The following is a 230,686-nucleotide window of genomic DNA, read 5'->3' on the forward strand; positions in this document are numbered from 1 at the left end:
TAAGTGTTAAAAAAATTATGCGTTTGCGCATAACGGTATGCGCAAACGCATAAATTAACGTTCGTATTTCTTTAATTTTCGGCTGATCGTCGACTGATTTACTTTTAACACCTCTGCAATCTTTGTTGTTGTTCTATATTTCTTTTTTGCCTTCAAAATTAATTGTTCTTCTAGCATATCCATCGCATCCTTCAAAGGCATTAATCCAATCACATTTACCTCATTAGTTGCTTCTTCGCCTATAACTAAAAAATTAGGGAGATGGTGTATTTCAATCGTATCTTCTCCTACAGTTACAACAAGCCTTTCAACAATATTTTGTAACTCCCTTACATTACCAGGCCAATGATAATCATGAAAGCAATGTAATACTTCCTTTGTAAATGATTTATTTGATTTATAACGGCGATTGATTTTTTTCAAAAAATAAGTTATAAGGTGAGAAATATCTTCTTTTCTCTCTCTTATTGGTGGGACATAGATTGGAACTACATTTAATCGATAATATAAATCCTCTCTAAAATTACCTTTTTTTACTTCTTGTTGGATATCACGATTTGTTGCGGCAATCACTCTTACATCAACTTCAATTGGTTTTGTGCCACCTACTCGCATAAACTTACTTTCTTGAATGACACGTAGCAATTTCACTTGTAGCTGCGGAGAAATTTCCCCAATTTCATCTAAAAATAAAGTCCCTTCATGTGCCATCTCGAAAAGTCCAACTTTCCCACTCTTTGACGCTCCTGTAAACGAGCCTTTCTCATAACCAAATAGTTCAGATTCAATTAAATTTTCAGGAATGGCACCACAGTTTACTGTTATAAACGGCTTTCCTTTTCTTGAGCTATTTTCATGTATATAGGATGCAATGACTTCCTTACCTACTCCTGACTCTCCAGTAATTAAAACCGTAGAATCTACTTGGCCTAATTTATGCAATAATTGCAGAATAACTCTCATCTTATCACTCTTAAAAATATACTTTTCATCTTCCATATATAACTTTCGTAAATCTTGAATTTCCTTCTTATAACCTTCCAAAAGTACTTTCGTATCTTCTAACTCCATCTCCAGCTTTTCTTCTTCCGTAATGTCTCTTGAGATGTTTACAACTCGAATAATGTTGCCTTGTTTATCTTTAATCGGTGTTCCTAAAACCATTAGTTTTCTGCCGGTTTTCGTTGTTTGAATAATTTGCATTTTTTCCTTTTTTTCTAGTACTAATCGTATTAGTGACGGTCTAAAAACCCCTTCCTCCTCAAGTTCTCGAACATTTCGCCCTAGATACATTTCTTCTTTTTGCCCCCAAAGTTTTTCACAGGAAGAGCTCACCCTCAATATATTCCCCTTCTCATCAGAAACAGCAATTATATCAAAACTCGAATTAAACACAGCTTTTAAATCGATATCAAGATTTGTAAAACTATCAAGTTGCTTCGCTATTTTTTCAATATCATTTGCATATAATTCGATTTGCATTGCCCCAACTGACTTTCCTCCTTGGTGAACCTTTGTTTCGATCATAACCCGTTCTTTCTTGTCGACTACATTACTTTTCGTCTTCTTGACCGCAGAGGTAACGTCTTCCTCTTGTTCATGTGTGACTAGCTTTACAATTTTTTCTTCATTTTTAGAAGACTGGAATTCCTCAGTATCAATCATCATTTTTTCATCCTCGTCAATCACTCTTAATTTAAAAGGAATTGAATGAATGACAGACTGATACTGTCTATATAAATAGCGGTAGAGTGCTTCTCTTGTAATCCAACCTAAATTAGTATTTTCCTCGCGGACAAACCAAATAGAATAGTCATCGAAAGTTGAATTTGAACTATATATGCTTTTAATATCAATTGTTCCACAATCAATATATTGTTTTTGTCCCTTTTTTGTAATCGCCCCAACGATTGTTCCTGTATCATCTTGCAAAAAAATAATACCAACTTTATCGAATAAGTGATCATACTCATATATATATGAGCTTTTCTCCCAATCTTTCATATGAATAATGGTATACTTTTGTTCTAATTCATTTACTAATTTCATAATCTCTCAGCCCTTATATAAGTTGTGGAAATATTTGAATTATTTTATTATACCATAAAAATTATTGTTCAAAGTTAGTATGTCAATGTTAGTAGTGATTTCAAGACACCAAGCATTAATCAAGATTTCTTTGCAAAATCAAGGAGTTGAAAAAATTCGCCACTTTTTACTCGCACCTAGTTAATTTTTGATACATAAAGTATTCAAAAAGGGGCGTTTGAGTATGAACTGGCAATATAAAATTCCATATTTAATGGGGCAACCAGTAGGTGTATCTTTTACCGATGGAACTGGTACATCGGGTATATTGTGCGACGCAGATGGAGGACAGATTTATGTCTTGGAATATTTATACCATACACAATTTGCACTTAAACATTATGATTATAAAACAATCCAAGATCTTCTCCCATTTCCACCTTGTCAACCAACACTATATTAATAAATTAAAATCTCACAAAATTTTATGACACACAAAAAGCGAAGTCATCACTGAAGATTTCGCTTTTTGTTTATAAACATAGATCTACTTATTAAAAGATTGCCAAAAAGGACCATCAATATCAATAAGATCAATGATTTTATCATAAGGAATAATAAATGTTGGAAATCCTGCTGCATATGCTGCGATTTCATAAGGTTGAAAATAAATTGCTAATCCATCTTCCGTGATATAAAAAGGTTGATCATGTTGAATTCCTTTATATTGATCAGGAAAATAGTAAGTAAAGCCTTTTTCTGCCTCATCATTGATTTGCTTTTCAATGATATCACTTAATACATTTACGTAATCACTATTTGCTTTAAATAAATCCTCCAGTTCATAAATTTTACCAGTTTTCAAATCAATGTGTACATATGTTTGATACGGCATACCATGTGCTGCACCAAATGGATAGTTATACCCCTCCAGCTTTAAAACAAGTAAATTGTTTTTATAGAACTCAACCGAGAAATTACCATCATAGCTGTAATCCAACTGAACATTCTGAGGTATATATTTTACTTGAGACTTATTTAAAAGCACTGTATTCACACGCTTTTGGGCTGCTTGGTCATTCATACCTTCAACCTGAGGATAATAAACTAAGTAATCCTTATTTGGTCTATATTTGCCAATACGAATTCGATATTGCTCATCCAAAGGAAAGCTAGTGTTAGGTTGGTAGACAGTCCTTCCCGATAAATCATAATAGGATAAACTTTGGTCGACATGCGCTTGAATAATCTCTCCTTCTAGCTCTAATGTTCCAATACCCTGAATCGTTGGTAATTGGTTGGCCTTTCTTCCGGTTAGATCAATAAATAAAGAGACCATATCTTGTGAGACTGAGCTTACTCCTTTTTTATATTCCCCAACATGATCATACAAAAAATCGGTAAGAATACGACCGTCCGTGTCTGCGATTCCAAGCTTCGAACCGATATAGGGTTCTTTTGGGTTTAGGGCAGTTCCAATTGCTACTCTTTTTTCACCCAACTGGATGATATCGTTATATTCCGCTGGAATTATAAATTCTGCCTTTATATTTATCAAACCATACTTGTTGTACATATCATCAGCAATGTTCACGACTGCTCTCCCATCTTGAAAAGCCATCGCATTTGAATACTGTGGTGAAATTACAATATGTCCTCCTTCATCCACATAACCCCACTTATCATTAAATGTTTTTTGAAATGGAATTAAACCTTCACTGTAGCCCATCATGAATGCATATGGATACGTCTGAAGGATTTCTCCGGTTCGAGTAATGAGAGCGTATTGATTTTCTTTTGTTTGCACGAGTGCTTTTCCACCTATAAAATCATATGCATTTTCAAATTGCAGTGGGATTACTTCGTTTCCTTGCTCACACAAATACCCATAAAGATATTGACCTTCCGAATTTAATCCCCCAAATATGGCACGGCTTTCGACATACGGTCTGATCAAGTCGTATGTTTTCTTTGTAATTTCTTCTCCTCTTTCATTTATCACCTTGTAGCCAACATCATCCATAACAATGGAACGACCTTCTGTAAAAGGCATCATATAATTGTATTTTGGAGCAATGACATATCGACCTGAGTGATTAATCATCCCTGCTTTTCCCTTTGCACTTACGATCGCAAGTCCATTTTCTTGAAAATCACCCGCTTCATCATACTGTGGCTTAAGTATGAATTTGCCTATGTTGTTAATATATCCCCACTTTTTTCCATCCTTCGTTATCAAGTAAGCGGGAAATAGTTGAATTTTCTTTGCTCTTCTTATGTCCACATTGTTTCTCATCACCTTACACCCACCCCGTATGATCATGATCTAAATATCATACGAAGAGAATCGTAAACTGGTGCTCAACACTTTTAAATAGATTTAAGTCTAAGTTTCATTTTATACATTGATAAGTGATTTAATAATCTTATTTCTTAGACCTCTAAGTCTTATTTTTTATGTATATTCTCTCTTACAAGTAAAACACTATTACTTGTATTTACAATTGTACTTACAAGTGAGGATGAGGAAAGTGAAAAATGTATTACTTAGACAACCTTATAGGAAAGAGTTTTGTGAATGTAACGACAAATGAAAAACAATCAAGATGTAAATCCGTAATTATTACGGCGGAAGGAAAACAAATTCTAGGTAAAATAACGAATGCCGCTATAGATATGGAGGAATTTCCCTTTGATTTGAGTCATCTATCTGAGGAAGATGTAACAAAGTTTTTAGAACTGGGCCAGAGTATTTTAGATGTTCATAAAGGAGTTTACTTCAAAAACAAAGTGATCGATGCATTAGTTGAGGCTTAAATTTATTGAAGCTACTTTTTTTAGTAATCAAACTGATTTTTGAAAATGGGACAAGTAGTGGAAGTTTAAAGGAATGTTACTCGTGAATTTTTATCCTTTAATAAAATAATAAGGAAAAGAGTGGTTATCATGCTAACAAAAATACATCGGGCATTTAATATTGCAATGATTGTTTTTCCTTGGTTGTCGTTACTTTTTTTGGGAAAGCGTAATATAATACGCTTTTTTCCAGCGGCATTAATAACGATTGCTTTTGAAATCATAAACGCCAAAATTGGACAAATGCGTAAATGGTGGGTCTTCTATAATAAACGGAATTCGTTTTTATTAAATGAACTACCCTTTAGCTTAGGTCCATTTATACCAGGTTCCATGTGGATACTCAAATTTACTTATGGAAACTTGAAAAATTTCCTTTTGCTCAATGCTGCTGTAGATGGACTCTTTGCTTTTATCTTAACAAGAATACTTGAAAAATTAAAAATAGCCAGACTAGGAAGACTTAATGAGTGTCAGTTTTTTTTATATCTATTTTATAAAGTCGTTTTATTATACAGTGCCCAATATTTTTTTGAAAACAGTCGAAGATATTCAGATGGGACAAATTTAGATGGAAGGGACCTGAATACTGAATGAAAAGTACCGAATACTGATTGCCTTGGTGCTTACGCCTATGTTTAACTCTTCACGGAGTTTTGACTGGTCATTATGTTAAGGGGCTGTGAATAGTAGTCATAATATAATTCTAGAATAAAGAAAAGAAAGTATAACCGGTGATTCCAGTCATACTTTCCTCAAATAAAAATGCTACACCAGATAGATAATCATACTCTTTCTATTTTAAAGGCTACTATCTACGATTACTTAAAATCAACCGGAAAAACAGAAATGTCGATCCCCATCATCATCGGTAACATAAAGTAAACAGCAAGAACAATTAACATCGTTGCGATAATATTTAGCCAAAAGCCTGTTCTTACCATTTCAGAAATCGTAATTTTCTGCGTTGCATAAATGATCGCATTTGGCGGTGTACCAACCGGTAACATAAACGCACAGTTTGCAGCCATTGCAGCAGGTACCATTAAAACAAATGGATGAACATTAATAGCAAGAGCAAGTCCAGCTAAAATCGGTAAAATCATTGTAGCTGTTGCTGTATTTGACGTAATTTCAGTTAAGAATAGAACAAATGCAGTAATAATTACAATCATTAATATTAAACTCAGTCCATCAATAAACGTTAATTGTTGACCAATCCATTGATCTAACTCTGTTTGTTTAAATCCTGTTGCAATCGCTAGTCCACCACCGAACAGTAATAAAACACCCCACGGAAGTTTCGACGATACATCCCAATCTAGTAATTTACCATCCGTACTTTTAGACGGAATTAAGAATAAAAGAATACCAGCACATACTGCGATCATTGCATCACTAATCCCAGGAATAATACCGTCCCAAAGGAATGATCTTGAAATCCACATAAAAGCAGCGAAAACAAACACAGCGAGAACTGCTTTTTCCTCAAAGCTCATTTTTCCTAATTTTACTCTCTCCTGAGTAATAACCTCTTTACCGCCTGGCAGCTCCTTCATTTTCACTGGGAAAGCAACATTTACAAGATAATACCACGTAAGGAATAGCAGGATTACTACAATTGGTGCCGCAAAAAACAACCATGTTGCAAAGGAAATTTCTGTATTATATAACGACTGAATTGTACCTGCCAAAATAATGTTTGGAGGTGTCCCAATTAATGTCCCAAAGCCGCCAATTGTTCCAGCAAAACCGATTCCAAAAATGGTTGCCTTTTCAAACGTTTTCATCGAGGCGTCGCCATGTGCTTTCCTTGAATTTGCAACTGCTTGATACGTAATCGCTGTTCCAATTGGAACCATCATCATCACGGCAGCTGTATTGGATACCCACATCGATAAAAAGCCGGTTGCCAGCATAAATCCTAAGATAATTCGCTTCGGACTTGTCCCGATGACAGAAACAATGAAAACCGCAATTCGCTTGTGTAAGTTCCACTTTTCCATAGCCAACGCAATTAAGAATCCACCTAAGAAAAGAAAAATAATTGGATCTCCATATGAAGAGGCCACATCTCCCCCGCCTACTGCTTCTGTAATCGGTAACAAAATCAGTGGTAACAATGACGTTGCTGGAATCGGAATTGCTTCTGTAATCCACCATACAGCTACCCATAAAGTTGTAGCGAGTACCGCTCTTGCTCCATCATTCAACCCTTCAGGTGTAAAAAATAACATCGTTAGAGCAAACAACAATGGACCTAATATGAGTCCAATCAGCTGTGGCGTATTGTAACTTGGCTGGTTTCCACCATCGTTTCTTGGTTCATTTTCAACACTTGTTGGTTCGTTATTTGACTTTGATTTTGCAGATAGCTTTCTAACAGTTGAAAATGTTAAAAGCTGTTTCATTTTATAGTGAGCATCCCAGCTCATATTCCATGCTTGTTTTAAAATTGACTTTTCCATTTCTACTCACCCTTTCATTACATACCTTTTTCATTATTGAATTGGGAACGCTTCCATTTCCCCTTGTATTAACAAAATACATGTTATTTTTAGAAAGTCTAGTTGTTTTAATTTTGATAACTTATTTCACATTCTAAATTATTTGAAAATAAAGTATAAGCTTTTGTAATTTAATAAAACATTTTGTAAATAAAAAAAGTAAGCGCGACGATTCACGCTTACAAATAATGTTGAATAAAATTACTTTTTGATACGTTATATTTGTATTGATTGAGTGGTCTGCCTACAGAACCATAAACAATCTCTTCATCAATTACTCCCACTTCATTTAAAAAAGCCAAGTATTTTCGGACCGATACTCTAGATATTCCAACCTTATTTCCTAACTCTTCGGTTGTAAACGGTTGATCTTTTATTTCCAAGATTGTCTCCCAAATCGTAATTAACGTAGTTTTCGTGAGACCTTTTGGTAATGGCTTCTGCCCAGTAGGATGGATCGCTTTCTTTTGTCTAATTAATTGATCTAGGTCAATTTGAGTAAACGTTTCTTGCAACTCCATTTTTGTTTTATTCTCACGATAGGCAGTTAAAGCTTGTTGAAATCGTTCAAAATCAAAAGGCTTAATTAAATAATCGACTGCCCCATTCCTTAATGCTTTTTCAATACTACTCTTATCATTCGCTGCTGAAATGAAAATGACATCGATCTCTTTTTCGAGTTTCCTCAGTTCCGATAGAAATTCTAATCCATTCATACCAGGCATATAAATATCAAGCAGTATGAGATCTATCTTATTTTGCTCTATTTGTACAAGTGCATCACTAGCTTTTGAAACAACCGACGCTAGGGCAAACCCATTGATTTGTTCTAAGTACAGCTTATTAAATTCCGCTACCATAGGATCATCTTCTACAATTAAAACATTAATCATTCGTTATTCATCCTTACTCTTATAAGGTAATGTAATTTGAAAGCTAGTTCCGGCATTCTCTTTTGATGTAATATTCATCTGACCATGCAGGCTTTTGAGACTTTGGTAAAGTAAAAATAAACCGTAGCCTCTTTCTTCTCGTTTCGTCGAAAAGCCTTTTTCAAAAATCTTCTTTTTTATTTCTTCACTCATTCCAATCCCTGTATCACGAACCATAATTATTAGCTCTTCTTTTTCTTCATTGTAAGACAATAGAAGTTCTACAGAGTTACTAACGCTCTTTTCTACAGCATCAAACGAATTGTTTATTAAGTTGCCTACGATTTTGACGATTTCGTGTGTCATTTCCTGATGCATTGGTTCGGGAATGTAGGTTTCATCACTTAAGAGAAACTCAATTCCGCGCTCTCTTGCATGACTTAACTTAGCGAGGATAAAACCTGCAAGTACTGGATCCTTTATTCTCTTTGAAATAAACCCGATCTCCTCTTGATAATAGTTTGTAATTTGATTTATGTATGGAGCAAGTTGATCAAAAAACTTCATATGAACCATACCAAGTATGACTTGCAGTTTATTCATAAATTCGTGCGTTTGAGCACGAAGAGCACCGGCATACATCCGCGCACCAGTCAGCTGCTCAGCTAAGCTTTTCACTTCCGTTTTATCACGTAATGTTGTGATCGCTCCTACAACTTTCCCTTCTACATACAACGGTACACTATTTACGAGGAAATGTGAGCCGTTTATTTCAGACTCCTTGTTATACATTGGTTTCCCAGATTCGACAACATTACTTAGCTCTTTATTTTCTAGGTAGCTATCGATATTTTGACCAATAGGCTCACCCGTTAATTTTGCCTGTTCGAACAACTTATGCGCCTTCTGATTAACGAATGTAATATACCCATTTTGATCAACTGCAACAAGCCCCTCAAACATCGACTCAAGCATAACATTCCGTTCCTCTAATACTCTGGCAATTTCAGAGGGCTCAAGCCCGAACAGAATCTTTTTTATCCGTTTAGCTAAAAAAACAGCTCCTATAATACCTACGAATGATCCGAGAATAATTCCGATATAAATAATTGTTTTACTTTCAGCGATAGCTTCCTTGACCCTTTCAAGAGAAATACCTACCGCCACAGCACCTAACTGCTCCCCATTTGCAGAATAAATGGGCGCAAATGTTCTAAGTGACAACCCTAATGTCCCTTCAGCTATAGAAATATGTTCTTCTCCCCTAAGGACATTTCCTTCATCTCCTCCAACAAAAGGATGTCCAATTTTACTAGGATCAGGATGAGACTTTCGAATGCCTTCCATATCAAATACAACAATAAAATTAACACCGGTAACTTCACGTATCTCTTCTGAATAGAATTGGATTTCTTCTTCGTCGGCGAGCCCACTCATCGCTTTAACGACTGTTGTTGATTTCGCTACTGTACGTGCAATCGTCATCGCCTTATCTTCGAGATGTGAATGTTCATTTTTCGAGACGGTTGCACCAATTAATAGATGTGTTACAAACATCGCAAAAAGAACAACACAACATACAAATATAATGATCATTGTCTGTAACTTAAAAATAGATTTCCCCTTCATAAACACCTCTATATTCCCAACAAATAATTACTTTACATATAAGCATTTCAAAACAATATAACACATCCATTCAAAAGTTAACAGATGAGGTTGTTTTCAGATAAAAAATTAACACCCCAACAAGATTTATCGTTGGGGTGAACTTATATTTATATCAAATTCATAAAAGGGAAAAAAGTCTGCTAATTAGAGTTATCTATATGTGGAATAACTAGAGGTTAATAAAAAGAAGTAACTAATAGTTCATTGAAGATATTTAAATAATATTTAATTTAGCATACAAATTCAGGAGTTGGTAAAAAAGTTGGGTCAGGACTTAGCAATAGCATTAAATCAATAGGCGACAGTTCGGTTAACCTTTCAATAAAATCGCGAGCAATATCTTTATTCAAAAGAGAAACAGCTTGTATCTCATATAATACTTGAAAGTTAGGTTCTGATCCTTCTCTTTTAATGGAGTAAAATCTTAAGATCGCATCATTTGATTGTTCATCAGAAATAAACACAGCGACTCCGATATCTTCATTAGGACTTACCATTACCTTTTCTAATTCCAACCCCTCGAATAATTTTTGTTCATATGTTAATTTAACATCACATAAGACATTCATTTAATCTCCCCCCTGCATTTCCCGGTAATATTAAACACTTTTAATTATATTACAATTTCATCATAATCTATTATCAAACAGTTTAGACCAATCAAATGTTAAGGGGTTGTGAAAAAGTATAGAAAAATTTATGTACAAGCATAAAACCCCCCATCTACATTACAGTATATAGGTTTGCTCTCTACATAAAAATCATAAATAAAGGTTGTGCCTTTTAAATAAGGTACAACCTCAAACGAATATTCGTCTATTAGAGTTCTGCTATTTACTAATTTTAGTTTTACTCTCTTAATTTTATTCTCACGTAAGGAATTATCCAGCGATCAAGTCCTAATTTTCCTGCATTTGCTCCAGCTACTAAGATAAACATAGCGACTAAAATCATAAGAGGATTTGTTGAAATTGTCCCTGCAAATAGGAATGCAAAATTCATTACAACTCCAAAAAATGCTGCTAAAGTAGTTAATGCTCCGAGTATTAAACCAATTCCAACAAGCAGCTCTCCCCAGGCTACTAGCAAGCTAAATAGATCAGCATTTGGTAATGCAAACCTTTCTAAAAAGATAACATAATTAGGATAAACAACCTCCCCATGACTAGTCACAGGATTGGCTACTGCATTATTCAAATATCCTGTTGCATTAAAATCACCAACAACTTTCCCCCACCCTGAAGTTAACCATTTCCATCCTAACCAAAATCTTAAGAAAGTTAAAATCCATGCTGCCCATTTATGATATCTAAGAAACTCCCCAAACATTAATATTACCTCCTTTTTTTTGATACTAAATCTTATTCTTTTATAAACTTCGAGGAATGGGTATAGTTAACAACTTCACAGTATTGCCATAAAAAAATAAATAAACGAAGTTAATTAGAAAAGCCGGTCCAAACATATTGAAATTTGGGCCGGCAATAAAATAAAATTTTATTTACATTTAACTTTTGTCTATTGTTTCCACAAATGATTAAGTGAAATTTGGGTAATTTATATATAGGAGGTAGTGTAAATGATTGTTTATTTTGGATCAATTAAAAAATTTGAATATTTTAATAAAGAAATAATTGTTCAAAATGGACTTAACGATATTGATACAATTGGATTTTGGTTTACTTCTGACATTCATTCCGCTAAACCTTTTGCAATAGGATTTGAGACCGTTACAGAAGAATCTAAAACTGAATTTTGGGAGGATGGAGAACCTAAAGTAATTCAAATTGACAAGCCAGTAAATGGCTATATTTACAAAGTATATATTGATGAACCGCAACTAAAAATATATGAATCAAATACGGTTGATTCTTATGACTTGTTTATGAAAGACCGTGATAAATTTTGTGATTATTTTAGCACCCAAAAAAAGAACCTCACATGGAAAGATAAAGCTATTCTGTTAAATAAAGAGGAAGCCAATGCAAATTTTCGTAATAGCCTTATTCGCCAAGGGTTTGAAGGTTTTTTAATAAGAAACTATAAACTACAGATTGGAGTTTCTGACTTGTACTGTCTTTTTGCCGAAGTTTCTCTTCACATTGCAGATATAATACCTATTGATGCTCTGGATAACCACTTATTTAATAGTTGATGTAAAGTAAGGGTTTCTCCATTCCATTAGCGCCCCATAATTATGTGATTCTTCATCGTCTAGGTAGTCGGCAACAACTTTTACAGGTGTACGGCCACATCGAAGTAAGAAAGTAATAACTGGATCTTTGAGATTCCCTTTAACAACTTCATCTAAATATTGTTCCGCTGTCAGTTTATGAGCAACTTTTTGATAGCCAGGAATCCTCCCTCCTCCGAGCAAGCGTTCCAAATTTAAATTGATGACCACCTCATACATCGACTGCATTAACCACTTTCCTAAACCGTATTTGCGATAAGCAGGGCGTACACCAATATCAACAACGTACAATGTATTTCCGTTTGGGTTATGGTTCGTAATATAGCCATTATCTGTTATCTCTTCCCAAGAGTGCTCTGAATGAGATGAATCAAAATTGACAATCAAACTAGTCATTGACGCAACAATTTCACCATCTATTTCCATACAGAGTGCCCCTTCTGGAAATAGATTAACATGATTCAAAAGCTGCTCACTATTCCACCATAACTCAGATGGAAATGGCGGGGGAAAACTCTCCTCCTGAATTTGAATTAAACTTGAGAAATCTTCTTTTTTGTAGTTGCGAATAACAGCTGGAAAAGGCCTCTCGTCTTTGAAAACATAAAGTTCCTTACGAAACATTATTACCCTCCTTAACAAGAGTCGTTTCTTCTGACTCTTAGCTTCATTCATTTTCCCTACATCCATAAGTATCATTATATACTTTAATTCATTCAGAATCTTCACTTTATTTTAAATATTCATTATTTTTTAATATGTATATTTAATAATAGTCATTGTATTAGTTGTTACTTTAAACCAGCTTGGATTTCTCAAGGTATTCATCCTTAAGTGATTAACTCATTCATGTTTCGTTATATTTACTCATTACAGTACAGCAGTATTATTTGTTTTACTTATAAATAAAGCTACTGTAAACTCTAAATTATCAATCATTAGAGAAATTAGAAAATTCACATTAGAAAATAAAATAATGAAGTAAAACACATGTCATGAGTTAATTCTCATAGTGGTTAGTAATTTATCAAAAAGATTTTACTAGGAGTTGACTCCAATGAAAAAAATCCATAGAGGTTGGTTCATTTTAATTTTAATTACATGTTGCGTTTTAGCATCACTCGGATTTGGCCGCTTTTCTTTTGGTGCAATCCTTCCATTTATGAAGAATGGTCTTCACTTAAATTATCAAGAAACAGGGTATCTAGCCTCATCTATTTTTTTAGGCTACTTATTTGCGGTTTTTGTCGCAGGATATTTTGTCATACGATTCAAGGAAAAAAGAGTTATTATCTCTTCTTTAATTCTCATCTCGATAGGGATGGTACTTACAGCAATGGCACCAAATTTTTATATCGCCTATTTGGGCTGCTTGATGATTGGTCTAGGAACAGGCGGAGTCTATGTACCTTCATTAGGTATTCTTAGTCAATGGTTCTCAAATAAAAGTAAAGGTATGGCTATGGGAATAGCTATGGCTGGTTCTGGGATTGGGATGGTTTTTAGCGGTTTAACAATCCCTATGCTTATTGATCAAACAGGGATTAACGGATGGAGGATTGGATGGTATTTACTTGCATTACTTGTAATCATTATTGCTATTATAAACGTATTTTTCCTGATAAATAGGCCAAAAGATCTTAATCTTAAACCTATTGAGAAAGGAAAAGAATCTTTATTAATAAAAGAACAACGAAATGCTAGTTTAGATACGAACGTTTATCGGAATAAAACAATCTGGTTCTTAGGATTCATCTATTTTACTTGGGGTGTAAGTTATTTAGTTTTTTCTACTTTTTTAGTCGATTATCTCATTGTTGATAGAGGATTTAAAAATAAATTAGCAGGAACATTTTTTGCTGTTGCTGGTATTACTAGTATTATCAGTGGTTTTATTTGGGGGAGTCTCTCCGATCGAATAGGACGTATGTTTACTTTAATAGTTGTATTTTTCATACAAAGCTTCCTTCTCCTCTCAATAAGTTTTTCTGGAAACAGTATTCTAATTTTTCTTATCATTGTTATCTATGGTGTTACACTATGGGCAGTTCCATCGATTATAAATGCAAGTGTTAGTGATTATATTCATCCAAAATATATAACGGTTGGTATGGGATTTGTGACAGTATTTTTTAGTACTGGCCAATTAGTTTCACCGGTTATAACTGGGTTTCTTATCGAATATTCAAATTCATATTTTACTGCATTTCTATTTTCTAGTGCTTCCGCATTGTTTGGTGGATTAGGTTGTGTAAAGCTATTGCTGAACAATAGAAAAAATGCAGAATTTAACCATTCAGATTGATTATGAAGGGGAGACTGTACAGTAGTTAGCCCTATCAGCATAATAACGGAGAAAATAAGCATTCTCCATATTTGACAATAAAAAAAAGTTTTATTACTATTAGATTAACTTTCTTGTATACCATATTTCAAAGAGTATTATTAATAAGAAACAAAACATCATTACAGTAACTATTCTCTATAGCTTTTTAGGTATACAATATACCAATTGAGAGTAAGGCGGGTTTTAATGAAAAGTTATTTGATTTTGGCGATGTGTTTTCTTTTTTTAATTCAGTATTTTGTTCAATCACAATCGCTCCAAATTATGTTAGCAATCATTGCGTTAATCGCGTTTAGTGCGAGTATTACTTTAGCAAAGACCATACCACGGACTATGAGTATTTTAATGTTTATCGGGGGTATTATATTTACCTTATTAAAGGGACAAGGAATAATGGAAATGATCACAGGAATTACAGCAAACATTCCTTTACTGACACTTCTCGTACTTGTGCCTTTAATTTCTATTCCATTTAAAATGGGGGGATTTTTTGACTCAATCATAGATTACCTTCAGCGTTATAAAAACAGCCCAAAGAGATTGTTTATGGGGATATCAACCATAATTTTTTTCCTGGGACCGATTTTAAATATGGGTGCGATCCGTATCATACATGAGTTTATACATAACTTGCGGTTAAACTCTACCTTTCTATCAAAAGCCTATCTTGTCGGTTTTTCAACAACGATTCTTTGGTCACCCTATTATGCAGCAGTTGCCATCGTTCTATTGTATTTACAAGTATCAATTACCGATTATATGACTTACGGCTTTGGACTAGGTGTTTTCTTTTTAATCATTGGAAATGTACTATTTGCAATAAGAACGAGCAAGCAAACGTATGTAAATGAAGTCGCTTCTACTCAAGTCGCAGAACATACTTATCCTAAAAAATTAAACCTGCTTGCACTTACGATCTTTTCACTCATGTTAATGACGATATTAATTGAATCGATTACCAATTGGTCAATGCTTGTCATCGTTAGTTTAGTAGCCATTTTATTTCCGATTATCTGGTGTCTAGTATTCAATCAATGGCAAAATTTGAAACCCTATCTTATTGATTATCGAGATAAATCTGTTCCAATTATGAATAATGAAATTATCATGTACATTAGTGCAGGTTTTTTCGGGATGTCACTAACCGGAACATCGTTTGGTAACGGAATTAGCGAATTTATGATTATGCTTTCACAAATTTCCTTTTTAGTATTTGCATTATTTATTGTGATAACGATGGTTTGTGTAACATTTTTAGGCATCCACCAAGTTGTCATCGTAACAGTACTTGCCACACAAATGGATCCAGTCATGCTAGGAACTTCAAAAGAAATTTTAGCAATGCTTTTGATGCTAGCATGGTTAATATCCTCAGTAACCAGTCCAGTAAATCCAGTAAACTTGCTAGTTAGTAATCTCGTAAAAAAATCTAGTATTGAGGTTGGAATTCGCGACAATGGTTTATTTTTACTAGTTATTTGTATCGTTGGCCTAACAATCCTTACCTTGATTTCGAACTTTTTTTAACAAGTCTCAGTTAAAGGCGTGTGAATTTAATAATTCACACGCCTTTAACTGAGACAAAAATCAACATCAAACTTTAACACAGCCCTTAAGAAAAACAGCACTATCAATTTGAATGGGATTCTCAGTTGATTAATAATAACATACTGCTTACTGGAAAATGGTCTGACGCCTCACTTTCAAGGACGATTGTTTCAGTCGCTACAAAGTGATCACTATGAAAGATATAATCGATTTGCCAGTCTTTTTTATGATAGGTTTTGATTGCTTGTCCAAAGTTGCTTTTCGTTAGTAGTCGATCCCACATTTGATATTCAAATTGTTCAGGCGTTGAATTTAAATCTCCAGTTAAGATAATGGGATGATCGAGTAAACTTATCCGCTCATGAATCTCTGCTATTGCTAAAGAACGGTTTTCCTTATTTAAACCTAGATGTGTATTCAGTACATAAATACTTTGTTCGTCATTCAATTGGATTTTAGAAAGAATTGCAGTCCGATTTTCCTTCGTTTCTTGGAAAGGGATCGCTTCAAAATCAATGATAGGATATTTAGACAAAATCGCATTGCCATAATAAAACCCAGGGTAGGATAGCGATGGGTAAAAAACAACATTCATATCGAGGGCTTGTGCCATTAATTGAACTTGATCTACAAATCCAGAACGAATACTATATCGTTCTACTTCCTGCAAACTAATAATATCAGTATTCAGATGTTTTAATGTACTGATCACTCGCTCTAAATCTACTTTTCCATCTATCCCCTTACCGTAACGAATATTATATGTTGTAACCGCTATCATTTTTTCTTCAAGAAAATCTCCCTTATGCTGCCACATATGCTTTGTTTTCAATTGAGAATGAAATAGATAACTACTCGTAAAGAATAGAACTATACTGATGAATAAAACAAAACGGTGTTTATACATTCTGTAGTCACCTCACCTAATCTATATCTATCTTCTATTATACTTTAATAATTCAGATAATTCCGAATGCAATATTTCCCAATAGACATATAAAAGGAGATGTTTCATAAGTGACAGCTACCCTCGTGGATCAAGGTGACTTTTTCTTACAATTTGCCTCTGATTTTTTTAAAACTGTAAAAAACAAAAAGAAGCTGCCACTTCAAAGGCAACTTCTTTTCTATATCTAATAAATTTAATGTTAATTTACAAGCTGTTTTTGTTCACTTTTAATTGTTGCTTGAGCAGCTGCAAGTCGTGCTAATGGTACACGATATGGTGAACAACTCACATAATCCAGTCCAACATCATGGCAGAATTGGATAGAGCTTTTCTCTCCTCCATGTTCCCCGCAAATACCTGTTTTTAAGTTAGGTTTTGTTGCACGGCCAAGTTGAACACCTGCTTTGACAAGTTTTCCTACCCCTTGTTGATCAAGAGAAGCAAATGGGTTTTCAGGTAAAACTTTGTGCTCAATATATGATTGAAGGAATTTTCCTTCTGCATCATCACGGCTATAGCCAAATGTTGTTTGTGTTAAATCATTCGTTCCAAATGAGAAAAAGTCTGCTTCCTCGGCAATTTGGTCTGCTGTTAAAGCTGCTCGAGGAACTTCGATCATTGTACCGATGAGATAATCAAATTCCACCCCAGTTTCTTCTTTTACTCGTTCTCCTGCATTAATCACTAATTGACGCATTTGTTTTAACTCGTTGACATGACCTACTAATGGGATCATAATTTCCGGCTTTACAGTCATTCCTTTTTCTTTTACTTTGGCAATCGCATAGAAAATTGCTTTTGCTTGCATCACATAAATTTCCGGATACGACATTCCAAGACGGCAACCACGGTGGCCAAGCATAGGATTAAATTCATGTAATTGACGTACTTTTCTAAGTAACTGTTCCTTTTCCTGTAGTTCATCTGAATCAGGATCTGTTATTTGCAGTTTTGTCACTTCGACCAAAAGCTCATCCTTATCAGGCAAAAACTCATGAAGAGGTGGATCAAGTAAACGGATCGTTACAGGGTGCCCCTGCATTGCTTCAAAGATTCCTTCAAAGTCTTCTTGTTGCATTGGCAATAGCTTACTTAGCGCTATTTCACGATCTTCATATGTTTCAGCAAGAATCATTTCTTGAACAATCGGAATACGAGTTGCATCCATAAACATATGTTCCGTACGGCAAAGTCCGATACCGCCTGCTCCAAATTCAACCGCTTTCTTCGCATCTGTTGGGTTGTCAGCATTTGCTCTAACACCTAGTTTTCTTACTTCATCTGCCCAAGCAAGTAAAATTTGAAACTCCTCCGAAAGTTCAGGCTCAATCATTGGGATCTCACCTATGAAAATTTCCCCAGTTGAACCATCAATCGTAATGATATCGCCTTCGTTCACGACTGTATCTCCAACTCTAAATTGCTTTCCTGCTAAATCAATCTTTAACGATTCACATCCGCAAATACAAGCCTTCCCCATTCCTCTGGCAACAACTGCTGCGTGACTTGTCATTCCCCCACGACTCGTTACTGTTGCTTCGGCAGCAACAATTCCATGAATATCATCAGGTGTTGTTTCTGGGCGCACAAGAATCACCTTTTGTTCTTCCTTAGCAAACTTTTCTGCATCATCGGCATCAAAGACAACTTTCCCGATGGCAGCGCCTGGTGATGCCGGCAAACCTTTCGCTAACGGTGTACGTGTATATGAATCATCAATTCTTCGGTGTAACAATTGATTTAGTTGATCTGGGTCAACACGAAGAAGTGCCTCCTCCTTTGTAATAATGTTTTCATTTACTAATTCTACTGCAATTGTAATTGCTGCTTGAGCCGTTCTTTTACCTGTTCGTGTTTGCAGAATAAACAGCTTTCCGCTTTCAACAGTAAACTCTATATCCTGCATATCCTGATAGTGCTTTTCTAATAGATTGCACGTCCGCGAAAATTGTTCATATACTTCCGGCATTTCATTTTGGAGGGTAACAATTGGTTGTGGTGTGCGAATGCCAGCAACAACATCCTCCCCTTGAGCATTAATCAAATATTCTCCATAAAGCTTATTTTCACCAGTCGATGGGTTTCGTGTAAAAGCAACACCAGTACCAGAGTCGTTACCCATATTTCCAAAGACCATGCTTTGAATGTTTACTGCAGTTCCAAGATGACCTGGAATTTTATGAAGTTTACGGTATACAATCGCACGTTGGTTATTCCAAGAATCAAACACAGCACGAATCGATAGGAATAATTGCTCTTTAGGATCTTCTGGGAAAGTTCGATCAGCATGCTTTTTGACTATTTCTTTATATCCTTTAATAACCTCTTTCCAATCCCCTGCATTCATTTCCGGATCTGAGCTGTATCCTTTTTCTTCCCTAACTTCTTCTAAATACTGTTCGAAATAAAAACTATCAACCTTCAAAACTACATCACTAAACATTTGAATAAATCTTCGGTAAGAGTCATAGGCAAACCGTTCATTATTTGTCAGCTTTGCCATACCTACTACCGTTTCATCATTCATCCCAAGGTTTAATACCGTATCCATCATTCCAGGCATTGAATGGACAGCACCTGAACGAACAGATACAAGCAGTGGATTCGCAGGGTTTCCTAGAGTTTTCCCTGTTTTTTCCTCCAGCTTAGTTAGAGATTCTAATACTTGTTGTTCGATCTCTGTCGGCAGCGTTTTACCCGCATCGTAATAAGCATTACATGCATTTGTAGAGATCGTAAATCCAAATGGAACCGGTAACCCGATGCGAGTCATCTCTGCCAGGTTCGCTCCCTTACCTCCTAAAAGCTCTTTTTGACTTCCATTCCCCTCATCAAACATATAGACAAATTTATTCATGGACACCTGTTCCTTTCTTTTTTAACATCGCTAATATCAAATCTGCTGTTTCTTCAACAGCTTTATTCGAAACATTAATAATTGGACAGCCTAACTTTTTCATAATCTTTTCAGCATAATCTAATTCCATAAGAATACGTTCTAAATCAGCATAATTTGCCAGCATATTTAAGCCTAAACTTTTCAAACGCTCTTTACGGATTTCATTCAGTTTGTCTGGTGTAATCACTAAACCAACGCACTTATTTCTCTCAAGTTTAAAAAGTGCATCAGGTGGTGTAACTTCTGGTACTAGCGGTACATTTGCCACCTTATATCCTTTATGGGCCAAGTACATTGAAAGTGGAGTCTTCGATGTTCGGGATACTCCAATTAAAACAATATCAGCCCGATTTAACCCCCGCATATCTTGACCGTCATCATATTTTACAGCGAACTCAATTGCTTCCACTTTTCGAAAGTAATTATCATCTAACTTTCTCATTAACCTTGGTTCTCGTTTTGGTTCTTTATTAAGTTTTTGACTTAATGCTTCCATGAGAGGATTCATTAAATCAATGGCAATAATTCCTTCATCTTTCGTTTTCTGGTCAAGATATTCCTTTAAATGTGGAATAACGATTGTGTAGGCAATAATTGCATTACTATACTTCGCTGCTGCAATCGTATTATTGAGAGCTTTAATGTCTTGAACACTGGATATTCGGTTAATTTCAATTCCTGCTCCATTAAACTGAGAGGCAACTGCTTTTACCATTAATTCTGCAGTCTCTCCAATTGAGTCAGAAACAACGTAGACAATTTGCTTCTTATTCACATTCCGCTCTCCTTATTCATTTTTTGTTTTGATGTTTGTTGTTCAATACCTTTGATAATTTACTAGAATAGTACTCCTAATATGTCACTTAATATCTAATAAATAACCATTTTTTCTATTTAATAATGATTCAAATGAAATGGTACACCTCAAATGTGTTATACAAATAAGGTTACAATTATTATATATGTTATACTTTATTTTAAAAAGTATATTATCATTAAATGTTATTCGTTACAATACTTTTTCTTTTTTTCATAATCTTTTTAAAAAAGCTGTGTTATCGTTTGATGTTGATTTTTGGCTCGTTTTATTCACCTTTCAGTACCTGAAAGGCGTGTGAATTACAAAATTCACACGAACGAGCAAAAAATCAACATCAAACGATAACTGAGCCTAAAAAATAGGTAACATAGTAAATAAAAAACACCAGGTAATTCTCATGTGTTCATGAGTAGTACCTGGTACATATGTGTTATATAACTGTTTGGTTTACCTTAGATCGCTTATACACAAATTTAGATAATAACACACTGCATTCGTAAAGAAGAATCAACGGAATAATAACTAATACATCAGATAAAAAATCAGGTGGTGTAATTAAAATAGAAATAACAATGAGGATAAAATAGGCATATTTTCTTGATTTCTGCAGTGTATACGGATTGAGAATACCTAAGCTCGTTAAAAACATAATAATCACGGGTATTTCAAAGAGAAAGCCAAACGGAACGGTCATTTGCATCATAAATTGAAAATATTTCTCTGTTGTATAAAACAACTCAAATAGATCACCAGCTAAAGAAACGAGAAAACTCATAATAATTGGAAACAGTACAAAATAGCCAAAGCTAATACCCAAAATAAACAGCAAAAATAATGCTGGTATGTATGCAAGTGTAACTCTCCGTTCTCTATTATTTAATGCTGGCCTCACAAATAACCAAATTTGAAATGCTGCAAATGGAATGGTAACAGCAATCGCAAAAACACTTGAGATTTTCAAGTAAACCCATAAAATATCACTTGGACCTAAAATAGCAAGCTTCGTTGGTAAATCTTGTACCAAATATGCATAAATTGTCTCTACAAAAATAAAAGCAACAATTAACGTTAGAAAAAAGACAACAGCAGTAACAATAATCCTCGTCCTTAATTCTGTAAGATGCTCAACTAAATTAAACTCTTTTTCTTCCAATCTCAACAATCCTTCCAAATCAGTCTTGAAAAAAGAAGATGCAGGGTAAACAAACACCTACATCCTCTATGATCCTTACATCGCATCTTCTTTCTTTTCTTTTTTCTCTATTTGTTTACTAGAATTTTCATCACTCATAATCTCATTTGTGGAACGTTTAAATTCACGCAACGTTTGACCAAAGGCCCTTCCGATTTCAGGAAGTTTTGAAGGTCCAAAGATGATCAGTGCAATAACTAAAACTAAGATCAGACCTGGTATTCCAATATTTTGCAGCATCTTAGTATCCCCCCTCTTAAAAGCCTTTAATAACAACTACCGATGGCCTTGGCATTGTATCTCCTTGACGATGAGGCCACATACTTGTAGGGTTATGAATGTCTTTTGTACTTTCACCAGGATGCTGAACTGCCAGAAACATATTTTTTTGATTTGGTGTCCACCAAGGTCCTGTTAATTCAGCTTCTACCGGTCCTGAAGCAAATTGAAATGCTTTGCCTTTTTCTGTCCCAGTTGTCGGAATCACAAACATTCCATTGTTCTTGAATGAGGCATGTGCACCTTTATTCAAACTGCTGCTCGAAATATCCGTAACAGTCCAAAGGTTGCCATGGCGATCAAAATCTAAGTTGTCTGGTGCACTAAATCCACTTTGCGTACCACCTGCCGCAAAAATTTCAAACTCAAAAGTAAGCGATCCAAGATCAGCATTTGTTTCAAAAAATCTTGTAATATGACCATGAATATTTCCTTTTGAAGCATTGTTTGTATGAGCAATGAAAATGGAATTATCAATTGGACTAATTTCCACATCTTCAGGGCGATCTGTAGGCGTAGCCCCAAGGAATAATGCTGCTTCATTAGCATTGACTAATACATCCGCTTGAGTTTTAAATTTATTTAATTTCTCTTGGTCACCTTTTTCAATGGCTAGTTCTCGTACAGATTCAATCGTTAATGGTAACCACTTCCCATTCATCATATCGGCAGCAAAAAGCGTGCCATCCTCTAGTAATTTGGAATTCTCCTTGCCTAATGCTTTGTTGTATTTTCCTTTACTAATATACTTGTATACACATGCACCTGCTTTATCATCACCTGAATACACCACAATACGATGGTCTTTTGATAATCCCATTGCACAGTTTTCATGATGAAAACGTCCAAGTGCTGTATGTTTACGCGGTTTGAAATTCTTATCATCTTTATCAAACGGATCGACTTCTACTACCCAGCCGTAATGTGTTGTGTCAAGACCAGCTCTGTTCGCTGTCGTTTCCCAGTTTTCTTCACAAGAAAGAACAGTTCCCCAAAGCGTAGCTCCACCTGAGCAATTGGCAAACGTTCCTTGCACTTTAGTTGCCCCATTCACTGCGGAAGTACCTGCTGCCGGACCAGTAAGTTCGAATGCAGCTAATCCTGAAATGCGACGTGCGTATTTAGAGTCTGTGTCCATTTTCCATGTTTTTGTTTTTGGATCTTCATACACTTCAATAATTGATAAGCCTTGATTGTAAAGGAGTTTATGTACTTGTTCCGGAGTATACTTTCCACCAATCATGGGCCCTTCAACGTATAACGGATTCGTGTACTCATGATTTACTAACAGTAAGCCTCGTGAACTTCCCTGAATTGGCAGATACATTGTAAAGTCACAGTTAAATCCGAACGTATCTCCTTGTTGGTTGATTACATCCCCGTAAGCAGCAACAACATCATATGAATATCCTTGTGGAAGAAGAAGCTCGTCCTTACTGGATGGAGCAATCGGTTTAAAGTTAATGAACGACTTTCTATTTTCATATCCGAATAAACTGTCGCGAGCATTGTCGGCCGCCGCTACTTTTGGGGCAAGTGCTCCAATTCCTGTAGAAGCAATTGTCATTGCTGTCATTCCTGTACCAACAAACGTTAAAAACTTTCTACGATTAACATCCATTTCGTTCACCTCAAATTATTTTTTTAATTCTTACAATGTAATAATACATATCTTTTGTTAATCTAATTTTGTAAATAGTTTAACAATCTATTAAAATATGTAAATTTCATGTAAAAATAGGATGTCAAATCACAATGAAAATAAGATATTGCATGGGTACGATCCTAAGCTCCGCCTTTTTCTACCCTTATATTTATTTGTTAGATCATAAAATGTCATTTGAAAAATTCCCCATCGTATACACTTCTTGGTTTCATTGTGTTTATCTACTTACAGATTTCACATCCAGTCTATGTTATAGTTAACTAGAGTTCTATACATAAAGTGTTCAACACGACGACTAAGAAGGGACTGATCTCATGTACCAAATTAATAATTATCTATTTTCTATTGAAGGTAGAGTAATCACAGTAAAAGAAAATGAAAAAGAAATCGATACAATCGCTTATGAATATAGCAACACGAACTATGATGAATTTGTTGCTTTTTGTGAAGATTACATTGAAAGCAGCAGATTTAAAAAAGTGCTGCTAGAAGTATAACGAAATACAACAAAGTACCTTATTGTAGACTTTATCTTAGTCATACAGTAAGGTACTTTTTTTATACTCGTTTTTCTAGGAAAGATCGTAATTAGACAAGTTGTCATAGAAAATACTGCTCTTTAATTCCAATTTATTTCCTCATATTCCAAACAACTCACATTTACGTGTCCTAATATCCATAGTAAAATGTAATTATTCAGTTGAAACAAGATCGCAATAGACGGGGAGGTAGCGGTGCCTTGTAACCTGCAATCCGCTGTAGCAGGGTCGAATTCCTATAGAAGGTGTAGTCATGTGTGGACTGTGCTTTTGATTTGATGTTGAGGAAAAAGTCTTTTGCAAGGAAAAGCCTGCGAACGGGTCAGATCCGGAAGGAAGCAGCCATAAGGAGGATCCTTTTCTTGTGTGAGAGGTACCTTTTTCTGAGTCAATGAGAAAGAAACGCATGGATGATTCTATCGAATATAGGTTTGCGGTTTACATAACAGAGGTTGTTCCTAAATAAAGGAACAGCCTCTTTTTTTTAAAAAGCCATAAAATAAGCCTAAGCATTCTTTATCTACTGAATTATTCTGTATTATGGCTTACTTATTCGGAGCCAAAATTGTCGTCATTTATGCCTTGTAATCTTAATAAAATAGTCATATATGAATACGTAATCGGACTATCTTTACTATCGTCGCTTTAACTGCTCCTCAATTTATAACACATAAAGGTATCCCCTCTTATTCGTTTATCCTCCTAAACTAACAATGAGAAAATAGAATAAAACAGAGGTGAAAAGATGGGCCTTCAATGTATAAAAAAGAATCTAAGCTTTACGAAGACCAAATTAACACCAGTTTTAAAAGGTATCAAAAAAGACCTAAATAAAAAACATTTCATTGCCATTCCGAAAATAAAATTAAATTCAGAAGAACAAAAATTAATAACTCGTATAAAAAAAGAAACGGCAAAGAGAAATATAAATAATATTACACGGACTCAATCTTATTTAGAGTATTATAAGGAATTCCCTGAAATTCACTGGGCTTTTTTAGGTCATATGGTTTCTAGAAACGGTGGGTGGAATATGACTGATTTAAAGGGGGATTTATTATCGAAATTGCTTTCAGTTGATGAACAGAACAATTTTTTTACTTTTTTAGAACGTGGGAATTGGTTAATTTTTCAAGATGTATATCCTCAATTGTTGTTGTATCAAGAAAGTATAGTTAGAAATACTAACTTGTTTTATCTGCTACCTTGTTTTGGTGTTTCTACGTTTATGGAAGTCATTTGGAATCACTTTTTACAAAATAGGGATGAATATCTGTTAGCAATAGCACTCGTCATTAATGAACAAAGTTATTTAGAAAAAAGAGTCATTCAAAATACACATTACCAAGATACAGTATTAGAGACGACAGAATTTAAGCTACAAGACCTATTAAGTTTAAACCAAATTCTTTTCCCCTATGCAGATAATGGTGAGATAAAAGTAATCGGTCAAACCATTCATCAGTTTGCCTCTCTTCATGATCGAATTTTGTTAGGAAAAAGACTATATCAACTGCTGTTTGATCACGAAAATTATCCGAAGTTTTTCAAATGGGCGCTTCAAAAATCACACACCGGGTCCCGCAAAGATTATTGGCCACAATTATTCAATAATATAAATGAGTCAATACCTGGGGAACTATTTAAAAGGAGAACAAAAAATTGCCAGTTAAAACCCGGCGTAAATCGAATATATAGTCCACGATTAGAATATGCTTGGAAAAATAAAGAACATGCACACGCAGAACCAGGAGATTGGTACTCCGACTGGAAAATTATTTATTATTTGAAACAAAATAATTCAAACGTGAATGGAGATATTTTGGATGAATACTGTGAAACACTCGAGAGGATTGAGCTCGCGATCCTTGCAAAAGAAACCTTTACATCATAAAGGTTCTAATAATGGTAAAGCTTATCTATGTACACTACTATTAGCATCATTGATTGGCACCTACTTAGATCTATGGATGGTTGGAAAAGGCTATTATTCGTTTCCGTTTCGTCCCTTTCCAACTATATTTTCTATTAATATAGTATTTACACTTTTGGTATTACCAATATCAACTTTTTTCCTTATTTATTTCTTTAAAAGAATTAATAGATTGTTACGCTTAGTAATAAGTATTCTCTTGAGTGTAGTTATGGCTATTTTAGAACATTTCTTTGAACAATTAGGATTTTTTGTTCATTCTAATGATTGGAGTCATTTCTATTCGTTATTTGGTTACTTTGTCTTTATCATTTTAATGTGGAAATTTTATAAGTGGTTAAACTCCAACTAAAAATATATTAATAACTGTGTGGTGAACAGTATGAAAGAACATATAGACAAAGAAATCAATCGAATAATACAGGTATTAAAAAATGATCAATACTCCGATGGGTCTTGGCGGTACCCGTTTGAAACTGGTATCTCAACAGATGCATATATGATCATTTTGTTACGAACGTTAGAAATAAATGATGAACAGTTGATTCAAGCTTTAGTGAATCGTATTCTTAGTAAGCAGGAGAACAATGGTTCTTGGAAACTATTTTATGATGAAGAGGACGGAAACTTATCAGCAACCGTTGAATCATATTATGCACTTCTTTATTCCGGATATTGTAAAAAAGAGGATAAGGAACTACAGGCGGCTAAACATGTGATTTTATCATTGGGTGGGATTGAAAAAAGCCATATTTTTACCAAAATTATGCTTGCAATAACAGGTCAGTATAAGTGGCCACCTTTTTTTCCGATTCCAGTGGAAATTATGCTATTACCATTATCATTTCCGGTTAACTTTTTCGATTTTTCAGTGTATGGAAGAGCGAATATAGTCCCTATTTTGATTCTCGCTGACAAAAAATTCTCTTGCAGAACAAAAAGAAGTCCCGACCTTTCAGATTTATATATTTCAAGAAACCAAGGAGAGCAGGATGATTTCTTTAACATGAACCGATCAAAGGAATGGCGATCTTTTCTTTCTATTATTCAACAAGGAATACAAAATATTGTTGGGTTCCCTGCACGTATTCACGCTGCCGCTATACAACAAGCGAAAAAATACATGTTAGATCGTATTGAACCAGATGGAACGTTTTATAGTTACTTTAGTTCCACCTTTCTTATGATTTTTTCGTTGTTAGCACTGGATCATCCAAAAAACGATCCAATTATAATAAGAGCTGTTAATGGATTAAAAGCAATGGCTTGTCAAATTAACGGTTATACTCATATGCAATATACAACAGCAACGGTTTGGAACACGTCATTAATTAGCTACGCATTGCAAGGTGCTGGAGTTTCACCGACGCATTCTGTGATCCAAAAGGCAAATCAGTATTTACTTTCCCGTCAACATAATAAATATGGTGACTGGTTGATTCATAATCCGTATAGCTTACCAGGTGGCTGGGGGTTTTCTGACATTAATACAATTAACCCTGATGTTGATGATACAACAGCTTCTCTTAGAGCTATTGCATATTTAGTTAATAAAAATAAGGTTTATCAGCAGGCTTGGGACAGAGGAATTAACTGGTTATTTTCCATGCAAAATAATGACGGCGGCTGGGCAGCATTCGAAAAAAATGTAGATAAAACATTGTTGAATCTTCTGCCAATCGAGGGAGCTGAATTTTTACTTACAGACCCCTCTACTGCAGACCTAACAGGAAGAACTTTAGAGTTTTTCGGTAACTTTACAAACATGTCCAAAAACCACCCTTCTATAAAAAAAGGGGGAAATTGGTTAATGAAGCATCAAGAAAAAAACGGTTCTTGGTATGGACGCTGGGGAATTTGTTATATATATGGAACATGGGCAGCAATTACTGGGATGATTTCAGTAGGTACTTCTCCTAATCACTCTTCGATTCAAAAAGCTAAAAATTGGTTAGAAACCATTCAAAATTCAGATGGTGGTTGGGGCGAATCATGTAAAAGTGACATAAACAAGACATATACCCCATTAGGAGTCAGTACATTAACACATACCGCTTGGGCATTAGATACGTTAATAGCAATATCCGATAAACCAACACCTGAAATATATTCAGGTATGGAATTTTTAATTAACTCTTCCCAAAAAGAAGACTGGACCACATCGTATCCAAAAGGCCAAGGAATGGCAGGAGGCTTCTACATTCATTATCATAGTTACCGTTATATATTTCCTTTACTCGTTTTAGGTCATTTCAAAAAGAAATTTCTAGAAGAGTATTAAAATTAAACACCTACTTAATTGAATCTCCAACGGATAATACAGCTTTATCTGCGTAATTTGTAGGCCTAGAATTAGTCAGGAAGATCCCTTCTTCACCTAACTATCACTCAAATGATAGAGTGAAAGGGTCAAGCGGTTTTGGCTTGATGCTTTCACGACATCATCTATACTTTAAAAGGTGAAGAAGAGATCTTATAAGAAAAGCCAGGTCTGTGTTCATTATTTGGGTGTCTACTTTCTTGACATAGGTCCAGACTGTCCTTTAGCACAGTGATTCGTTATAATATTATAGATTCATAAGCATAGAGAGCTGGTGAGCCACCTGTATGAATAAACAGAATGTTATCTGTTTTCTTAAAATATCCTTTCCTTACTAAATCTATGAGTCCGGCCATCGCCTTACCGGTATAGATTGGATCAAGTAAAATCCCTTCTTTCTTAGCTAATAATTGAACTGCCTCTATCATTTCAGGGGTAGCAAGAGAATATCCCGGCCCTACATAATCATCAAAACATTTGACATTCTCATGTGGGATAGTCATTTTTATCCTTAGATGATCAGCAGTTCGCTCGGCCAGACTGTATACTAACCTTTCTTGCTCTTCAACTTTTCTACTCACATTAATACCTATGACAGGAATTTGACTATTTAATCCATGTAGGCCTGCAACTAAACCAGCATGAGTTCCAGAACTTCCACTAGCACAAACAATGTAATCAAACGAAAGGTTCTTTTCATTAGTTTGATGAATAATTTCCAACGCACAAGAGGCATAGCCTGTAGCCCCTATTTCATTCGACCCGCCACCAGGAATAATATAAGGTTTTCCCCCAAACAGAGATACTTCTGCAGCAGCTTTCTCCATTTCCTCCATCATATTCGATCCACCAGAAACAACAGTAATGTTCTCTGCACCAAGTAATCGAAAAAGAAAATTATTTCCACTACCATCTTCTTGATACGTATTCGCTACACGTTCTTCTAACACTAACCTACAGGACAAACCTTCTTTGATCGCGGCAGATAATGTTAATCTACAATGATTCGATTGAATGGCACCACAAGTAATTAACGTATCCGCGCCTTTTTCCAATGCATCAGCAACTAGAAACTCTAGTTTTCTCGTTTTATTGCCACCACCAGTTAATCCTAACTGATCATCTCTTTTCATAAAAATGCTAGGACCATCTAATAATTTAGAAAGGTGATCTAGTTTTTCTATGGCAGTCGGTCCTTCAGTATATTTTCGCCGCGGAAAATGTGATAGATTCATAAAATCCTCCTTTAAATAAACATGAATACAAGATTAATTAAACACTCCTCACTATTTTAAACCTGGCAACCAAAGACTAATTTGCGGTAAATAAGTGATCATCAACAACGTAACAATACACGCTAGTAGAAATGGTATAATCGCAACACTTAATCTCTCAATACTAATGTTACTAATTCCACAACCGACATATAAATTTACGCCTACTGGAGGTGTGAGGAAGCCTAACGACAAATTAACGATCATAAGAATACCAAAATGAACAGGGTCAACACCATATGCTTGAACTACTGGCAAGAGAAGAGGACCGAGAATTAAAATATTAGCCAATGCATCCATAAATGTACCCATAATTAATAGAAATACATTGATAATTAAGAGCATTAAAATCGTACTCTCGGTAATACCAGTTAACATCGTTACAATTTGATTTGGTACGTTATAAAACGTTAATGTTTGTGCTAATACCGTAGCAGTAGCAACCACTAAAAAAATCGAGGCGGATGTGACAGTTGTTTGCCTTAGTGAATCAAATAGCTGACTCCAACCTAAATCACGATGGACGAAAGCTTCGATAATTAAAGAGTAGACAACAGCAATTACAGCTGCTTCTGTTGGTGTTGTAATCCCCCCATATATACCGCCTAGCACGATAATCGGAACTAATAGCGAGTATTTCGCATTGTTTAGCGCGACTAAAAATTCTTTAAACGTACTACGCTTTCCAGTTCCTCGATATCCTCTTTTACGTGAGATAAGATAGCTGACGATCATTAACGCAACTCCAACTAATAAGCCTGGGATTATCCCTGCAATAAAGAGATCACCTACAGATGTCCCTGTTGCAGCACCGTAAATAATTAATGGAATACTAGGAGGGATCATAACACCAAGACACCCAGCAGCGGTATTAACCGCTGTCGCAAATGGTTTACTATACCCTTCCTTTTCCATTGATGGAATCATCACCCCACCAACTGCTGCAACTGTCGCCGGAGATGAGCCACTTAACGCTCCATAAAACATACTGGTTAAAACAGAAATTTGTGCCATCCCCCCCGTAACGTGTCCAACTAAACTCCTTGATAAGTCTAAAAGCCTTCTTGCCATGCTGCCTCTCATCATTATTGAACCTGCCAAGATAAAGAAAGGGACTGCCATTAACGGAAAAAGATCAAGTGAAGAAAACATTCTTTGCACAAGAAATTGTGGTGTTAATTTATCATCAAAAAGGATCGCAAATAATACGCTTAACCCTATGGCTATACCAATAGGTACACTAAGCAGAAGAAAAACAGCTAACAAGACAAATAAAATAATAATTATGGGGTCCAAAACTACTCCTCCCTCTTATCGATCATTTTTCATAGATAGTTTTCTCCTTTATTCTCAGGCTGTTTACTTTTAATGACTTGATAACATTGAATTATTGTTCGTATTCCCATTAGCCCCATGCCTACTGGTACCGCGGCATACACAATATACATCGGCAGCTTTAAAGCAGGACTTGTTTGTCCTGTTCCCATAATAAAACTGCTTAGTTGAATGCCATAGTAAACACAATAGATACAGAATAACAATGTCAAAAGTGATGCAATGACTGTAATTACTTTTTGTATTATGAATGGAAAAAAGGTTTTCAAAAACGAAATTTCTAAATGACGGCCTTCTTTGACCGCATAGCTAACTCCTAAATAAATTGACCAAATAAACAAGTACCTTGCTAATTCCTCCGACCATGTTAATGAATTAGATAGTACATAGCGATTAAATACTTGCAACGTAATAAGGATTACCGTTGCAGATAATAAGATTGATGATACGATCTCTTCAAAACGGTCTAATTTTAGTAAAAGAGCTTTCAAATCATCACCCCTTTATTAGATCTATGAAAAAAAGAATAGTTTTCTAGAAAACTATTCTTTTTCCAAGATTATTTAGTAACTAGCTCTTTAACTTCTTCAATTAAATCCTTTCCGATCACATCCTCATATTTGTCATAAACAGACGCAGCAGCTTCACCCCATCGTGCTCTTTCTTCTGGACTTAATAATGTCACCTCTACACCGTTTTCTTCCATCTTTTCAATAATCATTTCTTCATTTTTACGGATTAAATTACGTTGAAATACTTTCATTTCGTCAAAAGAATCCAGTATGATCGTTTTGTGTTCTTCACTTAAACTTTGGAAAAACGGCTCATTAATCATCACCATATGAGGACTGTAGATACTACCAACGATGGTAAGGTATTTCTGAACCTCAGGAAAATTATTAAAGTGCGCTAAGTTTAAGTCAATATCTATTCCATCTACCGTTTTCTGTTGAAGAGCAGTAAAAACTTCTCCCCAGGCAATTGGTGTTGGATTCGCTCCAAGAGCTTCTAACGTACCAATATGTGCATCACTATTTGTAGCACGAATCTTTAATCCTTCTAAATCCTCTAGTTTTTCAATTGGACGAACATTATTAAAGATATGTCGAAAACCAATTTCAATAAATCCTAGACCTCTAACATTACTTGATAGTAACGCTTCCCTTAACTCTTCACCAATCGGACCATCTGTCACTAAATCTGTAGAAGGATAATCTGGGAATAAAAACGGCATATCAAAAATAAGGAGACCATCAGTAAATGGAGCTAAATTCGGAGCAGAATCCGAGCCCATTTGGAGTGTTCCCATCTGTAAACCCTCTACTGTTTCTCTTGCATTACCAAAGGTACTGCTATCAAAAATCTCGACCTTGATTTCACCATTAGTCTTCTCTTCTACTAATTCCTTAAATTTAATAAAACCCTCACCCATTGGATGGGCTGGAACATTAGGATGTGCTAATTTGATAGTAATTGGATCATTCTGAGTACCTGATCCTGATCCATCCCCATTTTGACCAGAATTGCTACTTTCCGAACTACAGCCAAACAGAAATGCCAAACTGACTATACATATCAAATTTACAAACAAAAGCCTTGAACGTCGTCTAACCATGACAAATCACCCTTTTCATAATATTTTGACTTTTCAATAACCAGCTATTCCTCCTTCAAATCTCTTATCAATTACACCAACCCATGTATTTTGACTGTTCGTAGCTAAACTTGAGGCAGGTCCATAAAAATGTTGATTTTCTAGATTACTTAATTCATACCCTAATTGTTCAAGTTCTTCCCTAACCTGAATCGGCAAGTGATTTTCTACGAATAATCTACCACCTCCCTCAATGTGAAATCGTGGATTGTTCATAGCCTCATCTAATGGAGTATGATAGAGTAACGTATCTATTAAAAAATTAGTAACAGTAGAAATAATTCTTCTAGCTCCAGGGGTACCAACCGCTAACATCATTTCTTCACTTTTTACTATTGTAGGTGTTAAATTATTTACTGGTAGCGCTCCAGAATCAATATCATCAAATAAAGCCATACCATTATTCATAATGATCCCAGTATTTGGGATCGTCACGCCTGAACCATACCACAAAGGTCCATGGGTCAATGTGAGTGAAACGATATTTCCAGATGAATCAGCAGTACATAAATGTGTTGTATGTCCATGATCCTCCTGATTTTCAAAGATGATAGGACCAGCCCCGCTACCCACATGTCTTCTTAGCTCGTCTGCATAGTTTTTATCAATGAGTCTATTAATTTCATCCTGCGGAGGATTTCCAGGTAAATTTAAACGATCCTTCCAAGCCCATGCCATCGCTCTAGCGACAATATCTATCATTTTTGAAGAACGGTTATGATACTGGTTAATTTTTATTCCTTCAATAATATTTAACGTTTGCATCATTGTAAAATGCCCGGTATTCTTTGGTGCCCCATAAATCTCATAGTCACCAAATTTGATTGTAATAGGATCTAGAATATCAACCTTATAATTTTTTAAATCCTCTAAGTCTAATGAACCACCATGATTTTGAATATCATTAACAATCTCTTTTCCTAACTTTCCTTCATAAAATACATGTGGGCCTTCATCCGCAATTAACTGTAGACTTTTACCGTAATTGTTTCTTCTTACCCTTTCTCCTATATGAAATGGCATGTTATTTCTATTAAGCAATTCTTTTCTCGTTTCTGGAAAAATATGAATATGAGGCTCATTAAGTGTATTTGCAATTGTAGGATTAATAACAAATCCCTCATTCGCTAAAGTTATTGCTGGTTCAAATAAATCTTTCCATTGTAAGGATCCAAAGTTTTTGGATAGTGCATATAACCCTGCAACAACACCTGGAACTGAAATGGATTTATATCCCACCATATTTTCAGGATTTGGACCATCCCTTCGATAAGATTTTTGAGGGGCTTTGACGGGTAGTGACGTATTAAAGTCGATAACTTTTACACTATTTTGCTGTCTGTTATATATTAATGCAACTCCTCCATAACCACCAATTCCACTATTGGCTGCATCGACAACACCCAGTGATAGGGCTGTGGCAATCGCTGCATCGAAGGCATTCCCACCTTTTTTTAACATTGTACGTCCTGATTCTGCAGCGAACGGATGAGCTGCTACGACCATGCCATTGGTACATTCCAATTCACATTTGATTTCCAAATCAATGCTCCTTTCTATTTTTCTTGTTAGTAGAGCCTTTAATCATTTTTATCAGCGACACTTCTATCTATTAATACAAATCAACCATTACGTATAGCAAACTAAAGCTATTTTTTAAAAATGTATAGTTTAAGTAATTTATATGTTAGTAAAATTACTTTATATTTCAAATGTTATGATTTTATCATTTGATATTTTGATAAATACTATTAAGAGATTTTATATATCTTTTATAAAAATAATATTTACATTTAGCGAGGAATTCGACAGTTTATAAATCTAGTTTTCAAGATATAAAACCATTTATACTAGAAAAAAAAAAATAGAATAAAGTAATAATAAAATAGCGACTGCCTTTGCAGTCGCTGTAATCTAGCTTAAAAAAGATTGCCCTCTTCATTAAAATTCATATACTCTGGTTCACCAATTATTTCGATATTCGGATTCGCCTTGGCTTCCTCGAACAGAGCTTCTGAAATGAGCATATGTTTGAGCTCAAGTGTGTTTTTGATCCTAATGATCTTCATATCATTGTAATCGACGTCAAAACACGTTTTCATCGCAGCCCGAATAGCCAAACTGTCATTTTCCATGACCATAGGTATTTTTACACTTTGGGCCAGCCTGTTTGTCAATGGATTCGGATAAGTAGCTTCAAACTGAATCTTAGTAAAGAATCGCCTTGAGCAGGTGTCAGCATTTGTCATCCCATTAGCATTTCCATGCGACTCTCTTGTCAGATCCAAGACAGCGATTCGTTGTGCCAATGGATTGTGCTTAACAGATCCTGAGTAATTTCTTCTTATAATATTAGGATCCATCCCGCTTCCGGAGATATTTTTACCCATTTCATCGACGATAAGAACATCGCATTTATCAAACATAATACTCGGCATCAGCTGTTTTGCTTCTTCTAAAAGAGGCTGCTCTTCTTCCATAATCCTCTCGCTCGGTATCGCTACAATTTTATACGTTTCATCATAGGCATTTTCGATAATGCCTACCCCAAATATGATATTCGATTTGTCGATCGCTTCCCTTGCAATTTCCTCGACTCTGAATGGAATATTCTCCACACCGGCAGCATGGATAATTTCGGCACCGACTTGTTTACCAAGTCCGACGGCAATCATTTTAGCGAGGCCGCTTTCATAGTTCGCCCTAAAGGACGTATGCGGCTTAATCCGTCCGGTTACGATAATGGCATCAGCCTCTGTATAAGCATTTTTATCGATATAAACTGGATGACCATTTTTTGAAGTCCCAACTTGAACAACCTTCATACTTGAAACAACCGGAGCACCAGTTGATTGTTCGGTGATACCAAGCTCTGCAAGCACTTCAGCCTGTCCTTCTCCCGTCGCTCCTCCATGACTTCCCATTGTTGGAACGATAAACGGATGAGCCCCTCTTTCTTTGACCGCGGACGCAACTTCTTTAATGATGCACGATAAATTAGCAATTCCTCTGCTGCCAACAGCAATCGCAACACGGTCACCCTTCTTTATTCTTCCTATGATCTCTTCTTGACCAAGCTGTTCATTCATTACATTAGGGATATCGCTTAGTGCTACTCTATCGAAATGCTGCTTGATTTTAATCATTTTTGGAATGTTAATCCCGGTGAACAATTTCTCCATTTCAAGACTCCTTTACAAGAAAGTTGCGTAATGCCTCCCATTTTCTCTATACTTTGTTGCAAGTCATTTTCTAGTAATCTTTAAGAATTTAAGTTTGATTGTTCAACGCAATTTTCATCGTTTCAATATTCTCTCTCATCATATAAAAATAATCTTTACCTTCTTCTCGTTGTTCCTCTGTTAATGCTTCTAAATTATAAAAATAAAGCCGCTCAGCTCCTAGTTCATCAATAAACATGTCTGCAATCGGGATCGAATAGTTTTTTTCAAAAACAACATGGCTAATCCGATGCTCAGTTGCAAAATCGAGTAATTGTTGAAGCTGCTGGATTGATGGTTCATTCGTTGGTGAAAAACCTGTAATGGAAACTTGCTCTAACTCATATCGATCAGCCCAATACGTATATCCAGCATGTGCAACTAAAAATGTCGATGTGGAAGCACCTTCAACTATCTCTTGAAATTCTTGATCAAGAATCTCTAACTCTCTTTTTAGATTGTCAAAGTTTGCTTGAAAGTCTTCTTCCTTTTCTGGCAACAGCTCCGCCAGGGCATTTTTAACATTGTTCGCGACATCAATGGAACGGATGGGGTCGATAAAAATATGGGGATCATAATGATAGTGATGGTTGTTTTCATTACTATGATTATGACTATGACTATGGTCGTTACTGTGTTCATGATTGTGACCATGGCTATGACTGTGCTGATGCTGACTTCCTTCCACAAACTCAATGCCCTCTGATGCTTCTACCATGAACACATTTTCTTCAGCCATCGACTCTATCAATCTCTCAACAAATCCTTCCATCCCGCCGCCGCTGTATATAAAAGCATCCGCATCAGCAATTCTTGTTAACGTTTTGATGGTTGGGTCATATGTATGGGCATCTGCACCAGCAGGAATGATATTTGTTACGTTAACAGCATCCCCACCAATTTTTTGAATGAAATCTTCCAAAGCATAAATTGACGTATAAATTTGCAGTGGTTCTTCGATAACTAAGACCTCTGCAGACAATTCTGTTTCTTCTTTACTTTCTACTTTTTCGACTGTTTGGTTTGTGCTACAACTAGTGAGAAGAAAAAGTACGCTCAACAAAAGGAACACTCTTTGCACTGTTTATCCCTCCTCATCTTGTTGTTACAAAGTATTAAAGTTCACCTAAGATCGCTCTAAGAACATTTGGATGCTCTGGAAAGTCCTTCGTCCCTGCACCATAGCCAACTTTCTCAATCGTCATGGAAGGGATTGGGCCAAAGTCAGAAACAACGCCTTTTAATATTCCTGCACCTGTTGGTGTTGTTAATTCTCCTTCAACGCTTGAAGATTTTAACGGGATTTTTGTTAACATTTCAAGTGTTGCCGGTGCTGGTACTGGGTAACGTCCATGATCGATCATAATTGATCCGCCCCCTACAACGACAGGTGAGGCGTAAACCTTATCAATATGTAACTGGTCAAGCGCGATCGCAACACCTACTGTATCAACAATGGAATCGACAGCACCAACTTCATGGAAATGAACCTTTTCCAATGAGCTATTATGAATTTTCGATTCCGCTAACGCAATCGGTTCAAAGATGGCTAAACTTAATTGTTTTGCTCTTTCGGTTAATGACGAGTCTTCAATCATTTTCTTTATTGTGGAATAATGACGGTGGTTTACTTTTTTTCCTTCGACATTTTCGATTACATGAACCTTTTTTGAGTAAATTCCCTTTTTCATTACGCCCTCTACTTTAATTTCAAACGGTTCAATTGAAAATTCATTTAATAGTCTTTCAATTTCTTTAATATCCGCTCCTAAATCAACTAATGCACCTAAAGTCATGTCACCGCTAATCCCGGAAATACTGCAATCTAAATATAAAACCTTCATCACTCGCCCTCCTCTAGCCCTACTCGATTAATTAACGATGCAGAATATGCAGCACCAAATCCGTTATCAATATTGACAACGCTCACTCCTGAAGCACAAGAATTCAGCATCGTGAGTAACGGTGCTAACCCCTGAAAGTTAGCGCCATATCCAACACTTGTCGGCACAGCGATAATCGGTTGATTAACTAAGCCTCCTACAACACTGGGAAGTGCTCCTTCCATACCGGCAATCACGATAAGGACAGAGCAGCTCTTAATATCTTCTAACTGATCAAATAAGCGGTGAATCCCTGCTACACCAACATCATAAAAACGCTTTACTTCATTTCCCATTGCTCGGGCAGTGATGGCTGCTTCTTCAGCAACAGGTAGGTCGGTAGTGCCTGCACAAAGAATTCCGATTGGCCGTGAATGCAGCGGCTTCTGCTCTGTTTTTCGGTAAAGTAATGTTCTAGATACGAGATCATATCTTACGTCAGGAATGGCTTCCATGACAGCCTGTCCTTTTTCTCCATCAATTCGCGTCGCTAATACCGTGTCATGCTTTTCAATTAAATGAGTAAAGATACCAATCATTTGCTCGGTTGTTTTTCCTTCACCATAAATAACCTCGGGAAATCCTTTTCGCTTCGTACGGTGATGATCGATTTTTACATATCCTAAATCTTCATATCCCTTTAAGGAATCATACGCCTCAGAAGGAGAAAGCGCTCCCTCTGATACGGCCTGCAGCACTTGCTTTAAAGAAACGTCCATTTATTTTTGAGCCTCCTTTTCGGCAATCTCTAGTTCAGTATCTAGTATTCTATTCATGCTACCGCTTTTGTAACCTTGTAAATCAAGTGTGACAAACTTATACCCTAAAGACTGAAGCGCTTTTATTATGGCATCGTGATGATTGATGATCACCATCAAATCTTTCGGCTCGACTTCAATTCTTGCCATCTCTTGATGGGTTCGAACGCGAACTTGTCTCACCCCTAATTGCTTAATAAATGCTTCTGATTTCTCAATCTTTGTTAATTTCTGCTGCGTAATTTCTTCACCGTAAGCAATCCTTGAAGACAGACAAGCAAATGATGGCTTTTCTGACGTCGGCAGGTTTACTAGTCTTGACAGATGACGTATTTCATCTTTGTAAAGTCCTGCTTCTTGAAGCGGGGCCCGGACACCATGCTCCATTGCTGCCCTTCTTCCTGGACGATGCTCGCCCATATCATCGGCAATTAGCCCGTACACAATATTCTTGAACCCTGTTTGAACCATAATTGGCTTAATTTCTTCAAACAGTCCGTTTTTACAAAAGTAACAGCGATCTTGCGTATTTTCTTTATAACCCGGAATATTTAATTCTGATGTTTCAATGATTTGATGTGTTGCTCCGATCTGCATTGCATATTCCTTTGCCTCTTCCAATTCACTGCTTGGATATGTTTCAGAGTCTGCTGTTACAGCAAGCACATTTTCTTTTCCAAGTGTGTCAAATGCTACTTTTAATAAAAAGGTGCTGTCTACTCCACCAGAAAACGCGACAACGACACTTCCCAATTCACGTAAATTCTCTTTTAACAGTTCATACTTTTCGTTCAACAAATCCGATCACCTCTCGTATTCAATGTAAACGCTATTGGATTCCGACAGCTTCTGCTAAATACTCTATTAGATGAAGCGCTTTAGTTTGTCCTTGAAGGTTTTCTCGTTCAATTCCCAGCTTCATTTGCAGTAAACAGCCAGGGTTTGTCGTAAGAATAATATGGGAGTTTGTTTTTTTCACATTCTCCATTTTCTGATCTAGAATTTCCATTGATTCCTCATGGTTTACGATATTATAAATCCCTGCTGACCCACAGCACATGTCTGCTTGGTTCATTTCGATAAAATCGATATTTGGAATTAATTTGATTAATTCCCGCGGTTCCTCCGTTACTTTTTGAACATTTGTCATATGACAGGACGGCTGGTAGGTCACTCTTTCTCGGTCATGATCAGGGATGGTCACGCCTCCGCACAAAACAAGTACTTCACTTATATCTTTTGATTTTGCAGAAAATGCCTGGGCTCGCTCACTCCATTGGCAATCCTCTGCTAACAGATGACTGTATTCATGCAGCATGGCACCACAGCCGCCGGCATTGTTAACGACAAAGTCGACATCATTTTCTTCAAAGGCCGCAATGTTTTTCTTTGCTAAACTAACTGCTTGGTCAAGCTCACCGGCATGAGCATGCAGGGCTCCGCAGCATGTTTGATTTTCAATAATGTACACATCACAGCCTACTGCTGCTAACAGCTCAACGGATAAACGATTAATACGGGCGAACATTGCATCCATAATACAGCCGGTAAAAAAGGCAACCGTATACTTTTTTTCACCCTTCGCCTTAATGAAACTTGGAAGTCGATTCCGCTCTGACGGAGAAACTGCTTCTGGAACAATCGCTTCTATTTTGCCAAGATTTAAAGGCAGCTTTTTCATTACACCCGATTTTCTGGCTAGTTTTTGCATGCCGCTTTTTTGATAAAGCCATAGTCCATTTCCGAGTGTTTTCATTGCCAATCTACTAGGGAACACTTTTTCAAATAGTAGATTTCTCACTACTTTAGTAGAGGAACGATACTTTTTCCGACGAGTCAGGGCAGCCCTCGAAGCTTCTAAGATAGCGCCATATTCCACACCAGTTGGGCAAGCCGTCTCACAAGCGCGGCAGCCAAGACATAAATCAAGCGGCTCCTCTAAAAGTGATAAGTCGGTAATCCTCCCTTCCCCGGCCATCTTCACTAAATTGATTCTTCCCCGTGGTGAATGGGTTTCTTTGCCCATGGTTGAATACGTAGGGCATACAGGCAAACAATAGCCGCATTGAACACAGCTATTCGTTTTCCCATAATTTAATTCTTTTTGTAATTCTAGTAACTGGTTTCCCATTACTTCAACACCAACTTTTGACCTTTTTCAGGGAAAATCTTCCCCGGATTCATTATGTTATTTGGATCCCATGCTTGTTTAATCCGCTTCATCATATCAAGTCCAACCACACCTAATTCCATCTCCATAAATGGTGCTTTCATCGTGCCGATTCCATGTTCCCCAGATAATGTTCCTCCTAATTCAACAGCAGCCTCAAAAATTTCGGCTACCGCTAATTCCACACGTTCCATCTCCTCTCTATCACTTTTGTCTGCGATAATATTCGGATGAAGATTCCCATCACCTGCGTGGCCAAAAACAACAAGATGCAGGTTATACTTCTCTTTAATTTGCTGAAGTCTGCGGCACATCTCAGGTATTTGACTGCGAGGAACCGTTGCGTCTTCAGAAATCTTTGTCGGTTTAATTTGCACAATAGCAGGAGAAACAAGTTTCCGCGCTTTCCAGACCTCTGCTTTTTCCTTCTCTGTTTCAGGAATTCTGACCTCGCGAGCACCTACTGATTCACAAAGCATAGCGACTTTATCAATCTCATCTTTAACAGCAGCAGGATGACCGTCCAATTCGATCAAAATAATCGCTTCTGCATCTCTTGGTAGATTTGAAGGTTCATAATTTTCCACGGCAATGATCGATGCTTGATCCATTAGCTCCATTTTTGCTGGGAGGATACCAGATGATAGAATTTTAGATATTGCACCCCCTGCATCAACAAGACTGTTAAAGATGACCATGACTGTTTCTGAAGCAGGCGGCTTTGGAATTAAGCGCAAAATTGCTTTTGTAATAATTCCTAACGTCCCTTCTGAACCTACAATTAACTTTGTTAAATCATAGCCGGTCACGTTCTTTACCGTTCTTCCACCAGTACGAATGATCTCGCCTTCAGGGGTAATGACTTCTAAGCCGATCACATAGTCTTTTGTGACTCCATACTTCAAACCGCGCGGTCCACCAGAATTTTCTGCGAGATTTCCTCCAATGGTTGATACGTGCGAACTGCTCGGATCAGGCGGGTACATTAAGCCTTTTTGTTCTGCTGCTTTATGAATCTCAGACGTTAAAACCCCTGGAGATACGACTATGACTAAATCCTCCTCATCGACGACTAACACATTGTTCATTACTGACAAATCAATAACGATCCCGCCTTTTACTGGCAATGGTCCGCCGCTTAATGACGTGGATTGCCCACGTGGATAAAGAGGGATTTTTTCTTTATTTGCATATTTTACGAGCTCGGCAAGCTCTTCGACTTCCTTCGTTTGAATGACAACGTCCGGTAAATAGGTACCGAAAGAAGCATCAAACGAATAACTGTATCGATCAGATTCGTCCGTTAATACACTGCCAGTTGACACGATATTTTTTATCGCCTCAATTTTCTGGTGATCCATACGATCCCCTCCCATTTTTCCATCAATTTCATAAAGCTTATTATGCGTTCTCTAAGCCGTATAAAAAACGAATCGAGTTCTTTCTCGCATTGATGATGTGCTCTCGGATCAGCTTTTCAACTTGGTCTGCATCTTTTTCTAAAAATGTATCAATAATGTCAATATGCTCCTGAATAGACACATTATATTTTTCATTGATCGTTGAAGTATGGAGCATAATTCGATGAGTATGATCCATCACATTATCCATTATGTTGTGAATGAAACTATTATTATGTGTATAGATGATCTTATGGTGCAGCTCCCGGTCTAAGTTAGTGAAATATATTTTCCTTTGTTCCGGGGTTAACTTTGCTGGTTCATCCGTAAAATTTTGTCTTAGTTTCAATAACCATGTATCAGGTATTTGATGGCAGACAGCCCTAGCGACTGATGGTTCGATTAGTTCACGGACTTCATAAATATGGTTGATTAACTCTGGTGTGATCCCAGAAACAATGATCCCTTTTCGAGGATAAATATAAACAAACTTCTCCTTTTCTAACATTTGCAGTGCTTCTCTGATCGGTGTTCTGCTTATGCCTAATTCCTCTTGCAGCTTCTCTTCAGAAATATCTGCCAACGGCTTCAATTCACCGTTAAAAATTTTTTCTTTTATATTTTCATAGGCGATTTTCGTTTTCCCTTGTTTCATAGCAAACCCTCTGTTCTTTCACTGATATATCTAACATATATCTATGATAAGTCGGTCGAAAGTGTAATGTCAACTCAATATAGTATGAATAGTTAAAATATTTACAGCATAAGTCTTGAATTAGCAATGATAGTAAGATACAATTCAATGTGTAATTGTCTTACAATTTTAATAAATGAACAGTGAAATCCTATTGGTTTTCTCTTTTAAAATTTCTCTGATATATCTAAAATATATCATTCTAAACCTAATAATTTGTAGAGGTGAAAAACATGCATATAGCAAAAACGTATCCTTCTAATTACATTCAAGAACAAGGAATACTTAGAAAAACTGGGGAGTGGATCAAAAAGTTTGGAACAACGCCTTTTATTGTTGCAGGGCCTACTGCGTGGTCAAAAGCTTGTGCCAAAGTTACAGAGAGCTTACATGAAAGCGCTTTAGATTACACGCTAGAATACTTTGAGGGCCACTGCTCTGAGGAAGAATTGCAGCGAATCCTTCCTAAAGTGCCTTCTCATGTTGATATCATTGTTGGTGTAGGCGGAGGACAATGTCTTGATATGGCCAAACTTGTCGCTACCCGATTACAGCTGCCAGTAATCAATGTCGCAACACTAGCCTCTACTTGTGCCGCATCAGCTGCACAATCGATTCTTTATACACCTGATCATGTATTCGTACGAGTAGAGTCTTTTGATCACTCACCTGCTGCTGTACTCGTTGATCCGGATATCATTCGAAATGCTCCCGTCCGCTATTTAACTGCTGGAATTGGGGACACGATTGTGAAATGGTATGAAGCCATCCCCTTAAATGAAGGGAAATACCAAAATGCGATGACCAAGGCCGGCTTAAAGATGGCTGAATTAGTGCGAGACTTACTTTTTGAATTCAGTGAACAGGCTATTCAGGATTGTGAGCAAGGTAAAACGAGCGAATCGCTTCGTCAAGTAATAGATGCCAATATACTCTTGTCAGGTTTAGTCGGCGGACTAGGCAGACATACATGCGCTTCATCTGGAGCACATGCCATTCATTATGGAATGACTGTGATCCCAGACATGAAGGGTGCCTTTCATGGAGAGCTTGTCGCTTATGGATTGCTATGCCAATTTAAGCTTGAAGGAAAATCAGATCAGGAAATCGTTGATTTTATGAGATTTTATCAAAAAATTAATCTTCCTATTTCATTACGTGACATGGGCTTAACCGAACTTCGTGAAGAAGAACTGCGCTTAGCTGCAAAAAAAGCTTGCGCGCCAGAACGAACGATTCATAATTTACAGTTTGAGATTCTTGAAGAAAATGTCTATCAATCGATTGTTGATGTTCATCAATTAGGGGAATCAATGAAAAAGAACGCTGCATTAAATTAAAACCAAAAGGATGTCTTATAAGACTCAGATACTGTAGATATAAAAACAAACATTGGAAATAACACTGAAAATAGCAATTTAAATCAGAATAAAAAATACACAAAAACGCATGGACAATCATATCATCCATGCGTTTTTAAATTGCCACAGCTTTGTGAAGTTTAAGATAAAGAACTAGATAGAAATTAAAACTTCCTTTCTAAGTTCCCGTTTACGATACTCAAGCGCAAGCAGCATTGATGGAATGGTACAAATAATCATTCCGATAAAGGCATACCTAGGTTCGATTTCGTATAAATAGCCGCCAAAAATTGTAAACACTGCAGTGCTCCAGCTAAGTGCCAACGCTGAATACAAGCCTTGTGCTTTTGGAATCTGCGCATGTGGAATGTTATTGATTAAGTATTTCATAAAGGCATAATGTCCCATAGCAAATGAACATGCATGAAGTATTTGTGCGATACTGAAAACAATCACATTTGGAAAGGCAAATACTAATATCCAACGTAGAGTAGAACCAAGTGCTGCTAGTGCCAGCAAAGAGCCTACTGAAAATTTATGAAATCTCTGATCTGCGATTGAGAAAAAAATGATTTCTGCGACTACAGCAATGTTAATAATTACACCAATTAAATATTTGGGTGTATCGATTTCTTGTAAAAAAAGGTAACCATAATTGTAATAAGTAGCATGTGCCGCTTGCAGTAAGATTACAATGATAAGTATCAAACTAAAGTGCTTATTATGAAATAACTTTAACATGCCCCATTCTTGTGTTTGGTTCGCTTGCGGCTTTTCAGATAAAATAACAGGCGCACTCATAAAACCAAGCCACACGAATACCAATGTACCAAGTAACATTGCCCATAATATCACTTCATCTCCAAACAACCCTATAAAGACCGTTAAAATCATGCCAGCCACGACAAATCCGATGGACCCCCACTGGCGGCTTCTCCCGTAATGTCTTAATTGTCCGCTTTGCATAAGGACGCCAGCGGCGCTGTCTAAAGCCGGCATCAACGTTGGATAAAAAAAATGAAATACTAATGTGACTATAAGTAAGCTAGCAAAGGAACTTGCCGGAATATAACAGAGAATTGCAATTAGCGTACCGATTGCCGCCCCATTTAATAAAATTTTACTACTAAATTTCCCTGATAAATAAGGATATGCAACTAATGTGGAAAGGCCTCTTGACACCAAGCCTAAGCTCATTATCAAACTAGCTTGAGGAATTGTAATCCCTTTTGTATAAACCATCCAGCCCGTCCAATAAGGTAGAAAGATGCCCCACGTCACAAAAAAACTAAAAAACTGCATACTCATCCAACGATGTGTTTTCATTCTGTATCCCTCCATTATTGCATGATATCATGGAGGAATGATGAATAATATGAGATATCTCATATTTTTGAGGTGAGTTATGGAAATTTACAAAGATGAGAAAAAGCGACTGTATTTGGAGAAGAATTCTATTGCGCATTTATTTTCTTTTCTAGCTGAAGAGTATATGGAAGTACACGAATATCAACGCGATGAATGGATTATTCAAGAAGGTATGAGGCCGGATTTTCTGTTTTATGTTATGGAAGGAAAAGCAAAAATATATGTAACTCATCATAATGGTAAAGTTTCGTTAATTAATTTTATCAATGCAAATGATTACATTGGGGAAATGGAATTATTAAATGAGGTGTACTATACAAAAGGAATCCAAGCGTCAACGAAGACCGTTTGTTTTGCATTGCCTATTCATCGCTACCGTACACAATTGCTGGAAGATGCGAAATTTCTACGTGAATTAACCAAATTTTTAAGTGTAAAGGCAACACTTATGGCTGTAAAGTATACACAAAGTCTCGCCTTCCCGCTTGAAAATCGACTTGCGGATTTTATCTTGCAAACTGCTGATGAAGGAGTTTATAAGGAGAAACATGTAACGGTTTGTGATTATTTAGGCGTATCCTACCGACACTTATTGCATGTGCTTACACAATTTTGCGATAAAGGATACTTGCAAAAGGAAGGCCGGTGCTATCAAATTAAACAGTATCATTCCCTATATGAGCTTGCTGAGATGCTGAAAAACAAGTAACCATTTTGTGTAGTAATCAAATGTGGTAAAAAAACTCACTTAGATACACTACAGTGAACCGTACAACAAGTAAATGACTTTTCCTAAAAAAATTACAGCACCTTCTCTAAATAGTGGGAGAAGTGCTGTTTTGTTATTTAGAGGATTCGCATACTTCTTATTGAAGTAACTGCAACACAAATTTTCTTATCTGGTTGACCTTATGATACGAATGGGTGTGTTTCTGGAGTAAGTAGGAATGCCTATTTTACAGTCGGTATTTTCCATATACTCATCATTTAAAGTCTATTTCTTTTTTTGACGAAACAAATCAATTGATTTATATCCCTGTGATAAGATATCAACCATTTGTACTTGGCGGTTATCACGTGTTTTCTGTTGCTTAGCAGAAAAGATATAGCGGGCCCAATCCCTTTGGTAACCTGGTGTTAGTTCCTGATAGAACTTTAGTTCATTTGGATGATCTGTTAATAGCTTTTCTATATCTTTAACATTATCCTCGTAATCTGCTACACACTGACTTGCAGCAGATGACTTTTTATCTTTCTTCTTTTCACGCTTTAATCCAACGACAGTAAATACATTATCCATGCTTACCATTCGCGAAAATTTCACATCGCTATTTTTCACATATCCATCTTCACCCACTTTCATTGCTGGAAAAATATCATCTCTGTGAATGAACGAATCATACCGCTTGTTCCCTTTTTTCGGATATGCAAAAAATAAGTATCCTTTTTCTAGTAATTGTTCTTCATTGATAACTTTTTGGGTGTGATTCACCATATCATCAATCGTTTCCACAAAAATAAAAATAGCATCATGGTCTCCTGATAATGTTGTCTTATATCCAATAAACAAATCATAATCACTTGGTTGATGAAGCACGGCCATATTTTTATATTTACTCAGATTTAATTTATCTATAATTGTCATAACATACTCCTTTATTTCACCTTGAGTCAAATCTTCTTCATCCACATAGGTCCTGCCATAGTAGGATTAACCCTCATCAGTAATCAGTTCTCCAAATAGCTTTTTAAAGCATCTAAATCTTTTGCACAAGCTTTTTTAAAAGTTCCTGCCATCAGTTTCCCAAATAATTTAGTTAAGCCAGAAAGTCCCTTTATCTCACCATGTAAAGTAATTTCTGAATGATTACCTGTCGACGTAATGATATATGTAAACAAGAATTCTCCTTTGCCCGTTGTTCCTTTCGTTCCATCACAGCGCAGTACAATTTTGTCTGGTTCATGTAGTTCGACAACCTCAAAATGTTCAGAAGCCTCTTTTCCAAACATTTTTCTTGTTTCCTTCCACTGACTTCCCACCTGTAACGGCCCTTCGTCCAATCGATTGATTCCCACTAAACCTCGCATCCAGTACTTGGCAGAATCAAGATCAAGCAAAGCCGCGTAAGCTTTTTGTTTGGATGTCTGGAAAGTTCTGTTCACTTCAAAACGAATACTCAAGTTATTTCCCTCCTTATAACATAAGGTCCCTCCTAGGCCGCTTAGACATACAATACGTTTTTTGCGGCCAAAACAGACCTTATTTTCTCTACTAAATATGAACTATTTCGTTGGTGAAACAGCGTTATTGCTAAACAAGAAATTTATTTTACTCAGACATCATTTCCTACTAATACTTTGTAAAAGGTCACTTTGAAGCATCCTTATGATTTGTTTTCATTAACTGCTTGTACACTTCTTCGTAGACCTGCTTTAACGGAATCTCTTCTCTTTGGGCAATCAACCGGCAATCTTCATATTCTGGACTTTGTTGAATAATTGTTCCTTTATAGATTGCTTGTTTCACACGAACTATTCCCCATTGGGTCCCAACCTCAATGAAATCCCTGCCTAAGCGATGGACAATAAATGGGGTATAACGGAGGCCAAATGTTGTGGTTTCTCTAAATAGAACCTCTTTTATTTTTTCCACAGCATCCACTGAAACGAGAACGGATAGTAAAATTCCAGGACGGTTTTTTTTCATATAAATAGGTGTATAATACACATCGTTTGCCCCTTTAGCTAATAACTCCTCCATTAAATGACCGATTAATTCACCAGACATATCATCTAAATTTACCTCTATTTTGAACATATTTTCATCAATATGTTCATGATTATGCTGAAATGAAGTCAAGCATAACACCACCTTTTTCTTTACCTGTTCTCAACCGGGCCCTCTTAGTAATTACTTCTTCTGTCACTTATTGTAATTGTACCAAAAAACGATAAAATCTAGCTACTTACAGTGGTTAACATAATAATACTAATCAACAATCAAATCATTTGACACATAAAACATCCTAGCGTAAAATTTGTAATTGTAAGTTAGTATGTATAGCAACCAAAGTTATTCAATATGTTGCTATTACAACTAACTAGATTATTTTATTTACTGGAGGAAACAAACATGGCAAACGTATTATTTATCAAAGCAAATGATCGCCCAGCAGATCAGGCAATTAGTTCAAAAATGTATGAAGCATTTCTAAGCACATATAAAGAAGCAAATAGTGAAGATGAAATTATTGAGTTAGATCTCTTTAATGCGGAACTTCCTCATTACGGAAATACTGCAATAACAGGTGTTTTCAAACGTAATCAAGGTGTAGAACTTACTGCAGAGGAATCGCAAGCAGCTGATTTAGTAGAACATTACTTACATCAATTCTTTGCGGCTGATAAAGTCGTCTTTGCCTTTCCATTATGGAATGGGATGGTCCCTGCTCCACTTGTAAATTATATTTCTCATCTTGCTCAAGCCGGGAAAACATTCAAATATACAGCTGAAGGTCCAATTGGCTTAGTCCCTGATAAGAAAGTAGCCTTACTCAATGCTAGAGGTGCAGATTATTCAGCTGAACCAATGGCATCAGCTGAAATGGCTGTAAACTATGTGAAGACAAACCTAAGCTTATGGGGTATTAATGATCCTGAGGTTCTTGTAATTGAAGGACACAATCAATATCCTGATCGCGCTGAGGAAATTGTTACTGAAGGGTTAGAAAAAGTAGCGAAATCAGCAGCTCAATTTTAAAAATTTGCTAAAAACCCACCCCAAAATTAATCTGATTTGGGGTGGATACTCTTTACATATAATAAAGCCTTTTAAGAAATTACATCATATTTCTTGTGATTGACAACTGTTCTTCTTGGTTTCCCATCTTTTTCAGTTTTATCTAACTGAACAGCCACTGAATTTGTGTAAACTGCAATGACTTTTGCTTTTTCCCCTTTATTATCTCCTTTTTTTATCAGTACATTATCTCCAATTTGAACTGTTACTGTTATTTCTTCTGACATGTTCGACTGCTCCTTTTTCTCTATTTTTACATATGAACATAGTTTAGTTATTTGTATTACTATGTATTTTAAACGTCTATCTCAATTTTTTAAATATTTTTCTCTCCATTATCGAAAAATCAACAAAAAATCATGTAAAATATTCTATGGTTACGAATTTCTTTTGAAGTTGATGTAACTTTATAAGGTAACATGTCGTCTAATGAATAGATAAAGGTAATTAAATTTTTTTCTCAAAATATGGACAAACTGTAATTAGAGAAAACCTTTGGAGGAATATATTATGTGCGGTTTTATCGGAGAGATTCGTAATCGAGACGTAAAGAAAGTTGATTCAATGGTGTGGGAAAAAGCTTTAGAAGCAATTCACCACCGTGGTCCTGACTCAACAGGCAATTTTGAAGACAAGCACGTTCAACTCGGATTTAAAAGATTAAGTATTATTGATATAGAACAAGGTCACCAACCGCTTTCTTATATGGATCGGTACCACATTGTTTTTAACGGAGAAATATATAATTATCTGGAATTAAGAGAAACTTTACTTCAACAAGGATTTTCATTTCAAACGCATTCAGATACTGAAGTAATCCTGGCAATGTACGCATGGAAAGGTTCGAAATGTGTAATCGATTTACGTGGAATGTTCGCTTTTGCTATTTGGGACCAACAAGAAGAAGTATTATTTGCTGCAAGAGATGGTTTCGGAATAAAACCGTTTTATTATTCAGAATCGAATGAACGTTTATCTTTTGCTTCCGAACTAAAAAGTATTGCATCATCTGTTATGCATGAAGACATTTCAGATGAAGCTATTCAACACTATTTAACCTATCAATATGTACCTGAGCCATATGCTTTATCAAAAAACATAAAGAAATTAAAACCAGGCCATTTTCTAATTAAACGACCTAATGAAGCCGCCACAATACAATGCTATTACAAAAAAACATTCCAGCCTACAAATGGTAGCGTGGATCATTATACGAAAGAAATAAGAGCGGTTCTTGAGGATTCTGTAGAAAAGCATATGCGTAGTGATGTGCCTGTTGGGGCATTTCTCTCAAGCGGTATTGATTCAACAAGTATTGTCGCATTGGCAAAACAACACAATCCACAATTAAAAACATTTACTGTCGGTTTTGAAACAGAAGGATTCAGTGAAATCGATATTGCTAAAGATACAGCGGAACAATTAGAAGTTGAGAATATTCATAAGGTCATTACACCTGAAGAATTTATTCAAGAACTACCTACCATTATTTGGCATATGGATGATCCAGTGGCAGACCCAGCAGCTGTTCCATTATATTTCGTTGCAAAAGAAGCTAGTAAACATGTAAAAGTTGTCCTTTCCGGAGAAGGGGCTGACGAATTATTTGGTGGATATAATATATATCGTGAACCACTTGCTCTACAATGGTTTAATTATATCCCTCAGCCGCTAAAATCTCTCGTCAATAAAACAGCTTCTCTTTTACCAGAAGGAATAAAAGGAAGAAGCTATCTTTTACGTGGTACAACACCGCTCACAGAACGGTATGTTGGAAATGCAAAAATTCTTAGTGAGCAGGAAAAAAAGCAATTGTTTTTACCTTATCATCCTATGAATCGTTATACAAAGATTACAAAAGATTTATATGAACAAGCTGCTTACTATCAGGAGACAACAAAAATGCAATATATTGATTTGAATACTTGGTTACCTGGTGACATTTTAGTAAAGGCAGATCGGATGACAATGGCTCATTCGATTGAATTACGTGTACCTTTCTTAGATAAGGACGTATTTGAAGTAGCCAGAAAATTACCTGACAGTGTGAAAATTGCCAATGGTACAACAAAATATGTTCTTCGTGAAGCGATGAAGCCGGTTATTCCTGCATCAGTGCTTCAACGAAAAAAACTAGGCTTCCCTGTTCCAATCCGTCACTGGTTACGGAATGAATTATACGATTGGGCGCATCGCTTAATTAATGAAAGCCAAACAGACGGAATTTTTAATAAAAATTATGTTTTCTCTTTACTTGAAGAACACTCCCAAGGAAAAAAAGATAACAGCAGAAAACTCTGGGTTATTCTGTGCTTTATGCTTTGGCATTCTATCTATGTTGAAAATACGTTACAGCAATACAAAGACTTCAACATTGAACAAGCATATTATAATAATCAAAAAAAGGTTATTACTTCGAGTCATTCATTCTAAACATCAAATTTATGCTCATCGCTAAGGAGTCTTCTCCTTAGCTTTTTTCTATTATTTATTATTTGAGTAAAGTATAAATATCCTCATTTTCCCAAATAATGAAACTAATGATATGTTAGAGGTGATAATAAAATGGGTTTGATGAATATGTTCTCTGATTGGAGAGCTACGAATTATGAAAAAAAAATTGAAAGAATGCGTGAAAAAGGAGTATGTCCTGATTGCAATGGTAATGGTTACAATTACGTAATGATTAATGAGTTTGCATACATGAATGTCACTGACTACGATTGTCCTGGGTGCAACGGAAGTGGCTTATTCTCAGATTGGGAAGCTACGCAATAATATTATAGTTCACTAATAGATCAAGTCGAAATAGTTTTATATAAAAGTAACCTAAACAGCTAGTTTTATTATTCCTAAAATTGAATCATGATATTGGAAAACGTAACATCACAGTAAAAATATTAGGGTAGGTGTGGTCAGTGCCTTCAATTATTTCTGTCAGCTCATATATCCCTCCGCATTCAATCGATCAAACGGTAACAACCGAATTTGCACGGGAGCTATTTCAAGAAAATTTTCATGATATCGAACGATTACTGCAAGCATTTCCTAACGGAGAAATTGAACAAAGAAATTTTGCCGTTCCACTGGAATGGTTTAAAAATGAGCACTCATTGCAAGAACGGAATGATTTGTATATTGACATGGCAACGGCGTTTGGAGCTGAGTCGATTAAAGCATGTTTACAAAATCCCATTTTTTTAAAGGAAACTGTTGATACTTCCGTCATTGATACAATCATTTTTGTATCGAGCTCAGGAATGTCTACTCCAAGTATCGATGCCCGTATTATGAATGTACTCCCCTTTTCTCCTCACACAAAGCGGATTCCCCTTTGGGGGCTTGGATGTGCCGGGGGCGCTGCAGGCATTAGCAGAGCCTTTGAATATTGTAAAGCATTTCCGAAAGCTAATGTATTAGTTGTCTGTGTTGAACTTTGTGGGCTTACTTTTCAACGTAATGATCGGACAAAGAGTAATTTGATTGGAACATCACTTTTTGCCGATGGCGCTGCATGTGCCCTTGTTTGCGGTGACGAATCTAACATAGTGAAAAATAGGAGTTACCCGATTACTCCGCAAATAGTGGCTAGTCAATCAACGCTAATGGCAGACTCTGAAGATGTAATGGGCTGGCAAGTAAAAGATTCCGGACTTCATGTTGTATTTTCTCGTGATATTCCGAATATTATTAAGAAATGGCTAGGACCGATTGTTGATGCTTTTTTAGATGAACAACAACTTTCAATTGGTCAGTTATCTTCTTTCATCGCCCATCCCGGCGGTAAAAAAGTACTTGAAGCTTATATTGCTACACTTGAAATTAATGAGGGACTGCTTGATATTTCAAAAAATATTCTAAGAAGGCATGGCAATATGTCTTCACCGACGATTTTATATGTATTGGAACATGTAATGGCGGAGGAACATCAGGATGGAGATTACGGGTTAATGGCCGCACTTGGTCCAGGCTTTTGTTCGGAACTTGTTCTACTTCAATGGAAAGGGGTCCATTAGATGGTAATCGTATATTTATTCATAGCTTTAGTAATCGTACAGCGACTAGTTGAAGTACTCATCGCTAATCGTAATGCGAAGTGGATTCTATCGCAAGGGGGTTATGAAGTAGGTCGAAACCATTATCGCATAATGGTGTTCATGCACGCGTTTTTCTTTTTAGCGTTACTTATTGAGGTTACTTTAAATCAGACTGGCTTTCTCTGGTGGTCGATCTTCCCACTTTCAATATTCTTAATTACACAATTCGGGAGAATATGGACATTAACTTCATTAGGAAAATATTGGAATACGCGAATTATGATTCTTCCCCATGCTGAAGTCGTTAAAAAAGGGCCTTATCAACTTATTCGCCATCCCAACTATGTCATCGTTGCGATCGAAATCGCGGTACTGCCTCTTATTTTTCAAGCGTACTGGACAGCAGTTATTTTCTCACTACTGAATGCCTGGGTTCTTTCTGTTCGGATAAAAGCAGAAGAAAATGCCCTAATAAAATCCACTAATTATGAAGATTTTTTTGCGGAAAGACCGCGTTTTCTACCAACAACACAAGAAAAGTAAAAATCTATAAGATGGTGAAAAGTATGTTGAAGAAAAGAGCTTTCACGTTTATCGTAAAGCTCTTTTCTAGCTATTATTGAATCATATATTCAGCCACTTCTTCCACGTTAATCGTTGCAAATGTGTAATTGTTTTAAAAAAGGAAAAATCGTTGATTTCTCCTTTATTAAAACTTATTCACCAATATATTGAATGTAGAGATTTGGATCATGAGTCAATTCAATATGCCTAGGAATTTGCAAATATAGAATATTGTTTCCAATGAAACTGCTATGATAGATATTTTTTGAATTCTCTTCGCTGAATTGTGTTAATGTAAACTCTTTTCGAAACTGTGCTAGTTTTAACTCCACAGGTTCAGGAGCAATGACAACTAATTCATTACCGTCTAAGATCACATCGATCGGCTTAATTTGATCAGAAATGTTAATATCGCCAACAACTGCTGGTGCAGAATAATAGACCGCATTAATACCTTTATCAGGGGCATCTACTTTTTCAACCACGACAGAAGTATCATAGTATTTATTGACAAGGCCAATCTGTTCATTATCATAATCAAACTCCCATGTTTTCTTAATATACGATGGTTCAACGTCATCTACCCTTCCTTGATGCACTGCATTGTAGAACTTTTGTATTTCTTGATCCATTTCATGCTGTGAAAGCTCATGTTTAGGATAAACTTCACCTTTTGGAATAAGTACATATACTCCAACTGAAAGAATTAAAAGAGCGACATAACCAGCAAAAAACATGCGAATTTGAGTTCTCCTTACATATTTTCCAGAAGGGGTTCTCCGTTTCATATATAAAACGAAAGCAAGAATAAAAATAAATAATAGTAAGGCACTCATTTTCTCACCCCCAAACGATTAGCCAATATGATTGAACTTAAAAATAAAAGAACTATACTAATCAAAGCCTTCATTAGAAATAGTAAAATTAACGATTCTTTTGCGAAAAATTTATAACCCCATTCGATCAATATCGCTATCCCGCTGCTATTATCAAAAAACAGCATTCCAAAAAAGACGACTGGTAATACGAACGCAAAAATTCCGTGCAACTGAACAAGCGTTCCGATAAGATATCCTATCGCACTAAAGAAAAAAACATAAACCACTGTGACAAAGAAACCAATGATAAACTCATTCGGACTTGCTATCGTGATCGAATCTTTAATAAATTGAACCTCAGCTAAATAATAAAGAAGAACCTTTAGTAAAAATGTTGACAACATAGCTGTTAAGCCACCAATAATACTAGCAGTGAATAAAAAGCTAATATTTGCCAGATTACTGCTGACACGATTTGTCACAAAAGCAAAATCATCATCGCGGTAAGCTTGAGTCGTCAATAACATGGCTGAAATAAAGGACCACAAAATCGTAAAAATAATGACGATATCAGCCGAATAGTAATGAACATTAATTTGGATACCTTCTGTACTTGTGCCCATTGAACTTACTCCGTTAAAAGAAAAAAGAATTGCAATGATTTGGAGAACGACAAGGGTAGTAAACACACCATGATATGCACGTAGCTTGTAAACATACTGCTTTTTGACAATCTCAGCTAAGCTTATTTTAGTTAAAGACATCATCAATTCCCCCTTTATGCTTACTTGTTAAGTAGACACACAAATCACTTGAAGAAACCGATGAAATTTCTAATCCAGCCAGTTTGGCATCAATCAGGTGGGACTCTGTAAAATCATCTTTGACAACAACATACGTATTATCAGGGCCAATGCTTTTTGTAAAATAGACTTCCTCTTGTACAGTCCATTCATTAATAATGGTCGACTTGCCTTTTAACCCTATAGCCCATTCTTTTAACTCAGCAATCGGTAGGTGAAATGGTTTTCCCCCTCTTTAATAAGTAACACATCCTCAAGTAAATCCTCGATTTCATCTAAATGGTGACTAGAGATCAGGATTGTTCTTGGATAGGCAATATAATCTTTAAGCAGGGCACGATAAAAATCTGCTCGTACCGCAGCATCCATTCCTGTCGTAGGCTCATCAAAAATCGTTAAAGGACATCTCGCCGATAAACCAAGAATCATATTAAAGGTACTTTTCATCCCTTTTGAAAGACTACTATGACGCTGGTCTCGGTGAAACGAGAAATAATCAAACAAACGCTGTGCCAGTTCCATATCCCAATTTTTATAAAAGGTAGCGGCGACCTCTAATATTTCTTGTAAACTTAACGTCGTTGGCAAACTCATTTGATCATCAACAAAAATCATATTGGCTGAAACAGTAAGGCTGTTAAATGGCTTTTCAGAAAACACTTTTATTTCTCCTGATGTTTCCCGTAAAAAACCAGCAATAATTTTAAGTAACGTTGTCTTACCTGCTCCATTTCGTCCAATTATTCCAGTGATTTTATTTTCTTCGATCATAAACGATAAATTGTTTAACGCCTTTTTTCCTCCGTACGTTTTCGTTAATTCGTTACATTCGATCACCTTCAATTCTCTTCCCCCTTGCTTTTGTTCATTGCTTCTTTAATCATTGTCATCAATTCATCTTCACTGACATGTAAACGTTCAGCTTCGATAACAACGTCCAATATTAACTGCTTTAACGTTTGATTTTTGCGTTTATTTAAAATCATTTCTTTCGCCTGAAGTGAAACAAACATACCAAGCCCTCGCTTTTTATATAAAATGTTTTCATCGACTAAAAGATTGAGTCCTTTTGCTGCCGTTGCAGGATTTATATTAAATAATTCTGCCAGCTGATATTGTGAGTACACCTTCTGATCACCTTCAAAATTCCCATTCAAAATCTCAGTCTCTATCCACTGAGCTATTTGAACATAGATTGGTTTTGAACCATCTGTATTAAGTATCAAATGAGAACCCCCTCCCCGGTATAGTGCATTACTGATGTAATGTAGTATATTCCATTACAGAAAAATTGGCAACAAGTTTCCATTCATTTATTTATAAATTCCTAAAAAATACCTACAAACATATTGCTGCGTATGAAAGATGGAGCGAATAATATCTATCGTAATAGTGAAAATATAGAGGTAAGTGTTTTAAATAAAAGTGGAAAGGTGGAGTGAACGTTGACACAATCAAAGCGACAAGCAGAGCGTCAATATCGCACACGAAAGGAAGCGCAAAATCCTCACGGAAAAGTAAAATCATACAAACAGCTGGCAGATGAGGCAGGAAAAAAAGCAGAGAGTTAGTAATTTAAAAATAAAACGGTGGCAATTGAAAATAAATAACAATAAACTAAATATAAACATAAAAAAAAGTGTGCAAAACTCACAACTGAGTGCACACTTTTTTTGACTTACCAACCCTTATTATAAGGATTACCATTTCTTTTCATTTTATACACAATATTCATGATATAATTAATAAAGATTGAAAAATGGTTAACTAGACTAACCTCACTTTATTAACATTCCTCAAAATTATACCCCTTCATAATCAACACGTGTCAAACATATAATCACATAATATCGCTGTTCCTATTTTGTGTTATCCATTGTCAAAGGCGAATAAATTTGAGAGGAGAGCACGATGAAAAAATTTTTCTTACTTTTACTGGTGTTTTTTCTTCCGATAGGGTTAACTGCTTGCGGATCTGAGGAGACAATTGACAATCAAGAACCTACTGACCTTGTAGACCCTATAGACCTAGAGGAACCTATTGATATTACTGACCCTGTCGATATTAAGGAGCCAATCGAACCAGCCAGACAAAGTAACGTTGATAAAATTATTACGAAAGCCATTGAAGCCTCAAATGAACTGCAAAGTTTTTCAATGGAGATGGATCTTAAACAGACGATGACTAATGGTGAGGAAGAAATCAAGATGGATTCATTCATCTCGATTGATGCAACAATGGAGCCTCTAGCAATGCATCAAAAAATGACAATGAATATGGATGGTATGATGGATGAGACTGAAGGGTTGATGGAAGGACCGTTTTCCATAGAGATGTATTTAACCGAAGAAGGTTTTTATATGCAAAATCCGGTAATGGATGGCTGGATTAGTCTACCAGCAGAAGACTTTGAAGAGTATATGTCGCTATCCTCTCTCTCTCAAGATCCCGCTGCAGAAATAGAACGTTTAAAAAAATATAGTAGTGATTTTACAATTACCGAAGAAAAAGACAGCTATCATTTAACATTAGCTCTTACTGGAGCAAGCTTACAAGAATTTCTCCAAGAAAGCCTTTCTGACATAGCTCCTGAATTAGAAATGGATCAAGAAGTACTTGAAAATAGTACGTTCCACCAAATTGAATATTTGTACATCATTGATAAGAAAAACTATTACCCGCAGTCAATGACTATGTTGATGGATTTTGATATGATCGATAATGAAGAAACTGTACGCATTACGCAAGAAATATCCGGAATTTACTTGAATTATAACAATATCGATGAAATTGTCATTCCTGATGAGGTAAAGGGAAATGTCATGACAATGCCAGCTTTTCAATAAGAAAAACTGAGTGAGGTGGTTTCCTCACTCAGTTTTTCTTATTGAATGTAAATATAAATCTCTCCATTTTCCACTTCCGTTTCATAGCGTGTCACACAGCCGTTATCTGGTTCTTGCACTTTCCCGTCTCGCACATCAATTTTCCAGTCATGATAGGGACAAAAGACATACTCACCGCTTATGATTCCTTCTGCAAGTGGTGCCCCTTTATGTGGACAACGGTTCTGAATTGCATAAATGCTGTTATCTTTTTGTTTAAAAAGCGCAATTTCATGTCCTGCGACACTTATCGCTTTTCCAATTCCATTAGAGATTTCACTCATATGTGCAACCTTTACTTTTTTCATTGTTTTTGTTTGACTCATCCCCTTGATCCCCCCTATAAAGAAAGTACTTCAATTTTTTTCGTTTCGAACAACTCTTTTTGACGCTCTTCACTTTCAATAATTTCAGCCCATGGATCTTCTAACGTTGTAAGAGTCACTTCCATTCTCTCAATTAACTCTTTTCGTTTTTCTCCATCATCCATCACAACACTGCGGATATGATCTAAGCCGACACGTTCAACCCAATGTGAAGTTCGCTCTAAATAACGGGCATTTTCACGGTAGTATTGTAAGAAGGCACTGATTGTATCTAGCACTTCTTCCGTTGTTTTCACTTTACAGAACAGGTCTCCACCTCGAAGATCGACACCACCATTACCACCTACATATAACTCCCAAGCTCCTTCAACACCAACAATGCCTACATCTTTAATTCCTGATTCCGCACAATTTCGTGGACAAGCAGAGACAGCCATTTTTACTTTATGAGGTGTGTTAAGACCTTCATATTTTTTTTCAATTTCAATTCCAAGGCCGATCGAATCTTGGGTTCCAAAGCGACAGAAGTTTTTACCAACACATGTTTTTACAGTTCGAAGTGATTTCCCGTACGCATAACCAGAGCGCATTCCAAGATCTTTCCAAACATTTGGTAAGTCATCCTTACTGATTCCAAGTAGGTCAATACGCTGACCTCCGGTTACTTTCACGAGTGGAATATTGTATTTTTCAGCAACATCTGCAATTTTGCGTAATTGCTTTGAGTCAGTCACCCCACCATACATTCTTGGAACTACTGAAAACGTTCCGTCATTTTGAATGTTGGCGTGTAATCTCTCATTTACAAATCGAGAAGTTCTGTCATCCTCATGCTTTACCGGGTCAACCATTCCTAAATAGTAGTTAATCGCCGGACGACATTTTGAACAGCCTTCATCCGTTTTCCAACCTAGGACATTCATTACTTCTCTCGTATGACTAAGTCCTAACTCACGAATTTGTGCAACAACTTCTTCATGAGTGTGCTCTGTACAACCACAGATTGGTTCTTTTATGTTAACACCAACTTCTTCACCAGTCGTTACCGCTAATAGATCAGCAACTAGTGGTTTACAGCCGCCACATGATCTTGAGGCATTTGTACATTGTTTTATTTCCTCTACACTCGTTAACCCTAAATCTTTAATCGCAGTAACAATATCTCCTTTTGAGACCCCGTTACAGCCACAAATGATTTCACTGTCTGCCATCGCAAGTACCGGACTCTCTTTTTCACTCGATTCATTTTCTGAAGGGAGAATCGCTACTTTATTCATATTCGAAATATCATCGCCGTTTCGCATCATTTGCAATAGTCGCGGAGAATCAGCTGTATCCCCGAACAATACAGATCCGATAATTTTATTGTCTTTCACAACAACTTTTTTGTAGATGCCTTCGAATTCATCATGAACACGAATCGCTCGTGTTTCTTTCGTATCTTGAAATTGACCTGCTGAAAACACATCAACACCTGATACTTTTAACTGTGTATATACGATCGATCCTTCATAGCCTGGTACTTTTGAGGGAGTAGATGCACAAAGATGCTCAGCTAACACTTTTCCTTGTTCATACAGCGGAGCAACAAGGCCATAGACAATTCCTCGGTGTTCTGCACATTCCCCAACAGCATACACATTGCGGATACTACTTTGCATATAATCATTTACCAAAATCGCTCGATCGATCTCAAGGCCACTTTTCTTCGCTAACTCAACGTTTGGCCGAATCCCAACCGCCATCACGACTAAATCTGTTTCTAGGCTAGTGCCATCTTTAAAACGAATACCTTCAACACGATTTTTTCCAACAATTTTTTCTGTATGTTTATTTAAATGAAATCTCATTCCTTGCTGTTCCAGTTCTCGTTGCAGCATGTTTCCTGCGGGTTCATCTAGTTGTCTTTCCATTAAGTAGTCGCTAATATGGATGACATCGACTTCCATATTTAAGTTTAATAATCCTCTTGCTGCTTCTAACCCTAACAATCCGCCACCTATAACCGCTGCTTTACGATATTTTTTTGCCGTAGCGATCATCGTCTCGCAGTCTTTAATATTACGAAAGGCAATGACTCCTTTCTTATCGGCACCAGGAAGAGGCAGCATAAATGGATTTGAACCTGTTGCAAAAATTAATGTATCATAGCTGCACACAACACCTTTTTGGCTATAAACCATTTGCTTTTTTGTATCAACCTTTATAACTGGATCATCTGTATATAACGTAATGTTATTTTCTTTGTACCAGCTGTAATCATTTAATACGATGTCCTTAACATCTGCATCCCCCTGCAGTACGGAAGATAATAAGATTCGGTTATAGTTGGGATGTGGTTCTTCACCAAATACTGTAATCTCAAACCTGTTTGCATCTTTCTTTAAAATTTCCTCTAATGTTCTTATACCTGCCATTCCATTTCCAATTAGTACTAGCTTCTCTCCCATCCGCGTACAACTCCTTTTGTTTTACAACGTTTTCTATTGTTTAAATAAGACTATTCAAAAAGTTCTAAACTTTCCTTGTTACTTGCATTGTAAACGAATGAAATTGATAATTGTTGTAACATGTTAACTAACCTAACATATAAAATTATTAAATATCCACTTCTGTTATGTTTACTGCACTTACTTTAAAACCCGGCATTTTACATGTTGGATCTAAATCCTTCGATATCAGTTGATTAACATTCTGTGTTTCCGCCCAATGAAAAGGCACAAAGACAGTGTCTTGGCGAATTGTTGGAGAATATTTACTACGTACTACAATGTGCCCTCTTTTAGATTGAATTTTCACTAGAATATTATCTTCGATGTTATATTTCTCTGCTGTAGCAGGATGAATTTCCATAAATGATTCAAACTGTCTTGCTGCTAGGGCTGAGCTTTTGCGGGTTTGGACTCCTGTCAGATAATGTGACATTACTCTTCCAGTCGTTAAGTAAAGAGGATACTGATCTGTTGTCTTTTCCTTTACAACAACCGCTTCATTTGAAACCGGAACCATTTGAGCTAATTCGTTTTCATGGGCGAAGGATGATTCAAATAGCCTTTTTGTCCCTGGATGGTCTACATCAGGACAAGGCCAAAGGATTCCTCCTTCTTTTCGCAGACGGCTATAGGTGATTCCAAAGTAATCAGCAATTCCGCCACGACTAGCGATACGTAATTCATTAAAGATTTCTTCTGGCGAGGAAAAATGAAAATAGTCACCTTTCCCTAACACTCTCGCAATCTCACAAATTATCTGCCAATCATGTTTTGCTTCTCCGCGAACCGGAAAGCTCGCTTCTCGTAATGTAACCCGGCCTTCAACATTTGTCATCGTTCCTTCACTTTCTAGATAAGACGTTGCTGGCAGAACGAGATCAGCCAATTGTGCTGTTTCTGAAAGAAACAGATCAACAGCAACTAAGAAGGAAAGCTTTTTAAATGCACGTTTAACAAAGTTAGCGTTCGGATTAGAAACTATTGGATTGGAACACATTAAAAACAAACCTTTTATGTCTCCCGCATCAATTTTTTCAATCATTTCATAAGCAGACACTCCTTTTCGTGGTAAATCCTTTTCATTGATTTCCCACACACTGGCAATATAGGCACGATGCTCATCATTTTCAATCGACCTGTAGCCTGGAAGCTGATCCGCTTTTTGCCCATGTTCTCTTGCTCCTTGCCCATTCCCTTGTCCAGTAATCGCTCCATATCCTGAATAAGGCTTACCAATTTTGCCTGTAGCTAATAGAATATTCAAAAAATTACGGACGGACGCTGAACCATCGGTCTGCTGTTCTACTCCACGTGCCGTGAAAATCATTCCTGACTTCTCCTTACCAAAAACGATTGCAGCTTGTCGGATAGATTCAACCGGTACTCCTGTTAAACTAGCAATCTCCTCAATATTTAATGAAGAAATATGATCTTTAACTTCAGAAAATCCCGAAGCTCGAGAAGCAATAAATTCCTCATCAAACAAGCCTTCATCAATAATGACTTTTAACATTCCATTCGCTAGTGCGGCATCCATTCCCGGTCTTACTTTTAGGTGCAAGTCTGCAAGTTTCGTAGTCCCTGTCTCCCGAGGATCGATGGCGATAATAAAAGAGCCGTTTTCTTTCGCTTTCTCAAAATAGGGCATGATTGTTGGTTGACATTCGGCAATATTCGTACCAGCCAAGATAATACAACGGGAATGAGGTATCTCTGCCAGGCTATTCGTAAAGCCGCGGTCCATCCCAAACGTTTGTGCAGCTGCTGTTGCTGCTGCTGACATACATAAACGCCCATTATAATCAATGTACTTTGTTTGCAGTGCTACTCGGGCAAATTTCCCTAATAAATAAGCTTCCTCGTTTGAGATTGTCGCACTGCCGTATACAGCCAAGGCGTCTTTACCTGAGTCGGACTGAATCGCTGTAAAATTTTCTTTAATCATTTTCATTGCTTCATCCCAAGAAATACGAACAAATTTACCGTCGACCTTTCGCATTGGGTATTTTAAACGTTCATGGTGAAGGGCATGCTGATGAGCATTCATCCCTTTAATACATAAACGACCTTCTGATGTTGGATTATCCATGCCCACAGTCTGGTATTTTTTCCTAGATACGATTGACTGTTCAATTAGCTGCATTTTGCATTGCATGCTGCAAAATGGACATTGGGTATCGTATATTGTTTCAGTTTCAGCTTTTTGCTGTTTCGTACGGAAATATTTTAATAACATTTCAGTCATAGCTGCCCACCCTTTTTCTACGTATTCTGTTAACATCATTTGCTATTAGTAACATCCATGCTATGAATAGCTTTTCTCTCGAGAATTCCTGCGAATCACTTTCTCTTCCACTAATTGCCGCAATAATTGCTCACGTAATTCAAGATCAAATAACACTTCACGAATATGCAACAAACCAACGCGATTAATCCATTGCCAGCTTCTCTCCCGATAACTTGCTGTTTCACGGTAGTACTGAATAAAGGCAAGCATCATTTCCACTGTTTCAGCTTCTTTATCGGCTACACAAAGTAAGCTTCCTGATTTAGCCCATTTTCCACTACTTCCGCCAACATAAATTTCCCAGCCGCTTTTCATACGTATTGCCCCGACATCCTTTGTAGCTGCACTCGCACCATCATGATGACAAGCTGATACTCCGATCGTTACGTCAGAAGGTGTTTTCAAATACTCAATTTGCTTATCTAATTCGATACCCATTTCCAATGATTGCGACTGGTCACAACCACAACTTTGCCCACCAACACTCGTAATGACATTATGAACGGCATTTCCATTGTTAGCTTGCAATGGTAACGCTAAGTCAGCTGTAACGTTTTGAAGTACTTTACCGTTGATCCCCATTAGATGAATCCTTTGTTCATTTGTAATCACTGTTTTTGGTATATTGTATTTTTCAATAGCATCAGCAATCCTGCGTAATTGCTCCGCACTTGTTTCTCCGCCATATAATTGTGGTGTCAATGCATACGTATCTTCTTTTTTAAATTTACTCGCTCTGTCCTTGACGATTAAATGTGCTTGTTCGTTGTCATAATTCGGATCAATCATACTTAAATAATAATGTAGCGCAGGCATACATGTTTCACAGCCCTGTGGATGTTTCCAATTCAACTCATTGATGATTTCTTCAATAGATGAAAGCTTACGTAGCTGTATTTCATTTACAATTTCATCTTCAGTAAGAGTCGTACATGAACACATTGATGATTGTTTGATCACTTCGTCACATTCATCACTATGAATATATGCAAGAAGATCAGTAACAATTGGCTTACAGCCACCACATGAACTAGATGCTTTCGTGCACTGTTTGACATCCTCTATCGTTACTAACCCTTTTCTCTGAACCGCTTCAATAATGACTCCTTTGCTTACACCATTACAATTACATATAAGGTCACTATGCTCCATCGTTTCAATCTCATTGTGAGTTGAATTCCTTGAATAGAAAAGATGCTCAAGTTCACTTTCCGCAATCGTTTTTTGTTTTGCGATAAAATCAAGAAGTTTCTGACCATCCTTTGTATTACCAAATAAAACCGCACCAATTAATTTTTGATCTTTAAAAACCAAGCGCCGATACGTACCATTTACTTCGTTATAACTTGTCATTATTTTCGTTGAATCATTACCAGTAAATTGACCAGCAGAAAACACATCAACTCCGGAGATTTTTAATTGTGTAGCGAGGATTGATCCTGTGTAGCCTGGGAGATGCCTATTACACAAAAAGTTAGCTAACACTTTCCCTTGTTCAAATAATGGTTTAACAAGTCCATACACTTCACCTTTATGCTCAGCACATTCTCCAACTGCAAAAATATTAGCTGCACTCGTTTCCATGTAGTCATTGACGACAATGGCTCGTTGTGTCTCAATTCCGCACTCTTTTGCTAATGTCACGTTCGGTCTGACACCTACAGCCATAACGACTAAATCACTTTCTACTTCTGAGCCATCCTTGAAACGGACAGAAGCAACACGGCCTTCACCACAAATTTCCTTCGTTTCTTTTTCCAATAAAAAATTCATCCCTTGACCCTCAAGCTCAGCTTGAAGCATTTTGGCCGCTGTTTGGTCCAATTGGCGGTCCATTAACGAACTGGATAAATGAACGACATCCACTTCCATTCCTAAATTTAGCAGTCCTCTAGCTGCTTCTAATCCTAACAATCCTCCACCAATTACAGTTGCCTTTTTGAACTGCTTTGACGCAGCAATCATTTGCTGGCAATCCTCAATTGTCCGAAAACCAATCACTCCTTCTTTGTCTGCTCCTTGAATTGGAAGTATGAACGGAGTAGAACCAGTAGCGATAATGAGCTTGTCATAACAAACTTCTTTCCCTTTGTTTGTCTTAATCTCTTGTTTTTCCTTGTTAATCTCAACAACTGTTTCACCAGTGAATAGTTGGATGTTATGATCGTCATACCACTTCTGATCATTAATTATTATCTCTTTAGGCGATGTTCCCCCCTGTAAAACGGTCGACAATAAGATCCGATTATAGTTAGGGTGCGGTTCACTTCCAATAATTGTAATATCAAAAGCATGAGGGTCAATGTTTACAATTTCTTCAATGCATCGTACACCAGCCATTCCATTTCCAATTAAAACGAGTTTTTGCTTCTTCATAAAAATAACCTCCAACACCGTTTAGATCACGAGGATTAAATATAGTGCCAATCTTATAGAAAAAAAGATTCAGAATCTATTTGTATGTAAGAAGTATTAACAAGAAATCTTTATTATGAAGGGGAAGAGTTTTGAAAAAGCAAGAACCCCCTTTTACTGGTCAGTAAATTTAGTCATATTAAAACTGCACCTCCATTTGTTAGAGTGTGTCTAACAAATGAGGTGCAGTTCAAAAAGGGTTTTTACACTTAACGTTGAACCCATATCCATTTTATTTTCAGGAGAAATAACAGTAGCGCAAATAAGATTCCAACAAACAACCCTTGTTGAATTCCTAATAGTAAGGTCGCAAAAAAAGTAACCAATAGCAACCAACCTTCATTCTTCTTTTCATTGAATAGGTGTCTTACCATCTTTACATCCATTAATCCTGAAACAGCGACAATAATAATTCCTGCCAAGACCGCCTTTGGCATGTAATAAAATAGTGGTGTGAAAAACAATAACGTACAAAACATCAATAAGGCCGTTATGATTGATGCCAGCTTTGTCTTTGCACCAGCTTGATAGTTTACAGCCGTCCTTGAAAAACCACCGGCAACTGCCATTGATGAAAATAATGAGCCGCTTACGTTGGCAAACCCCAGTGCCATAAGTTCTTTATTGGCATTTATCTTGTATTGTTCTTTTTCTGCAATATATTTTGCAATGGCAATGGACTCCATAAAGCCAATTAAAGCTATTGTAATCGCCACTGGTAAGAGTTGCATCAGTTCATTTGCTTGAAAGGAAACAAATGAAAACATAGGCGCTCCCTGAGGAACATCACCGATGATCGCAATACCAGCTTGATGCAGTTGAAAGGCATAGACAACAATTGTACCAATGATTATCGTTACAAGCGCGGCCGGTAATTTTGGTGCATACTTTTTCAATGAAATCATCATTATAATACTCACAATTCCCATGACCATGGATGGGAGATGAATATTTGGAATATGGTAAATCACATCAAGTAAAAGATGGAAGGCTGTACCATGTTTGTCTAAACTTACATTAAAAAAGGATCCTAATTGACTGATTGCAATAATTAATGCTGCCGCTTGAGTAAAACCACTGATCACACCATGTGGCAATATATTAACAAGAAAGCCCATTTTAAACAAAGCTAATAAAAGTTGAATCATTCCAACTAGCAATGTTAGGATAATGACTAATGAGAGAAAACGGTCTGATCCAGGATCAGCCAATGGTGAAACACCGGAATAAATGATTAATGAAACAACAGCTACAGGTCCTACTGCCAAATGACTCGACGATCCAAAAAGTGCATAAATCAGAAGTGGAATCGTTGCGGCATATAATCCAATAATCGGCGGGACACCTGCAATAAATGCATAAGCAATTCCTTGAGGGATTAACATTGCCATGACTACGATCCCTGCTGAAAAATCACCTCTAAATTTTTCAAAAGAATACAGTTCAGAAGGCCTTTTTCCTTTACCTAGCAAAATAACCTATTCTCCCCTTTCCTACTCTAAAAACTACCAATATTATTTTTTTAAATAGCAAGACTTTTCGTTTGGTATTTTGTATACATTATTATATAATAGGACTATTCAAATATTCCAATTGATGGTTGGTGGTGTTATGTTAAAGTACCTTTTTGCGCTTGCTATTGGTTTATATTTATTATCGAATCTCTATTCCAATACCTTTATTCAAGTTGCGCTCTCAGTATCATCTTTACTCGCCGTACTTTGTACGGTATTTTTAGTTAAAAGGTTTGTACTTATTTTCGGTATCTTCTTTTTAGGTGTTGGAACATATTTACTTATCTCAAGCGATACTACTTTATTAGGATATGTTATGTCATTTGGAGGCATGCTAAATCTTCTAAGCTTATTTGCACTTATTCCAATCCTCGCCTTACCTATAAAACTAGGAAATTATGCAAATGAAGTGCAATATGTAATCCAAAATAAAATAAAAAGTTCCGGACAACTGTATATGGTCTCTTCTGGTATTTCTTATTTTCTTAGCTCCTTTATGAACTTAGCAGCTCTTCCAATGACGTACTACTCAATCCGGCCGTCAATTGACTTGTTTTTAATAAAAAACAAAGAACGATTCATGTGCCGTTCCATTACCCATGGTTTTGCAATGCCATTGCTTTGGACTCCTGTTACACCAATTGTAGGGATAGTTATCGAAATGACCGGCGTTAGCTATGGCGGAATGCTGCCAATCCTTATTCCGCTAAGTATTCTCGGATTATTTCTTGATTGGGTGACTGGTCTATTAATTTCTCACAAGCAATCAGCATCAGCAAAATCAGACCATTTGTCAACAAATGAAATTGCTGCAACAGTTGATCATGAAACTACAGGAAAGCCGAATCGACTGTTCCACATTTTAATTGCTATTCTATTATTAAATATCGCGATAATGATAACTGAGGAAATGTTAGCCTTAAGCTTTTTATTTCTTGTTAGTTTATTGGTCATCCCGTTTGCTTTTAGTTGGTCACTACTCCTAAAAAAAGGGAAAAAATTCTTGGCGGGTTTAAAGGATCATTTCCAAAACCATCTTGTCAAAATGCAAGATCAGTTTTTTCTATTCCTATCAGCTGGTTTCTTTATTGCCTCAATTAATATTTCTGGAACAGATGAAACGATTAATTCATGGATCGGCGGAATCATTCAATTTACAGGGGTTCAAGTATTTTTGATCATTTTACCATTTATCCCGTTACTATTAGCTTTTATTGGTCTACACCCTGCTGTTGCACTAGCACTTATTGCCGAATCATTAAATCCAAGTCTTTTAAACATTTCTTCAACAATTCTTACAGTAGCAATGCTAGGTGGAGCTGTTCCGGCATTTTTAATGGGACCATATAATGCGACATTAGGAATTATGTCGAATATTAACAATGAAAGTCCATTTAAAATCTCTAACTGGAACATCTTATTTACAGCTTGTTTTATGGTATTACTGATTAGTTATTTGTTTATATTACAGATTTTCATATAAAGACATAAATAAAAGAAGAATGGGGAGCCCCATTCTTCTTTTATTTATCATTTACGATAATATACGTTGCTTTAATCGGTCCGTGAACACCGACAATTAAATTCATTTCAATATCGGCACTGTTACTTGGACCTGAAATAAAGTTCACACATGGTGCAACTGCCTCACCATTTTTATTCTCGCGATGAACTTTTTCGGCGACCTGTGTCATCCGCGGTACAATCGTACTTTTTGGAATAATCGCGATATAGGTTGCTGGTAATAGGCTTACAGCGCGTCCTTTGCCTTCACCGCTAAACAGCACTACTGTCCCTGATTCAGCAAGCGTCGTATCACTAAATGTAATGCCGACATTGGCTTTTTCAGCGATTTCAGTATTTTTATCACCGATGTCAGTATTCCAAACATGTACATCAACCTGTCTCGCCGCTAGTCCCTCATTCAGCAATGGGGTTAAACCAAATTCTTCAAAGCGAGGATCATCCCATGTTATAACGGAATGTCCTCCAAATCCCATCACGACATTTTCCAGTGCACGTGGCAAATCCTTCACGGATGTCTCAATCACATCGGTATGAATTCGTCCCCCTTGCTGTTTTAACACTTCAACGAGTTCATCTTGGCTGTAGCCTTTAAACACTTCTTGCTGTGGGTTATGTTTCCATACCGGTTTTTCAACATTAGTTGTAGTTCTCGGGCGACCAAGGCTTTGGGCGATATGATCAAGAAAAGAGTCTTTATTTGCAATTGTTCCCTTTGTCATTACTTTCCCCCTCCTTCTCACGATTTTTAAACCAGTCTCTAAATCTTTCATTACTTGGTGCTGGGAAATCCCGAATCGATGTCCAGTTCTTTAATGGGCCTGGACCATCAGAAATTTTATCGTCTTTCACAAATGGTTTCATAATTTTAGGTGCTAGTCTTGTTCCGATATTATACATCGCTGGACTTGCAGTTCCCATTCGGAATGCTTTCATAGAAAGGCTTTCAAACACTGGTGCCTTTCCTTCTTTTTCAACGATCTTCTGACGGTGTTTGATTAACAGCTCATGAAGAGGAATTTTTACCGGACATGCTTCTGTGCATGCTCCACAAAGTGTTGACGCATATGGAAGTTCTTTATAGTGATCATAGCCTCCTAAAAGTGGAGAAAGGACCGCACCAATTGGACCAGGATAAATCGAACCGTAAGAATGTCCACCAACATGACGATAGACTGGACAAACATTTATACACGCTGCACAGCGAATGCAGTGTAATGCTTCTTGAAATTCTGTACCCAAAATTTTGGAACGACCATTATCAACAACAACAAGATGAAATTCTTCAGGACCATCTACATCTTCAGCACCCTTTGGTCCTGTAAGTGCTGTAATATAGCTTGTAAGCTTTTGCCCTACAGCTGCTCGAGTTAATAAACTTACTAACACTTCCATCTCTTCCCATGAAGGAACAATTCGCTCCATCCCCATCACTGTAATCTGTGTTTTTGGGAGTGTCGTTGCCATCCGGGCGTTTCCTTCATTCGTAACAAGCGTCACTGTTCCAGAATCGGCAATCGCAAAGTTACAGCCAGTAATCCCGACTTCAGCTGCTAGAAATTCTTTTCGAAGCTGCTCTCTAGCAAATAGCGCTAGCTCTTCAGGCTTCTCTGTACGTTTATAGCCTAATTTATCGCGAAACACATCACGGATTTGTTCTTTATTTTTATGCAGTGCCGGAGCCACAATGTGAGAAGGCGGATCATGATCATCAACTTGAAGAATCCACTCACCGAGGTCGGATTCAACAACATCACAGCCGATTTTCTCTAGTGCTTCGTTCATACTAATTTCCTCGGTTACCATTGATTTTGACTTAACAATTTTCTTGGCACCTTTTTTCTTCACAACATTCGTAATGTACTCATTTGCTTCTTCTGCTGTTTTCGCAAAGAAAACATGGCCCCCACGCTTGGAGACATTTTCCGCCAGCATTTCAAGGTAGTAATCAAGGTTCTCGAGCGTATGTGTACGGATCTCTTCACCGTGACTTCTCCAGTCTTCCCAATTGCCAAGCTCTTCTGCCGCATTTAAGCGTCCGTCCCGCAAGCGCCCCTGTGCCGCTGATACTGCGCCGCGCATAAATGAATCAGAAAGCCCTTGGTCAACACGTTCTTTAAATGCTGCTGTTCCTATTTTCATGCCCATAATTACTCACCAATCCCTTCTACTTACGACTATTTAATACAGTTGCAATATGCATCACTTCAATTGGCTTACCGGTTCTACTCATTCGCCCGCCAATATTCATTAAACAACCCGCATCGGCACCGACTAACACATCAGCCTTTGTAGACTCAACATGTCTCACTTTTTCATCAACCATCTGTTCGGAAATTTGCGACATTTTTACGGAAAACGTTCCACCAAAGCCACAACAGTTATGTTTATCAGGGAGCTCAGTAAATTCAAGTCCTTTGACATTTTTTAATAACATCATTGGTGCCTCTTTCACGCCAAGTAAACGAGTCATATGGCATGACGTATGATACGTTGCCCTCGCATGTAGTGATGCACCGACATCCTCAACTTTTAATACGTCAACAATAAACTGAGTTAATTCAAATGTTTTACTCGCAAGCTCTTTTGCTTTGAGCTCCCAAATAGGATCACCGGCAAAGATCTTTGGATATTCATGAAACATCGTTCCACATGATCCTGATGGTGTTACTACATATTGAGAATCTTGAAATACATTCATCATATGTTTCATTGATTCCATTGATTCTTTTAAATAGCCACTGTTATAGGCGGGCTGACCACAGCAAGTTTGCCCTTCAGGAAAATCGACCTCACAGCCTAATCGTTCAAGTAACTCTACTGTATCTCGTCCAACATCGGATTGGAACATATCAATTAAACAGGTAACAAATAAGGAAACTTTCATCTATTATTTCTCCTCTCAAATAATGCAATTTTTATATTATAAATTATTATAGTTTCTAAGTTGGATATCTCTGTCATCTTAACTTTACGTGTAAATCACCATTAAGTCAACAGGTCATCTGATGACTTAATGGTACGAGCTGACGAAAAATAGCCAAAGCCCCACATATGTGGAGCTCTAGTAACGAACTACGCTGAAAGGTTTTTATTATCTATTGAATTGTTTTTACTTCGACTATTAGTAATCATGTACACAATAAAGATCGCAACTGCGGCAAGGACAAACGTTCCAGCGTTCAGACCAAAACCATTTAGCCAAACAAAGCCTAGTCCGCCGGCAAAAATAACATAGTACGTCATTGGAAGAAGTGTCTTACGTATCAAACGCCCTTCTTTACCGATTAAACCAACAGCTGCTGATGCGGCTACAACGTTATGAACACAGATCATATTTCCTGCAGCACCGCCGACTGCCTGTAACGCCACAACAACTGCCGGATTCACGCCAATATTATCAGCCACCCCAAACTGGAATAGTCCGAACATCATGTTACTTACTGTATTACTCCCTGCTACAAATGCACCAATTGCGCCGATCGTTGGTGCAACTAACGGCCAGTTAGCTCCAAAGATATGAGAAATCCCTTCAGCCAATACAATAGGCATACTGTCATATCCAGAAGTATTGACACCAGAATTGATAAACACTTGAACCATTGGGATTGAAAAAATCAATGCAGCAATCGCACTGGCAACTGTCTTAAATGATTCGCTCGCTGCACGTGCAAATTGTTCTACTTTCATTCGATGCATAAAGAAAACTATGAATGCAACAAGAACAAAGATCGTTCCTGGTACGTTTAATGGCATCGACGATACGGTAATTGACGTACCGAAAAGATTTTCTGCTTTTAGCACCCACGATTTGAGCCAAACGCTAAATGGTAAGTACGCAACACGTGTTACAACTAATAGAACAGCGACTAAAATATATGGCATCCATGCTGATAGCGTTGAAATATTTCGTGCTGGCTTTTCATCTTCGTTGATTTTTAATTTACCCGTCCAGTCAGAGGCCCAGTTTTCTTTTTTATCAAAGTCCCAAACATCTTTTGGCATTAAGAAGCCACGCTTTGCTGCTGGAACGACAATCGCAAGACCAACTAATCCACCGATTAACGACGGAAATTCAGGTCCTAAAAGGTTGGCAACAAGTGCGTAAGGAAGTGTAAAGGCAACTCCAGCAAAAACCGCAAACTTCCATACGGCAAGGCCTTCCTTTAACGATTTATTTTTCCCAAAGAAATACGTTAACATTGTTACCATGAATAATGGAATAAAAATTCCGATAATTCCATGAAATATGGCGACTTGTCCACCAATTGCGTTAATATAGGCATCATAAGATATTCCAAGGTCTGCCACATATTTGTCAACGAGTGGTACGTCCTTCAATCCAGTATTTACCCCGACTAAAATCGGTGTTCCTACCGCGCCATATGATACTGGTGTTGATTGAAGCAATAACGCAACCATAACAGCTCCCATCGCTGGAAAACCAATCGCCACAAGAAGCGGACCAACAATTGTCGCAGGCGCTCCCCATCCTGCAGCCCCTTCAAGAAATGAACCAAACAGCCATGCTACAATAATCGCCTGAACACGGCGATCAGGTGAAATACTCATAAATCCCTGACGAATTGTATGTACGGCACCACTCTCTTTTAATGTGTTCAGTAAAAGGATAGCCCCAAAGACAATCAATGAAACCTCAAGTGCAGTCACAACACCTTTTATTGAAGCTGCTCCCACTTGATTTCCCTCAACTCCCCATACTGCCATCGCCATTACTACAGTTACTAGTAACGCAATCGGCATCGCTCTTTTAGCTGGCCAACGTAAAATAACTAAAAATAAAAACACTGAAATAATCGGAATCGTTGCTAAAAAAGCTAGTGTCCCAATACTCATTAATACTCCCCCTAATCCTTAATTTAACGTATGAACAGGTCATCTGATGACTGGATGATCTTATTATATGTAAAACGCTTTCATATTTCAATGAAAATTCAAAAAAATTTTAAAATTGCTCTTGATAGCAATAATTTTACTATTATTGTTTTATCGTAAATTACAAGGAAAACAATTAGAAACTTTTCCCAATCGGTTTTACCCACAAAAAAAAGCGCGAAATCCGCGCATTACGATGATGTTTGTTCTTCTTTTTCTTCAAGATATTTCATTAACACTTTTTCTACTTCAACAAGATGATCAAGCATCAGCTGCTGTGCTAAAGGACCATCCTGCTTTTTAACCGCTTCAAAAATTAATTTATGTTCCTGATATAGCCGCTCCGATGTTGTTTGCTCAGAATATAGCCAAAGGCGGCGAGTTTCACGCATTGTAATGACCATCATTTCAGAAACATTATTCATTAAACTCATTAAAAGCGTGTTTTGTGACGCTTTTGCAATCGCCATATGAAATTCAAAATCGGCCTTTTCGCCAAGCTCTTCATTACCAGCGACCTTTTTCATTTCATTAAGCGTCTTCTCAATGCTTTCTAAATCCTCATCTGTTCGCATTCTTGCAGCAGTGTCAGCAGCCCCTACTTCAAGTATCTTTCTAACTTCCAATAGATTTCTTACATCCTCTAATTTCATTAAAAAAGCTGCGTTAACGGGTAGGGTAAGTAGTTGCGGATCAAATTCCTTTATATAAGTGCCTTCCCCTTGCCTCATTTCAACAAGCCCCATCGCCCGTAGTGCGCTAAGTGCTTCACGAATCGCTGATCTCCCGACTTGGAAATTTTCAGCAAGCTGTTGAACAGAGTCCAGTTTATCCCCAGGGCGAAAGTCTCCTTGCTTTATCATTCCGATAAGACTTTCGGTAACCTCTTCATATATTTTTTTTGTGCGAATTTTTTTGTATTCCAAAACGTTCCCTCCACTCGCATATCATATCTTTATGATAGCGGATAGATGTCGTTTGGACAATCAAAAGTAACTCAAGGGCTGTAAATTGTAAAATCGCAAAATAAGCTTTTTTCATTAAATAAAAGAAATTTACACATCAGTATACAAAAAAAAGCAACTACAATAGTAACTGTAGCTGCAGAATTTACATAATAATACTATTCTTCCCAAATTACCGGTGGTTGGCAAACAACTGTGACTTGATTGTTTTCTTCAATTACTGAGTGCTTCCAAACACAATCGTGACACTTATCTACACAAACACTACCTTTTAGAGCGCATGCAACCTGATTCTCAGCCGTTACATTTGCCTCTCTTACCTTGAACATGAGCTCCCAACGATCTAATGGTCTTGGAATTTTAATCATCTCAATTTCCCCTCTCTTACTAAAATTAAATCCCCTTTGGTATATTGTATACCAAAGGGGATAAAAAGAAAAGAGTTTTTTCTATTTAATTTTGCATCAAAACGTGTCACCATTTATCACCTATACCGCCATTTCTTTTACTTTAAAGAATTCTTTATTCAATTGCTTGATTGAATAGAGTAAATCTTCTAACGATTGGTAGTTATTGTCGAGACGATAGCTTTCTATTTCAGTTAACGTATTTCCTTCATTATCTTTCAAAATTTTTACATATTCCTCAATTTCTGTCCGGCCTTCCTGAATTCCATGCGGTGTAAAGGATATTTCATTGGTGATCATTTTCTCATAAAGAACGATGAAGCCCGGTTTTGTATCATTAGTGAAATATTGATTCATTTCAACAATTTGTCGTGTTACCAATCGTTTCACTTCCTATTCTTATTTGTTCAATTTAATAGCTATCATTAACAAACTGACTAATAAGCTTTTTGGTTATGAATGTTATTTATTTACTTTTACTTTTCGACGTTGAACTTCTTTCGTTAACGCATCATCCCAAGATACTGTTACATCTCCAGTGATAAAACTTTGACATCCAAGACGATAGCCTTGTTCAAGTAATTCTTCACCAAGTTTCTTAACTTCTGCTGGCTTAATTTTATCCACATTTTCAGCACCTTCTTCAATTTTAACAAGACAAGTACCACAGTAGCCGCCACCGCAACGGTTTGGAAGATCACCTTCGTATCGTAGTGACACTCGTAAAATATTCGATTCGTTTGGTACCTCAAACTTTTTATCTGCATTTTTATAATTAATGAATGGCATAATCAATTCCTCCTTTAGATTTGTTGTATACAATATACCATAGTGAAAATATTCTGACAATATAGAAAATTATATTTATTATTTCTAAGTATTAAATAACGACCCCTGAAAGGAATACTGCTCCATAAAAGAGTGATCCTACAATAACAAGCGCTGGATGGATTTTGAACTTTTCAAGTGCCAAAAAGCTGACTGCAGTTAAAATTAGTAAATGAAGTAATCCACTATCTTGATATGATGATAGGAAAAACTGATATGCTAACACTGCTAACAAAATAGCAATTACGGGTTGGACTGATAGTGTCATCCATTTAACTTGAAGGGCATTTTTGAACGCACTGGCAAATTTAAATAAAATGATAACTGCAATTGCAGAAGGAACAATTGTGGCAACTAATGCGATAAATGCTCCTAATACTCCTCCTAGTTCATAACCAATAAAACCACCCATTTTTGTTGCGATTGGACCTGGTAACGCATTAGCGATAGCTAGTAAATCACCAAACTCCTGTAAGCTCATCCATTCATAACGATTAACAACTTCATTTTGAATGAGGGGGATTGTTGAGGGGCCACCGCCATATCCCAATAAATTGGCCAAAAAGAATGCCCAAAAAATTTCAATGTAAATCATTAGCCTACATCCTTCTTCTCATTATTTTTTGTTTTGTTATCTTTCTTTACTTTATATGTGGCCCAAACAAATGCAGCAGATAAAAAGATAACAATAACAATACCTGGATGAATCAATAGTAGCTGTAACAAAGCAAACGCGATAATCGAGGTGAGGATAGCACCCTTTCCTCCAAATCCCTTTGCTGTTTTTTTCACAAACCCGTAAGCCATAACAGCGAGCATGACGGCAATGACTGGGCCAATGGCTGCAACCATACCTAGGACAAGTGGAGATGAGCGGAATGAGTATAATGTGCCAAGTAAAGCAATTAAAGCAATGACTGTTGGCAGAACGTGGGCTAAAATCGCAATTGTTGCTCCAAGGGTACCTTTTACTTTATAGCCGATATAAGCTGATAGTTTTGTCGCAATTGGACCTGGGAGTGTATTAGCCACCGCTAATACTTCACCAAACTCATCACTTGTCATCCATTTGTATTTTTTCACTGCTTCATACTCAATTAACGGAATTACTGCAGGTCCTCCCCCATAACCTAGAAGACCCGATCTCGCAAAACCAATTGATAATTGAACGTACGCGTTCAAACGAAACACCAACTTTCTAGATTCAATGACAATATCCTTTTTAAAATACGTCATAGCATCAGCAATCTATCTGAACACTATGACGTGATTAATATTTTGATTTACAGAGACGATTATAATTTAATATCCGCTTCTGTAATAACTTCATGTCCTTGGTCTTTTAACGCTTCAGCAAGTGCTTGAAGTGCAGCTGTACCTACAGCAGTATCTTGTTCACCATTACCTCCACTTACACCAACACCACCGACAACTTCACCATCAACTACAATTGGGAAGCCACCAACGAAGATTGCGAATTTTCCTGGAATCATATGTTGAATTCCAAAAGCTTCATTTCCTGGTAATGCTGGTCCATTAGGCTCCTTATTAAATAGGTGAGTTGAACGCTTATGTCCTGCTGCTGTAAATCCTTTTGCAATGGCAATTTCAGGTCCTGTTACACGCGAATTGTTCATACGCTCAAGAGCAATGACATAACCGCCTTCATCAACGATCGCAATTGATTCTAATACATTAATTTCTTCCGCTTTTTTCTTTGCTGCTTCAATCATTAATTGTGCTTCTTCTAATGTTAATTTTAGTGCTTGTTTCATTTTCTAATTCCTCCTCAAAATTAATAACCGATATATACCGTTTTGATTTGCGTGAAAAATTCCAATCCAACTCTTCCAGATTCACGGAATGTTGACGTACTTGATTTCTTCAATCCTCCAAATGGAGCATTAATTAAGTTACCTGTTGTTGTACGGTTAACTTTAACTGTTCCAGCTTCAATTTCTCTTGTAAAGCGTTTTGCTAAACCAATATCCTTTGTCACAATCGATGCTGATAATCCGTATTCAACATCATTGGCGATTTGAATTGCATCTTCATAGCTGTTTACTGTAATCACGGCAATAACTGGGCCAAAAATTTCTTCCTTAGCAATTCGCATCGTTGGACTTACATTTGTAAAGATCGCTGGTTCAACATAATATCCATTACTGAATTCAGAGTCTGTCAAGTGGTTTCCGCCATAGACAAGTTCTGCTCCTTCTTCTTTACCAATCTCAATATAATTTAGAACATTTTTTAATTGCTTGTTGTTTGCTAATGGACCAATTTTTGTATCAGGATTTAAACCATTACCGATCGTTTGGCTTTGTGTTTTTTCAATTAGCTTTTGAACAAACTCATCAGCAACTGATTCCATCACAATAACACGGCTTGTTCCTGTACACGCTTGCCCTGTTAATGAAAACCCGCCATTAACAGCTAATTGTGCTGCATGATCGATATCTGCATCTTCCATTACGATTAATGGATTTTTTCCACCTAACTCCATTTGTGTTCTAGTTGTTAATGAAGCTTTGCGATGAATATCTTCACCAGCACCAGTGGAACCAGTGAATGTCACTGCACGAATCGCTGGATGAGTAACCAGTGCATCACCAACTTTTGATGCCGAACCAGTAACAAAGTTGATAACTCCTTTTGGTATACCAGCTTCATGTAACGCTTCAACTAAACGTACTGCAATTAGCGGAGTGTCTGAAGAAGGCTTAAATACAACCGTGTTACCAGTGATTAATGCTGGCGCAATCTTTCTTGCAGGAATAGAAATTGGGAAGTTCCAAGGTGTGATGACTGAAACAACTCCAAGTGGTTCACGCTGTGTGAACACATCCATATTCGGATCATCATTTGGGAACGTTTCACCTGTAAAACTTAATCCTTCAACAGCATAATAACGAAGTGTTTGTGCAGTACGCTGCACTTCCCCTTTTGCTCCAGATAAAATTTTCCCTTCTTCTCTTGTTAATTCCTCACCATATTGATCAACCTTACTTTCAAGAATCGCTGCTGCTTTGTTTAAAATTTGTGCCCGCTTTGAAGGTGATGTATTTGCCCACTCTTGAAACGCATCACTCGCTGCTTCGATCGCTTTAATTACATCCTCTTCCGTCGAAGATTGAAATCTGCCAACAATATCATTTGTATCTGCTGGATTAATACTTTCAAATGTTTCTTTATTAACACTTTCAACCCACTCACCATTTATATAGTTTTGATATGTTTTCACTGTAGTTTGTAACAAGTTGATCACCCTTTTCTATCAAATGTGCGATATAGTCATTTCCCTTGTTCGTATGTGATAATGTTTGCGGCAGCTTCTATAGATAGAAACTGCCGCATACTACTATTCTATTTGACTTACGCTTCTACTTTTTCTTCTAGATCTTGTTTTAAGTATGCTTGGTATAATCCATCCATGTACATACGACGCATATCAGCACCAGTACGTACGATTTCTAAACAGCGTTGTTGTAATTCAGGAGTGTTCGCATATTCTAGTACGATTTTGTAACCACGCTCTCCGTGGATTTCATCAGATACGATGTGTAGATCAAAGAATTCAACTTCCTCATCTGTAAATCCATAGCTTTCACGAAGAATTGGTGTTTGTTTACGGTAGATCGCTGGAACTTGTGACTCAAGACCAACAATTAGTGCTGCTGTTGCAACAACGAAGTTTTCACGCATTGCTACTGAGTAGCACCAGCTTTGAAGGCCTAATGTTGTTGGTAACATATTCTTAGGATCTTCAATACGCTCTTTAGTTGTTCCACATGTTTCAGCAAAACGAATCAATAAGTCTGTGTGACGATCTGCTGCTAACTCTTCCTCGTACATGTTTTGTAAGATGAAGTCCTTTGCATCTGTGTACTGCTCAGGTGTTTTTGCGTACATATATGCTAAGTAGTCTGCGAATGGTCCTACATAGTGATAGTGGTTTTCTGCCCATCTAGCAAAGTGCTTTCTTTCTAACTTCCCAGTCGCCCATGCTACTGTAAATGGTGCCGCCTCACTGTGATTCCCTTTAATTGCTTCTTCTAACGCTTTACGAAATTCCTCACGAGATAATAATTCTGCCATCTTACTTCTCCTCCTTAGTTTCCTGTTCATTTTTTATTCATTTGCGTATTCCAATTATGAAACTTAATTGTATTAAGTATTTTGTATTTGGTATACCAAATGTTGTTACACTTATCTTACCTTGATATTAACACTATGTCAACAGTGTTTTTATAATTTTATTAATTTTCTTACTATTAGATTTAATATAAATAGAGAGTATAGCGTCAACCTACATTAGCATTAACGCTATAATTGCTGCGACAAATAAACCTATCATTACTGGAATAAAGTTTCTCCTTACGAGATCGATCGGTTTAACACCTGCAATCCCTGCATCAGCTACAACTCCAAACGCCCATGCTGCTAACGTACCACCACCAGCAAAAATAGCTGCGACTTGACCTAATGCTGCTAATACCGCCACATTTACTCCGGCACTTCCACCTAGGCCTGCTGATAATGCCCCGACAAGTGGTAAACCTGAGAAACCAGAACCATCCATACCTGATAAAATCGCAATAATTAGCATACCAAACGTTAATGTAATTTTGTTTCCATCAATATAATTCGCTAATGCACTACCAAGATCGAATAAAAACCCTGGTGCACCTTCACCCAATACAATACCCGCATAATCAGGGTGTCCTAAAAAGAAAAACGCTGCAATTGGGATAACCGGGGCAAAGATTTTGATCGCAAAGAAGAATCCTTCACGCAGATGACTTACAATTCCTTCAATCGATTTAGAACCTTCCTTTAAGAAAGTAGCAATAATTAATAATGTAACAGCTGTCCCACCAAGTAGTGCTGTTGCATCCCCACCACGAATGGCTTGTTCTGGGTTAAAAAATGCTCTGTAAATCATAAGAGCAACAATCGCAAATAACGTAACAGGAACAAGAATGGATAAAAATCTTGCATGCTTACCATGTGGTTCCTCCACCTCTTCAACAGTTGCTGCAACTTCATCTTGAGGACTAGGTGCACTTCCACCATCTAGGATCGTACTATTTGTTTCACTCTTTAAGATTCCTCGCTTCATATCACGTTTGACCATAAAGAAAGCAATCGTAATGGCTACCGCACCTACAGTAAGAGAAAATAAAGCTGTATATGGTAATAATACAGTTGAATCAACACCAGCTGCAGAGGATGTTAATCTAGTTGCACCTTGGATAACCAAGTCTCCAGATAATGCCATCCCATGACCGAATAAGTTGATCGAAACTGCCGCTCCCATTGCTGGTAAGCCCATTTTCATTGCTACTGGAATAAGTACTGTCCCTACTAGTGCAACTGCTGGAGTTGGCCAGAAGAAAGTTGCCGCTACATACATTGTTGCTCCCATTACGAAGAATGCAGCAGTAGGATTAACCATGAGCTTTTTCATTGGGGCAATCATTAACTTATCGGCACCTTGTGACTGTAATGACTTAAGCATCGCTACCATTAAGGCGATTACGAGCATAATATCAAATAACTCAACACCCGCATTCAAAAATGCACCAAAGACAACTTGCGAACCACCAATAATGGCATTAAGTGGACCTTCACCCGTGTTATATACAATTCCTAATATAAACACACCAATAATTGACGGTAAGACAACGTCTCGCCTAAAAATCATAAAGCCGAGGATTGTCAGGATAACGAGTAAAAATATCCAGTGAGAAGTAGTTAAAATGACTTGTTCCATATAGTTCCTCCTAATGGTAAGCGCTTTCGCTTTTGGTTAGTGGTATTTCAGGCAATCATCATCTATCTACCTTTTAGATTGTTTGTGTTGCATGTTTGTCTGTTTCTTTTAGCAGCAATCTAATAGATTCAGATAATCGTAATAATGCTTCTTCAACTATTTCTTTCCCAATTTCTTCACTAGCTTTAGTTGCATCTCCAATACAGCCATTTCTCGTCATTTCTTCATAGGCATAATATCCTTGAATTGGATTTCCTGGTCTAAGCTGCTTCCATCTTCCTTCTTCTTGGATATCGCCTTTTGTAATTTGATCTGGTCTTACTAGATGTGGAGCTAAGTATAGTGCTTCTGAAACTTCTCTCTCACAGCTATGACCAAACAATGTAGACTCAATATGAGTGCTCATTGCCTCCTTTGCGGAAGCTGTTGTTTTAGCAAAGTAAACTTCGACTTCCAACTCTCGTGATAACGTTGTGCTTGCTAAATTTAAAGTTGATTGATTTCCACCATGTGAATTTAGTAATAAAAATTTTGTAATTCCATGATGTTTAAGTGATTCAATCATATCCTTAAGAATTGCAATCAAAGTGGAAGGTTGTAGAGAAATGGTCCCTGGAAAATTGAGATGGTGCGGTGAGACTCCCATATTGATTGTTGGAGTAACAATCGCCTCTGGAAATAATCTTTCCGCTAATTTGTTGGACATTTCTGTAGCCAGTACAGCATCACAGCTTTCAACCATGTGTGGCCCGTGCTGTTCATGGGCACCTACTGGAATAATTGCAATTTTGACTGTTTTTAAAGCTTGTTCTACTTCCTTCCAAGTCATTTCTGTTAATAGATATGCATTCATTTGGTAACCTCCCTTCTATTAATATAATTTTATTTTTTATCGGAAAAATATGATTGCGCTTACATTAGTGTTTTATAAATAATCCTTTTAACTAATACTTCTCTAATATACTATTCTCGATTCAGAGGTATATTGTATACCATAAATGGTATAAAAAAAATTACTCTTGCATTAGTTCAATATCTTCTGTAATCTCCAATTGACACGTTAGACGGTAACCTTGTTGCAATTTTTCTTCACCAAGCATTTTTTCTTCTTTCCAGTTCGGCGGTGGTAAATGCTCTGCACCACTTATAATCTTAGAAGTACATTTTGTACACTTCCCCATTCCACAACCATATTTAATTTCTGGAAATGTTTTAATTCCTGCCAACACTACTAAATTGGCATTTTTTGCTACTTCTCTTTCAATCAACTTTTCATCCCTATGAAATTTTACTTTTGGCATACGATCACCTCTTCTGATTTGTTTTTACTATCTTCGTGTTGTAAACATTATAAAATGATTCTAAAGTAAAAATCAACTAAATTCGTTAAATTTTCTAACAATTTTTAAAATTTTAAATTACCTATTGAAATCGCTTTCTATTTTCGGTACACTTTAGTATATGGTATACAAAATACAAAAGGGGCTGATAGAGGACTTACTTATGCAATTGATAAAAATGGAAAGTGATTCAATTTAATTGTTCATTAAAAATTCTATTAAGGAGTGACTATTCAATGGCAAACTATATTATTTTAACAAATAAAGAGGATTATCAAACAGATCTTAACAATAAAGGGTTACAACAAATTGAAACATATAACTACCTGTTCTTTGGTAAATTAAAAGCAAAGTATACAATTTGCAAAGTGATCGATGATTCAATTAAAATTCAATTAATTGAAGAAAAAGACGGCGTTAGCTATATTAACGACATCCCTGTTAAATTCTTTGAGCCATATGAAAATATTGAGCAAGCACAAGACGAACTAAAGGAGTTATCTGGACCAGATAATGACGATTCAAAACTAGAGTTAGTTGTTTAATACAAAAATCCCGCGCTCTTCATGAGTTGCGGGATTTTTGTATTGAAAGAAGGATAGAAGTTTTGAAAGTTGAAGAAAGGACGTCGTAGCTTTGCTACAACGCCCTTACAGTCTAAACTCTAATCTACTCACTTAATTCCACAACTAAATCAGCCTCTACAGCCGCGCCTCCTGGTAATGCTGCTACACCGACGGCACAGCGTGCATGCTTACCACGTTCTCCAAATAGTTCAATTAATAGATCGGACGCACCATTAACAACTTTTGGAACATCCTCAAAGTCTGGTGTACAGCTCACATAACCGACCATTTTAATGATATTACGGACTTTATTCAAGTCTCCTACTTCCGATTTAATGACGGCTAAATGATTTAATGCACAAATTTTTGCAGCATCATATCCTTCTTCTAGCGTAAGTGTACCGCCTAGTTGGCCTTTGTATTGAACTTCTCCCCCCCATTTACATGTAATACCGCTAATGTACAATATATTACCAACACGCTTTGCTGACAAATAATTGCCTGATTGTTTTGGTAGTACGGGAATATTTAACGATAACTGCTCTGCTTTTTTTTCAATATCTTCAACGATCATAGTTTGTTCCTCCATTTATATGTTTTCTTATGCTAATGATTTATTTGTATACGTAATGTAATAAAGCTCATAGACTGCCTTTTGCTTACAAAATAAACAGGTCGTTTGAAACGTTGTCTCTCTAACATGTGGTACACGTAATGATTCGACTCCTTTTTTTACATGTGTTTGACATACCCAAATCATGCTCATCTTCCCTTCATAACGGATTTTTGAATTTTAAGCTATTAGCACATGTATAAATATCGGACAGTTGTTTATGGTATACAATATACCATAAACAACTGTAGTAATCAATGAATTTTCGAAAAATTACGAAATAAAAAAGTAAGGCAAGCAATTACACTTTCCTTACTTTCTCTTAATTATTTATCATTTTTTTCCTTTCAGTCATTTATTTTTTTTTACTCTTTTGACTATTTTTAATTGCCTCTATATACGCTTTCTTCGAGTTTTCGATATGAATTTTCGTTATATACTCCGCCATTTCTACTTCCTGGTTTCTAACTGCTTTAAGGGCATCTAAATGCTCCTTCATCGACTCTTCCATTCTTCCTTCCATTTTATGACCAATGTTTGCAAATGCACGAATATAATCCATAAGATCTGTTAACATTTCATATAATTTCGGACTCTTGGCAGCTTTATATAATACTTGACTGATTTCAAAGTGCAGCATTGATGTATCGTATCCGGATTTCCCTTCAATTACGCGCTCAATCTTGTCAATTAATTGATCAAATTGCTCCCTCGTATGATCATCCATTTTCTGTGCGGCTAGCTTTACTGCTAGCACTTCCAAAGAAGACAAAATCGTAAAAACCTCAATAATATCCTCAGTTGAAATTTTTGAAACAACAACACCTTTACGGGGAACAGTTTTTACAAAGCCTTGAGATTCTAAACGAAATAGCGCTTCTCTAATTGGAGTACGGCTAATATTCAGTTTCTCCGCCAATTCCCGTTCCACTAAACGGTCACCAGCTTTAAACTCCCCTTCTAAAATTAAATTTTTTAAATAAATATATGCCCGTTCACGAATCGATAATATTTCTTCCTCTGCCCACGATTTCATATTTAACATCGTCCTTCCACATATTGTATATGTTATATTTAGTATACAATATTTTTTCATTTCTTGCCATGTTCAGCCTAGCCTAAAATAGAAAAGAGCAACTAAAAAGATAGCTGCTCTTATAGATATTTTCTAAATTATACTGTTGTTTCAACAGACTTTTCTAAGTCTTCTTTTAAATATGCTTGATATAATCCATCCATGTACATACGACGCATATCTGCACCAGTACGAACGATTTCTAAGCAACGTTGTTGTAATTCAGGAGTGTTTGCATATTCTAGTACGATTTTGTAACCGCGCTCTCCGTGGATTTCATCAGATACGATGTGTAGGTCGAAGAATTCAACTTCCTCATCTGTAAATCCATAGCTTTCACGAAGAATTGGTGTTTGTTTACGATAGATTGCTGGAACTTGAGACTCAAGACCAACAATTAGTGCTGCTGTTGCAACAACGAAGTTTTCACGCATTGCTACTGCATAACACCAGCTTTGAAGTCCAAGTGTTGTTGGTAACATATTCTTTGGATCTTCAATGCGCTCTTTTGTTGTTCCACATGTTTCAGCAAAACGAATTAATAAGTCTGTGTGACGATCTGCTGCTAACTCTTCTTCGTACATGTTTTGTAGAATGAAGTCCTTTGCATCTGTATATTGCTCAGGAGTTTTTGCGTACATATATGCTAAGTAGTCTGCGAATGGTCCTACATAGTGATAGTGGTTTTCTGCCCATCTAGCAAAGTGCTTTCTTTCTAACTTCCCAGTCGCCCATGCTACTGTAAATGGTGCCGCCTCACTGTGATTCCCTTTAATTGCTTCTTCTAACGCTTTACGAAATTCCTCACGAGATAATAATTCTGCCATAATTCTTCTCCTCCTTAGTTTCCAGTTCATTTTTAATTTAAGTATTTTTTGTAACCTTATTTTTATTGGTATTTTGTATTTGGTATACCAAATGTTCTTGAGTTAATCTTACTTTATCTTGGTGTTGATGTCAACAAGTTTTAAAGAATTTTCTGAATATATTTTTATAATTGTTTTATTTTTTCTCCAAGTAACTCTTTTAACGCATTCCAATTCTCTTCTGACCATTGTCCAGCACCAACAACTGCTTGATCTCCTACTTCTACTACTGGTGCTTTTCTAACACCATATTTTTCTTCAATAATATCTCGTAATGAGTCATCTTTTTTCATATCTTTGTTCTCATAGGCAATATTGTTTTGAGCAAAAAAATCTTTTAAATCAGTGCATAATTGACAAGTAAACGAACTCCATAAAACCACTTTCTTTTCCATAACAAGTCACTCCCTATGTAATATTTAAGGTATATTGTATACCATACACTAAATTAACAGAATTTTCAATACAATATTACCCTTTTAAACTTACAAATGTGTATTTTGCTCTATTAAATCTATTTTATGTTAAAAAATTGTAAACAGCTTAACTAAAATGCAAAAAGAATGTATTTTAATCGGACAATATCCCAAAATTCCCTTTTCCACATACGTTAATGTTGATTGAAAATTATTGAAAGGGGAAAACAGATGTATCATTATTTTCCAAATACAGCTAAAATAATGCAAGACTGTGCCACATATGATCTCCTTGCCAATTATTTTAAGTATATTGACCCTGCAAAGCATATCCACTATTATCAGCTGCACTTTATGTGTATACAGCAAATGGTCCATGCACAACAAATGCAGTACACAGTAAATCCGTATCACATGTCGCAACCCCACCACATTTATCAACCAAAGCCAGTAAGATATCAAAGAGAACAAAGACAACAAGGTCCAGCAAAAGTAAGAGTGTTTCATACCTCTCCAGATGCTCCAGCGGTTGATGTGTATATTAATGACAAAGAAACACCCATACACAACATGCCCTACTACCAAATTAGTGGTTATTTAGAACTGCCGGCAGGATCACATGAAATCACTATTTATCCTGCAGGACAAAAGAATCAGCCAGTCTTAACCGAATCTGTCACCGTTGAGTCAGGTGTCAGTTATACAATTTCTGCAGCAGGACGATTAAGTGATATTCAGCTTGTTATTGCGATTGATCAAGAAGATGTACCAGCAAATCAAGCACTTCTTCGTTTCTGGCACCTATCTCCTAATGCGCCTGATGTTGATATCGTCCAGAATGATGAAGTTTTATTTGAAGGTGTTTCGTTTCAAGAAGCTACGAACTACTTAGAACTATCTCCAATGACAACGACAATCGAAATCCGACGTGCTGGTACAGATGATGTTGTTATGACACTTCGAAACCTTACTCTTACAAGGAATGAAGCATACACGATCGTTGCAATGGGACTTGTAGATGGTACGCCAAAATTTGAAGCAACGATTATTCAACCATAATGATTTTCCCCCCACGTTCATTTACAAATGTTCGTGGGTTTTCTTTGCTTTTTTAAAAATTAGTGTTATAGATTATAGATATAAATAATGTTTAGATGGTAGAATGATTAGAAATATAGTAATAAGGAGATTAGTAAGGTGAAATTAAAACAATTAAAACTAAAACCTTTATTCAATAAAAGAAATATACTGTTTTTTCTTCTCATTACTATCATCCCGTCATTTATGATTAGCTATTCAATAACAGAACAAAGAATGGAGAAAGTAGAAGCTCAAAATATCGATAACGCCCAAAAGTATGCTACTCTTCATGCCAACCATATCGATGCCTTTATTAGTGAAACTAGTGGTCGATTAGAAATGCTAGCAACGGTATTACAATTTCAACAAAAGGATCTAAAAACGATAGAAGAAATAATAGTAAAAACACAAAAAACAGATGAGCGTTTTTCAGGTTTTTATTGGGCCAGCCTGAATGGAGATCTTCTGGTTGGATCAAATGGAACTCTTCCGCCAACAAATGTTTTGGATCGCGATTACTTTCAACAAGCTCTTGCAAAAAAACAAACAATCATATCCGAACCACATATTGGTCGAGTTACTGGTCGGTATATTATTACAATCGCCACTCCTGTTACAAATCAAAACGACCGCATAGAAGGTGTCTTACTCTCAAGTATAAGACTAGATAAACTTGAAGAGGTAATTGAGGAATATGTAACGAATGAAGTTGTTGAAGTTACTGATCATAATGGTCAAACATTGCTCCAATCGGGGGTGGCTCCGCTTGAAAACAACCATTACAATATTCAGGTGAAGACTGAAAGGGTACCTTGGACAATTACAGTAACCATTTTGTCAACTGATGATCCTTTATATTTTAATATTTTTATTCAAAGCTTTATCATTTTATTTATTATTACTACTATCATCTACCTATTAATTTACTATTATCGATTACAAGAAAAGCTTAAAATTGAAAATGAACAAAATGAGCTGCAAAAACTGCAATTAGTAGAAAATTTAGCAGCAAGTACTGCTCATGAAATTAGAAACCCTTTAACAGGGATAAAAGGACTAATTCAACTACTAAATGAAAAACATACAGACGATAAAGATCAATTCTATTTCAATGTAATCCAAGAAGAAGTAAATCGTATTAATGGTATCGTAACCGAATTATTAATTCTTGGAAAACCTACAGCCTACACATTAAATACGTATGATGCTAACGATATTATTAAAGAAATTACACCACTTATCCAATCGGAAGCCCATTTTAAAAATGTACAGTTGACATTAAATCATTCTGACAATGCATTACCGATCTCTTGTGTAAAAGATCATGTAAAGCAAGTTATTCTTAATTTAGTAAAAAACTCGATTGAAGCAATGGAGAGCCCTGATAACAGATTAACGATAAGTCTTGAAAATGATCATAAATACTGTATCATTACTGTAAAAGATAATGGTATTGGTATGTCCCAAAAGACACTAAGCCAAATATTTCACCCTTTTTTCACAACAAAAACGTATGGTACTGGGTTAGGAATGGCTGTATGTCAACGGATTATTCAAATGTATGGTGGAAAGATAACAGTACATAGTGAACTTCAAAAAGGGACTGAAGTGATAATCGCCATACCACTGCAAAAAGAACAATAATTCACACATCTAATTTTCAAGGAGAATATTACATGATTTTAGTCATCCTCGCGTTAATTTGTTGGACAATTGCCGCCGTAGCAACAACAATCGGTTTTTTTATGGCACTAAAAAATAAACGGAAAGCCGCTATTATTTCATTTTCAATCGGTGTTATCGCCATCCTTAGCTGGATCTTTGGTACATTATTTTATATTTAAGTACATACAAAGATCTGCTTTTATAAAACAAAAAAAGTATCAACCATATAAACAATATAGTCGATACTTTTTTTGTGCATATTCAATTAGTTCATCGCTTCATCAATTGATTTAGCCATTTCTGATACAGAAACAAGTCCTGCACCTGAAATATACCAGTAGTTTGGATCTAAGTAAATAATGTTACCATTCGATGTCCAATTGATTCAGCAAGAACATATTTGCGATAATCCATCATTTTTCCCCTATTCACTCTTAATATTATGATCGTACAATAAGAGTACTTCATATTCAATACTAAGAAAAAGGTACAGGTACAAAAAAGAACGCCTCTATCACAGCGCTCTTTCATTATGCATTATTTTGTTCTACTCCCCGCGATCTTCATCATTTTTACAGTGACACTTTTTCTTATGATGGTCCCATCTCGGAATATAGCCGCTTTCTTTTAACTTCTCATGATGTTTCTCAAATTTAGAAATGATCTTATCCCCTTTTTCTTTTGTGAACACACCATATTCAACATACTTGTTTATAACTTCTTTCTTTTGCTCAAACAGGCTTTTGTGCAACTCTGACAATTCTTGTTTTTGTTCCTCTGTTAACGTTACTTCATTTACTTCTTGATGTTCGATGCTTTCCTCTTCAGCAAACGCTGGATTGATCATACCGACACAAAGAAGCGCTGCGGCCGTTAAACCGATACACCACTTTTTCATGACGATCACCCCCTTCAAATCAATGTCCTCAATTATTCTTTGTTTCGATTTCTATTTTTATCCAAAAAAAGTTAAGTTAATATTTTGTTTATGATTGTATATTCCTACCTACAGTAATGGAACATTAAGAATACTGGAACTATGGATGAACTAAAACAACAAGTATGTTTATTGACTTATTCTAGAAAAGAGGTGGATCATTTGATCGGTATTATTGAAGCAATTACTGCTTGGGGTAATGATCTTTTATGGACCTATATCTTAATTGCACTCCTCATTATTTTAGGAATTTTCTTTACAATCCGAATGGGCTTTGTTCAATTCAGGTTCTTTGGTGAAATGTTTCGTATTATTGGAGAAAAAGACACGGTATCTACTGAAGGGCGAGGAATCTCTTCATTTCAAGCATTCACAATAAGTACCGCTTCACGTGTTGGTACCGGTAATTTAGCTGGTGTAGCAATTGCCATTGCCGTTGGAGGCCCTGGGGCTATTTTTTGGATGTGGATTATCGCTCTCATTGGTATGGCAACGAGTTTTGTCGAAAGCACATTAGCTCAAATTTATAAAGTGAAAGATGAAGAGGATGGTTTTCGTGGTGGTCCAGCGTATTACATTGAAAAAGCCCTTGGACTGCGTTGGCTAGGTATTGTTTTTGCCATCCTGATCACTTTGTGCTTTGGTCTCATTTTTAATTCCGTACAAAGTAATACAATAGCTCTAAGCTTTGAAAATGCCTTTGGAATGGACCGTGGCGTGTTAGGTATTATTTTGGCAGTGGTTACAGCGATCATTATTTTCGGAGGGGTAAAGCGAATTGCTAATGTTACACAAGTCATTGTACCAGTGATGGCAATTATATATATTGGTGTTGCGCTGATTATTATGATTATGAACATTACGCAAATCCCATCAATCATAGGATTAATTGTATCAAGTGCATTTGGTTTAAACGAAGTGGTCGGTGGCGGAATGGGGGCTGCGATTATGCAAGGGGTACGTCGCGGGTTATTTTCCAACGAAGCCGGAATGGGAAGTGTCCCCAATGCCGCTGCTACCGCAAATGTTAGTCACCCTGCAAAGCAAGGGTTTGTACAATCGTTAGGTGTCTTTGTGGATACAATGATCATTTGTTCTGCTACTGCCTTTATGATTTTATTAACGGATGTTTATACAGTTGAAGGATTAAGTGGGATTGAATTGACTCAGGCTGCATTAAGCGCCCATATTGGTGATTGGGCAACGACCTTTGTCGCGATTGCCATTTTATTATTTGCCTTTAGCTCAATTATTGGTAACTATTACTACGGAGAGACAAATATCGAATTTATTCAAACGAGTAAAGCATGGTTATTTATATACCGAATCGCAGTCCTGGCTATGGTAATCTTTGGTTCAATGGCAGGCTTAGGCCTTGTCTGGGATTTAGCCGATTTATTTATGGGCATGATGGCAGTCATTAACTTGATCGTCATCTTCATTATCGGAAAATATGCATACGCAGCCCTTAACGATTATCATGAACAAAGAAAGGCAAACAAAGATCCCCTTTTCTATCGTGACAGTATCGAAGGACTTACCCATGCAGAAAGCTGGGGCCTTAAGGGGGAAAAAGAAAGATAGTGGTGTCAAGATAGTGGTGTCTGTCACCCGCCGTGGACATTTTATTACTTTGTCCACGGTGGGTGACTATTCTATATTACAAAATAAAAAGACTAAGCGTTTCTAACACTTAGTCATGGTTTATTACCGTTTTTTTTTAGTCGTCATTATCGTCGTCGTTATCGTCATCGTCGTCGTCGTTCTGTCCCTTATTTTTAAATTGATAATCAGATCCACTTGCTTCAACTTTAATTTCAATTTCAACCTGAGAAATGTCAACATTATATTGACTCAGTAAATTTTCAACTGCAGCCTGAATGTCTTTCGCCGATTCAATAGAGACAGCTGAGTACATTTCATTGATAAACTGTTCCGCTTTTTCGTCTTTTAATTTCATTTCTTTTTTATTTGTTTTTATTTTTACTTCTGATTTTACCTTTTTCTTTTTACGTTCTTGTTTAATTTCAATTTCAATGTCGTCATTTTCAATTTCGATTTCAAGTTTATCAACTTGTTGTAAATAGTTACCCGGTTTTATATTGTTTATATTGTCTGTAGGCTGATTGGACAACAAATCATTTGAATTAGAATGAGTCAACTGATTACTTTCATCATTTCTATTATTTTGATCGTTTTCTGCTACTACTTGTACATCATCTTTTACCAATGATTGTGGAGTTGTCAGTGCGACTGCTTCACCAACAATAATCTCATCTGCAAGACTCACTTTATGGTCATTTTGGCTTAGTTGGTTATTATCGTTAACTGCAATTGGTTCTCCTGCTTCTATTTGTAGTCCATCTGGAAGATTAGCAGCAAATGTCAAATAGCCGACTGATAAAATGATTGTAAAGACCGCACCTATGACCATATATCCAAATTTACTCATTAAATAGCTCCTTTATAATAGAATCATTCCCTATTATACAAGAAGATGATGAGTGGGAAAGTGCAATTAAACCTAGACTGTTGGTCACCACTCGTACAAAATTTTTAAAATATCCACAATAAATGACTATTTTACTATAGTTTTACTCGTCCATTTGTATACTTCAGCAATCAGCTGATGGTAACCTTACTGGAATATGTTTGCCGCGTCTTTTTTTCGTATTTGATTACTCATTTAATCATGAAAAAATCTCGAACAAAAATCATAATAGATTTTTTTCTTTGTAATTATTTTAAGTATTATTCACAAAACTGTTGAAAATTTGCCACAAACTAGTTATAATTCAAACTGACCAGGGTCATTTTTTAAGGGGAGTTTATCTTGAAAAAGAATAAAAAAGTAGTTACAAAAGAAAAGATTATTAGTTCTGCTATTCTTCTATTTAAAGAAAAAGGTTTTGAACAAACGACTGTAAAAGAAATCACGGACCTTTCCGAGGTTGCAAAAGGGACATTTTTTAATTATTTTCCAACGAAAGACTCAATTCTTGAATCACTAGCTGAAGAGCGTCTTGAACTCGCACTACTACATATTCAACAAATTTCGCACCTTACATTCATCCAGCAAATTAAAAATTATCTAAACTTTTTACTTCAAGATTATGAACAAAACCAAGAACTAACAGTAAAAATTTGGACACATGCAATTCAATCAGAATCAGCTTTACTTGACCAATGGAAATTTCTTTTGTTACGCGCAGTAAAAAAAGAGGAAATTAATCATACTATATGTACTGAACAGTGGAGTCATATTCTAAATAGCCTTCTTCATTATGGTCTTGTTAAGTTTTCACATCCAACGTCCAAAAATCAATTGTTACAACAAATCATGCAATTAATCCTTCCTTGTTTAGAAGGAATTATCGAAAATAGAGGAAGTGTTCATATGGAAAAATTAGTCATCCTTGGCGGTGGTTATGGTGGAATGCGAATTCTGCAGCGCCTGTTAACGAATGATTTACCTAAAAATATTGAAATCACATTAATTGACAAAATGCCTTATCATTGTTTAAAAACAGAATTTTATGCATTAGCAGCTGGTACTGAGTCCGATCAACATTTACGTGTAAGTTACCCTAAAGATCCTCGTTTACACGTGAAATTTGCCACGGTTTCGTCTGTTGATATTGATACAAAACTCGTACATCTCGAAAATGACGAGCCAATTGCGTATGACAACTTAATTATTGGATTGGGTTGTGAAGACAAGTACCATAATGTGCCAGGCGCACCAGAACACACATTAAGTATTCAAAGTATGGAGGCAACGAGACGTACTTTTGAAGTGATTAGTAATCTGCGTCCAAATGCAGCTGTTTCAATTGTCGGAGCAGGTCTAAGTGGTGTTGAGCTTGCCAGTGAGCTACGCGAAAGTCGCCCTGATTTAACAATTAGATTATTTGATCGCGGTGAAATTATTCTATCGATGTTCCCGAAACGTCTAAGTAACTATGTCCACAAATGGTTTATTGAAAACAATGTTGATGTCATTAATAAATCTAACATTACGAAAGTTGAGGAAAATATCCTCTATAACCATGATGAACCAATTGAAAATGATGCGATCATCTGGACTGCAGGTATTCAACCTAACAAAGTTGTCCGTGATCTAGATGTTGAAAAAGATGACATTGGACGAGTACGTGTAACAAATCATCATCACCTTCCGAATAATGAAAATGTCTTTGTCGTAGGAGACTGTGCAAGTTACCCACACGCACCAAGTGCTCAGCTTGCTGAAGGACAAGGTGAACAAATCGTAACGATACTCAAAAAGCGTTGGAATGGTGAACCACTTCCTGAAACGATGCCAAATATAAAACTAAAAGGTGTCCTCGGTTCACTAGGCAAAAAACACGGCTTTGGTATGATGGGCGAACGTGCGTTAATCGGGCGCGTACCACGTGTATTAAAGACTGGTGTGCTCTGGATGTACAAATATCATACGGGCTGATAAAAAGCAGTCAATTAAAGAGAAAACACTGTTCGTGTATAGAAAATTGCACGAACAGTGTTTTTGTATGGAAACAGCGAGATAAATAACTATTATTGCGCAGTATATCCTCCATCAACAAGCAGGTTTGCTCCTGTAACAAAACTGGCATCATCTGATGCAAGGAAAATGACTGCTTTTGCAACCTCTTCAGCCCTTCCCAACCTTCCAATTGGGTGAAGCGAAATCAAGTGATTTTTCATCTCATCATCAAGCTGATTTAAAAGCGGCGTTTCGATATATCCAGGACAAACAGCATTAACACGAATATTCTCCTTTGCATATTCTACTGCTAACGCTCTAGTCAAATTGACAACCCCACCTTTTGACGCTGTATATGGTGCAGTTTGCGCTTGGCCTACATGACCTAAAATTGATGCTGTATTAATGATGCTTCCACCACCGTTTTTTTGCATTGCTGCTATAGCGTGCTTGGCAGCTAAAAAGACACCGTCTAAATTGACCGCAATGACTTTTCGCCATTCCTCATACGGCAGTTCTGCAGACGGGCTTAAAGAACCAATCCCAGCATTATTAAATAAAATATCTACTTTCCCAAATATAGATAAAGCCTCATTTATCATATGTTGAACTTCAGTTTCGTTTGTTACATCAACATGAACATAGGTGGCTACTTTATTTGCTTGATTTAGCTCATGTGCTAATTGAGTACCAAGCTCATCACTCATATCGGCTATAACGACTTTTGCCCCTTCTTCTACCATCAAGCGTGCTGTACTTTCCCCAATTCCACTTGCCCCTCCTGTAATTACTGCTACTTTTCCTGCTAACTTCATCGAAACTCCTCCTCTCAAGGATGCGAAACTTTTCTCGATTACATTTGGAACTAAATAAAGGATACTTTCCCCTTACCTTTATTATAAAAAATAATAACGAAGAAAAACATTCCATTTCAACCATCGACATACAATGTTCATATTAAAAAGACACCGCTCTTTCATATACGGTGTCCAAGACGACATGTATTATAATTAACCCCCTCTTAATTCAACAGGAACGTGAACTGGTACTTTGAACCACCAAAGTACAGCAACAGCGACAATCCCCGATAAAAAATATGTAAGTAACGGTCTGCTTTCATGCAAGCGTAATAGTGGAAACATGATCACGTCAAAAGCAGCTGACCAACCTAAATTCCACCCGTACTGATACTCTATACTACCTGTGAAAACAAAAACAGTTTCCCAAGCCACATAAATCATGATCCACTTCAATACCCGTTTTAATTTCCCTTTCCAATCAGTTGGAAAATTACCTAAAAATAAAATGACTGTAGCCGGAAAAACTATAAATGTATACAGCATTTCCGTTAAAGAGTGATTCGAAATAAAGTCAGCATCAAGTCGCCATAAAAAAAAACCGGCAGTTAAAAAATTGTATAAAAGATTACCGAGCGCAACAAATAAAATCGTCGTATGATACTTTTTCCAATTCCGCCAATCTCCCCATATCCAAACGACAATAACAATAATTAACGCTGTAGCTACATGCATTTTTTTACCTCAATTATTATTTTTTCTTCTTATTTATATATTTTACTATTAGTGCTGGAAATATAATAAAAAAGGGTGACTGACACCGCTCATAGACACTATTTAAAAAATGTCCACGCGCGGTGTCAGTCACCCTTTATCTTAAAAAATTAGATGAGCCATTAAGACGACAATTGGCAATGTAATTAATGTTCTTTCGATAAAAATAATGACTAAGTCAGTAAATGAGACAGGCAATTTAGATGCCAACAGCAAACCACCGACTTCTGACATATAAATCAGCTGTGTTACCGAAACGCAGGCAATGACAAATCGAGTAAACTCACTTTCAATCCCGCTTCCGATTACCGCTGGTAAAAACATATCAGCAAAACCGATCACCATTGTTTGAGCAGCCGCTGCAGCTTCTGGAACTTGTAATACATTTAATAATGGAATAAATGGCATTCCTAAAATCTCAAAAATTGGCGTATGTTCAGCAATGACAAGGGCAAAGGTTCCTAAAGCCATGACAACAGGAATGACACCAAACCACATATCAAGCACATTTTTGACGCCGCTTGTTGCAGTACTAGTAAATCCATTGTTCATCTTCGCCCGTTCAAGTGCTTTTTCCACTCCAAATTTAAATACTGATACACCTTTTAAATCTTGATCATCAATTCGTTGTTTATTGTCTACAAAATATGTGTCTGCTTTTCGTGATAACGGTGGAATACGCGGACAAACAACAGCAGCAACGAAACCAGCAAGTGCAATTGTAAAGTAATATGGAATAAATAAATGCTCCAAACCCATATAAGCAAGAATTACAATACTGAATGTAATGGATACCACCGAGAAGGTTGTTCCAATAACAGCAGCCTCCCGCTTCGTATAGTAACCTTCCTCATATTGCTTATTCGTTAATAGGACACCGATTGTTCCATCTCCCATCCAAGATGCCAAGCAATCAATCGATGAGCGGCCTGGTAATGTGAATACCGGTCTCATAATTTTATTTAGCAGAATTCCAAACAACTCCAACAATCCAAAATTTAATAATAATGGCAAGAAAAAGCCCGCAAATAAAAAAACTGAAAATAAGATAGGAATCAAATCATAAAGTAATAATCCTCCAGTATCCCCTGACCATATCCATTCAGGTCCAAATTCAAACAATGTCATGGCTGCAAATATAAAACCAATCACTCGTACGTATAACCATACAGGTTGAACGTAAAACAATGCTTTTAGGAAATGATGACACAAGATGTTCTCAGGTTTAAACCACGTTACCCATAGCGTCATGGTTGCAACTAGAAATAAAATCCCAGTCATTAGCCCTGGCAATACACTATAGGTTATTGCTTCTACTTGTTTTGCCAAAAAAGCAACAGGAATCGTAATTTCCCCTTTATAATTCAATGGTATCATAAACAAGAAAACACCTATTAATGAAGGAATAATAAATCGTAAATAATCCGAGAGTACATAGGGTTTTCTCTTTTCTTTTTCTCTATATTGTAATGACATATTTCTTATTTCTCCCCTTATAAAAAATTCGCTGAAAATGTAAATATAAATAACCCCAACAAATTAATTATTATAATATAAAATGTATTTTAATGCTATAACAAATAGTAACAATAATCGACAAAAACATAACTCTTTGGTCCCCTGATCTTATATGTCACTTATTTTTTCAACAAATGCCGTTTATATCAGATCTGCTGCTGAATTTACTCTGCTGAGTGGGACGTCGATTGTTTGTATTTATTCTTGCTATTTTTACATTTTTTGATAAACTTTATATAATAGCCAGAAAACACAGAATATTAAAGATGAGTAGACTCCTTTCTAACTATATATGAATAGGAATACATCAACTTTTCTTTACTTGAATTAGGAGGCACTATGGAAACGAAGCTATTTGACGACAAGAAACTACCTTATATTTGTACCCCTTTAACCGGGAAAACGACAGACGAACTTTTTACTGAACTTCCTGCAATTCTTTCAAAAAATCCAGATATGATTGAATGGCGTGTCGACTTTTACGAAGACATTAATAATACTGAAAAAGTATTGTCTACATTAGAAATTATTTATAAAGAATGTAAAGGAATTCCCCTCCTATTTACAATCCGTTCAGAACAAGAAGGCGGTCAACCCATTCCTCTAGATGAAGATAGTCGAGTTCATTTATTGACAGAAGTATGTAAAACAAACAGTGTAGATATCGTAGACTTTGAGATTTCTAATCAGGTAGGGAATATCAAACAAGTCCGTGATGTTTCACTTGCACACAATAAGAAACTCATTCTTTCTCATCATAATTTTGAATGTACACCTGAAAAAGCAGAGATCTTAAAACGCTTATTCAATATGGAGTTTATGGGTGCTGATGCTGCCAAAGTAGCAGTTATGCCTAAAAGTGAAGATGATGTATTAACACTATTGGAAGTAACAAAAGAAGCAAAAGAAACGATTAACATTCCAATTATAACAATTTCTATGGGTGACCTTGGTATGATGAGTAGAATGCTTGGCTGGTATTATGGTTCTGCCTTAACATTTGCCGTCGGAAACAACAGCTCTGCCCCCGGTCAAATTCCAATTGAGACACTGCAAAGTTTAATTCGTATGCTAAAAGACCCGTTAGGTTCAAGAAATTTAGTTACGAAAGAAAAATAGCTGCAATAAAGCACGAGTCCATGAACTCGTGCTTTTCGTTATCTATGTACTATTTTTGAATTGCTTCTAATAACTCATTCACAAAATTTTCACCAATTCTCGGTGCATACTTTTCATAAATTGGCTGTACTCTTTCAAACAACTTATTTGCTTCTTCCTTCGATAGCTCTGTAATTGTCATCCCTGCCTCTTCTAAAAACACAAACGCTTCATCATTTTCCTGTTGGTTTAATTGGCGCTGGTAATCTCTTGCCTCATCAGCAGCATTCCGAATGATTTCTTGCTCTTCTTCTGAAAGGCTATTCCAAAATGGTTGACTAATCATGAAGACACTCGCATTATAAATGTGGTTTGTTTTTGTTAAATAACCTTGTACTTCATAAATGTTCGTTGTTGTGACATTTCCAACTGGGTTTTCCTGTCCATCAACAACTCCTTGCTGAAGTCCAGCAAATAATTCCGTAAAGGCCATTGGCGTCGGATTAGCCCCTAATTCTCGCCACATATCAATATGAAGATTGTTTTCTACCGTTCTAATCTTCAAACCTTTAATATCATCAACAGTTTTCACTTCTCTAATATTATTCGTCAGATGTCGAAAACCATTTTCCCAATAATTTAAACCGATTACACCTTGACCATGTAAATCATCTAACAGCTCTGTTCCTATTGGACCATCCAATACTTCATAAGCACTTTCCTCATCAGGAAACAAGAAAGGGAGATCAAATACACTAAACCGTTCTGCAAACTGTGCAACGGGACCGGTTGAGATCGTAGTCCCTTCAATCGATCCTAATTGTAAGCCTTCAAAAACTTCACGGTCACCACCTAACACCCCGTTTGGATATACTTCTACTTTTACTATTCCGTTCGTGCTTTCTTCCACAATTTCAGCAAACCTATACAAACCTTTCGTCAATGACCTTTCCTCTGGAGTGGCTACTGCTATTTTTAATAGCTTAACCTCTGCATTATCACCACCAGTTCCACCTTCTGTTGGTTCAGTCTCCTGCCCGCCACATCCGCTTAAAACGACCAAAACGAATATTGTAAAAATAATAAATTGCTTCATTCACTACTTCCCCCACTAGATCTTAGTTTATAATTAACATTTTTTAAATTCCCCTGTTCGATACTACTTATCCTTAATAAAAAAAGATGCCTGAGTTTTATTGCTCAACTCAGGCATCTCTTAAATAAAAACTAGTCTTCTTTTTAACTCATCAATTGTCCACCATTTACATCAATGATTGGTCCGGACATATAATTTGCATAGCTAGGGGCTAAAAAATAAAGCTGCACCTACCTGTTTCTTTATCAAGTTCTTCAATTCGAGCCCTTTTCACAAGAGAGCCTCTATTATTAATAAAAATATCAACCTTACTAAATCGTTCTTAATTTAGTAAACCACAGTCTCTTATACTTCCCTTTTTGATAATACCGCTTTATTTTTCTTCTGCCTTATTATCATTTCGAACGCCCCTGAGCCTAAGACTACCCCTGTAGCAATAAAGACAAATCCAATAAAATGAGAAACTAAAATGGCTTCGTTTAAAAATAACGCTGCACCTACTAAAGCAAAAAACGTATTTAAATTAAGAAATATCGAAGTTTCTGCTGGACCAACCTGCCTGATTGCAAAGTTATACAGCATATGACCGAGACCGGTCGTTAGTACAGTGAATAAGAAGGCCAGCCATACTAATGGTTGATCAATGGCAAGCGTTGCTAATCCATTAGGTTCAATCACTAAGCTCGTAATAAAAAGAATAAAAGACCCAATAAGAAACATATAACCAGTTAATAAACCGGGATTCATCGTTTTCGATGCATGACTAATTAAAATAAAACTACAAGCCTGTGAGAGGATTGATAGAAAAATGTTAATATCTCCCACACTAACGGAACTCATTCCATTCCCGCCTGAAAGAATCGTAAAGCTAACCCCCAGACCACCAAAGATAAATCCAAGAGAACGTAAAAAGCTTGGTCTGTTCCGTAGAAAAATCATTGATAAAACTACGGTTAAGATCGGTCCCATTCCAAGTATTAAACCCGCATTTGAAGCTGATGTTTTTGTTAATCCATCAGCTAAAAAATAATGATGAATCGCTACACTTAAAAGTGAACCACCGAAAATATATAACCACTCCGATTTCTTTGGTAAGCGTACTTTACCGAGAAAACCAAGGACGATAAAGACAAGAACTGAAGCGACAAAAATACGTAATGATGTAATCGTAATTGGCATATTATTTTCAACTAAGAATTTGATTACTGACACACTTAATCCCCAAACCATCATCACCCCAATGAGGATTAAATACATTTTTAGAGGTTTTTTCACTACTATCCCCCCTTTCACAATTGATACCACGAAAAAAATAAAGTGGGTAAATCCCACCTTACCTTTTTGAAAATTCAATTTTAAACTATATGAACAACTTACCTAAATACTTACTAATTCACGCCGGGGATTCGCCGCGAGATAATCTTTTGCTGTTTGTAAGCAACGACGTGCAAATTCTTCATATCCTAACTCTTCTGCTCGTTTAATATTCGGTAATTCTATTGAATATGGAATTTCCGGAATTCGATTCACGATACTAGCAATATCGATTCCCCCTTCACCAACATATAACCGTTCTTCACGAAGAATACGAGTCATCTCTTCTTTTGATGTTGGTATTTCGGCTGGTGCATCACATAAGTGGAAATACCGGAACCACTCACTTGGTACTGCATCAAGATCTTCTACCTTATCACCTGATCGATGAAAATGATGAGCATCAATCATGAGGCCAGCATTTTCACGATTTGCCGTACGAAGAACATCTAATGTACTTGCAAGGTCATTCACACTCGCAATCGGTACGAACTCTAGTTCAATTGTCAGTCCAAAAGGTTTGGCTAAATCACATAGTTCAGCAAAGCGCTCAATCGCATAATTACGATCACCTGTCCAAATACTACTTAAAACGTGACGTCCACCAAGTTCAGCTGCTACCTCAAAGGCCGGTAAATAACGTTTTGGATCAAGTCCATCATAGATACGAGCTAACTCAATATCGAGTAACTTAATACCAGTATCTGCAAGAGCTACTTTCGTTTGTCGCATCATTTCTTTGTTTTCCGCTAATGCATAATTAGGCTCACCAGGTAACCCCATATAAATCGGTCGTATGCTAACAAAATCATAGCCAGCTCTTGCAGCAATGTATGTAAGTTCAGGTGGTGTACAACCTAAGGCAGTAAGGTGTGCTAATGAGAATTGTTTCGTCATCGTCTCTCCTCCAATCGTATAATGAATTTTCCGCTATTATCCATGATTGTGTTATTTTTTTATTGATTGTTAATCAATTGCCTTTTTATTAGATCGATCTAATAAAATTGAAAAAAATATTATTAGATCGGTCTAATTTTATTGTAAAGTGAAGAAATAAGTATGTCAACCTATTTCAATACTTTAAGAAAATATTATTTCCAAGGATATTCAGTTGTTAAATAAGCTGCTAGCTCTTTACTCTTTCGCTTTCGCTCTTTCCTCATTTTCGCTCGTTCAGGAGCTGTTTCATGTAACTTTTTTTCCTCTTCTGTTTCCGGTATTACTTTTGGAACTGCTGTAGGCTTCTTATTTTTATCTAGTGCAACGAATGTTAATAATGCAGTTGCTGCAATTTTACGATCATTATTTAACAGGTTTTCGGCAATAATTTTTACGAAAACTTCCATAGATGAACTCCCCGTCCATGTAACATACGATTCAAAGCATACTGAATCTGTTTGTCTGATCGGATGTAAGAAATCCACTGAATCGGTTGATGCTGTGACACATTCTGTTCGACTATGACGGGCCGCAGAAATCGAGGCCACTTGATCGACATCACTCATTAATTTACCACCAAATAAAGTATTATGATTGTTTACATCATTTGGAAAAACGCGACTTGTTCGTATGACCCTTGATTCTTTACAAAACTTAGCTTCCATTATTTCCATTATTAATTCCCCCAACTCCGAAAATATTTTTTGTTATGCAGAAAGTGATGTCTTTTTTTCTTCCTTTATTAGTAGAATTCTAATATTCTTATTTGATATTTGAATGATCCGGCCTAATAATATTGCGGTGATTACCGTACCAATTCCTACTGGTCCTCCTAATAGAAATCCTAAAAGAACCGCAAATGATTCAATGATAATCCTTGCATTTGAAAAACTCCAACCAAATCGAGTATTCAATGCAACCATTAGCCCATCAATCGGAGTTTTTGGAAATTCTGCAATTAAATACAATCCTATTCCTACGCCAACTACAATCAATCCGATTGAAAAGATCAACCATTGAGTTATGATTGATGTTGTAAAGTCAATATTGATAAATACAACATATATCCAAAGGTCTAGAAACATACTTCTAATAATGATCGCAACAATTGAGCCTATTTGTGGAGCTTTTTGTTCTATAATACTCGTTAACATGACTACAATCGCTTGTGCAATGATTGACCATCCACCGATCGTTAACCCGAAATGTAAATTAAGTCCTACGGCAACTGTATCCCAAGGACCTGTACCAGCTTCTGACTTAATAATTAAACATATACCTAGCGCCGAAATCAATAGACCAACGATATATATTGTAATACGCTTTCCCACTGTTCCACCTTCTCACAGGAAAATTTTTATCTTAGATCGATCTACCCATTTCCTGAAATAATGATTACTATTTTACTAGAATCTTTTCTATTTTTCAATTATAAAAATTTAGTGAATAATTAGTTAATTACTGATAGACACTCTTTATTTGAACGAGGTAGTACAAACAAAACCGAGTTCAAAAGAACCCGGCTTCGATTGGTTTAGAATTTCTAGTGTTGTTTAGAGTTAGTATTATTTTTATCATTTACATATAAGATTAATAAGTTTTTTATTATTTTTCTAGTTCTGCATCATAGAACTCGCCGAATAATTCTTCATCAGACGGTTTGTCTTCTGGAATTGGACGAGATACCCATGTTGTGTTCATGTAATGCTTAAGATTTACGTTTTCAGAGATGATATTTCCACCCCAAGTACCGCAACCAAGACTTGATGTCATTGGCATACCGTTGTTAAATGCACCAGCGTTTGCTTTTGATTGTGGTTGACGCACCATAATACGGCTAACAGGTGCAGCTAAACCAAGACGGTGAATGTGATCATCATTGAATGAGTAGATACCGCAAGAGTGACCTTTTCCACCTACTTCATATACAGCACGCATCATATCTAGCGCATTTTCAAACTCACCTTCATATTTATATACAGCCATTAATGTTGTTAATTTCTCACGAGAGAATGGATGCTCTTTACCGATACCGTCACCTTTAACAACGATGAATTTACGATCTTCTGGAATTTCAAATCCAGCCGCTTTCGCTAATTGTTGTGGTGCAATCGCAACTGTATCAGCAAGACGGTGTCCTTCTGCATCCCACATTACAGCACGTAATTTAGCTTTTTCTTCTTCGGTAGCTAAGTAGCCACCAACGTTTTGTAGTTCTTCTAACATTGCATTGTATACTTGCTCACTAATGATTAAGTTCCCGTCAGCTGAACATCCTGAACCAAAGTCAGATGTTTTACTTAACATTGAGTTGTAAGCTGCTTCTTTCACGTCAGCTGTATCATCGATAATCATTGTTGAGTTACCTGCACCAACACCATACGCAGGAGTTCCAGAGCTGTACGCACTCTTAACCATTCCAGGACCGCCAGTAGCTAGAACCATATCAGCACGCGCCATAAGAGCTTTCGTCATTGGAATATTAACTTTTGTTAAACATTGTAAAAGATCAGCAGGTGCGCCTTCTCTCTCAAGAGCTTCACGCATAAGACGTACAGTTTCAAATGACGTATTTTTTGAACGTGGGTGTGGAGAGAAAATTACTGCATCACGAGCTTTAATTGCATAAATTGCTGTTCCGGCTGGCGTTAAGTCCGGATTTGTAGTAGGAACGATTGAACCAATAATTCCGACTGGTTTCGCATATTTTACAAGACCTTTTTCAATGTCTTCTTCAATAATACCTACACTCTTTTGACGAAGAGCATCACGTAGAACACCACGGATTTTAAAACGTTTACCCATACGACTCACTGGATCCCCAAGACCACTTTCCGCAATTCCTTCATCTACTAAACGTTCGAATGTCTTTTTATTTGATACAGCCCACGCAACAGCTTGACAAAGACGATCTAATTTTTCTTGGCTATAATTTTCGATTTCTTTCATTGCTTTAGCCGCCTTTTCAAACGCTAAATCTAATTCTTGTTGTTGCTCTGCTGTTAATTCTTTTGGTTTTTGAGTAGTTGTTGCTGCCATTTTATCTAACCTCCAAAAATTAATAAAATTTATAGTAAACTAGAAACCTAATCTAGTAATATTAACTTTTAACTTTTAACTAGCTTTCAACCTTCTGCTGACTCTTCGGTTTCGCATGTAATTGTGAACAAGGACCGGCTTGAAGCATGTAGCTTCCGCCTTCTTGACCTAACTGCGCTTTCACTTCTTTAGCTACATCGATCAGAGCATCAAGGTTCAACCCTGTTTCAATTCCCATCTCATGTAACGTGTGAACTAAATCTTCGGTTGAAATATTTCCAGTTGCATTCGGAATATATGGACACCCACCAAGTCCAGCAATCGAACTGTCAAAATGAGTAATTCCTTGTTGCAGTCCTGCGATTGCATTCGCTAACGCCATGCCTCTTGTATTGTGAAGATGCATTGTGAAAAGGATAGTCGGGAAACGCTCCTTCAAATGACCCAGCATCTCATATACTTGTTTCGGATTACCTGCACCAGTTGTATCAGCAAGGGAAATTTCATGTACCCCCATATTCTGATAACGTTCAACAATTTGATCAAGACGCTCTTGCGGTACTTTCCCTTCAAATGGACAACCGAACGCCACAGAGATCGAACCGCCAACTTTAACGCCATGTTTCTCAGCTAATTCAATAATTGGCAAGAAACCGTTTTGTGCTTCTTCTGTTACACAGTTCGCATTTGAAATACTGTGTGAATCAGTTGCTGAAAGCATAAGCTTTAACTTCTTAATACCGGCATCAATCGCACGCTGCGCACCTTTTACATTCGGTACTAATGCACGCATTTTAATGTCAGTAAGATCTTGAACCGCAGTAACGACTTCATATGCATCCTTTAATTGCGGGATAGCTTTCGGATGTACAAATGAAGTGATTTCCAATGACTTTACACCAGTATTTGCTAACTTTCTAATGATCGCAATCTTTTCTTCAGTCGGAATCCATTCTTTGATTGATTGGAAGCCATCACGAGGTGCTACTTCGCAAATCTCAACTTTCTTAGGTAAAACAAATTCATTTGAGTTAGTCAAATTGATTCACTCCTTTATGGGAGAGAAGCCTGCTCTACAGAAGCTAGGCTTCCTCATAATTGATTACATTAGTTTGTTGATGCGTGGTGTACTTTCTTACCAGGTGAATAGATGTCCATGATGTTCCAGTGTCCTGCTGTTGGAACTGGGTTGTTCAGCATTGCAACATCGATTACTACTGGCTTGTTATCTTGGATTGCTTTTTCTAGTGCTGGCTTAAACTCTTCAGCTTTTGTGATTTTCACACCTTCAACACCATATGCTTTAGCAATGCTTGCAAAGTCAGGTGAATATGGCTCGCCATCCTTTTTAAATAATGTTCCTAATGTTGTACCATAGTGAGCTTTTTGAAGACCAGCAATTGTTCCGAATGCAAAATTGTTCATGATGACCCAAATAACAGGAATGTTTTCTTCTGCTGCTGTTGCAAGTACCGCTGGGTTTTGGCCAAAACCACCATCACCAACAAGTGATACAACAACACGTTCAGGTTGAGCAATTTTTGCCCCTAATGCTGCAGGTGCACCGAATCCCATTGTTGCATAGCCACCAGGAGTAAGGATTGAACCTGGAGTATAGATTGGGAACTGTTGTGCTACACCGTTTTTATTCCAACCAACATCAGTTGTGATGATCGCATCTTTTGGAAGTACTTCACGAACATCAGCTAAGATACGTTGCGGTTGCATTGGGAAGCAGTTGTCTTCCACAAATTGACGGTTGCTTTCTTTGAATTGAACACGATTTGTTAAAATTTCTTCTTTTAATTCATCGTTTTCCAGACCGTTTGGTACCATTTCTTTTGCGACACGGTTAAGCACTGTTAATGCTTGCTTAAGGTCAGCAACTACTCCTAATTCAACTGGATAGTTACGTCCAATTTCACTTGGATCAATATCGATTTGAATTAACTTTGTTTCAGGAACAGTGAACGTATATTCTTCTTCCCATGAACTATTGTCCGCTTCAGCAAAACGTGTTCCTAGTGCAAGGATATAGTCAGAAGCTTTTACTTTTTTATTAATAAATTCAGTTCCCCAGAATCCAGTCATACCAAGGACTAATGGATTCTCATCAGAAACTACACCTTTACCCATTAATGAATGAGCAACAGGAATACTTAAGTGATTCACAAGCTCTTTTAATTCTTCTGCTGCATCAGCAAGTACAACTCCGCCACCTACATAGAATAGTGGGTTTTTCGCGTCTAAAAGCGTTTGGATAATTGTCTTAGCAGTTTCATCATCAATTGATGGCTTGTAAAGACTTTTCGTATTATGCTTTTGTTTTTCGAATAATGCAGGATCAACTTCTTTTGAGAAAATATCCATTGGTACAGATACTAATACCGGTCCCGGATTTCCACTTTCAGCAAGTTGGAACGCTTTTTCAAGAATTTCCGGGAAAAGATCAGGACGTTCTACACGCCATGCACGTTTTACGAACGGCTTATACACTTCATATTGTGCCGCATCAGAGTGTAAGTTAATTTCTTGGTGCGGGTGCTTTCCATAATAGTGAGTTGGAATGTCACCTGCGATAACAACCATTGGAATTGAGTCAAGAGCCGCATTCGCTACACCAGTTGCTGCATTTGTTAAACCTGGTCCTAGATGGCTAAGTACAACAGCCGTTTCTTTTTTTGCACGTGCATAACCGTCAGCAATATGAGCTGCAATTTGTTCATGACGTGTATTAACAAATTTAATTTTGCTGTTTTCTAACGCTGTTAATACTGCGATATTTGTATGACCACACAAGCCAAAAATGTGGCTTACTCCTCTATCTTCAAGGTACTTCACTAATTGATGAGACACTAAATTTTGCATTCCTTATTGTCCTCCTTAAAATTCAAAATAATTTTTCCAAACTCACCTGAAACAGCATCCGCGTACGCTTTCTGGTAATCTGTGAAATGGTACGTGTTTGAGATAATAGGTTCAACCTTAAAGTTATCTTGTAATAAATACTCGATACTCTTCGTGAAATCTTCAGGGAAGTTATAAATAATCGATCCAAAAATTGTAATCTCTTTTCTTACTATTTGGATAACTGGGAAGTTTGCTTCCGGTGTGATTCCTACTAACACTAATGAACCACCTGGTTTTACGATTTCAACTGCCTGTTCTACCGAAGCTTTTGCACCTGCTGCTTCAATAACAACATCAAAAGTTTCGTCTTGTATTTCATGAGGTAGTATAGTGCGAATATCACCAACACTGCACACCTTTTTGAATTTCTTTTCATTAATATCTACTGCAGTGATGTTTGCTCCCAAGTAGTTTGCAAGAGTAATTGCTAACATTCCTTCAGTACCGCAGCCAATAATCGCAACAGATGTGTCTTTTGTAATCGTTACTTTTTGCAATGCATGAACAATTACAGCAAATGGTTCGATTAATACTGCTCTTTCACTTGATAATTCATCAGGTACTGGTAATACATACTTGGAGGAAATTGTAAATTCTTCCGCGAAACCTCCATCTGCATTTACTCCTAATGATTCTTTGTGTTTACAAATGTTGGGCTTCCCACCAAGGCAATACTCGCATTCTCCACAAAATGAGTTGGGAGCGATGACAACCCTTTTACCTAGCTCCAGATCTACATCTTTACCGACTCCAATCACTTCACCAACGAGTTCATGGCCAGGACGGACTGGGTATGTAGCATGTGCGATTTTTCCTTTAAACACACTAACATCAGATCCGCAAATACCGCCGTAGATTAATTTAATTTTCACTTCGTCATCATTAAGAGAAGATACTGAAGGAAATTCTCTTAGTTCTAAGTCACTCGGATTTTTTAAATATAACCCTAACATAAAATTCTTCACCGCCAGTCTCTAGTTCTTTAACAAATATTATTTCGAACCTCAATATTAGATCGATCTAATATTGAGTAAATTTTTTTGTTACATTCATTAGATCGATCTAACAAGATCATTAGAAAAAGGAAAGGGGATTATTTACCTTTTGTTAGATCGATCTAATTTTGTAACAAAAATCATCAATTCATACTTGTATTATAATATTGTTTCTACTAAAAAAACAAGTATTTTTTATATTTTTATAAAAATTTCTGATGAAATAGTTTCTAGTAAGCGCTACCACCATGTTACAATAAGTTTTATATTTTCGCAATATATTTTCGGAGATTTTTTGATTGATCTATTGAGAGGTGAAAACTAAACTTTGTATATCTTTTCCTTACTAATTTTTCTATATGTTCTATCTCGGTTTATGCCTTATCCAATTATAAGTTACACAATTGGGATTTTATCATTTGCAGCTATTATATACTCTTTCCGTCGTTCTTATGGCTCGTACTTTGTATCCGGACTTTGTTTTTTCATTGCTGGCTTTATCCTTTTTATTTATAACAAAATTCCTATTTACACCTTTCTTTTATATTTTGAATCAATGCTTGGGGTGCTTTCCCTCTTCTTAGTACTTCCTTTTATTAATTCAATTATTCGAGTTGGTAAATATGACAAAAATTTAAGCTTATTATTACAACAAGGAATTACTAGTTTAAGTAAACTGTATCGCCGAAGCTTTCTAGTTTGTCACTTTCTCGCTTTATTTTTAAATATAGCAACGATCCCATTGCTTAAAAATTCTTTAATGAGAACGTTACAGCAATTGCCTACAAAGACGAGAGAAAAATTTTACACACAAAACCTTTTACGGGCTTATGCACTATGTCTTACGTGGAGTCCTCTAGAAATTATGGTCATAACATCGTTAGATCTGACGGACAACAATTATATTCAGTTATTTCCTTTCATCATCGGAACAACAATAGTACTTATTTTATCAGACTTGATTCTAGCAACGTTTAAGCACTCTCAAATTGATATTGTTATTGAAAGTAATACAGAAGTACCCTACAAAAGAGTCTATAATAAGATGATTCAAATGCTTTTTATGCTCTTTCTTTTCGTCACCCTTGTTACAATTGCTCAAAAAGTGTTACATCAAGGCTTTTTATTTTCAGTAGTTCTTTTACTTATCCCAGTCTCAGTTCTTTGGGCATTCTTTATTGGAAAACTAAAGCGATATATGACCTATACAATTCCACATTGGAAAGCAAGAACCCGGGGATTATCAAATTACTTTTTCATGTTTTTGAGTGCAGGTTTTTTTGTTGAGATGCTTTCCTTATCGGGGCTATTATCTTTTTTACAACTATATTTTAGTTCTATTTCAGATCAAACCTTGCTTTTCTTTTTCATGATTGCGCTTTACTTTTTACTTACTTCATTTATTGGGTTTCATCCATTAGTATCTCTAACTCTTTTAGCAGAGTTATTAAATCCGATATTAAGTAGTGTTTCTTCAATTTCATTAACTATTGTATTAATAGTCTCTAGCTTATCGACGGTTATGTACAGCCCATACAATTTATCAGTATCTATTTTAGCAGAACAGCTGAAAATCAACCCATACAAAATGGGAATGTGGAATTTACTGTTCGCCATTTATTATATGTTAATCGGTATTTCCATCGCTTACTTACTCACATTTTTCATATAGTGTCTAGTATGTATTTCTAGTTTCCGGTTAAATTCGGGCTCATTCACTTCAACCACGTAACCTTTCAGTACCTGAAAGGTGTGTGAAATATAAATTTCATGAGCCCGATTTCAACCGGAAACTAGAAATACACCTTTTGTAATTAAAAAACGTATGGTAACATATAGGTTAAAAGTTTTTAATTTTTCTAAAAATATATATTAGCTTTAGATTTTATTAAATTGTTTTCATTACAGCAAATACTATAACTATAAAATAATTGAGGAAAGAGTGCGTTTTTATGACCAAGAATGAAGCTTCACTTAGAGAAAAAAGTATTGTTTTTATTGGCTTTATGGGTGTTGGAAAAACAACAATCGGTGAATTGGTTGCCAAGAAATTATATCGAACATTCATAGATATCGATAAAGAAATTGAAAAAGAGTTTAATATGCCAATCCCAAAAATTTTTAAAACGATCGGTGAAAAACCCTTTCGGAAGCGGGAGAAAGAAATCATCACTGATTACTGCCAGCAAAAGTTAAAAATCATTTCCGTTGGTGGTGGCGCTTTTCTACAGAAGGATATTCGAGAAATCTGTTTGACAAATTGTATTGTATTTTTCTTGGACGTCTCTTGGGACTCTTGGAAGGATCGATTAGATATTTTAATTGATAGTCGTCCTGTTCTGCAAGGACGAACACTTGAAGAAATAGAGGAACTGTTTTATAAAAGACAAAACACATACTCTCTTCACAATTCTAAATTAACAACCGATGATTTGGAAGTTGAGGAAATAGCAAATTATATTACAGATTCATTAAAGTTAGCTTGGGAAATCTATGAACCAATAACAGACTAAAAAAATCTCCCTTAACGGGAGATTTTTTTATGTTGTTTATCAGACATATACCTAAAATTTTTCTCTCTAAAATTAGGTGGAGAGTATCACTTTAATTGCTTGTTCTTTTGCAGCATTTTCAAAAACATCATAGGCATGCATAACCTCATCAAGTGAAAAACGATGGGTAATTAATTTTTCTGGATGAATCTTTTCTGCTTCTACAGATTTAAGTAACATTGGCGTAGAATTTGTACTTACTAAACCGGTTGTTAATGTGATGTTTTGAATCCACAACTTTTCAATATGAAGCTCAACACTTTTTCCATGAACACCAATATTGGCGATATTGCCTCCAGGTGTCACGATTTCTTGACACATATTAAAAGTGGCTGGAATACCAACTGCTTCCATGGCTACATCTACACCTTGACCATTCGTAAGTTCCATTATATTCTGCACTGCTTGTCCATCTGAACTATTAATGACCTTCGTTGCCCCAAAAGTTTTTGAGATTTCCAGTCGATTATCATCTAAATCCACCATAATAATTTCTGCCGGGGAATAAAATTGAGCTGTTAGTAAAGCAGACAATCCTACTGGACCAGCACCAATAATCGCAATCGTATCCCCTGGTTTTACCTTTCCATTCAATACACCAATTTCCATCCCGGTTGGCAGGATGTCACTTAGCATAACCATTGCCTCTTCGTCCATACCATCTGGGATTGCATGAAGACTAGTATCTGCATAAGGGATTCGTGTATATTCTGCTTGTGTACCATCAATTGTATGACCTAAAATCCATCCTCCATCGGAACAATGAGCATACAGCCCCTTTTTACAATTAGGACATTTTCCACAGGACGTAATGCACGATATTAAAACGCGATCCCCTTTTTTGTAATTTTGTACACCATCTCCGACTTCTTCAATTATTCCTACACCTTCATGCCCGAGTATTCGACCTTCTGTAACGGTTGGAACATCGCCTTTAAGAATGTGTAAATCCGTACCACAGATTGTTGTTTTGACAATTTTGACAATTGCATCCGTCGATTTTTGAATCGTTGGCTTAGGCATATCTTTCCATTCTTTTTTCCCTGGGCCTTGATAAACGAGAGCTTTCATCTGGCTGACTTCAGTTGTTGACATCAAACGATCTTCCTCTTGTACTTTCATTGTGATCATCCCTTCTTAAAGAATAGTAATCAAACAAAAAAACGTAACAAATCGTTTTGTTATGACTGACGTGATGTCAATAAAACTAACTTAATGATGTCCGAAAACTCGTCCTACATAATCGTAATGATTGAACAAAACCTTTCATATCCTTACACATATAATTATAGAGGTTGTTTTCTTCCAACTACGCCAAATATTTGAACAAACATTTAATATTGTGTGAATTTTTATACTTACTTGCTTTCAAAAAAAAATCTCCCTTTACGGGAGATTTTTTTAAGTCGTTTTTCGCACCACAAGCTCAGGCTGAATGATAATCCGATTTTGTTCACGTTCATTATCTTTAATTCGATGGTGTAATAAATTTGCAGCTTCTTCTCCAATCTTACGTGGAAATGAAGAAATTGTTGTTAAGGGCGGGTTAAATAATGATGCTTCTGGAATATTATCAAAACCTACTACAGCCATTTCCTCTCCAGGGTTAATTCCTGCCGCTCTTAATCCTTGCATTACCCCATTGGCAACAAAGTCATTAAAGCAGAAAATCGCCGTTGGTGGATTTGGATGATCGACCACATGCTGGGCCCGTTCTAATCCACCCTCTCTTGTTACTGAACTTTCAAAAATCAGTGATTCATCAACGTCTAATCCAGCCTTTTCTAAAGCACTTACGTACCCTTGTCTACGTTCCTTCCAAGCAGAAGATCCAGCTGAACCGCCAAGAAAAGCAATACGACGATGGCCTTTCTCAATTAAATGTGTAACTGCCATTTCGGAACCTGCATTATAATCAATTCCTACATAATCACAATTAATCATCGCAAGCTCCCTAACGGCCGTAACAATCGGAATATCTAAATTTTTAATTCGTTCTACCGTTTCTTTAGAACTATCTGATACAGGACATAAGATTACCCCACCAACTCGATGCTCTAACATTGTTGAAAGCAGCCGCTCTTGTTTTGTATCCGAATCAAATGTTGTTCCTAGGAAGACAATATAGCCTGCCTTTTCTAATGCATGGTGTACCCCAATCAGTAATTCCGAGAAGAAAGGGTTTGCAATATCAGTAATAATTAATCCTACAGTAGAAGATGTCTGCGAACGCATATTAGCCGCAACCCGATCATAGACATACCCTAACTCGCGCATTGAGGCTAATACCTTTTCCCTTGTGGTATCAGCAATGTTAGGACTTCCTCGAACGATAAGTGAAGCAGTCGCACGAGAAACCCCTGCATGTTTAGCTACATCTAATAATGTGACACGTTTTTTTGCTTTCATAAAATACTCATCCCAATTTACGATTATTTGAATAGTATGATTTCCCAGCCGTACTAAACCATAGCTATATTATAGGTAGCAACTATTCTTATTGTCAATCCAATCATCCTTGTATGTTGTACATTGAAGTATTCCAACTTACCTTTATTCCCCTTTAAAGAAACAATAGAGAAAGTTGAGGAATAAAGACAATGAATAATAGAGTTATTAACATCGCCACAAAGAAAGGCATAATTGCTTTCGACAATGACTCAATTGAAAGCCCGGAAATACCCGAACCAACAAACAAGTTAACCCCTAATGGAGGTGTGATAAAACCAATTGCTAAGTTTACGACCATAATGATCCCAAAATGAATTGGGTCGTAACCAATATTTACGGCAATTGGAAGTAAAATCGGTGTAAGAATAATAATCGCCGCCAAGGTATCCATGAAACAACCGACAATTAATAGCAATACAGTAATTAATAAAATAATGATTAACGGATTTTCAGAGATGGACATCATAGCATTTGTTACTTGGAGCGGAATTTGTTCTACCGTTAGCAATCGTCCAAAAGCAGTTGCTGTACCAACAATGATAAGAACCGTTGCCGTTGTTAACGCAGAGTCAACAAATACTTTCGGTAAATCAACAATCTTTAATTCACGATATAATACCATTCCGGCAACTAATCCATACACTACTGCTACAACCGCTGCCTCTGTAGGAGTAAATACTCCACCATATATTCCACCTAATATAATGATTGGGACAAGAAGTGCCCATTTTGCATCCCAAGAAGCTGTTAAGATTTTCTTAATTGAAGTTTTTTCATCTGTACCGTGATAACCTTTTCTACGTGAATAAATGTATGTCCAAACAATTAAGCCAAGCGCTACGATAATCCCCGGAAGAATTCCAGCAATGAATAGATTTCCAATTGATACACTGCCTACTACACCGTAGATGACCATTGGAATACTTGGAGGAATGATTACTCCCAGTGAACCAGCAGCACAAACAACAGCAGTTGCAAATTTTTTATCATATCCTTGACGGACCATTGCCGGAATCATAATTCCACCAATAGCTGCTACAGTTGCTGGGCCTGACCCAGAAATCGCCGCAAAAAACATACACGTCAAAATCGTCGCAATTGCAAAACCCCCTGTTTTGTTACCAACGATTGAATTGGCAACGCGGAACAGGCGATCAGAGATTCCACCCTTCCCCATAATTTCTCCTGCTAAAATAAAAAACGGTACAGCCATTAACGGGAATGAGTCAATAGAAGTAACTAAACCTTGTGATAAAAATTCAAGTGGTAAAGAGCCGCTGTAAACAATAGTAACTAACGTCGCTACCCCTAAGGCGATACCAATTGGAACGCTCAGTAAAAGTAAAAGTGCAAAACTACCAAATAATACTGCTGCTGTCATTTTCTTTCCTCCCTATTTGTTACCTTTTTTACTGGCATTCTCATCGGCTAGTACATTTTCTTGTAATGTTTTTACTTCAAAGTACTCTTTACCAAATAACGTTCGCACTTGCTTAAACAGTTGTTGAATGATTCGGATGGCAGTTAGACCCATTCCAATCGGCGTTGCCATATATACCAGTCCCATTGGGATTTGTAATGCTGGTGATTGCTGGCCCCAAGTTAACAGTTTACTAGCAATTTCATATCCGTAAATGATAACAAAAATAGCAAAAGCCAAGAATATAAGGTTGGCAACGATATTCATTACTACTTTACCTTTATCTTTTAAGGCAAGCAGAACGAGGTCTACTTTAATATGACGTTGTTTCTTTACCCCATAGCTAATCCCTAAATACACTAGCCAAATAAAACAAAATCTTGCCAATTCTTCAGACCATGATAGTGATGCCCCCATTACATACCTCATAAATACTTGTAACGCAATAACAGCAACCATCACTACTGAAAAGATTATCATAAATAATTCTTCAAAATGATCATCCAGCCACTTTAATACGATCATAAATACAACCTCCTCTTAAACTACCAACAATGAAATGATTTACTTACTGCATCGTAGCCATTTTACTTTCATAACTTAACTGAATTTCTTCTATTAATTCATCTACAAATTCCTCACCAAGTTGAACTGAGTACTTTTCATAAATCGGTTGCACTTGATCAAAGAATCGTTGCTGTTCTTCTTCTGTCAATTCTGTAATCGTCATGCCTTCCGCACTTAAAAGTTCAAAAGCCAGCATATCCTCCTCTTGATTCAGTTTTCGTTGATATTCTTTTGCTTCCTCGGAAGCTTTCGTCATTATTTCTTTTTCATCCGCAGAAAGTGTATCCCAAAACTCAGCACTAATCATAAATACACTTGCATTATAGATGTGGTTTGTTTTAGTGATATAATTCTGCACTTCAAAGAAATTCGATGTTGTCACATTCCCGGCAGGGTTCTCTTGTCCATCAACAACCCCTTGTTGTAGGCCTGCAAACAATTCAGTAAAGGCCATCGGGGTGGGATTGGCACCTAACTGCCGCCAAATATCAATGTGGAGACTATTCTCTAATGTTCGTATTTTCAATCCTTTAAGGTCTTCAACTGAAGTTACCTCGCGAACATTATTCGTTAAATGTCGAAAGCCGTTTTCCCAATAATTTAAACCTACAACACCTTGATCGTTAAGATCATTTAAGATGTCTTGCCCCATCGGGCCATCTAAAAATTCATAAGCGACTTCAACGTTTGGAAATAGAAATGGCAAATCAAAAACACTAAACCGCTCGGCAAATTGGGCAACTGGACCTGTTGAAATCGTTGTTCCCTCTATAAATCCAAGCTGTAACCCTTCGAATACTTCACGGTCACCACCTAGAACACCATTTGGATACACTTGTATTTTTATAGAACCATTTGTTTCTTTTTCTACAATTTCTGCAAATTTATATAGACCTTGTGTTAGCGATCTTTCCTCTGGAGTTGCAACAGCTAATCTCATTAGTTTCTCGTTGTCATTGCTTGAAAATTGTCCTGAGCATGCAGTTAGAAATAAAATGCTCAACATTAACCATAATCTTTTTTTCATTTTGAAACTCCTTTCACTACTCAAATGATCCTGATTTTAAATTCCTCCTCTCAAACAAACTGTAAATCTTCATCTAGCCATTACATGTCTAAAAAGTCAGAATTCCCTAGATAAACGCTTTCAGAATTTCAATGATTTAGATCGATCTAAAAATCAAATCAAGAAATTCAATAGATCGATCTAAATTGCAAGTGTTTACCCTTTTATTTTAGATCGATCTATTGAAATGAAATAAAATTTCATTTCTGCTTTCTTTTGTGTAGATGAAAAAAATGTCGATTTAACTCTAGATCTATCTTACAAAACTTTGTTACCATTTTCAATTATAGTTTTCTAGTTTTCATAATTTTTTATTTTTCCTAAATAATAAATACATCTCAAGGAAATCTAACTTTCCTTGAGATGTATAGCTAATTATTGACGTACCGCTTCTAAAATATTCGTAACAAATTCTTCACCAATTTTAGAAGAATATTTTTCATAGATCGGTTGAACTTTTTCTACAATTTTTTCCATTTCTTCAGGTGATAATTCTGTAATTGTCATACCAACTTCAGTTAAGAATTCAAATGCATCAATATCCTCTTGTTGATTTAACTCACGTTGGTAATCTCGCGCTTCATCAGCTGCTTCTTTAATCATTTGTTGTTCTTCTTCAGTAAGTGAGTTCCAGAATCCTTCACTAATCATGAAAACACTTGCATTATAAATATGATTTGTTTTCGTAATATATTTTTGTACTTCATAGAAATTTGTGGTTGTTACATTTCCGACTGGATTTTCTTGTCCATCAACAACACCTTGTTGTAACCCTGCAAATAATTCTGTGAATGCCATCGGAGTTGGATTGGCACCTAATTCACGCCACATATCAATATGCAATTCATTTTCTAATGTTCTAATTTTTAACCCTTTAATATCATCGATTGATTTAACTTCTTTCACATTATTAGTAAGATGTCTAAATCCATTTTCCCAATAGTTTAATCCTACAACACCCTGAGAATCTAAGTCACCAAGTAATTCTTCACCAAGAGGACCATCAAGAACTTCATATGCTACTTCTGCAGTTGGGAAAAGGAATGGCAAATCAAATACACTAAAACGCGGTGCAAATTGCGCAACTGGACCTGTTGAAATTGTCGTTGCTTCAATACTACCTAATTGTAACCCTTCAAATACTTCACGGTCTCCGCCTAAAACACCATTTGGATATACTTCTACTTTTACTGATCCTTCTGTTTTCTCTTCAACTATTTCAGCAAATTTGTATAATCCTTTTGTTAATGATCTTTCATCTGGTGTTGCCACTGCAAACTTCATTACTTTTTGACTGGCTATTGCTTCACCGTTAGAGTCCCCTTCAGATCCATTATTTGTCTCTTGTGAACCACATGCAGCAATAAATAGTAAACTAACAAATAACATAACTGCAAAAATCTTTTTCATTCATTAACACCCCTCTAATTTTATAATCTAGCTATTTTACCTAAATTTAGATAACGCTTTCAAAACCAACAAATGTGATAGTTTTTTTATTTCTAGCCTCCTTTTTCAAATTAATATTTATTAATTTAGATCGATCTAACAAAAACTATGAAAATAGATCGATCTAAATAGTTGCAGAAGTAATTAGATCTATTCCATTTATTGCATAGCACCTATTATTAGATCGATCTAAAAATAGGTGTAAAAGTTAATTTAATCGTTTACATTGCCTGTTATTTAAAAACATTTTACTATCTATAATGATTATATTACCTAATCCTCAGAAAGTTTTCAATATATTTTTTCTATTAAGATAAAAAGGAGGTACTAAAATACCCCCCTTTTAAATACTCAGTCGCATGTGTGGGTACCTCCACATTTATTGAACGGCTGTTGTATTTTCAATAAACTTATTTTTTAAGATTAATAGTTTTCTTGGATTTGTTTAATAACTTGATCATATGATTGATCATCATTCAATAAGTATGCCCGAATACATTTTGAAGACGCTGCATTTTTGTCTTGTTTAATCACTTTAATAAATTCTTCTGTTTTTACCTTGTATTCAATGACAATATTAAAACTATCCTGAACTAATGCCCTTCTCCACTCAATTTTTTCATAAATGATATTATGATTCGGTTTTAAATCGTGTATTACCTCCCTTGATTCTACAAGTTCCTTCACAAAATATTCCATTTTTTGCTTTCCTTGATCTTGGCCTGGTTTTACTACATTACTTTGAATAAACAACAGCCTTCATCCTTTCATTTTTAGATAATAATGATTTTAATAACCTACCTATACTCACCTCATTCTATGTAGCAGGTAAGTTAGATGGGAGGTACTAATCGGTATTATAGGGACTAGTATCTTCATAGTCAATACAACCGACAAAAGATTCTAATAAGTTGTATTATTCGAACTTTTTTGCCTGTTACCTAACATTTTTTCCTTTACCCAACTATCAGCTCGATAGTAAATACAGATCGATAACTTTTATTTAGAAATGGAATAATGATGAACACCTAGTGCGCAGTTACATATAATGAAAACAAGATTTTGTAAAAAAGGGTGTTTACCTATGCCTGCTATTGTTGGAGCGATTAAAGTAATAAGTATCGGCGCTAGTTCTGTTTTTAATGTAGGAGATGTGCTTAACATCTCACCAAATAGTACTGCAAAAACATTTGCAGGAGCCGGTTCTTTTAATACTGGCGATTGTTTACAAATTAGAAATGATCGTAATGTTACCAATGGGTACGATCAAGATGTTTTTGATCAGAATATCACAGGTACACTCTAGGCTAAGGAGCGTATATTATGAATTTCTTTATTGATCAAAGTATCGTTATTCATAATTTAAAGGTTGATGCTGTAACAAATTCATCAGTATTACAAATTGGGAGTGCTGGAATTATCAAAGCCTTATCAAATCTATACAATACAGGTGGTTTTACAGGACCAGCACCAGAAGCTACGCAACCTAGTCCACTTCCATTTGTACCACTGGTACCACCAACGGTGTCGTAGGGTTGAATGATTCGTAAGGAGGGATTTGTCATGTATTCGCATTATAATTATTCAAATCAACTAAAACAAATGAGTGATTACATGCACATGCAAAATGAGAGAATCAATCGACTTGAGCAACATGTTCAACAACTACAGCAAGAGTTACAATCGGTGAAACAAAATCAATCTTCACATAATATTGAAAAAGTTGAATATAAGTTTGATCAGTTAAAAGTGGAACGCCTTGAAGGAACCTTAAATATTGGCCTAAATCCTTACAATGGTTCTGATTCGATTGAAGATTTTTCAGTGAATCAAAAAGAACTAAATACTCCGCATGTCTCTAACCAACAACAACCACCACAATTATATGAACCAGTAAAACAGCAGATTGATCACTATTTACAACAGGATTGCCCGCAAATTTTAACGACCTATGAAACGAAATACAATTATTCATTAGAACCACCTTACCGTCAATTTATAATTGATGACGTCAAGAAACAAATTGACCATCGAATCCATTTTTACCTAAACCAAGTCAATACGGTCAATGCGAATCAGGATCAACTAAACAAAATTGAAAAAATGACTGTAAAAAAAGTAAAAGAGGATATCAATAAAACTTTTGATGAATTTTTGCGAAACTTACCTCGAAAGGAGAATTAATAAATAGATGAATTTTACTGTTGTAAATCGAAATATTTGTGTTGGTGACGTTCGAATTATTGGTGTCGGAAGTTCATCCGTTTTTCTTGTCGGTGATACAGATACCATTACTTTATCTTCTATCTTTGATACTCCCCCAGAATCATTAATCATCGGTCCATTTATTCCACTATCTACTTAATAAGGTGTGAAAAATAATGACAAAAAGAATTTCAAACGTAAAAAACATCAAAATTATTGACCTTTCCTTTAGTTCAATCTTTCAAGTCGGAGATTCAGTTCAATTAACGCCTCACTCAAATGCACTGGCAGTTCAACGAACGATATCAGAATTTTACGGGAATGAGGGGAATCTTCAACATTTTCCTTTATTTACAAGAAATATCCCTATTCCCATTATTGATGAACGTCTATCGATTCAGCGAAGAAATGAATGTTCATTTATTAATGTTAACAATGTAAAGATCATCACAACTAGCGGTTCTTCAGTTGTTCATATTGGTTCAACGAAAAAGATTGATGCAGAAGCTCGAGTCAAGCATATTCGACAATTAGTAGATGATACTAGAACACAATAGTTTTTTAAAAGCGTAAACAACTTCGATATAAAAACATATAGTAATCTTGAACAAAAATTGAAAAAGGGTGTTTTCTATGCCTTCCATCGTTGGACCTTTTAAAGTGAATAGTAACAGCGGTGTCATGAACTTCGGTGATTCACTGAATATTTCTCCAAAAAGTAATGAAAAATCGGTATCTGGTTCGGGGGGAGGAAACACTGGAGATTTTATCATGACTAACAATGGTATAAATATTAACAATATGATTGATCCGGACATCATCGATCAACCAACAACGGCAACCAAATAATCTCTTGGATGACAGACACGTAAGATTTCTCGCGCGTCTGTCACCTTTTTGTTGGATAAAATTTAATCAATAGTACTATTCTATAAATAAAAGGTAATGTAGTAGGTACAATACAATCTTGAAATCTTCACTTAGTAAATTAAAGAGTATTACCGTTCTCTATCCTTCTTTATTTGACTTCTAGCTCCTTTAGTCACCATAATAATTATATAATTATTAAAATTGATTGGAGGATGAAGGTAAATGAATCAGGAATTAGAAATTGGACAAGTAGTAACTGGAGTTTACAAAACAGGAAAATACATAGGTGAGATTACATTAATTCGACCTGCACATTACGTCATCCGGGTTATGGCTGTATTAAAGCATCCGCAACAAGGAGACCTTCACAATCCTAAACAAGCTGATGTACCATTTTTTCACGAACGACGGGCGCTTGCCTACCGTGAACAAGTAAACATTCCTAAAACTCATATTAGAGTATTTAATGATCCTGTCCCTGATTATAAAGAGTCTTTAAAGATCGCATTAAAAAATGAGTATACGTTACTTGAAAAGGATGAAAGTAGCTGGGCACAAAAATCATTAGAGATGTTAAAAGCACTTGAAGCTGATTATTTTAAAAAATAAAGATCTATTATGCTATATGACACAACAAATAAATATTCGTTGTGTCATATCCCACTAACTTTTTCTATTTTTTGGGAGGTGTCTATCTCAATTGTCATTCTCAACCTTATTATTGCGGATGCGATCAAGTATATGGTATCTCCCTTCTTTGTATGGTTTTGCTGCTGTTGCTTTAGCCCTAACTAGTACAAGGTTTGATTCTTATATAGTGCATTATGAATCATTTCACCGAATGATCCCTACCTTCTTATTTGCTGATATTGATTTAGCACGAACGATTTTAAGCTCGATATCAGCTTCATTACTTACAATGACAACCATTACCTTTTCAACCATTCTCGTTGTCTTAACTACCTATTTATCGGAATTTTCACCAAGAACGTTACAAAACTTTATTATGGATCAAAGTACACAGCGAGTATTAGGAATTTTCGTTGGCGGTTTTATTTATTCTATTCTTTTATTATTGCTATTAAGGGAGGATGGTACGACTACAACGTTTATTGTCCCTTCCTTTGCAGTACTTTTTGCTATTATTTGTCTAATTGTATTTGTTTTCTTTATTCATCATGTTACAAAGTGGATACAAGTTAGCAGCCTTATTCATAATATTACTTTAACAACGATGAAAAAAATCGAGAGCGAACTAACAGATAGAAAAGAAGTGCATGAAGATGCACCATGGGAGGATTGGGAAAATGATGAAATCAAACACCTCCCTGCTAAAAAACTATGTGCAAGCAGCGCTGGCTATATCCAACATATCAATATAAATGGGATTGTAGAGCAAGCAACAAAGGACGATTGTATTGTTCGAATTGAGAAAAAAATAAGTGAATATGTTGATGAAGATACACCACTTCTCTCATTATGGGTACTAAGTGAACATGATGTTAAAGGTAATTATTTAAAATTTATATCCATTGGTCCAGAAATAACACCAATGGATGATATTGAATTCGGGCTTACAAAAATTGTAGAAATTGGTTTAAGAGCCCTATCTTCTGGAATTAATGATCCAAATACAGCAATCAATTGTATTGAAAATCTCGGAAAAATCTTAACAAAGTTAGGTAAGAAACAATTGCCAAGGTCTTTCCACAATGATTCGCAACGTAATTTACGTGTAATTCTAGATAAACCTGACTTCTCCGATTATTTGTATACGTGTTTTTATCAAATACGACAAAATGGGTTTCATGATATTTCAGTATTATCAGCTGGTATAAAAGCATTAACGTTAATCGCTGAAAATAATTCTCCTAAAATAAAAGAAATCATTTGGGAGTTTACTGAATATATTATTGAGGGTATTGACCGAACGAAATTACTCTCCTTAGACAAACGATATATTAATCACAAATTAGAAATCTTAGCGCATGCTACCGAACGTACTAAAAGCTTTAAACCGCTATGATTACAAGGAAACAGCAGTATAAAAATACTTGCTGTTTTTTTTGTGAAATCTCTCAGATCCTATTTTATTTAAAATAAATAATAAAATTTTTCAAAAAATTATTTACACTTCTACTTCACTCTAGTAAAATAACAAATATATTTTTTCGAAATAGTAAAAAAATTAACACATCGAAGGAGTTATGCACATGGTTACATTTATAGCATCAATCTTACTACTTATTCTTGGTTATGCATTTTACTCAAAATTAGTGGAACGAGTTTTTGTCATCGATGACAACCGTCCAACACCCGCTTATACAAAGCAAGATGGTTTAGACTTCTCACCAATGAGTTGGGCAAAAGGAAGTTTAATCCAACTTTTAAATATCGCTGGACTAGGTCCAATTTACGGCGCAATAATGGGAGCATTATACGGCCCTGTTGCATTCATTTGGATTGTAGTAGGTGCCATTTTTGCCGGGGCAGTTCATGATTACTTTGCTGGTATGTTATCGTTACGACACGGTGGACAGCAATATCCTACATTAGTAGGTCGCTATTTAGGTTCTACAATCAAAACGATTATTAACATTGTTTCATTGGCTTTGATGATTCTTGTTGCTGCAGCATTTACCGCTGGACCAGCTCAATTAATTTCATCATTAACATCGCTTAGTTTTATGTCAGCAATTATTCTTATTTTTAGCTATTTTGTACTTGCCGCTTTATTGCCGATCAACAAAGTGATTGGAAAAATCTATCCAATTTTTGGCGCAATCCTGATTTTTATGGCTTCGGCAATTGGTATTAGTCTATTATTTATCGACCAACCAATTCCTAACTTAACGTTTGAGAACTTACATCCTGGTGAATTGCCTATTTGGCCGTTAATTATGGTAACAATCTCTTGTGGTGCCATTTCTGGTTTCCATGCGACACAAAGTCCGATTATTTCTCGTACAATGAAAAAAGAAAGTGATGGACGTAAAGTTTTCTATGGCGCGATGATTGCTGAAGGTGTTATTGCCATGATCTGGGCAGCAGCAGCGATGACATTCTTTTCAGGTACAGAAGGACTTCAAGCAGCACTTGCTGCCGGTGGACCTGGTGGAGTTGTCGATGAAATTTCAAAATCGATGCTTGGTACGTTAGGGGCAATTCTTGCTATTCTTGGTGTTATTATTCTTCCTATTACGACTGGGGATACCGCTCTTCGTTCGTCTCGGATGATTCTTGTAGATTTATTAAGAAATTTCATTAACCTTGATGCTAAATGGAAACGAACAGTATTAGCAATTCCAATCATTATCCCAACATTTGCTTTGACGCAATTAGATTATTCTTTCTTATGGCGTTATGTCGGTTGGACAAATCAAGTTGTCGCAACAGTGATGTTATGGACAGGCGCAATTTATTTGTTACAAAATAAACGATTCCATTGGATTTGCTCGATTCCGGCCCTGTTTATGACGGGTGTTGTTGGTACGTATATCTTCTATGCCCCAGAAGGTTTCAGCCTTCCATACCAATTATCTGTTGGGATCGGTATTGCAATCACGACCGTTGTTGCGATTTGGTTTGTTATTCAAATAAGAAAGAACAAACATATTATTGTCGAAAAAGACTCAAATGTAGCATAAGTTATTCAGTAAAAAGCGTTAGGCACTAATCCTAACGCTTTTTACAATTATTTTGATTAATCAAGTGCTCCTGCTAAATCATAAAGACTTATATCAATCTCTGTTTTAAGCCCTTGTACAAGCTTAGCTAATTCGTAACCTAGATAAGGACCTGCAGTTAACCCCGATGCCCCGAGACCATTAGCCGCAAATATCCCTTCATATGTTGGGATGGCACCGATAACCGGCAGAAAACCTGGAGTAAATGGGCGAAAGCCTACTCTTGTTTCTAACACAGTACAATCAGCCAAACCAGGGGCAATAGCTAATACTTTATTAAAGATCTCATGAAGCCCACCTGGTGTAATACGTGTATCAAAACCAACATCATCTTCATGTGTAGCTCCAATAACAATCCGCCCAGCTTCGAAGGTAAGGATATATTGATTATTTGGCGGCATGACAACCGGCCATTTGCTTGTTTCAACTTCTGGCATTTCAAGGTGAACAATCTGCGCTTTTTGCGGTCTTACAATGAATTTTACTCCTAGTGGTTCTAGACATTCTTTGGCCCAAGCACCAGCTGTAATGATGATATCGTCAGCGAAAATCGATTCCCCTTCCAATCTGACCCCAATAATTCGGTTACTTTCATGAATTGGTGTGGCATTCCCTATTCGAAATGTAGCGCCATGAGTGAGTGCTGCACGAATGAGGGACTCGCGAAGAGCCCGACCATTAACTCGAGCCCCACCACTTATATGTACTGAACCAAAACCATCGGCTAATGGCGGAAATAATTGTTGTGTTTCTTTAGGATTAAGCCTTGTAATCTCTCCAATTTCTGGAGCAGCTTCACGCCGTTGATATGCTCGCTCCTCCATTTTATCTAGCTTTTCCTCGTCTGTATGTAGACTAATTGCTCCTACTCGTTCATAACCCGTATTCACTTCACCATCGTCTTCCAATTGTTGAATAAGGGTTGGATAATATCGTGCTCCATTTTTAACGAGCTCGTACCATGCTTTATTCCTCCGTTGCGTAAGCCATGGACATACAATTCCGGCAGCTGCATCAGTTGCCTGCCCCTTATCTCCGCGATCGATTACTGTTACTTTTTTTCCTGCTTTAGCAAGATGATAAGCAGTTGATGCTCCAAGAATTCCCGCCCCAATGATAATATAATTCCCCATACTTCACACCTTTCTTATTTGGGTGACATATTTGGGTGACAGACACCGCTCATGGACATCTTGATAAAAATGTCCATGAGCGGTGTCTGTCACTAATATTATACTTATCAAAGCAATTGTCAAAAATACTAGTGTCATCTTACTAGGAGGAAAATACACTATGAAAACCATTCTAATTACCGGAGCCGGCTCAGGACTTGGCAGAGAACTAGCTATGGCATACAGTCAACAAGGTAACAAAATTATCCTTATCGGTCGAACGTTATCAAAACTCCAAGAAGTCAAAAAAGAGAGTGAACATCTTGGTGGTCAAGCAGAGACTCTTTCTTGTAATATTGCAGTTGAAGATGAAGTAAATCAAACGATCAATTCAATATTAACGGAAAATGAAATCGATGTGGTTATCAACAATGCCGGTGTCGGCTATTTTGGACCGTTGCAAGCTTATCGAGCAAACGAAATCCATGAAATAATTGATACAAACATAAAAGGAACCATTTTTGTAACAAAGGCTCTTCTTCCTTTCTTTTTGCGCAATAACAAAGGAAAAATTATGAATATCATTTCAACCGCGGGCCAAAAAGGAAAAATCAACGAGTCCATTTATGTGGCGAGTAAATTTGCTGTTCGGGGCTTTACTGAGAGCCTTATGAAAGAATTAGAGCACACATCAATTAACGTTACTGCTGTATATATGGGTGGAATGGCCACCCCTTTTTGGGAAGGTTCTACTCATATTAAAGATCCATCACGACTGAAACCACCGAAGGATGTTGCCAAATTAATTGTTGAACGAGATCAATTTGGAGAAAGAGAGATTTTTATTTAAAACGGGTGACATAAAACGAGTGACAGACACCGCTCGTGGACATTGTTTGCACATATGCCCATGAGCGGTGTCTGTCACCATGTATATGTCACCATGTATATTCGCGTAATAATCCTTTATTTTTGACAATTAGTTGTTTATTTCCTAAAGATGAGATTAGTCCTTGTTCTTCAAATTTACTTAGTTTACGACTAATTGTTTCTCTTGTCACACCTACGTAATTGGCAATCTCTTCTCTTGACAGAGGTAAATCTATACGTATGCCTTCATCAATACTTGTACCAAATTTATCACAAAACTCTAAAATCATATGGACAATCCGAACACTCGGATCTTTCGTTGCGAGATTTTGCGCTAAATTTTCAGTGTGGGCTAACCTTTTGGTCACAGCTTTTAGCAATTTAATTAAGATTTCCTGATTATCACTCATAATGATATCAATATTTTGCTTTGTCAGCATACAAATCTCCGTGTCATTAATAGCATATGCACTAAAATTGTTGACCTCATCATCGTTAAATAAATTTAACTCACCAAAGAAATCTCCACACGACATAATATATAAGATCTGCTCTTTTCCATCAATTGTTAATTTTGATAACTTGACTTTACCTTTGTTAATAATAAATAACGTATCTGACTTCTCACCTTCATAAATTAAATGCTCACCTTTTTTAAAGGTTTTATGTTTTGTCATTTTAACAATTTTTGAAATTTCCTTATCTGATAAAGAGTTAAAAATAGGTACTTTTTTCGGACATGGATTGCTTACTTTACTTTCACAACAGTTTTCTCTCATCATCAATCACCTTGTTTTCATAATTTACATTTGAAATAAAAGATTTAATAACTCCACAATCGTTTTCACGGTTTCAATAGTAGTAATTATACTTATGTTTTAATGCACAATAAGTGACCGACGTCACCAAGGTGAGAGAAAGAGAATTATGGGTCAAAAGAAAGGATTTTATTAGAAAAAAATAGTGCGAAAAACACATTTTTGTTTTTCGGCACTATCATTAATTAATTAGCACTCAATAAAAGATCGGCTACAAATGCCGCTGAATGTTCCACTTTTTTTAACTGTTTTCCTTCTGGAGAAAACCTTATTCTAACCGGAAATTCTACATGTGTCATCCCTGTTGTTTTAATAACTTCCGAGGTTGTCTGGACGTTCATATTTGTTTCTAGCAGATAATCTTGAATGACTTCAATTGCCTCACCGCTCCAGCCATATGAACCAAAGGCTGCGGCAATTTTGCCTTCAAGATTCATTTCCTTCAATTCCTTTAATACTTCTTCTAGATTTCCAATCATATCGGCATATTTTGTTGAACTACCGATGAAAACAGCATCTGCTTCTTTTACACTACTAATGATATCCTCTCGGCTGCTTCGATCTGCATTGAAAACATCTGCTACAATATCATTTTCTTCAAATGTTTCTTTTAAAATGTTCGCTACTTTTCTCGTGTTATTGCGAATCGTAGTATAAATAATGGTTACTTTTTTATCTTTAACTGTATCAGCGCTTAACGTACGGTATAATTCAATATATTTTGGGATATCATTTCGAATAATATAACCGTGTGATGGTGCAATCATTTGGATATCTAAACCTTCTAAAGCACTCATTAATGTTTTCACATACCTTCTGTGCGGATGAATAATTGCTTGATAGTATCCGATAAAATCCTCAGTAATATCATACGGTGCCTTATCATTAAAAAATTCCTTTGCAGCGATATGTGTACTAAAAATATCACACGGAAATAGAATTTTATCCTCCTCACAATACGTAATCATCGTTTCCTCTGTATGTAAATACGGTGTTTCTTTGAACAGTAATGTTTTGCCGCCAATATCTAATGTATCACCGTCCTGTACAACTAAAAAATTTCGTTTATGAAGCTTATACATTTCCTTTAGCTCTTCGACTGCCGGTTCTGTACAAACAATGGTTGCATCAGGTGCTTTTACCGCTAATGCGGCCAACCCGCCAGAATGATCTGGTTCGGAATGGTTTATAACGATATATTGAATATCTTTCGGATCAATAAGTTGACTTAAACTTGCAAGAAATTCTTTTCCAAATTGCATATCTACTGTGTCAATGATTGTAGGCTTTTCTGTTTTTAATAAGTAAGCATTGTAAGTCGTTCCCTTTGCTAAGACTAATCTATGAAATGGAACTTCTCTCTCATCTATTTTCCCTACCCAATAAATGTCCTTTGCTATAGCGAACTCTTTGTTAATAGTTACTGTATTATGCATTGTTTATTCCTCCAACTGATAAGTGATTATGTTTCTCAACTGATTACAGTCTACAATACTCCTTAGCAGAACAAGAGGATTTGAATCACAGTTTTTTAATGGAGACTATAATGGTGCCTGTAATGGTGTCTGTCACCCTTCGTATACACTTTAAAGCAAAATGTCCATATGCGGTGTCTGTCACCATTAAGTGTGTCACTCTTAAGTGACAAAAAAAGAAACACTCATCTTTTCTAAAGGAAATAGTATCTTTACAAAGAAATAAGTGATTTATTAAAGAGAAAGGTGGGATAGAAAATGGAAACTTTACCAGAAGTAAAGAAGACAAGTCGCTTTAAGTCACCAATTCGCGTTATCTTTGAAAAACTCAGTCCAGGTACACGAACAGAAGACGTATATGGTGAACCTATTGAAATTGCTGGAAAAAAGGTTGTTCCTGTTTCGAAAGTGACGTATTTTGTTGGCGGTGGTGCTGGTTTAGAAAAAAAAGATGATAACAAACCGAAAAATAGCGAAGGTGAAGGTGGTGGCGGAGCGATTATTGTAAAACCCGTCGGAGTCTATGAAATTACCGAAAAGAAAACGCGGTACATTCCTACTTTAGATTTATCTGCTCTCTTTTTACTAGCCGGGGTTTTAGGAATTTTTCTATCCATCTTTGTTTCAAAATCTGATAACGGATAGTTCTTCTATTCAAAAAAAGTAAGGTAGTCCCTCGTCAAAATTGGGACTACCTTTTTACCTCATTCGGTGGTGACAGACACCGCATATGGACAAATTGTTCAAAAGTGTCCACGGCGGGTGTCTGTCACTTTTTATGTCACTCTTTACAGTACTTCTGATAAAAATGCTTGTGTTCGTTCTTCCTTGGCATTTTTAAACATAGCTGTCGGGTCTCCTTCTTCGATAATGTAGCCTCCGTCCATAAAAATCACTCTATCAGCTACTTCTCGGGCAAACCCCATTTCATGAGTAACAATGACCATCGTCATCCCCTCTTTTGCAAGGTCTTTCATAACCGATAACACATCTCCTACCATTTCCGGGTCAAGCGCTGATGTCGGTTCATCAAACAGCAGAATGTTCGGTTCCATTGCTAATGCTCTGGCAATCGCCACCCTTTGTTTTTGACCACCTGACAGGTTATCAGGATACACACCGGCTTTATCAGAAAGCCCTACTTTTTCTAAAAGTTCCATCCCTAGTTTTGCTGCTTCCGCTTCCGATTTCCCTTTCAATCGCTTCGGACCAGCAATGATATTCTCCAATACCGTCATATGAGGGAAGAGATTAAATTGCTGGAACACCATCCCTAAATTTTGGCGCATTTTATTAATATTATTTTTCGGATCGGTAATATCAGTTCCTTCAATAAAAATCGAACCTCCAGTTGGCTCCTCAAGGCGATTAATACAGCGTAAAAATGTACTTTTTCCTGATCCTGATGGACCAATAACACAAACCACTTCTTGCTCATTAACCTCAACATTTATATTCTTTAAAACTTCTAATTCACCAAAAGACTTTTGCAAGTTTTCAATTTTAATCATGCTACATCCAATCTCCTTTCAAGCCAACGAGAAAATATTGTCAGACTATAAATTAACGCAAAATACATAACTCCGACTACACCTAGAATTTCAAAGGCCCTGAAATTCATCGCATAAATTGATTGTCCAGACATCGTTAATTCGGCTATCCCGATTACAGAAAGAAGTGACGTATCCTTAATACTTACGATAAATTGATTTACAAATGCTGGGATCATACGACGTACAGCTTGTGGTAATATGATGATTCTCATCGTCTCACCATACGAAAACCCTAATGTTCTCCCGGCTTCCATTTGACCTTTATCAATAGAATTAATCCCGGCACGGAAAATCTCAACTAAGTACGCGCCGGCATTAATGCTAATGGCAATAATTCCCGCTGTAAAAGCGGATAGTGTAATACCTGTGGCTGATGGAAGACCAAAATAAATAAATAAAATTTGTACGAGTATCGGTGTCCCTCGAATAATATCTACATATAACATCGCAATGGTTCTTAATAGCTTACTTCTAGAAATACTAAAAATCCCTAACACTAGTCCGATCACTAAAGCAATAATCAATGAAATGACGGTGATCACAATCGTCATCCACATTCCTTTTAATAAAATTGGCATCGCATCAATAATGATGTCTAACGTTTCAATTGTTCTTCTCCTCCTTGTTTTAAAGAAAAAGGTGCGACTTACTCAGTCACATCTGTAAGTTAATATTATTCTCCAAAATATTGATTATAAATTTCATCGTATTTTCCGCTCTCGAATAGATAATTTAATCCCTCGTTAAGCTTGTCTACCAATCCTTCAGAACCTTTTGAAACTGGAATACCGTAATCTTCACCAGTTAATCTGTCCCCGACGATACGAATATCACTTTCATCTCCATCCGTTACGATTTTGTAAGCAACACTTGGATAGTCATTAATTAACGCATCTGCATTTCCTGAAGCGATTTCCATATACATTGTTGCGTCCTCTTGGAGTGTCGTATAGTCGCCGTTAAACTCTTCAGCAAATGCTTTTGCTTGCTCAAGACTTGATGTTCCTTGCTTAGCAACAATTGTTGCTCCCTCTAAATCTTCAATACTATTAATATCACTATCTACTGGAACAACGAGTGATAGGCCTGATTCAAAGTACGGTTCCGTAAAGTCGACAACCTCTGCACGGTCTTCTCTGATTGCAATCGCCGATACTGCTGCATCAACTTGGTTTGCTTGAAGTGCTGGAATAATACCATCAAACTTCATGATCTTCCAATCTACTGTTAGATTTTGATTCTCAGCGATCGCTTCAATAATATCAACATCAAAACCGGTTAGTTGTCCATCAACCACATATTCAAATGGCGGATAGTCTTGTACAACTGCTACTGAAATTTCTTCCTTCTCATTACCAGCTTGTACATCTTCAGACGACCCACATCCTGTCACCATAAGAAGTGCTGTTGCTGCAAATGCAACCATCGCACTTTTTAATTTAAAACTCTTTTTCGTTTTTCTCTCTAAATATTTCAAGCTTTTCTCCTCCTAATTGACCCTTTTGTTTTATTTCCGAAATAGTATTTCAGAAAACTTTATTCGGCACATCTAATACTTTATACATTCTAAGAATTTTCCACAAATTGTGTAATCTCAAATATCTAAGTATTACTTATGCTATATTGAGGTAAGAGAATATCAGGTTAATCATATTGCCTATTCCTCCTATATAACCCCATATCCTCTCAAATACTCAAGATTATCATTATTTTCATACAATTCAGAATAGAAAAACAGAATAAATAGTGACAGACACCGCCCGTGGACAATTGATACAAAATTGTCCATGAACGGTGTCTGTCACCAATTAATTTGTCACCAATTAATTACTGTTTAACTTTATTGATACTTTAAATAAATCTCCGTCTACTTCGATATCCATACTGCCGTCGTGAAGGTCAACAATCGATTTTGCTATTGCTAATCCCAGTCCTGATCCTTCAGTATGTCGTGATGTATCTCCACGCTTAAAGCGCTCAAACATCTCATCAATATTTCCGCCAAGTTCATACTTAGTAACGTTTTTGAAGGTAATGGCTACTTCATTAGGATTAGGGTCGATAGAAATATATACCCTCGTTCCTTCCAATGAATATTTAAAAATATTTCCTATCAGATTATCAAAGACACGCCATATTTTTTGACCGTCGACTACGGCATAAACCGGTGTTTCTGGCTGTGTAATTCGAAATTGTAACGTTGTTTCCTTCATTTTTTCATCATATTCAGCTAATGCTTGCTGCAATAATTGAACAAGATCAACTTTTTCCTTAGAAAGCTCAATTGTTCCACTTGCCATTTTTGACGCTTCAAATAAATCATCAATAAGAACCTTTAACCGTTTGGATTTACGATCAATAATTTTAATATATGAATTTCGCTCATCGTCTGAAAGAGATGGTGATTTTAACAATTCAGTATACGTCATAATTGAGGTTAATGGTGTTCGTAAGTCATGACTAACGTTGGTAATTAGTTCTGCTTTTAACCGTTCGCTTTTTGCTTGTTCCTTTAGAGACGTTTTCACACCATGCTTTAACGTATTAATATTAGCAACATGAGAAGCAAGAACTGACTTTCCTTCAACTGGAAGGTCGGCCTCGAAATTTCCTATGGCAATCTCGTTGGTATAGCGAATCATTCGATTAAAATACCCAATACGCTTCACTAAGATCACTAGGATTGGGAGGGCAAAGATGACAAACGCCGGCAAATAGATTAATAGAAATACTGGGTTTAAAATCACAACAACCGCACCAAAACCAAATGCAAAAACCACAGCTAAAAGTAGAAAAGTTTTAAATCCGACACTCCTGTTTAAAAAGACATCCTGAATTGCTCCAAATACCCGAACAACAATACTTTTTTGCCAATCTTCTTTTAAAATGTATAAATCCTTATAACGATCATAGAGTAGTTTCCCTTGCAATAGCACTAATGTTACAAATACGGTAGTGATGATTCCATGAACGAGTAGCTTTTCAATAAACGGATACAGTCTATAGTAATAAAAATGCTGGCTAAATAAGAGAGCAAGTGTAATCATCGTACTAATGCCGAACACAATTACTTTTATATCTATTGGAATTCGATTATAATATGCATTCCATTTTCCCAGGTGCGGGGAATGAAGCAGTGTTGTTTTTTTATAAAGATAAATACTTAAAGCTAACGCTATCAAAGAGAAGATAGCATAACTAAAAAAAATGATTTGTCTTTGCTTAAAATCGTAATAATTTTCAAGAATAAAATTTGAACTAGGATTTTTTTTTGAGATTGCAATCTGTCCCTCATACATACTTGAAGTACTCTGTCTAATCATTTCTTCTACATCACCGTATTCCGTATAGAAAACTCTTTGATCAGTAACAATATTGTTCGAATGTCGCGAAGGATAGGTCCGGAAAAAAATAAACTCTTCCTTGTTTTTTAGTCCCTCCTCTGAGGTTTTAGAACTATCAACATTCGTATAGATATCACCCGTTTTCATATCCACTAAATAATATTGAAATGCATCTTTGTATCTATTATACTCACCCCGGTAATTTTCAAGTTCCCGATAATACTCATCAATCCGCTGTTCTTTTTCATTTACTATTTTTGCCCGAACGTGTTCGTCATCGCTAAAGTTTGTTGTAATATCTTCAATCTTTTCATCTCGCTCTTTTCGATACATATCAGCAAGTTCATTATTATTTGAGTGAACAGCTTCTTGAATGTTCGGTTCATATTGCTCATTTATATTTCCCACTTGTTCGGTCAGCGTACCATACCGATAACGATGTTCATTAATTTCCTCATCGGTCACTACAATCGCCTCTTTTAATGCATCACTAGGTACATGATTTAACTCAAACATGTTTAAATGCGTAAATAACTGATTAACTGTACTTTCAAAATCTTCTGTTTCAAAATAATCCTTATTAATATAATAGTCGGAAGCACTAAATGTTGAAGTGATCCCACTAATGCCGATTGTAAACAAAAACAAAAGCGCAAATGTAAGTAATTTATTTTTCAATTTTATATCCAATTCCCCATACCACCTTTAAATATCTTGGATTTTTCGGATCGATCTCAATTTTTTCTCGAATTTTACGAATATGGACAGCGACAGTATTTTCGGCATTGTGACAAGGCTCGTTCCATACGCGCTCATAAATTTCATGAATCGAAAATACTCGGCCCGCATTGACCATTAGTAATTCAATGATTTTATATTCAATTGGAGTTAATTTTACAGGGTCCCCGTGAACGGTCACCTCTTTTGCTGCTTGGTCCAATGTAAGACCGTTATGGTCAATAACTTTTTGAACGCCATCATATGTACCCAATGTGACATAACGTCGAAGCTGGGATTTTACACGGGCTAACAGCTCTAATGGATTAAAAGGCTTTGTCACGTAATCATCAGCCCCAACTTGAAGACCGAGAATTTTGTCCGTATCTTCAGTCTTAGCACTAAGTATAATAATTGGGATGTTCTTTGTTTCACGGATTTTAAATGTTGCCTGAATCCCATCAAGCCGTGGCATCATAACATCAAGAATAATAAGATGCACCTCCTGTTCACTAAGAATTTCGAGCGCTTCTACTCCGTCCTTTGCTTTTAAAACAGATATCCCTTCATTACGTAAATAAATATCTATCGCATCTCTTATTTCTTTATCATCGTCGACAACCAAAATCGAATAGTTCGAGTTCGTCAATTACACCCGCTCCTTTCATCATCAAAAGTTCATTTTCTAACATTAAACACATTATAATCTACAAATCTTAACATTCAATTAGGAAAAATCTTAAGACTTTCTTAAGAAAAAAGAAAAAAAGTGACAAAAAAAAGTGACAGACACCGATCGTGGACATTTCGGTATGAAATGTCCACGATCGGTGTCTGTCACCATAAAACTAATACAGTTTTCCTTGTCGATAGAGAATGTTTGATAACTTCATTACTGCATGAATATAACAGTTTTGACGCAATGAATATGGATCGCCAAAATATTGTGGAAGAATTGTACTCATTGTTGATTGCATCTTCTCACTTAATAACGCAAACACTTCTTCCTCACTGTAAAACTGTGTTTCCCTGCCTTGAAGCCATTCAAAATAAGAGACTATAACACCGCCTGCGTTCGCTAGTATATCGGGGATAATAATAACACCCTTATTATTTAATACTTTGTCCGCATCACCCGTTACAGGAGCGTTGGCGCCTTCTACAATAATTTTGGCTTTTACTTGTTCAACATTGTCTTTGCGGATTTGATCCTCTAAAGCTGCCAAAATGAGAACCTCAACATCAAGATAAAGTACATCTTCACGATCCAGAATGGTTGCCTTTACCCCTGATTTTGTTAATTCCTCTACATTTTTTGGCAAATCTCCTTGATTGTGATACGTATAATCAGCTAATGCTGGTATGTCTAATCCTTCCGAGTTATAAAGCGTCACATTGCGGTCACTGACAGCAACTACTTTATTATGAACCTGCTTACAATGATACGCTTCAAGAGCAGCAATCGATCCAACATTACCAAAGCCTTGAACTGCAACCCTTAACGGCTGATCAGAAAGTGCAACCGCTGTTTTCGCATAGTTATTCCCTGTAGAGATTAACCAGCTTTTTTCCTCTTTAACAAAGTCATGAAGTAAATAGCGAAACGTAAAGTAAACTCCTTTGCCAGTTGCTTCTCTTCTACCTAATGATCCACCATTGACAACACTTTTCCCTGTAAAACTGCCTCGATATGGTTGACCAGGCCGTATACTTTTATATTCTGCCGTCATCCAATCCATTTCTCGGTCACCTGTACCCATATCAGGTGCTGGAATATCTTTATCAGGGCCTATGATGTCACTAAAGGAACGAACATACTTTTGACAAATTCGATGAAGCTCTTTCACTGAATATTCTCTTGGATTAATAACGACTCCACCTTTTCCGCCCCCAAAAGGAACTTCATGTAGAGCATTCTTTAACGTCATTAACGCAGCAAGATTCGTTACTTCACTTTCATTTACATTTTCATGAAAGCGAATCCCTCCCTTATATGGGCCAAGAGTATTATTATGTTGAATTCGATAAGCTGGAATTCGCACAACTTCTTCATTTTCTAAAGAAATACGCAAAAAAGATTTGTGAACATGGTTTGGAGTTGACAGGATCGCAGCTAATGACGTAAATGCTTTCTTTCTTGTTTGCCCTTTTAAATTAGGTAAAAATGAATCATTCTCTAACAGTGCAGCTAATGAACTTTGTACAATTTCTCCTGTTTGGCTCGCCATCATCAATAACCTCCAATAAGTAATCATAATACTTCTATATTTGAATGGTTTACTAATTATGTATAACTTATTACACAGAGTTCTGCTTTGGGGGTATTTTCTTTAAGAATAACCTTTACTATAATGAAACTATCTTTCATTTATAAGGGGATTATTGCATGAATTCAAAAAAAGACATCGAACTACAAGTTATTCAAAATTACCAAAAGGATGAGCAAATGATGATTTTAGTGTTTGCACAATGGTGCATTAATAATGACCTCGATCCAGTTGAATTATACAATCGCGCTTATCCACTGCAGGGATCTAATCCATCATTGCAACAGGCGATTGATTTAACTTTGCCAAAAGAAGAAGCTGGTGAAATCTTAACAAGTACATTACTTAATGCGCTATCTCTGTTTGGAAATGAAGACCTTGCTCTTGTTGTAACTGAAGAAGCTAATAAGAAAAAGTAAGTATAATCAAAATTCTTAGCTTATCAAAAAACACAGCCTATATATTATGTTGAACAACATTCAAAATGAAAATTATGCACAGAATATATAAGTAAAATGTCCATCTCTGTTTTTTTCAACAAAGATGGACATTTTAATTAATGAGTCGATATATTACTATTAATAATATCATTTTGTTCTGGCGAAATTTTTTCTTCGTTTTGAAATTGGTTCACTAGAAAATTAAAAAAAAGAAAAACGATAATCGCCCATAGCCACCACTTTTTCCAAATTGGATTTTGTTTCATCATCACCAAACACCCTTTATGCAAATCTCTATTTCACTATATACCATTTATGTATACGACTTCAAAGTTTCCAGTTCAAATTGACATACTGGTTATTTTAACGAACCTAGATAATACCCGCCTAAGAAGATGGTAATTATTAAAACAAAATGAATAAGAAACCATCCTAACCTTCCATAACGTAAGGTGCGAATACTAAGTGGCTTACGTAACTGTTCCGGAATTATCATACTACCAATCCATTCAAACACTAATAAATAAATCCACCACCATGTATATGAGTCCCAAAAATCCCATTTATACTCATAAGTAATGATACGAGTATTCATTAATATAACTGTTTCAATAAACATACCAATATGAATAATTGCCCAATAAAAAGGAATTTTCCATGCCCAAATTTTAGGACTATACCGTACCGAGAGTAAGACAAGTAAAGGAAAAGATAACGTTATTTCTACAATCGGCATCCTAGACAGTGTGGGAAATAGACGATAAGGATAAGAATAGAAGCCAAGTTCTACAAACAAATAACAAAGCACATTACCAACAATTACACTCAATAAATATAATAGACCGTACCGCTTTAGGTCAATCCTTAAAAAAAGAAGAATTCCTATTATGCCACCAGTAACCACCGTTACTATAAGAAACGTTTCAACATTCATTCCAATATTGATGAACTTAGACATATAACTTTACACCAATCGTAGTATTTTTTTGTTCATTAAAGTTATAATCTCCCTATTTTTACATATTATGTAAATTTATCCATGCCCTATCTATTTTTCACTTGATCCAACAACATCTTTTCGTGTATCGATGTAAACAAACCCTTTCGTATCAATTTGAGCGAAAAAAACATCTTCAATTCTTGAGATATTGTTTCGTGATAGTGTATCTCTGACCCATTCAATATCCTTTCCTAACAACTCAACAGTTTTCATTAATACTTTTCCGTCAATAATAAATGCCTGTCCCACTCCTCTAGAAGACTGTATGTTAAAAACATCTTTTTGCATTGCAGGTAAATAGGCGGGCTTTTTTAAAACGGAAACCGTTCCATCTGTTTCAAGAAGCGCTGTTTCTACCTCATCGATGTTAAAGATATTTTTTTTGCGTAAATACGATAGAAGGCTATCCATCGTTAACATTGATTTTTTCAATCCTTCTTCTAACACTTGCCCTTCCTTCATTAAATATGTTGGTTCATCCTCAAGAATCTTCCTGCCAATTAAACTTTTTATTGCAGCAATATTACTTAGTAAAACATAGAAACAAAAGAGAATGAGACTAGTCATACTTATGTAAATTGGCAAATCCTTCGTGAGAATTGCACTTGCAACAATCGAGCCAATCGTAATACCAGCAACAAAGTCAAAAAATGTCATCTGCGCAATTAACTTTTTATTAAGTATTCGACATAATACATATAAGATAACAAAAGCAATACTTGTGCGTATGATAACTTCAAGTATTGTCATCCGATACACCCTTTCTGTTTAAAAATAATCACAAAAAATCAAAAGTTATGTAATGTAAATATACCCTTTTTTAATTCTAATTATCACTCAGTTTACCTGTATAGGATTTTATGACATGACTTCAACATTGTATAAGTTTTTTAAAAACGATAACACAGCTAAAAATGAAAGACAGACACTTCTGCATGTGAGTGAGAATCATCTGTCTTTCATTTGATTTAATTACGTAATTAAAACTCAATTTTTTCCAAATACAATCCACCTGCATCAGCCATATATGGAACTTGATTTCGTTCTTTTAGTTGTAAAATATTTGTGATTTCCTCTGGTTGTATATGTCCTATACCTACTTCAATTAACGTTGCAACCATTTTGCGAACCATATTATAAAGAAACCCCTCACCACGAACTCTTATATAGACGAAGCCTGCTTTTTCTTCGATGTCAATTCCATAGATCTCACGAATCATTGACTTTTTCTTTGATTTTGCATTGGAAAAGGCGGTAAAATCATGCTCACCTAGAAATGATTGTGCTGCAATTTGCATTTTGGAAATGCTCAGCTTTTTTTTAACATGCATACTGTACTTACGCATAAAAGGATTGATATGATCCTCATTCCAAATTTTGTACAAATACGTCTTATCTTTCGCCTTATATCGCGCATGAAATCGTTCATGAACTAATTCTACCTCTTTTATACTGATATCTTGCGGGAGAAAACGATTTAAATAGTTTTTTATTTCATCCTCGGACAAAGTTTCCTTCACCTTAAAATTTGCGACTTGCGCAAAGGCATGTACACCGGCATCAGTACGACTTGAACCTATAATTTCTACTTCTCTTCCAACCATTTCTGATAAAACATGTTCAATTTTAGCTTGAATTGTATTTTCATTATTACCGAGACGTTGCCACCCTTTATAACGTCCTCCATCATATAAAATAACAAGCTTATAATTGTTCATTCCTTATGCCCCTCACTTATTTCCTTCTTTTATCACATCTTAGTCATTTTACCATAATCTAATTCGTGATTAAGAGAGGGTACCCTTTCTTAGCTATATTTAAAATCAACTTATTATAACGTTAACCTAGCTATGACCCCAGCATGATCTGATGGCCAAAGTCCAAATGGCGTTCTGTCACGTTTTTGGTTTCCGACTATTATTGCATTAAGAGGTTCCCACCCATTTTTATATAAAATAAAATCGATTCTTCGGTTTAGACTTGAGACCACATTTAATAAATTAGGATGCTGACAACAAGTGAAGCCGTACCTTTGTCCCTTCTCAGTCCAGACATCATGAAACCCTTCATTAAGAAAATTCTCATATGTCATCTTTCCAGATCCGTCAGCATTAGAATTTAAATCGCCCAATACAACGAGAGGCAGGTCTGTCCTTGCTGGTCCATCTAATAATTCATTCCCTTGAGCCACTTGAACGTCTGTAAAATCTGGTTCAAGATGAGTATTAATCACACGAAACGTATCACCGTTTTTATGAACATCAACAGTAGACCACCCGCGAACAATATTAAATGTCCTTCCTGCTAGCTGAGTAGAGAAGTTTGTTCTAAAATTCTTTTCTTCAACCGCACAAACACGCAATCGCGATTCTTTTTTCATTAATATTACATCCCTATCAATAAATCGTAATCTTTTTCCTAGATTCAATGGTAGCTCCAACGAGTGATTTTTATTAATTGCAACGACTTCATAATTTATTCCAAGAAGACTAAATTCATGCTGAAGCAGTTGTAAAAAGTCATATGATGCAGACGGAAGTTTCAAAGGAAATAGTTCAAATAGTTCTACTTCTTGGAGCCCAATAATGTCAGGTTTATTTGCACCAATCAGACGTGCAATTGTTTTTACACGAGTATGAAAATTTGTCACAAGAAATTGAAGCAAAACTTCTATTATCCGCTCTGAAAGTTGTTCAAATGAAGAAGTTAAAATCGGTTGAAGATCTGCACCTAAATAGAGATTCCAAGTCATAAAATTTAGATGTCTTTTCCTCGCTTTCATACCAATCTCCTCCTTTCTTCTCTCTGTATGTATATTTGCTTGTAACCTTCAACGTAACGGCTTTTTATCTACTAATGTATATATATCGGCAAATAGAAGAAAATGATCTTGTTTTTTAAAATGAAACATCCACCTCAAAAACTAGTGAGGTGGATGTTGTATTCTCTAAAAACTAGATATTCCGCTCCATTCCTGAAAACGGTAAAGGAATCTGCTCATAAGAGAATCATCTTTATAATCTTCATAGTCAAGTGTATAGTTTGCTCCTTCATTCCTCCACAACATTTCAAAATAGTCTCTCGCCTGTTGCATAATGATAAGCTCAGCTGATCCGGTTACCTTTACATTACTTTCTAAATTCAGATCTCCGAGATTTCGTTTTGTAAAATTGGCTGAGCCACCAATTAATACTGCTTCCTCTCCCTTATCTATCATGACAAGCTTTGTATGGTATTGTTCTCCATTCGTGTTGTACCAACGAACTTCTATTTTCTGTTTCGACTTTTTAATTAATTCATAAGCTACAGGGCGATTAGGAACACCATTTTTTTCTCTTCCAAAAGCATCCTTGTTCGCATCCAAAATAAGACGGATCGTCACATTTTGTTCAGCGGCATCCAGTAATTTACGAATGACTTTTCGGTCAGATAAGTAAAAAGCACCGACATATATCGTATCGCCTTCTACAGCTTCATCAATTTCCCTTAACAAATGTTCTCTAATTTCCCCTTCCGTAACAAGTTGAAGCCCCGCTTGTTCCTCATCTTTTGCGGTTTCATCTTTAATCTGCAGTCTATCAAAAAGCTCATCATCTGTCCCAGACATGGACACCACTGCTTTTTCCGAACGAATTAAATCCTCTATAATCTTTCCCTTTAAAGCAAAAGCAATGTTTGAATGATTCCCACTGGCATCATGCGGGTTTGCTGATGTGACAACTGCTTCCTTTTCGGTAATCACGACTTTACGATGATTTGCTTTAAAATTTAATAAATCAAAGTATGAGCGAAGTGTCACATTTGGTGAATCAGGACTAAAAGGACTTGGAAGCCAGCCATCCTCAGACTTCCCAAACCATTTCATAACTGAACGCCAAAACCCAGAATAAACAGGATTAGAATCTCTTAGCGATGCCAAATCCGTATAAACGATATAAATTCCTGCTTGTTCTAGCTGTTGAAACGAATCCGGAGAGTACGATCCATAAAAAGTGTTAATCGGATCGGTAATTACAACTATTTCTACTTCAGGCTGTTCACCTTTTTTTTCAATGAGAGCTTGAACTAAATCGTTTGATACCGTTGGATATTCAAAGGCACGATCATATTCATCATTAAATAGAAACATGTCTACAATTATAAAATCATCAGCTTCATCGATTAACGAATGAATCCGTTCAAAGATGCTTTGCTCTTTCATAATTCCGTTATCGCTTTCGTACGTTAAATCATACAAGAATTCAACATCACCTTGATGAATATCTCCTTCAACTGATAGTCCATTTGGTAATGGTTTGAAATATCCATAAATTGAATGCAATAAAATGATAATGAGAAAGGTAAAAATTACATTTCTTACTATCTTTTTTATGTTAAATCTTTTACTCGTACGTACAGGTATAAATGGACTCCCCATAAAACACCACCTCTCTATAAATTCAATTATACTATCATTTTCCAAAATTTAGATTAAAAAGTAAAAAAGCCGTTGAGTGTATTTTCAACAGCTTATATACCGTATGATTAATAATATCATTCCGTTTACAGTTATAGGTTAGGTTTTTCTATCCAATTTTGCAGCTCAGCTAGAAATTGCTCTGGATTATCAAACATCCCCATATGTGAAGTATCCGTTTGCGCTTTAGTCACTAGTTTCGAAGAGGACTGAAAAGGTTTTTCAACCATATCTTTTTTACCTTCTATAAATAAGAGTGGGATCTTAGTCTTATTAATCATGTCTACTTGATCCCGACGTTCCTTCATCGCCACCGTTGCTGCTATTGCCCCATCAACTGTTGTTTGTTTAGCATGTCTAAAGGCTTCCTCCAAATTTTTTGGATCAGGATAAAATGCAAAATAAAGGGGGATGCGCTCTTTGATAAATTCATCAAGACCAAAGGTACGGATTTTTTCAACATGTTGATCTCGTTGCTCCTTCTCTTTATCTGAATCAGCTACAGGAGATGAATATGCAAAGACTGCTCTTTTCACATAGTCAGACTGTTTTTCAACAGCAGCCATCGTAATATAGCCACCCATTGAATGGCCTAACCAAGTTGCGTTTTTTATGTGTAAGGAAGAAAGCAATTCAATAATCTTATCTGTATAGTCATCAATTGTTTGTACATTTGATAGCGATGATTTGCCATGACCAGGTAAATCTATAGCAATCACATCAAATTGTTTTGTTAAGTTGGACCTTATTTTATCAAACACACGATTTGTACTTAGAAATCCATGGATCAAAACTAGAGGCTCACCACTGCCTTCACGGTAATAATGCAACAACAGAAACCCACCTTTGTCGTTAGTTTTCCTAAATGTCTAGATACATTGTTAACAAATGCGACTCACCTTATCCATTGCTCTGCTATTACCCTTCTACGTTCTTGCTCATTTCAATTTTGGTACAACTATTGTGGCAAACGTCCTTCTCCTTCGTTGCTTAGCAGGTTCGTTAGCTGCATACTTTTTCATAATATTTGTGAGGTCAATTTTAAACTGCTGAAACTCTTCATCATCCAAATATAAATCACTTTGTCGATACCCAAACCCGTCCTTTGCCATTTCACGCCCTTCACAATCTAAGTACTCCTCTACAATCTCCATTATGTTGGCAAAATATGTCATAAAATATTTCATATGTTCATCTTTGCTTATCTGATTAGCCTCTTCAGCACTAAGATTTGCAGCCTCTTGATTTAATGAGTACGTCCGTTCCATTGCTCCTCGTACTTTACGTTCACTTGAGATGTAAATCACACTGTTATCAGTTAGTATCTTCAACTGCCGGTATAATGTTGCTTGCGGGATTTCAGGAAGCCACTCCAATAGTTCTTGAACTGTTAGTGGCCGTTTTATTAATGACTGGATAATTTTCATTCTGACTGGATGTAAAATCAAATCTGTTTTTGACATTACCATAATTATCACCCCCTAAATAATACTTGTCACTTTACTTATTCACCCGATTTAGCCAGTCGATAATTTTGGGCATAAGCTCTCTATGAAGCGGGGTTCTAACTTGCTCGCGATAAGCGACAACCACTTTTTGAATCGAGACATTCCCTTCTTGTTGGCGTAAAACATGATTCATCCCATTAATAACATGTACTTCTGCTGGACCAGAGACAAGCTCAGGTACGTCATATACTTTTTCGACTCTTGTTTGGATATCCTTTGATCCATTAATTGCCAAAACCGGACACGTAACCTTTTTCATCGCTCCTTTTAAATCATAATGAAAATGTTCTCTGAACCATTTTGCGGGCATTTTTACAAATTGAACTCGGATCATATCCTTCTTACTTGCTGCCATTTTTCTAAATATCTTCTCAGCTTTCTTTTCAGCTTTTTCCGTTACTTTTAATTTTTTGATTAACCATCCCTTTAGTCCTGTCTCGTTATTCATTTCTTCATATGCTAACTCTCTTTGATATTTTGTCGCACTTTCAATTGTATCTCCCGCTCCAGCAATGAGAATTAGACCTGAAACTGGGGTTCTTTCATTCAATGCTGTCGCTAGCATTGTTCCTTCACTATGACCTAAAACAAAGATACGATTTTCATCTACGTGAGGATGCTCACGCAAATAATTTAGTGCACTTTCAGCATCGTCGACTAAATCCCACATTCCTGCACGTGCAAGATCCCCTTCGCTTTCACCAACTCCTCTTTTATCATAGCGAAGAGAAATGTAGCCAGCATCCGTTAACGATTCTGCAATCAGCTTATATAGGTTAAGTTCTAATGATGGTTGATTTCCATCCCGATTACCTGGACCGGATCCAGCAATTAGTAAAACAGCTGGAGCTTTTTCATCAACGGTATACGGATATGACATTGTTGCACCTATGTTAACCTTGCCTTTAATTTGAATTCTCTCTTCTCCTATATTCATCCTGATTTACCTCCTGTAGGTAATTGATTATTATCATTATCAATAATGATAATAATAGAAAGTAAAGCAAATTGCAACTGGTCAAAAAGCAAAAATAAAGAGATAACCAATAAAATTTTTAAATGGTTATCTCTCTACTGTAGTTTTATTGTTCTTGTAAGCTGTCTACAGAAATACTTTGTTTACTATTCGGATTATCTAACGGATGGATTGTTGCCATTCCACTTTGTTGATCTACATGCTCGATGTAAATCTGTTTTCCATTGTACATTACATTAGCCATATTTGGTGAAGACGCAATTTGTTGAGCTCGTTGTGCATCCATTTTCTAGCACACCTCCTTTGAATTTGAACAATTATAATATTTGTTCAAAAATCCAGAGCTATACTTTATAAATAAATTTTCTTTTCAACTGCACCTTTAATCCTGAAGCTTACCTTGTTTAACCAGCAATTGCCATGTCTCACCCTGATTATTTGATAAATAGACATCCCCATTGATCGTTGAAAAAACAAGCTCTGCTTCATTTTGTGGGTTTTGCGCAAAATACATGACTGCATCTTGTTTCATTTTCGGCAATGCAATTTCCTCTCCACTTCCACTTTCAAGTGAATATTTTATAAGTTCTGGTTCATTTCCATACGCCCCATACCATAATGTATCTTCAGAAAAATGAACTGAAATCCCCTGTTTATTTGTTGTTAATAATGTAAAGCTCTCTCCCGCATCCTCTGATAAATAAACTCCTGCTTCTGTCGTTAAGGCAACGGTATCTTCATTCGTTGGATGAACAGCAATATTTAGAATATGACCTCCTAAATCAGCTGTACTTATTTCATTCCACGTTTGCCCATCATCTTTTGATACAAAAAACCCTAAATCCAATGTTGGATTTTGATATTCATTAAGTAAGTAGATAGCATGGTTATAATAACCTACACCCATTGCATGAAAATCACTTTGCCCTTCCATTGCTAAATCTTCTAATGTTTGTCCATCATCATAGCTTCTTTTTAACCCTAATGGATTAGGAAGGTTTACTCCAGCTCCAGGGTGTCCACTCGTATAAAAACCTTTGTCAACAGGGGTAAAGCCCATATAATCATTGTTAAAATCCTTTGTTTTAAACCATTCTCCATTTTCATACACCTTTACACCGTCATGTGCAGCAAAAAATATCGCATTTTGGTTGCCGGCATAACCTATGCCATGGATATGATCCATATTACCAGTAAATGGTTCATAAAAATCATGTGCAGCAATTACTTGACTGCCATTATCAGTTTCGATATCAACAGTTTCTTTTTCCTCATTATCCTCCACTATTACTTGCTCATTACTTGTCTCGGTTTCTGCTTCTTCCTTTGCAGAATCACCATTGCCACATCCAGATAATAGTAAAGTCAAAGACATTGCTGCCCCTATAAAAAATAAACCTTTTTTCAAAACGATACCTCCTGTGTCCTTCTTTATATTCATCTAATAAATTAACTTATATTTATTAAGAAACTATGAAGAAAAACAAATAATTGAACATTTTAATTTATTGTCAGCTTTTTTTCCTTCATATACAATCACTAAGTTGACCACAATTCATTTATTTTTTTAACTGTATCGTTACTTCTTCGTTCTGAAGGAATGGTGAAAATTTTACTGTTAAACTTTCACTTCTACTGTTCATTAACGGGTTCATATCAACAGTCTTTTCAAACACCGCTAAGTAACTTGGGTGATGCGAATCACCATTTTCTACAATCCAATGCTTAACGGGTGCCTTTAGTCCATTTTCCGATGTTAATGATGTAATCTCAGACCAATTGATCGAATTTAAGTCACCTGAGTGAGTTGTTAACGATAAGCGGACTGCATAGTAATCAAATAAATTGAGGTCAGTTAATTGTTCAACAATTTCTACATTCTCCGCATTATAAGGTGATAGTAATTCAATATCAAATTCAATTCCATCAATATAATCACTTTGCTGTAGTGAATGACGATCGTGATTGGCTTGTGACCATTTTTCATTGATTACTTCAAGATCTTTAAATGTAACAAGCTCTTTTAACGTCATTTCATGTGGTTCTGCACCTAAAGGAATCATCTCAATAACTTCAAGAGTTTGTCGATCAATAACAGCTAAATCATTTGATTCACGATGTGTAACGAACGCCCAATTTCCATCAGGTGAAAAAGATATGTGATTTGCATAAGATCCCGTCTCGATTCGATCAGTTACCGTAAATGTTTCCTTATCAATAACCGATACGTCATTCGAATGATTATTTGCTGTCCATACTTCTTGGCCATCTGGTGAAACCGTAACACCATGAACTCCTTCTCCTGCTTCGATTTCCTCTACGACTTCAAAGGTAACCATATCAATCACTGAAATTGTATTTGAGCGAACATTGGCCACATATGCAAAATCTAAAGTTGGACTTACCGCAACCTCATTTGGGATCTCTCCGACTGGAACAGACGCTAACACTTGAAATGTGTAAGCATCAATAACACTGATCGTATTCGCATTTACATTCGCTACCCAAACTTGTGATCCATCGATAGTGACTGAAATATGGGCCGGACCGGGATCTGTTTCAATAAATGCAACAACTTCAAATAATGCAGTATCAACAACTGCTATTCCTCCACCTTCGTCATTACCTAATCCTGGATTTAACGAAATATACAAGTATTGACCAGAAGGATGGATATCAATTCCATGAACACCTTCATCAAATTCAATTTCATTCATAATCTCCTCAGTCATTACATCGACTGCTAACAGGCTTTTCCCGTCAAATCCCGTACCAATATAGAGTGTTTCTTGATCTGGAGATTGTGCAATTCCATGTGAAAGTTGTTCGTAGTTAAACTGCATAGCTTTTACAGGTTCACTTTCTGATAGGTCAACAGCTGAAACGGTACCATCAGCAGCATTAGCAACATAAAATCGCGGCACATCAAACGTATTCGTTTTATTTAAAGTGAAAAAAAATAATGCAGCAATGAGTAGCACTACTGAAAACCCTATGATTACTGTTTTATTTTTCATAACCTTCCCCTCCTTAATCGTTATTATAGAAAAAAAGTAAGGAGAAACAATGAAGAAAATTTGACTTAAGATGTCATAATTGTTTTTGTTGAAAATAAAACATAGATAAGGAGGGGAATGAAATGACTTCCATATATAGTCTGCTAATCACCTATTTTATTATTATCTTATGGATTCTAAGCTTTACGTTTTTGTATAGAAAACGTATTAGTTATATGACTGGTATGATGATTGCAATGTCAACAGGGATGACCATTGGCCTAACATTCGGAATTGTACTGGGAATACTGTATTCGGATCAACTTTTTAAGATGACGGTGATTAGTATGATAATAGGAGGCATGACTGGAGTTATCTTTGGAATTCAATTTAATATTATTGCTGTGATAGATGGCTTTATGTCGGGCATTATGGGCGGGATGATGGGAGTAATGTTAGGTGTAATGATTCCAAATGACACAATAAATACTGTTATTAATGTTTTCGCCGTTTTCTCTTCAGGTATTCTTTTTCTTTTATTTTTACTGATCCAACACGATATTATCATCAAAGAAAAAGGCTGGAGGAAGTTCTTTTTTGCAAAACAACTTCCACTTTTTCTGGTCGTTATCCTATTCTTCATTTTATCTAATCAATATCAATATCCCATTCCTAGAGCGGATATCGATCATTCTTCTCATTTATATAATAGTACACATAAATAAAGTAATTGAAATGAATAAAAATTTAATCCTAGAGTAAAATCCCCACATATTAAAAAATAAGTGGGGATTTTATTAACGGGTTCCGTTTTTTATCGCTAAACCTAGTACTGTATTATACGTCACTAATTACTCTGCTTCGCCAACGACAGTAAAACGTTCGTTTATATGCTGTGGATTTTCAATTTCATCTAAAACTGCAATTGCGTAATCCTCATAACTGATATAGCTTTCACCTTTTGAATTTACAAGAAGGTGATCCTTTCCTGACTTATACTCTCCAGTTCTTTTTCCTTCCGCATCAAATACGGCAGAAGGACTGATAAATGTCCATTTTATGTCAGTTGTTGTTTGTAATTCTTGCAAATTTCTCGCTTGACCTTTTGCTGTTGGCTTTACAAAATCCGGAAATTCAGGTGTATCAATTAGCTGAACCGTTTTATTTTCATCGACATAAAGACTTCCAGCACCACCGACGATGATCCCTCTTCCATTAGTTCCTTTTAAAGCCTCAATTAATGCATGTCCAGCATCCACATGTGCTTGTTCCTCACCAAGAGGAGCACCGAAAGCATTTACAACTATTTCAAACTGCTTAACATCATCTTGTGTAAGATCTAATATATTTTTTTCGATCACCGCAACATTCGTGTCTTTTATTTTTGACTTATCCCTAACGATAGCAGTAACTTGATGTCCACGGCTAACTGCTTCCTTCAAAATAAGTCTACCTGCTTTCCCGCTTGCACCAACAATTCCAATTTTCATTTTATAGTCCCCCTGTAATGATAAAATCAGTTGTAATCAATACGATTACATGTAATCATTTTAGTTACAATTTAGTTGGATGTCAACAATTTAAAAATCATTTTTTATTATGAATAACGTTTTAGTTATAATAGACTTGTAATCGAATGAATTACATAATGATCATATTAATTTATTTTCTCAAAAAAATATAAGGAAGGTGACTGAAGGTGTCCATCAGCAGTAGATTTTCCGTTGGCATTCATATATTAACTGTGATTGAATTAAATAAAGATGGAGTAAGTACATCTGAATTTATAGCAGGAAGTGTTAACACAAACCCTGCCGTCATTAGAAAAATTATGGGTATGTTAAAAAAGGCAGGATTAATAATGGTGCAACCTGGTATTGCAGGAGCAGAACTCGCAAAGGATTTATCGGATATTACATTGCTTGATGTTTATAAAGCGGTAAATGTTGTCAAGGAAAAAGAACTTTTTAGTATTCACGAAAATCCGAACCCTGATTGTACCGTCGGAAGGAATATTCAAAATACAATTGAACCACTCTTTTTCAGTGCTCAACATGCATTGGAAAAGGTTCTCGAAAATGTGACCATTGAAGATGTAGTAAAGGATGTTATTGAAAATGAGAAATTAAACGGTTAATGTAAGTAATTAGTAAAAGACATCCTCCTTTAGGAATGTCTTTTTATATTACCGAACAATTTAACACATAAATATGTAGGTTAAAATGTCACCATATGCCAGCCAATGTACCTTACAATTTTGACAACAAATTACCATGCAAATTTAAAGAAATAATAAGTACAAATACCGATATATCAATAAAAAAATGACTGTTAAATCGATATCCAATTTAACAGTCATTTTTCATTACATTTTCAATATTTGTAATAGGTAACGAATACCGCTAGGATTTTATTGCTTATTTTTCAACAACGCTACTGCAGAAAATACTCTTCCAATGTTATCTTTCGCTCAAAAATCTCCAGAGCTGCTGTTTTACCAACATAACGTATATGCCAGGGTTCATAGGAATATCCGGTGATCTCTGTTTTATCTTTCGGATAACGAATAATAAAACCAAAATTATGGGCATTTTCCATTAACCACATTCCTTCACTCGTTTCACCAAATTCCTCGGTAATCTTCAAGTTAACACTACGACTGGTAATATCCATTGCGAGTCCTGTTTGATGCTCACTTTGCCCAGGATATGCACTAACTTTCCTGGCTTCATGCTCACCTTTCTGATTCACATAATAAGCAAAAACAGCTTCCTGCCGTTCATACGATCTATATCCTGACACTGCGAATATTTCGACATCTTCTTTATCAGCTTCCAAAAATAGCTCTTCTAATGCATGTGCTGCTTCCTCTCGCATTAATCTTTTGGAAATATTTCCCTCAAAAGAAAAAGGAACTTCCGGTTCTATTAAATCCTCCGGTTCATAGTCATATGGTAACTGCCTATCCTTATTTACCAATATTAGAATATCAGATAAATTAGTAACAATTTGCCTCCCCTCAGGATCTACTTTTGTCGTTCCTTCTATAGAAGGTTGTATTTCTTCATACTCTGTATTGATGCCGTCTAGCTTCTCTACATCTTTTAAAAGATTTTCTTCCTTCGTTTCCTTATTACAGCCTGTGATCATTATACAAAGTATTCCAATTAAAAGAATCACAAGTGTTTTTCTTCCAATACACAACCGTAACACATCCCATTTCTTTTGTCTCTTTGTATCGTATTATTTAACTTCTTGTACGAAATCTACATTGTATATTAAATAGCAAATCCTCTATAGAATCAAGCTGGTATTTTATACTTAGTAAGAATAGGAGACTTTATGGGGGGAATTTCATTAGTTGCAACTAATAGGGGGTGAACACAGTTCTTAAAATTAGTGTATTAAGTTACTTCCACTAAATTTACAACTGCTAGCCTACTATCAAATAAACTTATATTGGGTAAATAAAATCGCCGAAAGAATAGCTTTCGGCGATTGTTATTTAGTAGTTAAAAATTAGGTTCAAAACCCTCATATTTAATTTCTGAGATCATTCCGCTACTTGCATGATGAAGTTCATGACAATGGAATACCCAATTACCTTCATTATCAGCAACAAAAACAATTTCATATGTTTCATTTGGTCTGACGTTTAAAGTATCTTTTATAATTGGTGAACCTTCAATCGGTTGACCGTCTTTAGAAATGACTGAGAAAAGGTGACCATGAGAATGCATTGGATGATCAACATCACTATTATTTGTGATTGTCATTTTAACAATATCTCCCGATTCAACATGATAAACTTCGTGCTCAGGTGATTTCTTCCCGTTAATCGTAAAAGTCTCTCCACCGTCATTTGAATCTAGAATCATATCATATTCTTTTGTAATCTCACTTCCATCTAGTGAATGTGCTATTGAAGTACCATAAGATGTAAAATCGAAATAATCTACGATGTCATCTGAACTTACGAGTGATTCTGATTCAAACCCTTCGTAAACAACAGGGATTAATCCATTTAACTTATCACGATTCTCTTCTGCAAAAACATGAATCCCCCATGCACCTGGATTATCAAGTGTAAGTTCTACATCATAACGCTCTCCTGGGGCAATTCGTAGCGCTTTATTTTTTATTAACTCAGGTTCGTTTACAGGTTGACCATCATAATGCGTCACTTTAAATGAGTGCTCAGGTATAGAGATCACTTGAGTATATAATCCAGCATTTAAAAATCGTAGTTTTGCTTTGTCTCCTTCTTTTACATTAATGATGTCAAAAGCAGGATCTGCTTTTCCATTAATAATTAACGTATCATACATCTCATTCATCATTTCGTTATGAGATTCCCCAGCCATTTGGGCTGATGTATCACCATGGCCCCCATGACCATGAGTCATGTCTTGATTCATGGCACCGTGGTCCATTTCAGACATGTTACCAACAATTTCTGATTCCATTGTTGACCACTCATTAATGATCACCATTTGATCAAGGTTAAATTCTTCTTGATCACTTGGCTCGACAATGATTGCACCATATAATCCTTTAAATAATTGCTGGGCACTATTTTCATGAGAATGATACCAATACGTTCCTGGTGTATCAGCCTTGAAAGAATATATAAATTCTTCACCTGGCAAAACTGTATTCTGAGTAATTCCTGGTACGCCATCCATCTCATTTGTTATAGGTAAGCCATGAAGATGCAGTGCCGTTGGAAATGGGAGTGAGTTTTTAAAATGAATTTCAACATTCTCCCCTTCCCGAACTCGAATTTCTTCACCAGGGACTTTGCCATTATAAGTCCAAGCCATACTCATTAAATCATCGTTATACATCCAATGTTCTTCGACCGCTTCAATTTTCATAATTTTTATTTCATCAGCAGCATCATTACTTTCATTATTCTGTTCCTCAATAATAGCCTCTTCACTATTACCGTCTTCCGCTATCTCAGCGTTTTGCTCTGCATTACAGCCGATTAATAAAAACACTAAGAACAATGCTGAAATTCCAACCGTTAATCTTGCTATCAATACAATCACCTTCTCCTTATTAATTACGTTCATAGATATAATAAGCAAGAAGTGTAAAAAAACTATGAAGAAAGTTTGTTAAAAAATATAAATTACTATTTTGAAAGAAATTTAGTTAAATCTAATTTTCCATAAATAGGATTTAATCAAAAAAGAGAATCGCGTATCCCTCGATTCTCTTAAGTCATATTTAGTGAACTCGGTGATCCATTGGAAGCGAAAAAAGGATAAAGTTTAGTACTGCAAATAGAATCATAATAAAGTAGAACGGCCATAACTTACTAGCGGGCTTCTTATGCCCAATACGATAAACAGAATACAATGAACCGATTAAACCTAATCCAATAATAACATATTGTCCAATCCTTACTGATTCATCAGATGTAATTGCAATATCTCCAGTCATTTCAATCCCAAAAAGAGCAACAGTATTAAACCAAACAGCCTTTCCTTCCGTTAGCAAATGGAACAGGTTGTGACCAATATGACCTGCTAAATCCAGTGGAATAATTGCATATCCGTAACGAATAAAATTATCTCGTAATGAAGAACTAGTATCCACAGAAACCGTCACTTTTGCAGTGATCCACATCAACATGATTGGAATAATCATCGCGATAATAAAGGCAATTGTAAAGTTTACAACATAAAGACTTGTCCCTGTTACAGCACCAATACCTGCTAAAACGTTTTCCCAAAATTCAAGCATCGTCATGTTTTGAACAAATACGATTCCCATGATGACCATGGCTAAAAACGCATGCTCAAGACGCGGATTTTTGATAAACCATAATTCTTTTGTCGGTTTTCTTACTGAAATTCGAATCGAATCATTTGGACAAGTTTTTACACAGTTACCACAAAGGTTACAGTCAGCACTTGTATCCATTGTTCGAACAAATTGAAACATTGGACAGCCCTCTGTTTTTTCGTTTCCTTTAAAGCATTCTTGTGTTTTACAAGTTCGGCAAATATCTGGTGTTCCTCTTAACTCCAACATTCCTGCCCGTGAATAGTTCCCTGCTAATCCTCCTAAGAAACATAATGTTTTACAAAATGTTCGTCTTTCATAAAAAACGGATGTAATTACCACCATTGTAAATAAACCTAGTAATAAATACCCCGAACCTCTTGGAGATTCTACTACTCCCCATATATGATCGCCCCACGTAATTAAAATAAAAGATAAGTCAATTAGCCAAATCCCATATTTCTTTAAAAACTTTGGCATTGGTCTCTCTTTTCCTACTAGCTTACGAACAATATCACTTGTTTTACCAAATGGACAAACAGCACACCAGAATCTCCCTAATGCAATAAAAATAATCGGAATCATAGGCCACCATAACACCCACGTCATGGAAATCCCAAAGTTGTTATGTGGATCAACAGTACCTATGACTAATTGAAATACGATAACTGCAAATACGCCCATTCCCATCCATTGAAAAATTCCTGGATACCAACGACTTTGTATAAATTTCTTAACTAAAGGGATAGTAAGTAAATTATTATGTTTTTTGGGTTGTTCTAAATCAAGTTTATGTTCTGGTTTTGCCATCTTAGTTCTTCCTCCTTCTTAGCCATTTATGCCAAGCACCATACAATTGAAATCCTGCATTTAACACACCAAAGGATCCTAGTACAATATAGTTTGGAGGAGTTTCTTCATAGCTATGACCCTCATCTCCATGTGAGTCACTGTGACCGGCTTCGTGTAGGTTTCCATGGTCGTCTTCATGATCGTCTTCATGCTCATCCTCATGTTTGTCGTCATGTCCTAAATGTTGATCCTTATGTAGACTTTCAATGTTAACTGTATGTTCAATATGTTCAATATCTTCATCATGACTCCCTTCTATATCATCATGATCAATCTCTCCATGTAAGTCATCTTCTTTCTCATCATTGTGTCCATGGGGGACATCACCAGGTGCTGTAAAATTTGCATTTTATAGGAGGATTTAAATTAATGTGTGAATGATCTGTAAAGAAAATTTGTATAAAAATAGTCTTTTTTATTCATAATCATTTTCTACTTTGTATTTCGATAACAGCTACAAAAAAACCTAGGCACTGGTTTTAAACTAATGCCTAGGTTTATCCTTTTTTAATTGATCGAAATTCCGTTTGGATACTCGCCAACTTCAATTTTCTCTACTTCCTCTAATGTTTCTAAATCAACAACAGAAATTGTCTCTTCAAACATGTTTGTAATGAATGCATAGCGGCTGTCATCTGAAATAACAATACCATGTGCTCCAAATCCTACCGTTACTTCTTTTACTTCTTGGAAGTCTTCTAGACTAATCACAGTAACTGTATTAGACGGGTTTTCTTCACTTCCCTGATTTGCAACGACAACATATTTGTTATCATAGCTAGCATACATTTGGACTGGACCAACCCCAACATCAACTTTCTCAATTACTTCTTGAACTTCAGTATCAATAATCGCTAATTGATTGTCAGCATGTAAACCAGCAAATGCATACTTTCCATCATGTGAAAACCCTGTTTGCACTGCACCTTCACCTACTGGAATACGGTTAATTTCTTCCTTTGTTTTAAGATCAATGATACTAACATCTGCGCTATTCATATTGGCAACATATACGTATTGTTGATCAGGTGAAATACGTAAACCATGCGGATATTGTCCCACTACAATTCTTGTTATTTCACCAGTCGCGCGTTCGATAATTGTCACCGTGTTATCACCGGAGTTAGAACCTATGACGATGTTACCATCTTGAGTAATTGAAACGTGTGCAGGATGGTCTCCAACTGGATACTCTTCAACTTTTTCAAGTGTATTTAGATCATAAGCAACAATAGTTGGACCTTGTTCATCTCCATGCCCATGAGCATCGCTCGTTTGCTCATCACCATGTCCATGGCTCTCTTCTTCACGGTGACCATGCGGTGGGTTAATTGTTAACCAAACAAGGTTTGTTTCTTTGTTAACTTCTACATTATGTGCTTCTCCATCTAACAGAACGACTTCTTGACGACCTTCAGGATAATAAATCACTGATAATGTTTCATCATTCTCATTCGCAACAGCAACAATGTATTCTTCTTCAGATACTTCTAGATCTTCTTCCTCGACTGTAGGTTCCTCTGATGAAATTTCTTCACCTTCTACCTCTGGCTCTGCTGAATCCGCCTCTTCTTGTGCTCCCCCACAAGCTGCTAAGAAACTAACTATCATAGTAACTAAAAATAATACAATCCACTTTTTCAGTTTTATCATTTATTGTTCTCCCCTTTCAAATCCAATTGTAGAATACAATTGTAAAAAAACTATGAACCGGGGAAAAGTCATACTATTTTTAGTATAAAATATCATTTTTCTTTAGGGAGAGTAATATAGAACGTTGTACCTTTCCCTTCCACACTCTCTACTTTTACTTCTCCACCATGTAGCTCAACCACTTGCTTTACAATGGCTAGTCCCAGTCCACTTCCACCGCTTTTGCTTGAACGAGATTTATCAACCCGATAGAAGCGATCCCATATATATGGTAGATCTTCATGAGGAATGCCTTTCCCCGTATCAGTGATTTCAATAACATAGTTCTCCCGTCCATCCTCGATCTTTATCGTAATGTTTCCACCTTTTTCAGTATAACGAATACTATTTTCCAATAAATTAATCACTGCTTGACCAAGGCGGTGCTGGTCAATTGTAAACTCTATTCTTTCATCAGCAATGATTTCATAGCTTAATGAATTTTGGTCAAACATTAACTGCCTGCTCTCTACAATTGCTTGTAACCACGGAACGGCTTTCGTTTGCTCCAAATCCATTTTTATACGTCCCTCTTCTAATTTCGTTAACTGAAAAAGATCGCTTACTAAATGCTCCATTCTCTTTGCTTCGTTATAAATGACTTCAATATTTCTACGCCAATCTGTTGCATCAACCTGATCAGCGTCCTTCATAATCGCAGAGTAGCCCTTAATATACGTGATTGGTGTTCTGAGGTCATGGGAAATATGAGAAATAAATTGCTGTCTTGAATCCCGGTACTCTTTGAGTTGTTTCGCCATTGATGTAATATCTTTTGCCAATTGTCCGACTTCATCATCCCCAACAATGCTTGGTGTATTATCAAAATCGCCTTTCGCAATTTGGTTTGTCACCCTTCCCATTTCAGTTAGTGGCCTAGAAATTTTTCTCGTTAAATAGATTGTCATTAATAGCCCAATGAAAAAAGTAATAATACCCATGATTATTAACAACATTAATAACTTAATTTTTGTTTGTTCGAATTTCCCTGTATCTTGGTCAATAAATAAATACCCAGTAATTTCATCGTCTACAACAATAGGTTGTAGTGCCCAAATATGTGGAATATGAAAGTCAATTCCTGTATTAAAGTAATCAATAATCGGAAATTCCGTTAACTCTTGGCTTTCCTCGATTACCCATTCCTTATAAATGTCAATCCATTCATCATGAATTAAATTCGATTTAACAACAGTATAAAAATCCGTATCAAACAGAATTAAATGCACGTCATCTTTTTGTTCCATTAAGATAACATGATGAACCGTATCTAAATTAAAGTTTTCTTCAATCACTTGTGAGTGAGCAGTAATACGGTGAATCACATCTTCTGTTAAGTTATCTTTATAAAATGTTTTCGAGATCGTATAAGATACAAAAATCATTGTCCCGATCACAAGAATTAATAAAGTAACGATAATAATTGTTATATTTGTTGATAAACGTTTCTTCAAAAATACATCCCCCCTTAACTATGCTAAAGTAAAAAGACGAAGTAACTTTAGTTATTTCGCCTCTTCCAAGATTTGATAACCTACTCCCCAAACGGTTTCAATTATTGTTTTTTGATAACCTGCTTGCTTCAATTTTTCTCTCACATTTTTAATATGGGCATCAACAGTTCTTGTGTCACCTTCATAATAGTCATCCCATTCTAATTCTAATAAATGTTCGCGGCTAAAGACCCGTCCTGGATTCGTAGCTAATCGTGTTAACAATTGAAATTCCTTTTTTGTGAGCGGAATCGTTTTCCCTTCGTAACTTACTTTCATTTTTTCTATGTCAAAACGTAATTGATGTAGAATGAACTCATCTTTATTTTGCACTTCCCCTCGCTTTGAACGCCGCAGGACAGATTCGATCCGGGCAACCAGCTCACGAGGTTCAAAAGGTTTTACAATATAATCATCTGCACCTGTTTGAAGGCCTTCAACTACATGATCAGAATCACCTAATGCTGTTAATAAAATAACCGGCAATTCGTGATTGATCGCTTCTCTAATTTTTTTAAGTACTTCAAATCCATCGACAGTAGGCATCATAATATCTAGGATAACGATATCATATGGGTGATCCATAACCTTTTGCAGTGCTTCAAATCCGGATGCAGCCTCGTCAACAAAATAACCATGGGGCTTTAAGCAAATTGACAATAAATTTCTCATTTCGATCTCATCATCAACGATTAAGATCCTCTTCTCCATCACAGTCTCCTCCACTCTTACACATTGTCTCTAACCAATTAAATCTATTTGAATATATCATATTATTTTCTTCTTCATTTTAAAATAAAAGTATGGAGAAACTATGAAAATGTTAAGGCTTTTTCCCAACCGTAAAATAACTAAGGATAGATCAAACTAATTTGTACGTATTTATTTGCATATAAGCTTTTGAGTGACAATATCTGAAAATACTTCTAATCCACCTGTTTTTACAATGTGAATCACATCTGAGTATTGGCTGCTTTCTGGTAATAAGCTTGGCAGTAAGTTCTCTTTTTCTAAAATTGGCTTTGGATGATAGATTACATCCTTCTGTCCATCAAAAATTGCCACATAAAAGATTCCCGTTTCAACAAGATCCTGAAAAAAGTGGCTGCCGTATGATAATTCTGGCATAAAGCCTTCCTCATCGGAAGCAACTTCACAAATAACCATCATATTTGATATTTCTGTAAAATGGACCGGAACACCTAATGACGGGGTTGTTGTTCCCCATCTTCCCGGTCCGATCAGCATAACGTTTTCTCCTTTTAACGCTGTATTAATCTTCCCAATTTGCCTTGCTATTGCGTATTTTCCTTGTTCATTACGCTTTAGATAGTCTTTCGCCGAAACAAAAATAACATAATCAATCGGCAGACGGACGTTCCCCCCCATAAAGTTTCCTTTTGTTGCAAAAAAACATTCGTCTTTATTCGTTAATTTGGGAATCGCTACAGGTTTCCCTAACCCTCTCGTTTGCAAAGGACGACACTGCAGCAGATTAATTTTAAATTGCCCCGCACTCGAAAAATTTGCCGTAAATTCAATGTCAACAGGGTACTCATATACGTTTGAAAGAAGTGCCAATATTTCTCTCATCACTGTTGGAAACTCGGTATTTTTCAATAGTTGTTGAAAGTCTAATATATAAGGCATGTGTGCATTTTTATACCCAAGTTCACGTAGACGATCGGCTGTTTCATAATCTATTCTCGCAAAAAGATTCTTTTCCACTTTCAAATCAGTGGAAAATACTTCATCCAACCTTTTACTTGTTAGCATATTTTCATTTGTCGAAAGAATATCTACATAGTGCTGTGAAAATTGTTTTTCATCATCGATACTGAAAAGTGGCTTTCGCAGCGGATCATCAAGAGTAACAATCCTTGCGTAATCCTCAACTGTTCTATCTACCGCTCTTGTCCCGAGTCCAAATACTAATCGAAGCATACCTGCATCCATATCGATCTTTTTATCCCATACATAGAGATTTGAGGAGTTTCCAACACCTGCAATATGAGGGAAGAATTGATCTTGATAATGATCGCCCGACACCCGCTGAATTAATATTGCCATTTGTTCGTCTTTCTCAAACAGCCCTCGATTCATCCGATATGTTAGGGCATCCTCATTCATCGTACTTGCATAAACAGTCCGAATCGCCTGTTCGAACGCCTCATATCGTTCCTCAGGCGTACCTTGATTAACACAAAACACACTTTCATATTTCCCCGCAAAGGCATTGCCGAAATTATCTTCAAGTAATGAACTTGAACGAACAATAATTGGTGATTGACCAAAGTACTCCAATATTTGCATAAATTGTTCTTTAATATTCTCCGGGAACCTTCCTCGAAGCATTTTCTCTTGCAGCTCAGGGGCATAAGTAAAATATCCCTCTTTTGTCTTTTGTTTCACCCGCAGTTTCCACCATCCATTTTGGACAATATACGTGTAAAACACATCAGACCCTAAATAAAAGGAATCATGCGGCTCTAAAAATGGAGTAAAGTATTCATTTGCATCCTTTTCAATTATTTTTCTAGCAAGAAGCATCCCGACACTTTTTCCACCGATAAATCCTGTCCCCACTTCTCTTGAAGCAATCATTAAGATATCTTGTAAAGTAAAATAACGGTCGCAAAGCTCAAACATTTTTGATTCATTGCCGATAAGCAAGGACATTAAATGACGTTTCACCTTTTCTTGCTGTTCAATGCTCTCATTAAGTAATTCTTTTGCTTCATTAAACACAATATTCCAATAATCCAACCGTTCCTCACCGCGATAAATCGATGAAAATAACTGAGCAGCCTCAGCACTTGCACTTATGCAAATCGCCTCTTGTCCATCGATCAGATGCGGGAAAAACATCGTTGGTGAATAGCGCCCTGAAGCCTTTAATGGATGAATATAGCATTTGTTCTCTACTTCATATAAATCGAGTAATAACTGAGTGGTCTCTCTTATTGTCGCTATTGTACTATACGTATGAGCATTACGAATGATCGCAAAATAAGCAATTGTATCAAGTTCATATAGAAAAGGACATGATACTTTAAAAAAGTTCCCAATCATCAAATCAGAATGCCAATATTGTAATAACTCGGTTAAACAATCAAATATATAGAAAGCCTTTCTTCCTTCTTGCTCGATTAAGCTATGTACTGTAGTTGCAAAGCTTTCAAATCCCTTTGTTGCGTCCACATGATAAATGGTAATATTAGAATCCTCATTAAAAAGCGGCTCGTGATTTCCGAAGCGGACATAGACCAATTTTCTTTGATCAAGTCTCGCTTGCACAACGTAAGGATTTACCATTTTTTTATAATGTGAAACTGAGTCTACTTGCCAGACAACATTATCTCCAAGTCGAAGCATATCTATTGCCTGATCAAAACCTTTTAATCCGGTACTTACCTTATCATGTCGATCCATTATTTACCAACCGCCTCTCTCATAAAATTGATTGCCTATATCTTTATAGTAATGTGCTATAGCAAAAAGAGACAGGAATATATCCTGCCTCTACTTAATGAATTAATCGTGAAAATTTGTACCGTCTGTTACGGCTTTAACAATTCCAGCGCGGACGACAAAGTCACCAAAGTGCTCTCCATCAATTCGTTCTTTCGCATAACGGGAAAGAAGTACACGTAATTCACTTAAAATTTCTTCTTCACCGATGTTTTCACGGTAAATTTTACTTAGACGGCTGCCATCAAAAGCAGCACCAAGATACATATTGTATTTTCCAGGTGACTTACCGATAAAGGCAATTTCCCCAAGCGCATGTCTTGCACATCCGTTTGGACATCCAGTCATACGGATTGTGATTTCTTTTTCCTGCAAGCCATTTTCATCGATGATTTCATCAATCTTATCAATAAGTTTTGGTAAATAACGTTCTGCTTCCGCCATTGCCAATCCACAAGTTGGAAGAGCAACACAAGCAATTGAGCTGCGTCGAAGAGCTGAAAATTGCTTACCATCTGTTAAACCATATTGTTCAATCAGCTCACTGATCTGTTTCTTTTTCTGAGTAGTGACATTCCCAATAATCAGGTTTTGGTTCGATGTTAAACGAAAATCTCCAGTATGAACTTTGGCAATTTCACGCAATGCTGTTTTCAGCTTAAAATTATCAAAGTCAGCAACACGGCCGCCTTCGATAAACATTGTAAAATGCCATCTTCCTTTGACCCCTTTGACCCAGCCGTAGCGATCTCCATTACTATCAAAGTGAAACGGCTTTGCTTCAGCAAGACTCCAACCGAGTCGGTTTTGAAGTTCTTCTACTACTGTTTCAAGGCCAAGGCGGTCAACTGTATATTTAAAGCGTGCATTTTTACGCTCTGAACGGTTACCATAGTCACGTTGAATTGTAATCACTTTTTCAGCGACATCATACATTTGCTCCGGTGTAATAAAGCCAATCACTTTACCAAGTTGAGGATAGGTCTCTTTATCTCCATGAGACATCCCCATACCCCCGCCAATAGTTACATTGAAGCCAACAAGCTTATCATCTTCAACAATCGCGATAAATCCCAGGTCTTGCGAGAAGACGTCAATATCATTTGACGGTGGAACGGCAATACCAATCTTAAATTTTCGCGGTAAATAAAGCGGTCCATACATCGGTTCAACTTCCTCAACGTCAGGTGTACCGGCTACTTTTTCTTCATCAAGCCAAATTTCATGATACGCTCTTGTACGCGGCAGTAAATCATCACTTAACTTTTTCGACCATTCGTAGACTTCAGTATGAACTTCTGACTGATATGGGTTTGACGTACACATTACATTACGGTTTACATCACCACATGCTGCGATCGTATCTAGCATTGAATTATGGATCGCCTGAATAGTGCTTTTCATGTTCCATTTTAAGATTCCGTGCATTTGGAATGTTTCACGAGTTGTTAGTTTTAACGTACCATTCCCGTATTTATCTGCTAGTTCATCCATGACAAGCCATTGTTCCGGCTTTGAAACACCACCAGGCATACGAACACGTAACATGAATTGATAAGCTGGTTCAAGCTTTTGTTTTTGACGTTCATTACGAAGATCACGGTCATCCTGTAAATAGCTGCCATGATGCTTCATTAAACGATTGTCATCATCTGGTATACCCGCACTTAATCGATCTAGCATAACTTCCTTTAATGTGCCACGCAAAAAGTCACTTTCTTCTTTGATACGTTCAACATCACTCGGTTTTCCCGCCGGTGCACTGATAGTTGTTTTGTTCACCATGTTGATAAAATCTCCCTTCCATCCCAAATCAATATACGTCACGTTGGTAACGCTTTTGTTGTTGCATATCACTAAGGTATTCTTCAGCCTTTTCACGACTCATCTTACCTTCAGTTGCAATAATTTCAAGCAGTGCGTTATGAACGTCACGTGCCATATGTTTCTCATCACCGCAAACATAGAAAACTGCACCTTCTTCAAGCCATTGGAACAATTCCTTACTGTTTTCATACATGCGATGTTGAACATACACTTTCTCTTCTGTATCACGTGAGAAGGCAACATCCATTCTTGTAAGAACTCCGTCTTTTAGCCACTTTTGCCATTCTGTTTGGTAAAGGAAGTCCGTCACAAAGTGCTGATCACCAAAGAACATCCATGATTTTCCTTCTGCACCCATTTCCTCACGCTCCTGCATGAATGCTCGGAAAGGAGCGACACCTGTTCCTGGTCCAACCATAATAACCGGAGTTTCAGGATTTGCAGGCAGTTTAAAGTTTTGATTATGATGAATATACACTGGCACAGTATCCCCTAGCTGTAATCGTTCAGCTACATGGATAGAACAAACCCCTTTTCTTTCACGTTCATTGGCATTATATCGAACTGCACCAATTGTTAAGTGTACTTCGTCAGGGTTGGCCTGTAAACTACTGGCGATTGAATAAAGGCGAGGAGGCATTTTACGTAAAACAGAAACAAACTCTTGTGCTGAATTGCCCCACACACCGAAGTCACGAACTAAATCAAGTAAATCTCTTCCTTCAATGTACTCTTTTAACTTTTTTTCATTACCTGATGAAACAAGGTCAGATAGTCCCTCATTAGTTGAAAGCTGAGCCACTTTTTCAAGGAATGGTTTTGTTAAAACAGTAATCTCAAAATAAGACGTTAACGCATCTTTAAGTGTATACACTTCTCCTTGCTTATTGACGGTTACTTTTTCAGCACTATCCCAAGATAATCGTTCAAGCAATTCTTCAACTAATTCTGGATCATTTTCTGGAATGATACCGAGAGCATCTCCTGGTTCATAGGTTAAGCCAGAATCTATTAATGATAACTCAATGTGACGTGTTTCTTTATTAGAGCCACGACCATTCAAATTAATGTTTTCTAATACTTCTGCTTGATATGGGTTTGTACGTGAGTACGGGGAATCCACTGCTTGTTGTGCAGGTACAGCTACTTGTGCAGAAGCCGTATTTCCACCTGACACCTGACTTAAGCTACTAATTACACCATCGAGCCATTCAGCTGCTGGCTCATCAAAATCAAGATCACAATCTACACGTTGGTAAAGCTCCTTACCACCAAGCTCCCCTAAGCGTTTATCGAAATCTTTTCCGGTTTGGCAGAAAAATTCATATGAACTATCTCCTAGGGATAACACAGAATAACGAAGGTCATCTAGCTTAGGTGCCCGTTTTCCGTGTAGAAACTCGTGGAAAGAAAGTGCGTTATCGGGTGGAGTACCCTCACCATGTGTACTAACGACAATAAGTAAATTTTTCACCTTTTTTAATTGATTCGGTTTAAAATCACTCATTGACGAAACTGTCACTTGAAAGCCCTTGTCCTCTAGCTTCTTACCAGCATTCACGGCTAACCCTTGAGCATTTCCAGACTGTGAACCGTATAGTACTGTCACTTCTTTTGAAATTGGCTGCACAGCAGCTTGATCAGAACCAGTAGCCACTGTTGGTACAGGTGTACTGCTGACTGATGCTGGTTGAGATGCAGCTAAATAACCACTTAGCCAAACTTTTTGTGATTCTGTTAGCGATGGCAGAAGTTGATTAAGAAGCTCTACCTGCTCCTGATTAAAAGGACTGTTTATTACCTGAAGTTGCAACGATATCCACCTCACAAAGAAATATAAACTTAGCGTACGTTAGTTTTATAAGAAATAATAATTCCAACATTTTTTGCCATAAATTTATGATAGCTTCACTATTCCTATAAGTCAAGTAGGTTTTAGAGAATAAAGAGAAAGACTTGGATAGTAAGCGTATACATTGAAAAAAAGGGGGTATACTATACGAACTTACTGTTTCTGTCCACGAATTAATGGTTAATTCTTAGTAGTTTAGGAGGGTTTTTATTATGCAAATATTTTTGTCCCCAGAAATTATGAAAGAAAATATGCAAATATTAAACATTGTCGATCAACAAAACACGGCAGTTGGATATGTATCGTTTTTAATAAATGATAAAAAAATGTACGTTTATGGTCATTTAGAGAAGGAAGGGGTTTGTGAAGACTACAAAGACATTATTAAACCTTATATTTTGGGTATGAGGAAAACAATTGACGATCTTGAAGTTTATTCTTATATTTCAGTTGGCGGAAAAAAACTTACTCTAGATAAGGATGAGGGTGAGTAAAAGCCGAAAGTTAGAAAGCTAACAGTAGAAAAGAGACATAATTATCCTACCCCTAACTTTCAACTTTCAACTTTTTACTAATTACATTTCATCTGGATCAATATCGTATCTTTTTTGCTCATTCAGCTCCTGTGCCTCTTGATCATCATTATTAAATTCAGTAAATCCATCTAACTGTTTCTCATACTGTTCGTGAACGATATTATTGGCCACGCCAGAAAAATTTCCTTCTATATCGGACGTAAGGAAGGCTTCTATATCCTCAACATATCCAACCGGTTCCTCTGCTTCTGTATACATTTGGTTATAATATAACTTTCCTTGTTCAACGAAATCAGAAGGGGATTCAGAAGTTCCATATTGAGCTACATCTTGCCATGAGTCTTCAGAGTCATAAAATGTAGCTTCGTTTTTATGATCGAAGTCAAATTTTCCAAAAGGCGGATAGAACACTTCTTCTTCTACAGGTCTTTGATGTGATACCTCTTGATTTGGACTATGGTCCTTACAATATAATGTTGTCGGTACTGCCTCAAGACGTTCAACTGGAATGTCCTTATTACATGTTACGCATTTACCATATGTTCCTGCTTCAATTCGATCCAATGCTTTAATTGTCTCTTCATATCCTTTTTCCAAATGATCTAAAAGAGCAATATCCTTTTCTCGCTCATATAACTCAGTTGCTCCATCACCAGGATGATTGTCATAATTCGAAAGCTCTCCTACAGATTCTTGAATATGTGCTTTTTCAATATCATAATGATCCTGATCCTTTAAACGTCTTTCAAAATCGTCCTTTTGTTTCGTTAATATCATTTTAAATGTATTTAATTGTTCACTTGTTAGCATCGTAAAAACCCCTTTTCCATAATCCCTATTAACTTCCTAAGGATATAGATAATCATTGAGATCTGTGGCATAACACTATTTATTCTTTTATATCTTTCCATTGGAAAGAAAAGAATATAACATATTTTCTATGTAAAATCTGGTGATCCTTATTAGAGAAAATATGTATTAAATAGTCTTAGGGCAAATTTTTACTGTTTTTGTTTTTCAAAAATACTAAATTTTCCATTAGGTTCGATAATAACCTCATCTACCTCAGAGACGGACTTATACCCTTTTACCCGCAATTCCTCTTCTAATTCACTTTTACTGATTCTTGCTTTTCTCAATCCATTCAAGATGAATAGACCATTTTTTACCAATTTAATTGGAGTTCCCTGTACAATACTTTCAAACCTTTTACTTTTAAGAGACAACCAACTCATGAGGATTTGGGCAATAACTAATGCAAAAATAGCAACGATCGATATCCATGGATTTAATTCAGGATCAGATAACGGTTTCGCAATCAAGGCACCAATCGCAATTGCCACAACTAAATCAAAATCTGTTAACCTCCCTACCGCTTGACTTCCCATTACTCGAAATGCAACAAGTCCGACAACAAAAAAACCAAGTGCTTTAGCAAATGAAATTAAATATTCCACTTCACATTCCCTTTCATAATGAAGATATAAAATTCAGATCGACAGTAATAACATCGTCAATCACTTTGAAAAATATGTAAGTGCCAAATCTTTCTATCCCCTGTTATTAAGAAAGAAGGATTTTATTTTGGGAATGATAACAAATAATCGAAATTCGGTGAGGGGGAAAAGGCATGAAATTTACATTGTATTTCGTTATTGTTTGCATTTTATCTTCATTAGCAGCATGTCAGCAAAGCGAAAATTATTCTACTGAACATGCTCAACAGTTTCAACATTTTGAAGCTGATCATAGCGATGAGCTAATCGAAGAAGTTGATGAGGAACCTAGCGAGCTTGACCTTGAAAATATTGATGAAAAAGAACGTGCGGATGAAAAACAAGAAGAAGTGACAGATGAGGAAACAATCGATGAGAACGAACAAAAACCAAGCGGTAGTACCTTTAACACTCTACTGTTTGATGATTTCCAAAGGAAGTGGAATGCCCTATCAGATGAATACACGTACGACCTTTATTTACACTCATTTGACCAAAAAAACGATCAAGATACTTCTTATTACTATAGTAAGCTTAAAGAATTTATCCATTTAAAGGTTTTTACACAAGGGAATAACGTCAAGAAAATTCAAGTCGTTAGTACCGGGAAAACAATTGACGAACGCTATTCAATGCTTACTAGCTGGTGGCAAGTGCTTTTAATTACAAACCCTTTAAATGGCACACATGATGTAGATGTCTTATTTGCTGATCTTGGGGTCGGCCCGAATGCTGATGTAACAAATGTAAAGGATCAATCTTTTCATTTTGGTGGAATTGAATATACAGTTCAACGCCTAGATCAAGGATTTCTATTTGAAGCGGTGTACCCTACCATATAGGCTTGCAATACATTAAGGGGGTTCTATACGATGATAAAAACTTTTAGGATATGCACAATCATCTTAATTTTTATGTCAACTTTATTCATTTCCTCATATAAATCGACGGCTAATCAAGGTTTTTTCAATATGTCTTACCTTTATTTTGGAGGTATTCATACGTATGTTGATCAAGTGAATAAGACAAAAGGCAGCTTAAATGTTGTGTCACCAAACTACTTTGATATTAATGATGAAGGGAAACTTGTTATCACCGCAAAGCTAAGTACTCCATTTATAAATGAAATGCATAGACGTGGAGTGAAAGTCGTTCCCTTTTTAGCCAATCACTGGAGCTTAAAGGCTGGCCGAGCAGGTCTTGATAACCGTGATCAGTTAGCTCGTGACATTGCTAAAGCCGTCGATCAATACAATTTAGATGGTGTAAATGTTGATATTGAAGGTGTTGGACGTGACTTTCAAGGAATTAGCTATCGTGATCTTCATACTGATTTTATCCGACTTCTTCGGCAATACCTACCGAATGGGAAGGAAATATCTGTTGCTGTTGCTGCAAACCCTAACGGCTGGAATACAGGTTGGCATGGTTTTTATGATTACAAAGGGATTTCCAACCATGCTGATTATTTAATGATTATGGCCTATGATGAAAGCTGGGAATCAGCTGACAGTCCAATTGGCCCAGTATCCAGCTTGTCTTTCTTTGAACGCAGTGTTCAATATGCAATCAATCAAGGAGTACCGAGAAACAAAATTGTCAATGGGCTCCCTTTTTACGGTAGAATTTGGAAGTTAGATGGACCAACATTGAATAACGTTTCAATTCATGGTCGCGGCTTATCAAGTACAAGAGTTGATCCTCTCCTCAAACAATTTAATGGAAAAGTATTTTACGATGAAAAGGTTCAATCACCATATGCCCGCTTTACGATACCAAAGGGTAAAAATGCTTTCTTAGGGTTACTTGAATTAACTGAAGGAGATTATATTATCTGGTACGAGAATGAACGCTCAATTAAAGCAAAACTACGAGTCCCCAGCCGCTTTAATATTAAAGGAACAGGCTCATGGGCGTTATTTCATGAGACTCCAGAAACTTGGGACTATTACTCATTATGGTTAAACGGGAAATATTTTGCCGATGTTCCTAATGGTCACTGGGGTGAAGCGAATATTATTTCAGTAGCTGAGCGAGGCTGGATGGGGGGAACTAGCTCGAATACTTTTTCACCCAATGACTCACTTACCCGAGCCCAAGGTGCTGTTATTCTTATCCGAGCACTAGGTTATGCCGACCGGTTTCCTAAAGAATATATTTTTACAGATACGAATGGACATTGGGCAAGAAGGGAAATTGAATTGGCTCGTGAATTGGGAATGATCAACGGATTGGGAAACAATCGATTCGCTCCAAACGATCCATTAACCCGAGAGCAGCTGGCTACGATTCTAAACAATATTTTTCAATTTCAAACAGAAGCAACTGTTTCGTCTATTAAGTCACCTTTCGAAGATGTTTCAACGGATCGCTGGTCTTACACACCGGTTATCAATATCTATAACAAAGGGTACCTTTCCGGTTTTGATGATGGCACTTTTCGACCATCGGCCAAATCAACAAGAGCACAAATGGCAGCTCTTATGGATAGAATGTCATTAGAATTTGAACAATTAAAGCAACGGTAATCACAATGGCAGGTGAAAATTATTCGAAACGTATTCCAACTTATCGTGTGTCTTATTTTGCTAACATCTTGTCAATCCTTAAATGAGTCAAAAATAGACATTCAGCACTTTACTCAAGGGGATATAACCACAATTGAAGAAGATAATGACTGTATTCAGTGTGAGCGTTACATCATTATTTATAAGAATCACTTGGATGAGGGAATAATTGAAGAATTTAACGGAATTGTCATTAATGAAACAGAAAATATAAAAATGGTTAATGCCTATTTACCTGCTAATAAGGTAGAACAGCTGCTTCAGCATCCAAATATTTTATCCATTGAAATTGATCAGGTTGTCGAAGTACAGCCTGATCAGATTAATTGGGGTTACAATTATATACAAAACCCACAAACGTTCCAGTATGGTTTAACTGGGCAAGGAATTAAGATCGCTGTAATTGATACTGGAATCTCCCCTCATTTCGATTTGAAGATTTCAGGAGGAAAGTCTTTTGTTCAATATACGAATTCTTTTACTGATGATAATGGGCACGGAACACATGTAGCTGGTATTATCGCTGCTCAAAATAATAACATTGGAATTACTGGTGTTGCCCCTGAATCAAATATCTATTCATTAAAGACATTAAACGAAAATGGTGACGGGTACCTGTCAGATATTATTGCTGCAATTGATTGGGCAATTAGTCATAAAATGGACATCATTAACTTAAGTCTTGGCTTAAATAGACACTCAACTGCCCTACAAATTGCCGTAAACAATGCATACAGTAATCAAATCCTTGTTGTAGCAGCAGGAGGCAATGAAGGCAATAGAAGCGGAACAGGAGATACAGTTGCCTTCCCTGCTCGTTACGAATCTGTAATTGCAGTTTCGGCAATTGATTCAAACAATAATCGCGGACATTTCTCCGCAACAGGAGAGGCGATTGAGCTTTGTGCACCTGGTGTTAATGTTGTTAGTACGTACCTGGATAATGAGTATGTCGTTATGGATGGAACAAGTATGGCTGCCCCATTTGTTACCGGAGCGTTAGCCATTTTGAAACAAGGTAATCCCACTCTCCGTATAGATGAAATAAGGACGGTTCTTCGTCAGTCCGTATTAGATCTCGGTGCTAAAGGAAAAGATCCTTGGTTTGGTTACGGTCTTCTCCAAATACCAACGCAAATACTCTTTAACGATATAATAAATCATTGGGCAATCAATGAAATTCTTGATGTCTTCAATAAAGGTTGGATGATGGGTACCGGTGAGAAACGCTTTTCTCCTGATGTCAATTTAACAAGAGCACAAGCAGCGACAGTTATCGTTCGAGCACTTGATTTAAAAAAATTAACACAAAACACCGATTCACAACGTTTTACCGATATTGAAAATCATTGGGCTCGTGAAGAAATCGAAATTATTACAGACAACAATTTAATGGTAGGTATTAACCCTAATACATTTTCTCCAAATAGTGCAATGACCAGAGAACAGATGGCAGTTATAATTACTCGAATGTTAGATTTACAAAGGCCAAATGACATAACGAACCCATTTACAGATGTACAAAAAGACCATTGGGCCGCAGATAGCATAGTTACAGCTGCACATTATCAAATTTTTAAAGGAGTATCTCCGACCACATTTGGTGGAAAAGTAATCATTAACAGAGCTCAAATGGCAACCATTATGAGCCGAATTTCTGAACAGTTAACGAAAACACCATCATAATGGAGTGATATTCAATGTCAATAACGTTGTTACAGTATAGTAAACTTCAGCAGTTAGAGAATAACGAATATGCACTAATTATAAATTTAGATCATTATTCTGCAGAATTTGCCAATGAGCTTGGAAGAGTTCCTGAAAAAAGAGAAGATCTTATTGCCACAGTAAGAAAGCTGTTATATACAAAATATCCTTCTTTACGGGTAACGGTGATCAAACTAATGGTCGGAGGCATGGTCATTTCAGCGATTCCTTTAGCTGGCGGAGCTTCTGCAGGTGCTGAATCCATTGAAAAAAAATACACAATCCCTACAGAGGTACATGAACCAATCCCATTTAACCCGAATAGTACAAGCAATGATTCAGTAGTATCAATGCAGCAAGCGGCAGGACCAAAAATTATTCTAGATGGCCGGCAATTAAATTCTGAGGCTGTCATTATTAACGGATCAACATTTGTACCGATTCGTACTGTTTCGGAGTCATTAGGAGCAACAGTTGGCTGGAACAACTCAACACGCACTGTTACTATTAATAACGGTGATTTAACAATTGATTTTGTTGTTGGTTCTACAGTAGCGAATGTGAATAATCAGCATGTTTCTACTCCCCCATCATTTATTAGAAACGGTTCAACGATGGTCCCTTTACGCTTTGTAAGCGAAACACTAGGGTTAGGTGTAGACTGGAATAACAACACAAGAACAGTGACACTAAATTCGAAAACAGCAAATGTACATTCATCATCTACGTACAAAGTGGCAGCCGGTGACACACTCTGGACGATTTCACGTCAGTTTAATACAACCGTTGATAATATAAAAAGAGCAAATAACCTTACTAATGATACGATTAGAGTGGGACAAGTGTTAACGATTACAACAACGAATCAGGTCGAACAACAGCCTGCATCACCTGTACAAACAACAACTACATATACGGTTGTTGCTGGTGATACGTTATGGCTAATTGCCAATCGTCATGGAGTTTCCGTTGATGCAATAAAAAATGCAAACAATTTACGTACCGATATTGTTCAAGTAAATCAAAAACTAACGATCCCAACCAATAATGGGACGACATCAACACCAACATCAACACCTGCTCCTTCAACGAATAATGGGAGTGTATCAATCTCCTATAAAAACCATACGATTCGTTCTGGTGATAACATGTGGAATATAAGTCAACAATATGGAATTCCTTACAATGAGTTACTAAAGGTTAATAATATGACCGAAAGAAGCATCCTAACAATTGGACAAGTAATTAAGGTACCAGTCTATAATGTACCAGTCAAATCGGTCGTTTCTGCTAAACATGGGGAATTACTAGATTGGTGGACTGAAGCCCGCTATGTTTTCTCAACCGGAAAAGTTGCAACAATTACCGATTTCCAAACAGGGAAAACATTTCAAGTGAAGCACACAATGGGCGGAAACCATGCTGATAGTGAGCCATTAACAGCAAGAGATGCCCAAATCATGAAAGAAATTTGGGGTGGGAGTTACTCTTGGACACCTCGGGCGATTATTGTTGAAGTAGACGGCCGAAAGTTAGCGGCTGCTATGCATTCGATGCCTCATGGTGATCAGGTTATAAGAGATAATAATTATAATGGTCATTTTTGCATTCATTTTCGAAACAGTCAGCGCCATAGTGATGGTCAAATTCAAGATACGATGCAACGTCAAATCGATATTGCAGCAGGGTTACGATAAAACAATATACAGCAAAACAACCATTGTACTAAATGTATGTATTGTGCAATGGTTTGTTTATTTATATTTAACTTCAACCAAGAGATGGAAATTCCTTGCCTAATTCATGCATAATAATCCACACTTTTCCAAAAACTAAACTATATTTACGTGATTGGAGTGTGCAAAATGAAAGGTTTATTGTCCATCTTTCTTTTATTAAACTTAACGATATCATTTCCTGTAGGTGCTGAACCGACAATTCACTCATCAGAGCTACAGCAATATTTATCTGAATTGGAATGGTCTGAAGATAACCTGCATGAATATCTTCATAAATTTGATCTGTCACTTGATGATTTCCATTCAACAGCTGAATTAAAAAAATTCTTAGGAAAACAAAATACAGAAGAAAATTTGACAGAGGTACTAACAAAGTACAGTCTAACTAACGACGAACTCGAGTTGTTACTTGCTAAATTTGGTGAAGAAATTAATGACTTTAAATTTATTAAAGATATCGATAACGATGTTTCCTTTTATTTAAATCATGATGCTGATTTAAATATCATTTCAGATTTTCTTTCATTGTTTGGATTAACTTCACAAGAATTAATCCATCTCATTCATCACTTTCACTCGATTGATCAGTCACAAATAAGTGAAAACATTAATGTACTTAGTACGAAAATAAGTGAATATGAGGCCAAAGAAACTGAAACTGATGAAAGCTATGAAGCTTTACTTAATATATGGGTAGAAATGTTTGACGCTTTCCATATTAGACCTGAGTTTTATATTACTACCCACGCCGAAGATGTAGCGATACCCGTCACTGACCTTTCCGAAGTTGAAAATATACATGATAATATTTTATATGTAAAAATGTACAATGAAGAAGGAATGGAATTGGCAGATATGAATTTCTCAAGTGAGGTTTTAGATAACGATTTACTTGGTGAATCTGTACACGAAGTCCTAAACTTAGCACAGCTTTCAGCTAATTATACTGAAACTGTACTCGGAAAAAAACTTCCGCAAACTGCTACCCCATATCTTATGAATAGTTTATTTGGATTAGGATTCTCCATCATCAGTCTACTTCTATTTATCGGGACAAGAAAACTGTTTTTAACAAAGAGGTAATCATGAAGACATCATACTGTGTCATGCGGGTTGGTTCACTACTTTTATGTTTAGTTGGGTTCCTCTACTTTTCCTATAATATAAGTCTGTTCATGAAAAGTAACCAGCTGATAGAAAGTAATCGATCAGAAGTGCTCACTGAACAGTTTGAAGAGACAAACAAACAAGCAGCATTTCCGAAAGAAGGAGAATATATTGGTAGATTAGCCATTCCTTCTTTAAATATGGAATGGCCGATTTATTACGGTACGAGAGAAAACGAATTGCTACATGGAGTTGGATATTATCCCGGCAGTGCCTTCCCTGGCCAAAATAACAATACAGTATTAGCAGGACACCGTGACACTGTCTTCAAAAACTTAAAAGATGTATCTCTTCACGATACAATTATTATTCATTTGCAAAATAGTACGTATAACTATCGCGTAAAAAAAATTCGTATTGTGAATGAGGATGATCAAAGTGTCATTGTACCAAAACCAAGCTCTACTTTAACATTAGTTACGTGCTATCCCTTCGATTTCATTGGTTCTGCAAAACAGCGCTACGTCCTCATAGCAGAGCAATACTAATAACTGACGTATAATTAATGGAAAAGTTCATACAACCTACACCTCTGTTCATGAATGTTTCTGTAAAAAACAGAAGCATTTTTTGTTTGGTCATAGACAACAGGAAAAAGTTGGTGTATAATACTTTTAATTCCGATAAAACGAGGTGGAATACAATGTTTTTAGAGCGTTTACTCATTGTTCTTGCTTGTACAGCCTTACTATTAATTGTTTCGTTTATCCTCTGCAGGTTTGCAAAAGATAAAAGTTCACCTAATCAAATAAAAAATAAAGAAAAGCTTATTAAACATTTTATGGAAGAATATGTTAAAAAGAGAAACTACTCTTAATCAAAAAATATATTTTTCTTGTGTTTCGTTTACATCGATGGTATGCTTATAAAGCGATGAGCTGAATTGCATAAGACGCTAGACATGCCAACTAAGGCAATACACTATGTGGAGTGTAGTCTATCGCCGCAAAACGCCAAAAGACACCTTTTTTAGGTGTCTTTTTTCATTTTCATATATATACTCCTTACAGGAAAGAGAGTTACTCAAGCAATTTCCCTAATGGTCTATAAATATAGTCGACCAAATCTGTTGGGCCAGGCATATCAGGGAAGAAGATAAGAAGAACCGCCAAAACCCATCCCATAATCGATAGAGTTACTAAAGCTTGTTTCTCTTTTTTTTGTTTTTGGTTTATTTTAGGCCATTCAAACCAAACTATGAGAGCTGCAATAAGACCACTGACTATACTTAAGACCCAATTCATTCTTCTTTCACCTCACTTGACCGTACAGCCGGAGGGGTCGTTGATAGACCAGGTCGTAGTACATGTGGTTCAACAACTACATTAATCTCGACCTCCGGGAAAATTTTCTCCCAATTTTTCCTGGCTGTTTGCCACTCATTCGGATATGCAAATCGAAAGCTCTCATTAAATTTAAAAATATCGACTTTCATTTTCTTTTGTACTTGCTCGATAGCTAGTTGTATTCTCTCTTCAATCGCCTTTGCAGCCTCTTGCTCAAGCATTTTAATAAATTGCGGATTTCTTAAATCTAATGTACTGGCATTTTGTATTACATCATCATCAGTATTAACTTTAAGTTGTAATTGCCATTTATTATCTTTAATACTTGGTTTTTTTTCAGTCTTAGCACGGATCATTTCCATCGAAATTTTCCCTTCTCCCTCCTCTACATCAACAGTTACAGTAGCATAACGAATTTCATCCCTGATCCATAATAAGCCTCTTGTCACTTCACTGTCCAAAGAGCCGATCATTTTATCTTGTTTAAACACAGCCGTACCGCTTAATTTAAGTTGGGTTTTATCCGGTAATTTCCCATCTCCTTCTTTAGATGAAATACTCTCAATCATTGGTATAGCTGCTCCACCTGTCTCACTTTCTAACATTTGCATTAGTTCGTTCATTGTTACATTCATCCCGATTTGAAATTCGGATAACTCTTTTAATGCTTCTGACCCACTATCTTCTAAATGAGGGAGTGATGAAATTAATTTCTTTGCATCCCCTTTACTCACAAAAACTTTACTTCTTAACCGTGCTTCCGGCATTCGTGCAAAAAAGTCCATATGCTCCTGTATTCCTTGTTCTGCTAACTTTTCACCAATGACAGTAGCTTCAGCATGACCCCAAAACAGATATCTGGCTACTTTTTCCTGTAACTTTGATCTAGCATCTGCCAATGTTACACCCGTCGCTGACTCGACAAATGTCGTTCGACCACCAGCACCTCCTCCTTGAGATATTTTTCCAGCCATTTCTTCTGGCATAATCATTTCGACAGATAACTCAATTTCTTTTTCATCACTATAGTCTATTCCTGTACTTACGATAATGGCGATATCATTTACCTCACGCCGGTCCCAACAGCCCACAAGAAAGATTAGCATTCCACATAGTAAAAGAACCCCTACTATTTTATATAGAGTTCGAATCATGCTTGGACGCCTCGCTTTTGTTTGTTTTGTTGCATTTTTTTACGGATGGAGACCATTATTAACAGCAGTCCAGGCAGCATAAGTTGCATCGAAAGTAAATAAAAGACTGAAGATGTACCAAGAAAATGTTTAAGTTCTGACAGATTTGGAGCCGACCAGATCGCAACTAAAACTAACAGAAAACCAAGTGGCATCACAATCGATTTGTACTCTGATAGCTTTAGCCATTGCGCTGTACCGAGAGTAACGGCGTAATAAAAGACAGAAATTTTAATAAATGCACCTAAAATCCAAATCGCCATCACAAGCGATTCCAAGTGAGTAAAAAATTCTGCTACCTGAATATATCTACCCGCATCCATTACAGGATAAAGCAAATCACCAACAATATCGCCAAATAAAAACAGCGAAGTGAGATTTGTTACAACTAAAATAAACGCCACACTAAGAACGGAAAAATTCCCCCACTTTAACCCTTTTTCACGGTCCGTTAAGTAAGGCATCAGAAAGGCGATGAGAAAATATTCACTAAACCAAGCTGCTGGTGGTGCAGCTCCAACTATCGATGGCATAATCCCTTTTTCTAAAACAGGTAGCATATTTGTTGGATCTAAATCTAATGTTAAAAAAATAATAATCGTTAAGAACAATAACATTACAACAGGAATAAAGAGCTGAGCGGATCTCGCAATTACTTCCAATCCTCCGCGAACAGCAAAAGCACAAACAATTGTCATACTTCCATAAATGACAATCTCTGGAGTTTTCAGCAAAAAAATTCCCACGATAAATTCACCATACTCCCTAATAATGATTGAATTTATATGTAAATAAAACAGGATATACAAAAGTCCGATTACTTTCCCGGGAATGCGACCAACAATATGCTCACTATACTCAACAATTGTTTCATTCGGATACTGTTTATGAAGCTGATAGGTAATGTAGACGACAAGAAAACCGACCAATGATCCCCAAATTGGTGAGAGCCACATATCACGTTCCGCTTTAGCAGCTGTAAGGGCTGGAACAAGCAATAGCCCCGTTGCAACAATTGTCGGATGCATCATAATTGCCATTTGTGCCGCGGATATTTTTCCTTTTTCAATCATTTACTTACCACCTCGGCTCTCATACTTGGACGCCTCGCTTTTGTTTATTATGTTGCCCTTTTTTACGGACAGAATCTATTATTAACAATGCTCCAGGCAGAACAAATTGCATCGATAACAAATAAAACACAGTAGATGTCCCGAGATAATATTTAAGTTCTGTTAGATTAGGAGCCGTCCAGATCCCTACTAAAACTAACAGAAACCCAAGCGGCATCACAATCGATTTGTACTCTGACAGTTTTAACCATTGTGCTGTACCGAGAGCGATGGCGTAATAAAAGACAGAAATTTTAATAAATGCACCTAATATCCAAATTGCCATCACAACCGATTCCAAATGAGTAAAAAATTCTGCTACACGAATGTATCTCCCCGCATCCATTACAGGGTAAAGTAGATCGGCAACAATATCACCAAATAAAAACAGCGCAGTGAAATTCGTAATAACTAAAAGAAACAGTACACTAAGAACAGAATAGTTTCCCCATTTCAATCCTTTTTCACGGTCTGTTAAATAAGGCAGCATGAAGGCCATGAGGAAATATTGACTAAACCAAGCTGCTGGTGCTGCAGCTCCAGCTATCGACGGCATAACCCCTTTTTCGAAGATTGGTAACATATTTGTTGGATTTAAATCTAATGTTAAAAAAATAACAATCAATAAGAATAGTAACAGTACAACAGGAAAAAAAAGTTGGGCGCATCTAGCAATAACTTCCAAACCTCCGCGAACAGCAAAAGCACAAACAATTACCATACTTCCATAAACGACTACCTCTGGTGTCTTCAGCAAAAATGTCCCGACGATAAATTCACCATATTCCCTAATTACGAGGCCACATCCATGTATATAAAACAGAATATACAAGAGCCCAAACACTTTACCTAGGATACGACCGACAATATGCTCACTATATTCAATCACCGTCTCATTCGGATACTGTTTATGAAGTTGGTATGTGATGCAGACGACAACAAAACCCACCAATGACCCCCAAATTGGTGATACCCACATGTCACGTTCTGCCTTCACAGCTGTTATTGCTGGAACAAGCAACAGCCCCGTTGCAATAATTGTTGGATGCATCATAATCGCCATTTGCGCTGCAGAAATTTTTCCTTTTTCAATCACTTACTCACCGCCTTTAGTTGGGCCAGGTTTTTGGTTGGGGGATTCACGATATTTGTTATAATTGCCTGTTAAATGTGGCCGTGATGTATGATTCCAGCGTGGCAGACGCATCAATACATCTTTCATATCTTTTCCTTTCATCGGTGCCATTGGCGATAGATATGGAACCCCGAATGAACGTAATGTACATAAATGAACGACAATTGCTATTACACCAAGCATTATTCCGAGCAGCCCTAACATTCCTCCCAAAATCAGCATAGGAAATCTCAGCATTCTAAGCGCCATTCCTGCATTGTAACGAGGGATTGAAAAGGAAGCGATACCTGTTACAGCAACAACCATAACCATAGGCGCAGACACTATCCCCGCTTCAACTGCAGCTTGTCCAATTACCAACGCTCCAACAATACTGACCGCAGCCCCAACCTGTTTTGGTAAACGAAGTCCAGCCTCACGTAAGGCTTCAAACATAATTTCCATCAGTAACGCTTCAATAACGGCTGGAAATGGAATTGGCTCTCGGGATGCTGCCATACTTATTAAGAGCGTTGTTGGAACCATCTCATGATGAAACGTTAGAACAGCAACATAAAGGGATGGTAATAAAAGCGCAATTATGATAAACAAATACCGTAACCAGCGAATCGCCGTACTTAGCATTGGCCGTTGATAATAGTCTTCTGATGCTTGCATTAATGAATAAAATGTGATTGGAGCTACAAGTACAAAAGGACTGCCATCAACAAAAATCGCGATATGACCTTCTAGTAAATAGGAAGAGATAACATCTACACGCTCTGTATTTAGTATTTGTGGAAACGGTGAAGATGGGTTATCCTCAATAAATTCTTCGATATATTCACTTTCCAATACACCGTCAATATCAATTCTGTTCAACCTGCTCTTAGCTTCATCAATTAGTGTCTGATCAGCTAATCCATCAATATAGGAAAGAATAACGGTGGTTTTCGTTATCCGCCCGATTTCCATTTGTTCTAGCTTTAATTTCGGACTCCTGATCCTTCTACGTAACATCGCAGTGTTAACACCAATTGATTCAATAAATCCTTCTCGAGGTCCGCGAATAACTGATTCAGCTGACGGTTCTTCAATCGCTCTCTTTTCCCATTTTGCTAAGCCAACCGAAAATGCACTGTTGCATTGATCAATGAAAATCACTGGATGACCAGCGGAAATCTCACTAATCACATCAGAATATGTTTGAATTTCTTTGACATCTGAAACAGAAATCTTTTTCTCTAAAATAGACGTAAATTTATTTCGTTGTTGAGTTGTTGATTGCTGGTTGACAAGGTGTTGCAGCTGTTCTTTCAGTTGCTGGTTTTGTTGTTGATTTGATTGCTGATGGTCTTGTTGAGCGGACTGTTGCTTTAGTAGTTGATCAAACAGTTTATTCAGTTTCTGGTCTTGTGCCTGGCCTGTTTGTTCCTTGTTTTGCTGGCCTGTTTGCTTGTTTTGTTTTTGATTTGATTGGTTTGTTTCACTCTGTTTTTGCTGACCTGTTTGTTCGTTTATTAGCTGGTCAAATAAATCTTTTAACTGCTGGTCTTTTTGGTCACTTTCTTGATGCTTGTTTTGTTGGACTGAATTCTCATTTAGTAATTGATCAAGCAATTGCTGATCTACTTGGTGATTTGTATGTTGTTGGTTTTGCTGTTCATTTCCTTGTTCTTTTGATTGCTGATTATTATCTGTTTTCATTAAAGGAGTAAGAACATTGGCATTTACTTCTTCAACATCAGTTAAGCCATTAATATATACTAAAACGGCTTTATCGTTTCCTTCTATTAAAAACGGTCGAAAAACAACATCTGAACAATTTTCATAAATCGACTGTAATGCATTAATCGATGTATATAAATCACTTGATAAAGCTTCCTCTGGTTTTGGGATTTGCCCATCATTGCTTTGAGACTGATTAGAATTAGATTTTTTTTCTTGGATTAATTGATGTAACCTTTTAATTTTCCTCCGCTTACGCAGCACATCTAATCAGCTCCTTGAAAATTAGTACTTATTGGTTATTTTGCTACAATAAAGGAGATGTATGTATATACATGAAAATTTCCCACTAAATCTTTTCAAAAAAAGCCGTTATATACAATAAATTTATTGCATACAACGACCTTATTATTTATTAGAACTGTTTTACTATCTCTGCTTTCAATTTACCTTTATTTTTTCGTATTGTTTGTCTTAAAACGTTATTAATTTGATTTATAACTAGCTTATTACTTTTTTCTTCCAACAGAAAAGTAATAATGTCTCCATTTTTCAACTGAATCTCAATTACCCCCTTATCTTTTTGCAGCCAAAAGGACAACATACTTGCTAAAAGCAGGAAAGCTCCAACCATATCCCATCCATTAAAAATAATAGTATACGTATTGAAAGACAATAACTCAGTTAATGTGAAGCCAGCCCTAAGCTTGCCTAACATAATAATAAAAAAACCTATGATAACAAACGATTGGCTAAAAGAATAGTTTGCTTTCTTTTGAAAACACTTTCCTTTCTTTATATCTTCAATCGCGATAATTTGACCTGAATAAGATAAAAAATGTTTAGTAATTGATAAATCTAAACGTTCATTTTTATATAGTTCATCATCTTTAGTCATCATCCAACCCCTTTCATACTCTATAAAACTTTTAAACAATAACTAAACCTATATAACTATATGTACAAGCCCTTCTTTTTATTATTGTAATTAAGGAAGAACTGTATTTAATAAGAAAGCGACCTTCACATTAGTGAAAGCCGCTTTAACTATTTATCCAATTTGTTCCTCTTCATGTTCCTCACTTAATAACAATCGTTTGTTTCGAATTTCAGTTAAGTCATTCCTTTTCAGTAAATATTCCAAATGCTGTAACGGCATCGATCCGTAGCTTTTGCCTTCTCCAAGTGTAAACTGAACAATATTACCACTTTGACGAGTGATTGTGAGCTTTTCTGCAGCATAAAAATAACTCTTAGCTGCTTCAGAGATTTTATATTCCGTTCCTCTTTCAATTAGCATAGAGATACTCCTTTTCATGTTTCTCCCTAATAGTATTTCACAAATAAATTTTATACATACATAATTTTTCCAAGTGAAATTTATATGAAGTAACAAAAATAATCAAAAAACTATAAAAGGTTATCGCAAAATTATATGCAGATATCACAAAAGATGTAAAATCCTCCAAGAAAGATGTTAAAATCCCGAAATCACTATACTTTTAAAAGCAAAACGAATACGATGGTCACTGTAAAACTTAATAAACATTTAATTTGAGGAGGCTTTTATAATGAAAAAGAAAATCTTGCTCACAGCAGCATCAGCGGTATTAACTATAGGAGTACTTGCAGCATGCGGTGGCCAGGATCTAGAAGAGCCAACGCTTAATGAAGAACCAGCAGAAATGCAAATTGAAAATGACGACATGAATGGTACACATGAAATGGAAGAAGGAATCGAACAATCACCTGCTCCTGAAGGTAATATAGAGGAATTTGAAACTGAACTAGAGTCTAACGATTCAAATGAAGAGCCAATTGAAGTTGAACTAGAAGAAGATGCAACGAATGAAGAAGAGACACAATGATAGTAAATCAAGAATTCCTTGGTACAATAAAGGTTGGCTCTGGTTAATCGTTACTTTTATCGGGATTGGTATTTTATTTTTTAGTTTCACCTCTTTAACTGAGGAAGTGACAAACATGAATCAATCAATCCAAGCACAAACAAAAACGATCGAAGAACAAAATCAATTTTTAGAAGATATCAAAGTTGGTATAAATGATATTGTTGTTGCGATCAAAGATGCAGTGATTACGATTCAAGATTCAATTAATGGATAATAACACTTTGTTATGATAATCAAAATCACCATGCTCAATTTGAGCATGGTGATTTTTTCAAATTGAACTTTTTCCGCTATACTTTGGAACCTCTATTATCAGATAAAAAATTACCTATTTCTCCTGTTTTCTTTTTAAATACTTGTTTTCCCAGTTCAATAAGCTCATCGATAAACTTTATCTCATCAAACGGCATTTCTTCTCCTAATTCTTCATTTAAGCGGAGGTAACGGTTTTCGAGTAACAGCTTACAATGATAGGAAACCGACTCTGAAGATAAATGCAGTGCCAGATCAAGCAATTTCGGAGTAACTTTCATCGATGGAAGTTGAAACGGCAGCCATTGCTTAATCCCCCAGTACTTATCATCATCGATGCTGAAATCAATATTTTGCTGACCTGTCCCGATTGACAATATTTTTATTTCACTCATACTCTTATTAAAGTTATGTAGTGCCTCAGTAATACAAACTAACGATGGATTATTTGCCCATAAACCACCGTCAATTGATAAATATTTATTGTTAATATTATTTGGCGGAAAATAGACTGGAGCTGAACATGAAGAAAGAACAGCATCCCACAGCTTTACTGATAAGTCGTGTCCTTTTGTATCCCCATAATTCGATCGGTGCACGTATGGTCTTCCATGAGTAAGATCTACTGCTGGAATAAGCAGTGGCTTGTCAATATCCGCAAGTGTCAACTCACCAAATGCTTGTTGTAAGAAACGTCGTAAATAGCGATCGCTGTAGACACTCTTAAAGAACCCGACCTTTGCCTGACGATCAAAGATTTTACGACCGTATCGCTTATAACTTTCGAGCAGTTCACTCATTTCTGTTTTCAAACAAATCGCTGCAGCAATTACGGATCCTGTGCTTGTTCCTGCAATAACGTCAAAAAGCTCTCCAACCGGACGCTGAAATTCTTCCTCTATTGCTTGCAATATCGCAATGGCAAACACACCGCGAATTCCCCCACCATCAATACATAACATTTTCATTCCATTCACCTAAATTTTACATTTTTTTATAGGCTTCCCTATTCCTTTAAAAATACTTCGTAGTTTAAAGTTAAGAGTTTAGAGTTGTTCGTTAGCGATTCAAAGAAGGCTTTTTAAAAGCTTCCCTGAGAAATCCCTAAATCACTCTAAACTCTACACTAAAAAAGGTACCCCAAAACTCTAAGGCACCTTCACTCTATCGTTTTCTATCTTAAAAAAACATCAGCCCTATAAGCGTTGACACAATAAGTCCGAGCATAACTGGGATAAAGCTTTTTCGAACAAGCTCCATTACAGGAACCTTTGCAAATCCTGCTACAGCCACTAATGAAGACCAAGCAATGAGAGTTCCTCCTCCGACCCAGATCGATCCCATCTGACCAATCGCTGCGAGGGTGGCCGCATCAACACCTACATTTTGGCTTAATGCCCCTGACAACGCACCGACAAGTGGAAGACCTGAAAATCCTGAACCATCTAAACCAGTAATAATACCAATTATTAAAATCCCAAATCCAGCCACAAATGCACTTTCAGGAATTAATTGCTGTCCTGCTTGAACTAAGTCAAATAAAAACGAAGGCGATTGCTCAACCCCTAGTATTTTAGAAGCTAATTCTCCACTCCCTATAAAGAAAAATCCAGCAATTGGGATGACCGGGCCCATTGCTTTGAAAGCAAACAGAAACCCTTTTACAATGTGGTCACTAACATTTGTAAGAGATTTTTTTAAATTCTTAAAGAATGAAGCAAGGATTAATAGAACAACAGCCGTACCTCCAATAAGTGCCGCCCCTGAGCCACCCTCAATTGAAGGAATCGCATCGGAAAACTTGGCTAAAACCATATAGATAATGATGATCGTGAATGAAATTGGGACAAGGATAGCAAACAACACACTATGTTTACTTTTCTCTTGTTTCATAACTTCTTTTCTGCCACTCTCATATTCAACATCACCATTGTTTTCCCAGGCAATTAAATGTTTCTCTGATGGTTTTAAAATTGATTTTCTTAAAAAGAAGTATGCTAAAGTAATCGCAATAGCTCCCGTGACGATCGATAAAATGAAGGCTTTATCAGCAACTGCACTGACTTCAACTCCTGCTGCCGTCGCACTTAACATTGGCGCAATTTGAATTACATAATCTGATGACAATGCCATTCCTTGACCAGCCAGTGATATGGCGATCGCTGCACCAATTGGCGGCAGCCCTGCTCTAATTGCAACAGGAATTAGTAATGCACCGACAAGCGGAACAGCCGGAGTCGGCCAGAAAAATAATGAAATAGCATACGTCACAAAGACAATGATCCAAAAGGAAAGATGACCGTTCTTCATCACCCGTTGAAAAGGGGTAATCATTTGTTGGTCAGCCCCTAATGACTTAAGCGAATGAAGAAGTGCTGTCATAATAGCAATGATTAAGAAAATATTAAACAACTCACCTGCGGCAGTTAAACTCGCATTAAAAATCGTTTGTAAACCGTAAGAGAAAGAGCCGCTATAAATCCACCCTACAAAAAAAGTTACAAGGATTGCCGGGACAACAACATTTTGCCTAAATAACATGGTAAGAATAATAACAATCGTTCCAATTAAGTACATCCAATGAGCAGCGGTTAATTCTACCACGATATCAACTCCTTTATTCGTTAGTCATACTAGCTTCGTTATGAGAGATGAGAGAGAATAAATTTTGTTAAAATACTATATGTCATCGAATATAAATTGGGTACATCACCAGTAGAATATTTAACAATTCAGCTATCCTATGGGTTGAACTTAAATTTCACATATTCCGACCTATATCAACACTAAACGATAATATAACCAACAAAAAAAGCCCCCATGATCGGAGGCTTCTTAACAAGCTGAACATTTTTAGTTGTTTAGTTTTATAACTTTACCAGTACCACCATTTGAGACGCCTGCTGCATTTGCTTCATCAGTATCCAAATGCATTTCTAATGCGAAACGGTCAGACACTCTAACGAGCACATTATGATAAACCAATTTGCGTGGACCATCAACTTCAACAGATACAATTTCATTATCTTTAAAGCCATACTTCATAGCATAATCTGTCGGCATATGAATGTGTCTTTGGGCAACAATAATTCCTTCCTTCGTCTCTACAGTCCCCATAGGTCCTTTCAGGGTAATACCTGGTGTCCCTTCTATTTTTCCAGATTCTCTTAATGGTACTTCCAGTCCTAATAACTTACTTTCCGTTAAAGAGATTTCAACTTGTGTTTGCTCTCTGACTGGACCGATGATTCGAACATTTTCAATTGATCCTTTGGGGCCGATCACGGTGACTGTTTCGTGTACAGCAAACTGTCCCGGCTGCATTAAATCTCTCATTTTTGTTAACGTATACCCTTTCCCAAACAGAATTTCCATGTCATTCTTACTCAAATGCACATGACGATTCGAAATACCAATTGGTACAGTAAGAGGATTTTTCTTATTTGCTACTCTTTTCATGCCTTGTTGAAGCTCTTGTTTAGATATCATTTGGCTAAATTTCATGTAATCACCCCATTATCTTTTTCCATTATTAATCTATTAATTAGGTCTTAAGTCTATATCCTTATTTTATCTGATTTTAATTGTTAATTGTTAGATATTTTTGTATTTTTTAAGATTATTACTAATGTGCAGATAATGTTAATTACACTTATGTGGAAGTCTCGCAAAAGTTGTAAAATTCTCCAAGAAACATGTTAAAGTCGTGGTTTGGCTTTATTTTCTTACCCAAAACGCATACCATGGCGTTGTAAACAAAAAAATTCAATCGAGGAGGATTTTTTCATTATGAAAAAGAAAATCGTACTAACTGCAGCATCAGCGGTAATAACAATTGGAGTTCTAGCAGCATGTGGTGGTCAGGAAATCGATGAGCCAATGTTAAACGATGAGCCAGAGATTGAAATGCAACAAGAAGCAGAACCTTATGAGGAAGGCTATGAAATGGAAGAAGGATTTGAGGAAGCACCTGTCCCAGAGGAAACTGGAGAAGAATTGGACTTAGAATTTGATTCTTCAAATCCTGAGGAAGACTCATTGGAAATGGAACTTGAGGAAAATGAAGCAATCGATGGTGAAATAGAAGGCTAGAAAATAACAATCACTCAAAGGGGACTACATCCCCTTTGAGTAAACTTAAGAACGAATGAAAACACGGGTGCCAATTGGTATAGTCCGTGCCAACTCCTCTACATCAGAATTATACATTCGTATACAGCCCCTTGATACCGCTTTGCCAATGGAAGAAGGATCATTTGTTCCATGTATTCCATAATGCTTTTTAGAAAGTGACATCCACATTGTCCCAAACGGTCCTCCAGGATTAGGTGCTTTATTAATGACTACAAATTCACCGACTGGAGTTTGATGAAGAATTCTCCCAACAGCAATTGGATATGTCTTGACGTGAGTCTGGTTCCGCATCAATGTCAATGTTCGACTTGAAGTCGAAACGTGAATAGAGTAAGGAATTTCATTTGGATTAGGAAGTCCGGGAATCGTAATGGCTTGACCAACATAAATTACGTTCGGATTCACAATTTGATTAACTTGAACAAGCGTTTGGAATGGTACACGATAATCCTCAGAAATGGCCCATAAGGTTTCTCCTGGCTTCACAATATGTTGATACATAATTGAAACCCCCTTGAAGTTCATTCATTTGGATTACTATATGTACTGAATAAATAATCGTATCTAGTCCAACGATAAAAACAGCTCTTCCTGCAAACCTTCTACACCTAAGTTACTACCTTCCCACCCGCTTAATCACATCGTCTAAATTCTCTGGCTTCAAAAACTCCACAGGCGAGTGTCCTCTTTCAAATTGAAAGGATTCCCCTTCAATCAATAACACATACTTTCCATTCACCTTTGCAATATGAACAGATTCACCAAAGTCTGATAGCAATGCTTTCACTTGTATATGATCAAGCTTTAGCTTCAACTCAATCTCAGGCTGTTGTTCAACAATCGGGGCCGATGCTTCAACAACCTGCTCATGTGTCCACTTTTCTTGCAGTGTTCGCTCGGTCGTATTCGCCCACGCTTCAATATACTCTTCCTCAGCAATTCGTTCTTCGCTTTCTTCTTCATACGTCTCAGCGATGTGCTGCTGAGCCATCTCGACCACTTGGTGCTTAACGATTTCAGGCATTGATTTGTTATACTCGACGAATTTTAAAAAGTCTTCGAAGTAGTTGGCATGTGATGATTGATGAATTTTGACTTCCCATTCTTCAACCATCCCTTCTTCTGGCATGAACGGATATTGAATTGACTTCATATTTTTTGTCGTAATTGCCATTTCGACTTGCTTGATGATTGATTTCTCATCAGCAATGGAAGCGACCTTTTGTTCAAAATCACACTTCAATACAAAAACAAATGGATCATCCATATATTTCGTAAATTTAGCACGTATCACAAGTAAAGCCCCTCCACGAATTGCACTTGTATCGACATAAGCGCGCACTAATTCCTCACTGCTTGTCCTGAACTCCTCCTCCGTGCTAGCCGTACGGATTCGGTTAAATAAGTTATAATTTGGGTTTGTATCGAGATCATACCCAGGCTCAACGATGAAACGACCGATTTTCGTTGGTACTTGATCAGATTTTGGATAGCGCTCAACTTTGCGCTTGGCTATTTTCATTAATTCCCCGTCAAGAAAGTCTTTTAAGGCACTTTCTGTATATTTTTCTTCAGTCAATGTTTGATAGTGCTTAAATGCTTTGCTCGCTTGCTCTCCTTTACCGTCAACCTGAACAACAAAAAACGATAAGTAATTTATTGAAAAATCCATGACATTAATCACCTTTAATTCTATTAGAATAAATACCTTTTGAGCCACTTATAAACCAATAAACTATTTTACCTAAATAAGTAATTGTTAACAACACAATCATCGTAAATAGTGAAGAGTTTGGCGATGTTTCTAAATGTTTTAATAATAAAAATTTCAATGGGAATAATAGGTAGTGGAGGTGTAGTTTAATTGACAAATCCCTATCTTTGTCCAAATTGTAAAACGAATCGTTCTAGGTTCAACATCATCAAACAAGAAGTTACTCCAGTTAAATTGGACCCGCAGTCAGGAGAAGTCTTAAATACTTACACAAACGGTGAGCTAGAAGTATTCCACTTAGCATATAAAGGACCAGAATATAAAGTACAGTGCGGTTCATGTGGACTTATAGAAGATGAGAGAATCTTTATAAAAAATGCTGAACATAATCCAAGAAGATAAAGAAGCACTAACTATGAACTAAACCTGTCAAGCAGACCGGGTACAGTTCATTAGCAGTGCTTTTTTGCCGTTTCTAAAACATGAACTTTAGGTAGTAAAAAGGTTAATGAATATTCTTACCGTAGAAAATCTCATCCATTTCAGTTGTAATTTTTTCAGTAATAATTTTCTGTTCCTCATTGCTTAGTATATGTTTCGAGTAACCGAATAAATAATTGTTCAAATCAAATTCCTTCAGCTTGCATTTTGTATGAAAAATATTATCCTGATAAACGTTTACATCAAACATATGATACAGCTCTTTCACATCATCAGGAATATAGTTTTGAATCGAATTTATATCATGGTCTATAAATAGCTTATGTCCATTGATATCCCTTGTAAAGCCACGAACACGATAATCAATCGACATCACATCAGTCTCAAATGAATGAATTAAATAGTTTAGCGCTTTTAATGGTGATATTTCACCGCACGTTGAGACATCGATATCAGCTCGAAACGTACTTATCCCTTCATAAGGATGGTACTCAGGATACGTATGGACTGTAATATGGCTTTTATCTAACTGCATGACGACATTATCAGGCAATGGCCCAGGTGACTCTTCGTACGATTCCGTTGGCACTTCAACAACTGGTCCCTCTGAAACAAGCAAGGTCACACTCGCTCCTTGGGGAACATAATCCTGTTTCGCCGTATTTAAGACGTGGGCACCGATAATATCAGAAACATTGTTTAAGATCTTTGTTAAACGATCAGCATTATACTGCTCATCAATATAGCCAATATAGGCAAGACGTTCCGCCTTTGTTTTAGTATAACAAATATCATACATATTGAAGCTTAAGGTCTTAGTTAAATTATTAAATTCGTGAAGTTCAATCCGATTTTCTGGTGTTAGAGTCATCGCTAATTCCCCTTATCCATTAAGTTCAAGGTATGTTACTTATTATAATTGGTAAAAAACTATCTTATATTCCCTTTTCTCGTGTACAATTGTTGGAAAGTAACACGTAACAGCTCATGTTTTCGTTGTATCACCTTTCGTATATTCAGCATTTAAAATAAACAATTTAAATAACAAGTACAAAGATGGAATAAGAAGAACAAGTCCACTTATAAATGCAATAATTAACGAAATCCCCATCTCAGGCCCTGTGATACTACCATAAATTGTTAATATGGGATATAGGATATACGGCAAATGGGTATATCCATAGCCAAAGAATGCAAAACCAAATTGAAAGGCAACAAATATAAACGACATCCCTAAATACTTTCTTTTATAAATTAACGATACCGCGGCTAAGAAAAAAATTAATGAAGCAATGAAATACCAACTTTCATCTAGCATTGCTCTAAAATGTTCAGGGTTATGGGTACTTAATGTCAAAAAAACTAAGAAACTCAATAAGATTGTTGGTCCGCTCCAAATCAAAGTAAACCTACGCATTAACAAGAACGCATCATTATCCTCTGCCCGATCCGCGTAATACGTTAAAAAACTAGCACTGATAAACAATACACTTACGATAGCTAATAAAACTACAATCCATGAATAAGGGCTCACAAGAAGCTGACCTAGTAACAAAGTGACGCTATCGCCTTTTTGGACGATAAATCCTCCTTCAGAAATGGTTAACACAATTGACAACGATGCCGGAATAAATAACCCCGATAAACCGTACAACAATAAATACATATTGTTCTCTCTCGCTCCATAATTTGCAAATGCATAAAATGATCCACGGATCGACAGCAAAACGAGGGCAATACTTCCTGGAACAAGTAATGCTGTGCCATAATAATAGGCAGTATCAGGAAAAAAACCGATCAACCCAACAAAAAAGAAGACAAGAAAGACATTTGTCACTTCCCAAACCGGTGATAAATAGCGATCAATAACAACGCGAATATTATGTTGTTTATCTGTCACTTTGGCGTAAAACGAATAAAAGCCAGCACCAAAATCAATTGACGCTATAATTAAATAACCATACAAAAAGACCCATAAGACGGAAATCCCTATCATTTCCACTGTCATCTAACCAACTCTTTTCTACAGTATAATACCTCTCTTTTCAAGTTCGGTTTCTGCTGATTTTTTAGAGAAAAGTCGAACTAAAATAACTGGAACCAAAATAGCTAAAGCTAAGTATAACGATAAGAATAAGATAAGCATTTCAAATACTTCTCCCGCTGTAGTCACACCATCCGCTGTCAACATGTACCCGACTAAAATCCATGGCTGTCTGCCAACTTCAGTCATAATCCAACCAGACTCAATCGCCAACATCGCTAGCGGACCACCGATAAAAATAAAACGTAAAAGCCAAGGATGATGCTGATTTAATCGTTTTACATAATGACATACAAAATAGATAACTGATACAGCTGCTAACAGCATGCCTGTAAAAATCATAATGTTAAAGAAATAATGTATATAGAGCGGCGGCCATAAATCTCTAGGAAAATCGTTTAAGCCGATTACCTCAGCACTTGGTACATTAAAAGCTAAAATACTAAGTGCTGCAGGTATACCAATCCCATACTTTACTTCTAACGTATCTGGATCTAATATCCCGCCAAGTAGTAACTTTGCATGTGTCTCTGTTTCAAAATGCCATTCGGCAGCCGCTAGTTTTTCCGGCTGATATTTAGCTAGAAATTTACCAGCAAAGTCACCATTTAACACTGTAAAAAACGAAAATACCAAACAACCGATCATACAAATATGTAACGCTTTTTTATAGTAAACATGACTTTTCCCTCTTAAAAGGAAATACGCCGTTACACTCGCTAAGACAAATCCCGTTGTTAAATAGGCTGTTGTTAATACATGGGCTACCTTTGTCGGGGTAGCAGGATTAAACATCGCGACTAATGGTTGTACATTTAAGAAATTCCCATTCTCTATGACAAATCCTCTCGGTGTATTCATAAAGGCATTAACTGTCGAAATGAAAAAGGCTGATGCAGAAGACCCTATAACAACAGGAATCGATAAAAGCCAATGAAAAAACGGATTTGAAAAACGATCCCATGTATATAAATAGATCCCTAAAAAAATCGCTTCAAAGAAAAAGGCGAATGTTTCCAAGAAAAGTGGTAGACCTATTAAATGACCAGCTTTTTGCATAAAGCTTGGCCATAACAATGATAATTGCAGCCCGATAATCGTCCCTGTTACAACACCTACAGCAACAAGGATTGTATAGCCTCTCGCCCATCTTCTCGCTAACAGGTTGTAGTGTGGGTCTTTTCTTTTTATCCCTATTAACTCAGTGAGACATATGTAGATTGGCAGACCGACTCCAATAGTTGCAAAAATAATATGAAAAGCTAACGTAAGAAACGTAAGCAATCGACTCAACAGTAACGTATCAAATTCCAATTTTCTAATCCCCCTAAATCATTATCTCAAATTACTTATAGGTTTCTTTTCCTTTTACACCCCATATAAAGAAAATGATGAGTGAAACAAGAACAACGATGATTGGGGCAATCATAATAATAAACATTTCCAAAACTACTAAATACCTCCTAGATTACCATTGAAAATCATCTCTTATTTTTATCTTCAAAGAAAAAATTATACACTGCTTAAATAAAAAAAGACCGCATCGATACTTGTCGATACGGTTCTTTATACGTTCTACACTTCACTATTTACCCTTTCATTCCAATCAGCCAATCATCATAGCAATGTTCACAAAGCGGTTTCTCAACATGATCATTTTCCTGAATAAAAGGAGCACTGTACATTTTGTTTTCTTCAATTTCTTGATTGCAGTAAAAACATTGGTTTTCCAGCGAAATCAACTCCCAATTATTTTTTATTATCACAATCAATATTATTTGCAATAATTGCCCAGCAAAACTCGGAAGATTTATGTAAATAAAGAATCTATTAACAATTAAAAATTAAAAAGAAAACACTAGAAATTATTGGTCATTCCGTATTGCATAAATATCCGTTATAATGACATGACGAGAAAGGAGGGGGTAATATGGCCTATTTAAATCAATTTATCTTCTTTGATTTTGAAATGATATGCTCAAATAGAGGAATGCCTTTTGCAGATATGGAAGCTATTCGCTTAGGTGCCGTCAAATATAATTTAGACACAAGTACTATCTCATACTTTGACCGTTACATTAAGCCAACAAAACAACAGCCACTCACTGATTTTTGTAAAAACTTAACAGGAATTGAAGATCATCATTTAACGAATGCCCAGCAGTTTAATGATGTTTTTGAGGAATTTCTAACGTGGGTGGGCGGGATAAAAAAGTCGAGGTTCTTTTCCTGGTCTACCAGTGATTTATCCAGATTAAAAATTGATGCAAATAAACATCATATTCCTGAAAAAACGATTATAAAGATCGAAAAACGGTATGTTGATTTTCAAGCGATCTTTAAACGCCGAGTTGCCCGAAACAATCTTTCTGTTGAAAATGCATTACAGTTATATGATCTGGAATTTACAGGTGCAAAACATAACCCAATGTATGATGCTTATAATACGTTAAAGATCTACCTAAACTTTTTGAATCAGCCATTAAAATCTGATTTTATTATGTTAGAACATTTCATTTTCGATAATGTTCCACATAATGTTCAGAATTTGAATCGAAAGCTCTCGCATTACATGAGACAGGACATGTTTACGTTCATCGAACAATTAAACGATATTTATCGGATGCGCGATGCTTCAAAAGTTGTGAAGAGAACGAGAAAAATGGTTGAAAAATATGAAAATGTTCTCATCAATCGTTCAGGACTTTTTTCAAAAGAGAACGTTGAAACAGTTCGACTACTCGTTAGTTTTTATCATGAATTACTCATTAGTTTTGATGAACATTATAAACATAGCTCAAAAATTATGTTATTAGATGAAAGTATTATCCTTCCCTTACAAGAGCTTACAAAGAAGCGAGGATGAAGACCCATTCTCCTTCATACATAAGAAAGACTGAATTAGTTTAAATCCTCAGTTTTTTACGTACTATCATAAAGCTGCTAACATGCGTACAATGTGATCCTCGATCTCCTTTCCTTTTGCACCATCTAGTAAATTATTTAGTAATATTGAAAAAATAACCGTTTCACCACTTTTCGTCTCTACAAAGCCTGATAATGAGCTTACAGTAGAAATTGTACCAGTTTTTGCCTTTATTTTTCCTTTTAGATGTGGCTCTTTGAAACGACTTTTTAATGTTCCACCTAAAAATAATTCGCTTTCACCACCACAAGGTAATAATTGACGATAGCTTGCAAACCAATTCTCTTGTTGAACTGCATATAAAAGCTTTGTTATCTCATTTGCCGGGATTAAATTGACATGAGAAATTCCCGATCCATCTCTTAAAACAATGGTTTTTGTGTTGACTCCAAGCGACATTAATTCTGCCTGAATAACCGCGAGTCCTCTTTCCCAACTGCCTTCACCGAAGACAACCTTCCCCATTTCTTTTGTCAACATTTCCCCATACGTATTGTGACTAAATTTCATAAACGGGATAAGAATATCGGCTAACGGGCGGGAGGTAATCGATGCTAAAACGTGAACATTATCCGGTGCTTTTCCTATTTTTTTCTTGCCACTAACTTTTATACCCTGTTCAACAAGGGCCTGGTAAAACAAATCTAGGGCATAGCCAGTTGGCTCCCATACTGCGATCGGTTCTTTTTCCATTGATTGTATCGGGATTGTTCCACTGACTACAACTTTATTCGTACCATGCTTTCGTTGAATCGTCAGTACTTTTTCCTCGTCTACTCCGACTGTTTTTGTTTGATTATCAATGGTTATGTAGTTTGTTGTCGGTTCAACCGTTACGATGGATCGCTCACCAATTTTATTTCCTCCTTGTACGGTGATTACTACCGACCCTGCTTCTGTTTCACTGCTTATAGAAGCTGTCAAAGCCGAGACCGGTCCTCCATAATCCATTGTTTCATCACTCCATGGTAAATCTATCGAATAACGAATATCATCGTACCTAGAGTCATCACCGATTAGATTGCCACGGATAACTTTTATGCCGCTTTTGCGAAGTTGTTTTGCTAATTCATCAAAGCTTGATTTTATCAGAGTCGGATCACCTCCCCCTTTTAAGTAGACGTCACCAAAATGGACTTTCCATCTTTTCTCGCCATCACTTAATACTTCCGTCTGAAATGAATAATCCTCCCCTAATGATGAAAGTGCTGCAGCGGCCGTCAATAGCTTTATGTTTGATGCCGGCCTGACCCTTACATCAGCATTATGATCGTAAATGATCCTTCCATCACTTGCTGATCGAACACTAATACTGGCAATTGATCCTTTTAAGTTATGCTGTTCAGTCAATAACTGGTCAAGCTTATTTTTACAACTGATATTGTCAATTGCATATCCTGCCTGATGATTTATTAGAGCAAGTATGAAGGAAAATAGAAATATTACTAATCGTTTTTGAAGGTTCTTAATCATCTCATGTTCTCCTTTTACAGTCTTGCTACTATTTTTCTTTAAATGAATATTTCTATGTATCACATGAAATAATGTCCTCCTACTTATACTAATTGTTGAGGTGGCTAGTTATGAGGTATCAATTACTAACATTATTCATACTTATCTTTCAAATCACTATCAATACAGATCAACTTATCGTAACGGAACAAGGAAAAACGATTGCCAGTGTGTCTAGGGAAGAATTCACACTTCCATATCTTAGTGAACCAATGATAAATAATGAAAAATATAACGAATTTGTGGATACATTAGATCACCAAGTATATGAGAAACCTGTCAATGCATTTATTGATAAAAATAACCATATCGTTGATGAGCAGGTTGGTTATAAATTAAATCGTGAGGCTTTTACAGAGGTATTCTTCCACTCCTTTTTTAAAAATGGTTCCGCAACGATTGAAGTCCCGAAGTTAATTCTTTATCCAAAAGTTGATCGAGAAATACTCGCAAATATTCGCACCCAAAAGATAGGTGAATATGTCACCTATTTTAACAGCCGAAATAAAATGAGGGCGAACAACATCTTATTAGCGGTTGAAGCCATTAATAATCAGGTCGTTTTTCCTGGCGAGACGTTCTCCTTTAATAAAGTATTAGGGAATCGAACGAAAGAAAAAGGGTATTTACCTGCTCCTGTTATTATTAAAGGAAAAGTATACCAAGGTGTTGGCGGAGGAATATGCCAGGTATCGTCCACCTTATTTAATGCGGTTGATAAAGCTGGTGTTGAAATTTTGGAACGATATTCCCACAGTAAAAGGGTGCCCTATGTTCCACCAGGTCGGGACGCAACTGTCAGTTGGTATGGGCCTGATTTCATTTTCAGAAACTCTCACAATCAACCCATCCTTATCAGAGCGTTCATGTATCACGGAATGGTTATTGTAACTGTTCATTCGTCAGATGTCATCAATTACGACCCACGAAAAGTTCCTAATGTAATAGAGCCATTACCGAAATAACGGCTATTTTATCATTTATGTGGCAGTGGTTTAATAGAAATACTGTTAACTTAACTTACAAAGTCGATGATGTTTTTGTGCCTTCCTGTAATAATATGCTCATAACATATTAAATGGAGTGGTGATTATGAAGTTATCTGACTTAAGAAAAAGTGGACACACGCCTTCGTTAGTTTCATCTTTTTTGTACTTTGATGTAAGTTTTATGATATGGGTACTATTAGGCGCCCTAGGGGTTTATCTTACAGCTGATTTTAATTTAACAGCTTCACAAGTTGGTTTAATTGTTGCAATTCCGATTCTTGCAGGTTCATTTTTCCGGATTGTTATCGGGATTCTAACCGATCGTTTTGGTCCGAAAAAAACAGGAATTGGTGGCATGCTTGTCACAATGGTTCCATTAGCATGGGGATGGTTATTCGGGTTTACGGTGACCGAACTTTATATGATCGGTATTTTGTTAGGTGTTGCTGGAGCAAGCTTTGCTGCTGCCCTCCCATTAGCTAGCCGTTGGTATCCTCCTCACCTTCAAGGTTTAGCGATGGGAATAGCTGGTGCTGGAAATAGCGGCACATTATTTGCAACATTATTTGGACCTCGTATAGCGGAATCACTAGGATGGAATGGCGTTTTCGGATTAGCACTTATTCCATTATCTCTCGTATTAATTACGTATATATTCCTTGTAAAAGAGCCGCCAAATCAACCTGCACCAAAAACAATTAAGGAATATTTCAGTGTCTTTAAAGAAAAAGATACATGGTACTTCTGTCTATTATATAGTGTGACTTTCGGTGGTTTTGTTGGTCTTTCCAGCTTCTTGAGCTACTTCTTTGTTACTCAGTATAACGTCTCGGGTATTAGAGCAGGAGAATTTGTTACAATTGTCGTTGCCGCCGGCAGCTTCCTTCGACCAGTTGGGGGTATGATTTCAGATAAAATTGGCGGGGTTAGATTATTACAGTTTTTATTTATTGGTGTTGCCATTTGCATGTTCGGTGTCAGCCTATTACCTCCGATTGCCTTAGTTACTGTATTCCTCTTTGTTGGAATGGGATTTCTAGGTATGGGAAATGGAGCCATCTTTCAATTAGTTCCGCAAAGGTTTCAAAAAGAAATCGGGATGGTAACAGGAATTGTCGGAGCTGCAGGAGGTATCGGTGGATTCTTCTTACCAAATATTTTAGGAACATTAAAAGACCTCACTGGTACATATGCTAGTGGATTCATCACATTTTCAGCGATTGCTTTACTAGCATTGGGGTTACTATATTTTGTTCAAGCAGGATGGAGAAAACAATGGAAAGTATCAGGTGAATCAGTAAGAATTTAAACTTTCTTTAGCATGAAAATCCGATAAGATACTTCTAATTCCCCTTTTCCCTCACAAAAACACTTGGAAAAAATAATCCAAGTGTTTTTGTGTAATATTAATTACTTGCTCTTGCCTTCAGCTTCTCATAATCGACCTTTGGCACTAGTCCTTCTTCAGCAGCACGATTAAGAAGGGCAAATACAGCTTCATATCCCTCATCACCTAAATTTAAGGTGAAGTCATTCACGTACAGATTAATATGAGCTTGAGCAACTTCAAGTGACATTTCTTGGGCATGGTGGAGAATGTATTCCTCTGAGACTTTCGGATGATCCCACGCATACTGAACGGATTGGCGAATCCAACCAGTAATTTCCTCTAGATCGAGTGAACGTTTAGCAATGATTGCTCCTAAAGGAATCAGTAAATTCGTATCCGCTTCCCACCAGCTTCCTAAATCAGCAAGAAGATGTAAGCCAAAATCAGGGTATGTGAAACGCGCCTCATGAATAACAAGTCCAGCATCAATCTTCCCATCCCGTACTGCAGGCATAATTTCATGGAAAGGCATGACCACGATTTCACCGACTCCGCCTGGAACTTGCTGGGATGCCCATAGTCTAAACAATAAATAGGCGGTTGAACGTTCACTTGGAACTGCTACTCGTTTCCCAGTAAGACCGGTTGGATCATTACTTTTTGTTTTTGTTAAGACTAATGGGCCACAACCTCTTCCAAGCGCTCCTCCACAAGGTAATAATGCATAGTCTGATAATGCCCATGGAAGTGCAGCGTAAGAAATTTTGAGAACATCCGGTCCCTCTCCACTCACTGCTAATCCATTCGTAATATCTATATCTGCATAGGTTATATCTAATTTAGGTGCTCCAGGTATAAGTCCATGCGCCCAAGCATGAAATACAAATGTGTCATTTGGGCATGGTGAAAATGCAATTTTCATTTACAGAACCTCCTCTATTACTGAAAATGATTGTTCTAATATTTGTAGGGCTTCTTTAATTTTCCATGATTCTCGATCACGCGGGCCTACAACATTAGAAACGGTCCGAATTTCAAGAACTGGTATCTTATGTAACTGTGCTGCAGTAGCGACACCAAATCCCTCCATCGCTTCGACGGTTGCATTATGTATTCGTGAGCGTAATTCATCAGCACGTTTTTTCGTACCTGTTACAGTCGATACAGTAAGTACTGATCCTGTCATTACTTGTATCTGTGCGCTAGTAAGTGCTTCACTCACATTCGCTGCTAAACCTTGATCGACTTTGATATGAGTTGAACCGAAACCCAGCTCGTCCAAGCTTATAAAGCCCTCTTTGCTCTCTGCACCCATATCAGCGCAAATTATTTCATCAGCCACTACAACGGAACCTATTTCAGCTTGTCCTACAAATCCACCACCAATTCCAGCACTAATCACTAAATTATACTTCTTAGTTGCTAGTGCAGTTGCTGTTGTTGCTGCTGCTGCTGCAATTCCTACCCCTGACACGAGCACATCAAACCGACTTGTGGCTTCTAGTCCTCGCATTACCGCATCTCTTTCTGCTGAAACAGAAGTAATAATTAACACTCGCTGATTTTGACTTTCCACATCAAAGACCCCTTTTTCCCACAAATTGACACATCTATTTTAACATAAATTATTATTTTATGTATTTTACCGAATGGCCCCGCTACTTTAAAAAAGGTCAATCAGTTTTTCCTGATTGACCTTTCTATACATTATTTAGTTCACGCTTTCCATTTGGTTGAACGTATCTGTTAAGACAGGAACAATTTGCTTCTTACGTGATACAACACCTTTAAGTGTTGCTGTATTGTTTTCAAGTGTCACATTGTATGCTTTTTCTACAGCATTTGTTGATTTACCAAGTGCTAAAGCAATAGAATCACTGTTTAAAATATCAGTAACTACAAGTAAGAATAAGTCTAATTCTTTATCATCAATTACCTTTGAAATTGTTGCTTCAAGCTCTGCTTGACGAGCGAGCACTTCATTCGTATCGATTGCATTTACCTGGGCTATTTCAACCTTTGAATTCCCCATTTGGAATTCTTTTGCATCTAGTGAAATAAGTTCACTTTCTGACTTATCACCAAGGTTTGTACCGGCTTTTAACATCTCTAAACCATATTCTTCAGCATTCACATCAGCAATCGCTGCTAGTTCTTTCGCTGCTGCAACGTCTTCGTCAGTGCATGTTGGTGATTTAAACAGTAATGTATCAGAAATGATCGCTGATAACATTAAACCGGCAATTTCTTTTTCAATTTCAACACCATTTTCTTTATACAGCTTATTTAAGATCGTTGCCGTACAACCTACTGGCTCAATGCGGCAATACAAAGGATCACTCGTCTCAAAGTTTGCAATACGATGGTGATCAATCACTTCAAAAATACGTACTTTTTCAATATCATCCGCACTTTGTTGACGTTCGTTATGATCGACTAAGATAACTCCATCAGCATCACTAACAGCAGATTGGATTAAGCGTGGAGCTTCCTTTTTAAAATAATCCAATACAAATTGTGTTTCACCGTTTACTTCACCTAATCGTACAGCCTCAGCATTTACACCAATTTTGTTTTTTAAATCAGCATATACGATTGCCGAAGTAATTGTGTCAGTATCAGGGTTTTTATGACCGAAAATAAGTACATTCTTCATATAGTTCTCCATCTCCTTTTCAAAAATAGTATGTAATTCATCTAAACAACAGTTTACCACATTTTGTGCAAAAAAAAACAAAAAAAACCCTTCATATAAAGAAGGGCTAAATACGTTTATTTACATTAAAATTATCTTCAATTAACAGCCAATTTTGAGGAAACTCCCATCCTAAAACCCAGTAATAGAAGCCTCGCAAGCCAAATTCCTTCACAAGATCAAACTTCGCTTGAATACTCCTAGCATCCTCAAACCACACCTTATGTTCTCGACCTTGTTCGTCATAATACGTAAAATGTGGTGATTGTGCCTCTGTATCATACTCGATTCTTGCATTGTATCTGGCAGCTAATTCAATCGCTTCCTGATGATCAATTGCTTTTGCTCTTGATTCTCCTTCCACAAACGGCAACGTCCAATCATAACCGTATAGCGGAATTCCCATCATAATTTTATCATTTGGCATTACTGATGCTGCATATTCAATGACACGTCTTACTTGACTTAACGGAGCAACGGCCATTGGCGGCCCTCCAGTCCATCCCCACTCATACGTCATAAGAAAGACAAAGTCGGCAATTTCTCCGTGTGCAGCATAATCATGTCCCTCATACAAGACACCAGTCATCCCTGGTTCCACCTGTGGTGCAAGAGCACTTGAAAGAAAATAATTCTTCTCATCAAGCCTTTGTCTGGCCTTTCTCATTAATTGATTATACCGTTCACGATTCTCTGCACCTAAATATTCCAAATCAAAATCTAATCCCAAATAACCCTTTTGCTCCATAATCGCAATCGCTTCATCTAATAACCGGTTTTGCAATTCTTCACTCGCTAGTACTGTAGTAGCAACTTCTGTGCTAAATCCCCCTTCCTCAATATTTGTAATCACCATTAACGGTACAACTTGATCTGCGTAGGCACTATTTATAATGGTCTGATCATTAAGTGGGGTCAATGTCCCATCAGCATTTAATTCATAACTGAATACTTGCAGAAACGTCAAATGCTCGCCAACTTGATCAACAACTTGCGGAGACTCTTCCCCTGTAATATTTAAATCAACATAAGCTCCAACGTCTACTGATGGCTTTTGACGATATTGATTTTCTGGAATATACACGCGGTAGCCGATTGGGAGATTCTGTGGAGTATAAATGTGATTCATCGTCATTAAATGTTCAAGCGGAACCTGATATCGTTGACTAAGCTGATAGAGATTTTCTCCAGGCATCAGCCAATGAAAACGTCCCCATATTGGGATAACAATAGCCTGACCAACAACTAATTGTTCCGGATTAGGAAGCTGATTTGCCTCACTAATCGTTTGATATGGGACATTATAGGTTTGAGAAATTGCCCATAAGGAATCTCCCGGGGAGACAACATGAATTTGCACAACCTACCCCTCCTGTTATATGCCTTGATGTTCCTATACAAAGGTATTCACGAAACGAAAATTAAATGCCTAGTTTATCGTTGGAATCACTCCAATACAAATAAAGAAGGGGCTGTCATTTATGAGACATCCCCTCCAACTAAATTTCGTATTAATCATCATCATAATGTGCATACTGTTTTCTGCGATGGCGCATATAATAACACCGGTCGCAAATGGAATAACGGTAATCCCACGGAAGACTTTTCTCGCAGTGCTTACACTTTTTGGTGAAGTTACCCACATCTGTTTTTAATAATTCGTGAATCTCATCACTTAGCTTTTCTCGTAAACGTTCCCAATAGATTGCTTCTGTTCGACGATCCAATCGATATAAAAACAATAAATGCAGCCCTATCGCCTTATACGAAAGTTCAAGATCTTCAAGACTCTCTCTTATCACCTCTGGCTCTGGGAGCACCTTGCCTCTCACAATAGCCACCATCGTATCTCGCCATTGTTTAATTAATTCAGGTTCTTTCGTTGAAAATGGCAGGTGCAAAAAGCCATAAAGATCCATCATTGAAATCCGTGCCTCAATTTCTGTATCACGTATAAGATTATAAAGCTCTCTTTCCTCTGATAGCGTTGCTTTTTTTGTCCCTTTTGGACTCTCAAATTTATGCCACAGTTCAAAAAAAGTGCCTAAATCACGGTAATATTTCTGGTAACGTTCAAATACAGCATTTGTTGGTGCAATTGCAAATGTATGAACAGGTTCGTCCACTTGATTAAGAAGACGCTTCATTAACTTAATATCCTTTGTAAAAGCAACCTTCCCAACATTATAAATCCCTTTTCGACCTGCACGGCCAGCGATTTGCTTAATTTCCTGTGAGGTTAGTCTCCGCCTTCTCGTACCATCAAATTTTTCATTTTCTAAAAAAACAATCCTCCGAATTGGTAAGTTTAATCCCATCCCAATTGCATCAGTTGAAACAACAACAGTTGTTTCTCCATTAATAAATTGTTTCATTTGTTTTTTTCTTGTTTCAGGCGGCATACTACCATATATCATGCTGACGGAATGCCCGTCATTTTGTAACTTAGAAGCCGTTTCAAGAACACGTCTGCGTGAAAAACAAACTAACGCATCACCCTTTTGTGTCTGTTTTATTGAAAATTCTTTCGATTCGACCTCAAGAGGAATGTCACGATGGTATTCTCTAATTTCAATATCAGAGTCACCTAGCAGTTGAAGTATCATATTCTCAGAATTTAAACTCCCGATAATATGAACTTCTTTTGCATTAGCCTTTGTTATCGCTTTGTACCATGAAAAACCGCGGTCCTTATCAGCAATCATTTGTGCTTCATCTATCACAATAACATCATAAAAATCTTTCTCATAGAACATTTCAACTGTACACGAGAAATGCGTTGCTGTCTCGAGATCCTTCTCTTCCTCACCTGTTTTCAATCCACATGCTATACCATCTGAATTTAATTTATCATATACCTCCAGTGCTAATAGACGCAGTGGGGCCAAATATAAACCACTATTCGCTTTCTTCATCCGTTCAAGTGCATGATGAGTTTTCCCTGTATTTGTCTCACCGATATGAAGAACGTATCGAATGTTACGTCCAATAGACGGGCTGTATTCCCGACCGAAAATATCATCAAGCATCCGTTCTTCCTCGGCTTTTTTTCTTTCTATTTCTGCTTGTTCTTCGGCTTTTCTCCGTTCACGATTTTCTATATCCCGGCGGTAGATCTCTTCATGTATCTTAGCATCAAACGGGATCTCACAAAGAGCAATTAAATCTGTAAGGTACTCATCCTGGATTCTGTAAAAAAAGGCATCCGCAATATCATCTATTTCATACGAAATCATTTCTTTCAGTATTTCACCAGTAAGCCTTGTTCCACATGCCTGTTCATATTGCTCGATAACTTCTGAGGATATTGTAGCGAGAACACTCTCTGTTATCTGTTCATGAAGGAATGTATGGATTAATTGCTCATATTTCTCATAATACATTTCATAAACAAAATAACGCTGTCCCCATTCATACGTTTTATGAACTGCACCCGTTAACTCTTCAAAAAATTGAGAGACTTTTACATAGTCACCAGCATCGAACGAACCTTCTTCAATTAACTTTTCTTCTATTTTATAAATGTCTGTATACTGATATTTTTTATTATTGTTAAGATCATATATCAATTGGTTTGCAACTTTACTTCGAACAGATAAAAACAGCAGATGACGATCTTGGTCAATCACTTTTTGTGAAGCGTTATGAATAACCAGTTGAACATTTCGCTTCTTTTCAGCTTCAATTCTTTCCTCTTCCCGCTTAAAAAAGGATGTTCTTGCTTTTTCATACCGCTGTGACCACTTATCTTCCTCACCACTAAACTCTTCATTGAGCCAACCTTCCACATCAAACGGCCGATACGCTCTCATCTCATTTCTAAAAAGCCGATTAATAAGCTTACGATCGACCCCTTCAACCTCATAATCCTGCCTTCGTAAAAAGCTTTTTTTCTCATTTTTAGGCACATCATTTGTTACTTTGTTCAACCATACATTCACCCATATTTGTTCAATATATTGTGCTCTATCATTTAAATATTGATCAAACGTTTGTAACGTGTCTTTATTTTCAAGATAACTGTCAATATCTTCGTACACTTTTCTCTTTGTATGTTCAATTGCTTGAGCATAAACTGCAGTTATTTTGTCCATGAAAGATCTCCTTTCAATACTAACAGTTTTATCTAGTTTTAACATTATTAGATCATTTATGTTCGATTTATTACTGTGTTATTAAAGTATACAGAGAAAAGATAACTGTTTAAAGAAAATCGCTTAAATTTAAAATAAAGAAAAATAAAAAAAGCCTGATAATATCAGACTTTTATAAAAAAATATGGTTAAACGGCATTTTCTTGCTTTTTCTTCTTTAAGAACAGTTCTCTTCTTTTCTTCATTGCCTTTGTAATATAACCACCCTTAAAGTTTCTAGGTTCATACGAGGCTACAAAAGCAGTTGCTTCGTAATCACTTATGATTTTATAGAACTCTTTCTCACGATCTCTTCTTGCCGTACAATATAAAAGCGTACGGGAAGTACTGATTCCTTCAACTTCACTTGTAGAAACACTGAAGCCTAATTCTCTTAATTTATTAATCAGGTCTACGTTCTTTCGTGGAATATTGGCTTCAATTGTCACATAACCTATTGCTAATTTCTCTTCAATTATACCGCCAATATATAAGCCAACCCCAAATCCCAGAGCATAGGCAATCATATTTAAATAGTTTGATAGATCACTAAAAACAAGGGCAATCGCACCAACATATATAATCCCTTCTAAGATTCCCATAGCTGAAGCTTGTTTTTTCATACTCTTAACCATAAGAATAGTCCTTAATGTTAACACAGGTACGTAAATCAACTGTGCCACAAAAATAATTAATGCGCTTAACATCTCCCATCATCCTTTATATCAATATAATCTAGACAAGTGTAACAGAAATGATCAAGAAATATAATACAAATTCAAAGAATTTTACAGGAATTTTTTCCAATGTAATTTTCTGAACACTTCAAAAATACTTCAAAAACAACATTGTTATCATTTGAAGCAAATCTCACATGAGTGAACCATAAACAAATAAAAAAGTACACTGTAATGTAGTGTACTTTATTTCAATTCTAAAGGTTGATCAGAAGAATTTGCAAGCTCAATATTTTCCTTATGACGAAGGAAAATAAATAATATGATAAGGAATGCTGCAACAATTGCTAACATCTCACCACTACTTATAAATTGATAAGGAATAAAGAAAAATGCACTAATTCCAATAACCAGCATATATTTTTTAAATACCAAACCAATAATCCACAGTCCGAGCATGATCACTAAGGCAATTGGCTCAGCTGCAAGGAAAATTCCCAGACTCGTGGCAATTCCTTTACCACCAGTGAAATTCAAGAAAATAGACTTAATATTTCCTACAAGCACAAACAAACCAATAATCATCGCTTGACTAATCGTAAAATATTTTAATGAGCAAAATACCGTTAAGAACGCTTTACCTAAGTCCCCCACTAATACTATAAATCCCAACTTCTTACCTACACTTAAGTACATATTACTAGCACCAATATTTTTGGTACCAACTGATTGTATATCAATACCCTTTAATTTGGCGATTATTTTTCCCGTTGGTATTGAGCCAATAATGTACGCAACTATACAGAATAATAAAAACGTAAGCATTTGCATACCCCATTTATTAATTTTAGCGTCTATATTAACTATACAAAAAACAATGAAAGAAGCCTAGCTTTTTTTATTGTTATTTTAATAAAATAACTGGAGCATTTTCCAATTAAACTATATTCCCCATTTTATAACAACGGATCCCCAGGTTAGTCCTCCGCCAAACCCAACTAATACAACCGTATCTCCATCTTTAATTTTATTGTTTTGAAGATCATCATAGAGAGAAATTGGAATTGAAGCGGCTGAAGTATTTCCATATTTATCAAGAGTTATCGAAACTTTATCTTCGGCTAACCCCAGTCTCTCCCTCGCTGCTTCTATAATTCTCGTATTTGCTTGATGTGGAATTAGATAATCAACATCATCCTGCTGTAAGCCCGCTTTCTGAATAGCAGTGACTGCAGATTCACCAATTTTTTTCACGGCAAACTTATAGACTTCGCGACCTTTCATCTTTACAACTTGATCGACATAAAGGTGACTGCCTCCAGATCCGTCTGCGCCTAAATCATAGCTTAATATCCCCTTTTCCTCAGAGACCTGTCCAATTAAAACAGCCCCTGCCCCATCTCCAAAGAGAACACACGTATTTCGATCATTCCAATCTAAGATTTCAGAATACTTTTCTGCACCGATCACTAACGCATATTGATGATTGCCTGATTGAATAAACTGTTGTGCCGTCACTAATGCATAGACAAAACCGGAACAAGCCGCACTCATATCGAAGGCAAATGCGCGACTAGCACCTAGTCTATCTTGAACCATACAGGCGATAGAAGGGAAAGAAGACTCGGGTGTTGATGTTGCGACAACAATAAGATCGACCATATCCGGAGTAATATTTGCTTGTTCAATTGCTTCTAACGCTGAATAATAAGCCATGTCAGAAGTTCTTATATCCTCAGTCGCCAGTCTTCTTTCTTTAATTCCTGTTCTCGATTGAATCCACTCATCGGTGGTATCGATTCTCTCTTCTAAATCTTTATTTGTAACAATATTTTCCGGAACAAACTTTCCAACACTGATTATACCTACTTTGTTCATTAAATATCTCCCTTATTATTAGTTGTTATTACCAACTACCAAGAACAGCTAAAAAAACGAATCACCTATCTAAGGTGGAATTTTAACCATTTATAAACATAACGATACTAATTATAGTGTAAGATCTCGCAAATTTAAAGTGCTTTAATACGTGGCCCACGATCTCGCATCGAAATTTAGTTTGGTTCCAAATTAAATTTCGATAGTAACTTTGCAGGATCATCCTCTAATAAAATTAGATCACGGATTTCCTGACTCATAAATCCTTGTTGAACCATATGATCGGCTAGTTTGATAAACGGATCATAATAGTTATCAATATTCAGAAGTCCGCAAGGCTTCTTATGTTCACCTATTGCATTCCAAGTAATTACTTCAGCAAATTCTTCAAGCGTTCCAATTCCGCCAGGTAAAGCGATGAAACCATCTGACAATTCATACATCATTGCTTTGCGTTCATGCATTGAATTTACAACTCTTAAATCTGTTAATCCTTCATTTGAAATTTCTTTTTTTACCAATATCTGTGGGATAATACCGATTACTTCTCCTCCATTTTCATGAACAGTTTGAGCAATTGCCCCCATTAATCCGATACTGGATCCTCCATATATTAATTTAATTTTTTGTTCAGCAAGCAAATTTCCAAGTTTAATTGCCCCTTCTTTATAGGTATCATTCTTCCCTGCACGGGAACCACAAAATACTGCGATACTTCTCATAATGTACCTCCATGGAATCATTATTGTACAACTTGTAGTATATACTATTTGATAAAGATACCAATCTTTCCTGTTTGTAGCTCTCAGATTCTATAGCCAATTTCCGTGTTGATTGTCATACTAATGCTTGTTCAATATATGAAAAAATTGGTAAGATAAAAGAATAACTTACTAAAGGCTCAGTTAAAGTTTGATGTTGATTTTTGGCTCGTTTTTAAGAATGTTAGAATGAACTTGTAAAAGAAAATGAATTTTCTTTTACAAGTTCATTCTAACATTCTTACCTTTCAGTACCTGAAAGGCGTGTGAATTTAAAAATTCACACGTACGAGCCAAAAATCAACATCAAACTTTAACACAGCCTATATAAAAAGGAGTTTTTTTATGTCTAATTTTAACCAAAATTTAGAAAAGTACGCTGACCTTGCTGTCAAAGTAGGAGTAAATATCCAAAAAGGGCAGACTCTTGTCGTAAATGCTCCACTTTCTGCAACTGACTTTGTACGTCAAGTAGCCAAAAAGGCGTATGAAGCAGGAGCAAAAAATGTTCACGTTGAATGGAATGATGAACAAATTACACGTTTGAAATATGACCTGGCACCTGATGATGCCTTTAACGAATTCCCAACCTGGAAAGCAAAAGGGTACGAAGAAATGGCAGAAAATGGTGCTGCTTTCTTATCCATTACCTCTGCAGATCCCGACCTGTTAAAAGGAGTAAATCCAGATCGCATTGCCAACGCCAATAAAGCTCAAGGTGTTGCCATGCAAGCATTCCGTGGCTATATTCAAGCTGATAAAGTAAGTTGGTCAGTTATCGCAGTACCTTCAAAAGGATGGGCGAAGAAGGTGTTTCCTGACAATAATGAAGATGAACAAATAGAATTGCTATGGGAGGCTATTTTTAAAGCAACTCGTGTCGATCAAGAGGATCCTGTCCAAGCTTGGCAAGATCATAATGATAACCTCCTGAAAAAAGTGGATGTGCTAAACAGTAAAAAATACAAAACACTTCATTATGAAGCAACAGGAACAAAACTTTCAGTTGACCTCCCTGATCGTCATATTTGGGTTGGTGCTGGCAGCGAAAATGAAAATGGTACATTTTTCATGGCTAATATGCCAACTGAAGAAGTATTTACAACACCTCACAAGGATGGTGTTAATGGTGTCGTTACCAGTACGAAGCCATTAAATTACGGCGGAAACGTGATTGATAATTTCTCACTAACGTTTGAAAATGGGAAAGTTGTTGATTTTTCAGCAGAAACAGGCTATGAAACATTACAGCGACTCCTTGATACGGATGAAGGTGCCCGTAGACTTGGTGAGATTGCCCTTGTCCCACATGATTCACCTATTTCAAATGCGAACATCATTTTCTACAATACGTTATTCGATGAAAATGCATCAAATCATCTCGCTCTAGGTAACGCGTATGCCTTCTGTTTAGAAGGTGGAAAAACGATGAGTAAAGAAGAATTGAGCAAGCATGGTGCAAATGAAAGCATTACTCACGTTGATTTCATGATCGGTTCAGCCGAAATGAATATTGACGGTGAAACACAAGATGGAAACCGTGAGCCAATCTTCCGTAATGGAAATTGGGCGTTTTAAAGAAAGGTTAGAGAAAGAAATCGTTACAGATTTCTTTCTCTTTTTTTATATTTCGCTTCCCTATTTCATAAAAACCAAAAAAAGAGATGGAACCGCAGTGGGTCCACCTCTTCTTTTCCCGTCACCATTATTCAAGCTTCACTATTCAACAAACAATTTGGGGTCGTATCGATATTTGTTTGCCAGAGACACCTCATTTCATTCCTGTTAGAAACATTCTTGAAAGTTCTGGTCACTGTACAACTTTATCACCTCATTGTAAGGCTTGAAAATCGAAACTTCCTATTGTATATCTGAACATCACTTGAGTGATGGTGTTGGGTTGTGAGGAACACATTGCTTGCGTCCTCACCAATTATAATGGCCAGATTCAAACCTTTCTATACATCTGCATTAAATTTTTTTGATAATATTTATTTTACTTCTTTAATCCAATTAAATCGATCTTCAATTCGTCCAGTTTGAATCCCGGTTAAAGTCTCATATACCCTTTTTGATAATGCACCAGTCTGTTTGTTGTTAATGACCATATTATGCTCTTTCCAAATTAATTCACCAATTGGAGAAATAACGGCAGCTGTACCCGTTCCAAATGCTTCTTCTAAAGAACCGTTTTCATACGCTTGGTATAACTCTTCGATAGAAATTTGTTGTTCAACAACAGGGACATCCCAAGATTTTAGCAATTCAATAATCGACTTTCGTGTAATCCCAGATAAAATACTGCCACTTAAGGCTGGAGTGACAACTTCACCATTTATTTTGAAGAACACGTTCATACTTCCAACTTCTTCAATATACTTATTCTCTATCGCATCTAACCAAAGAACTTGTGTATACCCTTTTTGATGTGCATTTTCTTGAGCTGTATACGATGCTGAGTAGTTTCCTCCTGTTTTTGCCGTACCTGTTCCGCCACGTACAGCCCTTTTATACTCATCTTCTACATAAATAGTAACAGGATTAATACCTTCTGGGTAATACGCTCCTACAGGTGATAAAATGATCATTAATAAATAGGATTTAGACGGTGCTGTAACAAGACTCTCTTCAGTCGCAATAATAAACGGCCGTATGTAAAGAGATTGCCCCTCAGTATCAGGCACCCAATCCTGTTCAAGCTTAACCAGCTCATTCAAGCATTCTAACATGAACTCTTCATCAACAGGAGGAATACTTAATCGATCGTTAGACAGATTTAATCGTTTGAAATTTTCCTCTGGGCGAAATAATAAGATGCGATTATCTTCTGTACGGTATGCTTTTAAACCTTCAAATACAGTTTGTCCATAATGAAAAATTTTCGCAGACGGATCTAAAGAAATTGGCCCATAAGGTACAATACGAGGATCATACCAGCCTTTCCCTTCTTCATAATTCATTAAGAACATGTGATCTGTAAAATGCTTACCAAAGCCAATTGTTTCTGGATCTGGTTTCGCCTTTTTATTTTGGTTTTTTACAATTTCAAGTGTTGTGTTACTCATTGTATTCTCTCCCTTTATTAAGTTATTGGTACCTCATGAAGTCATTCAACTGGGAACTTACCAGCGGTCATCGTCTTTACCCCAACCAAATGATAGCAAAGGCTGCCGATAGTTGGGGTTTCTTAATCAGCAACCATTTATTTCTATTATTATCTCATTTTAAAGAAAAATTTAGTAAATTTCACTACTTGTTTAAAATTTTATAATCTTCTATTAATACGCGCAACATTTACACGTCCTGAAAAAAATGTAGCGCCCCCACCCATATCAGCAACACGATCCGGAGTCAGTGAATTGACGAAATACTTATGATCTTCAATGTCAGCCCAAATTCCTTGACTTACAAGTACACCTGGAAGAACATTCTCTCCAACAGCTGCAATCAGTTCACACTCACCCCGATGATTAAATACTCTGACTTTTTCACCATCCACAATTCCTAACTCTAATGCATCACTCGCATTCATGTGTATTCGCGGATACTTTTCTAGCTCTACATGCTTATCATTATTAGAAAATGTTGAGTTTAAAAAATTATGGTTTGGTGCCGGGATAAATTGAAACGGTAACTCCTCTTCATCCTTATTCGGAATGTAGGTCGGAAGCGGCGGCAACCCATCATACGCCATTGCTTTTGAATAAAGTTCTATTTTTCCACTTGGCGTAGGAATTTCTCCTGGGAACAATGGTTTTACTTTAGCTTTTACATATTGATGTTCAATTAACGTTTCATAGTCAATCCCCTCTAAATAAGGATTGTTAGTGTTTGTAAGTGACTGCTTTATCATTTCTTCATCCGTATCATAAAGCAGCGCTTCATCAAATCCAAAAGAACTGGCTAATAAGCGAAATACTTCAGAGTTCGATTTACTCTCCCCATATTTCTCAATTACCGGCTGTTGAATTTGGATATAATGATGCCAATACGATGTGTAGAAGTCCGTGTTTTCATATGAAGAAGTCGACGGCAACACTAAATCTGCATACATACATGTTTCCGTAAGAAACATATCATGCACGACAAGAAAGAGATCATCCCGTTTCAATCCATGTCTAACTTTATTTCCAGCTGGTGTTACAAGAGCTGGGTTACTGTTATAAACATATAATGACTTAATCGGCGGATCTAATTCCGTCAAAGCCTGACCAATCAGGTTCATATTGATAATGCGTGTATTTTTATTTTGCAACAAATCAGGGCGTTGTAATGCATGTGTATTGTGGGTTAAGTAACTGCCGTTTCCCTTAATTGCCCCACCTCCATGCTCGATCCATTGCCCAGTAAGTGCCGGCAAACAAGCGATGGCCCTTACTGCCATTCCTCCATTATCATGATGTTGAATACCATTTCCAATTCGAATAAACGAAGGAGTCATTTGTCCATACATCCGTGCTAACCGATATAGATCCTCCACAGGAATACCCGTAATTTTGGACACTGATTGTGGGTCATATTGCTTGACGTGCTCTCGAAGCTCTTTGTAGCCAATTGTATGGCTTTCAAGAAAATCATTATTTGTCATACTTTCATTAAATATAATATGCATCATTCCTAGTGCCAACGCACTATCCGTACCTGGTAAAATCGGGATAAACCAGTCAGCCAAACGTCCTGTTTGATTTTTATGCACATCAATAACGATAATCTTTGCTCCATTTTTTCTCGCCTTTTGTGCCAAAGCTACTTGGTGCATGTTCGTACTAACCGCATTGATTCCCCAAAAAATAAATAATTTTGTATCAATCGTTTCTTCAGGATCTGACCCAAAGCTGCCACCCATCGTATAGCCATATCCTTTTGATCCTGCTGCAGAACAAATCGTTCGATCCAGTCTGCTTGCACCTAATCGATAGAAGAATCGGTCACCCATTCCTTCTGCACTAATCCTGCCCATATTCCCATAGAAGCTATATGGCAAAATACTCTGTGCACCGTCAGACTTAATAAGATCGTTCCAACGAGATGTAATCGTCTTTATTGCTTCCTCCCAACTAATCCTAACAAATTTCCCTTCACCTTTTGCCCCAATTCGTTTAAGAGGGTATCGCAATCGATTACGATCATAAATTCTTTCAGTCATATGGCGAACTTTATTACAGATATTCCCTTTTGTCACAGGATGATCGGGGTCACCGGTGACTTTAACAATCTTTCCATCCTTTTTATGAAGGAGGAGACCGCATTGATCTGGGCAATCAAGGGAACATACGGATGGAAATACACCATTTTGTTCATTTATATAGTCCTTCATTATAAAAAACCCTTTCAATTTATAGATCCTTTTAACTTAGTAAACCCATTTTATCGTAATATAACATTAATTTCGACAATTTAATAGAAAAATCCTTTTTAAAATGACAACAATAATAAGGAAAAACAAAAAAAATCTAGCTATATAAAGCTAGATTAGTAACAGTTAACACCTTAAGAGACCCAACCATTAAAACATCACATAGTATAACCTTTGCTATGAATTTGATACATTAGCACCTAGAAAGTGATGTTTGTTCGTTCCGTACGTTAATTGAGATTCCTTTCAGTTTTTTTCATTTACTTACTCGAAATTACACTATCATACATCACGATACGCTTGATTGATTTCTTCTAGGATCTTTTTTTACAAACTTATAAAAGATCTTTTGCTCATACATCCGTGGACTTTTGTCCGTACTAATTCTAACATGAGTATTAATAAATCTTTCAGCTAGACTCAGCTTTAATTGGTTTTACGTTATTTTACATATTTTAACGGAACCAACTCAGATGGTTGAGCCTTTTAAAGTGTTAACTTTATGTTTCTCTTTCTATTTACATTATAGCATAAGCACATTAACATTCCTGTGAACAAATAGTGAAATAAAAAATGGCTCAGTTAAAGTTTGATGTTGATTTTGGGCTTGTTTTATAAAATATGAATGAACTGGAAAAAGAAAATGCATTTTCTTTTTCCAGTTCATTCATATTTTCTGACCTTTCAGTACCTGAAAGGCGTGTGAATCTTTGGATTCACACGAACTAGCCCAAAATCAACATCAAACTTTAACTGAGCCTTAAAACAATTACTGACTGACATCTTGATTGTTTAGTATGAGTATCTCTTCTTTTTTCTTCCGTTTTGACATACGATGTTGATGAAATAATATAAATACTAAGACAAAACAAAAAATAAAATAGGAAATTAAATATATACTAATATCTCGACCAGGAAATGTCACTGGAGAGCTGATTAACGTTAACAACCAGATCATTGACTTATTTCCAACAACTGTAGACCAGAAGTATGCTTTGATACCAATCGGTGATAAAGCTGCCATAATCGAAATAACATTACTGGGAATAACCGGTATACTCCTTAGTAAAATAATCGCCCATACTCCATAAAGATCAATAAAAGGACGCCACTTTTGATGGTTTTTTTTCCTTTCATCCCAAAGTTTATGAGTAACTTCATCAAAGAAATAGCGAGATAAAACAAAACATACGAGCGCACCAATTAAACTGCCAATCCAGCTAAAAAATATCCCTTGCACTAACCCAAAAAGACTAATATGAATAATAAGTATCAAGATAAATGGAAAAGCTGTCACCACTCCCTGAAGAATAGCCAGAGGAATCGTAATCCAAAGCATGCTATACCCGACTTGTTCACGTAATTCTTCTGTAAAATAATAAATATTTTCATCTGTTAAATTTTTCATTTCATCAGTATTCAACAACCACACAACCAGGATCACAAACATGATGAGGATGATCCATTTTACTTTTTTCATTGGTTTCTCCTTGAGTATATTTTTTACTCTAAAACCCTTGTAAAACTTGCTACTTATAAATTATGAAGCAGTTTTCCGGTTTTTTCAAACGATATCCTTCAAATAGTATCATATAATAAAAATTAAGCATCCAAATAGAAGATGCTTAATCCATTACATACTTATAACAAGAATGATAGTGCGATAATAAATATAGACAAATGATATAATAAATCCATAACATTGTTTGTAATTGATTTATTAAGCAGTGTGATTGCTACATAACCAGATCTTACAACAATAATAATGAGAGCTATTTTGATTAAGAATGGTGATATCAAACTGCTGCACCCCCAAAAATGATTTATTACTAATTAACTTTATGTTCAGAAAGTGTCCATTACAACTTCTTTTTTGGCGGCGGTACAGTTTGGAGGTTAATTGCCTTGTCTGTGAATTACTATTACTATCTCTTTCGATTAATCATAGGTGGTCATTTCAAGACCATCGAGAATTCGTTCTAATTCCATTAAGAAATTTAATTGAAGTGGGCCAGGGAGCTCACTTTCTATATATTCGATTTCAGGTAGTGCCTCTGCCTTTTCAATCGTTTGCGGCTTTTCTTCAATTGAATGAAACCATTTTTCAAACTCATCAATAAACAGGTAAAAGTGCCTTTCAAATATATTCGCCCACTCAGCACCTTCATCCCCAGCTGTTTCCTGCATGTTTTTCCAGTATTCCAATGCTGTGTGTAATGAATCCAATACGTTTTGAAACATTTAACTGTCACGCCTCCTAAAAAATAAACCACTTCTGTTGGAAGTGGTCTACTTTCATTATCTACACTTTAATCTTATCAGCTTGTTACAGCAATTACCACATAAAAGCATTTACCGTTTTAGAGTGATCTTATTTATAGCTCCTTTAGCTTAGAAATAATAGCATTTGTTACGTCTTCAGTTGATGCAGTACCTCCAATATCAGGAGTTTTAATTCCTTCTTCTGTTACCTCTTCAATAATCTCTAATAATTTATCTGCGATTTCATGTTCCCCAAAGTGATCGAGCATCATCTTTCCAGTCCAAATTTGTCCAATTGGATTGGCGATCCCTTTCCCGACAATATCAGGGGCAGAACCATGAACTGGTTCAAACATTGATGGAAATTTTCCATTTACATTGAGGTTCGCAGCTGGTCCAATCCCGATACTCCCCATTACTGCGGCACTTATATCAGTCAGAATATCTCCAAATAAATTGCTGGCAACAACTACATCAAATTCTGCAGGACGTGTCACAAAAAATGCAGATAATGCATCAATATGTGCAGAACTTGCTTCTACTTCCGGAAAATCTATGGAAACATCTTTAAAGACCTCATCCCAGAATGGCATCGAGTAAACTATTCCATTAGACTTTGTTGCACTTGTAACTTTATTTCTTCTCTGCTTTGCTAACTTAAACGCGTAGCGCATCGCACGTTCGGTTGCCTTTCTCGTAAAAACAGCATTTTGAACAACAATTTCATCATCACCACTATGTATTCGTCCACCAGCTTCACTATATTCACCTTCACTATTTTCGCGTACGACAATGATGTCAAAGTTATTCGCATTGACGATGGGTGGATTAATTCCTCTTATTTGCTTTGCGTGTCTAATATTAAGAGATTGTTCAAAACCTCTTCTGATCTTTATTAATAAACCCCACAGTGAAATATGGTCCTCTACTAGATTTGGATTTCCAACAGCACTTAAAAATACAGCATCACTATCACTTAATTGATCTAAACCATCTTTTGGCATCATTTCACCATGTTCAAGATAATATTCGCAACTCCATGGATATTCCTCCTTTGAAAATTTAATACCACCATGGATATCTGCAACTGTATCTAACACTCGTAATGCGTGAGGCATAACTTCTTTTCCAATTCCATCACCTGGGATGACGGCTAACTTAATCGTTTTCATTCAAAATTCAACTCCTCTATCTTGTTTCCTTGAGTCAATTCAACATGATAAAAATCCCCAAATTTAGTCATCTTTTTTACCGCTGAGTTATTTCATTATAGCATTTTGTCTATATTTGCAGAATGAAAAGTTTTTCTTTTTTGATTACAAGAAATATTCGCGCAATTATTTATCAAGCACCTCTCAGCTTCTGTTAGCAGATCCCCGATTATAAAAAAAGCTGATAAATTACCAGTACATCAGCCCTTCATAATTTCTCCTTATTTATTGAAACCACTTAACACGGCAAAGAAATCTTTTAGAAATTCATGAAACAATTTCTCAGTCGGTAACAGTTCACGGTCACTCGGTATGACGATCCCTACAGTTCGTGTAACTTCTGGATCACTAATCGGGAGCTTAACAGTTGAACGCGGCAAACTATCAATTAACGTGATTTCAGGAATAAGTGTAACCCCTAATCCGGCAGATACAAGCCCTTTAATTGCATCAATATCTTCTCCTTCAAATGAAACTTTCGGTTGAAATCCCAGTTGTTGACAAGCTTCAACTACAATATCACGTAAGATAAAACCATTTGGAAATAACACGAAGGAATCATTCCTTAGCTGACTTAATTCAATGGACCTTTGACTTGCAAGAGGATGATTCATGGGTAGAAGAGCAACAATTTTTTCCAGGAAAAGAATATCCCCTTTTATTTTTTTTTCATTTTTTGGGACAGGACCTAATAAAGCCATATCAATATCCCCTTTTACAACTGCATCAACTAAATTAAAGTATGCTCCTTGACTCAGCTTAAATTTGACTTCAGGATATCGATCTCGAAAAGCTGATATTGCGGTAGGTAATGTATAATTGGCCATGCTGCTTGGAAATCCGATCCGGATTGTCCCTTTCTCCGGATCTAAGAACTCTTGAACCTCACGTTGAGCATTTTCGATTACCTTCATTGCTTCTTTCATATGATCTAGAAAAACTTTCCCAATTGGAGTTAGCTTTACGTTCCTCCCATCACGTATAAACAAATTGACACCTAATTCAGATTCCAAATTAAATATTTGACGACTTACTGCCGACTGGGCAACATGAAGCGCATGAGCAGCTTCTGTTACATGCTCTCTATTCGCCACCTCAATAAAATATTGAATTTGTCTAAATTCCATTTTTTATCCCCATTTCTATCCATCTCATTTCGGCATTGGTTTTATCTAATTTATATATTGTTTTCGATCAATTTTCAATTATAAAATAACAGCAGAGGTAAATTGTTAAATTTTCTACCAAATAATAACGTACAATCTTATGAATTCTGGTTAGATTTCTAATCATACACAATATATAGATATTTAAAAAAGGGAGAGAATGAACCATGACGACTTTAGTAGAGCAAAACCAATTACAAGAGGCTAAAAAGTATGTAAGCGATGTATATGAAACAGTTGTAAAACGTAACCAAGGTGAGGCAGAATTTCACCAAGCAGTAAAAGAGGTATTTGAATCGTTAATTCCAGTATTTGCGAAACATCCTAAATATATGGAGAACAGCATCCTTGAGCGTGTTGTTGAACCTGACCGAGTAATTTACTTCCGTGTTCCTTGGGTTGATGATCAAGGGAAAGTACAAGTAAACCGCGGATTCCGCGTTCAATTTAGCAGTGCAATTGGACCATACAAAGGTGGTTTAAGATTCCACCCATCGGTAAACGCAGGTATCATTAAATTTTTAGGATTCGAACAAATCTTTAAAAACTCTCTTACTGGTCAACCAATTGGCGGCGGTAAAGGCGGATCTGATTTTGATCCTAAAGGTAAATCAGACGGAGAAGTTATGCGCTTTGCACAAAGCTTTATGACTGAGCTACACAAACATATCGGACCAGATGTAGATGTTCCTGCCGGGGATATTGGTGTTGGCGGTAGAGAGATCGGTTATCTATTTGGACAATACAAAAGACTTCGTAATGCTTACGAGGCTGGTGTATTAACTGGAAAAGGCATTGGTTATGGCGGAAGTTTAGCAAGAACTGAAGCTACGGGTTATGGAACAGTGTACTTTGTAGAGGAAATGTTAAAGGATAATGGCGACAGCTTCGAAGGTAAAACTGTAGTAATTTCAGGGTCAGGAAACGTTTCAATTTATGCAATTGAAAAAGCTACTGAATTAGGTGCAAAAGTTGTTGCATGTAGTGATTCAAACGGCTATGTATATGATGAAAATGGAATTAACCTTGATACAGTTAAGAGACTGAAAGAAGTTGAAAGAAAGAGAATTAGCGAATATGTAAACGAACACCCAAGTGCAACATATCATGAAGGTTGCCGTGGTATTTGGAAAATTCCTTGTGATATCGCTCTTCCTTGTGCTACTCAAAACGAGATTGATGAAGAAGATGCAAAATTACTTGTTTCAAATGGTGTAAAAGCTATTGGTGAAGGTGCAAACATGCCATCTACACTTGAAGCAATTGATGTATTCTTAAATAATAATGTTTTATTTGCTCCTGCAAAAGCTGCAAATGCTGGTGGTGTAGCTGTTTCAGCTTTAGAAATGGCACAAAACAGCATGAGACTTGCATGGACATTTGAAGAAGTTGATGCAAAACTTCATGAAATTATGAAAAACATCTATAAAGCTAGTGTTGAAGCTGCTGAAGAATATGGCTATGCTGGTAACTTAGTTGTTGGTGCGAACATCGCAGGCTTCATTAAAGTTGCTGATGCAATGGTTGCACAAGGTGTAATCTAATTAAATAACGTTTTCAATATTGAATCTCATCCACCCCATGCCCTAATTATGGGAAAGATTCAAATTAAGAAAAAGGTGATTGTTCTTCTCAATCACCTTTTTTGTATACTTCATTATTTATTGCTGATCTTTTCTGGCATTGGTCATTTGCTGCCAAACTGAACCTGCTGCCTCTGCTCCACTTTCAATCCTCTTTAACGCCATTTTCACTTGCAAACTCACTTCAAATTCAGGGTCATTTGCTGCCTCATGTAATGCTGCAACTGCTGAATTGTCACCAACTTCATATAAAAACATTGCTGCTCTCCAGCGGACTAATTTATTGTTATCTTTTAAAGCTTCGACCATCGCAGGTATTGCTTTAGGATTTCCAATGTCAGACAAACAGTCTCCCGCAGTACGGCGAACGGTAACCGCTGGATCCTTTAGCGCTTGGTATAAATACGGCAGTACTTCTTCCAAATCAATCATGCCTAAATAGACGGTAGCTAACCGCCGAATCGATACTTTTGAATCATTCAACGCTGATGCTAATAAAGAAATATCACTTTCTTTCGGGTCCATCTTTTCTAATGCGGCATAACGTACTTTCCAATCGTCATTTTTTAACGCTGCAGCCACTTGTTCCGAAGTAATTTTTACCCGATATAAATGTTCTTCAAAATCGTCTTCAAATGCCTTTTTGACTAATGTATTTAACCGCCCGTAATCATAGGCGGCAATAATTTCTTCGGTCACTTCTTCGCCTATTTCCGCCATTTCCCCATAGCGTATACCCTGTTCTTTCCATTGCCGTTCCATAACTAAATTATTTGATGCACCTTCAGCCTTGAGCGCTGCATCAATAAAGCGTTGTCCTAGACCAAAACGTTTCTCCTCCACCCCATTATCCAACTTCACTTGCATTGGAATTCCGCGGAACATCTGAACAAAAACTTTTACTTCTCCAAAAGATTCATCATGCTCAGACTTCTCTATCGTTTGATTCGTCTTAGCCTGTTCACCAAACGCCTCGCGTACTTTTGGTAAAATAATCTGCCAATCTACCTTTGCATTCCGCTCAATAGCAATAAAATCAGCTACATGAAAAACACTTTTAACACCAGCTATTTCAAGTAAGGACCTTAAAATAGGTGGTGCCTCTGCTCTTTGTTCCTTTTTAAAGCTTTTCGTTACTTTATGTGGAAGTGTTTCGTCTAAAGTAATTTTCATTGAATTCGGACTAGGAGTTGGCTCAATTGATTTGATTTTCATAATCAACACCCCTTTTAAATTGAACTCACCTCCTATAAAGAAGAAGGCAAGAATAACTAAATGTAACTGTTTAATGATCTTAACATACATATAAAATAATCTCTAATCACACGATCATAATCTTCTTCATAAGTTATAACATAAAAATAAAGGTATTCATTCAATTTTAAACAATACTGTTTCTAAACAATCACCATCTAAAAACAGTTGAATATTAATAATTATTAGAGAGTGGCAGTAAATAAATAATGCCATCCTCAATATGGATGGCATTTCAAGTAAGTTTAACATTTTTCTTTACTTTTTCGAATCAATATTTACTTGTTGTTTTTGTAATACTTTAATCTTTACTTCAACTACCATCTTCTCTTCAATTGATGTAAATGTTCCTTCTTCAAATGGTGCATCAATTAAGTGGCCATATTGATTAAAGACTCTGCCCATTTTACGATCTAAAGCCTCATCATATTCAATAAATCGACTTGAAATTAATTGACAGAATGGAAGTTCATTGAACTCTTCCCCACTAATCTGATCAAATTGTGACAAGTCTCCTGAAAGTAAATGCTCTTTAGATGAAAAACCATCTGGCAGATCTGATTTCGTAAAGAATGTAAATTCTCTACGATCTGGTGATAAAGTAAACTTCGGTTTATTAATAAAATCTACATCTGTTACTGCTTTAAACGGGATATCAACTGTTAGTGATCGAATACTAGAAACAAGAGAACCTTTCTTACTATACTTTGGTGTTGCATACTGGATATTCTTACGGACAAATCCACTTAAGAATAGTTTGTTTGTTGGTATTAGAAGACGGCATTGAGTAATTTTAAGATTCTTTTTTATATCTTTAATCTCTAAAACTGGTTCAGGAAACTCTATCATTGAATTTAAATCAAGTTGGACAACAGTTTCAGCTAATACAACAGGAACCTTTGCAGTTGATTTACCAATTGTCACATCTGGCTCTACTGGATGATTATTCACCTTTGGAGATATTGCATTTTTTTGTTTCATAGATTTAGGCTGGCGATTATTTTTTTTATCCATCTCTTATCTTTCACCTCTTTTCTTTGTTTGTTACTAATTTATGTAACAAGTAAAAAAAAGAGTGGACGAACTCCATATGACAAATCACTATTTTTTAAAATACTACTGTTCAAGCCAGTTTACTAATCGCTTATATTGTTCCTTTGCATCCTCATAACCTAATTCATACAGTTGCTGTAATCGAATTTGATTTCGTTCTATTCGGCTCACTGGGAGATCTGCACTCGGTTGAATAAGAAATACATTCCCTTTATCTTCTTCTGCTTGAAGATGTTGTAATGTCTCGTTATATAGCATATACCGATTTTTTAGTAATAGATAAATCTTCGGATAACGCCGATAGACAAATTTTGATATAGAAGCTAGTTTACTGGCCTTCCTTCTAAATCCCTCAACTTTCGTCATAATGACGATATTTTTTCGATTTCCATCCTGCTGCGATTTCTTTATCGGTATCGGATCAATGATCCCGCCGTCAAGTAGCGTTTTTCCATCATATTCAACTTCACGCGCAATAAACGGTAAGGAACTTGAAGCACGAATAATTTTCAGCATTTGATGACCATGATCCTTTTTTGCAAAATAAGCGGGTTCTCCGGTCACACAATCGGTTGTTCCGACGATAAATTGCTCATCACTTTCTAAAAATGTTTCAAAGTCAAACTGGACGATTTTATTAGGGATTTCATCAAAAAGAAAGTCCATCCCAAATAGCTCTCTTTTCGTAAACATATTTCGATAGGACAAATAACGTGGATCACTGACAAGGTCAATGTTAACTTTCTTATTTCTTCCTCTTTGTCTAGATAAATATGAAGCAGCCATACACGCTCCTGCTGATACTCCGATCACATAAGGAAAATATATATCGTTTTCCATGAAGTATTCCAGTACTCCTGCAGTATATAGCCCTCTCATTCCACCGCCCTCTAAAACCAACCCTATATTTTCCATCACATTCCCTCTCCATAAAAAATGTCAATTCAAATAAATAATATCTCAATTTAATGTGAAATAAAACTGAGACACCTTGTATGTATTGTCAATATAAATTTTATCTCTATTTTGGATATAACGAATTAGAGGTATTAATCGGAAATTAAAGTTCTAAACCGGCTAGAACTTTAATTTATACGATAGAATTTACTTTAGATTAATAGCAATATCGAAATTATGATTCTTTTTCTAAGATTATCGGACTATTTGTTTCAATACTTTTTTCACAGACGGCTTTTAAATTTTCATAATAAGATAATAGTTTTTCTTGATGTTTCGATGCAATCATCGTTTGTTCGAGCCAAGTCAATTCATCAAGCAATCGAACTGACGATCCAAAGTATACTTTTTTGTCATTTATTTTAACAAAAAATGGTTCGTCAAAACGAAATGGCAAATAATAACCCTCTGAGTTTTCATGGATAATTAGATTTTGAAAAACAGTTTTCTTTAACAACTTCGCATAAAGAAGCAGAACATTATCATTTTTTGCAGCTGTCTTTTTTAAAGTAAGAAGAGTTTCTTTGTCTCCAAGAGCTACGCTTTCGATTTTGTTTGTCCAGTTTAGTTCTTCTCGATATTTAACTAAAAATCCCATTTGTTGCATTTTTAATTCAAGCTGTCTATATATTGTAGTCTGAGTTTTATCCTCACTAACCTTCGAAAAAGGTAATGGCTCTATATTTGCAATAATATTCAAAGTTAAAACACTCCCTTAAAAATATCCTCTGAACAATGTTCGTATAAAAATGTTGTTTTATGACTCATGGGAATCATTTATTAGACCAATTAGAAGAGAAAAATATTAAACAATTTTACATAATTTTAGATATTTATTTTTACAGTTTTTATAATAAAATACTACCATCGCAGTAATAGATTAAGAAAGACTGTTTACATTACAAATATATGATAATATGGTAATGATTACCTTTTATATGATGAGTAGACAACACGTATTTATGGGTGGGATAACAAATGAAAAATCCTTCAATGATTAATGAAATGTTTGTATTAAGAAGTATTGCCTGTTTAAGTATTGTATTCTTACACTCTATTGACATTGCGATGAGGTCACTATCAATCAGAGATCTTGGCGTATTCGCTTATCAATTTTTTGACTCACTTCAGATGTTTCTTTATTTTGGTACACCTGCTTTTATTTTTATTTCGGAGTTTATCATTGCCTATTCTTATCGCAGCAAAAAGATTCCAGACCATTTTTTAGCGAAGCGAGTAAAATACATTCTACTCCCATTTTTATTTATGGCATTCTTTTACTCGATTCCATATGCGACTTCATTTAGTGATTGGAGCATAAAGTTTTTTTTGAATGCAGTCATCGGTGATTTTCATGGTTACTTTGTACTCATCATTTTTCAATTTTACTTTGCGCATCTTATCTTTCACCGATATTTGAAAAATAACAGTCCGGTTCTTATCATTATGCTGTCATTTATTATCAATATCGCATATTTAGCCTTTTTTAACTTTACACAGCCTTGGAATATCCCTTATGCAGAATATATCTGGAATCGTTTCTATTGGGTTCTCCTATTTGGTTGGATTTTCTACTTTTCTGTCGGATATTATTGTGGTTTGTACTATGAAGCATTTATAGAGGGACTTCATAAATATAAATATATTGTCCTTCTCTTACCAATCGTCACTAGCAGTTTATTATTATTATTCTATCATTTTGATATCGTAACCATTCACAGTTCAAAGAGAGTTGATATTCTGTTCCATGCGATCGCGATCAGTTTTTTTATCTTATATATCGCTAAAAAGCTAAAGAATACTCCTCCTTTACTCATTTTAATCAGCCAGTATTCATTTGGGATCTATTTGCTTCACATGTTTTACATTTCGATCGTTGATTTTCTATTCCAACGATACGACATTTTGATTGGAGCTACGTATATTTTTGTTTTATTTTTGTTTAGTACTGTTAGTTCAATTCTAACCATTCATTATATGAACAAGTGGCAATACGGCAAGTTCTTTATCGGAAAGCTTGGGATTGGCCCTAAAACAAATTCTGCAACTAATGTTATTGTTCAGCATAAAAGTAACAAAGAACTACATTCAACGTAAACAAAGCGGATCCCTCTGGGTCCGCTTTGTCATCATGTTTCTGTTTCATTTATATCTTGTTCCTTTGCTGCAAGGATCATCGATAACAGCTGCAGTCGCTCGGCTTGGCTTACTTTTTTGTTCAAAAATTTAAACCCTGCTCGATTCGAGTTTACACGATGAACAAACACAAGATTCTTCTCAGGTATAATATCAATGGATTGTCCGTAACGACCTACTGCTGAATATAGACCTAAATCTTTATATGGCCCTTCTTCTGCCACCCACCATAATAGCCCGTATCCATACGTATTGTTTGATGGGACAGGTGCATGAAGCGTAGTGCTCGTCTTGATCCATTCTTTAGGAATAATCTGTTCACTGTTCCACATTCCATCCTGAAGATATAATTGGCCAAACCTTGCCATATCTCTCGCTGAAACTCGAAACAAATATGATGGGTGATATGAGTTACTGTCAAACTTATAAGTTGTATTACGCAAATCAAAATCTTCCATCCCTATTCGATCAGCAATCTTTTCTTTAAATTGAATAAACAGATCAGAGTTAGTTTCATGATTATAAATGGTACCAAGTACATTAAAGTCCCAATTATTATAGTAATAATAGCTGCCCGGCGAATGACTGCCTCGTTTTGGACGTGAACGTTTCATATGCAGTGATTCCTCGCCTGCCGGATGATAAACAGCAGAACGCGATGATAACAAATCATAAACAGTTGCTTGTTTTTCTTCATCGGATAACGATTGTCGATCATCGATTGATAATTCAGCTAATGTCTGTTCCAGGAATTGGTCTCCATTGTCACTTAGATCGATTCCGTATAAGGCATTAAGAAAGCTTTTTCTTACTGAGTGGGCATTCGTACTACTCGTTATATCTCCCCATGAAAAAAGAATTTTACCGTTATATATTGCTAAAGCTGCTGTTGAGTCAAGTGTTCTGTAGTATTCTTTTGCTTTATTAAGCTTTTCTGTTGACCAACCAGCCTCTTCAGGTGATTGATATTGCTCCCATGTAGTTTCTACAGTATTTTCAGATGATGTGTACGTAGCCCCAAGCAAAAGTCCAAATCCTAAAATAAATAAAAATACTTTAATCATATTTCAACACCCTTTATTCAAGCATCCTACAATATAGTATGTACACTTTCAGTACAAAGCTACTAAAACAAGCGTAACATGGATACGATCATGTTAAAATACCTAGTCCAAACTTTTTCGTGCAAAACAAATTAGCGGATTAGGAACAACCTAATCCGCACTGTACTTATTCTCACATTATTTTTACTACCCTTGCCGCGGTAAAATCTCTGCGCATCTCTTTAAAAACCTTAAATAATGAAAGCCCTACCTCTCTTTCATCCTTACAGTTCCTAGACCGCGCCAGTATAAATGAGGCTTACTAAAGTTCTACAGGACCCAGATTTCTTGATATTTCTAAAAGTAAAATATAAACGGGAATTTTATAATGAGGAAAATACTCATTTGTAGAGGAAATTTAATCTTAACATTACCAGAAGAACAAAGCAAGACATTTCTTCGCTTTCCACATATCAATGAATGATTATTTGCATTCACAACAAATATCTATTATAATATTTAACTTGTAAATAGATTATAAACTTAAACTTATTATAAATAGAATCATAAGATAGTTATAAAACGTTATTTCAACGATGTTACTCTTGGAACAATTAACTACAAAAAGTAAGGAATGAGTAAGGAATGTCAATTACAAAACTACGAACGGGCGTGGACGAAAAAAAAGACAAACATGAACTGAAACAGGAACTAGAGGAACTTGAATTTCAAGTTTTTCGAATGCAAGAAAACCTAAAAGAGATTGCAAAAAAGTGGCAAGTAATGGGGATCGATCAAACAAATGAGGAAAAATGGGTCATTGTTTATTCCTATGACGATGGTAATTTATGTAAAATTATGCTTTGTGATTGTGAAACCCCTTTTCAAGGTACGTGGGACTTTTCGATTCAAGCAACTTATTCAGACGAAAATCAAATTCATATCGGAGACATTAAAGGTGAAGAGAACAAAGGTTATGGTTCAATTTGCATGGATTACTTAAAAGAAGTAGCTTTTGAACAAAATATCCAGTATATTACAGGAGACTTAGCAAAACGAGATTGGGACCATTTAGACAGACTTGTTCACTTTTATGAAAAACATAATTTCCAAGTTGACATTGATCATAAAGACAAGTCTGGTGAAATTGTTTGGAATCCCCAATATGAAGGTTGATAACAGTTACTGTAGATATAGAGGGGCTGTCTCTATTGAGACAGCCTTTTGTACTTTTTCCTATATGAATTCTTAAAATCCCTTTTCAACATCAACAATATTTGAAAGAGATCTGTTGCCTTCTATTGCTCGCAGTGTATCGATGAAACAGTCTACAGCCTCTTGTGGTGTAGTAACTGCGGAAATATGTGGAGTAATGATAATATTGTTATGTTCCCACAACCTATTTGTCTCAGGTAATGGCTCTTCCGAAAAAACATCAAGTACTGCCTTACTTATATTCTCTTTTTCTAATGCCATCAGTAATGCATTTTCATCAATTGTCGCACCACGGCCAACATTGATTAAACAGACTTTTGATAATTGCAAAAAGAATGTTTGATCAAACAATTTATATGTTTTTTCAGTTAAAGGCAATGTGTTAATTACATAATCAACATTATGTAACTCAACTGATAATTCTTTTGCTTGCACAGGTAAAACTTTATTAAAATAATTTCTTTGTTTTCCTCGTAACGAGACACCAATCACCTCGGCTCCCATCATAGCTAACAATTTAGCAACTTGCTGGCCAATCACACCTGTACCATAGATGATTACCTTTTGGTCTTTTAATCTTTTCGGGACAAGCTCTTTCCATTTTTTCTTAGCTTGTAAATGCTCGTATTCACTGTGAAATTGCAAGTCCCTTAAAATGTAGCTTAAGCAATATTCACTTATTTTTTCACCAAACGAGCAAATCGTCCTTGTTAGCACTACATCTTCTTTCCACTGCCTATTATGCAGAAACCGATCAACTCCTGCGCCTAATGAGTGGACCCATTTTAAACTTCCAAATTCAAATTTATCAGGTGGTTGAAAAGACACTAAAGCATCCGCCCATTGCAAATCATCCTTATTTACTTCACTTTCAGAAAGATATCGAAAATTTTTATCCATTCCTTTTTTAGATAAGATTTCTTCCATTTCTTTATAAATTCTGCCTGTAATTATAATATTACTAATATCCAAAACAACAAATCACCCCTTATATATTTCACGTCTTTTCGTCATAGCACTATAAGCTTTCTCAATAATATCAGTTAGAACGTCTCCTTTGTAAACTCTGCCGAATTTTGTGTTTTGTTCATAATACTCAACAATTTCATCTAATTTTTCAGCTGTTTCTTTTGTTACCCTGACATTAAGTTGTATCCGTTGCTCTGTAGCCATTTCATTCACTCTCCAAAATTGATATCATCTGCTATCAGTATTATATCACTTCAACACTAATCGGCAAATCCCTGCAATTTTATGCAAATTATTTAAGTGTTGACAAGCATCTGTTCATCAACAAGTTTTCGATAAAGTGAATGATGCTTTAATAGATCCTGATGAATTCCTATCCCAGTAATTACGCCTTCTTCCAGAACAACAATCTGATCAGCTTCCACTACTGTTGATAGACGATGTGCAACAACAATGGTTGTTCTATTCTTCATCAATTTGTCTAAAGCCTTCTGAACAACCCGCTCTGATTCCGAATCTAAATTAGATGTGGCCTCATCAAGCAATAAAAATTGCGGGTTCCTCAGAAAAGCTCTGGCAATGGCTACCCTTTGCCGCTGTCCACCAGACAATTTAATCCCTCTTTCTCCAATTTCAGTTTCATATTGCTGTGGAAGCTTATTAATAAATGAAGCAGCATTCGCCATTTCTGCTGCCCACTTTATCTCATCTTCTGTTACATCTCTCGTTATTCCGTAACAAATATTGTCTTTAATAGTCCCTGCTAACAAAGGATTTTCTTGAGAAACATAACCTATAGTTTTACGCCAATCTTCTAAATGATAATCAGGAAGTGGTTGTCCATTTACAATAATCCTCCCTTTAAATGGGGCATAAAATCGTTCGAGCAATGAAAAGATTGTTGTTTTCCCACTTCCACTTGGTCCAACAATAGCCGTTACCTTCCCATTTGGTATTGTAAAATTTATATTATTTAAAATCACTTCTTTATCGTATGTAAAACTGACATGTTCAAAAATAATTGGATGTTGCCCGGGTATATAAGAAAGCTTCCCCTCAT

At 36.4% G+C, this 230,686-nt stretch carries 219 protein-coding genes, 1 other RNA gene and 1 pseudogene (1 of these 221 only partly in view); 63 read left to right on the top strand and 158 right to left on the bottom strand.

The genetic code is table 11. The annotated features are described in order from the left end of the window. Positions 1-54 precede the first annotated feature (54 nt). Positions 55-2,049, bottom strand: coding sequence for a sigma-54 interaction domain-containing protein (locus ACJ2A9_RS02610; protein WP_441420040.1), 1,995 nt, complete (start codon positions 2,047-2,049; stop codon positions 55-57). A gap of 223 nt (positions 2,050-2,272) precedes the next feature. Here ACJ2A9_RS02610 and ACJ2A9_RS02615 point away from each other — a divergent pair, with 223 nt between their 5' ends. Next, positions 2,273-2,491 carry a hypothetical protein gene (locus tag ACJ2A9_RS02615; protein WP_441420041.1) on the top strand — a complete coding sequence of 73 codons (219 nt, stop codon included), beginning with the start codon at positions 2,273-2,275 and terminating at the stop codon, positions 2,489-2,491. Between the two features lie 84 nt (positions 2,492-2,575). Here the strand turns inward: ACJ2A9_RS02615 and ACJ2A9_RS02620 are convergent, their stop codons facing one another. After that, positions 2,576-4,324 carry a WG repeat-containing protein gene (locus tag ACJ2A9_RS02620; protein WP_441420389.1) on the bottom strand — a complete coding sequence of 583 codons (1,749 nt, stop codon included), beginning with the start codon at positions 4,322-4,324 and terminating at the stop codon, positions 2,576-2,578. Between the two features lie 278 nt (positions 4,325-4,602). Here ACJ2A9_RS02620 and ACJ2A9_RS02625 point away from each other — a divergent pair, with 278 nt between their 5' ends. Then, positions 4,603-4,845: a hypothetical protein gene (locus ACJ2A9_RS02625; protein WP_441420042.1), complete on the top strand. Its 243-nt coding sequence runs from the start codon at positions 4,603-4,605 to the stop codon at positions 4,843-4,845. Positions 4,846-4,974: 129 nt separating this feature from the next. Continuing rightward, a complete protein-coding gene (locus ACJ2A9_RS02630; RefSeq protein ID WP_441420043.1) occupies positions 4,975-5,481 on the top strand; it encodes a hypothetical protein in 507 nt (168 codons plus the stop codon). 224 nt (positions 5,482-5,705) lie between these two features. Here ACJ2A9_RS02630 and ACJ2A9_RS02635 read toward each other — a convergent pair whose 3' ends face one another. From ACJ2A9_RS02635 to ACJ2A9_RS02655, 5 genes are all read right to left on the bottom strand, one after another. Then, a complete protein-coding gene (locus tag ACJ2A9_RS02635) occupies positions 5,706-7,352 on the bottom strand; it encodes an SLC13 family permease (protein WP_441420044.1) in 1,647 nt (548 codons plus the stop codon). Between the two features lie 218 nt (positions 7,353-7,570). Next, positions 7,571-8,284: a response regulator gene (locus tag ACJ2A9_RS02640; protein ID WP_441420045.1), complete on the bottom strand. Its 714-nt coding sequence runs from the start codon at positions 8,282-8,284 to the stop codon at positions 7,571-7,573. Between the two features lie 3 nt (positions 8,285-8,287). After that, a complete protein-coding gene (gene dcuS, locus ACJ2A9_RS02645) occupies positions 8,288-9,892 on the bottom strand; it encodes a DcuS/MalK family sensor histidine kinase (protein ID WP_441420046.1) in 1,605 nt (534 codons plus the stop codon). Positions 9,893-10,164: 272 nt separating this feature from the next. Then, positions 10,165-10,503 (bottom strand): hypothetical protein, encoded by a 339-nt coding sequence (locus ACJ2A9_RS02650; protein ID WP_441420047.1) that lies wholly within the window; start codon positions 10,501-10,503, stop codon positions 10,165-10,167. 280 nt (positions 10,504-10,783) lie between these two features. Beyond that, the gene (locus tag ACJ2A9_RS02655; RefSeq protein ID WP_441420048.1) at positions 10,784-11,263 is read right to left on the bottom strand and encodes a DoxX family protein; all 480 of its coding nucleotides are present in this window, start codon (positions 11,261-11,263) and stop codon (positions 10,784-10,786) included. A gap of 250 nt (positions 11,264-11,513) precedes the next feature. Here ACJ2A9_RS02655 and ACJ2A9_RS02660 point away from each other — a divergent pair, with 250 nt between their 5' ends. Continuing rightward, positions 11,514-12,089, top strand: coding sequence for a hypothetical protein (locus ACJ2A9_RS02660; RefSeq protein ID WP_441420049.1), 576 nt, complete (start codon positions 11,514-11,516; stop codon positions 12,087-12,089). Here the strand turns inward: ACJ2A9_RS02660 and ACJ2A9_RS02665 are convergent. Further along, positions 12,075-12,752 carry a GNAT family N-acetyltransferase gene (locus tag ACJ2A9_RS02665; RefSeq protein ID WP_441420050.1) on the bottom strand — a complete coding sequence of 226 codons (678 nt, stop codon included), beginning with the start codon at positions 12,750-12,752 and terminating at the stop codon, positions 12,075-12,077. The genes ACJ2A9_RS02660 and ACJ2A9_RS02665 overlap by 15 nt on opposite strands. Before the next feature lie 433 nt (positions 12,753-13,185). Between ACJ2A9_RS02665 and ACJ2A9_RS02670 the strand changes: the two genes are divergently transcribed. After that, positions 13,186-14,433, top strand: a complete 1,248-nt coding sequence (locus ACJ2A9_RS02670) for an MFS transporter (protein WP_441420051.1) — start codon at positions 13,186-13,188, stop codon at positions 14,431-14,433. Between the two features lie 228 nt (positions 14,434-14,661). Beyond that, the gene (locus ACJ2A9_RS02675) at positions 14,662-16,002 is read left to right on the top strand and encodes a hypothetical protein (protein WP_441420052.1); all 1,341 of its coding nucleotides are present in this window, start codon (positions 14,662-14,664) and stop codon (positions 16,000-16,002) included. A 121-nt stretch (positions 16,003-16,123) separates the two neighbouring features. Here ACJ2A9_RS02675 and ACJ2A9_RS02680 read toward each other — a convergent pair whose 3' ends face one another. The 6 genes from ACJ2A9_RS02680 to ACJ2A9_RS02705 form a co-directional block, all read right to left on the bottom strand. Continuing rightward, on the bottom strand, positions 16,124-16,930 hold the full coding sequence (locus ACJ2A9_RS02680; RefSeq protein WP_441420053.1) for an endonuclease/exonuclease/phosphatase family protein: 807 nt from the start codon (positions 16,928-16,930) through the stop codon (positions 16,124-16,126). 241 nt (positions 16,931-17,171) lie between these two features. Next, positions 17,172-19,829, bottom strand: a complete 2,658-nt coding sequence (gene ppdK, locus ACJ2A9_RS02685) for a pyruvate, phosphate dikinase (protein WP_441420054.1) — start codon at positions 19,827-19,829, stop codon at positions 17,172-17,174. Then, positions 19,822-20,646 carry a pyruvate, water dikinase regulatory protein gene (locus ACJ2A9_RS02690; protein ID WP_441420055.1) on the bottom strand — a complete coding sequence of 275 codons (825 nt, stop codon included), beginning with the start codon at positions 20,644-20,646 and terminating at the stop codon, positions 19,822-19,824. Before ACJ2A9_RS02690 ends, ppdK begins: the two co-directional genes overlap by 8 nt. Positions 20,647-21,121: 475 nt before the next feature. Continuing rightward, positions 21,122-21,844 (bottom strand): twin-arginine translocase subunit TatC, encoded by a 723-nt coding sequence (tatC, locus tag ACJ2A9_RS02695; RefSeq protein WP_441420056.1) that lies wholly within the window; start codon positions 21,842-21,844, stop codon positions 21,122-21,124. Positions 21,845-21,919: 75 nt separating this feature from the next. Then, complete coding sequence (locus tag ACJ2A9_RS02700; RefSeq protein WP_441420057.1) at positions 21,920-22,123, bottom strand: twin-arginine translocase TatA/TatE family subunit; 204 nt, start codon at positions 22,121-22,123, stop codon at positions 21,920-21,922. 16 nt (positions 22,124-22,139) lie between these two features. Next, a complete protein-coding gene (locus ACJ2A9_RS02705) occupies positions 22,140-23,783 on the bottom strand; it encodes a PhoX family protein (protein WP_441420058.1) in 1,644 nt (547 codons plus the stop codon). Positions 23,784-24,142: 359 nt separating this feature from the next. Between ACJ2A9_RS02705 and ACJ2A9_RS02710 the strand changes: the two genes are divergently transcribed. The 5 genes from ACJ2A9_RS02710 (at position 24,143) to shc (ending at position 28,581) form a co-directional block, all read left to right on the top strand. Further along, positions 24,143-24,325, top strand: coding sequence for a hypothetical protein (locus ACJ2A9_RS02710; RefSeq protein ID WP_441420059.1), 183 nt, complete (start codon positions 24,143-24,145; stop codon positions 24,323-24,325). Positions 24,326-24,539: 214 nt separating this feature from the next. Next, an RNA gene (gene ffs, locus ACJ2A9_RS02715) (signal recognition particle sRNA large type) lies at positions 24,540-24,804 on the top strand. Between the two features lie 308 nt (positions 24,805-25,112). Continuing rightward, on the top strand, positions 25,113-26,261 hold the full coding sequence (locus ACJ2A9_RS02720; RefSeq protein WP_441420060.1) for a DUF2515 family protein: 1,149 nt from the start codon (positions 25,113-25,115) through the stop codon (positions 26,259-26,261). Beyond that, positions 26,194-26,652 carry a CBO0543 family protein gene (locus tag ACJ2A9_RS02725; RefSeq protein ID WP_441420061.1) on the top strand — a complete coding sequence of 153 codons (459 nt, stop codon included), beginning with the start codon at positions 26,194-26,196 and terminating at the stop codon, positions 26,650-26,652. The genes ACJ2A9_RS02720 and ACJ2A9_RS02725 overlap by 68 nt, the downstream gene beginning before the upstream one ends. A gap of 30 nt (positions 26,653-26,682) precedes the next feature. Next, positions 26,683-28,581, top strand: coding sequence for a squalene--hopene cyclase (gene shc, locus ACJ2A9_RS02730; RefSeq protein ID WP_441420062.1), 1,899 nt, complete (start codon positions 26,683-26,685; stop codon positions 28,579-28,581). Between the two features lie 278 nt (positions 28,582-28,859). Here the strand turns inward: shc and ACJ2A9_RS02735 are convergent, their stop codons facing one another. The 13 genes from ACJ2A9_RS02735 to ACJ2A9_RS02795 all read right to left on the bottom strand — a co-directional run bounded on the left by ACJ2A9_RS02735 (position 28,860) and on the right by ACJ2A9_RS02795 (position 42,970). Next, positions 28,860-29,855, bottom strand: a complete 996-nt coding sequence (locus tag ACJ2A9_RS02735; RefSeq protein WP_441420063.1) for a D-cysteine desulfhydrase — start codon at positions 29,853-29,855, stop codon at positions 28,860-28,862. 51 nt (positions 29,856-29,906) lie between these two features. Continuing rightward, on the bottom strand, positions 29,907-31,190 hold the full coding sequence (locus ACJ2A9_RS02740) for a TRAP transporter large permease (protein WP_441420064.1): 1,284 nt from the start codon (positions 31,188-31,190) through the stop codon (positions 29,907-29,909). A gap of 29 nt (positions 31,191-31,219) precedes the next feature. Next, positions 31,220-31,720 (bottom strand): TRAP transporter small permease, encoded by a 501-nt coding sequence (locus tag ACJ2A9_RS02745; RefSeq protein ID WP_441420065.1) that lies wholly within the window; start codon positions 31,718-31,720, stop codon positions 31,220-31,222. Positions 31,721-31,788: 68 nt separating this feature from the next. Continuing rightward, positions 31,789-32,844, bottom strand: coding sequence for a TRAP transporter substrate-binding protein (locus ACJ2A9_RS02750; RefSeq protein WP_441420066.1), 1,056 nt, complete (start codon positions 32,842-32,844; stop codon positions 31,789-31,791). A 33-nt stretch (positions 32,845-32,877) separates the two neighbouring features. Continuing rightward, a complete protein-coding gene (gene ggt / locus ACJ2A9_RS02755; RefSeq protein WP_441420067.1) occupies positions 32,878-34,425 on the bottom strand; it encodes a gamma-glutamyltransferase in 1,548 nt (515 codons plus the stop codon). 377 nt (positions 34,426-34,802) lie between these two features. Then, complete coding sequence (locus ACJ2A9_RS02760) at positions 34,803-36,065, bottom strand: lactate racemase domain-containing protein (RefSeq protein ID WP_441420068.1); 1,263 nt, start codon at positions 36,063-36,065, stop codon at positions 34,803-34,805. An 88-nt stretch (positions 36,066-36,153) separates the two neighbouring features. Beyond that, positions 36,154-37,185 (bottom strand): metal ABC transporter solute-binding protein, Zn/Mn family, encoded by a 1,032-nt coding sequence (locus ACJ2A9_RS02765; RefSeq protein ID WP_441420069.1) that lies wholly within the window; start codon positions 37,183-37,185, stop codon positions 36,154-36,156. 34 nt (positions 37,186-37,219) lie between these two features. Continuing rightward, positions 37,220-37,948, bottom strand: a complete 729-nt coding sequence (locus tag ACJ2A9_RS02770; protein ID WP_441420070.1) for a LarC family nickel insertion protein — start codon at positions 37,946-37,948, stop codon at positions 37,220-37,222. Beyond that, positions 37,948-38,706: a nickel pincer cofactor biosynthesis protein LarB gene (gene larB, locus ACJ2A9_RS02775; RefSeq protein WP_441420071.1), complete on the bottom strand. Its 759-nt coding sequence runs from the start codon at positions 38,704-38,706 to the stop codon at positions 37,948-37,950. Before larB ends, ACJ2A9_RS02770 begins: the two co-directional genes overlap by 1 nt. After that, positions 38,707-39,543, bottom strand: a complete 837-nt coding sequence (larE, locus tag ACJ2A9_RS02780) for an ATP-dependent sacrificial sulfur transferase LarE (RefSeq protein WP_441420072.1) — start codon at positions 39,541-39,543, stop codon at positions 38,707-38,709. 31 nt (positions 39,544-39,574) lie between these two features. Continuing rightward, positions 39,575-40,876: a (Fe-S)-binding protein gene (locus ACJ2A9_RS02785; protein WP_441420073.1), complete on the bottom strand. Its 1,302-nt coding sequence runs from the start codon at positions 40,874-40,876 to the stop codon at positions 39,575-39,577. After that, the gene (locus tag ACJ2A9_RS02790) at positions 40,876-42,276 is read right to left on the bottom strand and encodes an FAD-binding oxidoreductase (protein WP_441420074.1); all 1,401 of its coding nucleotides are present in this window, start codon (positions 42,274-42,276) and stop codon (positions 40,876-40,878) included. Before ACJ2A9_RS02790 ends, ACJ2A9_RS02785 begins: the two co-directional genes overlap by 1 nt. Positions 42,277-42,316: 40 nt before the next feature. Beyond that, entirely contained in the window at positions 42,317-42,970 is a 654-nt protein-coding gene (locus tag ACJ2A9_RS02795) for a GntR family transcriptional regulator (RefSeq protein WP_441420075.1), read from the bottom strand. 272 nt (positions 42,971-43,242) lie between these two features. On the opposite strand from ACJ2A9_RS02795, the gene ACJ2A9_RS02800 reads away from it, so the two are divergent. Then, positions 43,243-44,349 carry an iron-containing alcohol dehydrogenase family protein gene (locus ACJ2A9_RS02800; RefSeq protein WP_441420076.1) on the top strand — a complete coding sequence of 369 codons (1,107 nt, stop codon included), beginning with the start codon at positions 43,243-43,245 and terminating at the stop codon, positions 44,347-44,349. Between the two features lie 174 nt (positions 44,350-44,523). Here ACJ2A9_RS02800 and ACJ2A9_RS02805 read toward each other — a convergent pair whose 3' ends face one another. Beyond that, the gene (locus ACJ2A9_RS02805) at positions 44,524-45,696 is read right to left on the bottom strand and encodes an MFS transporter (protein WP_441420077.1); all 1,173 of its coding nucleotides are present in this window, start codon (positions 45,694-45,696) and stop codon (positions 44,524-44,526) included. Between the two features lie 79 nt (positions 45,697-45,775). Between ACJ2A9_RS02805 and yeiL the strand changes: the two genes are divergently transcribed. Next, the gene (gene yeiL / locus ACJ2A9_RS02810) at positions 45,776-46,447 is read left to right on the top strand and encodes a transcriptional regulator YeiL (protein ID WP_441420078.1); all 672 of its coding nucleotides are present in this window, start codon (positions 45,776-45,778) and stop codon (positions 46,445-46,447) included. A 285-nt stretch (positions 46,448-46,732) separates the two neighbouring features. Here yeiL and ACJ2A9_RS02815 read toward each other — a convergent pair whose 3' ends face one another. The 3 genes from ACJ2A9_RS02815 to larC all read right to left on the bottom strand — a co-directional run bounded on the left by ACJ2A9_RS02815 (position 46,733) and on the right by larC (position 48,598). Further along, on the bottom strand, positions 46,733-47,383 hold the full coding sequence (locus tag ACJ2A9_RS02815) for a YdeI/OmpD-associated family protein (RefSeq protein ID WP_441420079.1): 651 nt from the start codon (positions 47,381-47,383) through the stop codon (positions 46,733-46,735). 83 nt (positions 47,384-47,466) lie between these two features. Then, positions 47,467-47,919: an SRPBCC family protein gene (locus ACJ2A9_RS02820; RefSeq protein WP_441420080.1), complete on the bottom strand. Its 453-nt coding sequence runs from the start codon at positions 47,917-47,919 to the stop codon at positions 47,467-47,469. Positions 47,920-48,106: 187 nt separating this feature from the next. Further along, positions 48,107-48,598: a nickel insertion protein gene (larC, locus tag ACJ2A9_RS02825; RefSeq protein WP_441420081.1), complete on the bottom strand. Its 492-nt coding sequence runs from the start codon at positions 48,596-48,598 to the stop codon at positions 48,107-48,109. Positions 48,599-48,820: 222 nt separating this feature from the next. Between larC and ACJ2A9_RS02830 the strand changes: the two genes are divergently transcribed. After that, positions 48,821-49,498, top strand: coding sequence for an FMN-dependent NADH-azoreductase (locus ACJ2A9_RS02830; RefSeq protein ID WP_441420082.1), 678 nt, complete (start codon positions 48,821-48,823; stop codon positions 49,496-49,498). A 71-nt stretch (positions 49,499-49,569) separates the two neighbouring features. Here ACJ2A9_RS02830 and ACJ2A9_RS02835 read toward each other — a convergent pair whose 3' ends face one another. Beyond that, complete coding sequence (locus tag ACJ2A9_RS02835; RefSeq protein ID WP_441420083.1) at positions 49,570-49,764, bottom strand: DUF2187 family protein; 195 nt, start codon at positions 49,762-49,764, stop codon at positions 49,570-49,572. Positions 49,765-50,047: 283 nt separating this feature from the next. Here ACJ2A9_RS02835 and asnB point away from each other — a divergent pair, with 283 nt between their 5' ends. The 4 genes from asnB (at position 50,048) to ACJ2A9_RS02855 (ending at position 54,117) form a co-directional block, all read left to right on the top strand. After that, entirely contained in the window at positions 50,048-51,970 is a 1,923-nt protein-coding gene (asnB, locus tag ACJ2A9_RS02840) for an asparagine synthase (glutamine-hydrolyzing) (RefSeq protein WP_441420084.1), read from the top strand. Between the two features lie 132 nt (positions 51,971-52,102). Continuing rightward, a complete protein-coding gene (locus ACJ2A9_RS02845; protein ID WP_441420085.1) occupies positions 52,103-52,315 on the top strand; it encodes a methionine aminopeptidase in 213 nt (70 codons plus the stop codon). Between the two features lie 140 nt (positions 52,316-52,455). Then, positions 52,456-53,553, top strand: a complete 1,098-nt coding sequence (locus ACJ2A9_RS02850; RefSeq protein WP_441420086.1) for a type III polyketide synthase — start codon at positions 52,456-52,458, stop codon at positions 53,551-53,553. Then, on the top strand, positions 53,554-54,117 hold the full coding sequence (locus ACJ2A9_RS02855) for an isoprenylcysteine carboxyl methyltransferase family protein (protein ID WP_441420087.1): 564 nt from the start codon (positions 53,554-53,556) through the stop codon (positions 54,115-54,117). A 173-nt stretch (positions 54,118-54,290) separates the two neighbouring features. Here the strand turns inward: ACJ2A9_RS02855 and ACJ2A9_RS02860 are convergent, their stop codons facing one another. The 4 genes from ACJ2A9_RS02860 to ACJ2A9_RS02875 all read right to left on the bottom strand — a co-directional run bounded on the left by ACJ2A9_RS02860 (position 54,291) and on the right by ACJ2A9_RS02875 (position 56,985). Next, the gene (locus tag ACJ2A9_RS02860) at positions 54,291-54,974 is read right to left on the bottom strand and encodes a hypothetical protein (RefSeq protein ID WP_441420088.1); all 684 of its coding nucleotides are present in this window, start codon (positions 54,972-54,974) and stop codon (positions 54,291-54,293) included. Further along, positions 54,971-55,720 (bottom strand): hypothetical protein, encoded by a 750-nt coding sequence (locus ACJ2A9_RS02865; protein WP_441420089.1) that lies wholly within the window; start codon positions 55,718-55,720, stop codon positions 54,971-54,973. The genes ACJ2A9_RS02860 and ACJ2A9_RS02865 overlap by 4 nt, the downstream gene beginning before the upstream one ends. Positions 55,721-55,954: 234 nt before the next feature. After that, on the bottom strand, positions 55,955-56,596 hold the full coding sequence (locus tag ACJ2A9_RS02870; RefSeq protein ID WP_441420390.1) for an ABC transporter ATP-binding protein: 642 nt from the start codon (positions 56,594-56,596) through the stop codon (positions 55,955-55,957). 2 nt (positions 56,597-56,598) lie between these two features. Continuing rightward, a complete protein-coding gene (locus ACJ2A9_RS02875; protein ID WP_441420090.1) occupies positions 56,599-56,985 on the bottom strand; it encodes a GntR family transcriptional regulator in 387 nt (128 codons plus the stop codon). Positions 56,986-57,204: 219 nt separating this feature from the next. On the opposite strand from ACJ2A9_RS02875, the gene ACJ2A9_RS02880 reads away from it, so the two are divergent. Beyond that, positions 57,205-57,330, top strand: coding sequence for a DUF6254 family protein (locus ACJ2A9_RS02880; RefSeq protein WP_441420091.1), 126 nt, complete (start codon positions 57,205-57,207; stop codon positions 57,328-57,330). 340 nt (positions 57,331-57,670) lie between these two features. Then, the gene (locus tag ACJ2A9_RS02885) at positions 57,671-58,606 is read left to right on the top strand and encodes a DUF6612 family protein (RefSeq protein ID WP_441420092.1); all 936 of its coding nucleotides are present in this window, start codon (positions 57,671-57,673) and stop codon (positions 58,604-58,606) included. 38 nt (positions 58,607-58,644) lie between these two features. On the opposite strand, the gene nirD is transcribed toward ACJ2A9_RS02885, so the two are convergent. From nirD to ACJ2A9_RS02910, 5 genes are all read right to left on the bottom strand, one after another. Beyond that, positions 58,645-58,971, bottom strand: coding sequence for a nitrite reductase small subunit NirD (nirD, locus tag ACJ2A9_RS02890; RefSeq protein ID WP_441420093.1), 327 nt, complete (start codon positions 58,969-58,971; stop codon positions 58,645-58,647). A 14-nt stretch (positions 58,972-58,985) separates the two neighbouring features. After that, complete coding sequence (gene nirB / locus ACJ2A9_RS02895) at positions 58,986-61,421, bottom strand: nitrite reductase large subunit NirB (RefSeq protein WP_441420094.1); 2,436 nt, start codon at positions 61,419-61,421, stop codon at positions 58,986-58,988. A 148-nt stretch (positions 61,422-61,569) separates the two neighbouring features. Next, entirely contained in the window at positions 61,570-63,708 is a 2,139-nt protein-coding gene (gene nasC / locus ACJ2A9_RS02900) for an assimilatory nitrate reductase catalytic subunit NasC (protein ID WP_441420095.1), read from the bottom strand. Between the two features lie 60 nt (positions 63,709-63,768). Then, positions 63,769-66,126 carry a nitrite reductase large subunit NirB gene (gene nirB / locus ACJ2A9_RS02905; RefSeq protein ID WP_441420096.1) on the bottom strand — a complete coding sequence of 786 codons (2,358 nt, stop codon included), beginning with the start codon at positions 66,124-66,126 and terminating at the stop codon, positions 63,769-63,771. Positions 66,127-66,374: 248 nt separating this feature from the next. Then, positions 66,375-67,637, bottom strand: coding sequence for a SulP family inorganic anion transporter (locus ACJ2A9_RS02910; RefSeq protein ID WP_441420097.1), 1,263 nt, complete (start codon positions 67,635-67,637; stop codon positions 66,375-66,377). A gap of 139 nt (positions 67,638-67,776) precedes the next feature. Between ACJ2A9_RS02910 and ACJ2A9_RS02915 the strand changes: the two genes are divergently transcribed. Then, a complete protein-coding gene (locus ACJ2A9_RS02915) occupies positions 67,777-69,162 on the top strand; it encodes a hypothetical protein (protein ID WP_441420098.1) in 1,386 nt (461 codons plus the stop codon). A 40-nt stretch (positions 69,163-69,202) separates the two neighbouring features. On the opposite strand, the gene ACJ2A9_RS02920 is transcribed toward ACJ2A9_RS02915, so the two are convergent. From ACJ2A9_RS02920 to ACJ2A9_RS02995, 16 genes are all read right to left on the bottom strand, one after another. After that, entirely contained in the window at positions 69,203-69,925 is a 723-nt protein-coding gene (locus tag ACJ2A9_RS02920; RefSeq protein ID WP_441420099.1) for a LutC/YkgG family protein, read from the bottom strand. Then, complete coding sequence (locus ACJ2A9_RS02925) at positions 69,900-71,351, bottom strand: LutB/LldF family L-lactate oxidation iron-sulfur protein (RefSeq protein WP_441420100.1); 1,452 nt, start codon at positions 71,349-71,351, stop codon at positions 69,900-69,902. Before ACJ2A9_RS02925 ends, ACJ2A9_RS02920 begins: the two co-directional genes overlap by 26 nt. 19 nt (positions 71,352-71,370) lie before the next feature. Further along, entirely contained in the window at positions 71,371-72,090 is a 720-nt protein-coding gene (locus ACJ2A9_RS02930; protein WP_441420101.1) for a (Fe-S)-binding protein, read from the bottom strand. A 188-nt stretch (positions 72,091-72,278) separates the two neighbouring features. Further along, positions 72,279-74,060, bottom strand: a complete 1,782-nt coding sequence (locus ACJ2A9_RS02935; protein WP_441420102.1) for an L-lactate permease — start codon at positions 74,058-74,060, stop codon at positions 72,279-72,281. Positions 74,061-74,290: 230 nt separating this feature from the next. Continuing rightward, positions 74,291-75,025: a FadR/GntR family transcriptional regulator gene (locus tag ACJ2A9_RS02940; RefSeq protein WP_441420103.1), complete on the bottom strand. Its 735-nt coding sequence runs from the start codon at positions 75,023-75,025 to the stop codon at positions 74,291-74,293. A 197-nt stretch (positions 75,026-75,222) separates the two neighbouring features. Next, positions 75,223-75,432 carry a hypothetical protein gene (locus tag ACJ2A9_RS02945; protein WP_441420104.1) on the bottom strand — a complete coding sequence of 70 codons (210 nt, stop codon included), beginning with the start codon at positions 75,430-75,432 and terminating at the stop codon, positions 75,223-75,225. 120 nt (positions 75,433-75,552) lie between these two features. Then, on the bottom strand, positions 75,553-75,852 hold the full coding sequence (locus ACJ2A9_RS02950; RefSeq protein ID WP_441420105.1) for a hypothetical protein: 300 nt from the start codon (positions 75,850-75,852) through the stop codon (positions 75,553-75,555). A gap of 81 nt (positions 75,853-75,933) precedes the next feature. Then, entirely contained in the window at positions 75,934-76,260 is a 327-nt protein-coding gene (locus tag ACJ2A9_RS02955; RefSeq protein WP_441420106.1) for a 2Fe-2S iron-sulfur cluster-binding protein, read from the bottom strand. A gap of 91 nt (positions 76,261-76,351) precedes the next feature. Continuing rightward, positions 76,352-76,894, bottom strand: a complete 543-nt coding sequence (locus ACJ2A9_RS02960; RefSeq protein ID WP_441420107.1) for a chromate transporter — start codon at positions 76,892-76,894, stop codon at positions 76,352-76,354. Beyond that, positions 76,894-77,535 (bottom strand): chromate transporter, encoded by a 642-nt coding sequence (locus ACJ2A9_RS02965; RefSeq protein ID WP_441420108.1) that lies wholly within the window; start codon positions 77,533-77,535, stop codon positions 76,894-76,896. Before ACJ2A9_RS02965 ends, ACJ2A9_RS02960 begins: the two co-directional genes overlap by 1 nt. Positions 77,536-77,594: 59 nt before the next feature. Then, complete coding sequence (locus ACJ2A9_RS02970) at positions 77,595-78,074, bottom strand: GlcG/HbpS family heme-binding protein (RefSeq protein ID WP_441420109.1); 480 nt, start codon at positions 78,072-78,074, stop codon at positions 77,595-77,597. Between the two features lie 20 nt (positions 78,075-78,094). Beyond that, the gene (locus ACJ2A9_RS02975) at positions 78,095-79,558 is read right to left on the bottom strand and encodes an aldehyde dehydrogenase family protein (RefSeq protein ID WP_441420110.1); all 1,464 of its coding nucleotides are present in this window, start codon (positions 79,556-79,558) and stop codon (positions 78,095-78,097) included. Positions 79,559-79,674: 116 nt separating this feature from the next. Further along, positions 79,675-80,397 carry a TenA family transcriptional regulator gene (locus ACJ2A9_RS02980; protein ID WP_441420111.1) on the bottom strand — a complete coding sequence of 241 codons (723 nt, stop codon included), beginning with the start codon at positions 80,395-80,397 and terminating at the stop codon, positions 79,675-79,677. Positions 80,398-80,608: 211 nt separating this feature from the next. Next, positions 80,609-82,075: a hypothetical protein gene (locus tag ACJ2A9_RS02985; protein ID WP_441420112.1), complete on the bottom strand. Its 1,467-nt coding sequence runs from the start codon at positions 82,073-82,075 to the stop codon at positions 80,609-80,611. A 73-nt stretch (positions 82,076-82,148) separates the two neighbouring features. Beyond that, a complete protein-coding gene (locus ACJ2A9_RS02990; RefSeq protein WP_441420113.1) occupies positions 82,149-82,928 on the bottom strand; it encodes a creatininase family protein in 780 nt (259 codons plus the stop codon). A gap of 160 nt (positions 82,929-83,088) precedes the next feature. After that, on the bottom strand, positions 83,089-83,376 hold the full coding sequence (locus ACJ2A9_RS02995) for a 2Fe-2S iron-sulfur cluster-binding protein (RefSeq protein ID WP_441420114.1): 288 nt from the start codon (positions 83,374-83,376) through the stop codon (positions 83,089-83,091). Positions 83,377-83,651: 275 nt separating this feature from the next. Here ACJ2A9_RS02995 and ACJ2A9_RS03000 point away from each other — a divergent pair, with 275 nt between their 5' ends. Then, positions 83,652-83,960 (top strand): hypothetical protein, encoded by a 309-nt coding sequence (locus ACJ2A9_RS03000; protein WP_441420115.1) that lies wholly within the window; start codon positions 83,652-83,654, stop codon positions 83,958-83,960. Positions 83,961-84,084: 124 nt separating this feature from the next. On the opposite strand, the gene ACJ2A9_RS03005 is transcribed toward ACJ2A9_RS03000, so the two are convergent. The 5 genes from ACJ2A9_RS03005 to ACJ2A9_RS03025 form a co-directional block, all read right to left on the bottom strand. Continuing rightward, positions 84,085-84,555: a RidA family protein gene (locus ACJ2A9_RS03005; RefSeq protein ID WP_441420116.1), complete on the bottom strand. Its 471-nt coding sequence runs from the start codon at positions 84,553-84,555 to the stop codon at positions 84,085-84,087. Positions 84,556-84,582: 27 nt separating this feature from the next. Continuing rightward, positions 84,583-84,741 carry a hypothetical protein gene (locus ACJ2A9_RS03010; protein WP_441420117.1) on the bottom strand — a complete coding sequence of 53 codons (159 nt, stop codon included), beginning with the start codon at positions 84,739-84,741 and terminating at the stop codon, positions 84,583-84,585. 208 nt (positions 84,742-84,949) lie between these two features. Then, positions 84,950-85,630: a GntR family transcriptional regulator gene (locus tag ACJ2A9_RS03015; protein ID WP_441420391.1), complete on the bottom strand. Its 681-nt coding sequence runs from the start codon at positions 85,628-85,630 to the stop codon at positions 84,950-84,952. A gap of 137 nt (positions 85,631-85,767) precedes the next feature. Continuing rightward, a complete protein-coding gene (locus ACJ2A9_RS03020) occupies positions 85,768-86,496 on the bottom strand; it encodes a TenA family transcriptional regulator (protein WP_441420118.1) in 729 nt (242 codons plus the stop codon). 164 nt (positions 86,497-86,660) lie between these two features. After that, positions 86,661-86,930 carry a glutaredoxin family protein gene (locus ACJ2A9_RS03025; protein ID WP_441420119.1) on the bottom strand — a complete coding sequence of 90 codons (270 nt, stop codon included), beginning with the start codon at positions 86,928-86,930 and terminating at the stop codon, positions 86,661-86,663. 252 nt (positions 86,931-87,182) lie between these two features. On the opposite strand from ACJ2A9_RS03025, the gene ACJ2A9_RS03030 reads away from it, so the two are divergent. The 3 genes from ACJ2A9_RS03030 (at position 87,183) to ACJ2A9_RS03040 (ending at position 89,875) form a co-directional block, all read left to right on the top strand. Further along, positions 87,183-88,010, top strand: a complete 828-nt coding sequence (locus ACJ2A9_RS03030) for a DUF4397 domain-containing protein (protein ID WP_441420120.1) — start codon at positions 87,183-87,185, stop codon at positions 88,008-88,010. Between the two features lie 138 nt (positions 88,011-88,148). Beyond that, positions 88,149-89,675 carry an ATP-binding protein gene (locus ACJ2A9_RS03035; protein ID WP_441420121.1) on the top strand — a complete coding sequence of 509 codons (1,527 nt, stop codon included), beginning with the start codon at positions 88,149-88,151 and terminating at the stop codon, positions 89,673-89,675. 32 nt (positions 89,676-89,707) lie between these two features. Then, on the top strand, positions 89,708-89,875 hold the full coding sequence (locus ACJ2A9_RS03040; RefSeq protein WP_441420122.1) for a hypothetical protein: 168 nt from the start codon (positions 89,708-89,710) through the stop codon (positions 89,873-89,875). An 86-nt stretch (positions 89,876-89,961) separates the two neighbouring features. Here the strand turns inward: ACJ2A9_RS03040 and ACJ2A9_RS03045 are convergent. After that, positions 89,962-90,078 (bottom strand): annotated as a pseudogene (locus ACJ2A9_RS03045) (ABC transporter); the annotation flags it as partial. A gap of 165 nt (positions 90,079-90,243) precedes the next feature. Then, a complete protein-coding gene (locus ACJ2A9_RS03050) occupies positions 90,244-90,594 on the bottom strand; it encodes a YckD family protein (RefSeq protein ID WP_441420123.1) in 351 nt (116 codons plus the stop codon). A gap of 204 nt (positions 90,595-90,798) precedes the next feature. Here ACJ2A9_RS03050 and ACJ2A9_RS03055 point away from each other — a divergent pair, with 204 nt between their 5' ends. Next, positions 90,799-92,217, top strand: coding sequence for an alanine/glycine:cation symporter family protein (locus ACJ2A9_RS03055; protein ID WP_441420392.1), 1,419 nt, complete (start codon positions 90,799-90,801; stop codon positions 92,215-92,217). Between the two features lie 136 nt (positions 92,218-92,353). Here ACJ2A9_RS03055 and ACJ2A9_RS03060 read toward each other — a convergent pair whose 3' ends face one another. After that, a complete protein-coding gene (locus ACJ2A9_RS03060; protein ID WP_441420124.1) occupies positions 92,354-93,085 on the bottom strand; it encodes a hypothetical protein in 732 nt (243 codons plus the stop codon). 381 nt (positions 93,086-93,466) lie between these two features. On the opposite strand from ACJ2A9_RS03060, the gene ACJ2A9_RS03065 reads away from it, so the two are divergent. After that, a complete protein-coding gene (locus ACJ2A9_RS03065) occupies positions 93,467-95,098 on the top strand; it encodes an FAD-dependent oxidoreductase (protein ID WP_441420125.1) in 1,632 nt (543 codons plus the stop codon). A 92-nt stretch (positions 95,099-95,190) separates the two neighbouring features. Here ACJ2A9_RS03065 and ACJ2A9_RS03070 read toward each other — a convergent pair whose 3' ends face one another. The 3 genes from ACJ2A9_RS03070 to ACJ2A9_RS03080 all read right to left on the bottom strand — a co-directional run bounded on the left by ACJ2A9_RS03070 (position 95,191) and on the right by ACJ2A9_RS03080 (position 98,166). Beyond that, complete coding sequence (locus ACJ2A9_RS03070; protein WP_441420126.1) at positions 95,191-95,934, bottom strand: SDR family NAD(P)-dependent oxidoreductase; 744 nt, start codon at positions 95,932-95,934, stop codon at positions 95,191-95,193. Between the two features lie 195 nt (positions 95,935-96,129). Further along, positions 96,130-96,651 carry a CBO0543 family protein gene (locus tag ACJ2A9_RS03075; protein WP_441420127.1) on the bottom strand — a complete coding sequence of 174 codons (522 nt, stop codon included), beginning with the start codon at positions 96,649-96,651 and terminating at the stop codon, positions 96,130-96,132. Between the two features lie 141 nt (positions 96,652-96,792). After that, positions 96,793-98,166: a YjiH family protein gene (locus tag ACJ2A9_RS03080; protein ID WP_441420128.1), complete on the bottom strand. Its 1,374-nt coding sequence runs from the start codon at positions 98,164-98,166 to the stop codon at positions 96,793-96,795. Between the two features lie 381 nt (positions 98,167-98,547). Here ACJ2A9_RS03080 and aroD point away from each other — a divergent pair, with 381 nt between their 5' ends. Next, positions 98,548-99,327, top strand: a complete 780-nt coding sequence (gene aroD, locus ACJ2A9_RS03085; RefSeq protein WP_441420129.1) for a type I 3-dehydroquinate dehydratase — start codon at positions 98,548-98,550, stop codon at positions 99,325-99,327. Between the two features lie 49 nt (positions 99,328-99,376). Here the strand turns inward: aroD and ACJ2A9_RS03090 are convergent, their stop codons facing one another. From ACJ2A9_RS03090 to ACJ2A9_RS03130, 9 genes are all read right to left on the bottom strand, one after another. After that, positions 99,377-100,402: a TRAP transporter substrate-binding protein gene (locus ACJ2A9_RS03090; RefSeq protein WP_441420130.1), complete on the bottom strand. Its 1,026-nt coding sequence runs from the start codon at positions 100,400-100,402 to the stop codon at positions 99,377-99,379. Positions 100,403-100,747: 345 nt separating this feature from the next. Continuing rightward, positions 100,748-101,677, bottom strand: coding sequence for a DMT family transporter (locus tag ACJ2A9_RS03095; protein WP_441420131.1), 930 nt, complete (start codon positions 101,675-101,677; stop codon positions 100,748-100,750). Between the two features lie 102 nt (positions 101,678-101,779). After that, on the bottom strand, positions 101,780-102,613 hold the full coding sequence (locus ACJ2A9_RS03100) for a sugar phosphate isomerase/epimerase family protein (RefSeq protein ID WP_441420132.1): 834 nt from the start codon (positions 102,611-102,613) through the stop codon (positions 101,780-101,782). Positions 102,614-102,807: 194 nt separating this feature from the next. Next, positions 102,808-103,320, bottom strand: a complete 513-nt coding sequence (locus ACJ2A9_RS03105) for an acyl-CoA thioesterase (RefSeq protein ID WP_441420393.1) — start codon at positions 103,318-103,320, stop codon at positions 102,808-102,810. A gap of 42 nt (positions 103,321-103,362) precedes the next feature. After that, on the bottom strand, positions 103,363-103,986 hold the full coding sequence (locus tag ACJ2A9_RS03110) for a YczE/YyaS/YitT family protein (RefSeq protein ID WP_441420133.1): 624 nt from the start codon (positions 103,984-103,986) through the stop codon (positions 103,363-103,365). 274 nt (positions 103,987-104,260) lie between these two features. Next, positions 104,261-105,694, bottom strand: a complete 1,434-nt coding sequence (locus tag ACJ2A9_RS03115; RefSeq protein ID WP_441420134.1) for an aldehyde dehydrogenase family protein — start codon at positions 105,692-105,694, stop codon at positions 104,261-104,263. A gap of 79 nt (positions 105,695-105,773) precedes the next feature. Then, positions 105,774-106,733, bottom strand: coding sequence for a hydroxymethylglutaryl-CoA lyase (locus ACJ2A9_RS03120; RefSeq protein WP_441420135.1), 960 nt, complete (start codon positions 106,731-106,733; stop codon positions 105,774-105,776). A 68-nt stretch (positions 106,734-106,801) separates the two neighbouring features. Then, positions 106,802-108,562: a thiamine pyrophosphate-binding protein gene (locus tag ACJ2A9_RS03125; protein WP_441420136.1), complete on the bottom strand. Its 1,761-nt coding sequence runs from the start codon at positions 108,560-108,562 to the stop codon at positions 106,802-106,804. Then, positions 108,550-109,569: a zinc-dependent alcohol dehydrogenase gene (locus ACJ2A9_RS03130; RefSeq protein ID WP_441420137.1), complete on the bottom strand. Its 1,020-nt coding sequence runs from the start codon at positions 109,567-109,569 to the stop codon at positions 108,550-108,552. The genes ACJ2A9_RS03125 and ACJ2A9_RS03130 overlap by 13 nt, the downstream gene beginning before the upstream one ends. Before the next feature lie 358 nt (positions 109,570-109,927). Here ACJ2A9_RS03130 and ACJ2A9_RS03135 point away from each other — a divergent pair, with 358 nt between their 5' ends. Together ACJ2A9_RS03135 and ACJ2A9_RS03140 are read left to right on the top strand one after the other, a co-directional pair. After that, positions 109,928-111,271 (top strand): hypothetical protein, encoded by a 1,344-nt coding sequence (locus ACJ2A9_RS03135; protein WP_441420138.1) that lies wholly within the window; start codon positions 109,928-109,930, stop codon positions 111,269-111,271. Positions 111,272-111,551: 280 nt separating this feature from the next. Then, positions 111,552-112,112, top strand: a complete 561-nt coding sequence (locus ACJ2A9_RS03140) for a shikimate kinase (RefSeq protein ID WP_441420139.1) — start codon at positions 111,552-111,554, stop codon at positions 112,110-112,112. Positions 112,113-112,184: 72 nt separating this feature from the next. On the opposite strand, the gene ACJ2A9_RS03145 is transcribed toward ACJ2A9_RS03140, so the two are convergent. The 7 genes from ACJ2A9_RS03145 to ACJ2A9_RS03175 all read right to left on the bottom strand — a co-directional run bounded on the left by ACJ2A9_RS03145 (position 112,185) and on the right by ACJ2A9_RS03175 (position 119,857). Next, entirely contained in the window at positions 112,185-113,222 is a 1,038-nt protein-coding gene (locus ACJ2A9_RS03145) for a zinc-dependent alcohol dehydrogenase family protein (protein ID WP_441420394.1), read from the bottom strand. Positions 113,223-113,552: 330 nt separating this feature from the next. Then, positions 113,553-114,560 carry a LacI family DNA-binding transcriptional regulator gene (locus tag ACJ2A9_RS03150; RefSeq protein WP_441420140.1) on the bottom strand — a complete coding sequence of 336 codons (1,008 nt, stop codon included), beginning with the start codon at positions 114,558-114,560 and terminating at the stop codon, positions 113,553-113,555. A 154-nt stretch (positions 114,561-114,714) separates the two neighbouring features. Next, positions 114,715-115,983 (bottom strand): TRAP transporter large permease, encoded by a 1,269-nt coding sequence (locus tag ACJ2A9_RS03155; RefSeq protein WP_441420141.1) that lies wholly within the window; start codon positions 115,981-115,983, stop codon positions 114,715-114,717. Between the two features lie 12 nt (positions 115,984-115,995). Beyond that, the gene (locus ACJ2A9_RS03160) at positions 115,996-116,547 is read right to left on the bottom strand and encodes a TRAP transporter small permease (protein ID WP_441420142.1); all 552 of its coding nucleotides are present in this window, start codon (positions 116,545-116,547) and stop codon (positions 115,996-115,998) included. A gap of 43 nt (positions 116,548-116,590) precedes the next feature. Beyond that, on the bottom strand, positions 116,591-117,616 hold the full coding sequence (locus ACJ2A9_RS03165; RefSeq protein ID WP_441420143.1) for a TRAP transporter substrate-binding protein: 1,026 nt from the start codon (positions 117,614-117,616) through the stop codon (positions 116,591-116,593). 414 nt (positions 117,617-118,030) lie between these two features. After that, on the bottom strand, positions 118,031-119,065 hold the full coding sequence (locus ACJ2A9_RS03170) for a TRAP transporter substrate-binding protein (protein ID WP_441420144.1): 1,035 nt from the start codon (positions 119,063-119,065) through the stop codon (positions 118,031-118,033). A gap of 462 nt (positions 119,066-119,527) precedes the next feature. Further along, entirely contained in the window at positions 119,528-119,857 is a 330-nt protein-coding gene (locus tag ACJ2A9_RS03175) for a hypothetical protein (protein WP_441420145.1), read from the bottom strand. A gap of 331 nt (positions 119,858-120,188) precedes the next feature. Between ACJ2A9_RS03175 and ACJ2A9_RS03180 the strand changes: the two genes are divergently transcribed. The 9 genes from ACJ2A9_RS03180 (at position 120,189) to ACJ2A9_RS03220 (ending at position 125,826) form a co-directional block, all read left to right on the top strand. Further along, positions 120,189-120,410, top strand: coding sequence for a spore germination protein (locus ACJ2A9_RS03180; RefSeq protein ID WP_441420146.1), 222 nt, complete (start codon positions 120,189-120,191; stop codon positions 120,408-120,410). 17 nt (positions 120,411-120,427) lie between these two features. Then, positions 120,428-120,637 carry a spore germination protein GerPB gene (locus ACJ2A9_RS03185; protein ID WP_441420147.1) on the top strand — a complete coding sequence of 70 codons (210 nt, stop codon included), beginning with the start codon at positions 120,428-120,430 and terminating at the stop codon, positions 120,635-120,637. A gap of 30 nt (positions 120,638-120,667) precedes the next feature. Next, on the top strand, positions 120,668-121,288 hold the full coding sequence (gene gerPC, locus ACJ2A9_RS03190; RefSeq protein WP_441420148.1) for a spore germination protein GerPC: 621 nt from the start codon (positions 120,668-120,670) through the stop codon (positions 121,286-121,288). 7 nt (positions 121,289-121,295) lie between these two features. After that, a complete protein-coding gene (locus ACJ2A9_RS03195; RefSeq protein WP_441420149.1) occupies positions 121,296-121,469 on the top strand; it encodes a spore gernimation protein GerPD in 174 nt (57 codons plus the stop codon). Between the two features lie 16 nt (positions 121,470-121,485). Continuing rightward, the gene (locus tag ACJ2A9_RS03200) at positions 121,486-121,866 is read left to right on the top strand and encodes a spore germination protein GerPE (RefSeq protein WP_441420150.1); all 381 of its coding nucleotides are present in this window, start codon (positions 121,486-121,488) and stop codon (positions 121,864-121,866) included. Between the two features lie 76 nt (positions 121,867-121,942). Continuing rightward, positions 121,943-122,158, top strand: a complete 216-nt coding sequence (locus ACJ2A9_RS03205; RefSeq protein ID WP_441420151.1) for a spore germination protein — start codon at positions 121,943-121,945, stop codon at positions 122,156-122,158. A 243-nt stretch (positions 122,159-122,401) separates the two neighbouring features. Further along, complete coding sequence (locus tag ACJ2A9_RS03210) at positions 122,402-122,788, top strand: kinase-associated lipoprotein B (RefSeq protein ID WP_441420152.1); 387 nt, start codon at positions 122,402-122,404, stop codon at positions 122,786-122,788. 91 nt (positions 122,789-122,879) lie between these two features. Next, positions 122,880-124,205 carry a DUF2254 domain-containing protein gene (locus ACJ2A9_RS03215; RefSeq protein WP_441420153.1) on the top strand — a complete coding sequence of 442 codons (1,326 nt, stop codon included), beginning with the start codon at positions 122,880-122,882 and terminating at the stop codon, positions 124,203-124,205. 187 nt (positions 124,206-124,392) lie between these two features. After that, a complete protein-coding gene (locus ACJ2A9_RS03220) occupies positions 124,393-125,826 on the top strand; it encodes a carbon starvation CstA family protein (protein ID WP_441420154.1) in 1,434 nt (477 codons plus the stop codon). A gap of 56 nt (positions 125,827-125,882) precedes the next feature. On the opposite strand, the gene ACJ2A9_RS03225 is transcribed toward ACJ2A9_RS03220, so the two are convergent. Then, positions 125,883-126,998 (bottom strand): NAD(P)/FAD-dependent oxidoreductase, encoded by a 1,116-nt coding sequence (locus ACJ2A9_RS03225; RefSeq protein WP_441420155.1) that lies wholly within the window; start codon positions 126,996-126,998, stop codon positions 125,883-125,885. Between the two features lie 160 nt (positions 126,999-127,158). Here ACJ2A9_RS03225 and ACJ2A9_RS03230 point away from each other — a divergent pair, with 160 nt between their 5' ends. After that, positions 127,159-127,827, top strand: a complete 669-nt coding sequence (locus tag ACJ2A9_RS03230; RefSeq protein WP_441420156.1) for an SDR family NAD(P)-dependent oxidoreductase — start codon at positions 127,159-127,161, stop codon at positions 127,825-127,827. Positions 127,828-127,915: 88 nt separating this feature from the next. Here ACJ2A9_RS03230 and ACJ2A9_RS03235 read toward each other — a convergent pair whose 3' ends face one another. Together ACJ2A9_RS03235 and ACJ2A9_RS03240 are read right to left on the bottom strand one after the other, a co-directional pair. Beyond that, a complete protein-coding gene (locus ACJ2A9_RS03235) occupies positions 127,916-128,626 on the bottom strand; it encodes a Crp/Fnr family transcriptional regulator (RefSeq protein ID WP_441420157.1) in 711 nt (236 codons plus the stop codon). 224 nt (positions 128,627-128,850) lie between these two features. Further along, entirely contained in the window at positions 128,851-130,101 is a 1,251-nt protein-coding gene (locus tag ACJ2A9_RS03240) for an FprA family A-type flavoprotein (RefSeq protein WP_441420158.1), read from the bottom strand. Positions 130,102-130,398: 297 nt separating this feature from the next. Between ACJ2A9_RS03240 and ACJ2A9_RS03245 the strand changes: the two genes are divergently transcribed. After that, positions 130,399-130,785: a GerW family sporulation protein gene (locus ACJ2A9_RS03245; protein ID WP_441420159.1), complete on the top strand. Its 387-nt coding sequence runs from the start codon at positions 130,399-130,401 to the stop codon at positions 130,783-130,785. A 143-nt stretch (positions 130,786-130,928) separates the two neighbouring features. Here the strand turns inward: ACJ2A9_RS03245 and ACJ2A9_RS03250 are convergent, their stop codons facing one another. The 6 genes from ACJ2A9_RS03250 to ACJ2A9_RS03275 form a co-directional block, all read right to left on the bottom strand. Then, entirely contained in the window at positions 130,929-131,651 is a 723-nt protein-coding gene (locus tag ACJ2A9_RS03250) for an amino acid ABC transporter ATP-binding protein (RefSeq protein WP_441420160.1), read from the bottom strand. After that, entirely contained in the window at positions 131,648-132,271 is a 624-nt protein-coding gene (locus tag ACJ2A9_RS03255; protein ID WP_441420161.1) for an amino acid ABC transporter permease, read from the bottom strand. Before ACJ2A9_RS03255 ends, ACJ2A9_RS03250 begins: the two co-directional genes overlap by 4 nt. Before the next feature lie 95 nt (positions 132,272-132,366). After that, on the bottom strand, positions 132,367-133,170 hold the full coding sequence (locus ACJ2A9_RS03260) for a transporter substrate-binding domain-containing protein (protein ID WP_441420162.1): 804 nt from the start codon (positions 133,168-133,170) through the stop codon (positions 132,367-132,369). A gap of 346 nt (positions 133,171-133,516) precedes the next feature. After that, positions 133,517-135,727 (bottom strand): histidine kinase dimerization/phospho-acceptor domain-containing protein, encoded by a 2,211-nt coding sequence (locus ACJ2A9_RS03265; protein ID WP_441420163.1) that lies wholly within the window; start codon positions 135,725-135,727, stop codon positions 133,517-133,519. Further along, entirely contained in the window at positions 135,705-136,403 is a 699-nt protein-coding gene (locus tag ACJ2A9_RS03270; RefSeq protein ID WP_441420164.1) for a response regulator transcription factor, read from the bottom strand. The genes ACJ2A9_RS03265 and ACJ2A9_RS03270 overlap by 23 nt, the downstream gene beginning before the upstream one ends. A gap of 199 nt (positions 136,404-136,602) precedes the next feature. Beyond that, positions 136,603-137,982: a Glu/Leu/Phe/Val family dehydrogenase gene (locus tag ACJ2A9_RS03275; RefSeq protein ID WP_441420165.1), complete on the bottom strand. Its 1,380-nt coding sequence runs from the start codon at positions 137,980-137,982 to the stop codon at positions 136,603-136,605. A 158-nt stretch (positions 137,983-138,140) separates the two neighbouring features. On the opposite strand from ACJ2A9_RS03275, the gene ACJ2A9_RS03280 reads away from it, so the two are divergent. Next, positions 138,141-138,440 (top strand): hypothetical protein, encoded by a 300-nt coding sequence (locus tag ACJ2A9_RS03280; protein WP_441420166.1) that lies wholly within the window; start codon positions 138,141-138,143, stop codon positions 138,438-138,440. A 137-nt stretch (positions 138,441-138,577) separates the two neighbouring features. Here ACJ2A9_RS03280 and ACJ2A9_RS03285 read toward each other — a convergent pair whose 3' ends face one another. From ACJ2A9_RS03285 to ACJ2A9_RS03340, 12 genes are all read right to left on the bottom strand, one after another. Then, on the bottom strand, positions 138,578-138,730 hold the full coding sequence (locus tag ACJ2A9_RS03285; RefSeq protein WP_441420167.1) for a hypothetical protein: 153 nt from the start codon (positions 138,728-138,730) through the stop codon (positions 138,578-138,580). Positions 138,731-138,819: 89 nt separating this feature from the next. Next, positions 138,820-139,419: a CBO0543 family protein gene (locus ACJ2A9_RS03290; protein WP_441420168.1), complete on the bottom strand. Its 600-nt coding sequence runs from the start codon at positions 139,417-139,419 to the stop codon at positions 138,820-138,822. A 90-nt stretch (positions 139,420-139,509) separates the two neighbouring features. Further along, positions 139,510-140,211 carry a DUF421 domain-containing protein gene (locus ACJ2A9_RS03295; protein WP_441420169.1) on the bottom strand — a complete coding sequence of 234 codons (702 nt, stop codon included), beginning with the start codon at positions 140,209-140,211 and terminating at the stop codon, positions 139,510-139,512. Between the two features lie 230 nt (positions 140,212-140,441). Next, positions 140,442-141,179 carry a tRNA pseudouridine(38-40) synthase TruA gene (gene truA / locus ACJ2A9_RS03300; RefSeq protein ID WP_441420170.1) on the bottom strand — a complete coding sequence of 246 codons (738 nt, stop codon included), beginning with the start codon at positions 141,177-141,179 and terminating at the stop codon, positions 140,442-140,444. Between the two features lie 113 nt (positions 141,180-141,292). Further along, positions 141,293-142,243: an endonuclease/exonuclease/phosphatase family protein gene (locus ACJ2A9_RS03305; protein WP_441420171.1), complete on the bottom strand. Its 951-nt coding sequence runs from the start codon at positions 142,241-142,243 to the stop codon at positions 141,293-141,295. Positions 142,244-142,408: 165 nt separating this feature from the next. After that, entirely contained in the window at positions 142,409-143,878 is a 1,470-nt protein-coding gene (locus tag ACJ2A9_RS03310) for a phospholipase D family protein (RefSeq protein ID WP_441420172.1), read from the bottom strand. Positions 143,879-144,009: 131 nt separating this feature from the next. Next, on the bottom strand, positions 144,010-144,750 hold the full coding sequence (locus ACJ2A9_RS03315; RefSeq protein ID WP_441420173.1) for an alpha/beta fold hydrolase: 741 nt from the start codon (positions 144,748-144,750) through the stop codon (positions 144,010-144,012). 105 nt (positions 144,751-144,855) lie between these two features. After that, complete coding sequence (locus tag ACJ2A9_RS03320) at positions 144,856-145,386, bottom strand: helix-turn-helix domain-containing protein (RefSeq protein WP_441420174.1); 531 nt, start codon at positions 145,384-145,386, stop codon at positions 144,856-144,858. A gap of 31 nt (positions 145,387-145,417) precedes the next feature. After that, positions 145,418-146,362, bottom strand: coding sequence for an alpha/beta hydrolase family protein (locus ACJ2A9_RS03325; RefSeq protein ID WP_441420175.1), 945 nt, complete (start codon positions 146,360-146,362; stop codon positions 145,418-145,420). A 145-nt stretch (positions 146,363-146,507) separates the two neighbouring features. After that, a complete protein-coding gene (locus tag ACJ2A9_RS03330) occupies positions 146,508-146,687 on the bottom strand; it encodes a small acid-soluble spore protein H (protein ID WP_441420176.1) in 180 nt (59 codons plus the stop codon). Positions 146,688-146,783: 96 nt separating this feature from the next. Then, positions 146,784-147,809: a F510_1955 family glycosylhydrolase gene (locus ACJ2A9_RS03335; RefSeq protein ID WP_441420177.1), complete on the bottom strand. Its 1,026-nt coding sequence runs from the start codon at positions 147,807-147,809 to the stop codon at positions 146,784-146,786. Between the two features lie 151 nt (positions 147,810-147,960). Beyond that, a complete protein-coding gene (locus ACJ2A9_RS03340; protein ID WP_441420178.1) occupies positions 147,961-149,418 on the bottom strand; it encodes a YncE family protein in 1,458 nt (485 codons plus the stop codon). Between the two features lie 122 nt (positions 149,419-149,540). Between ACJ2A9_RS03340 and ACJ2A9_RS03345 the strand changes: the two genes are divergently transcribed. After that, positions 149,541-150,122 (top strand): hypothetical protein, encoded by a 582-nt coding sequence (locus ACJ2A9_RS03345; protein ID WP_441420179.1) that lies wholly within the window; start codon positions 149,541-149,543, stop codon positions 150,120-150,122. A 126-nt stretch (positions 150,123-150,248) separates the two neighbouring features. Here the strand turns inward: ACJ2A9_RS03345 and ACJ2A9_RS03350 are convergent, their stop codons facing one another. Continuing rightward, complete coding sequence (locus tag ACJ2A9_RS03350; RefSeq protein WP_441420180.1) at positions 150,249-150,887, bottom strand: NAD(P)-dependent oxidoreductase; 639 nt, start codon at positions 150,885-150,887, stop codon at positions 150,249-150,251. Between the two features lie 209 nt (positions 150,888-151,096). On the opposite strand from ACJ2A9_RS03350, the gene ACJ2A9_RS03355 reads away from it, so the two are divergent. Continuing rightward, positions 151,097-151,534 (top strand): Rrf2 family transcriptional regulator, encoded by a 438-nt coding sequence (locus ACJ2A9_RS03355; RefSeq protein WP_441420181.1) that lies wholly within the window; start codon positions 151,097-151,099, stop codon positions 151,532-151,534. 296 nt (positions 151,535-151,830) lie between these two features. Here ACJ2A9_RS03355 and ACJ2A9_RS03360 read toward each other — a convergent pair whose 3' ends face one another. The 9 genes from ACJ2A9_RS03360 to ACJ2A9_RS03400 form a co-directional block, all read right to left on the bottom strand. Next, on the bottom strand, positions 151,831-152,601 hold the full coding sequence (locus ACJ2A9_RS03360) for a M15 family metallopeptidase (RefSeq protein WP_441420182.1): 771 nt from the start codon (positions 152,599-152,601) through the stop codon (positions 151,831-151,833). A gap of 308 nt (positions 152,602-152,909) precedes the next feature. After that, complete coding sequence (locus ACJ2A9_RS03365; RefSeq protein WP_441420183.1) at positions 152,910-154,451, bottom strand: multicopper oxidase family protein; 1,542 nt, start codon at positions 154,449-154,451, stop codon at positions 152,910-152,912. A 181-nt stretch (positions 154,452-154,632) separates the two neighbouring features. Continuing rightward, positions 154,633-156,003 carry a 4Fe-4S binding protein gene (locus ACJ2A9_RS03370; RefSeq protein ID WP_441420184.1) on the bottom strand — a complete coding sequence of 457 codons (1,371 nt, stop codon included), beginning with the start codon at positions 156,001-156,003 and terminating at the stop codon, positions 154,633-154,635. A gap of 549 nt (positions 156,004-156,552) precedes the next feature. After that, positions 156,553-157,698, bottom strand: a complete 1,146-nt coding sequence (locus ACJ2A9_RS03375; protein ID WP_441420185.1) for a YncE family protein — start codon at positions 157,696-157,698, stop codon at positions 156,553-156,555. A gap of 92 nt (positions 157,699-157,790) precedes the next feature. Further along, positions 157,791-159,191 (bottom strand): sensor histidine kinase, encoded by a 1,401-nt coding sequence (locus ACJ2A9_RS03380; protein WP_441420186.1) that lies wholly within the window; start codon positions 159,189-159,191, stop codon positions 157,791-157,793. A gap of 51 nt (positions 159,192-159,242) precedes the next feature. Next, entirely contained in the window at positions 159,243-159,941 is a 699-nt protein-coding gene (locus ACJ2A9_RS03385; protein WP_441420187.1) for a response regulator transcription factor, read from the bottom strand. Between the two features lie 171 nt (positions 159,942-160,112). Further along, positions 160,113-162,662 (bottom strand): PEP/pyruvate-binding domain-containing protein, encoded by a 2,550-nt coding sequence (locus tag ACJ2A9_RS03390; RefSeq protein WP_441420188.1) that lies wholly within the window; start codon positions 162,660-162,662, stop codon positions 160,113-160,115. 102 nt (positions 162,663-162,764) lie between these two features. Next, positions 162,765-164,486, bottom strand: coding sequence for an assimilatory sulfite reductase (NADPH) hemoprotein subunit (cysI, locus tag ACJ2A9_RS03395; protein WP_441420189.1), 1,722 nt, complete (start codon positions 164,484-164,486; stop codon positions 162,765-162,767). Between the two features lie 28 nt (positions 164,487-164,514). After that, on the bottom strand, positions 164,515-166,341 hold the full coding sequence (locus tag ACJ2A9_RS03400) for an assimilatory sulfite reductase (NADPH) flavoprotein subunit (RefSeq protein WP_441420190.1): 1,827 nt from the start codon (positions 166,339-166,341) through the stop codon (positions 164,515-164,517). Between the two features lie 251 nt (positions 166,342-166,592). On the opposite strand from ACJ2A9_RS03400, the gene ACJ2A9_RS03405 reads away from it, so the two are divergent. Beyond that, complete coding sequence (locus ACJ2A9_RS03405; protein WP_441420191.1) at positions 166,593-166,874, top strand: hypothetical protein; 282 nt, start codon at positions 166,593-166,595, stop codon at positions 166,872-166,874. 81 nt (positions 166,875-166,955) lie between these two features. On the opposite strand, the gene ACJ2A9_RS03410 is transcribed toward ACJ2A9_RS03405, so the two are convergent. Next, positions 166,956-167,726 (bottom strand): TraR/DksA C4-type zinc finger protein, encoded by a 771-nt coding sequence (locus ACJ2A9_RS03410; protein ID WP_441420192.1) that lies wholly within the window; start codon positions 167,724-167,726, stop codon positions 166,956-166,958. Between the two features lie 191 nt (positions 167,727-167,917). Then, positions 167,918-168,373: a DUF421 domain-containing protein gene (locus ACJ2A9_RS03415; RefSeq protein ID WP_441420193.1), complete on the bottom strand. Its 456-nt coding sequence runs from the start codon at positions 168,371-168,373 to the stop codon at positions 167,918-167,920. 173 nt (positions 168,374-168,546) lie between these two features. On the opposite strand from ACJ2A9_RS03415, the gene ACJ2A9_RS03420 reads away from it, so the two are divergent. From ACJ2A9_RS03420 to ACJ2A9_RS03450, 7 genes are all read left to right on the top strand, one after another. Further along, complete coding sequence (locus ACJ2A9_RS03420) at positions 168,547-169,254, top strand: hypothetical protein (RefSeq protein WP_441420194.1); 708 nt, start codon at positions 168,547-168,549, stop codon at positions 169,252-169,254. A 30-nt stretch (positions 169,255-169,284) separates the two neighbouring features. Continuing rightward, positions 169,285-170,940 carry a glycosyl hydrolase family 18 protein gene (locus ACJ2A9_RS03425; protein ID WP_441420195.1) on the top strand — a complete coding sequence of 552 codons (1,656 nt, stop codon included), beginning with the start codon at positions 169,285-169,287 and terminating at the stop codon, positions 170,938-170,940. 57 nt (positions 170,941-170,997) lie between these two features. Continuing rightward, complete coding sequence (locus ACJ2A9_RS03430) at positions 170,998-172,665, top strand: S8 family peptidase (RefSeq protein WP_441420196.1); 1,668 nt, start codon at positions 170,998-171,000, stop codon at positions 172,663-172,665. A 14-nt stretch (positions 172,666-172,679) separates the two neighbouring features. Beyond that, positions 172,680-174,383 carry a LysM peptidoglycan-binding domain-containing protein gene (locus ACJ2A9_RS03435; protein ID WP_441420197.1) on the top strand — a complete coding sequence of 568 codons (1,704 nt, stop codon included), beginning with the start codon at positions 172,680-172,682 and terminating at the stop codon, positions 174,381-174,383. 168 nt (positions 174,384-174,551) lie between these two features. After that, the gene (locus ACJ2A9_RS03440; protein ID WP_441420198.1) at positions 174,552-175,508 is read left to right on the top strand and encodes a processed acidic surface protein; all 957 of its coding nucleotides are present in this window, start codon (positions 174,552-174,554) and stop codon (positions 175,506-175,508) included. Between the two features lie 2 nt (positions 175,509-175,510). Continuing rightward, positions 175,511-176,080, top strand: a complete 570-nt coding sequence (locus ACJ2A9_RS03445; RefSeq protein WP_441420199.1) for a class D sortase — start codon at positions 175,511-175,513, stop codon at positions 176,078-176,080. 155 nt (positions 176,081-176,235) lie between these two features. Beyond that, complete coding sequence (locus ACJ2A9_RS03450) at positions 176,236-176,409, top strand: hypothetical protein (RefSeq protein ID WP_441420200.1); 174 nt, start codon at positions 176,236-176,238, stop codon at positions 176,407-176,409. Between the two features lie 202 nt (positions 176,410-176,611). Here the strand turns inward: ACJ2A9_RS03450 and ACJ2A9_RS03455 are convergent, their stop codons facing one another. The 7 genes from ACJ2A9_RS03455 to ACJ2A9_RS03485 all read right to left on the bottom strand — a co-directional run bounded on the left by ACJ2A9_RS03455 (position 176,612) and on the right by ACJ2A9_RS03485 (position 183,325). Beyond that, the gene (locus ACJ2A9_RS03455) at positions 176,612-176,836 is read right to left on the bottom strand and encodes a hypothetical protein (protein ID WP_441420201.1); all 225 of its coding nucleotides are present in this window, start codon (positions 176,834-176,836) and stop codon (positions 176,612-176,614) included. Further along, positions 176,833-178,032, bottom strand: a complete 1,200-nt coding sequence (locus ACJ2A9_RS03460; protein ID WP_441420202.1) for a Ger(x)C family spore germination protein — start codon at positions 178,030-178,032, stop codon at positions 176,833-176,835. Before ACJ2A9_RS03460 ends, ACJ2A9_RS03455 begins: the two co-directional genes overlap by 4 nt. Next, positions 178,029-179,144, bottom strand: a complete 1,116-nt coding sequence (locus ACJ2A9_RS03465) for a GerAB/ArcD/ProY family transporter (protein ID WP_441420203.1) — start codon at positions 179,142-179,144, stop codon at positions 178,029-178,031. Before ACJ2A9_RS03465 ends, ACJ2A9_RS03460 begins: the two co-directional genes overlap by 4 nt. Positions 179,145-179,163: 19 nt before the next feature. Further along, positions 179,164-180,279, bottom strand: coding sequence for a GerAB/ArcD/ProY family transporter (locus ACJ2A9_RS03470; RefSeq protein WP_441420204.1), 1,116 nt, complete (start codon positions 180,277-180,279; stop codon positions 179,164-179,166). Then, entirely contained in the window at positions 180,280-182,289 is a 2,010-nt protein-coding gene (locus ACJ2A9_RS03475) for a spore germination protein (protein WP_441420205.1), read from the bottom strand. Positions 182,290-182,440: 151 nt separating this feature from the next. Continuing rightward, positions 182,441-182,923: a hypothetical protein gene (locus tag ACJ2A9_RS03480; RefSeq protein ID WP_441420206.1), complete on the bottom strand. Its 483-nt coding sequence runs from the start codon at positions 182,921-182,923 to the stop codon at positions 182,441-182,443. 153 nt (positions 182,924-183,076) lie between these two features. Next, positions 183,077-183,325 carry a hypothetical protein gene (locus ACJ2A9_RS03485; protein ID WP_441420207.1) on the bottom strand — a complete coding sequence of 83 codons (249 nt, stop codon included), beginning with the start codon at positions 183,323-183,325 and terminating at the stop codon, positions 183,077-183,079. A 271-nt stretch (positions 183,326-183,596) separates the two neighbouring features. Between ACJ2A9_RS03485 and ACJ2A9_RS03490 the strand changes: the two genes are divergently transcribed. Both ACJ2A9_RS03490 and ACJ2A9_RS03495 read left to right on the top strand, forming a co-directional pair. Further along, positions 183,597-183,893: a hypothetical protein gene (locus ACJ2A9_RS03490; RefSeq protein ID WP_441420208.1), complete on the top strand. Its 297-nt coding sequence runs from the start codon at positions 183,597-183,599 to the stop codon at positions 183,891-183,893. Beyond that, a complete protein-coding gene (locus ACJ2A9_RS03495; protein ID WP_441420209.1) occupies positions 183,874-184,149 on the top strand; it encodes a hypothetical protein in 276 nt (91 codons plus the stop codon). The genes ACJ2A9_RS03490 and ACJ2A9_RS03495 overlap by 20 nt, the downstream gene beginning before the upstream one ends. Before the next feature lie 76 nt (positions 184,150-184,225). Here the strand turns inward: ACJ2A9_RS03495 and ACJ2A9_RS03500 are convergent, their stop codons facing one another. From ACJ2A9_RS03500 to pduL, 3 genes are all read right to left on the bottom strand, one after another. Then, positions 184,226-185,155, bottom strand: coding sequence for a CBASS cGAMP-activated phospholipase (locus ACJ2A9_RS03500; protein ID WP_441420210.1), 930 nt, complete (start codon positions 185,153-185,155; stop codon positions 184,226-184,228). A gap of 211 nt (positions 185,156-185,366) precedes the next feature. Beyond that, positions 185,367-186,791 carry a hypothetical protein gene (locus ACJ2A9_RS03505; protein ID WP_441420211.1) on the bottom strand — a complete coding sequence of 475 codons (1,425 nt, stop codon included), beginning with the start codon at positions 186,789-186,791 and terminating at the stop codon, positions 185,367-185,369. 249 nt (positions 186,792-187,040) lie between these two features. Beyond that, positions 187,041-187,646, bottom strand: a complete 606-nt coding sequence (gene pduL / locus ACJ2A9_RS03510) for a phosphate propanoyltransferase (protein ID WP_441420395.1) — start codon at positions 187,644-187,646, stop codon at positions 187,041-187,043. Positions 187,647-187,976: 330 nt separating this feature from the next. Between pduL and ACJ2A9_RS03515 the strand changes: the two genes are divergently transcribed. Next, entirely contained in the window at positions 187,977-188,279 is a 303-nt protein-coding gene (locus tag ACJ2A9_RS03515; RefSeq protein WP_441420212.1) for a hypothetical protein, read from the top strand. Positions 188,280-188,324: 45 nt separating this feature from the next. Here ACJ2A9_RS03515 and ACJ2A9_RS03520 read toward each other — a convergent pair whose 3' ends face one another. Together ACJ2A9_RS03520 and ACJ2A9_RS03525 are read right to left on the bottom strand one after the other, a co-directional pair. Then, complete coding sequence (locus ACJ2A9_RS03520; protein WP_441420213.1) at positions 188,325-188,822, bottom strand: L,D-transpeptidase family protein; 498 nt, start codon at positions 188,820-188,822, stop codon at positions 188,325-188,327. 115 nt (positions 188,823-188,937) lie between these two features. Beyond that, positions 188,938-189,993: a DUF3900 domain-containing protein gene (locus ACJ2A9_RS03525; RefSeq protein WP_441420214.1), complete on the bottom strand. Its 1,056-nt coding sequence runs from the start codon at positions 189,991-189,993 to the stop codon at positions 188,938-188,940. A gap of 192 nt (positions 189,994-190,185) precedes the next feature. Between ACJ2A9_RS03525 and ACJ2A9_RS03530 the strand changes: the two genes are divergently transcribed. After that, positions 190,186-190,437 (top strand): DNA alkylation repair protein, encoded by a 252-nt coding sequence (locus ACJ2A9_RS03530; protein WP_441420215.1) that lies wholly within the window; start codon positions 190,186-190,188, stop codon positions 190,435-190,437. Between the two features lie 103 nt (positions 190,438-190,540). On the opposite strand, the gene speD is transcribed toward ACJ2A9_RS03530, so the two are convergent. The 4 genes from speD to cydS all read right to left on the bottom strand — a co-directional run bounded on the left by speD (position 190,541) and on the right by cydS (position 193,961). Then, on the bottom strand, positions 190,541-191,347 hold the full coding sequence (speD, locus tag ACJ2A9_RS03535) for an adenosylmethionine decarboxylase (RefSeq protein WP_441420216.1): 807 nt from the start codon (positions 191,345-191,347) through the stop codon (positions 190,541-190,543). A 114-nt stretch (positions 191,348-191,461) separates the two neighbouring features. Then, positions 191,462-192,484, bottom strand: a complete 1,023-nt coding sequence (locus ACJ2A9_RS03540; protein ID WP_441420217.1) for a cytochrome d ubiquinol oxidase subunit II — start codon at positions 192,482-192,484, stop codon at positions 191,462-191,464. A gap of 15 nt (positions 192,485-192,499) precedes the next feature. Further along, complete coding sequence (locus ACJ2A9_RS03545) at positions 192,500-193,834, bottom strand: cytochrome ubiquinol oxidase subunit I (RefSeq protein ID WP_441420218.1); 1,335 nt, start codon at positions 193,832-193,834, stop codon at positions 192,500-192,502. Positions 193,835-193,865: 31 nt separating this feature from the next. Next, positions 193,866-193,961, bottom strand: a complete 96-nt coding sequence (gene cydS, locus ACJ2A9_RS03550) for a cytochrome bd oxidase small subunit CydS (protein WP_441420396.1) — start codon at positions 193,959-193,961, stop codon at positions 193,866-193,868. A gap of 489 nt (positions 193,962-194,450) precedes the next feature. Here cydS and ACJ2A9_RS03555 point away from each other — a divergent pair, with 489 nt between their 5' ends. After that, a complete protein-coding gene (locus ACJ2A9_RS03555) occupies positions 194,451-195,386 on the top strand; it encodes a 3'-5' exonuclease (protein WP_441420219.1) in 936 nt (311 codons plus the stop codon). A gap of 66 nt (positions 195,387-195,452) precedes the next feature. Here ACJ2A9_RS03555 and dacB read toward each other — a convergent pair whose 3' ends face one another. After that, positions 195,453-196,916 (bottom strand): D-alanyl-D-alanine carboxypeptidase/D-alanyl-D-alanine endopeptidase, encoded by a 1,464-nt coding sequence (dacB, locus tag ACJ2A9_RS03560; protein WP_441420397.1) that lies wholly within the window; start codon positions 196,914-196,916, stop codon positions 195,453-195,455. A 113-nt stretch (positions 196,917-197,029) separates the two neighbouring features. On the opposite strand from dacB, the gene ACJ2A9_RS03565 reads away from it, so the two are divergent. Next, positions 197,030-197,923 (top strand): VanW family protein, encoded by an 894-nt coding sequence (locus ACJ2A9_RS03565; RefSeq protein ID WP_441420220.1) that lies wholly within the window; start codon positions 197,030-197,032, stop codon positions 197,921-197,923. 127 nt (positions 197,924-198,050) lie between these two features. Continuing rightward, positions 198,051-199,256 (top strand): MFS transporter, encoded by a 1,206-nt coding sequence (locus ACJ2A9_RS03570; RefSeq protein ID WP_441420221.1) that lies wholly within the window; start codon positions 198,051-198,053, stop codon positions 199,254-199,256. Between the two features lie 97 nt (positions 199,257-199,353). Here ACJ2A9_RS03570 and ACJ2A9_RS03575 read toward each other — a convergent pair whose 3' ends face one another. The 9 genes from ACJ2A9_RS03575 to ACJ2A9_RS03615 all read right to left on the bottom strand — a co-directional run bounded on the left by ACJ2A9_RS03575 (position 199,354) and on the right by ACJ2A9_RS03615 (position 209,382). Continuing rightward, entirely contained in the window at positions 199,354-200,199 is an 846-nt protein-coding gene (locus tag ACJ2A9_RS03575; RefSeq protein WP_441420222.1) for a 1,4-dihydroxy-6-naphthoate synthase, read from the bottom strand. Beyond that, positions 200,200-200,853 carry a futalosine hydrolase gene (locus tag ACJ2A9_RS03580; protein ID WP_441420223.1) on the bottom strand — a complete coding sequence of 218 codons (654 nt, stop codon included), beginning with the start codon at positions 200,851-200,853 and terminating at the stop codon, positions 200,200-200,202. It abuts the gene before it with no gap. 135 nt (positions 200,854-200,988) lie between these two features. After that, positions 200,989-201,933: a manganese-dependent inorganic pyrophosphatase gene (locus tag ACJ2A9_RS03585; protein WP_441420224.1), complete on the bottom strand. Its 945-nt coding sequence runs from the start codon at positions 201,931-201,933 to the stop codon at positions 200,989-200,991. A 106-nt stretch (positions 201,934-202,039) separates the two neighbouring features. Continuing rightward, complete coding sequence (locus ACJ2A9_RS03590; protein WP_441420225.1) at positions 202,040-203,332, bottom strand: glycosyl hydrolase family 18 protein; 1,293 nt, start codon at positions 203,330-203,332, stop codon at positions 202,040-202,042. Positions 203,333-203,483: 151 nt separating this feature from the next. After that, positions 203,484-206,066, bottom strand: coding sequence for a helicase-related protein (locus ACJ2A9_RS03595; protein WP_441420226.1), 2,583 nt, complete (start codon positions 206,064-206,066; stop codon positions 203,484-203,486). Positions 206,067-206,254: 188 nt separating this feature from the next. Further along, entirely contained in the window at positions 206,255-206,812 is a 558-nt protein-coding gene (locus tag ACJ2A9_RS03600; protein ID WP_441420227.1) for a DUF2179 domain-containing protein, read from the bottom strand. Between the two features lie 216 nt (positions 206,813-207,028). Further along, a complete protein-coding gene (locus tag ACJ2A9_RS03605) occupies positions 207,029-207,607 on the bottom strand; it encodes a glycerol-3-phosphate acyltransferase (RefSeq protein WP_441420228.1) in 579 nt (192 codons plus the stop codon). A gap of 117 nt (positions 207,608-207,724) precedes the next feature. Then, on the bottom strand, positions 207,725-208,660 hold the full coding sequence (locus ACJ2A9_RS03610) for a beta-ketoacyl-ACP synthase III (RefSeq protein WP_441420229.1): 936 nt from the start codon (positions 208,658-208,660) through the stop codon (positions 207,725-207,727). 176 nt (positions 208,661-208,836) lie between these two features. Next, a complete protein-coding gene (locus tag ACJ2A9_RS03615; protein ID WP_441420230.1) occupies positions 208,837-209,382 on the bottom strand; it encodes a TIGR00730 family Rossman fold protein in 546 nt (181 codons plus the stop codon). Positions 209,383-209,766: 384 nt separating this feature from the next. On the opposite strand from ACJ2A9_RS03615, the gene ACJ2A9_RS03620 reads away from it, so the two are divergent. Further along, positions 209,767-210,999, top strand: a complete 1,233-nt coding sequence (locus tag ACJ2A9_RS03620; protein WP_441420231.1) for an aminopeptidase — start codon at positions 209,767-209,769, stop codon at positions 210,997-210,999. A 413-nt stretch (positions 211,000-211,412) separates the two neighbouring features. Here ACJ2A9_RS03620 and ACJ2A9_RS03625 read toward each other — a convergent pair whose 3' ends face one another. From ACJ2A9_RS03625 to ACJ2A9_RS03655, 7 genes are all read right to left on the bottom strand, one after another. Next, positions 211,413-212,486, bottom strand: a complete 1,074-nt coding sequence (locus ACJ2A9_RS03625) for a branched-chain amino acid aminotransferase (protein ID WP_441420232.1) — start codon at positions 212,484-212,486, stop codon at positions 211,413-211,415. Positions 212,487-212,686: 200 nt separating this feature from the next. After that, positions 212,687-214,738 (bottom strand): molybdopterin oxidoreductase family protein, encoded by a 2,052-nt coding sequence (locus ACJ2A9_RS03630; protein WP_441420233.1) that lies wholly within the window; start codon positions 214,736-214,738, stop codon positions 212,687-212,689. 808 nt (positions 214,739-215,546) lie between these two features. After that, the gene (locus tag ACJ2A9_RS03635; RefSeq protein WP_441420234.1) at positions 215,547-216,257 is read right to left on the bottom strand and encodes a TVP38/TMEM64 family protein; all 711 of its coding nucleotides are present in this window, start codon (positions 216,255-216,257) and stop codon (positions 215,547-215,549) included. A gap of 161 nt (positions 216,258-216,418) precedes the next feature. After that, entirely contained in the window at positions 216,419-216,577 is a 159-nt protein-coding gene (locus ACJ2A9_RS03640; protein WP_441420235.1) for a hypothetical protein, read from the bottom strand. A gap of 138 nt (positions 216,578-216,715) precedes the next feature. Beyond that, entirely contained in the window at positions 216,716-217,018 is a 303-nt protein-coding gene (locus tag ACJ2A9_RS03645; RefSeq protein ID WP_441420236.1) for a hypothetical protein, read from the bottom strand. Between the two features lie 134 nt (positions 217,019-217,152). Then, entirely contained in the window at positions 217,153-218,211 is a 1,059-nt protein-coding gene (locus tag ACJ2A9_RS03650; RefSeq protein WP_441420237.1) for a tartrate dehydrogenase, read from the bottom strand. Between the two features lie 260 nt (positions 218,212-218,471). Beyond that, positions 218,472-219,377, bottom strand: a complete 906-nt coding sequence (locus ACJ2A9_RS03655) for a LysR family transcriptional regulator (protein ID WP_441420238.1) — start codon at positions 219,375-219,377, stop codon at positions 218,472-218,474. Between the two features lie 206 nt (positions 219,378-219,583). On the opposite strand from ACJ2A9_RS03655, the gene gdhA reads away from it, so the two are divergent. Then, positions 219,584-220,960 (top strand): NADP-specific glutamate dehydrogenase, encoded by a 1,377-nt coding sequence (gene gdhA, locus ACJ2A9_RS03660; protein WP_441420239.1) that lies wholly within the window; start codon positions 219,584-219,586, stop codon positions 220,958-220,960. 117 nt (positions 220,961-221,077) lie between these two features. Here the strand turns inward: gdhA and ACJ2A9_RS03665 are convergent, their stop codons facing one another. The 4 genes from ACJ2A9_RS03665 to ACJ2A9_RS03680 all read right to left on the bottom strand — a co-directional run bounded on the left by ACJ2A9_RS03665 (position 221,078) and on the right by ACJ2A9_RS03680 (position 224,963). Continuing rightward, positions 221,078-222,214 carry a conserved virulence factor C family protein gene (locus ACJ2A9_RS03665; protein WP_441420240.1) on the bottom strand — a complete coding sequence of 379 codons (1,137 nt, stop codon included), beginning with the start codon at positions 222,212-222,214 and terminating at the stop codon, positions 221,078-221,080. Positions 222,215-222,511: 297 nt separating this feature from the next. Next, positions 222,512-223,267: a CsxC family protein gene (locus tag ACJ2A9_RS03670; RefSeq protein WP_441420241.1), complete on the bottom strand. Its 756-nt coding sequence runs from the start codon at positions 223,265-223,267 to the stop codon at positions 222,512-222,514. A gap of 102 nt (positions 223,268-223,369) precedes the next feature. Further along, the gene (locus ACJ2A9_RS03675) at positions 223,370-224,221 is read right to left on the bottom strand and encodes a patatin-like phospholipase family protein (RefSeq protein WP_441420242.1); all 852 of its coding nucleotides are present in this window, start codon (positions 224,219-224,221) and stop codon (positions 223,370-223,372) included. 217 nt (positions 224,222-224,438) lie between these two features. After that, positions 224,439-224,963, bottom strand: a complete 525-nt coding sequence (locus ACJ2A9_RS03680; protein WP_441420243.1) for a hypothetical protein — start codon at positions 224,961-224,963, stop codon at positions 224,439-224,441. Positions 224,964-225,241: 278 nt separating this feature from the next. Here ACJ2A9_RS03680 and ACJ2A9_RS03685 point away from each other — a divergent pair, with 278 nt between their 5' ends. Next, a complete protein-coding gene (locus tag ACJ2A9_RS03685) occupies positions 225,242-226,360 on the top strand; it encodes an acyltransferase family protein (protein WP_441420244.1) in 1,119 nt (372 codons plus the stop codon). Between the two features lie 32 nt (positions 226,361-226,392). Here the strand turns inward: ACJ2A9_RS03685 and ACJ2A9_RS03690 are convergent, their stop codons facing one another. After that, positions 226,393-227,463: a serine hydrolase domain-containing protein gene (locus tag ACJ2A9_RS03690; protein WP_441420245.1), complete on the bottom strand. Its 1,071-nt coding sequence runs from the start codon at positions 227,461-227,463 to the stop codon at positions 226,393-226,395. Positions 227,464-228,087: 624 nt separating this feature from the next. Between ACJ2A9_RS03690 and ACJ2A9_RS03695 the strand changes: the two genes are divergently transcribed. Further along, complete coding sequence (locus tag ACJ2A9_RS03695) at positions 228,088-228,618, top strand: hypothetical protein (protein WP_441420246.1); 531 nt, start codon at positions 228,088-228,090, stop codon at positions 228,616-228,618. 72 nt (positions 228,619-228,690) lie between these two features. On the opposite strand, the gene ACJ2A9_RS03700 is transcribed toward ACJ2A9_RS03695, so the two are convergent. From ACJ2A9_RS03700 to ACJ2A9_RS03710, 3 genes are all read right to left on the bottom strand, one after another. Then, positions 228,691-229,629 carry a D-2-hydroxyacid dehydrogenase gene (locus tag ACJ2A9_RS03700; protein WP_441420247.1) on the bottom strand — a complete coding sequence of 313 codons (939 nt, stop codon included), beginning with the start codon at positions 229,627-229,629 and terminating at the stop codon, positions 228,691-228,693. A 9-nt stretch (positions 229,630-229,638) separates the two neighbouring features. Then, positions 229,639-229,830, bottom strand: a complete 192-nt coding sequence (locus ACJ2A9_RS03705; RefSeq protein ID WP_441420248.1) for a hypothetical protein — start codon at positions 229,828-229,830, stop codon at positions 229,639-229,641. A 92-nt stretch (positions 229,831-229,922) separates the two neighbouring features. Further along, a protein-coding gene (locus ACJ2A9_RS03710) for an ABC transporter ATP-binding protein (protein WP_441420249.1) crosses the window boundary here: on the bottom strand, positions 229,923-230,686 show its 3' portion. The gene runs 985 nt beyond the window's last position; the window shows 764 of its 1,749 coding nt (coding positions 986-1,749); its start codon lies off the right edge, out of view; it ends in the stop codon at positions 229,923-229,925.

It is taken from the genome of Anaerobacillus sp. MEB173 (assembly GCF_052119505.1).
Classification (GTDB): Bacteria; Bacillota; Bacilli; order Bacillales; family JBJMAU01; genus JBJMAU01.

What these genes read in the sequence shown, in the direction of transcription:
- ACJ2A9_RS02955 (WP_441420106.1), bottom strand. Translation starts at nt 76,260, where the DNA reads ATGCCATTCATTAATTATAAAAATGCAGATAAAAAGTTTGAGGTACCA.
- ACJ2A9_RS02680 (WP_441420053.1), bottom strand. Translation starts at nt 16,930, where the DNA reads ATGTATAAACACCGTTTTGTTTTATTCATCAGTATAGTTCTATTCTTT.
- ACJ2A9_RS03520 (WP_441420213.1), bottom strand. Translation starts at nt 188,822, where the DNA reads ATGTATCAACATATTGTGAAGCCAGGAGAAACCTTATGGGCCATTTCT.
- ACJ2A9_RS02920 (WP_441420099.1), bottom strand. Translation starts at nt 69,925, where the DNA reads ATGACAAAGGGAACAATTGCAAATAAAGACTCTTTTCTTGATCATATC.
- ACJ2A9_RS03405 (WP_441420191.1), top strand. Translation starts at nt 166,593, where the DNA reads ATGCAAATATTTTTGTCCCCAGAAATTATGAAAGAAAATATGCAAATA.
- ACJ2A9_RS03605 (WP_441420228.1), bottom strand. Translation starts at nt 207,607, where the DNA reads ATGCTTACGTTTTTATTATTCTGTATAGTTGCGTACATTATTGGCTCA.
- ACJ2A9_RS03385 (WP_441420187.1), bottom strand. Translation starts at nt 159,941, where the DNA reads ATGGAGAAGAGGATCTTAATCGTTGATGATGAGATCGAAATGAGAAAT.
- ACJ2A9_RS03540 (WP_441420217.1), bottom strand. Translation starts at nt 192,484, where the DNA reads ATGACAGTGGAAATGATAGGGATTTCCGTCTTATGGGTCTTTTTGTAT.
- ACJ2A9_RS03050 (WP_441420123.1), bottom strand. Translation starts at nt 90,594, where the DNA reads ATGAAAAAGTGGTGTATCGGTTTAACGGCCGCAGCGCTTCTTTGTGTC.
- ACJ2A9_RS02805 (WP_441420077.1), bottom strand. Translation starts at nt 45,696, where the DNA reads ATGAAAACACATCGTTGGATGAGTATGCAGTTTTTTAGTTTTTTTGTG.
- truA (WP_441420170.1), bottom strand. Translation starts at nt 141,179, where the DNA reads ATGAACAATTATAAGCTTGTTATTTTATATGATGGAGGACGTTATAAA.
- ACJ2A9_RS02615 (WP_441420041.1), top strand. Translation starts at nt 2,273, where the DNA reads ATGAACTGGCAATATAAAATTCCATATTTAATGGGGCAACCAGTAGGT.
- ACJ2A9_RS03600 (WP_441420227.1), bottom strand. Translation starts at nt 206,812, where the DNA reads ATGTTAAGCGCATTAATTATTTTTGTGGCACAGTTGATTTACGTACCT.
- ACJ2A9_RS03100 (WP_441420132.1), bottom strand. Translation starts at nt 102,613, where the DNA reads ATGACGAAACAATTCTCATTAGCACACCTTACTGCCTTAGGTTGTACA.
- ACJ2A9_RS03115 (WP_441420134.1), bottom strand. Translation starts at nt 105,694, where the DNA reads ATGGCAGCAACAACTACTCAAAAACCAAAAGAATTAACAGCAGAGCAA.
- ACJ2A9_RS02930 (WP_441420101.1), bottom strand. Translation starts at nt 72,090, where the DNA reads ATGAAAGTTTCCTTATTTGTTACCTGTTTAATTGATATGTTCCAATCC.
- ACJ2A9_RS03020 (WP_441420118.1), bottom strand. Translation starts at nt 86,496, where the DNA reads ATGGCAGAATTATTATCTCGTGAGGAATTTCGTAAAGCGTTAGAAGAA.
- asnB (WP_441420084.1), top strand. Translation starts at nt 50,048, where the DNA reads ATGTGCGGTTTTATCGGAGAGATTCGTAATCGAGACGTAAAGAAAGTT.
- ACJ2A9_RS03390 (WP_441420188.1), bottom strand. Translation starts at nt 162,662, where the DNA reads ATGGATCGACATGATAAGGTAAGTACCGGATTAAAAGGTTTTGATCAG.
- ACJ2A9_RS03180 (WP_441420146.1), top strand. Translation starts at nt 120,189, where the DNA reads ATGCCTGCTATTGTTGGAGCGATTAAAGTAATAAGTATCGGCGCTAGT.
- gdhA (WP_441420239.1), top strand. Translation starts at nt 219,584, where the DNA reads ATGACGACTTTAGTAGAGCAAAACCAATTACAAGAGGCTAAAAAGTAT.
- ACJ2A9_RS03575 (WP_441420222.1), bottom strand. Translation starts at nt 200,199, where the DNA reads ATGAAAATTGCATTTTCACCATGCCCAAATGACACATTTGTATTTCAT.
- ACJ2A9_RS02945 (WP_441420104.1), bottom strand. Translation starts at nt 75,432, where the DNA reads ATGATTAAAATTCCAAGACCATTAGATCGTTGGGAGCTCATGTTCAAG.
- ACJ2A9_RS02705 (WP_441420058.1), bottom strand. Translation starts at nt 23,783, where the DNA reads ATGGATGTTAATCGTAGAAAGTTTTTAACGTTTGTTGGTACAGGAATG.
- ACJ2A9_RS03225 (WP_441420155.1), bottom strand. Translation starts at nt 126,998, where the DNA reads ATGGGGAATTATATTATCATTGGGGCGGGAATTCTTGGAGCATCAACT.
- cysI (WP_441420189.1), bottom strand. Translation starts at nt 164,486, where the DNA reads ATGGTGAACAAAACAACTATCAGTGCACCGGCGGGAAAACCGAGTGAT.
- ACJ2A9_RS02760 (WP_441420068.1), bottom strand. Translation starts at nt 36,065, where the DNA reads ATGGAGAAATTGTTCACCGGGATTAACATTCCAAAAATGATTAAAATC.
- ACJ2A9_RS03250 (WP_441420160.1), bottom strand. Translation starts at nt 131,651, where the DNA reads ATGATTAAAATTGAAAACTTGCAAAAGTCTTTTGGTGAATTAGAAGTT.
- ACJ2A9_RS02710 (WP_441420059.1), top strand. Translation starts at nt 24,143, where the DNA reads ATGTACCAAATTAATAATTATCTATTTTCTATTGAAGGTAGAGTAATC.
- ACJ2A9_RS03555 (WP_441420219.1), top strand. Translation starts at nt 194,451, where the DNA reads ATGGCCTATTTAAATCAATTTATCTTCTTTGATTTTGAAATGATATGC.
- ACJ2A9_RS03455 (WP_441420201.1), bottom strand. Translation starts at nt 176,836, where the DNA reads ATGAATTGGGTCTTAAGTATAGTCAGTGGTCTTATTGCAGCTCTCATA.
- ACJ2A9_RS02995 (WP_441420114.1), bottom strand. Translation starts at nt 83,376, where the DNA reads ATGCCAAAAGTAAAATTTCATAGGGATGAAAAGTTGATTGAAAGAGAA.
- ACJ2A9_RS02985 (WP_441420112.1), bottom strand. Translation starts at nt 82,075, where the DNA reads ATGGAACAAGTCATTTTAACTACTTCTCACTGGATATTTTTACTCGTT.
- ACJ2A9_RS03025 (WP_441420119.1), bottom strand. Translation starts at nt 86,930, where the DNA reads ATGGAAAAGAAAGTGGTTTTATGGAGTTCGTTTACTTGTCAATTATGC.
- ACJ2A9_RS02980 (WP_441420111.1), bottom strand. Translation starts at nt 80,397, where the DNA reads ATGGCAGAATTATTATCTCGTGAGGAATTTCGTAAAGCGTTAGAAGAA.
- ACJ2A9_RS03670 (WP_441420241.1), bottom strand. Translation starts at nt 223,267, where the DNA reads ATGGATAAAAAAAATAATCGCCAGCCTAAATCTATGAAACAAAAAAAT.
- ACJ2A9_RS02785 (WP_441420073.1), bottom strand. Translation starts at nt 40,876, where the DNA reads ATGGGAAACCAGTTACTAGAATTACAAAAAGAATTAAATTATGGGAAA.
- pduL (WP_441420395.1), bottom strand. Translation starts at nt 187,646, where the DNA reads ATGAAAAGAGTAGCAAATAAGAAAAATCCTCTTACTGTACCAATTGGT.
- ACJ2A9_RS03150 (WP_441420140.1), bottom strand. Translation starts at nt 114,560, where the DNA reads ATGAAAGCAAAAAAACGTGTCACATTATTAGATGTAGCTAAACATGCA.
- ACJ2A9_RS03625 (WP_441420232.1), bottom strand. Translation starts at nt 212,486, where the DNA reads ATGAGTAACACAACACTTGAAATTGTAAAAAACCAAAATAAAAAGGCG.
- ACJ2A9_RS03280 (WP_441420166.1), top strand. Translation starts at nt 138,141, where the DNA reads ATGAATTCAAAAAAAGACATCGAACTACAAGTTATTCAAAATTACCAA.
- ACJ2A9_RS03665 (WP_441420240.1), bottom strand. Translation starts at nt 222,214, where the DNA reads ATGAAAATCAAATCAATTGAGCCAACTCCTAGTCCGAATTCAATGAAA.
- ACJ2A9_RS03425 (WP_441420195.1), top strand. Translation starts at nt 169,285, where the DNA reads ATGATAAAAACTTTTAGGATATGCACAATCATCTTAATTTTTATGTCA.
- ACJ2A9_RS03320 (WP_441420174.1), bottom strand. Translation starts at nt 145,386, where the DNA reads ATGGTAATGTCAAAAACAGATTTGATTTTACATCCAGTCAGAATGAAA.
- ACJ2A9_RS03200 (WP_441420150.1), top strand. Translation starts at nt 121,486, where the DNA reads ATGACAAAAAGAATTTCAAACGTAAAAAACATCAAAATTATTGACCTT.
- ACJ2A9_RS03245 (WP_441420159.1), top strand. Translation starts at nt 130,399, where the DNA reads ATGGAAACTTTACCAGAAGTAAAGAAGACAAGTCGCTTTAAGTCACCA.
- ACJ2A9_RS03235 (WP_441420157.1), bottom strand. Translation starts at nt 128,626, where the DNA reads ATGAGAGAAAACTGTTGTGAAAGTAAAGTAAGCAATCCATGTCCGAAA.
- ACJ2A9_RS03000 (WP_441420115.1), top strand. Translation starts at nt 83,652, where the DNA reads ATGGCAAACTATATTATTTTAACAAATAAAGAGGATTATCAAACAGAT.
- ACJ2A9_RS03515 (WP_441420212.1), top strand. Translation starts at nt 187,977, where the DNA reads ATGAAAAAGAAAATCGTACTAACTGCAGCATCAGCGGTAATAACAATT.
- ACJ2A9_RS03620 (WP_441420231.1), top strand. Translation starts at nt 209,767, where the DNA reads ATGTCTAATTTTAACCAAAATTTAGAAAAGTACGCTGACCTTGCTGTC.
- ACJ2A9_RS03040 (WP_441420122.1), top strand. Translation starts at nt 89,708, where the DNA reads ATGATTTTAGTCATCCTCGCGTTAATTTGTTGGACAATTGCCGCCGTA.
- ACJ2A9_RS02620 (WP_441420389.1), bottom strand. Translation starts at nt 4,324, where the DNA reads ATGAGAAACAATGTGGACATAAGAAGAGCAAAGAAAATTCAACTATTT.
- ACJ2A9_RS03090 (WP_441420130.1), bottom strand. Translation starts at nt 100,402, where the DNA reads ATGAAGCAATTTATTATTTTTACAATATTCGTTTTGGTCGTTTTAAGC.
- ACJ2A9_RS02835 (WP_441420083.1), bottom strand. Translation starts at nt 49,764, where the DNA reads ATGTCAGAAGAAATAACAGTAACAGTTCAAATTGGAGATAATGTACTG.
- ACJ2A9_RS02860 (WP_441420088.1), bottom strand. Translation starts at nt 54,974, where the DNA reads ATGAGTGCCTTACTATTATTTATTTTTATTCTTGCTTTCGTTTTATAT.
- ACJ2A9_RS03125 (WP_441420136.1), bottom strand. Translation starts at nt 108,562, where the DNA reads ATGCAAAATTTAGTGTCTCATCAATTAGTGAAGTACCTTGAAGATAGA.
- nasC (WP_441420095.1), bottom strand. Translation starts at nt 63,708, where the DNA reads ATGACTGAAATGTTATTAAAATATTTCCGTACGAAACAGCAAAAAGCT.
- ACJ2A9_RS03495 (WP_441420209.1), top strand. Translation starts at nt 183,874, where the DNA reads ATGAAGAAGAGACACAATGATAGTAAATCAAGAATTCCTTGGTACAAT.
- ACJ2A9_RS03350 (WP_441420180.1), bottom strand. Translation starts at nt 150,887, where the DNA reads ATGAAAATTGGAATTGTTGGTGCAAGCGGGAAAGCAGGTAGACTTATT.
- ACJ2A9_RS02970 (WP_441420109.1), bottom strand. Translation starts at nt 78,074, where the DNA reads ATGAAACAAGCACTAAAATTAACATTAGAAGAAGCACAATTAATGATT.
- ACJ2A9_RS03160 (WP_441420142.1), bottom strand. Translation starts at nt 116,547, where the DNA reads ATGATCGTATTAAAGTGGCTGGATGATCATTTTGAAGAATTATTTATG.
- ACJ2A9_RS03075 (WP_441420127.1), bottom strand. Translation starts at nt 96,651, where the DNA reads ATGCATGTAGCTACAGCGTTAATTATTGTTATTGTCGTTTGGATATGG.
- speD (WP_441420216.1), bottom strand. Translation starts at nt 191,347, where the DNA reads ATGACTCTAACACCAGAAAATCGGATTGAACTTCACGAATTTAATAAT.
- ACJ2A9_RS02790 (WP_441420074.1), bottom strand. Translation starts at nt 42,276, where the DNA reads ATGGATCACCAGAAAATTGAGGCGATAAAAAATATCGTGTCAACTGGC.
- ACJ2A9_RS03340 (WP_441420178.1), bottom strand. Translation starts at nt 149,418, where the DNA reads ATGAAAAATAAAACAGTAATCATAGGGTTTTCAGTAGTGCTACTCATT.
- ACJ2A9_RS03585 (WP_441420224.1), bottom strand. Translation starts at nt 201,933, where the DNA reads ATGAAGAATGTACTTATTTTCGGTCATAAAAACCCTGATACTGACACA.
- ACJ2A9_RS03440 (WP_441420198.1), top strand. Translation starts at nt 174,552, where the DNA reads ATGAAAGGTTTATTGTCCATCTTTCTTTTATTAAACTTAACGATATCA.
- ACJ2A9_RS03705 (WP_441420248.1), bottom strand. Translation starts at nt 229,830, where the DNA reads ATGGCTACAGAGCAACGGATACAACTTAATGTCAGGGTAACAAAAGAA.
- ACJ2A9_RS03275 (WP_441420165.1), bottom strand. Translation starts at nt 137,982, where the DNA reads ATGGCGAGCCAAACAGGAGAAATTGTACAAAGTTCATTAGCTGCACTG.
- ACJ2A9_RS02700 (WP_441420057.1), bottom strand. Translation starts at nt 22,123, where the DNA reads ATGCTGCAAAATATTGGAATACCAGGTCTGATCTTAGTTTTAGTTATT.
- shc (WP_441420062.1), top strand. Translation starts at nt 26,683, where the DNA reads ATGAAAGAACATATAGACAAAGAAATCAATCGAATAATACAGGTATTA.
- ACJ2A9_RS02885 (WP_441420092.1), top strand. Translation starts at nt 57,671, where the DNA reads ATGAAAAAATTTTTCTTACTTTTACTGGTGTTTTTTCTTCCGATAGGG.
- ACJ2A9_RS02655 (WP_441420048.1), bottom strand. Translation starts at nt 11,263, where the DNA reads ATGTTTGGGGAGTTTCTTAGATATCATAAATGGGCAGCATGGATTTTA.
- ACJ2A9_RS02675 (WP_441420052.1), top strand. Translation starts at nt 14,662, where the DNA reads ATGAAAAGTTATTTGATTTTGGCGATGTGTTTTCTTTTTTTAATTCAG.
- ACJ2A9_RS03210 (WP_441420152.1), top strand. Translation starts at nt 122,402, where the DNA reads ATGAATCAGGAATTAGAAATTGGACAAGTAGTAACTGGAGTTTACAAA.
- ACJ2A9_RS03595 (WP_441420226.1), bottom strand. Translation starts at nt 206,066, where the DNA reads ATGGACAAAATAACTGCAGTTTATGCTCAAGCAATTGAACATACAAAG.
- ACJ2A9_RS03570 (WP_441420221.1), top strand. Translation starts at nt 198,051, where the DNA reads ATGAAGTTATCTGACTTAAGAAAAAGTGGACACACGCCTTCGTTAGTT.
- ACJ2A9_RS02865 (WP_441420089.1), bottom strand. Translation starts at nt 55,720, where the DNA reads ATGTCTTTAACTAAAATAAGCTTAGCTGAGATTGTCAAAAAGCAGTAT.
- ACJ2A9_RS03635 (WP_441420234.1), bottom strand. Translation starts at nt 216,257, where the DNA reads ATGAAAAAAGTAAAATGGATCATCCTCATCATGTTTGTGATCCTGGTT.
- ACJ2A9_RS03630 (WP_441420233.1), bottom strand. Translation starts at nt 214,738, where the DNA reads ATGAAGGACTATATAAATGAACAAAATGGTGTATTTCCATCCGTATGT.
- ACJ2A9_RS03615 (WP_441420230.1), bottom strand. Translation starts at nt 209,382, where the DNA reads ATGAGAAGTATCGCAGTATTTTGTGGTTCCCGTGCAGGGAAGAATGAT.
- ACJ2A9_RS03490 (WP_441420208.1), top strand. Translation starts at nt 183,597, where the DNA reads ATGAAAAAGAAAATCTTGCTCACAGCAGCATCAGCGGTATTAACTATA.
- ACJ2A9_RS02770 (WP_441420070.1), bottom strand. Translation starts at nt 37,948, where the DNA reads ATGAAGGTTTTATATTTAGATTGCAGTATTTCCGGGATTAGCGGTGAC.
- ACJ2A9_RS02925 (WP_441420100.1), bottom strand. Translation starts at nt 71,351, where the DNA reads ATGGGCATGAAAATAGGAACAGCAGCATTTAAAGAACGTGTTGACCAA.
- ACJ2A9_RS03255 (WP_441420161.1), bottom strand. Translation starts at nt 132,271, where the DNA reads ATGCCAATTTTATTAAAAGGAATGTGGATGACGATTGTGATCACCGTC.
- ACJ2A9_RS02990 (WP_441420113.1), bottom strand. Translation starts at nt 82,928, where the DNA reads ATGAATGCATATCTATTAACAGAAATGACTTGGAAGGAAGTAGAACAA.
- ACJ2A9_RS03285 (WP_441420167.1), bottom strand. Translation starts at nt 138,730, where the DNA reads ATGATGAAACAAAATCCAATTTGGAAAAAGTGGTGGCTATGGGCGATT.
- cydS (WP_441420396.1), bottom strand. Translation starts at nt 193,961, where the DNA reads ATGTTTATTATTATGATTGCCCCAATCATCGTTGTTCTTGTTTCACTC.
- ACJ2A9_RS03170 (WP_441420144.1), bottom strand. Translation starts at nt 119,065, where the DNA reads ATGAAAAAGATTTTTGCAGTTATGTTATTTGTTAGTTTACTATTTATT.
- ACJ2A9_RS03375 (WP_441420185.1), bottom strand. Translation starts at nt 157,698, where the DNA reads ATGATAAAACTGAAAAAGTGGATTGTATTATTTTTAGTTACTATGATA.
- ACJ2A9_RS03195 (WP_441420149.1), top strand. Translation starts at nt 121,296, where the DNA reads ATGAATTTTACTGTTGTAAATCGAAATATTTGTGTTGGTGACGTTCGA.
- ACJ2A9_RS03015 (WP_441420391.1), bottom strand. Translation starts at nt 85,630, where the DNA reads ATGAAATCGTGGGCAGAGGAAGAAATATTATCGATTCGTGAACGGGCA.
- ACJ2A9_RS03465 (WP_441420203.1), bottom strand. Translation starts at nt 179,144, where the DNA reads ATGATTGAAAAAGGAAAAATATCCGCGGCACAAATGGCAATTATGATG.
- gerPC (WP_441420148.1), top strand. Translation starts at nt 120,668, where the DNA reads ATGTATTCGCATTATAATTATTCAAATCAACTAAAACAAATGAGTGAT.
- nirD (WP_441420093.1), bottom strand. Translation starts at nt 58,971, where the DNA reads ATGAGTCAAACAAAAACAATGAAAAAAGTAAAGGTTGCACATATGAGT.
- ACJ2A9_RS02965 (WP_441420108.1), bottom strand. Translation starts at nt 77,535, where the DNA reads ATGACGTATTTTAAAAAGGATATTGTCATTGAATCTAGAAAGTTGGTG.
- ACJ2A9_RS02630 (WP_441420043.1), top strand. Translation starts at nt 4,975, where the DNA reads ATGCTAACAAAAATACATCGGGCATTTAATATTGCAATGATTGTTTTT.
- ACJ2A9_RS03145 (WP_441420394.1), bottom strand. Translation starts at nt 113,222, where the DNA reads ATGAAAGCTCTCGTTTATCAAGGCCCAGGGAAAAAAGAATGGAAAGAT.
- ACJ2A9_RS02720 (WP_441420060.1), top strand. Translation starts at nt 25,113, where the DNA reads ATGGGCCTTCAATGTATAAAAAAGAATCTAAGCTTTACGAAGACCAAA.
- ACJ2A9_RS03310 (WP_441420172.1), bottom strand. Translation starts at nt 143,878, where the DNA reads ATGGGGAGTCCATTTATACCTGTACGTACGAGTAAAAGATTTAACATA.
- ACJ2A9_RS03460 (WP_441420202.1), bottom strand. Translation starts at nt 178,032, where the DNA reads ATGATTCGAACTCTATATAAAATAGTAGGGGTTCTTTTACTATGTGGA.
- dcuS (WP_441420046.1), bottom strand. Translation starts at nt 9,892, where the DNA reads ATGAAGGGGAAATCTATTTTTAAGTTACAGACAATGATCATTATATTT.
- ACJ2A9_RS03675 (WP_441420242.1), bottom strand. Translation starts at nt 224,221, where the DNA reads ATGGAAAATATAGGGTTGGTTTTAGAGGGCGGTGGAATGAGAGGGCTA.
- ACJ2A9_RS03230 (WP_441420156.1), top strand. Translation starts at nt 127,159, where the DNA reads ATGAAAACCATTCTAATTACCGGAGCCGGCTCAGGACTTGGCAGAGAA.
- ACJ2A9_RS02960 (WP_441420107.1), bottom strand. Translation starts at nt 76,894, where the DNA reads ATGATTTACATTGAAATTTTTTGGGCATTCTTTTTGGCCAATTTATTG.
- ACJ2A9_RS02830 (WP_441420082.1), top strand. Translation starts at nt 48,821, where the DNA reads ATGTTGCTATTACAACTAACTAGATTATTTTATTTACTGGAGGAAACA.
- ACJ2A9_RS03155 (WP_441420141.1), bottom strand. Translation starts at nt 115,983, where the DNA reads ATGACAGCAGCAGTATTATTTGGTAGTTTTGCACTTTTACTTTTACTG.
- ACJ2A9_RS03690 (WP_441420245.1), bottom strand. Translation starts at nt 227,463, where the DNA reads ATGATTAAAGTATTTTTATTTATTTTAGGATTTGGACTTTTGCTTGGG.
- ACJ2A9_RS03345 (WP_441420179.1), top strand. Translation starts at nt 149,541, where the DNA reads ATGACTTCCATATATAGTCTGCTAATCACCTATTTTATTATTATCTTA.
- ACJ2A9_RS03185 (WP_441420147.1), top strand. Translation starts at nt 120,428, where the DNA reads ATGAATTTCTTTATTGATCAAAGTATCGTTATTCATAATTTAAAGGTT.
- ACJ2A9_RS03060 (WP_441420124.1), bottom strand. Translation starts at nt 93,085, where the DNA reads ATGAGTAAATTTGGATATATGGTCATAGGTGCGGTCTTTACAATCATT.
- ACJ2A9_RS03655 (WP_441420238.1), bottom strand. Translation starts at nt 219,377, where the DNA reads ATGGAATTTAGACAAATTCAATATTTTATTGAGGTGGCGAATAGAGAG.
- ACJ2A9_RS03165 (WP_441420143.1), bottom strand. Translation starts at nt 117,616, where the DNA reads ATGAAAAAAAGATTATGGTTAATGTTGAGCATTTTATTTCTAACTGCA.
- ACJ2A9_RS03525 (WP_441420214.1), bottom strand. Translation starts at nt 189,993, where the DNA reads ATGGATTTTTCAATAAATTACTTATCGTTTTTTGTTGTTCAGGTTGAC.
- ACJ2A9_RS03205 (WP_441420151.1), top strand. Translation starts at nt 121,943, where the DNA reads ATGCCTTCCATCGTTGGACCTTTTAAAGTGAATAGTAACAGCGGTGTC.
- ACJ2A9_RS03325 (WP_441420175.1), bottom strand. Translation starts at nt 146,362, where the DNA reads ATGAATATAGGAGAAGAGAGAATTCAAATTAAAGGCAAGGTTAACATA.
- ACJ2A9_RS02725 (WP_441420061.1), top strand. Translation starts at nt 26,194, where the DNA reads ATGAATACTGTGAAACACTCGAGAGGATTGAGCTCGCGATCCTTGCAA.
- ACJ2A9_RS02815 (WP_441420079.1), bottom strand. Translation starts at nt 47,383, where the DNA reads ATGACAATTATAGATAAATTAAATCTGAGTAAATATAAAAATATGGCC.
- ACJ2A9_RS02735 (WP_441420063.1), bottom strand. Translation starts at nt 29,855, where the DNA reads ATGAATCTATCACATTTTCCGCGGCGAAAATATACTGAAGGACCGACT.
- ACJ2A9_RS02800 (WP_441420076.1), top strand. Translation starts at nt 43,243, where the DNA reads ATGCATATAGCAAAAACGTATCCTTCTAATTACATTCAAGAACAAGGA.
- ACJ2A9_RS02795 (WP_441420075.1), bottom strand. Translation starts at nt 42,970, where the DNA reads ATGAAACAAGGGAAAACGAAAATCGCCTATGAAAATATAAAAGAAAAA.
- ACJ2A9_RS02635 (WP_441420044.1), bottom strand. Translation starts at nt 7,352, where the DNA reads ATGGAAAAGTCAATTTTAAAACAAGCATGGAATATGAGCTGGGATGCT.
- ACJ2A9_RS02665 (WP_441420050.1), bottom strand. Translation starts at nt 12,752, where the DNA reads ATGTTTCGTAAGGAACTTTATGTTTTCAAAGACGAGAGGCCTTTTCCA.
- ACJ2A9_RS03650 (WP_441420237.1), bottom strand. Translation starts at nt 218,211, where the DNA reads ATGAAAACGATTAAGTTAGCCGTCATCCCAGGTGATGGAATTGGAAAA.
- ACJ2A9_RS03005 (WP_441420116.1), bottom strand. Translation starts at nt 84,555, where the DNA reads ATGATCGTTGAAGATATTGAAAAAAAAGCAGAGCAGTTATCGTTAAAT.
- ACJ2A9_RS03500 (WP_441420210.1), bottom strand. Translation starts at nt 185,155, where the DNA reads ATGAAAATGTTATGTATTGATGGTGGGGGAATTCGCGGTGTGTTTGCC.
- ACJ2A9_RS03330 (WP_441420176.1), bottom strand. Translation starts at nt 146,687, where the DNA reads ATGGATGCACAACGAGCTCAACAAATTGCGTCTTCACCAAATATGGCT.
- ACJ2A9_RS03410 (WP_441420192.1), bottom strand. Translation starts at nt 167,726, where the DNA reads ATGCTAACAAGTGAACAATTAAATACATTTAAAATGATATTAACGAAA.
- ACJ2A9_RS03565 (WP_441420220.1), top strand. Translation starts at nt 197,030, where the DNA reads ATGAGGTATCAATTACTAACATTATTCATACTTATCTTTCAAATCACT.
- ACJ2A9_RS02660 (WP_441420049.1), top strand. Translation starts at nt 11,514, where the DNA reads ATGATTGTTTATTTTGGATCAATTAAAAAATTTGAATATTTTAATAAA.
- ACJ2A9_RS03305 (WP_441420171.1), bottom strand. Translation starts at nt 142,243, where the DNA reads ATGAAAGCGAGGAAAAGACATCTAAATTTTATGACTTGGAATCTCTAT.
- ACJ2A9_RS03435 (WP_441420197.1), top strand. Translation starts at nt 172,680, where the DNA reads ATGTCAATAACGTTGTTACAGTATAGTAAACTTCAGCAGTTAGAGAAT.
- ACJ2A9_RS02610 (WP_441420040.1), bottom strand. Translation starts at nt 2,049, where the DNA reads ATGAAATTAGTAAATGAATTAGAACAAAAGTATACCATTATTCATATG.
- ACJ2A9_RS03610 (WP_441420229.1), bottom strand. Translation starts at nt 208,660, where the DNA reads ATGAACAAAGTAGGTATAATCAGTGTTGGAAAGTTTGTTCCGGAAAAT.
- ACJ2A9_RS03220 (WP_441420154.1), top strand. Translation starts at nt 124,393, where the DNA reads ATGGTTACATTTATAGCATCAATCTTACTACTTATTCTTGGTTATGCA.
- ACJ2A9_RS02640 (WP_441420045.1), bottom strand. Translation starts at nt 8,284, where the DNA reads ATGATTAATGTTTTAATTGTAGAAGATGATCCTATGGTAGCGGAATTT.
- ACJ2A9_RS02650 (WP_441420047.1), bottom strand. Translation starts at nt 10,503, where the DNA reads ATGAATGTCTTATGTGATGTTAAATTAACATATGAACAAAAATTATTC.
- yeiL (WP_441420078.1), top strand. Translation starts at nt 45,776, where the DNA reads ATGGAAATTTACAAAGATGAGAAAAAGCGACTGTATTTGGAGAAGAAT.
- ACJ2A9_RS02845 (WP_441420085.1), top strand. Translation starts at nt 52,103, where the DNA reads ATGGGTTTGATGAATATGTTCTCTGATTGGAGAGCTACGAATTATGAA.
- ACJ2A9_RS03420 (WP_441420194.1), top strand. Translation starts at nt 168,547, where the DNA reads ATGAAATTTACATTGTATTTCGTTATTGTTTGCATTTTATCTTCATTA.
- ppdK (WP_441420054.1), bottom strand. Translation starts at nt 19,829, where the DNA reads ATGAATAAATTTGTCTATATGTTTGATGAGGGGAATGGAAGTCAAAAA.
- ACJ2A9_RS03645 (WP_441420236.1), bottom strand. Translation starts at nt 217,018, where the DNA reads ATGTTTCAAAACGTATTGGATTCATTACACACAGCATTGGAATACTGG.
- ACJ2A9_RS03370 (WP_441420184.1), bottom strand. Translation starts at nt 156,003, where the DNA reads ATGGCAAAACCAGAACATAAACTTGATTTAGAACAACCCAAAAAACAT.
- ACJ2A9_RS03445 (WP_441420199.1), top strand. Translation starts at nt 175,511, where the DNA reads ATGAAGACATCATACTGTGTCATGCGGGTTGGTTCACTACTTTTATGT.
- ACJ2A9_RS02915 (WP_441420098.1), top strand. Translation starts at nt 67,777, where the DNA reads ATGTTAAAGTACCTTTTTGCGCTTGCTATTGGTTTATATTTATTATCG.
- ACJ2A9_RS03485 (WP_441420207.1), bottom strand. Translation starts at nt 183,325, where the DNA reads ATGCTAATTGAAAGAGGAACGGAATATAAAATCTCTGAAGCAGCTAAG.
- ACJ2A9_RS03080 (WP_441420128.1), bottom strand. Translation starts at nt 98,166, where the DNA reads ATGTCATTACAATATAGAGAAAAAGAAAAGAGAAAACCCTATGTACTC.
- ACJ2A9_RS03030 (WP_441420120.1), top strand. Translation starts at nt 87,183, where the DNA reads ATGTATCATTATTTTCCAAATACAGCTAAAATAATGCAAGACTGTGCC.
- ACJ2A9_RS03685 (WP_441420244.1), top strand. Translation starts at nt 225,242, where the DNA reads ATGAAAAATCCTTCAATGATTAATGAAATGTTTGTATTAAGAAGTATT.
- aroD (WP_441420129.1), top strand. Translation starts at nt 98,548, where the DNA reads ATGGAAACGAAGCTATTTGACGACAAGAAACTACCTTATATTTGTACC.
- larB (WP_441420071.1), bottom strand. Translation starts at nt 38,706, where the DNA reads ATGGACGTTTCTTTAAAGCAAGTGCTGCAGGCCGTATCAGAGGGAGCG.
- ACJ2A9_RS03695 (WP_441420246.1), top strand. Translation starts at nt 228,088, where the DNA reads ATGTCAATTACAAAACTACGAACGGGCGTGGACGAAAAAAAAGACAAA.
- ACJ2A9_RS02670 (WP_441420051.1), top strand. Translation starts at nt 13,186, where the DNA reads ATGAAAAAAATCCATAGAGGTTGGTTCATTTTAATTTTAATTACATGT.
- ACJ2A9_RS03010 (WP_441420117.1), bottom strand. Translation starts at nt 84,741, where the DNA reads ATGATTTGGGTATGTCAAACACATGTAAAAAAAGGAGTCGAATCATTA.
- ACJ2A9_RS03290 (WP_441420168.1), bottom strand. Translation starts at nt 139,419, where the DNA reads ATGTCTAAGTTCATCAATATTGGAATGAATGTTGAAACGTTTCTTATA.
- ACJ2A9_RS03105 (WP_441420393.1), bottom strand. Translation starts at nt 103,320, where the DNA reads ATGGAAGCTAAGTTTTGTAAAGAATCAAGGGTCATACGAACAAGTCGC.
- ACJ2A9_RS02750 (WP_441420066.1), bottom strand. Translation starts at nt 32,844, where the DNA reads ATGGTTAGACGACGTTCAAGGCTTTTGTTTGTAAATTTGATATGTATA.
- ACJ2A9_RS03450 (WP_441420200.1), top strand. Translation starts at nt 176,236, where the DNA reads ATGTTTTTAGAGCGTTTACTCATTGTTCTTGCTTGTACAGCCTTACTA.
- ACJ2A9_RS03240 (WP_441420158.1), bottom strand. Translation starts at nt 130,101, where the DNA reads ATGCATAATACAGTAACTATTAACAAAGAGTTCGCTATAGCAAAGGAC.
- nirB (WP_441420094.1), bottom strand. Translation starts at nt 61,421, where the DNA reads ATGGGAGAGAAGCTAGTACTAATTGGAAATGGAATGGCAGGTATAAGA.
- ACJ2A9_RS03480 (WP_441420206.1), bottom strand. Translation starts at nt 182,923, where the DNA reads ATGACTAAAGATGATGAACTATATAAAAATGAACGTTTAGATTTATCA.
- nirB (WP_441420096.1), bottom strand. Translation starts at nt 66,126, where the DNA reads ATGAAGAAGCAAAAACTCGTTTTAATTGGAAATGGAATGGCTGGTGTA.
- ACJ2A9_RS03140 (WP_441420139.1), top strand. Translation starts at nt 111,552, where the DNA reads ATGACCAAGAATGAAGCTTCACTTAGAGAAAAAAGTATTGTTTTTATT.
- ACJ2A9_RS02855 (WP_441420087.1), top strand. Translation starts at nt 53,554, where the DNA reads ATGGTAATCGTATATTTATTCATAGCTTTAGTAATCGTACAGCGACTA.
- ACJ2A9_RS02935 (WP_441420102.1), bottom strand. Translation starts at nt 74,060, where the DNA reads ATGAGTATTGGGACACTAGCTTTTTTAGCAACGATTCCGATTATTTCA.
- ACJ2A9_RS03295 (WP_441420169.1), bottom strand. Translation starts at nt 140,211, where the DNA reads ATGACAATACTTGAAGTTATCATACGCACAAGTATTGCTTTTGTTATC.
- ACJ2A9_RS03070 (WP_441420126.1), bottom strand. Translation starts at nt 95,934, where the DNA reads ATGAAGTTAGCAGGAAAAGTAGCAGTAATTACAGGAGGGGCAAGTGGA.